Origin of the sequence: Asticcacaulis sp. (genome assembly GCF_047605585.1) — a bacterium.
In the GTDB taxonomy this organism is placed as follows: domain Bacteria; phylum Pseudomonadota; class Alphaproteobacteria; order Caulobacterales; family Caulobacteraceae; genus Asticcacaulis.
Map to the genome: position 1 here is coordinate 112,644 of NZ_JASGFK010000001.1, position 230,686 is coordinate 343,329.

The 230,686-nt window shown below is 60.9% G+C and carries 199 protein-coding genes, 1 tRNA gene, 1 other RNA gene and 1 riboswitch (2 of these 202 only partly in view); of the genes, 86 read left to right on the top strand and 115 right to left on the bottom strand.

The genetic code is table 11. From position 1 onward, the window contains the following. On the bottom strand, positions 1-677 hold the 5' end (the start) of the coding sequence (uvrC, locus tag QM647_RS00595) for an excinuclease ABC subunit UvrC (protein ID WP_414994541.1). 1,198 nt of this gene lie to the left of the window's left edge; only the first 677 of its 1,875 coding nucleotides appear in the window; its start codon is at positions 675-677; its stop codon lies beyond the left edge, outside the window. A gap of 128 nt (positions 678-805) precedes the next feature. Here uvrC and QM647_RS00600 point away from each other — a divergent pair, with 128 nt between their 5' ends. Together QM647_RS00600 and QM647_RS00605 are read left to right on the top strand one after the other, a co-directional pair. Beyond that, the gene (locus QM647_RS00600) at positions 806-2,017 is read left to right on the top strand and encodes an XAC2610-related protein (protein ID WP_414993528.1); all 1,212 of its coding nucleotides are present in this window, start codon (positions 806-808) and stop codon (positions 2,015-2,017) included. A 91-nt stretch (positions 2,018-2,108) separates the two neighbouring features. Then, positions 2,109-3,296 carry an acyltransferase family protein gene (locus tag QM647_RS00605; RefSeq protein WP_414993529.1) on the top strand — a complete coding sequence of 396 codons (1,188 nt, stop codon included), beginning with the start codon at positions 2,109-2,111 and terminating at the stop codon, positions 3,294-3,296. Between the two features lie 70 nt (positions 3,297-3,366). Here the strand turns inward: QM647_RS00605 and QM647_RS00610 are convergent, their stop codons facing one another. Further along, positions 3,367-3,840 (bottom strand): NUDIX domain-containing protein, encoded by a 474-nt coding sequence (locus QM647_RS00610; RefSeq protein WP_414994542.1) that lies wholly within the window; start codon positions 3,838-3,840, stop codon positions 3,367-3,369. Between the two features lie 256 nt (positions 3,841-4,096). Here QM647_RS00610 and QM647_RS00615 point away from each other — a divergent pair, with 256 nt between their 5' ends. Then, positions 4,097-4,846 (top strand): SDR family oxidoreductase, encoded by a 750-nt coding sequence (locus tag QM647_RS00615; protein ID WP_414993530.1) that lies wholly within the window; start codon positions 4,097-4,099, stop codon positions 4,844-4,846. A gap of 3 nt (positions 4,847-4,849) precedes the next feature. On the opposite strand, the gene QM647_RS00620 is transcribed toward QM647_RS00615, so the two are convergent. The 4 genes from QM647_RS00620 to QM647_RS00635 all read right to left on the bottom strand — a co-directional run bounded on the left by QM647_RS00620 (position 4,850) and on the right by QM647_RS00635 (position 9,704). Further along, on the bottom strand, positions 4,850-5,839 hold the full coding sequence (locus tag QM647_RS00620) for a hypothetical protein (protein ID WP_414993531.1): 990 nt from the start codon (positions 5,837-5,839) through the stop codon (positions 4,850-4,852). Positions 5,840-5,906: 67 nt separating this feature from the next. Further along, the gene (locus QM647_RS00625) at positions 5,907-7,430 is read right to left on the bottom strand and encodes a helicase HerA-like domain-containing protein (protein ID WP_414993532.1); all 1,524 of its coding nucleotides are present in this window, start codon (positions 7,428-7,430) and stop codon (positions 5,907-5,909) included. A 30-nt stretch (positions 7,431-7,460) separates the two neighbouring features. Further along, entirely contained in the window at positions 7,461-8,660 is a 1,200-nt protein-coding gene (locus QM647_RS00630; RefSeq protein WP_414993533.1) for an acyltransferase family protein, read from the bottom strand. A gap of 9 nt (positions 8,661-8,669) precedes the next feature. After that, complete coding sequence (locus tag QM647_RS00635; protein WP_414993534.1) at positions 8,670-9,704, bottom strand: polyprenyl synthetase family protein; 1,035 nt, start codon at positions 9,702-9,704, stop codon at positions 8,670-8,672. Between the two features lie 153 nt (positions 9,705-9,857). Here QM647_RS00635 and QM647_RS00640 point away from each other — a divergent pair, with 153 nt between their 5' ends. Continuing rightward, a complete protein-coding gene (locus tag QM647_RS00640; protein ID WP_414993535.1) occupies positions 9,858-10,631 on the top strand; it encodes a tRNA1(Val) (adenine(37)-N6)-methyltransferase in 774 nt (257 codons plus the stop codon). Here QM647_RS00640 and QM647_RS00645 read toward each other — a convergent pair. Both QM647_RS00645 and ilvC read right to left on the bottom strand, forming a co-directional pair. After that, the gene (locus tag QM647_RS00645) at positions 10,597-12,465 is read right to left on the bottom strand and encodes an acyltransferase family protein (protein WP_414993536.1); all 1,869 of its coding nucleotides are present in this window, start codon (positions 12,463-12,465) and stop codon (positions 10,597-10,599) included. The two genes, QM647_RS00640 and QM647_RS00645, sit on opposite strands and share 35 nt — an antisense overlap. After that, the gene (ilvC, locus tag QM647_RS00650) at positions 12,455-13,456 is read right to left on the bottom strand and encodes a ketol-acid reductoisomerase (RefSeq protein WP_414993537.1); all 1,002 of its coding nucleotides are present in this window, start codon (positions 13,454-13,456) and stop codon (positions 12,455-12,457) included. Before ilvC ends, QM647_RS00645 begins: the two co-directional genes overlap by 11 nt. Positions 13,457-13,509: 53 nt before the next feature. On the opposite strand from ilvC, the gene QM647_RS00655 reads away from it, so the two are divergent. Together QM647_RS00655 and QM647_RS00660 are read left to right on the top strand one after the other, a co-directional pair. Further along, positions 13,510-14,316 (top strand): thymidylate synthase, encoded by an 807-nt coding sequence (locus tag QM647_RS00655; protein ID WP_414993538.1) that lies wholly within the window; start codon positions 13,510-13,512, stop codon positions 14,314-14,316. Further along, entirely contained in the window at positions 14,313-14,843 is a 531-nt protein-coding gene (locus QM647_RS00660; protein ID WP_414993539.1) for a dihydrofolate reductase, read from the top strand. The genes QM647_RS00655 and QM647_RS00660 overlap by 4 nt, the downstream gene beginning before the upstream one ends. A 235-nt stretch (positions 14,844-15,078) precedes the next feature. On the opposite strand, the gene QM647_RS00665 is transcribed toward QM647_RS00660, so the two are convergent. The 3 genes from QM647_RS00665 to QM647_RS00675 all read right to left on the bottom strand — a co-directional run bounded on the left by QM647_RS00665 (position 15,079) and on the right by QM647_RS00675 (position 18,715). After that, entirely contained in the window at positions 15,079-16,332 is a 1,254-nt protein-coding gene (locus tag QM647_RS00665; RefSeq protein ID WP_414993540.1) for a hypothetical protein, read from the bottom strand. A 102-nt stretch (positions 16,333-16,434) separates the two neighbouring features. Further along, complete coding sequence (locus tag QM647_RS00670; RefSeq protein ID WP_414993541.1) at positions 16,435-17,529, bottom strand: NADH:flavin oxidoreductase; 1,095 nt, start codon at positions 17,527-17,529, stop codon at positions 16,435-16,437. A gap of 73 nt (positions 17,530-17,602) precedes the next feature. Then, complete coding sequence (locus QM647_RS00675; protein ID WP_414993542.1) at positions 17,603-18,715, bottom strand: Mrp/NBP35 family ATP-binding protein; 1,113 nt, start codon at positions 18,713-18,715, stop codon at positions 17,603-17,605. Positions 18,716-18,787: 72 nt separating this feature from the next. Between QM647_RS00675 and miaA the strand changes: the two genes are divergently transcribed. From miaA to QM647_RS00695, 4 genes are all read left to right on the top strand, one after another. Beyond that, a complete protein-coding gene (gene miaA / locus QM647_RS00680; RefSeq protein WP_414993543.1) occupies positions 18,788-19,648 on the top strand; it encodes a tRNA (adenosine(37)-N6)-dimethylallyltransferase MiaA in 861 nt (286 codons plus the stop codon). Positions 19,649-19,736: 88 nt separating this feature from the next. After that, positions 19,737-21,710 carry an alpha/beta hydrolase family protein gene (locus tag QM647_RS00685; protein ID WP_414993544.1) on the top strand — a complete coding sequence of 658 codons (1,974 nt, stop codon included), beginning with the start codon at positions 19,737-19,739 and terminating at the stop codon, positions 21,708-21,710. A gap of 97 nt (positions 21,711-21,807) precedes the next feature. Then, on the top strand, positions 21,808-23,778 hold the full coding sequence (locus QM647_RS00690) for an alpha/beta hydrolase family protein (protein WP_414993545.1): 1,971 nt from the start codon (positions 21,808-21,810) through the stop codon (positions 23,776-23,778). 64 nt (positions 23,779-23,842) lie between these two features. Next, positions 23,843-25,801 carry an alpha/beta hydrolase family protein gene (locus QM647_RS00695; protein ID WP_414993546.1) on the top strand — a complete coding sequence of 653 codons (1,959 nt, stop codon included), beginning with the start codon at positions 23,843-23,845 and terminating at the stop codon, positions 25,799-25,801. Positions 25,802-25,854: 53 nt separating this feature from the next. On the opposite strand, the gene araD1 is transcribed toward QM647_RS00695, so the two are convergent. Beyond that, positions 25,855-26,862, bottom strand: a complete 1,008-nt coding sequence (gene araD1 / locus QM647_RS00700) for an AraD1 family protein (RefSeq protein WP_414993547.1) — start codon at positions 26,860-26,862, stop codon at positions 25,855-25,857. A 125-nt stretch (positions 26,863-26,987) separates the two neighbouring features. On the opposite strand from araD1, the gene QM647_RS00705 reads away from it, so the two are divergent. From QM647_RS00705 to QM647_RS00720, 4 genes are all read left to right on the top strand, one after another. After that, a complete protein-coding gene (locus QM647_RS00705) occupies positions 26,988-27,800 on the top strand; it encodes a FadR/GntR family transcriptional regulator (RefSeq protein WP_414993548.1) in 813 nt (270 codons plus the stop codon). 245 nt (positions 27,801-28,045) lie between these two features. Beyond that, a complete protein-coding gene (locus tag QM647_RS00710) occupies positions 28,046-29,248 on the top strand; it encodes an aldose epimerase family protein (RefSeq protein ID WP_414993549.1) in 1,203 nt (400 codons plus the stop codon). Positions 29,249-29,256: 8 nt separating this feature from the next. After that, entirely contained in the window at positions 29,257-31,056 is a 1,800-nt protein-coding gene (locus QM647_RS00715) for an IlvD/Edd family dehydratase (RefSeq protein WP_414993550.1), read from the top strand. Between the two features lie 35 nt (positions 31,057-31,091). After that, the gene (locus tag QM647_RS00720) at positions 31,092-32,750 is read left to right on the top strand and encodes a GH39 family glycosyl hydrolase (protein WP_414993551.1); all 1,659 of its coding nucleotides are present in this window, start codon (positions 31,092-31,094) and stop codon (positions 32,748-32,750) included. Here QM647_RS00720 and map read toward each other — a convergent pair. The 3 genes from map to QM647_RS00735 are packed head-to-tail and all read right to left on the bottom strand — an operon-like array spanning position 32,747 to position 34,595. Further along, on the bottom strand, positions 32,747-33,511 hold the full coding sequence (map, locus tag QM647_RS00725) for a type I methionyl aminopeptidase (protein WP_414993552.1): 765 nt from the start codon (positions 33,509-33,511) through the stop codon (positions 32,747-32,749). The two genes, QM647_RS00720 and map, sit on opposite strands and share 4 nt — an antisense overlap. Next, positions 33,495-33,710: a ParD-like family protein gene (locus QM647_RS00730; RefSeq protein ID WP_414993553.1), complete on the bottom strand. Its 216-nt coding sequence runs from the start codon at positions 33,708-33,710 to the stop codon at positions 33,495-33,497. The genes map and QM647_RS00730 overlap by 17 nt, the downstream gene beginning before the upstream one ends. Before the next feature lie 54 nt (positions 33,711-33,764). Further along, positions 33,765-34,595: a lysophospholipase gene (locus QM647_RS00735; RefSeq protein ID WP_414993554.1), complete on the bottom strand. Its 831-nt coding sequence runs from the start codon at positions 34,593-34,595 to the stop codon at positions 33,765-33,767. 288 nt (positions 34,596-34,883) lie between these two features. Here QM647_RS00735 and QM647_RS00740 point away from each other — a divergent pair, with 288 nt between their 5' ends. Both QM647_RS00740 and QM647_RS00745 read left to right on the top strand, forming a co-directional pair. Further along, complete coding sequence (locus QM647_RS00740) at positions 34,884-36,224, top strand: MFS transporter (protein ID WP_414993555.1); 1,341 nt, start codon at positions 34,884-34,886, stop codon at positions 36,222-36,224. Between the two features lie 117 nt (positions 36,225-36,341). Then, positions 36,342-37,184, top strand: a complete 843-nt coding sequence (locus tag QM647_RS00745) for a HAMP domain-containing protein (protein ID WP_414993556.1) — start codon at positions 36,342-36,344, stop codon at positions 37,182-37,184. A gap of 4 nt (positions 37,185-37,188) precedes the next feature. On the opposite strand, the gene QM647_RS00750 is transcribed toward QM647_RS00745, so the two are convergent. Continuing rightward, complete coding sequence (locus QM647_RS00750) at positions 37,189-38,073, bottom strand: AraC family transcriptional regulator (protein ID WP_414993557.1); 885 nt, start codon at positions 38,071-38,073, stop codon at positions 37,189-37,191. Positions 38,074-38,175: 102 nt separating this feature from the next. Then, positions 38,176-38,574 carry a YccF domain-containing protein gene (locus QM647_RS00755; RefSeq protein WP_414993558.1) on the bottom strand — a complete coding sequence of 133 codons (399 nt, stop codon included), beginning with the start codon at positions 38,572-38,574 and terminating at the stop codon, positions 38,176-38,178. Positions 38,575-38,954: 380 nt separating this feature from the next. Between QM647_RS00755 and QM647_RS00760 the strand changes: the two genes are divergently transcribed. From QM647_RS00760 to QM647_RS00785, 6 genes are all read left to right on the top strand, one after another. Then, positions 38,955-39,152, top strand: coding sequence for a DUF4169 family protein (locus tag QM647_RS00760; RefSeq protein ID WP_414993559.1), 198 nt, complete (start codon positions 38,955-38,957; stop codon positions 39,150-39,152). A gap of 160 nt (positions 39,153-39,312) precedes the next feature. Beyond that, on the top strand, positions 39,313-39,561 hold the full coding sequence (locus QM647_RS00765; protein ID WP_414993560.1) for a ribbon-helix-helix domain-containing protein: 249 nt from the start codon (positions 39,313-39,315) through the stop codon (positions 39,559-39,561). Between the two features lie 220 nt (positions 39,562-39,781). Next, positions 39,782-42,097: an ATP-dependent helicase gene (locus QM647_RS00770; RefSeq protein WP_414993561.1), complete on the top strand. Its 2,316-nt coding sequence runs from the start codon at positions 39,782-39,784 to the stop codon at positions 42,095-42,097. Positions 42,098-42,165: 68 nt separating this feature from the next. Continuing rightward, entirely contained in the window at positions 42,166-43,455 is a 1,290-nt protein-coding gene (locus tag QM647_RS00775) for a cytochrome P450 (RefSeq protein ID WP_414993562.1), read from the top strand. Next, on the top strand, positions 43,452-44,264 hold the full coding sequence (locus QM647_RS00780) for a peptidylprolyl isomerase (RefSeq protein ID WP_414993563.1): 813 nt from the start codon (positions 43,452-43,454) through the stop codon (positions 44,262-44,264). Before QM647_RS00775 ends, QM647_RS00780 begins: the two co-directional genes overlap by 4 nt. Beyond that, positions 44,264-44,617, top strand: a complete 354-nt coding sequence (locus QM647_RS00785; RefSeq protein ID WP_414994543.1) for a RusA family crossover junction endodeoxyribonuclease — start codon at positions 44,264-44,266, stop codon at positions 44,615-44,617. Before QM647_RS00780 ends, QM647_RS00785 begins: the two co-directional genes overlap by 1 nt. Here QM647_RS00785 and QM647_RS00790 read toward each other — a convergent pair whose 3' ends face one another. Both QM647_RS00790 and QM647_RS00795 read right to left on the bottom strand, forming a co-directional pair. Next, positions 44,618-46,960: a serine hydrolase gene (locus tag QM647_RS00790; protein WP_414993564.1), complete on the bottom strand. Its 2,343-nt coding sequence runs from the start codon at positions 46,958-46,960 to the stop codon at positions 44,618-44,620. Positions 46,961-47,037: 77 nt separating this feature from the next. After that, on the bottom strand, positions 47,038-47,577 hold the full coding sequence (locus QM647_RS00795; RefSeq protein WP_414993565.1) for an SspB family protein: 540 nt from the start codon (positions 47,575-47,577) through the stop codon (positions 47,038-47,040). Positions 47,578-47,796: 219 nt separating this feature from the next. Between QM647_RS00795 and QM647_RS00800 the strand changes: the two genes are divergently transcribed. Further along, positions 47,797-49,128 (top strand): protoglobin domain-containing protein, encoded by a 1,332-nt coding sequence (locus QM647_RS00800; RefSeq protein WP_414993566.1) that lies wholly within the window; start codon positions 47,797-47,799, stop codon positions 49,126-49,128. A 114-nt stretch (positions 49,129-49,242) separates the two neighbouring features. On the opposite strand, the gene ssrA is transcribed toward QM647_RS00800, so the two are convergent. Then, positions 49,243-49,600: a transfer-messenger RNA gene (gene ssrA / locus QM647_RS00805) on the bottom strand. A 121-nt stretch (positions 49,601-49,721) separates the two neighbouring features. Between ssrA and QM647_RS00810 the strand changes: the two genes are divergently transcribed. Beyond that, positions 49,722-50,333: a DUF4142 domain-containing protein gene (locus QM647_RS00810; protein ID WP_414993567.1), complete on the top strand. Its 612-nt coding sequence runs from the start codon at positions 49,722-49,724 to the stop codon at positions 50,331-50,333. A gap of 168 nt (positions 50,334-50,501) precedes the next feature. Then, positions 50,502-52,466, top strand: coding sequence for a beta-N-acetylhexosaminidase family protein (locus QM647_RS00815; RefSeq protein ID WP_414993568.1), 1,965 nt, complete (start codon positions 50,502-50,504; stop codon positions 52,464-52,466). 27 nt (positions 52,467-52,493) lie between these two features. Here the strand turns inward: QM647_RS00815 and QM647_RS00820 are convergent, their stop codons facing one another. Together QM647_RS00820 and adh are read right to left on the bottom strand one after the other, a co-directional pair. Beyond that, a complete protein-coding gene (locus QM647_RS00820) occupies positions 52,494-54,857 on the bottom strand; it encodes a glycosyl hydrolase family 95 catalytic domain-containing protein (protein WP_414993569.1) in 2,364 nt (787 codons plus the stop codon). Positions 54,858-55,123: 266 nt separating this feature from the next. Further along, a complete protein-coding gene (gene adh / locus QM647_RS00825) occupies positions 55,124-56,641 on the bottom strand; it encodes an aldehyde dehydrogenase (protein ID WP_414993570.1) in 1,518 nt (505 codons plus the stop codon). A gap of 282 nt (positions 56,642-56,923) precedes the next feature. On the opposite strand from adh, the gene QM647_RS00830 reads away from it, so the two are divergent. The 3 genes from QM647_RS00830 to QM647_RS00840 all read left to right on the top strand — a co-directional run bounded on the left by QM647_RS00830 (position 56,924) and on the right by QM647_RS00840 (position 59,828). Then, complete coding sequence (locus tag QM647_RS00830) at positions 56,924-57,970, top strand: helix-turn-helix domain-containing protein (RefSeq protein WP_414993571.1); 1,047 nt, start codon at positions 56,924-56,926, stop codon at positions 57,968-57,970. Positions 57,971-58,289: 319 nt separating this feature from the next. After that, positions 58,290-59,360, top strand: a complete 1,071-nt coding sequence (locus tag QM647_RS00835; RefSeq protein ID WP_414993572.1) for a GIN domain-containing protein — start codon at positions 58,290-58,292, stop codon at positions 59,358-59,360. A gap of 105 nt (positions 59,361-59,465) precedes the next feature. Then, complete coding sequence (locus QM647_RS00840; protein WP_414993573.1) at positions 59,466-59,828, top strand: hypothetical protein; 363 nt, start codon at positions 59,466-59,468, stop codon at positions 59,826-59,828. Positions 59,829-60,512: 684 nt separating this feature from the next. Here QM647_RS00840 and QM647_RS00845 read toward each other — a convergent pair. The 3 genes from QM647_RS00845 to fumC form a co-directional block, all read right to left on the bottom strand. Further along, positions 60,513-61,283 carry an AAA family ATPase gene (locus tag QM647_RS00845; RefSeq protein ID WP_414993574.1) on the bottom strand — a complete coding sequence of 257 codons (771 nt, stop codon included), beginning with the start codon at positions 61,281-61,283 and terminating at the stop codon, positions 60,513-60,515. Positions 61,284-61,297: 14 nt separating this feature from the next. Next, positions 61,298-63,343, bottom strand: a complete 2,046-nt coding sequence (locus QM647_RS00850) for a hypothetical protein (RefSeq protein ID WP_414993575.1) — start codon at positions 63,341-63,343, stop codon at positions 61,298-61,300. A gap of 74 nt (positions 63,344-63,417) precedes the next feature. Beyond that, complete coding sequence (gene fumC, locus QM647_RS00855; protein WP_414994544.1) at positions 63,418-64,812, bottom strand: class II fumarate hydratase; 1,395 nt, start codon at positions 64,810-64,812, stop codon at positions 63,418-63,420. Positions 64,813-65,122: 310 nt separating this feature from the next. Here fumC and QM647_RS00860 point away from each other — a divergent pair, with 310 nt between their 5' ends. Continuing rightward, positions 65,123-65,791, top strand: coding sequence for a hypothetical protein (locus QM647_RS00860; protein ID WP_414993576.1), 669 nt, complete (start codon positions 65,123-65,125; stop codon positions 65,789-65,791). A gap of 20 nt (positions 65,792-65,811) precedes the next feature. Here the strand turns inward: QM647_RS00860 and QM647_RS00865 are convergent, their stop codons facing one another. The 3 genes from QM647_RS00865 to QM647_RS00875 all read right to left on the bottom strand — a co-directional run bounded on the left by QM647_RS00865 (position 65,812) and on the right by QM647_RS00875 (position 69,083). Beyond that, positions 65,812-66,201, bottom strand: coding sequence for a TonB family protein (locus QM647_RS00865; RefSeq protein WP_414993577.1), 390 nt, complete (start codon positions 66,199-66,201; stop codon positions 65,812-65,814). Between the two features lie 51 nt (positions 66,202-66,252). Then, entirely contained in the window at positions 66,253-68,103 is a 1,851-nt protein-coding gene (locus tag QM647_RS00870; RefSeq protein ID WP_414993578.1) for an ABC transporter ATP-binding protein, read from the bottom strand. 164 nt (positions 68,104-68,267) lie between these two features. Then, positions 68,268-69,083: a hypothetical protein gene (locus tag QM647_RS00875; RefSeq protein ID WP_414993579.1), complete on the bottom strand. Its 816-nt coding sequence runs from the start codon at positions 69,081-69,083 to the stop codon at positions 68,268-68,270. Positions 69,084-69,199: 116 nt separating this feature from the next. Here QM647_RS00875 and QM647_RS00880 point away from each other — a divergent pair, with 116 nt between their 5' ends. The 4 genes from QM647_RS00880 (at position 69,200) to QM647_RS00895 (ending at position 73,975) form a co-directional block, all read left to right on the top strand. Beyond that, positions 69,200-70,066 (top strand): 50S ribosomal protein L11 methyltransferase, encoded by an 867-nt coding sequence (locus tag QM647_RS00880; protein WP_414993580.1) that lies wholly within the window; start codon positions 69,200-69,202, stop codon positions 70,064-70,066. A gap of 20 nt (positions 70,067-70,086) precedes the next feature. After that, entirely contained in the window at positions 70,087-71,424 is a 1,338-nt protein-coding gene (locus QM647_RS00885) for a hypothetical protein (protein WP_414993581.1), read from the top strand. A 145-nt stretch (positions 71,425-71,569) separates the two neighbouring features. Continuing rightward, positions 71,570-72,076 carry a hypothetical protein gene (locus tag QM647_RS00890; protein ID WP_414993582.1) on the top strand — a complete coding sequence of 169 codons (507 nt, stop codon included), beginning with the start codon at positions 71,570-71,572 and terminating at the stop codon, positions 72,074-72,076. A 69-nt stretch (positions 72,077-72,145) separates the two neighbouring features. Then, on the top strand, positions 72,146-73,975 hold the full coding sequence (locus tag QM647_RS00895) for an aminopeptidase P family protein (RefSeq protein WP_414993583.1): 1,830 nt from the start codon (positions 72,146-72,148) through the stop codon (positions 73,973-73,975). Here the strand turns inward: QM647_RS00895 and QM647_RS00900 are convergent. From QM647_RS00900 to QM647_RS00950, 11 genes are all read right to left on the bottom strand, one after another. Then, on the bottom strand, positions 73,972-74,595 hold the full coding sequence (locus QM647_RS00900; protein ID WP_414993584.1) for a 3'-5' exonuclease: 624 nt from the start codon (positions 74,593-74,595) through the stop codon (positions 73,972-73,974). The two genes, QM647_RS00895 and QM647_RS00900, sit on opposite strands and share 4 nt — an antisense overlap. A gap of 40 nt (positions 74,596-74,635) precedes the next feature. Next, complete coding sequence (gene ligA / locus QM647_RS00905; protein ID WP_414993585.1) at positions 74,636-76,720, bottom strand: NAD-dependent DNA ligase LigA; 2,085 nt, start codon at positions 76,718-76,720, stop codon at positions 74,636-74,638. A gap of 41 nt (positions 76,721-76,761) precedes the next feature. Continuing rightward, positions 76,762-77,034, bottom strand: coding sequence for a hypothetical protein (locus QM647_RS00910; RefSeq protein WP_414993586.1), 273 nt, complete (start codon positions 77,032-77,034; stop codon positions 76,762-76,764). Between the two features lie 29 nt (positions 77,035-77,063). Continuing rightward, positions 77,064-78,782 carry a DNA repair protein RecN gene (recN, locus tag QM647_RS00915; RefSeq protein WP_414993587.1) on the bottom strand — a complete coding sequence of 573 codons (1,719 nt, stop codon included), beginning with the start codon at positions 78,780-78,782 and terminating at the stop codon, positions 77,064-77,066. A 101-nt stretch (positions 78,783-78,883) separates the two neighbouring features. Beyond that, a complete protein-coding gene (locus QM647_RS00920; RefSeq protein WP_414993588.1) occupies positions 78,884-79,768 on the bottom strand; it encodes an outer membrane protein assembly factor BamD in 885 nt (294 codons plus the stop codon). Positions 79,769-79,880: 112 nt separating this feature from the next. Then, the gene (lpxC, locus tag QM647_RS00925; protein ID WP_414993589.1) at positions 79,881-80,774 is read right to left on the bottom strand and encodes a UDP-3-O-acyl-N-acetylglucosamine deacetylase; all 894 of its coding nucleotides are present in this window, start codon (positions 80,772-80,774) and stop codon (positions 79,881-79,883) included. 281 nt (positions 80,775-81,055) lie between these two features. After that, positions 81,056-82,723 carry a cell division protein FtsZ gene (gene ftsZ / locus QM647_RS00930; protein WP_414994545.1) on the bottom strand — a complete coding sequence of 556 codons (1,668 nt, stop codon included), beginning with the start codon at positions 82,721-82,723 and terminating at the stop codon, positions 81,056-81,058. Positions 82,724-83,134: 411 nt separating this feature from the next. After that, on the bottom strand, positions 83,135-84,529 hold the full coding sequence (ftsA, locus tag QM647_RS00935; protein WP_414993590.1) for a cell division protein FtsA: 1,395 nt from the start codon (positions 84,527-84,529) through the stop codon (positions 83,135-83,137). Positions 84,530-84,549: 20 nt separating this feature from the next. Next, complete coding sequence (locus tag QM647_RS00940; RefSeq protein ID WP_414993591.1) at positions 84,550-85,488, bottom strand: cell division protein FtsQ/DivIB; 939 nt, start codon at positions 85,486-85,488, stop codon at positions 84,550-84,552. Positions 85,489-85,730: 242 nt separating this feature from the next. Beyond that, positions 85,731-88,094 (bottom strand): glycosyl hydrolase family 95 catalytic domain-containing protein, encoded by a 2,364-nt coding sequence (locus QM647_RS00945; RefSeq protein ID WP_414993592.1) that lies wholly within the window; start codon positions 88,092-88,094, stop codon positions 85,731-85,733. Positions 88,095-88,227: 133 nt separating this feature from the next. Then, the gene (locus QM647_RS00950) at positions 88,228-88,590 is read right to left on the bottom strand and encodes a ribonuclease E inhibitor RraB (protein ID WP_414993593.1); all 363 of its coding nucleotides are present in this window, start codon (positions 88,588-88,590) and stop codon (positions 88,228-88,230) included. A 181-nt stretch (positions 88,591-88,771) separates the two neighbouring features. Here QM647_RS00950 and QM647_RS00955 point away from each other — a divergent pair, with 181 nt between their 5' ends. Continuing rightward, the gene (locus QM647_RS00955; RefSeq protein WP_414993594.1) at positions 88,772-90,271 is read left to right on the top strand and encodes a tryptophan halogenase family protein; all 1,500 of its coding nucleotides are present in this window, start codon (positions 88,772-88,774) and stop codon (positions 90,269-90,271) included. A 12-nt stretch (positions 90,272-90,283) separates the two neighbouring features. Here the strand turns inward: QM647_RS00955 and QM647_RS00960 are convergent, their stop codons facing one another. The 14 genes from QM647_RS00960 to QM647_RS01025 form a co-directional block, all read right to left on the bottom strand. Continuing rightward, the gene (locus QM647_RS00960) at positions 90,284-90,835 is read right to left on the bottom strand and encodes a hypothetical protein (RefSeq protein ID WP_414993595.1); all 552 of its coding nucleotides are present in this window, start codon (positions 90,833-90,835) and stop codon (positions 90,284-90,286) included. A gap of 119 nt (positions 90,836-90,954) precedes the next feature. Then, positions 90,955-92,859, bottom strand: coding sequence for an ATP-dependent zinc metalloprotease FtsH (ftsH, locus tag QM647_RS00965; protein WP_414993596.1), 1,905 nt, complete (start codon positions 92,857-92,859; stop codon positions 90,955-90,957). A 138-nt stretch (positions 92,860-92,997) separates the two neighbouring features. Further along, positions 92,998-94,275: a tRNA lysidine(34) synthetase TilS gene (gene tilS, locus QM647_RS00970; protein ID WP_414993597.1), complete on the bottom strand. Its 1,278-nt coding sequence runs from the start codon at positions 94,273-94,275 to the stop codon at positions 92,998-93,000. Further along, positions 94,260-95,219, bottom strand: a complete 960-nt coding sequence (locus QM647_RS00975) for a tol-pal system protein (RefSeq protein ID WP_414993598.1) — start codon at positions 95,217-95,219, stop codon at positions 94,260-94,262. Before QM647_RS00975 ends, tilS begins: the two co-directional genes overlap by 16 nt. A 155-nt stretch (positions 95,220-95,374) precedes the next feature. Then, positions 95,375-96,334, bottom strand: a complete 960-nt coding sequence (locus QM647_RS00980) for a CsgG/HfaB family protein (RefSeq protein ID WP_414993599.1) — start codon at positions 96,332-96,334, stop codon at positions 95,375-95,377. 231 nt (positions 96,335-96,565) lie between these two features. Further along, complete coding sequence (gene pal / locus QM647_RS00985; protein ID WP_414993600.1) at positions 96,566-97,117, bottom strand: peptidoglycan-associated lipoprotein Pal; 552 nt, start codon at positions 97,115-97,117, stop codon at positions 96,566-96,568. A 283-nt stretch (positions 97,118-97,400) separates the two neighbouring features. Further along, a complete protein-coding gene (gene tolB, locus QM647_RS00990; protein WP_414993601.1) occupies positions 97,401-98,738 on the bottom strand; it encodes a Tol-Pal system beta propeller repeat protein TolB in 1,338 nt (445 codons plus the stop codon). Positions 98,739-98,769: 31 nt separating this feature from the next. Further along, positions 98,770-99,603: a hypothetical protein gene (locus QM647_RS00995; protein WP_414993602.1), complete on the bottom strand. Its 834-nt coding sequence runs from the start codon at positions 99,601-99,603 to the stop codon at positions 98,770-98,772. Positions 99,604-99,607: 4 nt separating this feature from the next. Next, a complete protein-coding gene (locus QM647_RS01000; RefSeq protein ID WP_414993603.1) occupies positions 99,608-100,099 on the bottom strand; it encodes an ExbD/TolR family protein in 492 nt (163 codons plus the stop codon). Positions 100,100-100,102: 3 nt separating this feature from the next. After that, a complete protein-coding gene (tolQ, locus tag QM647_RS01005) occupies positions 100,103-100,828 on the bottom strand; it encodes a protein TolQ (protein WP_414993604.1) in 726 nt (241 codons plus the stop codon). Between the two features lie 106 nt (positions 100,829-100,934). Beyond that, entirely contained in the window at positions 100,935-101,393 is a 459-nt protein-coding gene (gene ybgC, locus QM647_RS01010) for a tol-pal system-associated acyl-CoA thioesterase (RefSeq protein WP_414993605.1), read from the bottom strand. A 73-nt stretch (positions 101,394-101,466) separates the two neighbouring features. After that, complete coding sequence (locus tag QM647_RS01015; RefSeq protein ID WP_414993606.1) at positions 101,467-103,191, bottom strand: carboxylesterase/lipase family protein; 1,725 nt, start codon at positions 103,189-103,191, stop codon at positions 101,467-101,469. A gap of 1 nt (position 103,192) precedes the next feature. Next, positions 103,193-104,119, bottom strand: a complete 927-nt coding sequence (locus QM647_RS01020; RefSeq protein ID WP_414993607.1) for an ROK family protein — start codon at positions 104,117-104,119, stop codon at positions 103,193-103,195. Between the two features lie 113 nt (positions 104,120-104,232). Then, the gene (locus tag QM647_RS01025) at positions 104,233-105,585 is read right to left on the bottom strand and encodes a sugar MFS transporter (protein WP_414993608.1); all 1,353 of its coding nucleotides are present in this window, start codon (positions 105,583-105,585) and stop codon (positions 104,233-104,235) included. Positions 105,586-106,124: 539 nt separating this feature from the next. On the opposite strand from QM647_RS01025, the gene pyk reads away from it, so the two are divergent. The 3 genes from pyk to QM647_RS01040 are packed head-to-tail and all read left to right on the top strand — an operon-like array spanning position 106,125 to position 110,063. Further along, on the top strand, positions 106,125-107,582 hold the full coding sequence (gene pyk / locus QM647_RS01030) for a pyruvate kinase (RefSeq protein WP_414994546.1): 1,458 nt from the start codon (positions 106,125-106,127) through the stop codon (positions 107,580-107,582). Positions 107,583-107,638: 56 nt separating this feature from the next. Then, the gene (locus QM647_RS01035; protein ID WP_414993609.1) at positions 107,639-108,862 is read left to right on the top strand and encodes a glycosyltransferase family 87 protein; all 1,224 of its coding nucleotides are present in this window, start codon (positions 107,639-107,641) and stop codon (positions 108,860-108,862) included. Next, positions 108,852-110,063 carry a glycosyltransferase family 87 protein gene (locus QM647_RS01040; RefSeq protein WP_414993610.1) on the top strand — a complete coding sequence of 404 codons (1,212 nt, stop codon included), beginning with the start codon at positions 108,852-108,854 and terminating at the stop codon, positions 110,061-110,063. The genes QM647_RS01035 and QM647_RS01040 overlap by 11 nt, the downstream gene beginning before the upstream one ends. Before the next feature lie 3 nt (positions 110,064-110,066). Here QM647_RS01040 and QM647_RS01045 read toward each other — a convergent pair whose 3' ends face one another. Together QM647_RS01045 and QM647_RS01050 are read right to left on the bottom strand one after the other, a co-directional pair. Continuing rightward, positions 110,067-111,011: a Gfo/Idh/MocA family protein gene (locus QM647_RS01045; protein WP_414994547.1), complete on the bottom strand. Its 945-nt coding sequence runs from the start codon at positions 111,009-111,011 to the stop codon at positions 110,067-110,069. A gap of 170 nt (positions 111,012-111,181) precedes the next feature. Further along, the gene (locus tag QM647_RS01050) at positions 111,182-111,541 is read right to left on the bottom strand and encodes an L-rhamnose mutarotase (RefSeq protein ID WP_414993611.1); all 360 of its coding nucleotides are present in this window, start codon (positions 111,539-111,541) and stop codon (positions 111,182-111,184) included. Positions 111,542-111,693: 152 nt separating this feature from the next. On the opposite strand from QM647_RS01050, the gene fucP reads away from it, so the two are divergent. The 7 genes from fucP (at position 111,694) to QM647_RS01085 (ending at position 118,101) form a co-directional block, all read left to right on the top strand. After that, positions 111,694-112,992, top strand: a complete 1,299-nt coding sequence (gene fucP / locus QM647_RS01055) for an L-fucose:H+ symporter permease (protein ID WP_414993612.1) — start codon at positions 111,694-111,696, stop codon at positions 112,990-112,992. Then, positions 112,992-113,819, top strand: coding sequence for an amidohydrolase family protein (locus QM647_RS01060; protein WP_414993613.1), 828 nt, complete (start codon positions 112,992-112,994; stop codon positions 113,817-113,819). Before fucP ends, QM647_RS01060 begins: the two co-directional genes overlap by 1 nt. An 8-nt stretch (positions 113,820-113,827) precedes the next feature. After that, positions 113,828-114,583 carry an IclR family transcriptional regulator gene (locus tag QM647_RS01065; RefSeq protein WP_414993614.1) on the top strand — a complete coding sequence of 252 codons (756 nt, stop codon included), beginning with the start codon at positions 113,828-113,830 and terminating at the stop codon, positions 114,581-114,583. A gap of 145 nt (positions 114,584-114,728) precedes the next feature. Further along, entirely contained in the window at positions 114,729-115,709 is a 981-nt protein-coding gene (locus QM647_RS01070) for an aldo/keto reductase (protein WP_414993615.1), read from the top strand. Continuing rightward, positions 115,706-116,008: a UxaA family hydrolase gene (locus tag QM647_RS01075; protein ID WP_414993616.1), complete on the top strand. Its 303-nt coding sequence runs from the start codon at positions 115,706-115,708 to the stop codon at positions 116,006-116,008. The genes QM647_RS01070 and QM647_RS01075 overlap by 4 nt, the downstream gene beginning before the upstream one ends. Next, positions 115,998-117,251 carry a UxaA family hydrolase gene (locus QM647_RS01080; RefSeq protein WP_414993617.1) on the top strand — a complete coding sequence of 418 codons (1,254 nt, stop codon included), beginning with the start codon at positions 115,998-116,000 and terminating at the stop codon, positions 117,249-117,251. The genes QM647_RS01075 and QM647_RS01080 overlap by 11 nt, the downstream gene beginning before the upstream one ends. A gap of 121 nt (positions 117,252-117,372) precedes the next feature. Then, positions 117,373-118,101 (top strand): SDR family oxidoreductase, encoded by a 729-nt coding sequence (locus QM647_RS01085; RefSeq protein ID WP_414993618.1) that lies wholly within the window; start codon positions 117,373-117,375, stop codon positions 118,099-118,101. An 88-nt stretch (positions 118,102-118,189) separates the two neighbouring features. Here the strand turns inward: QM647_RS01085 and QM647_RS01090 are convergent, their stop codons facing one another. The 7 genes from QM647_RS01090 to QM647_RS01120 all read right to left on the bottom strand — a co-directional run bounded on the left by QM647_RS01090 (position 118,190) and on the right by QM647_RS01120 (position 126,919). Beyond that, positions 118,190-119,041 (bottom strand): aldose 1-epimerase, encoded by an 852-nt coding sequence (locus QM647_RS01090; protein WP_414993619.1) that lies wholly within the window; start codon positions 119,039-119,041, stop codon positions 118,190-118,192. Between the two features lie 71 nt (positions 119,042-119,112). Then, the gene (locus tag QM647_RS01095; RefSeq protein WP_414993620.1) at positions 119,113-120,543 is read right to left on the bottom strand and encodes a sugar porter family MFS transporter; all 1,431 of its coding nucleotides are present in this window, start codon (positions 120,541-120,543) and stop codon (positions 119,113-119,115) included. 261 nt (positions 120,544-120,804) lie between these two features. After that, positions 120,805-122,592, bottom strand: a complete 1,788-nt coding sequence (locus QM647_RS01100) for an IlvD/Edd family dehydratase (protein WP_414993621.1) — start codon at positions 122,590-122,592, stop codon at positions 120,805-120,807. Next, the gene (locus QM647_RS01105) at positions 122,585-123,529 is read right to left on the bottom strand and encodes an SMP-30/gluconolactonase/LRE family protein (protein WP_414993622.1); all 945 of its coding nucleotides are present in this window, start codon (positions 123,527-123,529) and stop codon (positions 122,585-122,587) included. The genes QM647_RS01100 and QM647_RS01105 overlap by 8 nt, the downstream gene beginning before the upstream one ends. Before the next feature lie 159 nt (positions 123,530-123,688). Then, a complete protein-coding gene (locus tag QM647_RS01110) occupies positions 123,689-124,441 on the bottom strand; it encodes an SDR family NAD(P)-dependent oxidoreductase (protein ID WP_414993623.1) in 753 nt (250 codons plus the stop codon). A gap of 33 nt (positions 124,442-124,474) precedes the next feature. Further along, entirely contained in the window at positions 124,475-125,674 is a 1,200-nt protein-coding gene (locus QM647_RS01115) for a fumarylacetoacetate hydrolase family protein (RefSeq protein WP_414994548.1), read from the bottom strand. Positions 125,675-125,851: 177 nt separating this feature from the next. Continuing rightward, the gene (locus QM647_RS01120) at positions 125,852-126,919 is read right to left on the bottom strand and encodes a LacI family DNA-binding transcriptional regulator (RefSeq protein WP_414993624.1); all 1,068 of its coding nucleotides are present in this window, start codon (positions 126,917-126,919) and stop codon (positions 125,852-125,854) included. Between the two features lie 255 nt (positions 126,920-127,174). Between QM647_RS01120 and QM647_RS01125 the strand changes: the two genes are divergently transcribed. Both QM647_RS01125 and QM647_RS01130 read left to right on the top strand, forming a co-directional pair. After that, on the top strand, positions 127,175-129,151 hold the full coding sequence (locus tag QM647_RS01125) for a sialate O-acetylesterase (protein WP_414993625.1): 1,977 nt from the start codon (positions 127,175-127,177) through the stop codon (positions 129,149-129,151). Next, entirely contained in the window at positions 129,138-130,775 is a 1,638-nt protein-coding gene (locus QM647_RS01130; protein ID WP_414993626.1) for an alpha-L-fucosidase, read from the top strand. Before QM647_RS01125 ends, QM647_RS01130 begins: the two co-directional genes overlap by 14 nt. An 89-nt stretch (positions 130,776-130,864) precedes the next feature. Here the strand turns inward: QM647_RS01130 and pstS are convergent, their stop codons facing one another. Continuing rightward, entirely contained in the window at positions 130,865-131,935 is a 1,071-nt protein-coding gene (gene pstS, locus QM647_RS01135) for a phosphate ABC transporter substrate-binding protein PstS (RefSeq protein ID WP_414993627.1), read from the bottom strand. Positions 131,936-132,075: 140 nt separating this feature from the next. Between pstS and QM647_RS01140 the strand changes: the two genes are divergently transcribed. Then, a complete protein-coding gene (locus QM647_RS01140) occupies positions 132,076-132,534 on the top strand; it encodes a hypothetical protein (RefSeq protein WP_414993628.1) in 459 nt (152 codons plus the stop codon). On the opposite strand, the gene QM647_RS01145 is transcribed toward QM647_RS01140, so the two are convergent. The 3 genes from QM647_RS01145 to QM647_RS01155 all read right to left on the bottom strand — a co-directional run bounded on the left by QM647_RS01145 (position 132,531) and on the right by QM647_RS01155 (position 134,526). Beyond that, positions 132,531-133,280 carry an N-acetylmuramoyl-L-alanine amidase gene (locus QM647_RS01145; protein ID WP_414993629.1) on the bottom strand — a complete coding sequence of 250 codons (750 nt, stop codon included), beginning with the start codon at positions 133,278-133,280 and terminating at the stop codon, positions 132,531-132,533. The two genes, QM647_RS01140 and QM647_RS01145, sit on opposite strands and share 4 nt — an antisense overlap. 92 nt (positions 133,281-133,372) lie before the next feature. Further along, a complete protein-coding gene (locus QM647_RS01150) occupies positions 133,373-133,681 on the bottom strand; it encodes a hypothetical protein (RefSeq protein WP_414993630.1) in 309 nt (102 codons plus the stop codon). Positions 133,682-133,845: 164 nt separating this feature from the next. Then, on the bottom strand, positions 133,846-134,526 hold the full coding sequence (locus QM647_RS01155) for a TerB family tellurite resistance protein (RefSeq protein WP_414993631.1): 681 nt from the start codon (positions 134,524-134,526) through the stop codon (positions 133,846-133,848). A 211-nt stretch (positions 134,527-134,737) separates the two neighbouring features. Between QM647_RS01155 and QM647_RS01160 the strand changes: the two genes are divergently transcribed. Beyond that, a complete protein-coding gene (locus tag QM647_RS01160; protein WP_414993632.1) occupies positions 134,738-135,658 on the top strand; it encodes a hypothetical protein in 921 nt (306 codons plus the stop codon). A gap of 195 nt (positions 135,659-135,853) precedes the next feature. Next, entirely contained in the window at positions 135,854-136,618 is a 765-nt protein-coding gene (locus tag QM647_RS01165) for a hypothetical protein (protein WP_414993633.1), read from the top strand. On the opposite strand, the gene metH is transcribed toward QM647_RS01165, so the two are convergent. The 9 genes from metH to QM647_RS01210 form a co-directional block, all read right to left on the bottom strand. Further along, positions 136,619-139,261: a methionine synthase gene (gene metH, locus QM647_RS01170; protein WP_414993634.1), complete on the bottom strand. Its 2,643-nt coding sequence runs from the start codon at positions 139,259-139,261 to the stop codon at positions 136,619-136,621. Beyond that, on the bottom strand, positions 139,261-139,737 hold the full coding sequence (locus QM647_RS01175) for a DUF6882 domain-containing protein (protein WP_414993635.1): 477 nt from the start codon (positions 139,735-139,737) through the stop codon (positions 139,261-139,263). Before QM647_RS01175 ends, metH begins: the two co-directional genes overlap by 1 nt. Next, positions 139,737-140,132, bottom strand: a complete 396-nt coding sequence (locus tag QM647_RS01180; protein ID WP_414993636.1) for a DUF4259 domain-containing protein — start codon at positions 140,130-140,132, stop codon at positions 139,737-139,739. The genes QM647_RS01175 and QM647_RS01180 overlap by 1 nt, the downstream gene beginning before the upstream one ends. Next, positions 140,133-141,134, bottom strand: a complete 1,002-nt coding sequence (locus QM647_RS01185; RefSeq protein WP_414993637.1) for a D-alanine--D-alanine ligase family protein — start codon at positions 141,132-141,134, stop codon at positions 140,133-140,135. It abuts the gene before it with no gap. Positions 141,135-141,194: 60 nt separating this feature from the next. Then, positions 141,195-141,704 carry a RidA family protein gene (locus tag QM647_RS01190; protein ID WP_414993638.1) on the bottom strand — a complete coding sequence of 170 codons (510 nt, stop codon included), beginning with the start codon at positions 141,702-141,704 and terminating at the stop codon, positions 141,195-141,197. A gap of 10 nt (positions 141,705-141,714) precedes the next feature. Then, the gene (locus tag QM647_RS01195) at positions 141,715-143,280 is read right to left on the bottom strand and encodes a flavin monoamine oxidase family protein (protein WP_414993639.1); all 1,566 of its coding nucleotides are present in this window, start codon (positions 143,278-143,280) and stop codon (positions 141,715-141,717) included. A 93-nt stretch (positions 143,281-143,373) separates the two neighbouring features. After that, a complete protein-coding gene (locus QM647_RS01200; protein ID WP_414993640.1) occupies positions 143,374-144,438 on the bottom strand; it encodes a homocysteine S-methyltransferase family protein in 1,065 nt (354 codons plus the stop codon). Continuing rightward, positions 144,435-145,358 carry a methylenetetrahydrofolate reductase [NAD(P)H] gene (gene metF, locus QM647_RS01205; RefSeq protein WP_414993641.1) on the bottom strand — a complete coding sequence of 308 codons (924 nt, stop codon included), beginning with the start codon at positions 145,356-145,358 and terminating at the stop codon, positions 144,435-144,437. The genes QM647_RS01200 and metF overlap by 4 nt, the downstream gene beginning before the upstream one ends. 40 nt (positions 145,359-145,398) lie before the next feature. Further along, on the bottom strand, positions 145,399-146,352 hold the full coding sequence (locus QM647_RS01210; RefSeq protein ID WP_414993642.1) for an ArsR/SmtB family transcription factor: 954 nt from the start codon (positions 146,350-146,352) through the stop codon (positions 145,399-145,401). Between the two features lie 139 nt (positions 146,353-146,491). Here QM647_RS01210 and QM647_RS01215 point away from each other — a divergent pair, with 139 nt between their 5' ends. Next, the gene (locus QM647_RS01215) at positions 146,492-146,854 is read left to right on the top strand and encodes a DUF983 domain-containing protein (protein ID WP_414993643.1); all 363 of its coding nucleotides are present in this window, start codon (positions 146,492-146,494) and stop codon (positions 146,852-146,854) included. Between the two features lie 80 nt (positions 146,855-146,934). Next, the gene (locus QM647_RS01220; protein WP_414993644.1) at positions 146,935-147,114 is read left to right on the top strand and encodes a YegP family protein; all 180 of its coding nucleotides are present in this window, start codon (positions 146,935-146,937) and stop codon (positions 147,112-147,114) included. Between the two features lie 75 nt (positions 147,115-147,189). Here the strand turns inward: QM647_RS01220 and QM647_RS01225 are convergent, their stop codons facing one another. Beyond that, the gene (locus QM647_RS01225) at positions 147,190-147,447 is read right to left on the bottom strand and encodes a hypothetical protein (RefSeq protein ID WP_414993645.1); all 258 of its coding nucleotides are present in this window, start codon (positions 147,445-147,447) and stop codon (positions 147,190-147,192) included. Between the two features lie 580 nt (positions 147,448-148,027). Next, positions 148,028-148,564 (bottom strand): inorganic diphosphatase, encoded by a 537-nt coding sequence (gene ppa, locus QM647_RS01230; RefSeq protein WP_414993646.1) that lies wholly within the window; start codon positions 148,562-148,564, stop codon positions 148,028-148,030. 175 nt (positions 148,565-148,739) lie between these two features. Between ppa and QM647_RS01235 the strand changes: the two genes are divergently transcribed. After that, positions 148,740-149,549 (top strand): DUF599 domain-containing protein, encoded by an 810-nt coding sequence (locus QM647_RS01235; RefSeq protein ID WP_414993647.1) that lies wholly within the window; start codon positions 148,740-148,742, stop codon positions 149,547-149,549. 234 nt (positions 149,550-149,783) lie between these two features. On the opposite strand, the gene QM647_RS01240 is transcribed toward QM647_RS01235, so the two are convergent. Continuing rightward, positions 149,784-150,653 (bottom strand): N-formylglutamate amidohydrolase, encoded by an 870-nt coding sequence (locus QM647_RS01240; protein WP_414993648.1) that lies wholly within the window; start codon positions 150,651-150,653, stop codon positions 149,784-149,786. 130 nt (positions 150,654-150,783) lie between these two features. Here QM647_RS01240 and QM647_RS01245 point away from each other — a divergent pair, with 130 nt between their 5' ends. Together QM647_RS01245 and QM647_RS01250 are read left to right on the top strand one after the other, a co-directional pair. Further along, positions 150,784-151,140, top strand: a complete 357-nt coding sequence (locus tag QM647_RS01245) for a response regulator (RefSeq protein WP_414994549.1) — start codon at positions 150,784-150,786, stop codon at positions 151,138-151,140. A gap of 240 nt (positions 151,141-151,380) precedes the next feature. Continuing rightward, positions 151,381-151,455: transfer RNA gene (locus QM647_RS01250), tRNA-Val, on the top strand. 69 nt (positions 151,456-151,524) lie between these two features. Here QM647_RS01250 and QM647_RS01255 read toward each other — a convergent pair. The 4 genes from QM647_RS01255 to QM647_RS01270 form a co-directional block, all read right to left on the bottom strand. Beyond that, on the bottom strand, positions 151,525-152,451 hold the full coding sequence (locus QM647_RS01255) for an SEL1-like repeat protein (protein WP_414993649.1): 927 nt from the start codon (positions 152,449-152,451) through the stop codon (positions 151,525-151,527). Between the two features lie 117 nt (positions 152,452-152,568). After that, the gene (locus QM647_RS01260) at positions 152,569-153,750 is read right to left on the bottom strand and encodes a patatin-like phospholipase family protein (RefSeq protein ID WP_414993650.1); all 1,182 of its coding nucleotides are present in this window, start codon (positions 153,748-153,750) and stop codon (positions 152,569-152,571) included. A 76-nt stretch (positions 153,751-153,826) separates the two neighbouring features. Further along, entirely contained in the window at positions 153,827-154,726 is a 900-nt protein-coding gene (locus QM647_RS01265; protein WP_414993651.1) for an SIMPL domain-containing protein, read from the bottom strand. 79 nt (positions 154,727-154,805) lie between these two features. Continuing rightward, the gene (locus QM647_RS01270) at positions 154,806-158,093 is read right to left on the bottom strand and encodes a DUF2126 domain-containing protein (RefSeq protein WP_414993652.1); all 3,288 of its coding nucleotides are present in this window, start codon (positions 158,091-158,093) and stop codon (positions 154,806-154,808) included. A gap of 157 nt (positions 158,094-158,250) precedes the next feature. Here QM647_RS01270 and QM647_RS01275 point away from each other — a divergent pair, with 157 nt between their 5' ends. The 4 genes from QM647_RS01275 to QM647_RS01290 all read left to right on the top strand — a co-directional run bounded on the left by QM647_RS01275 (position 158,251) and on the right by QM647_RS01290 (position 164,084). Continuing rightward, positions 158,251-160,143: a class II glutamine amidotransferase gene (locus QM647_RS01275; protein ID WP_414993653.1), complete on the top strand. Its 1,893-nt coding sequence runs from the start codon at positions 158,251-158,253 to the stop codon at positions 160,141-160,143. A gap of 65 nt (positions 160,144-160,208) precedes the next feature. Continuing rightward, on the top strand, positions 160,209-161,657 hold the full coding sequence (locus QM647_RS01280; RefSeq protein ID WP_414993654.1) for a circularly permuted type 2 ATP-grasp protein: 1,449 nt from the start codon (positions 160,209-160,211) through the stop codon (positions 161,655-161,657). A gap of 1 nt (position 161,658) precedes the next feature. Further along, a complete protein-coding gene (locus tag QM647_RS01285) occupies positions 161,659-162,597 on the top strand; it encodes an alpha-E domain-containing protein (RefSeq protein WP_414993655.1) in 939 nt (312 codons plus the stop codon). A gap of 227 nt (positions 162,598-162,824) precedes the next feature. After that, a complete protein-coding gene (locus QM647_RS01290) occupies positions 162,825-164,084 on the top strand; it encodes an ROK family protein (RefSeq protein ID WP_414993656.1) in 1,260 nt (419 codons plus the stop codon). Positions 164,085-164,192: 108 nt separating this feature from the next. On the opposite strand, the gene QM647_RS01295 is transcribed toward QM647_RS01290, so the two are convergent. The 5 genes from QM647_RS01295 to ruvC form a co-directional block, all read right to left on the bottom strand. After that, positions 164,193-164,846 carry an NrsF family protein gene (locus QM647_RS01295; protein WP_414993657.1) on the bottom strand — a complete coding sequence of 218 codons (654 nt, stop codon included), beginning with the start codon at positions 164,844-164,846 and terminating at the stop codon, positions 164,193-164,195. Beyond that, a complete protein-coding gene (locus QM647_RS01300) occupies positions 164,839-165,384 on the bottom strand; it encodes a sigma-70 family RNA polymerase sigma factor (RefSeq protein ID WP_414993658.1) in 546 nt (181 codons plus the stop codon). Before QM647_RS01300 ends, QM647_RS01295 begins: the two co-directional genes overlap by 8 nt. 67 nt (positions 165,385-165,451) lie before the next feature. After that, positions 165,452-166,483, bottom strand: coding sequence for a Holliday junction branch migration DNA helicase RuvB (gene ruvB / locus QM647_RS01305; protein ID WP_414993659.1), 1,032 nt, complete (start codon positions 166,481-166,483; stop codon positions 165,452-165,454). Position 166,484: 1 nt separating this feature from the next. Then, positions 166,485-167,093 (bottom strand): Holliday junction branch migration protein RuvA, encoded by a 609-nt coding sequence (gene ruvA / locus QM647_RS01310; RefSeq protein ID WP_414993660.1) that lies wholly within the window; start codon positions 167,091-167,093, stop codon positions 166,485-166,487. Continuing rightward, positions 167,090-167,599, bottom strand: a complete 510-nt coding sequence (ruvC, locus tag QM647_RS01315; RefSeq protein WP_414993661.1) for a crossover junction endodeoxyribonuclease RuvC — start codon at positions 167,597-167,599, stop codon at positions 167,090-167,092. Before ruvC ends, ruvA begins: the two co-directional genes overlap by 4 nt. Before the next feature lie 195 nt (positions 167,600-167,794). Between ruvC and QM647_RS01320 the strand changes: the two genes are divergently transcribed. The 6 genes from QM647_RS01320 (at position 167,795) to QM647_RS01345 (ending at position 172,481) form a co-directional block, all read left to right on the top strand. Further along, positions 167,795-169,672 (top strand): hypothetical protein, encoded by a 1,878-nt coding sequence (locus QM647_RS01320; protein WP_414993662.1) that lies wholly within the window; start codon positions 167,795-167,797, stop codon positions 169,670-169,672. Between the two features lie 60 nt (positions 169,673-169,732). Further along, positions 169,733-170,083 (top strand): DMT family protein, encoded by a 351-nt coding sequence (locus QM647_RS01325; protein WP_414993663.1) that lies wholly within the window; start codon positions 169,733-169,735, stop codon positions 170,081-170,083. A 199-nt stretch (positions 170,084-170,282) separates the two neighbouring features. Then, the gene (locus tag QM647_RS01330; RefSeq protein WP_414993664.1) at positions 170,283-170,636 is read left to right on the top strand and encodes a PadR family transcriptional regulator; all 354 of its coding nucleotides are present in this window, start codon (positions 170,283-170,285) and stop codon (positions 170,634-170,636) included. 2 nt (positions 170,637-170,638) lie between these two features. Continuing rightward, positions 170,639-171,199, top strand: a complete 561-nt coding sequence (locus QM647_RS01335) for a DUF1700 domain-containing protein (protein WP_414993665.1) — start codon at positions 170,639-170,641, stop codon at positions 171,197-171,199. Positions 171,200-171,211: 12 nt separating this feature from the next. Further along, positions 171,212-172,018, top strand: coding sequence for a GIN domain-containing protein (locus tag QM647_RS01340; protein WP_414993666.1), 807 nt, complete (start codon positions 171,212-171,214; stop codon positions 172,016-172,018). A gap of 172 nt (positions 172,019-172,190) precedes the next feature. After that, the gene (locus QM647_RS01345) at positions 172,191-172,481 is read left to right on the top strand and encodes a hypothetical protein (protein ID WP_414993667.1); all 291 of its coding nucleotides are present in this window, start codon (positions 172,191-172,193) and stop codon (positions 172,479-172,481) included. Between the two features lie 119 nt (positions 172,482-172,600). On the opposite strand, the gene QM647_RS01350 is transcribed toward QM647_RS01345, so the two are convergent. The 4 genes from QM647_RS01350 to QM647_RS01365 form a co-directional block, all read right to left on the bottom strand. Continuing rightward, on the bottom strand, positions 172,601-172,849 hold the full coding sequence (locus QM647_RS01350; protein WP_414993668.1) for a hypothetical protein: 249 nt from the start codon (positions 172,847-172,849) through the stop codon (positions 172,601-172,603). Positions 172,850-173,001: 152 nt separating this feature from the next. Continuing rightward, the gene (locus QM647_RS01355; protein ID WP_414993669.1) at positions 173,002-174,276 is read right to left on the bottom strand and encodes a methyl-accepting chemotaxis protein; all 1,275 of its coding nucleotides are present in this window, start codon (positions 174,274-174,276) and stop codon (positions 173,002-173,004) included. A gap of 135 nt (positions 174,277-174,411) precedes the next feature. Further along, on the bottom strand, positions 174,412-176,079 hold the full coding sequence (ettA, locus tag QM647_RS01360) for an energy-dependent translational throttle protein EttA (protein WP_414993670.1): 1,668 nt from the start codon (positions 176,077-176,079) through the stop codon (positions 174,412-174,414). Positions 176,080-176,172: 93 nt separating this feature from the next. Continuing rightward, entirely contained in the window at positions 176,173-176,682 is a 510-nt protein-coding gene (locus tag QM647_RS01365; RefSeq protein WP_414993671.1) for a GAF domain-containing protein, read from the bottom strand. A 339-nt stretch (positions 176,683-177,021) separates the two neighbouring features. Between QM647_RS01365 and QM647_RS01370 the strand changes: the two genes are divergently transcribed. After that, positions 177,022-178,497, top strand: coding sequence for a tetratricopeptide repeat protein (locus QM647_RS01370; protein ID WP_414993672.1), 1,476 nt, complete (start codon positions 177,022-177,024; stop codon positions 178,495-178,497). Positions 178,498-178,554: 57 nt separating this feature from the next. Continuing rightward, positions 178,555-180,624 carry a hypothetical protein gene (locus tag QM647_RS01375; RefSeq protein WP_414993673.1) on the top strand — a complete coding sequence of 690 codons (2,070 nt, stop codon included), beginning with the start codon at positions 178,555-178,557 and terminating at the stop codon, positions 180,622-180,624. 100 nt (positions 180,625-180,724) lie between these two features. On the opposite strand, the gene QM647_RS01380 is transcribed toward QM647_RS01375, so the two are convergent. From QM647_RS01380 to QM647_RS01395, 4 genes are all read right to left on the bottom strand, one after another. Further along, a complete protein-coding gene (locus QM647_RS01380) occupies positions 180,725-181,426 on the bottom strand; it encodes a glycine zipper 2TM domain-containing protein (protein WP_414993674.1) in 702 nt (233 codons plus the stop codon). Positions 181,427-181,579: 153 nt separating this feature from the next. Then, complete coding sequence (locus tag QM647_RS01385; protein ID WP_414993675.1) at positions 181,580-182,344, bottom strand: YebC/PmpR family DNA-binding transcriptional regulator; 765 nt, start codon at positions 182,342-182,344, stop codon at positions 181,580-181,582. 111 nt (positions 182,345-182,455) lie between these two features. Further along, positions 182,456-183,289 (bottom strand): TIGR00282 family metallophosphoesterase, encoded by an 834-nt coding sequence (locus QM647_RS01390; RefSeq protein WP_414993676.1) that lies wholly within the window; start codon positions 183,287-183,289, stop codon positions 182,456-182,458. Positions 183,290-183,324: 35 nt separating this feature from the next. Beyond that, on the bottom strand, positions 183,325-183,927 hold the full coding sequence (locus tag QM647_RS01395) for a 5-formyltetrahydrofolate cyclo-ligase (protein ID WP_414993677.1): 603 nt from the start codon (positions 183,925-183,927) through the stop codon (positions 183,325-183,327). 377 nt (positions 183,928-184,304) lie between these two features. Next, positions 184,305-184,496: riboswitch (yybP-ykoY riboswitch) on the top strand. A gap of 9 nt (positions 184,497-184,505) precedes the next feature. Here QM647_RS01395 and QM647_RS01400 point away from each other — a divergent pair. Continuing rightward, positions 184,506-185,516, top strand: a complete 1,011-nt coding sequence (locus QM647_RS01400) for a sodium:calcium antiporter (RefSeq protein WP_414993678.1) — start codon at positions 184,506-184,508, stop codon at positions 185,514-185,516. Here QM647_RS01400 and QM647_RS01405 read toward each other — a convergent pair. Beyond that, positions 185,513-186,691, bottom strand: coding sequence for a hypothetical protein (locus QM647_RS01405; protein ID WP_414993679.1), 1,179 nt, complete (start codon positions 186,689-186,691; stop codon positions 185,513-185,515). The genes QM647_RS01400 and QM647_RS01405 overlap by 4 nt on opposite strands. Positions 186,692-186,817: 126 nt before the next feature. Here QM647_RS01405 and QM647_RS01410 point away from each other — a divergent pair, with 126 nt between their 5' ends. After that, positions 186,818-187,123, top strand: a complete 306-nt coding sequence (locus tag QM647_RS01410) for a 4Fe-4S binding protein (RefSeq protein ID WP_414993680.1) — start codon at positions 186,818-186,820, stop codon at positions 187,121-187,123. On the opposite strand, the gene QM647_RS01415 is transcribed toward QM647_RS01410, so the two are convergent. Further along, entirely contained in the window at positions 187,120-188,655 is a 1,536-nt protein-coding gene (locus tag QM647_RS01415) for an MDR family MFS transporter (protein WP_414993681.1), read from the bottom strand. The genes QM647_RS01410 and QM647_RS01415 overlap by 4 nt on opposite strands. Before the next feature lie 142 nt (positions 188,656-188,797). On the opposite strand from QM647_RS01415, the gene QM647_RS01420 reads away from it, so the two are divergent. The 3 genes from QM647_RS01420 (at position 188,798) to QM647_RS01430 (ending at position 192,721) form a co-directional block, all read left to right on the top strand. Then, positions 188,798-189,358 (top strand): hypothetical protein, encoded by a 561-nt coding sequence (locus tag QM647_RS01420; protein WP_414993682.1) that lies wholly within the window; start codon positions 188,798-188,800, stop codon positions 189,356-189,358. 177 nt (positions 189,359-189,535) lie between these two features. Then, on the top strand, positions 189,536-191,860 hold the full coding sequence (locus tag QM647_RS01425) for a glycoside hydrolase family 3 C-terminal domain-containing protein (RefSeq protein ID WP_414993683.1): 2,325 nt from the start codon (positions 189,536-189,538) through the stop codon (positions 191,858-191,860). Between the two features lie 72 nt (positions 191,861-191,932). Then, on the top strand, positions 191,933-192,721 hold the full coding sequence (locus tag QM647_RS01430) for a GDSL-type esterase/lipase family protein (RefSeq protein WP_414993684.1): 789 nt from the start codon (positions 191,933-191,935) through the stop codon (positions 192,719-192,721). On the opposite strand, the gene QM647_RS01435 is transcribed toward QM647_RS01430, so the two are convergent. Beyond that, a complete protein-coding gene (locus QM647_RS01435; RefSeq protein ID WP_414993685.1) occupies positions 192,704-193,153 on the bottom strand; it encodes an Lrp/AsnC family transcriptional regulator in 450 nt (149 codons plus the stop codon). The genes QM647_RS01430 and QM647_RS01435 overlap by 18 nt on opposite strands. Before the next feature lie 120 nt (positions 193,154-193,273). On the opposite strand from QM647_RS01435, the gene QM647_RS01440 reads away from it, so the two are divergent. Then, a complete protein-coding gene (locus QM647_RS01440; RefSeq protein ID WP_414993686.1) occupies positions 193,274-194,014 on the top strand; it encodes a tryptophan 2,3-dioxygenase family protein in 741 nt (246 codons plus the stop codon). Further along, positions 194,011-195,063: an aminotransferase class V-fold PLP-dependent enzyme gene (locus QM647_RS01445; protein WP_414993687.1), complete on the top strand. Its 1,053-nt coding sequence runs from the start codon at positions 194,011-194,013 to the stop codon at positions 195,061-195,063. The genes QM647_RS01440 and QM647_RS01445 overlap by 4 nt, the downstream gene beginning before the upstream one ends. Before the next feature lie 39 nt (positions 195,064-195,102). Here QM647_RS01445 and QM647_RS01450 read toward each other — a convergent pair whose 3' ends face one another. Together QM647_RS01450 and QM647_RS01455 are read right to left on the bottom strand one after the other, a co-directional pair. Continuing rightward, positions 195,103-195,429, bottom strand: coding sequence for a cell division protein ZapA (locus QM647_RS01450; protein WP_414993688.1), 327 nt, complete (start codon positions 195,427-195,429; stop codon positions 195,103-195,105). After that, positions 195,429-195,728: a hypothetical protein gene (locus tag QM647_RS01455; RefSeq protein ID WP_414993689.1), complete on the bottom strand. Its 300-nt coding sequence runs from the start codon at positions 195,726-195,728 to the stop codon at positions 195,429-195,431. The genes QM647_RS01450 and QM647_RS01455 overlap by 1 nt, the downstream gene beginning before the upstream one ends. A 168-nt stretch (positions 195,729-195,896) precedes the next feature. Between QM647_RS01455 and tkt the strand changes: the two genes are divergently transcribed. The 6 genes from tkt (at position 195,897) to greA (ending at position 205,070) form a co-directional block, all read left to right on the top strand. Beyond that, a complete protein-coding gene (gene tkt / locus QM647_RS01460; protein ID WP_414993690.1) occupies positions 195,897-197,891 on the top strand; it encodes a transketolase in 1,995 nt (664 codons plus the stop codon). Between the two features lie 150 nt (positions 197,892-198,041). Next, a complete protein-coding gene (gene pepN / locus QM647_RS01465) occupies positions 198,042-200,678 on the top strand; it encodes an aminopeptidase N (RefSeq protein ID WP_414993691.1) in 2,637 nt (878 codons plus the stop codon). 90 nt (positions 200,679-200,768) lie between these two features. Beyond that, a complete protein-coding gene (locus QM647_RS01470) occupies positions 200,769-201,347 on the top strand; it encodes a response regulator (RefSeq protein WP_414993692.1) in 579 nt (192 codons plus the stop codon). A 305-nt stretch (positions 201,348-201,652) separates the two neighbouring features. Continuing rightward, on the top strand, positions 201,653-204,142 hold the full coding sequence (locus tag QM647_RS01475; RefSeq protein WP_414993693.1) for an ATP-binding protein: 2,490 nt from the start codon (positions 201,653-201,655) through the stop codon (positions 204,140-204,142). Between the two features lie 83 nt (positions 204,143-204,225). Next, positions 204,226-204,582: a hypothetical protein gene (locus tag QM647_RS01480; RefSeq protein WP_414993694.1), complete on the top strand. Its 357-nt coding sequence runs from the start codon at positions 204,226-204,228 to the stop codon at positions 204,580-204,582. A gap of 5 nt (positions 204,583-204,587) precedes the next feature. Then, positions 204,588-205,070, top strand: a complete 483-nt coding sequence (gene greA / locus QM647_RS01485) for a transcription elongation factor GreA (RefSeq protein WP_414993695.1) — start codon at positions 204,588-204,590, stop codon at positions 205,068-205,070. Positions 205,071-205,098: 28 nt separating this feature from the next. Here the strand turns inward: greA and gpmA are convergent, their stop codons facing one another. From gpmA to QM647_RS01510, 5 genes are all read right to left on the bottom strand, one after another. Then, a complete protein-coding gene (gpmA, locus tag QM647_RS01490) occupies positions 205,099-205,812 on the bottom strand; it encodes a 2,3-diphosphoglycerate-dependent phosphoglycerate mutase (RefSeq protein ID WP_414993696.1) in 714 nt (237 codons plus the stop codon). Between the two features lie 95 nt (positions 205,813-205,907). Beyond that, on the bottom strand, positions 205,908-206,771 hold the full coding sequence (locus QM647_RS01495; protein ID WP_414993697.1) for a DUF4886 domain-containing protein: 864 nt from the start codon (positions 206,769-206,771) through the stop codon (positions 205,908-205,910). 10 nt (positions 206,772-206,781) lie between these two features. Continuing rightward, entirely contained in the window at positions 206,782-206,988 is a 207-nt protein-coding gene (locus QM647_RS01500; RefSeq protein ID WP_414993698.1) for a hypothetical protein, read from the bottom strand. Then, the gene (gene prfA, locus QM647_RS01505) at positions 206,988-208,061 is read right to left on the bottom strand and encodes a peptide chain release factor 1 (protein ID WP_414994550.1); all 1,074 of its coding nucleotides are present in this window, start codon (positions 208,059-208,061) and stop codon (positions 206,988-206,990) included. The genes QM647_RS01500 and prfA overlap by 1 nt, the downstream gene beginning before the upstream one ends. 42 nt (positions 208,062-208,103) lie before the next feature. Continuing rightward, positions 208,104-208,703 (bottom strand): glutathione S-transferase N-terminal domain-containing protein, encoded by a 600-nt coding sequence (locus QM647_RS01510; protein WP_414993699.1) that lies wholly within the window; start codon positions 208,701-208,703, stop codon positions 208,104-208,106. Positions 208,704-208,913: 210 nt separating this feature from the next. Here QM647_RS01510 and QM647_RS01515 point away from each other — a divergent pair, with 210 nt between their 5' ends. Beyond that, positions 208,914-211,175, top strand: a complete 2,262-nt coding sequence (locus QM647_RS01515) for a putative bifunctional diguanylate cyclase/phosphodiesterase (RefSeq protein WP_414993700.1) — start codon at positions 208,914-208,916, stop codon at positions 211,173-211,175. Positions 211,176-211,358: 183 nt separating this feature from the next. Here QM647_RS01515 and ispG read toward each other — a convergent pair whose 3' ends face one another. Both ispG and QM647_RS01525 read right to left on the bottom strand, forming a co-directional pair. After that, a complete protein-coding gene (gene ispG, locus QM647_RS01520) occupies positions 211,359-212,474 on the bottom strand; it encodes a flavodoxin-dependent (E)-4-hydroxy-3-methylbut-2-enyl-diphosphate synthase (RefSeq protein ID WP_414993701.1) in 1,116 nt (371 codons plus the stop codon). 118 nt (positions 212,475-212,592) lie between these two features. Beyond that, entirely contained in the window at positions 212,593-213,789 is a 1,197-nt protein-coding gene (locus tag QM647_RS01525) for a helix-turn-helix domain-containing protein (RefSeq protein ID WP_414993702.1), read from the bottom strand. A 165-nt stretch (positions 213,790-213,954) separates the two neighbouring features. On the opposite strand from QM647_RS01525, the gene QM647_RS01530 reads away from it, so the two are divergent. Continuing rightward, complete coding sequence (locus tag QM647_RS01530; protein ID WP_414993703.1) at positions 213,955-214,368, top strand: acyl dehydratase; 414 nt, start codon at positions 213,955-213,957, stop codon at positions 214,366-214,368. 108 nt (positions 214,369-214,476) lie between these two features. On the opposite strand, the gene QM647_RS01535 is transcribed toward QM647_RS01530, so the two are convergent. Next, positions 214,477-215,268, bottom strand: coding sequence for a SapC family protein (locus QM647_RS01535; protein WP_414993704.1), 792 nt, complete (start codon positions 215,266-215,268; stop codon positions 214,477-214,479). A gap of 145 nt (positions 215,269-215,413) precedes the next feature. Next, complete coding sequence (locus QM647_RS01540; protein ID WP_414993705.1) at positions 215,414-217,414, bottom strand: TonB-dependent receptor; 2,001 nt, start codon at positions 217,412-217,414, stop codon at positions 215,414-215,416. A gap of 140 nt (positions 217,415-217,554) precedes the next feature. Between QM647_RS01540 and QM647_RS01545 the strand changes: the two genes are divergently transcribed. Beyond that, on the top strand, positions 217,555-218,064 hold the full coding sequence (locus QM647_RS01545) for a transcriptional repressor (protein WP_414993706.1): 510 nt from the start codon (positions 217,555-217,557) through the stop codon (positions 218,062-218,064). 160 nt (positions 218,065-218,224) lie between these two features. Further along, positions 218,225-219,421 carry a pentapeptide repeat-containing protein gene (locus tag QM647_RS01550; RefSeq protein ID WP_414993707.1) on the top strand — a complete coding sequence of 399 codons (1,197 nt, stop codon included), beginning with the start codon at positions 218,225-218,227 and terminating at the stop codon, positions 219,419-219,421. Between the two features lie 116 nt (positions 219,422-219,537). Here the strand turns inward: QM647_RS01550 and QM647_RS01555 are convergent, their stop codons facing one another. The 5 genes from QM647_RS01555 to QM647_RS01575 all read right to left on the bottom strand — a co-directional run bounded on the left by QM647_RS01555 (position 219,538) and on the right by QM647_RS01575 (position 223,524). After that, entirely contained in the window at positions 219,538-220,503 is a 966-nt protein-coding gene (locus tag QM647_RS01555) for a magnesium transporter CorA family protein (protein WP_414993708.1), read from the bottom strand. 55 nt (positions 220,504-220,558) lie between these two features. Continuing rightward, positions 220,559-221,473 (bottom strand): CHAP domain-containing protein, encoded by a 915-nt coding sequence (locus QM647_RS01560; protein ID WP_414993709.1) that lies wholly within the window; start codon positions 221,471-221,473, stop codon positions 220,559-220,561. An 89-nt stretch (positions 221,474-221,562) separates the two neighbouring features. Continuing rightward, a complete protein-coding gene (locus QM647_RS01565; RefSeq protein ID WP_414993710.1) occupies positions 221,563-222,660 on the bottom strand; it encodes an acyltransferase family protein in 1,098 nt (365 codons plus the stop codon). Positions 222,661-222,934: 274 nt separating this feature from the next. Next, a complete protein-coding gene (locus QM647_RS01570; RefSeq protein ID WP_414993711.1) occupies positions 222,935-223,321 on the bottom strand; it encodes a YdbL family protein in 387 nt (128 codons plus the stop codon). 20 nt (positions 223,322-223,341) lie between these two features. Then, complete coding sequence (locus tag QM647_RS01575) at positions 223,342-223,524, bottom strand: YnbE family lipoprotein (protein WP_414993712.1); 183 nt, start codon at positions 223,522-223,524, stop codon at positions 223,342-223,344. A gap of 241 nt (positions 223,525-223,765) precedes the next feature. Here QM647_RS01575 and QM647_RS01580 point away from each other — a divergent pair, with 241 nt between their 5' ends. After that, complete coding sequence (locus QM647_RS01580) at positions 223,766-224,917, top strand: acyltransferase family protein (protein WP_414993713.1); 1,152 nt, start codon at positions 223,766-223,768, stop codon at positions 224,915-224,917. Then, positions 224,917-225,462 carry a dihydrofolate reductase family protein gene (locus tag QM647_RS01585; protein WP_414993714.1) on the top strand — a complete coding sequence of 182 codons (546 nt, stop codon included), beginning with the start codon at positions 224,917-224,919 and terminating at the stop codon, positions 225,460-225,462. Before QM647_RS01580 ends, QM647_RS01585 begins: the two co-directional genes overlap by 1 nt. A gap of 9 nt (positions 225,463-225,471) precedes the next feature. On the opposite strand, the gene QM647_RS01590 is transcribed toward QM647_RS01585, so the two are convergent. Then, the gene (locus QM647_RS01590) at positions 225,472-229,035 is read right to left on the bottom strand and encodes a YdbH domain-containing protein (RefSeq protein ID WP_414993715.1); all 3,564 of its coding nucleotides are present in this window, start codon (positions 229,033-229,035) and stop codon (positions 225,472-225,474) included. 534 nt (positions 229,036-229,569) lie between these two features. Here QM647_RS01590 and QM647_RS01595 point away from each other — a divergent pair. Beyond that, a protein-coding gene (locus QM647_RS01595) for a M23 family metallopeptidase (protein ID WP_414993716.1) crosses the window boundary here: on the top strand, positions 229,570-230,686 show its 5' portion. 350 nt of this gene lie beyond the right edge of the window; the window shows 1,117 of its 1,467 coding nt (coding positions 1-1,117); the start codon lies at positions 229,570-229,572; its stop codon lies off the right edge, out of view.

The window sequence follows — 230,686 nt, forward strand, 5'->3', positions numbered from 1 at the left end:
GCCGCCATCATCTCCTCCGACAGGCGCTCGATCACCGTGCGGCTCTTGCCCTTAAGGAAATCGTGCGCCTGCCGCGCCAGGTCGCTGTAATCGGCCAGGCTGATCACGCCGGTGCAGGGCGCCGAACAACGCTTGATCTGGTGCAGCATGCAGGGCCGGGTGCGTGAGGCGTAGACGCTGTCAGTGCAGGTGCGCAGCAGAAAGGCCTTCTGCAGGGTATCGAGCGTACGGTTGACGGCCTGGGTTGAGGCAAAGGGGCCGTAATAGTCGCCCGGAATGGTGTGGGCGCCGCGGTGCTTGGTGATCTGCGCCGCCTCGTGATCCTTGCGCACCAGGATCTCGGCGAACATCTTGTCGTCACGCAGCAGCACATTATAGCGCGGCTTCAGCGCCTTGATCAGCCGCGCTTCGAGCAGCAGGGCCTCGCCCTCGGTATCGGTGCGAAGCAGGACCATTTCGTGGGTCAGGGCCACCATGCGGGCAATGCGCTGGGTATGGAAACGGCCTTGCGCATACTGCAGCACGCGTTTCTTCAGCGACTTGGCCTTGCCGACATAGAGCACCTCGCCATCATGGCCCAGCATGCGATAGACGCCGGGTTTGTCCGGCGCCAGGGCGGCTTCACGCCGGATCAGGGCGGCGCCGATCAGCGCCGCATCCTGAGGCCCCTCCAGCACGATTTCGGCGGATGGATCGGTATTTTCTGAAGTCTGGGAATCGGTGTTCACACGTCGTACTCTATCGGCATTGCCGTTTCGCCACAAATGGGATCACCCGACCGCTGGTCAAGTCTTCTTGAGGTTTCATGTCCCCGCGCCCGTTCCTTTTGAGCCTGATTTACCCGTGCCTCATCCTGTGCGCCCTTGTAAGCACAGGGGTCGCCGCAAAAACGGCAGGAGTAGAATTCCCTGTCTGGTCGCGGACCTATACCGGCACGCTGGGCCGCAAGACGGTGGAGGTCCAGCTTGACCGCATCGCCGATCGCATCACCGGTAGCTATTGCTACGTCCCCTGCACCGCCGAAACGCGACAGGCCCTGCAGTTGCGGGGCGCGCTCAAGGGACAGACGGTGCAACTGACCGAAACGCAGGGCGATGGCGATAGCGCCCCCAAAACCGGCACCTGGGCGCTGAACCTGGAGGCGGCCAACGGCACCTGGTCTTCGCCCGATGGCCAGCGTCAGTTGCCGCTCACCCTGACACGGCCGGCGGACGATTTTCCTTTCGATATCCACGTGGTCGCCAGCGCCCTGCCCACGGCCGACGATTGCGCCGACACACCGGCGGTCTCCGAAATCCGCCTGTACCGGAACGGCAAGCTGTTTCAGGCCCTGCCGACCGACTCCCAGGGCACCTGCGATATCTTCACCCCGCAGATCGTCGATATGAATTTCGACGGTCATCCCGATCTGATGATCGCCCAGACCCTGCCGGCCGCCCCGAACATCCCCTACGATATGTGGCTGTATGAGCCGACATCCGGCAGGTTCGTATCTGCGCCAACCTCACTGATGGACATCACCTCGCCGGAATTCGATGCCGCCCATCATAAAGTATGGAATTTCTGGCGCGGCAGTTGCTGCGATCACGGCATAGATGTCTACGAGTGGAAGAATGGCGAGCTGAGCCAGACCGACAGCGGCGAAAGCTATATCCTGCCTGTCCGGGTCGGGAAGACGGACTATTACTGCTACATCATGCCAGACTATGCCGATGGCCATGTCGCATATCCCGACGCGATCCGCAGCGATCCGCAAGGGCGACTGACCACGGCCGCCGACCTCACCGGCTGCGATATCGGGCCCGATATGCTGGAGCGCACACGCGTCGATATCTGGAAGGAGACGGTCAACGGATGGGTTCTGGCCGATACCAGGGCCGTGACCTGGCAAAAGACGCAGATGGCCGGCGAGGCGCGCTACTGCCCGGTCGTGCCCTTCCTGAACAATGGCCGCATCCAGCCTGCCCTCCTGACCGATCCGGATCTGTGCTCAACCGAAGATCCCGGCCCTGCCTGATCCCCATGTTTCATCACGCATCTGTGATTGTGATTTGGCGTTTCACCCGCAATCCCCTATACGGGGGCATCGCCCGCCGCACAGAGTACCCATGACGCTTGCCGCCGTACCGACGCCCGCGCCGAAATCGCGTGAAATCCGCGCCCTGACGGGTCTGCGCGGCATTGCGGCCCTGTACGTGGTCTTCTTCCATGCCAACGGCCTGCACGCTTTCCCGATGGCGGTGCGTCCCTTTGTCAGCCACGGCTATATGGCGGTGGACCTGTTCTTCATCCTGAGCGGCTTCGTCATGGCCATGACCTATGGCGGCCTGTTCGAAAACGGTTTCGACCTGAAGAACTTCAAGACATTCCTGCTGCTGCGCCTGGCGCGCATCTATCCGCTCTATATCCTGATGACGGTGATCACCGCCGTGATGATCACCACCGTGCTGAGCCATACCTATCGCTTTGACGACAATGTGCTGCGCGCCCTGCCCTATAACATTACCATGAGCCATGTCTGGGGGCTGGCCTATTCGATCGTGCCCCCCTCGTGGTCGATCAGCACCGAATGGGCGGCCTACCTGCTGTTTCCGGTCAGCATCATCCTGGCCCTGTGGCTGCCGCGCCGCTATGCCCTGCTGGGCGTTGTGGCCGCCTTCGGCATCCTGATCGCCGTCGCCTATGGCCCACAATGGATGACCCACCACGCCTATAAGGGCATCGGCAAGCTGGATGTCGTCCATTCCTACGCCCCCGGCACCACCCTGCGCTGCCTCGCCGGTTTCTACATCGGCCTCGTCGCCTTCCGCTTCAAGGACCTGATACCCTCACGCGCCGCCGGGCTTTTCCTGCCGCTCGCCCTTTACCTGCTGTGCTACCGGGCGAACGATGTCTGGCTGGTCGCTGTCTTCGCCGGCCTGATCATGAGCCTGAGCCACGATGAAGGTCTGATTGCCCGCCTGCTACAAAATCGCATCGTCTACTGGCTGGGCCTGGTGTCCTTCGCCCTCTATCTGGTGCATGACCTGGTGCAGAAGATCATCTTCAAGTCGCTACCCGCCTGGGGCCTGGATATGGGCCTGTCGAAAATGACCTGGGTTTTCGTCTCGGTTGCCGCTTCGCTCGGCCTCGCGGCCCTGGCGCACTACTATTATGAGAAACCGTCGCGTGTCTGGGCGCGCAACCTGATCAAGACACTGGAAAATCATTCCCCGGTCTTCAGCCGTGCCAACTATACGAAACTGACCGATTATCTGCGCTCAGTCGCGGCGCGCCCCACCACGCCGGCGGAATAACGCCTTTAATCTCCGGAAAAGCCATTATAGGGCGGGGCGTTGCAGACCGCCGATACGATGCGAGACAGGCTTACCACAAAGGATCGGGTGGAAAACCTAACAGAGCCTCCTGGATACGGCGCAGCGAGCCTTCGTTGATATCGTCCGGCAGGGCCTCTGGTGCGAAAAAGCCGACATTCTTGATCTCGGCGTGCGAGGTCATCGGCACTTCTTCGAAGGTATCGACGCGGAACAGCAGGACATGATCGCCCGGGAAGAAGCGTTCATTGCTGTGCACGGACAGGAGTTTCGGCATTTCCAGCGGATTGATGCCCGCCTCCTCGCGCAGTTCGCGCGCCACGGCATCGGGCGCCGTCTCGCCGGCATCGACTCCGCCACCCGGCAGCCACCAGCCGTGCAGGTAGGTATGCTCGATCAGCAGCACTTCCCCTTTCGGATTGACCACCAGGCCACGTACGCCGAGGGTCTTGCCGCGCGTCGCCCGTGAATAGGCGAAAAACAGCGGCCGCGAATAGGGTTCTACAACTCTCTTCCAGTCTTCCATCTGCTTCAATTGACGACCCCATAAGGCTAGAGAATGGCGTTATTGTAACAAGATTGAAATCGCATGCGGATCATTTGCGCGTGATCGAATTGCGCAAAATGGCTATTTTCTTTGACACAAAACACTCTTGTCACATCCGCCCGCGGCAGCTAACACTTGAAGATATTTTTCGCGGAGTCTGTCATGCTCGCCATCGCCATCCTCGCCTCGTTCCTCGTCTTCATGTCCATCATGAACGTCATCGATTTCGGCCGCATTGACTAAGACCGCCTTAGTTACCGGCGCCGCCAAACGGATTGGCCGCGCCATCGCCCTCACCCTGGCGAAAGCCGGCTATAATATCGGCGTCCATTACGGTCAGTCCCGCGAAGACGCGCAGGCCCTTGTCAGCGAACTGGAAGCGCTGGGCGTCAAGGCCCATGCCGTGCAGGGCGATCTCAGCCAGGTGGCGCAGGTTGCCGACCTGATCGGCCGGACGCGTGAGGCGCTCGGCCCCATCGATGTGCTGGTCAACAATGCCTCCGTCTTTGCCGATGACCGCGCCCGCAGCCTGACCCTCGAAAGCTGGCAAATGCACATGGACACCAATCTGCTGGCGCCCATCCTGCTGTCACAGGCCTTTGCCGCACAGCCCGATCTGCCTGAAGGCGCCTCGATCATCAACCTGATCGACCAGCGTGTGCTCAAACCCTCCCCGCCCTTTTTCAGTTACAGCCTCTCCAAGGCCGGGCTTTGGCATGCCACGCGCACCCTGGCACAGGCTCTGGCGCCCCATATCCGCGTCAATGCCATAGGCCCCGGCCCGACCCTGCGCTCGATCCACCAGAGCGAAAAGGATTTCGAGCGCGAGGCGCGGTCCACCCTGCTGCAAAAGCCGACCTCCCCGGAAGAGGTGGCGGCGGCGGTGATCTATCTGCTCAGCGCGCCCAGCGTCACCGGCCAGATGATCTGCGTCGACTCAGGCCAGCATCTGAACTGGCGGACATTGGATATGTTCGATTTGTAAGGTCTAATTCTGCAGCTTTTCACTCATGTTGTAGCTGTGCGTCTCCAGTTGCTTTACCCCACCGATGATAAAGCCTTTTTGAGTTGTGCATTCGGCTTCGCGCGCCAGACCTGACGAAATCACCATTGTGTATCGACAATGACGCTCAAGAATCAAACTGGAGTCGGCAGGCAACTGATCGGCCTGAACGCCCATGTAAGCTACGATCTTCGGAATCACCTCTTTGAATGCGACGGCCAACGACGCCGCCTCAGGAACCGAGTCCCAGGTGATAATGGCGGTATCCTTCTCCTCGTCCCATGATATGAGTGACATGCTAATGTTCACATCGACCAGACCGCCTAAAGGCACGGTTTCCTGCGCCTTGGTTACAGCCTTCTCTCCAAGAACCAGCCCTGTATTGTGGGGCCATGACAACAGGACAAGTTCCGGCAAAAATGTATTAGCCGCGCTTTCCGGCGTCATCAGGCCGAAAACCTTTTCTACAGCTTCATCCATACGCTTTGGCAAATCCGCCTGCTTGGCATTCGCAGGGTCCTGGCTCGCAACTTTCGTAACAAAAGCTCGATAGTTAGCTTTCAACCCGGCCATGTCTTCAATTCTGGTTGGCCCAAAATCAGTGGACGCCGTATAGCCTATGCCATTCATAAGAAGCATGGAGCCGGTAAGTGCGGAGGTATCAACACCAGGCGGCGGTACATTACCGTTGAAGCTATTCAGCTTCGATGACAGCAGGACAGGATGAATCTGGTAAGTCTCATCCTTGGCCGTGTAAGTGTTTTCGTAGGTATAGGTCAGATCGACATGGTTCGCTGAACCATTCGCATCCTGATCAATCTTTTGCTGAACCGTAAGGATCACCTTGCCGGTATTAGGCACATTCAACGGCAGTTCATGATAGTTCGCACCATTATTGGCTGACGTTTCAGCCGAAAAGGCCGACCCTGCTACCATCATAGCCGCGCCAATAAAAGCGGCTGCACATATACGCATTTCCCCCCCATATTTACAAAATAGAAGTGGTCCGGCCTGCGATAAACAAGCCATGAAAGACCGGAGATTACCGCCGCTTCGCGTTCCCCATCATGCCGCGCACCAGGCTGCCCATCACCGCAATACCAATGGAACGTATGATCGGCACGGCCACCGAGGTCACGGCCTTGATCGTCTGCTGCTGGGCCTTTTCCTTTGCCTTCTGCGCTTCCAGATCGGCCTTGGCCTGAGCCTTGGCTTGCGCCGCTGCGGCGGCTGCCGCCTGCTTTTCAGCGGCGGAAGGTGGCGCCGGCGGCGCCGATGCGGCTGCAGCGGCCACCTTGGCGCTCAGGATTTCATAGGCCGACTCGCGGTCCTTCACCGTGTCATAAACCCCCGCCACCGGCGACTTGGCCATGATATCGGCACGCTCCTGATCGGTCGCCGGTCCCATGCGCGAAGCCGGTGGGCGGATCATCGCCCGGTCGCAGATATTGGGGATGCCCTTGGGATCGAGCAGCGATACCAGCGCTTCGCCGGTGCCCAGTTGCTGAAGCACGTCGATGGTCTTGAAGGCCGGATTTTCGCGGAAGGAATCCGCCGCCGCCTTCAGGCCCTTCTGCTCGGAAGGCGTATAGGCGCGCAGGGCGTGCTGCACACGGTTGCCAAGCTGACCCAGCACCGTATCGGGAATATCAGCCGGGTTTTGCGTGATGAAATAGATGCCGACGCCCTTGGAACGGATCAGGCGCACCACCTGTTCGATCTTTTGCAGCAGGGCGGGCGAGGCCTCATTGAACAGCAGGTGGGCCTCATCGAAGAAGAAGACGAGACGCGGCTTTTCGGGATCGCCGACTTCCGGCAGTTCCTCGAACAGCTCCGACATCAACCACAGCAGGAAGGTCGAATAGAGCTTCGGGTTCTGCATCAGCCGGTCGGAGGCCAGGATGTTGACATAGCCCTTGCCGGAAATATTGGTGCGCATCAGGTCTTCGAGGCGCAGAGCCGGTTCGCCGAAGAAATGGGCGGCCCCTTGGTTTTCCAGGGTCAGCAGGTTGCGCAGGATGGTCGCCACGGTGGTCGGCGAGATCTGGCCGTAGGTCTGGCTCAGGTCTTTAGCATTATCCGAAATATGGTTGAGCATGGCGCGCAGATCATTGAGATCGAGCAGCAGCAGGCCCTCTTTATCCGCCACGGCGAAAGCGATATTGAGCACGCCTTCCTGCACATCGTTCAGCTCCAGCAGGCGCGCCAGCAGCAGCGGCCCCATCTCGGAAATAGTGGCGCGGATCGGATGACCCTTCTGGCCGTACAGGTCCCAGAAGATGACCGGGGCGGCGGCAGGCTGGAGATCGATCCCCATGCCCTTGGCGCGCTCCAGCAGCTTGTCATTAGGTTGACCAGGCTGGGAAATGCCCGACAGATCGCCCTTGATATCGGCGGCGAAGACAGGCACGCCGGCGTCGGAAAAGGCCTGGGCCAGGATCTGGAGCGTGATCGTCTTGCCCGTGCCGGTGGCGCCCGCCACGATACCGTGGCGATTGGCGCGTCCGTAGAGCAATATTTCCGGCGCGGTGGCCTGTCCAACAAAAGCGCCTGTAGAATCCGCCATGGTCTTGCTCCTTCCGAAAACGTTACAGTCTTACTTCACGACTTCAGCCTTCGCCAGCCGTTGTGTCAGCCAGGCACGTAAAAAACGCTGCGTTGGCATTTCGAAATAACGGTGACTAAGCCAGCCCAGCCCCATAACCGTCGCCATAAAGGCGACAAATGCCAGGGGAGAGCCAAACCATTGAACGCGCTGGACCAGCGGCCACCTGGATAAGACCAGCATGAGCGCCAGTTGCAGCGGAAAGTGCAGAAGATAGATCGAATAGCTGATGTCCCCAAGCCATGACAGCCTGTGGAGATGCGCGCGGTCCAGCAGCCTCGTCTTCCAGCGATCCTGCATCAGCCCCAGCATCATCACGCTCAACGGCAGAACGATATAGATGAAGGATTCGGTATTCAGGAAATAATTGATGAGATTCGCGGATGGATCGGCCGGGGGCTCCACCCGACCATTCATGTAACTGACGATCCATATGATCGGCAGCACTATGGCAAGGGTCAGGGTCACACCTCGGCGCCATCTTATATTTTGAGGCTCACACAGGTAGCGAACACCGTAATAAACGATACCGCCCAAAAAGAAGCTCGGCATCCCGCGCGCAAAATCATTCGGCTCCATAACATGGATGTATTTGAATATGGCACCGAGCAGGAACAGCCCGGTCAGCACGAGCATACGATTCTGACGGAAATAGCAAACCAGGAAGAACAGCAGATAAAGGAACACCTCTACCGAAATGGACCATGACGGCCCATTGAAGGATTGCGGCGCGCTCGGCACCCATTGGTGCACCATGAACAGATTGAGCAGGAAATTGACCGGGGTGTTACCGGTGTAAATATACTCGACTCCATACAGAGATACATAGATGCCCTGCATGATCGCCACGCAGATAAACGTGACAAAATAGAGGGGATAAAGGCGTGCGAAACGCGCAACAAAAAAGCTGACGGCGCTGGTGCGACGGCTGGCGACCGCCTCACTGTACAGCCAGAAAAATACATAGCCTGAAATGGAAAAGAACAGCTCCACGAACCGTTGCCCGTAGAGATAGACAGGCTTCAGCAGCCCTTGAAATGGCATGTCAGCATAATCGAAGCCGATGGCCATGTTGATCAGGAAAAAGTGCTTGTAGTGAAACGTTATCACCAGAATGGCCGCCACACCGCGCAGGATATCCAGCTCGTAAAAGCGGGCCTTTTGCGGGTGCAGGGAGGGCGTGTCTGGCAAAGGATCAGATCAGGTTTGACGTTCGACGCTGTAGATGGCGAGATTTTCCAAAGCCTGGCGCCAGGGGCCGTCTTCGAAGACCTGCAGGGAGACCCGGGCCTTCTCGGCATAGTCACGCGCCACGTCGCGGGCCGCACCGAGCGCCCCGGAAGACAGCATCAGGCGCTGGGCGTGCTGGAAATCACCCTCTTTTTGTTCGCGCTGGCCAATGGCACGATCCCAGAAGGCCGCTTCCTTCGGGGTGGCGCGCATGGCGAGGATCAGCGGCAGGGTTACCTTGCTTTCGGCGAAATCGTCGCCGGCATTCTTGCCGAGATCGGCCGCCGAGCCCTGGTAATCGAGGATATCATCCTGGATCTGGAAGGCGAGGCCCAGGTTCATGCCGAAATCGCAAAGCGCCTTTACCTTCTCTTCCGAAGCACCGGAAGCGACGGCCCCGCTTTCCGAAGCCGCAGCGAAGAGCGCCGCCGTCTTCGAGGAAATGATCTCGATATAGTCGTCCTGGCTGAGGTTGAGGTCGAAGGCCTTCATCAGCTGCAGGACCTCGCCCTGGGTGATGACCGCAGAGGCCTTTGACAGGATATCCAGCGCCCGCAGGGAACCGGTTTCGACCATCAACTCGAAGGCGCGGGCAAACAGGAAATCGCCGACCAGAACCGAAGACGGCGCGCCCCAGATCAGGTGGGCCGCCACCTTGCCGCGACGCAGCTGCGAGGAATCGACCACATCATCATGCAGCAGCGTGGCCGTATGGATGAATTCGACCGCCGCCGACAGGTTGTGGTGATAGCTGTTGTTCGTGTTGCACAGGCGGGCCGCCGCCACGCATAAAAGCGGGCGCAGGCGCTTGCCGCCGGCCGCGATCAGATGCGCCGCCAGTGCCGGAATCACAGCCACTTCCGACTGCATGCGCTCGGTGATCAGGGCATTGATATCGACCATGTCCGGCTCACACAGGCTGACCAGGGCCTTCACGTCCGGTCTGGCAGTGGTGGGAACCGCCTCCGGTGCGGGGCGCACAGTGTCGATATTGGCCGAATCCAAAGCTGATACTCCTGAACTTTAACCTTTAGGCCATAAACCGCCTTGACCGCGCAGGCAATGGGCCGCGATACTATTTAGTGACTTAATTCGTCACTTCACTTGTGACAGTTTGCGCCACTGTGACGTAAAAACGATCAGAAAACGATCTGGAATATGACCAGAAACTTAGCAGAGATAAGCCTGCAATCCGACATAAAAACGACCGCCACCCATCTGCTGGACGGCCGCGTCAAATTGATGCAGCCCCGCAAGGGTTATCGTATCGGCATGGATGGCGCGCTGCTGGCCGCCGCCTGCGCCAGCCTGCCGAAGGTGAAGACCGCGCTCGAACTGGGTTGCGGTGTCGGCGGCGCCCTTCTGTCGCTGAAAATGCGCTGCCCGGCCCTGAGCCTGACCGGCATAGAGCGCGAGCCCGACTATGCGGCACTGGCCCGCGAAAATATTCCTCTGAATGCGCTTTCCGGTGTGACGATCATCGAAGGCGACATCGGCCAGGGCTTCAAGGCCTTTGAACTGGAGCGCTTCGACCTCGTCTTCTCCAATCCCCCCTATTTCGACGATCCCGACACCCTGCGCGCGCCGCACGACACCAAGCGCGCGGCCTGGATCGCCGATGACGGGCTGGAGGCCTGGCTCGATTTCGCGCAAAGCGCCGTGGTGGATCAGGGCCATATCGTCTTCATCCATCGCGCCGACCGGTTGGCGGATATACTGAGTGGTCTGTCGAAGAAATGCGGCTCGTTTGTCGTGCGCCCGATCCAGCCCTTTGCCGACAAAGAGTCAAAGCGCGTGTTGGTGCGGGCCCAGAGGCTGGGCAAGGCGCCCCTGCGCCTGCTTCCGCCGCTAGTGCTGCATGATGATGGCGAGCGCAAGCATACGCCAGAGGTCGAATCTATTCTGCGCGGGAAAGCAGACCTTTCCTGGTAATCACCTTGGCGCCCGTCATGCTCAGATGCTGGCCATTGAAGTAGAGTACCCCAGCCGCCGGGTCATAAACCCGGCAGCGAACCGCATCGCACAGCGCATCAGATGGCCGCAGGACCGCCAGATTGTGGCTATGGGAGAAGGTGTCGAGCGTGGCAATCGTCTGACCGTTTTCACGGTCGAACTGCGCGCGCGATATGCCAACACTCAAAGGATCGCGCCCCAGAAACGCGGAAAGCCGCATAGCCAGCCCCACCTGTGAGGGCGGATCGAAGTCATAGACCGGCACGGGATAAAGCAGCACCACCTGCTTGCCCGCCACCTGCAGATCGAGCGCGCTCAGTTCCAGCCCGCCCATCATGGCCGCGCTGTTTTCTTCGTCATAGCGGCGATAATTGACCGCCAGGATCACAGTCCTGATATTCGGATCGGATTTCAGATGCAGCAACATATCGGCATTATGATCGCGGCAGGCGCGGTTATAGGCGATGGTAAAGCCCACGCTCGGCGGGCAGGCCGAGGCGGTGGTCTGGCGCACGACCACGCCTTGATCCGCCAGCGCGTTCGCCAGTTCCACGCCTTCGCTGTCGCCCCAGACGGCAACCGAGGGCGCCGCCCCGCCGAGGACACAGGTATCGCGATAGGCGCGGCGGCTATTCTGCGCGATATGGCAGCGCTTGCGGTCCGGACTGTAATCGTCGGTGGCGGCAAAGGCGGCCTGTTCGGCGCTATTGAAGCGCTGCGGCAAACCCTTGGCGCCAAAGACCAGCAAGGCACTGACAATTGAAAGGACCATGGCGCCACCCGCCAGTCCCCATAACCGGCGCGGGCGCTTTTCCAGAAACGGCTGCTCGATATAACGGCGCGACACGATCGACAGAGCGAAGGTAACGATCACCGCCGCTAACGCGATCCACCACGCCTCGCCAAAGATGATCCGCGCAAAAACCAGTAGCGGCCAATGCCAGAGATAGAGCGAGTAGGAAATATCGCCCGTCCAGACCAGCGGTGGCGCACTGATCAGTTTATTGCCCCAGCCATTCGTCGTCAGCAGAAGAAGTGCCGCGCCAAGACACGGCGGCAAGGCCCACAGACCGGGAAATGACAGGCTATTATTCAGCCCGATCAGGCTGGCCGCCAGCATGGCGACACCCAGCAAGGATAGGAGTCGCCGGGTCTTTTCGCTAAGCGTGAAGCGTGTTTGCGCCCAGACGGTCAACGCCCCGATCAGCAGTTCGAAGGCACGCGTCGTCGGCAGGTAAAAGGCCGCTTCCGGGCGCGTTGTCATCTGCGCCACCATCAAGGACAGCAAGGCCAGTCCGGCCAGAACGGGCCACATAAACCGTCGCGCAAACCGGCGTAATCCCAGCAAAAGCAGGGGGAAAATAAGATAAAACTGCTCCTCGACGCCCAGCGACCATGTATGCAGCAGCGGTTTCAGATTGGCGGAGGCATCGAAATAATCCGCCAGCCGGGCAAAGGCGAAGTTGGACAGAAAAAGCGTGGTGAAAAACTGGCTGTAGACCAGCTCACTCAGCAGTTTCGGCGGCAGGATCGCCAGCCCGGCCACCAGCGTAAACGCCAGCACAGTAAACAGCGCCGGAAACAACCGCCGCACGCGCCTCTGGTAGAAATCGCGCAGGCGAAAGGTCCGCGCCTCCATATCCCGCAGCAGAATCTGCGTGATCAGGTATCCCGAAATAACGAAAAAAATATCGACACCGGCAAACCCGCCCGGCAAGGCCTGATGGCTGACATGAAACAGCACCACCGCCAGCACGGCGATGCCGCGCAAGCCCTGAATATCGGCGCGTTTTATGTGCGCGTCAGGCGTCATTCGCCGCCTTCGCCACGCCGTCGAGATAGCGCTTGGTCGCGTCCAGCCGGTTGCCTTTCAACGCAGCGCGGCGCCCCAACAGGTCCGGGCTGCCGGCGTTATAGTCCGTCATCAGCTGGCGGACAAAATCGCCTGACTGGACATCCTTCAGCACATCCAGCATGGCCTGTTTGCTGGCGGCATTGATAATGCGCGGGCCGGTCAGATAGGCGCCGTATTCCGCGGTGTTGCTGATCTTTTCAAAGCCACCGGACATGCCCAGTTCCCACAACAGATCGACCACCAGCTTCAGTTCATAGCAGGTCTCGAACCACGCCACCTCCGGCGGATAACCGGCATCGACCAGGGTCTGGAAGCCCTCGGTCACCAGATTGCGCGTGCCGCCGCACAGCACGACCTGCTCTCCGAAAAGGTCGCTCTCGCACTCGTCCTTCATGGTGGTTTCCAGAATACCCTTGCGGCCGCAGCCCAGAGCCGCGGCAAAGCTCAGACCGAGAGCTTTGGCATTCCCGGTGGCATCCTGCTGCACGGCGAACAGGCAGAACACCCCCTCGCCCGCCACATAGATATCGCGGATGCGCGGCCCGATCCCCTTGGGCGAGACCAGCAGCACATCGACATCGGCCGGCGGCGTCACCAGTCCGAAATTACAGGAAAGCCCATGCGCGAATATTAGCGCCTGACCGCCGCGCAGATGCGGATTTATCTCTTCGGCAAACAGCTTCTGGTGCGCCTCGTCCGAGGTGAGAATGATCAGCACATCGGCCCATTGCACGCCCTCGGCCACCGTCACCACCTCGAAACCATCGGCCTCGGCCTTGGCGCGGGTCTTCGAGTCCGGCTTCAGCGCCACCTTGATCTGCGTCACGCCGGAATCGCGGGCATTCAGCGCCTGGGTGCGGCCCTGACTGCCATAGCCGATCACCAGCACCTTGCGCACCCGGATGACGGAGAGATCACAATCGCGGTCATGATAAACGGGCAGTGGCATGGGGGGCTTCCCTTCTATATACTCAGCGCAGAATCGTAAGGCCGGTATAATCCATGTTTGATCACCCCGAATACCAGTATCTCAATCTTGTCCGTGATATCATGGATAACGGCGTGGCGCGGTCGGACCGCACCGGCACCGGGACGCTGGGGCTTTTCGGCCGGCAGATCCGTTTCGACCTCTCCAAGGGCTTCCCGCTCCTGACCACCAAGAAGGTGCATTTCAAGTCGATCGCGGTCGAGCTTTTGTGGTTCCTGCGCGGCGATACCAATGTCAAATACCTGCACGATCACGGCGTCACCATCTGGGACGAATGGGCCGATGAGAACGGCGACCTAGGGCCGGTCTATGGCAAGCAGTGGCGCAGTTGGGCGGCCCCCGATGGCCGCGTCATCGACCAGATGAAAAACCTGGTCGAGAACCTCAAGACCAATCCCTATTCGCGCCGCCATGTGATTTCGGCCTGGAACCCGGCCGAGGTCGACGACATGGCCCTGCCGCCCTGCCACTGCCTGTTCCAGTTCTTCGTGGCGGATGGCAAACTGAGCTGCCAGCTTTACCAGCGCTCGGCGGATATCTTCTTAGGCGTGCCGTTCAATATCGCCTCCTATGCCCTGCTGACCCATATGGTGGCGCAGGCGGTTGGTCTGGAAGCCGGCGATTTCGTCCATAGCTTCGGCGACGTCCACCTCTACACCAACCATATGGAACAGGCGAAAACCCAACTGGAACGCACGCCGTTCGACTTCCCCAAGCTGGTAATGGCGCCAAAGACCGACCTGTTCGGCTTCGACTATGCCGATTTCGCCATCGAAAACTATGAATCCCACGGCGCACTGAAGGCCAAGGTCGCGGTATGAGCCTGAAAGTGAGACTGGCCCTCGTCGTTGCGATGAGCGACAACGGCGTGATCGGGCGTGATGGCGGTTTGCCGTGGCACCTGCGCTCCGACCTCAAGCGCTTCAAGGAAATCACCCAGTTCAAGCCGATCATCATGGGCTCGACCACCTGGGAATCGCTACCACGCAAGCCCCTGCCCGGCCGGCTGAATCTCGTGCTCAGCCGCGATCCGAAGATGGAGGCCGAGGGCGGCATCATCTGCACCACCCTGATGGAAGCGCTCGATATCGCCCGCGAACACGCCGCCGACGATGGTGCCGACGAAATCTGTGTCATCGGCGGGGCCAATGTCTATGAACAGACCCTGCCCAAGGCCGACCGGCTCTATGTCAGCCATGTCCATGCCGATGTCGAAGGCGACGCCCATTTCCCGGCTATTGATCCGGCCGTCTGGCAGGTAACATCGGAAGAGTCATTCTCGAAAACCGAAAACGACGATCACGATTTCACGCTCAGGGTTTATGATCGGATAAAGCCTTCGCGCTGAAACCATGTTTTAGGTTTGACCACGAAAAACACGAAAAGCACGAACGTCTTGATCATCGGCAAAATCCGAGACTGGAATTCACTTCTTAAGGATGGCCAAAGGCCCTCTTTAAAAGAGATCGGTCACCTTTACGATTTTTGTGATTACGACGAAGTTCGTGCTTTTCGTGTTTTTCGTGGTCAAACCTTACGATCATCCGATCCCCACTCTGAAGTGAACGTTTGTACAGTCCAACCTACGGAAACCCCGCGCCGGCCTTGATCATATCGCCGAGGCCAAAACCCTTTTTCTTCTTTTTACCGTCCTGCGGCTGAGAGGTATCGCCCTTCTGCGCGCCCATCATGCCGGCCATGTCCTGTCCCAGCATTCCGCCGGTCGAGGTCCGGTAGCGCACCTTGGTCTCCCAGGCGATGTTCCACGGCACCTTCGGATCGGCAGGACGCGGCGGATAGACGAAATTGGTCTCTCCGCCATAGGCGGTGATGCCATAGATCGCGCCCTGCACGTTCTGCCCTACCTCAGCCGGCACGGTGCAGGTGGTCGCCTCGCCTGGCAGCAGCGCCTTGCTGGCCAGCAGCTGGTCGATATCATTCGGTGTCAGATACCCCGGCGCCGCCCCCATCCAGCCCGTCTGAATCTGGGCCGAGGTCCACATCACCGCCACTGTCTCACCATTCTGCTGACCGCCGCCCACGGCCGTGGCGACAATGCCTTTCGCGCCGGGAATGGCGGCCCAGGTCAGGCGCGTGGCGCCGCTGGCGTCGGTCGTATTACCGGTCACGTCGATCGGGTCCATGAAGTCCTGTGCCTGCGACAGGGTGAAATCGATCTGCGGGCTGTAATTACCCTTCACCGTATGGGCGCCGGCGAGCGAGCCCTTGACGTCTTTCGTGCTCTGGCTGTTCGGCCATTCGCCATATGTTTTGGCGCTGGAAGGCGAAGGCGGATGCACGACATCGAGAGGGACGGGCTTGAACATGGACAGTGCCATAGTCTGGCGTTGCGCCGGATCGGTGATCTTCGCCAGGTCGATCACCAGCGGTTGGCCGGCCGGCGCATGTGCGCCGCAACCCCAAAAGATCAGGATCTTGCCTTTTGGCGGCTCATGGCTTTCCGTCGTTTCGCCGGGTGTATAGGTGTCGGTGACCTTGCCCGGCGTATAGCGCAGCGGCAGGTCATTGCCGGCGCTCAAGCCCGCTGGCGGCAGGTGATCGGCCGCAGCCTGCCCGCTGGCCGCCTGGCTGGAGCCCAGACGCAGGTACAGGCCATGATGGACATTATCGCCGCCGCCCATCATGCCCATGATCGAACTCATGGAGGGCTTGCCACCGCCCAGGTTCATGCCACTTGAGGTCGCCGTATCCACCCAGTATCGCGCCACCGGACCGGTGACGACCTGCTTGACCGGGGCGGCCGCCCTGACCGGCGTGAGTACAAGACCCGCGCCCGCGATTACGCATAGAACAGACTGAAGCCTTACTGAACGCATAGCCACCTCCGCGCCGATCGGCAGTTCCCATTCGCGATTTCAGAGAATTATTTCAAATCTGATACGATGGATCGGCGCGGCTGGCAATGCGAAAGAACGCCGTTAGACGAGCGACCCCAGGAGGGCGCGTTCGAAGCCGCGAGCCTCAGTGCCGCGGCCGGAGCGGATCTTTTCCACCCATTCCGGATCGGCCAGCAGGGCGCGGCCCACGGCCACCAGGTCGAAATCGCCGCGATCGAGCCGCTTCAGCAGTTCATCGATCGGCACGGCATGCGAGGTCTCACCACCGAAGCCGGCAATGAACTCACCCGACAGCCCGACCGAACCGACCGTGATCGTCGGCGCGCCAGTGATCTTTTTGGCCCAGCCGGCAAAGTTCAGATCGGAATCGGCAAATTCCGGCTCCCAGAACCGGCGCTGCGAGCAGTGCAGAATATCGACGCCGGCATCGAGCAGCGGCGTCAGCCAGGCTTCCAGTTCCTGAGGGGTTTTCGCGATCTTGTTGTCATAGGCGCCCGGCTTGAATTGCGACAGGCGCAGGATAACCGGGAAATCCGGCCCGACGGCAGCCCGCGCCGCCTTGACGACCTCGACCGCGAAGCGCGTGCGTTCGCCAATGGTGGCGCCGCCCCATTTGTCGCTGCGCTTATTGGTGCCGTCCCAGAAGAACTCATCGATCAGGTAGCCGTGCGCGCCATGCAGTTCGATGGCGTCAAATCCGATGCGCTTGGCGTCGCCCGAAGCCCGTCCGAAAGCGGCGATGGTGTCGGCGATATCAGCCTCGCTCATGGCTTCGCCGATTTCCGCGCCATCGAGGCCCAGGCCCGAAGGGGAATCCATCGGTGTCGGGCGATAATCGGGATTATTGCCCAGGGCGGCGCCGGTGTGCCAGATCTGCGGGGCGATCTTGCCGCCCTTCGCATGGACGGCCGCGACCACCTTCGCCCAGCCATCGAGCGCTTCGCCGTAAATATTGGGGATATTGGCCTCGTTCTTGGAGGCCGGACGCTCGATCACCGTGCCTTCGGTCAGGATCAGCCCGACATTGTTTTCGGCGCGGCGCTCGTAATAGTCTGCCACGGCCTGATTGGGCACCCCGCCTGGCGAGAAGTTCCGCGTCATCGGCGCCATGACCACACGGTTTTGCAGGGTCAGGTTTTTCAGCGTGAAGGGCGAAAACAGGGTATCGTGCGACATATGGCGGCTCCCGATGAAAGTGCATCAGTCGCTGATATGGTTACGGTATGTTGCGGTGCAAGATGAAGGGATGCTATTTTTGCAACCCGTCCAGCACCTTCTGCGCCATCACCTTGAAACGGCTGGCAAGCGCGGTATCCGGCTCAAGCGCCGTGACCGGACGGCCTTCGTCGCAGCCCTTGCGCATGGCCGGATCGAGCGGCACTTCGCCGAGGAACGGCACCTTGACGGCATCGGCCATCTGCATGGCCCCGCCCCGGCCGAATATCTCCATTTCCGAGCCATCGGGCGCCACGATATAGGCCATGTTTTCCACCACCCCCAACACCGGAATGGCCGTCTTGCCGAACAGGGTCACGGCGCGGCGCGCATCGGCCAGGGCCATTTCCTGCGGAGTGGAAACCACCACCGCGCCATCGATCAGCGTTTTCTGGGTCAAGGTCAGCTGCACATCACCCGTGCCCGGCGGCAAATCGACCACCAGCACGTCGAGAGGATCTTCCGCCGTGCCCCAGCGGCTCTGGGTCAGGAGCTGCGTCAGGGCTTGAGAGGCCATCGGCCCGCGCCAGATCATGGCCTGATCGGGATCGACCAGGAAACCGACCGAATTGACCTTCAGGCCGAAGACTTCCGGCGGCACCATCAGCTTGTCGGCGCCGAATTCCGGCGGCGTGCGCAGGCCCAGCATTACCGGCGCCGAAGGGCCGTAGATATCGGCATCGAGATAGCCGACCCGCAGGCCGAGCTGCGACAGGCCGATGGCGAGGCCAAGCGACACGGTCGACTTGCCGACCCCACCCTTGCCCGAGCCGACCACAATCACCTTCTTCACATGGTTGGGGCGTACGCTGGCCACCGGCGCCTTGGGCCGGCTGTCCTCGACGGCGCGCTCGGATAGCTTGGCGGAAGGTTGCTTCTGCGTCGGCGGATTGGGCGCCAGTTCGGCGGTCAACACCACCTGGGCCTTTTTCACGCCCGCCAGGCCGGTCAGCAGCTTTTCCGACGCCAGGCGGACCGGGCCATACTGCGTCACGCGTTCCTGCGGCACTTCCAGCATGAAGCCGACACGCTCGGGCGAGACGATCAGGGCGCGCACCAGGCCGGCATCGGACAGGCCCTGCCCGCTCACCGGATCGATGACGGTATTCAGCGCGGCCAGTACGGTTTCGCGGTCAGGGTGGGCCATGGACTATCTTTCGTCTACACTATAGAAATCGCCCCCCACATAGGCCCTTCATCCCGGCGTTTAAAGTCCAAAATGTCCCGCAACCACCGCCCTCTCTATCTGCTGGCCGGCCCGACCGCCTCGGGCAAGACCGCAAAGGCGCTGGAATGGGCGGCGCAGACAGGCGGCACGATCCTCAATGCAGATTCCATGCAGCTCTATGCAGACGTGCCGATCCTGACAGCGCGGCCGGATGCTGCCGAGAGGACGCGCGCACCGCACCGGCTTTACGGTCATCTCGATGGCCAGACCCTGTGGTCGACCGGCGACTGGCTGCGCGCCGCCCGCCCCTTTATCACCGAAGCCCTTGAGGGGGGGCCGCCCCTGTGCATCGTTGGCGGCACAGGCCTCTACTTCAATGCCCTGGTTTACGGACTGGCGGAAATCCCCGACATCGATGAGGCCGTGCGCCAGGAAGCCCGGGCGGCCTATGACGAGATGGGCGAGGCAAACCTGCGCGCACGGCTGAAACAGCACGATCCGCAAGCCGAGGCGCGGATCATGCCCAATGACCAGCAGCGTCTTTCCCGCGCCTGGGAGGTGTGGCTGCAGACCGGCCGTTCCCTGACCGACTGGCAGAACCGCACCGTGCCGGAACTGGCGGCGAACAGCTATACGCTCGATATCCTGCATCCGGACCGCGCCTGGCTTTACGAACGCTGTGACCGCCGCCTGCAGGTGATGCTCGATCAGGGCGCGCTCGATGAGGTCCGCGCCCTGATGGATAAGGGGTTAGTCGATGACTGGCCGATCATGCGCGTGCTGGGTCTGATCGAGTTCGTGAGCTACCTGCAGGGCGAAACCTCGCTGGAGGACGCCCTCGCCCTGGCCCGGCAAAAGACGCGCAACTACGCCAAGCGGCAGTCGACCTGGTTCCGTAACCAGTTCAAATAACCGGAGAAATTGCATCAAAGGCGCTTGCACGCCGGCAATGAAAGTCATAATCTCGCCACAGACTATAGGGGACCTGTGGGGGGACTTCATGACAATCCTGATTAATCGCCGCGCCCTGATGCGCCTGACCGCCGCTTCCGCCACGCTTGGCGCCCTGCCGCTTATGGCCAGGGCTGATGATACCGCCATACCGCCCGTACCACCGGTCGAGACCTACGCCGCCTCGCCGATGGTCGATCAGATCGCCCTGTCGCCCAATGGCAAGCGCGTGGCCATGGTCAGTCAGAAGGGCGACAACAAAATACTGATGTGGTTCGATATCGGCTCGGAGGATACAAAAAGCTGGGGACTCGGCACAACCAAGATCCGCAATATGTTTTGGGCGGACGATGACCATGTGGTGGTCGTCAACTCCCAGACCACCTCCCTGCCCCAGTTCACCGGCCGCAAGCAGGAAATGAGCCTGGCCCACGTGCTCAACCTGAAAACCCTGAAAATGCAGACCCTTTTCGAAAGGGAGGACGAGTTCTACAATATCGTCATGGGTCCGGTTCGTCGCGTCACCATTGATGGCCAGGCCTGTCTGATGGTTGCAAATTACCGAATGAGCGGGGGATACAGCTACTGCCTGTTCCGTTTTAACCTCGATACGTCCCGCGGTCATATTGTTTGCGAGACCTCCAAGGATACGGAAGGCTTCGTTATTGCGCCGGATGGCTATGTCGTCGCCTATTCCGAATTCGATGACGACCGCAATACGTGGAAGCTGTATTATAACACCTCTCCACGCGGAAAGATGCCGATCTTCAAAGTCATCTACCAGATGAAAGAGGCCCTGGATTACCCGGACCTTGAAGGCATTGGCCACGATGGCGAGTCGGTGATCATCTATTTCAACAAGGGAGACAACAAGGGCGAATATCACGAGATTACCGCTGGCGGCGTCATGGGCCCCGCCCTGGATACCGGTGACTACATCAGTTCAACACCGCTCTATCATCCGACCACACACCGTTTCGCCGGATTCTCGCATAATGACGACTGGATCACCTATCAATATACCGATCCCTTGCTGAAGAAAATCGTCGACGGCGTAAGGGTCATGATGGGCGACGATTACCGCGTCGCCATCGCCGATTTCGCCGACGATCCGCGCCTGATGATCCTCTATGGTGAGGACGCCCAGGATGCCGGCACCTATTACTATGCCGATCTGACAAAAGGCGATCTGGTCGCCATAGCGAGCAACTACGAAGACCTGCCCGCCGAATGGATCAGTGAAAAGACCAGCCTGACCTACAAGGCGACCGATGGTCTGGAAGTCCACGGCTATCTGACCTTGCCGCCCAACAAGCCGAAGACAAATCTGCCGCTGATCGTTCTGCCGCACGGCGGCCCGCAGGCGCGCGATTACATAGCCTTTGACTGGCAGGTCCAGGCCTTGGCGGCGCACGGTTATGCCGTGCTGCAACCCAATTTCCGCGGCTCCTCCGGTTATGGCAGCGCCTTCGTCGAAGCCGCTCATGGCGAATTCGGCCGCAAGATGCAGACCGATCTGTCGGATGGCGTGCGCCATCTGGTCAAGCAGGGCATTGTCGATCCCAAACGCGTGGCCATACTGGGGGCCTCCTATGGCGGCTATGCGGCCCTCGCCGGCGCCACGCTCGACCCCGGCGTCTATAACTGCGCCGTATCCATCGCCGGCATCGCCGATCCGGCCAGTTTCATTTCCTTCATTGCCGAAAAATCGGACAGCACCAGCAGCGCGAGCGTGCTCTATTTCAAGCAGTTCCTGGGCGATCCCAAGCTGTATGACGAGATCTCGCCCGCCAAGCAGGCTGGCAAGGCCTATTGCCCGATCCTGCTGATCCACGGCACGGACGATACCGTGGTGCCGATTGACCAGAGTCACCGCATGGAAAGCGCCCTGAAACGCGCTGGCAAGCCGGTGGAATTCGTCACCTACAAAGGCCAGGATCACTGGGAAACCGTCGGCTCGGCCCGCATCGAAATGATGAAGGCCGCCCTGGCGTTTCTGGATAAACACAACCCGGCAGGCTGAGCGAAGGCACAACCGAAAGCTTTAAATATCGGCGATATAAATTGCGCTGCCGGGCACGGAGCTATAACTTACAGTAACAAAGTGCTGAGGGGCCTTCATGACATCTGAATTCGACCGGCGCGGTCTGCTGCGCCTTAGTGCTGCGTCCGCGACCATCGGCCTCCTGCCGGCCCTGTCCGCACGTGCCGATGACCTGCCGCCCCTCCCGTCGGTCGAAGCCTATGCCGCCCCGCCCCTGGTCGATCAGATCGCCATATCCCCCGATGGCAAACGCATCGCCATGATCAGCCAGAGCGGCGATAACAAGGTGCTGCTTCATTTCACGATTGCTGAAAACAAGCCCACCTATATCGGTATAGGCCCGGCCAAGATCCGCGATCTGTTCTGGGCCGATAATGAACATGTCATTCTTACGAACTCCGAAACACGGACGCTTCCGGTATTTGCCGGTTTCAAGAATGAATTATTTCTTGCCCGCAGCGTAAACCTCAGCACCCGCGATGTCATAACTTTATTTTCCAAGGAAGATGGCTTCTACAACATAGTTCTGGGCAATCTGCAGCGTATCAAGGTCGACGGGGAATACCGTGTCACGGCTTCGAACTTCCGCTTAAAGGGCGAGCCCAATTTATGCCTGTTCAGCTTCGCACCGGACAAGCTGCGCGGTCACCTGATCGTGGAAGGCACAAACGATACGCAAGGCTTCGTTATCACGCCCGAGGGATTTCCGCTCGCCTACACCGAGTTCAATGACATTCGCAAAGAATGGCGCCTGTATTACAACACTGGCATTCCTGGAAAGACGAACCGCTTTACCTGCATATACAAAATGGTCCAGCCATTGAATATACCTGTTCTCGAAGGTCTGGGCCGCGACGGCAATTCGGTCGTCGTCTATTTCAGCCAGGACGCACTGAAGGGCGAGTATCACGAAATCGGCGCGGATGGGGTGCTGCAACCGGCGCTCGATGTCGGCGACGCGAGCTCGACAACCCTGCTGTTCCATCCGACCACCGGGCGCCTGATCGGTTACGCCCATTCAGACGACTGGATTACCTATACCTATTTCGATCCACTGATGAAAAAACTGGCAGACTTGCTGCCAAAAGTCATGGGAGAAAGATACCGCATCAGTTTCGCCGGCTTCGCCGAAGACCCGCGCCAGATGATCCTTTATGGGGAAAGCGCCACGGATGCCGGCACCTACTACTTCCTGGACGCCGCAAAGGGCGAGGTTGCCCTTCTGGCACATAACTATACCCACCTGCCACCGGAATGGATAAGCGAGAAACAGCCGATCGCCTACAAGGCCGCCGATGGCCTGGACATACACGGCTACCTGACCCTGCCGCCGCGCAAATCTGCAAAAAATCTGCCCCTTATCGTCCTGCCGCATGGCGGACCGGAAGCGCGCGATCATGGCGGGTTTGACTGGCAATCCCAGGTGCTGGCCGCACACGGATATGCCGTGCTGCAACCCAATTTCCGAGGCTCTGCCGGTTATGGCAAGGCCTTCGTGGAAGCCGGCTATGGTGAATGGGGCAAGAAGATGCAGACGGACCTGTCGGATGGCGTGCGCCATCTGGTCAAGCAGGGCATCGTCGATCCGAAACGGGTAGCGATACTCGGCGCCTCCTACGGTGGTTATGCGGCCCTGGCCGGTGCCACCCTCGATGCGGGCGTCTATAATTGCGCTGTCTCTATAGCGGGCGTCTCAGATACCAAAGGCATGATTGATTTTGAACTGAGCAGTAGCGCATCCCTTGACAGCCCGAGGGTTCTTTACTGGAAGCAGTTCATGGGCGACCCGAAATCCTATGACGATATTTCCCCGGCCCGGCAAGCGGACAAGGCCTACTGCCCGATCCTGCTCATTCATGGCACTGACGATACCGTCGTGCCGATCGCACAAAGCCGCAAGATGGAAGACGCCCTGAAACAAGCCGGCAAGCCGGTGGAGTTCGTCACCTACAAGGGCCAGGACCACTGGGAAACCGTCGGCTCGGCCCGTATCGAAATGATGAAGGCCGCCCTGGCGTTTCTGGATAAATACAACCCGGCAGGGTAGAGAAAATATATTGCCATTTTAGATAAAAGTGCAAATCTGACGGTAGTATTTTGTGGGGGATTTCATGACAGCCAATCTTAATCGTCGCCATCTGCTAGCCACTGCCGGCGCTGGCGTTTTTTCGGCTATTCTTGCGTCAAAAGGTTTTGCGCAAAACACACAACTTCCGCCTGTGCCACCACCGGAGCAATGGGCCAAATCACCGTCTCTGGACTTTGTCAGCCTGTCGCCCGACGGCAATCATATTGCCTATATCAAGGAAGATGCCGGCACCAAATTTCTTTATGAATACAATATAATCGATAATAAGTTCCAGACCTTTAATCTCGGTAAGGCCAAGATCGCAGGCCTTTTCTGGATTGACGCTATTCACCTGGTGGTCTCAACCTTGGCAACCGCCAAAGAGGACGCCTTTTCCGGCGGCCGCAGCACTTTTCAAATCGTCAGCATTTACAATCTTCAAACCCAGACGATCACTATCCCCTTCAGCCAGATTGATGGCTTCAAGAGCTTTGTCACCGGTGGTCTGCATGTCATCACGCAAGATGGCCGTAAACAACTCACGGCCGCAAGCTATCCTGTCAATTTCGACGAATCCCAGTGCCTTTACAGCTTCGATCTCGATAAGGAACTCAAATTCAACCTGCTGGATCGCGCGCCCTGGGGCACGCGCAAATGGGTGTTAACACCACAAGGGGATATGCTGGCCCGCAGTGTTTTTTACAACAAGTCAAGCACCTGGGTTTTGCAGTACAGGAAAAACAACGCCTGGAAGGACATTTATACCGTAAAGTCCGATCTGGATTTCCCCAGTCTGATTGGCCTGGCTAGAGATGGGACATCCCTCATAGTCTACAAGCCAGGAGGCGGTGATGAGGATGGTCGCTATTATGAAGTCTCTCCGGAAGGCGTATTTTCATCGCCCTTGCCTATCGAAGGGCCGGATGCAGGCCCTGTATTCGATCCCAAGACCTTTCGTATGTGCGGCTATCGCAACTATGATGGCTGGTCGCATTATCACTACGACGATCCTTTAATGCAGGATCTGGTGAAGAAGGCACAGGTGGCCATGGACGGCTATCGTATGAGTATTGCCGATTATGCGGACGATCCGCGCAAGATGATCATCTATTCCGAAGGCGATGACGATAGCGGCACCTACTATTTCATTGATTTCGCGACCGGCAAGACCATCACAATCGGACTAGCCTATCCCGACATTCCAGTTGAATGGATCTCTGCGAAAAAAGCCATTAAATACAAGGCTTCCGATGGCCTTGAAATTGAAGCTTACCTCACCCTGCCCCCCAATCGCGAAGCAAAGAACCTGCCACTGGTAGTCATACCGCACGGCGGTCCGGTCGCGCGGGACGGGCTGGGGTATGATCCGGAAGCTCAGGCCTATGCCTCGCGCGGTTATGCCGTCCTGCAACCGAATTACCGTGGCTCGGATGGGTACGGCGACGCCTTCATCGTGGCGGGCTACGGCCAGTGGGGCAAGAAGATGCAGACCGATCTATCGGATGGCGTCCGCTACCTGACTGGCCAGGGAATGGCCGATCCGAAAAGGGTGTGCATTGTCGGGGCCTCCTACGGCGGTTATGCCGCTCTGGCCGGCGTTACGCTCGATCCGGGTGTCTACAATTGCGCCGTCGATGTTGCCGGACTGTCGAACCTGCGCACATTCCTCGAATGGTCGCGCGATTACGATTCCGGACAGAAATCCACAAGTTACAATGTCTGGAAACGTCGCTTTGGCGACGACAGCAATCTCGACAGTGCCTCACCGATCAAGAATATCGGAAATGTCACGGTGCCCATCCTGATCGTCCATGGCAAGGACGACACCGTCGTGCCGTTCGACCAGAGCACCACCATGGTCTCGGCCTTGAAAGCCGCCGGCAAGGACGTCACCTTCGTGCAGTACGATCATACAGATCACTGGGAGACCAACGAGGCCGCCCGTGTCGACATGTACAAGACCATTGTCGCCTTTATCGAAAAGCACAACCCGCCTGTTTAAACAAAAAAGCCGCCGGATCGCTCCGGCGGCTTTTTTACTGAGTGGAAGCCGTTTTACAGCAGCTTCACTTCGACCTTCTCTTCAGCGCGCGTGATCAGCGGATTGCGCAGGCCGTAGGCATAAGGGGCGGCGGTAATTTCGAACACGTCGCCGTCCTTGGTCTGGACGCCGTCGGCGAACGAGGCCGTGGCCGTGCCGAAGCAGTGGACATGGACATCGCCCGGCTGGCGGAACAGGTCGTACTTGAAGTGATGGTGCTCCAGATTGGCGAAGGTATGGGACATGTTGTCCTCGCCCGAGATAAAGGGCTTTTCCCAGATCACCTCATTGCCGCGCCAGATGCGCGAGCTGCCGCGCACGTCCTTGGGCAGTTCGCCGGTCAGGATTTCGACGCCGAGCGAGGCCGGACGCAGCTTGGAGTGGGCCAGCCACAGATAGTTCTGCTTTTCAGTGACATGGTCGGAGAATTCGTTGGCCAGGGCAAAGCCCAGGCGATAGGGCGCGCCATCGTCGCCGATGACATAGATACCAGCCATTTCCGGCTCCTCGCCGCCGTCTTCGGCGAACGAAGGCGATTGCAGTTCGGCGCCGGGGCCGACCAGCTGCGTGCCGTTGCCCTTGTAGAACCATTCCGGCTGGGCGCCGACCTTGCCGGCTTCCGGCTTGCCGTCCTTCACGCCCATCAGGAACATGCGCATCGAATCGGTCTGGGTTTCGGCCGCAGCCGCAGCCTTGTGCATCTTGTCACGGCCCTCGGCGGAGCCCAGGTGGGTCAGACCGGTGCCGGTGACATGCAGGTGTGCGGCATCCGGATGATCGATAGGGGCCAGCACGCGGCCTTCGGACAGCGCCAGAGCGACATCGACATCCTCGCCATAGCCTTGCGCTTCGATCTGGTCGGTCAGGGATTTTTTCGCGGCTATGGCCTTGCGCGCCAGTTCGTAGGTGCTGCTGACACCGGCGATGGCGCGGGCGGAACCATCCGCCTTGCCCGCCAGGACACGGCGCTCACCTTCCGGAGTCACGATTTGGATAAGGCGCAGGGCGTCATTTGCGGACATCTATAATCCTCTCTGTGCAGACCGTGTTCAGGCCCGTTATTAACTCAGACAAATAATAATACCAGCCGCTCTTTAGCTTGTAAATTCACTTTGTCAAACAGACAATTCAATGTCATGTGTGGATGATGAGGAAACCTACGCCCAATATACACGAAGATCGCCTGACCGGCAGCCGACTGAAAACCACCAGCCCGCGGCTTCTGCGCGGCGATCCGCACAATGCCGCCACCCACGGCCACATGATGTTTCAGGGGCGTCTGCATGGCGCGCTCGCTCACCGCCTCGGCGTCGACATCCTGAATGGCACCTATACGTCCGGCGAGATTCTGCCCAATGAGATCGAGTCGAGTTCCAAGCTCGATATCTCGCGTTCGGCCTATCGCGAGGCGATTCGCATCCTGGCCGCCAAGGGCATGGTGGAAAGCCGCCCGAAAACCGGCACCCGCGTCACCGAGCGCGAGCGCTGGAACCTGCTCGATCCGGAAGTGCTGGGCTGGATGTTCGAGACCGAACCCAGCCAGGACTTTATCAAGGCTCTGTTCGAGCTGCGCCTGATCACCGAGCCGGCCGCCGCCGAACTGGCCGCCATCCGCCGCAGTGACGAACAGGTCGAGACCATGCGCGCCGCTCTGGAGATCATGAAGCGCGACACCCTGCAGACCGAGACCGGCCGCCGCGCCGACCTCGAATTCCACCACGCCCTGATCCAGGCCACCGGCAACGAGGCCCTCGCCTCGCTGTCCAGCTCGATTGAGGCCGCCGTGTCGTGGACCACCCGCTACAAAGCGCGCCATAACGCCCTGACCCGGGACCCGGTGCCCGATCACGAGCGGGTCTTCGAGGCCATCGAGCGCCGCGATGCCGGCGGCGCCCGCTGGTGCATGGAATCACTTATCCGAATGGCGCATGAAGATACGCAAAAAACGTTTCATCCCTAGGCCTGACCTGACCCGAACGTAAGCTTGAGAATCGGAACCTTGGGACGCAGCACAGGCCGGAAATAAATTTCGCCTCAAATACGCTTTATTTTGTACGATATTTGCTTTTTTTATTGTCTGACTAATGCCCAAAGGGTATGACACAGTCGCGACAATCATAAACGCGCGCCATATTCGGGCGTGGCGACACAGGATGGTAATGCCGGCGCCCCGCGCCGTACATGGTCTCAGAGAGGATATCATAAATGTCGATAAGGAAGAAAATTGTGCTGGCTGCCGGTTTGAGCGCCCTGGCCCTGGGCACCGTATATGGCCTCGCCGCCTGCAGCCCGAAGGCGGGCAAGGCGGACAGCGCCGCTTCGGCGACCTCCGGCGTCACCGCCGTGCGCAGTTCCTTCGGTGCCCTGTCCGATGGCACCCAGGTCGAAATGGTCGAGCTGAAGAACGCCAAGGGCATCACCGCCAAGCTGATCACCTACGGCGCCGCCATCCAGAGCCTGATGGTGCCCGATCGTGAGGGCAAGGCCGCCGATGTCGTCATTGGCTACGACACGATCGAAGGCTACGAAAAGACCCCGAACTTCACCAATGTCACGGTCGGCCGCTACGCCAACCGCATCGCCGGCGGCAAGTTCACCCTCGATGGCAAGACCTACACCCTGCCGCTGAACGACAAGACCAACACGCTGCACGGCGGCCCGAAGGGCTGGGACAAGCACAACTGGACGATTAAGGACGTCCAGCAGGGCGCTGATTCCGCTTCGGTCACCTTCACCTATACCTCGCCGGATGGCGATGAAGGCTTCCCCGGCACGGTCGTCGCCGAAGTCACCTACACGCTCAACAACAATGATGACCTGACCGTCAGCTACAAGGCCACGACCGACAAGCCGACCGTCATCAACATGACCAACCACGGCCTGTTCAACCTCGGCGGCATTCCGGCCACGCGCCTGGCCACAGACGCCGAGCTGAAGATCGAATCCGACGCCATCCTGCCGGTCGACGCCGCCCTGATCCCGACGGGCAAGGAACTGCCGGTCAAGGGCACGCCGTTCGACTTCACCTCGCCGGCCGTCGTCACCGATCGCGTCAAGATGTCCGATCCGCAGATCACCCTGGCCAATGGCGGCATCGACCACAACTATGTCATCCGTGGCGGCACCACGGCCGAGCCCAAGCTGGCCGTTACCCTGGAAGACAAGACCTCCGGCCGCGGCATGACCATCTCGACCACCGAACCGGGCATCCAGATGTATACCGGCAACTTCCTTGACGGCACGGTTGCCGGCAAGGGCGGCGCCAAGCTGACCAAGTATCAGGCCATCGCCTTCGAAGCCCAGCGCTTCCCGGATTCGCCGAACCATCCGGCCTTCCCGAGCGCCCGCCTCGATCCGGGCCAGACCTACACCCAGACCACCGTCCACCACTTCTACGTTGTGAAATAAGAGTACAGATGTCCGACTCCGATAAGCCGAATAAGCTCCGTTCCCGCGCCTGGTTCGACAATCCGTCGAACCCGGACATGACGGCGCTCTACCTTGAGCGCTACATGAACTTCGGGCTTTCGCTCGAAGAACTGCAATCGGGAAAGCCGATCATCGGCATCGCCCAGACGGGGTCGGACCTCTCGCCCTGCAACCGCCACCATATGGTTTTGGCCGAGCGGATCCGTGAAGGTATCCGCGAGGCCGGCGGCATTCCCCTCGAATTCCCCGTCCACCCGATCCAGGAAACCGGCAAGCGCCCGACCGCCGGGCTTGACCGCAACCTGGCCTATATCGGCCTGGTCGAAGTCCTCTACGGCTATCCGCTCGACGGCGTCGTGCTGACCATCGGCTGCGACAAGACTACGCCAGCCTGCCTGATGGCCGCCGCCACGGTCAATATCCCCGCCATCGCCCTCTCCGTCGGCCCCATGCTGAACGGCTGGTACAAGGGCCAGCGCACCGGCTCAGGCACCATCGTCTGGAAGGCCCGCGAACTGCTGGCCGCCGGCGAGATCGACTACCAGGGCTTCATCAAGCTCGTCGCCTCCTCGGCCCCTTCGACCGGCTATTGCAACACCATGGGCACAGCCACGACCATGAACAGCCTGGCCGAAGCGCTCGGCATGCAGCTTCCCGGCTCGGCCGCCATTCCGGCGCCACACCGTGACCGCCAGGAAGTGGCCTACCTGACCGGCAAACGCATCGTCGACATGGTTCACGAAGACCTGAAGCCCTCGGACATCCTGACCAAGGAAGCCTTCATCAACGCCATCCGCGTCAACTCCGCCATCGGCGGCAGCACGAACGCGCCGATTCACCTCAATGCCCTGGCCCGCCATATCGGCGTCGATCTCAAGATCGAGGAATGGCAGACCTATGGTGAGGAAGTGCCGCTGCTGGTCAATCTGATGCCGGCCGGCGAATATCTCGGCGAGGATTACCACCATGCCGGCGGCGTCCCCGCCGTCGTAAGGCAGCTGATGGATCAGGGCCTGATCCATGAAAACGCCATCACCGCCAACGGCAAAACCATCGGCGAAAACTGCGGCACGTCCGTCATTGAAGACGAGAAGGTCATCAAGCCCTATGGTGAGCCGCTGAAGGAACGCGCCGGTTTCCGCGTTCTCTCCGGCAACCTGTTCACCTCAGCCATCATGAAGGTGTCGGTCATCTCGCCGGAATTCCGCCAGCGTTACCTGTCGAACCCGAACGATCCTGAGGCTTTTGAAGGCCGCGCCATCGTTTTCGACGGCCCGGAAGACTATCACCACCGTATCGACGATCCGGCGCTCAATATCGACGAACACTGCATCTTGTTCATGCGCGGCGCCGGTCCGATCGGCTATCCGGGCGCGGCAGAAGTCGTCAACATGCGCTGCCCCACCTACCTGATCAAGAAGGGCGTCCACAGCCTGGCCTGTATCGGTGACGGCCGCCAGTCCGGCACTTCGGGCTCGCCGTCGATCCTCAACGCCTCGCCGGAAGCGGCGGCGGGCGGCAATCTCGCCCTGCTGGTCACCGGCGACAAGGTTCGTGTCGACCTGAACAAGGGTACGGTCAATGTTCTGATCTCCGACGAGGAACTGGCCCAGCGCCGTGAAAAGCTCGAAGCCGCCGGCGGCTACAAGTATCCGGAAAGCCAGACGCCGTGGCAGTCCATGCAGCGCCGCACCGTCGGCCAGATGGATACGGGCGCCTGCCTGGAAGACGCCATCGAGTTCCAGCATATCGCCCAGAGCAAGGGCCTGCCCCGCGATAATCACTAAGACCGCGCCGGCGGCTCTTACAGAGGAAACCGCCGATGCACCTGTTAAAAACCGCCTTCCTGACGGCCGCGCTTTTCATGAGCGCGGCCGTTTCCGCATCCGCCGACAGCTTCCCGGTGAAAATCGCCGTCGATGCAGCAAAGACCACCGGCCCGGTCGAGCCGATCTGGCGCTTCTTCGGCGCCGATGAACCCAACTACGCCACCATGAAGGACGGCCGCCAGTTGATCGGCGAACTGGGCGCCCTCGCCCCCGGCCATGTCTATTTCCGCGCCCATAACCTGCTGAGCACGGGCGATGGCACACCGGCCTTCAAATGGGGCAGCACCAATGCCTATACCGAGGATGCGCAAGGTAACCCGGTCTATAACTGGACGATCATCGACCACATCTTCGATACCTATCTGGCGCGCGGCGTGAAGCCCTATGTCGAGGTCGGCTTCATGCCGGAAGCTTTGTCCACCCAGCCTGAACCCTATCAGCACAGCTGGCGCCCCGGCATGGCCTATGGCGGCATCAAGACCGGCTGGGCCTACCCGCCGAAGGACTACGGCAAATGGGAGGAGCTGGTCTATCAGTGGGTCAAACACTGCGTCGCGCGCTACGGCCGCGACGAGGTGGCCAGCTGGTACTGGGAAACCTGGAACGAGGCCAATCTCGACTTTTACTGGGGCGGCACGCGTGAGGAATTCTACAGGCTGCACGAGGTGACCGTGAAGGCGGTGCGCCGCGCCCTGCCCGATGCCCGCGTCGGCGGACCGGACATGGCCGGTTCTGACAAGACGTTCCTGACCGGTTTCATGGACCATATGGAACAGACGAACACGCCCACCGACTTCCTGTCCTTCCACGCCAAGGGCGCGCCGGAATTCGTCGATGATCACGTCCGCATGGGGATCGCCCAGCAGCTCAAGGGCGCCGATAATGCCTTCGCCACCATCGCCGCCCGCCCGGCGTTCAGGGACAAGCCCATCATCATCGGCGAGTTCGATCCGGAAGGCTGCGCCGCCTGCCAGGGCCCGGCCAATGCCTATCGCAATGGCACCATGTATTCGAGCTATACGGCGGCCACCTTTCCGCGCGTCGCTGAGCTGGCGCAGAGGCGCGGTGTAAAGCTGGAAGGCGCCCTGAGTTGGGCGTTCGAATTCGAGGACCAGCGCTATTTCGCCGGCTTCCGCCAACTGGCCAGCAATGGCATCGACATGCCGGTGCTCAATGTCTTCCGGCTGTTTGCCCAGATGAAGGGCCAGCATCTGGCGGCCATCTCCGATCACGAAATCCCGCTGGATGCGGTTTTGGCGAGCGGTGTGCGCGGTGATGCCGATGTGGGCGTGATCGCCGCCCGCGATAGCAATACCGTGACCGTCCTGGTCTGGCATTATCATGACGATGATCTGGCCGGCCCTGACGCCACGGTCTCCCTGACGCTTGATCATCTGCCGGCGGCCTTCCGTAAAGGCGCTATCGTGACCCGCTATCGCGTCGACAGGGACCACGCCAACAGCTTCGCCGCCTATCAGGCGATGGGGTCGCCGCTGGCGCCGGACGATGCGCAATATGCCAGCCTGAAAGCCGCCGCCGCGCTTAAGCCCGACACGCCCGCAACGCTCAAGGTGCAGGCCAATGCGACCGGCCTTGACTTCGACCTGCCGCGTCAGGGCGTTACCCTGCTGGTGCTGAAACCGGCGGCTTAGTTCGCCGTCTCATCCTGCCGGAGCGTCAGCACCTCCACGCCCGTGGCGGTTACCGCTACCGTATGCTCCCACTGCGCCGACAGCTTGCCATCGCGCGTCACCACCGTCCATTCATCATCCAGAGCCAGGGTTTTGGCGCTGCCCTGGTTGAGCATGGGCTCGATGGTGAAGGTCATGCCCTCCTTCAGGGTCTCTCCCGCGCCCGCACGTCCGAAGTGCAGTATGCTCGGTTCCTCATGCATTTCGCGGCCGATGCCATGGCCGCAGAAATCGCGTACCACGCTGTAGCCATGCGCCTTGGCGTGCTTTTCGATGGCATGACCGATATCGCCAAGCGTCGCGCCGGGCCGCACGGCGCGGATGCCCTTCCACATGGCCTCCTGCGTCACCCGCACCAGCCGCTTCGCCGCCGTCGGAACATTGCCGATCAGGTAGGTCTTGCTGGAATCGGCGATAAAGCCGTCCTTTTCCAGGGTGATGTCGAGATTGACGATATCGCCGTCCTTCAGCACATCCTCGGCCGAAGGCACACCGTGACAGATCACCTGGTTGATCGAGCTGTTAAGCACATAGGCAAAGCCATACTGCCCCTTGCTGGCTGGCCGCGCCTTGAGGTCATCGACTATGAAACGCTCAACCTGATCATTAATATCGAGTGTCGACCGGCCGATAAGCACCTGCCGATCGAGCATATGGAACACCTCGGCCAGCAGCCGCCCGCTTTGCGCCATGAGGCGCAGCTCGTCAGGCGTCTTGATCATGGCCCAAACCCTCCATGCGCACACCGGCACTGCGGAACTGGCGGCGCACGATATCCTGAAAGGTCAGGCCTGGATTAGCCTCGGCGATCATGCCGATGCGTATCCAGAACTCCGCCTGCGCATTGATGGAACGGCACATTACACTGCCGGCCTTGCGGACCTCCTCGTGGAGATCGTCATCTATTTTCAGGATACCCATTATACGATCCATATATGATTTATATACAAATCATATAATATCAGCTCGGCAAGGTCAAACCCGCGTATTGAGCCAGCTTAGGATATCGCCCATGACCTCCGCCTTGCCGGTATCGGCCAGCAGGTCGTGGTAATGGCCTTCATAGAGCTTGAGCGTTTTGTCGGTGGCGCCGGATTTTTTATAGAATTCCTCACTGCCGGGGTATGACGTCGCCTTGTCCTCGGTGCCATGCAGAATCAGGGTCGGCGTCGCGATCCGTCCGAATGCAGTCTTCAGCCGGCGGTCGGCCTTCCACATCTCGCCGACTGTTTTCATCGGCTGGGTTTCATTGGCGATCAGCGGATCTGCATTGAGCGCTTTCACCACGGCCGGATCGCGCGAGAAAAAGGCATTGTTGAGCTTCAATGCCCCGGCTTTCGGAATGAAATTGCTGAGGAAGGTCAGGAAATCGAGCGCGAATTCCGGCGCCGGCACACGATAGGCGAAGCTTTCGCAGATCAGGCCTGCCACCTTGTCCGGATTGTCGAGCGTATAGGTGACCGCCACCACCCCGCCGGCGCTGTGCCCCAGCACGAACAGCTTCAGACCCGGATGGCGGACACGGGCGATATCGGCCACGCCCGCCAGGTCGGCCACATAGTCGTTGAAGCTGTCGACGTAGAAGCGCGGACCTTCAGACTTGCCGCGGCCCCGCAGGTCGCCGGCATAGACGGCGTAACCGGCATTCACCAACTCACCGGCCACCCAGCCATACTGACCGCTGTGCGCATTGAAACCATGCGACAGCAGGATAACCGCCCGTGGCGGCGCGGCTGGCAGCCATGAACGGTAAAAGATCGTCAACCCGCCCTTGCCGGCGAAGGTTTCCTCGGTGGAAGGCAGCATGGCGCACATCTCCTTGCGTCAAATGGAACGGACCAACGCGATTACGGTTACGGATGTCGGGAAAGCAAAGCGGGGAACGCACAGGCACATGCGGCTTCAGACCCAGCCGGGATGCCCGGAACATGGCATCGCTGGCTAACTATGCGAGATCGGATCAGGGCTGTCAAAGCGCATTTTTCAACGTCTGGATTAATTCGCCCCACTCTGTATTAAATTTAGCGACATCCATCTTGACACCGGTGTCACTCTCAAGCCTATTGGCGATATAAGAAAATACAGGGATATATCATGACGCCTGCCAGCGCCCCTCCTTCGTCCGGTGAGCAGAAACCGAGCCATTACCGCTGGACCATCTGCGGCTTGCTTCTGGCGGCCATCGCCATCAACTATATCCACCGTCAGATGATCGGCGTGCTGAAGGACCCGTTATCGGCCGAAATGGGCTGGACGGAAGAAGGTTATGCCGACGTCGTCTTCTGGTTCCAGGCGGCCTATGCCCTGGGCTTCCTCGCCTGGGGGCGCATCCTCGACAAGATCGGTGCCCGTATCGGCTATACCATCGCCTTCTCGATCTGGACCCTGGCGCATATGTTCACCGGCGCGGTGACCAGCGGCCTGCAATTCACCCTGGCCCGCGTGGCGCTGGGCATCGGCGAATCCGGCAGCTTCCCCTCCAGCCTCAAGGCCGTGACCGAATGGTTCCCGCAGCGTGAACGGGCGCTGGCCGCCGGCATTTTCAACGCCGGCTCCAATATCGGCGCCATTATCGCCCCGCTGCTCGTGCCGATGATCGCGCTGGGCGCCGTAAGTCTCAATTTCGGCTTCGGCCCCCTCGAAATCCCCGGCCTGAACTGGGGCTGGCGCGGCGCCTTCTATACCACCGGCGCCCTCAGCCTGATCTGGGCCGTCGTCTGGTGGATGATGTATCGCCGCCCGATCGAACATGCAAAGGTCAATGCCGCCGAACTGGCCCTGATCCACAGCGATCCGGCCGATCATGTCGACAGGGTGCCATGGGTCAAACTGCTGTTCGTCAAGGAAACCTGGGTCTTCGCGGTCGGTAAATTCTTCATCGATCCGATCTGGTGGCTGTGGCTGTTCTGGCTTCCGGACTTCTTCAAGAAAAGCTACGGCCTCGATCTCAAATCCTTCGGCCCGCCGGTCATCGCCGTTTATCTGCTGTCTGATGTCGGCAGCGTGGCCGGCGGCTGGCTGTCCTCGACCCTGATCCGGCGAGGCGTCTCCGTCAACATCGCGCGCAAGGTGACTCTGCTGATCTGCGCCCTGTGCGTCACGCCGGTTTTGCTGGCGCAGGGCGTCAGCAACCTGTGGGTTGCCGTGCTGATCATCGGCGTGGCCGCCGCCGCGCACCAGGCCTTCTCGGCCAACCTTTACACCCTGCCGTCAGATCTGCTGCCGCGCTCCGCCGTGGCCTCGGTGATCGGCATCGGCGGCATGGCCGGCGCGATCGGCGGCATGTTCATGTCGAAGTTTGTCGGCTATATCCTGGAAAAGACGCATAACTATTCGATCATCTTCATGATCGCCGCCTTTGCCTATCTGGTCGCATTCGGTCTGATTCACCTGCTCAGTCCGAAACTCACGCGCAACACGACGATCGGCCAGTAGTCTTTAGGCAGTAGCGCCCGTCAGGAAATTGTGTAATTCTTGTTACATGAGGCGGCAACGGATTGTCATAAGCCGCCCGGATAGCTGCCCCTGGCAGTGATCACGAAGGGAGAGGCCGTGTCGATACGTACCCGCGTTCTGATTCTGGTCGGCTGTTTCGCCCTGATGGCGCTCACCGTGACCGGTCTCGGCCTCAAGACCATCGGCGACTATAATCGCATGATGAAGGACTACGACCACGCCTATGACCGAACCTGGCGCGGAGAGCGGTTCAATCACCTGATAAGCAATGTGGTGATGGAAACGCGTGGCATCTATATCGCCGATGACGACACCCAGCGGACAGGTTTCGTTAAAAACCTGCGTGACGACCTGACCGAGATGGAAGGCTTCGTGCATCAGTGGCAGGCCGATGCACGACCGGCCGAAAAGCCGCAGATCGATGCCCTGGCCACCCAGGCGGCCCGTTTCATTGCCCTGCGCCGCCAGGTTGCCGACCTCGCCACAAGGGGCGATCTGGTGGCCGCGGAAGCCATGAGCACGGGTAATCGTCCTGATCGCATCGCCTTCCAGGGGGAGGTCGAAACCCTGGTGCAGCAAACCCGTACCGAACTGGCCGCAGCCAAGACGGAAGCCGATCGCTTCAACCATCAGCGCGCCGGTGATTTTCTGCTGACCGCCCTGCTCGGCATCGCCTTGATCATGGGCCTGTCGCTGTGGATCGTGGCGCACTTCATCACCAATCCCCTGCGCAATCTCGCCTCGGCCATCATCAAGACCTCGAAGGGCGAATACGACCAGGTGATCGAGGCCACGCAAGGCGAAGATGAGGTGTCATCAGTGTGGCGCGCCCTGGCTGTGCTCAAGGAACGCTCGATGGAGGCCGAGCGCCTGGCCGCCGCCAAGGCCGCCGAGGAACAGGAAAAGGAGAGGAAACTGCGCGAAATTCTGCTGGATTAGGCGCTCATTTCAGCGGCAGGAACAACTCCACGATCACTTCGTACACCGATACATCCGGAAAGAACGAAAAATGCCGCTGGCAATAGATCGGGAAATCGCGGGCTTCCTCACCGCTGGCCGGAAGCCAGTCACGGTAAAGATATAGTGCGGCAGGTTCCAGATTATGGGTGTTATGGACGACCCGCAAAACCGCGCAGCGGCCGCCGGGTATCACGCCGGCCTTCATCTCCGTATCATTGGCAGCTATGGGCAGCTGGGTACCGACACAAAGATCCATGCTGTAATCGGCCGCGACGGCAGGAGTGCGCTCAGACCGGAAAATGTTGAAGGTCGGGCTTGTCTCTGGCGACAGACCGGCCGCCTTGCGCCAGATGATGAAGCGCTGGATGGTGTCACCCAGCATAGCCCGGTCGCCCCGATGCTCCATGATAGCCACCGGCGTCGGGGGCACGTTCCGGATAATAACATCGTCATAATCGTAGGTAATTTGCATAAATTTGCTCCGCGCAGTGTCCAGAGGCCCGAAGGCCGAAAGCCACGGAGCCCAGTCGGGCGATTTGCGGAATGATGACGGCGATTGCCCGAACCGTCGCCGAAAGGCGCGAGCAAAAGCGTCAGGGGCTTCATAGCCAGCATCCATCGCTATGTCCGTTACACTTCTGGACGCATTCGCGACCAGTTCATGCGAAGCCCGCTTCAAGCGGGCCAGTTGGACGTAGCCATGCACGGACACAGCAAAGGTGGACGTGAACTGCCGGTGAAAATGATATTTCGAGAAGGCCGCGACGCCGCTTAACCTGTCCAGGTTCAGATTTTCGTCAAGATGCTGGTCAATATAGTCCAGCACCCGCTGCATCCGGGCCCGGTAATTCTGAAGCGCCGCCGTCATCGTCATTCCCTTCGTGGCGAGACCATCTAGCCTGATCAGCCTATCGGCGGCTCCACCAATCTTGCGGTTCGGCCGGCGGTCTGGAAATGACTAGGCCTGCAATCAGGCTTTATCGACCACCATCTTGCCAATTGGCGCCAGAGCCAGCTGGGCCAGTTGTATGTCCTTGAAAGCGAAGGGAATACCGATGATGGTGACGGCCTCGGCGATGGCGACCAGCACATGCGACAGGGCGATATACCAGCCGGCAAACACGAACCAGATGATGTTGAGAAAGAAGCCCAGGCAGCCTGTGCCGAGGTCGCTCTCGCCCGTATGCGCTTCGCGGTCGACGATCTGACGCCCGAAGGGCCAGAAAACAAATCCCGCGATCCGCCAGGCGGCAAAGGCCCACGGCAGCCCCACGATCGTGCAGGCCAGGATAAGCCCCCCGAACAGCCACAGGCAGCCCGAGATGAAACCGCCGAAAATGAACCACAGGATATTGAGCAGCAGGGTCACGAAATCGCCTCCGGGCCTGAGTAAGGATAGGGTGCAGTATGCCCGTCCCTGCGCACGCGTCATCTTAATTTTACGTCACCTGCCTCGTGAAGCCCCTGCTTCGGTGGCAAAAGCCCGGCGGGCAGCCGGCTACCGAAGCCCCGGAGACATGGTATGGACTTCTGATGCATGAAGGCATATACTTAAAAGCAACTGATAGCCTTGGCTCCGCCGGTATAAAGAACTTAAAAACGCTTTAAACAGGACGCGAAGACTAAAAGTTCACGCCTTGGTTTACTTGAGTTTGCGAATTAAACGCTCAAGAAACTGAACAGTACGGTACGGTAACAGAGATATCTGAACGCCGGACTCTCATCTTTCCTTACCGGAGCCGAAAACGAATGGCCGACCTGATCAATTTCAACAAGATTAGAAAAGCCAAGAAAAAACAAGATGAAAAAGCCAAGGCAGAGGAAAACCGCATTACATACGGCATTTCAACCCGCGTTAGAAAACTGGAAAAAGCAAAGCAAAAAATGGACATGGAAAAGCTGGCGCAAAAGCGTCGCCTGACCGAAGCGGACAATAAAAAAGGTTGACGATATTCAATAAAAGACCACACATTAACTTCACACCCTGAGTACGAGGTTAAATAATACCAGTGGTCACCATGAATAAACTGACCCCAGTGGATGCCAGAGGCCAAAACGGCTCCCCACGCCAAGCGGAGGCATGTCTTCATGAAATCGGAGGAAAACAATGCCCGGCCTAAAAAAACGTTCTGTTAATCTTGCTGGCCACGCGACGTCGGTGGCTCTCGAACCCGAATTCTGGGCGGTTCTGGAGATCATGTCGAAGGACCGTCGAATCAGTCTGGCAGCCCTGATTGCCGAACTCGATTCGAAGCGCGGAGAGAGCCTTCTGGCCTCATTCTGCCGCCTGTCAGCCCTCTCCTTTGTGCAAAACAAGGGTGGCGCGGCCAAGCGCAGGAAATTAGTAGACGCCTGAAACCCGCTGGTCTTCACCTCGCGCCCATCGCGCAAAAGTTGAAAACAGCGGTATTTTTAGATTTAAAGTAATAACAACGTTACCCTAAATACGGCGCCAATAATACGAGCGCGCAACAAATGTCGCGTCCTCACACCGCGCGTTCACTTTTTGTGCCAAATCCGGTTACTGGCGTCGTTTCACCCTTGGCGTAATGGCCGACTGCGATTAACTGAGGGACATGACGACAGCTCCCCAGACCAGTTCTCAAAGCATCAGCCAGATGGCTGCCGCCCGCCCCGATTTCTTCACCGGCCTTAATCCGGAGCAGGAAGCCGCCGTGCGCACGGTCTCTGGCCCGGTGTTGGTGCTGGCCGGCGCCGGCACGGGCAAGACACGCGTCCTGACCACCCGCATCGCCCATATACTGGCGCAAGGGCTGGCGCGGCCATGGGAAATCCTGTGCGTCACCTTCACCAACAAGGCGGCCCGCGAAATGCGCGAACGAGCGCAGAAGCTGATCGGCGCATCGGCGCAAGGGCTGGACAATCTCGGCACCTTCCACTCGATCGCGGCGCAGATCCTGCGCCGTCACGCCGAACTGGTCGGGCTGAAATCGAGCTTCAATATCCTCGATGACGACGATCAGGTGCGCCTGCTCAAGGCAATCTTCGAGCAGGAAAACATCGATCAGAAGCGTTATACGCCGAAATCCTTCGCCTGGCATATCGACCAGTGGAAGAACAAGGGCCTGACACCTGATAAAGTGAAAGGCGGCGAAGGTTCGGAGTTTGCCGGCAATCGCGGCGTCAAGCTGTACAAGATGTACCAGGATCGCCTGCGCATCCTCAATGCCTGCGATTTCGGCGACCTGCTGCTGCACAATCTCGACATCCTGACGAAGCATCCGGATATTCTCGAAACCTACCACCGCAAGTTCAAATTCGTGCTGGTCGATGAATATCAGGACACCAACGTTGCCCAGTATCTGTGGCTGCGTCTTCTGACCAATGCCGACCGCAACCTGTGCTGTGTCGGTGACGACGACCAGTCGATCTATGGCTGGCGCGGCGCCGAGGTCGATAACATCCTGAAATTCGAGCGCGATTATCCCGGCGCCAGGGTCATCCGGCTGGAGCGCAATTACCGCTCGACCCGGCACATCCTTGCCGCCGCCGCCGGGCTGATCAAGGCCAATACCGCCCGCCTCGGCAAGACCCTCTTCACCGACCAGGAAGGCGGCGAGAAGGTGCGCGTGCAGGGCCTGTGGGATGGCGCCGCCGAAGCCCAATTCGTGGCCGAGGACATGGAGCGTCAGCATAAGGGCACCCGCGATGCCGATCCGCGCAAGTGGTCGGACATGGCCGTGCTGGTACGCGCCTCCTTCCAGATGCGCGCCTTCGAAGAACGCTTCGTCATGCTGCAGATCCCCTATACGGTGGTCGGCGGCCCGCGCTTCTTCGAGCGCGCCGAAATCCGCGACGCCATCGCCTATCTGCGCCTGATCCAGTCACCCGACGACGACCTGGCCTTCGAACGCATCATCAATGTGCCCAAGCGCGGCATCGGCGACGCCACCGTGCAAAAGCTGCTGCAACAGGCGCGCCTGGCCGGCGTGTCGGTCATGACCGCCGTGCGCGACCTGATCCAGACCGATGAACTGCCGGCGCGCGCCAAGACCCCGCTGGTCGGGTTTATCCGCGACTTCAGCCGCTGGCTGGAACTCAGCAAGTCGATGCAGCAGGACGTGCTGCTCGACACCATACTGACCGACAGCGGCTATTACGACATGCAGCGCGCTGACAAGACCTCCGGCCAGACGCGGCTCGATAACCTCAAGGAACTGGGCGACTCGATGGCCGCCTTCGATGATCTGGCGGCCTTTCTGGAGCACGTCTCCCTGGTCATGGACCTGGAGCGCGACAATGGCGGCGACAGCGTCCGCCTGATGACCCTGCACGCCGCCAAGGGGCTGGAATTCCCGGTCGTCTACCTGCCGGGCTGGGAAGAAGGCATCTTCCCGTCACAGCGCTCCATGGACGAAGGCGGGCTGAAATCGCTGGAGGAAGAGCGCCGCCTCGCCTATGTCGGCATTACCCGCGCCCGCGAGGAGGCCCGGATCAGCTTTGTCGCCAACCGCCAGGTCTATGGCCGCTGGACCAACCAGATACCGTCACGTTTCGTCGATGAATTGCCGATCGACAATGTCGAGGCGACGTCGCAGACCGGCTACGCTTCGCAAGGGTGGCAATCGCAGCAAAGCCGCTGGGATCGCGCTGGTTACGAGCCGAACTATACCAAGAAAGAAAAACCGGCTTATGGCGGCGACCTCTCAGGCGTCGATATGAGCCGCCTGGAACCCAAGGCCCGGCCGACCCCGCATCGCCAGCCGGCGCCGGCCAAGCCTTCCGCCAAGAACTTCAGGCTCGGCGAGCGCGTCTTCCATATGAAATTCGGCTACGGACTGATCGTCGAGATCGAGGGCAACAAGCTTATCGTTAATTTTGAGACATCGGGTGATAAAAAGGTCATAGACAGCTTCGTTGACCGGGCATAAGGAATAGGTTTGCACCTGCGAAGGCGGTACCGGGGGGTACGTCGCTCGTGGAGGCAACGGAGAACCTGATGCCCGATTCACAAGATCCTGGCCAAAATCCCAATAATCAAACCAGCACTCAAAAGATACACCCTCCCCGTTTCCTGCTGTTCGAATATTCCGAACTGAACCCGGCCATGCGCGCCGATCCGCACGCGCTTTTCGATCCGCAGCGCCGCGAGCGTCCGGTCGAGCACGATGGCATGATCCCGGCCATGCTGATCAGCGCCTATGGCGTCGGCCGCGAAAGCCTGATGGACCGGTCGCTGTCGCGCAATTTCGATGACGCGGCACCGGAAAACCCGGTCATCGCCAATGTGCGCCGGCTGAATGCCGCCATGGCGGCCGAGTTCGGCAAGCACGATTCCATGCTGACCCTCGATGATCCGGACCATGGCCGCGTGCGCGGCATCGTGGCCGAGGCCTTCCTGAAACGCGCCGCCGGTGCGCAAGCCCTGGTGGCGCGCATTATCGAACAGCAGATCGACAGCCTGGCCGGCCGCGAAACCTTCGATGCCGTGAATGACTATGCCGCCCTCATTCCGATCCAGGTATTGGGCACCATCCTCGGTGCGCCGCCGGAAATGTTCGAGTCGCTGAAGGTCTGGACCGAGGCCGGACAGCTGGCCTTCGATCCCACCAAATCGGCCGAGCAGGAAAAGCTGGCGCTGGATGGCCGCCGGGGCATCCTCAGCCATTTCAAGAGCCTGATGGAGGCCCGCCGCATCGAACCCCGCGACGATCTGGTCAGCGATCTGCTGGCCGCGCAGGCCGGTGGCGCGCCGATCGACGACAATGAAATCCTGTTCAATCTGTTCGCCCTTCTGGTGGCCGGTCACCTGACCACGGCCGACCTGATCGGAAACGGCATCTATCTGCTGTTGACCCATGACGCGGCGCGTCAGGCCGTGCTCGACGATCCGAAGCTGATCAATGGCGCGGTCGAGGAAATCCTGCGTTATGAGCCGCCGATTTCGTTTTCGGCGCGCTTCGCCAAGGCGGACGGGGTGGCCGGCGGCTGCCCCTATCACAAGGGCGACGCCCTGGTGGTCAGCCTGATCTCGGCCAATCGTGACGAGGACCGTGTCGACGATCCGCACCGCTTCGATATCACCCGTCGTCCCAATCCGCACCTGTCCTTCGGCGCCGGCGCCCATATCTGCATCGGCGCCCCCCTTGCCCGTATCGAGGGCCAGACGGCGATCCTGCAGCTGCTGCAGCGCTTCCCGAACCTGCGGCGTGCCGATGACAGCCCGCCTGACTGGCGTGTCGTGCCCGGCATCCGTGGCCTGGTCAAACTGGACGTCACGACCATATGATCCGGACAGCCCTTCTGCTGACGGCCGCCCTGTTGGCCTTCCCTGTCCAGGCGGCGGAGTCGCAATGGCGGGCGGCCGATCCGCAGAACGTGCTGGTCATCGATACCGAAAAAGGCCGCCTCTATATCGAGCTGCATCCGGAAATGGCGCCGAAGGCCGTGGAGCGCGTCAAGCTTCTGGCGCGCCGCGGCACCTATGACGGCCTTCTGTTCCACCGCGTCATTTCCGGCTTCGTGGCCCAGACCGGCAATCCGAACAACCACGACAGCGGCAAGACGGAACTGCCCAACCTGAAGCCGGAATTTCGCTTCCGGCTGAATGCCGCCATGCCGCATACAGTCGTGGCGCGGCCATCAGGCCTGAATGAAGGCTTCATGGGCGCCCTGCCTTATATCTCGGTCGACGAAAGCCGCATGGCCGCCAATCCCGACCAGGCGGTCCATGCCTGGGCCACCCACTGCACCGGCACGTTCGGCATGGGACGCGATGACACGCCGACCGATTCCGCCAATTCGGAAATCTATTTCATGCTGGCCCCGACGCAGCGTCTGGACCACGAATATACCCTGTTCGGCCAGGTGATCGCCGGTACTGACGTGTTGCAGGCCCTGGCGGCCGGTGAACCGCCGCAACACCCGGATTCGATGATCCATGTGCAGGTTTTGGCGGACATGCCCAAGGCGCCGCGCATCGAGGTACTGAAGACGGACAGCGACGCCTTTAAATCCCTGTCGGACCAGGCCCGCACGGCGAAAGGCGCTGATTTTTCCATCTGCGACATTACCGTGCCAGCGCGTGTAGTCCCGTGATTGACTGGATTACATCGGGCAAGGTCCGGGCGCGGGAAACCGCCGAGGGCATTGAGATTCTGATCGACGGCCTGACCACCCAGGCGAAATACTACAAGCCACTGGTCTATGAGTTCTTCCGCAAGGAATGGCGCGGCTCACGGGCAGCGTGGGGCGACTATGCCGTCGAAATCCGCATGGAGCATATCGGCGATCCGCCGTGGATGGACCTCGACAATCTCGCCAAGGCCCTGCTCGACGCCATCAAGGGCTTCGTCTTCCACGATGACAGCCAGGTGGCGCGGCTGCTGGTCGAACGCCATCCCGGCGAGCGCGAGCAAATACATATCCGGGTCTATGCCATCCGACGCTGATCACCAGAGCCAGGGCACGAGCGCGCCCCAGATGGCCAGGATAAAGATGTAGAACAGCCAGTAGGCCAGCATCAGGCTGTGCGCCACCTTCTGCCACATCGGCCAGTCGTCACCATAACGGCCGCGGCCGCTGAAAACCAAAAAAGCGGTGGCCACCTGGTAGAGGGTGCCGAGCGTCGCCACGAAGGCCAGACCCGAGGCCAGGCGCACCTGACCGGCCGGCCAATGGGTGAACAGACTGCCGGGATCGTCGGCCAGGGCCGTATGCCAGACATGGAAAACGAAGATCGCCGCCAGCCACAGCAGGGACAGGCAGGCCGAAATAACGGTGGCGCGCCCCTGCTCTTCGGTCGGGTGCTCGTTGCGCCCCGGTCCCTTGGCCAGCATGATCCAGACGCAGACGCATGAGGCGATCATCAGCGCCGTCAGAAGCGTGACGGTTGAGGGATTGTACCACCAGCCGACCTTCTCATAACGCGCTTCGTTGGCGGCGGTCTCGAAGCCCGAAACATGGGTACCGTTGGCATTGAAAAGGAAATGCAGTCCGCCAGTGATCGAGGCCGGGCCGGGGTCTTCGGAATCCTGCGGCGTGAAGAACCCCGTGGCCGAGGCTGGCACGAAGGCCGACAGGCCGTTCTGCGTGGTCAGGATCAGCCGGCCGTCGCCATCTACCCCCACATCGACCGTATTGAGCAGACGGGTGACCGCGCCTTCCAGCCCGCCATAGGCCCGACGGCTTGAGACATACTGCCCCTGGATAGCGCGGTAATAATCGGCATGCTGGCTATAGGCATTGGCAGGCGATGGCATCAGCGGTGGCTTGACCGTATCGCCGGTCAGGTGATCGAGCAGCAGGTTGGGATAGCTGGCGGTCAGGGCCGCGCCGGTCTGGGTATTGGCCGCGATAAAGATGCCGAGGTTCATTTCCGGCACGATGATCATATTCGCATTAAACCACAGGGTGGCGCCGCTATGGCCATAGGTAGTAAAACCGGCCGGCGCCTCGCGCGTCATCAGGCCGGAGGGCCAGCCATTGTAGCCTTCCGGCATTTTCAGCAACGGCTGGCGGAAGGCATTGGCGGAATCGGTATTGTAGAGCTGGATGCCGTCGATTTGACCGTTGCCGAGCATCAGCGCCATAACCCGCGCCATATCCTGCGCCGTGGAAGACGCGCCCAGCGCGCCGGAAAGATGGATCGTATGATCGAAGGGCTGCGGCTTGTAGGTGGCGCCATCCCAGACAAAGCCGTCGGACAGGTCTTTCGTCAGTTCCGCCGATAGCGGGTCGGGCAGGTTTTCCAGGTCGAGCGCCTGCGGGCTGTAAGGCTCGCGCAGGGACGTATGGGCCATGCCGAGCGGCTGGAACAGGCGCGCGTCCATCAGGGTCGGTACATCCCTGGCATGGGCGGTCTGCTGCAGGGCGCGCGCCGCCAGGGCCGCGCCGAAATTGGAATAGGAGGCGAACTCCCCCGGCTGACGGACACGGCGGGGGCGATGGACGCGGAAATAGGTGTCCGGCCCGCTCAGCTGCGCGCCATTGAGCTGGAACAGGTGGCCGAGGCTGGTTTCCTCGTACCCGCTGGTATGGTCCATCAGCTCGCGCAGGGTGATCGGCTTGTACCGGCGGTCCTCGCTGTAGACATCGGCCGGCAGGTAATTGCCGATCGACGAATCCAGCGTGATGCGCCCGGCCTCGATTTCCTGCCGCGCCACGATCCAGGTAAAGGCCTTGGTGATCGACCCGATGCGGAAGACGGAATTATTAGGATCGACCGGCCGCAGCGGCGACAGGCGGTCATAGCCATAGCCCTTGAGCAGCAGGGGCGTATTGCCTTGCACTACAGCCACTGTCACGCCCAGCACATGGTCGCGCTGCATCAGGGTGCGCACCACCGAGTCGGTGAAGGTCTCGATATCGTCGGCATCGATCGGCGTGGCAGTGGTATGTGGCGGCTGAACCACGGGCGCGGCAGGCGCCGCCACTGGCGCGGCCGGTTTGGCGATAACGCCCGGAATGGCGGTCGGATAGGCGATGGGGCTTCCGGGTATACTGGCCGGCGCAACAATGGTCGTGCCCGGCGCCGGTGTCGTCACAGACGCAGGCTTAGGCCGTGGCTTGCGGACCGCAGAAGACGCGCTGGAGGCCGCAGTTGAAGACGGCACATAGGGCTTGAGGTCCAGGTTCGACGGCAGGGCTTCGGATGAAGCGGATGTCTGCGCTGTGTCTGTAGGCGGCACGGACTGGGTGACGGCCGGGCCGGTGGCGGCGCAGACCAGCCCCAGGCACAACAACGCCATCAGGGCTTTTTTGCCGAACCTGTGACCCGGATTCCGAAACGCCATGCTCGCCTCGCTTTCGTCAGAAACGAATTTAGGCGATTCTGATGACAGGCGTAGCGACTTTTTTGCGACCGCAGGCTTTATTTTTTGCGGAATTGATCCAGCGAAACGATCTTCGGCGCGTCATCCGCCTCCGCCGGCTTTTCGTCCGTTTCCAGCTCTGCCTTCTCCGCAGGCGGCACCAGTTCAGTCACGATGTCGCCGATCTCTTCGCTGGCGCTGAGATCTTGCGTCAGGGCCGCCGGATCATCGACCTCGAACTCCAGCATGAACTGGGCGTGCGGGTCGTGGAAACGGGTAATGGCCGCATAGGGGACGGTCAGGATCTTGGGCATGCCGCCGAAGGTCAGGGTCACGCGGAAGAAATCGTCGGTGACGCGCAGGTCGCGGAACTGGTGCTGCAGCACGATGGTGATTTCGTACGGATAGCGCGCCAGCAGGTCGGGCGGAATGGATACGCCGGGCGCGCGGGTCAGGAAGGTGATGTAGAAATGATGCTCGCCCGGCAGGCCTTCCGGCGAAGCGGCACGCAGCAGGCCCTGACGGATGACGCCCCGCAGGGCGTTCTGGGTCAGGCTGGCGTAATCCATCTGGTCGATGATCATCTGATCTTCGGACATAAGTTCAAAGCCTTTACGAACTCGGTCATTGTGCGGTGCGTGCAGACTTAGCATGACGATTTAAAAACGAAACCGCAAATTGCCGTGAAGCGATAAAAAACCATATCCACAAATATTATACGGATAAGGATTGTTTACAATCTTTGGTTAACCATTAGTTGAGTAAACACAACCCGAATATATGCGTTTTAATTAGAAACGTGACAGTAGGAGTGTTCAATGAACGTCGACGGCTATCAGCACAGGCTCGATTTCGCCCGCATCACCATTGAAGACATCAACCTGCTGCGACAGATCTGGCCGCGTATAGAACCCGCCCTGCCCCGTATTCTCAAGGCCTTTTACGCCCACGTCCGGCGCGAACCGCACCTGGTCGCCATGATCGGCAGTCAGGATGACCGCTTGCAGGGCGCGCAGAGCCGCCATTGGAAAATGCTGTTCACCAGCGGTTTCGATCGGGCCTATTTCGAAAATGCCCTAAGGATCGGCCATACGCACCATCGCATCGGCCTCGAACCCAAATGGTATATCGCCGCCTATCAGTTTGTCCTCGATGAACTGACGGCCGCGCTGACCGAGGCCTACCGCTTCAAGCCAAAGGCCCTGACCCGCGCCCTGATCGCCGTCAACAAGGCGGTCTTCCTCGATCTCGATGTCGCCATCTCCACCTATCAGGCCGCCAGCGAAGGCGCGATACTGGACCGCGCCCGCAAGACGGAGGAAGCGATTGACCAGTTCCGCGGTGAGTTTGAAATCATCATCGGCCATGTCACTGACCGCTCAACGGCCCTGCAGTCGACCTCGCACGATCTGGGACAGGTCGCCGACAGTGCGCAATCGACCTCTGAAACCGTTGCCAGCGTGGCCAGCCAGGCCTCGATGGATTCGCAATCCGTGGCCGCGGCCGCCGAGCAGCTGACCAAGTCGATCCAGGAAATCAGCAGCCAGATCAGCGGCGCTTCGAGCGGCATTCGCTCGGTCGTCCAGATGGCGGAAACCTCCAGCACCGAGGTCAGCCAGCTTTCCGGCGCGGTCGATAAGATCGGCGATATCCTGGGCATGATCCAGGGCATCGCGGCCCAGACCAACCTGCTGGCGCTCAACGCCACCATCGAGGCGGCCCGCGCCGGTGACGCCGGCAAGGGCTTCGCCGTGGTGGCCACCGAGGTCAAGGCCCTTGCCGATCAGACCGCCCGCGCCACCACCGAAATTTCACAGCATATCAAGGACATCCGCGGCTCGACCGACCGGGCCGTGGCCTCTATCGGCGATATCGTCAACGCGATCAGCGATGTCGAGGCGTCCAATACCTCGATTGCCGCCGCCGTGGAGGAACAGAGTACGGCGACCAACGAGATCGCGGCCAGCATCCAGCACGTGTCGGACGCCTCCTCCAGCCTGTCACAGCATATTGTCAGCCTGAACAGCGCGGTGAAGCAGACCCAGATGGCCACGGCCTCGGTGGACGATTCCGCCCAATCCCTGTCGGCGCAATCGGACGAACTGACCCGCCACGCCGAACAGTTCTTCGTCAATCTGCGGGCGTCTTAACGCGCTCACGGCACGAGCCTTCTTCGCGAAAGACAAGATCGCTTGTGACGGCTACATTTTTTGAAGAAAAGTGGGAAGCTTCTGTTGCAAGGCGCTTCGCATAATGACTGGGAAGGTGCTGGCCTTCTGTTGCAAGGCGGCCAGCTGGCCCCGCCTAGGAGGCTTAGTTCCTAGGAGTTTAGGTGGATTAGATCCGCCGCATTACGCAGCAAGAGCTTGGTCCGAAGCGAAGTTATCGTTCGCAGTTAAAAAATGAGGCGATCACAGAGCCTCACACTGAGGGAAAGCTTCACCTTTACACGCCTGTCGATGCTGATCGGCCCCATATGTCCCTAAGCCTGGAAGGGTGATGGTGGAGCCGCCGGGAATCGCACCCGGGTCCAGTTCGCTTATTACGTGGGCGTTTATCCCCATAGTCGGGCCGAAACCCGACACACCCAATATAGGCGCAGGAAACGGTCAGGGGAAGAGATAAGCGAACAAAATCATCCTTACGGAATTTTATGTCACGGACGCGTGAACAGGCGGGGCAAATTTATGCCATCACGCCTAGCGTGACCCCAGCTTTACAACCATAGCTGAGGAATCGCTCCATGTCCCGTTCTCGTCATATGACAAGTCATCTCCGCGCCGCCGCCGCCTGCGGCGCCATCTTCGCCCTGTCCCTCGGCGGCCTGGCCGCCTGCAGCAAGTCCACCCAGGACAAGGTGGAAGACGCCACCGCCAGCGTAGTGGCCGACGCCTCCTCCGCCGTCAGTTCCGTCGGCGCCGATATGGACGCCAACAAGACGCAGGATTTCGTCACCAAGGCGGCCATTGCCGGCCTCTTCGAGATCAAGACCAGCGAACTGGCCATCAAGACCTCCAAGAATGCCGATGTCGTCGCCTTCGCCAAGATGATGGTCAAGGACCACACCGCCGCCGGCAAGAAGCTGGATACCGCCGCCGCCGCCACCTCCGGCCTGACTCCGCCGGTCGCGCTCGACGACGACCACCAGAAGAAGCTGGATGACCTGGCCACCAAGACCGGCAGCGATTTCGACAAGGCCTATGTCGATCTCCAGCAGAGCGGCCATGCCGAGGCCGTCAGCCTGTTCGATGACTATTCGAAGAACGGCAAGGATGCTGCCCTGCAGACCTTCGCCACCGACACCCTGCCGACCCTGCAGGCCCACAAGGACAAGATCGACGCCTTCAAGGAATAGGCTTCGGTTTCTGCCGCTCGCCTTCGCGACAAGGCCCGCTTCCGAAAAGAGGCGGGCCTTGCTATATTCAGGCAGTCGATCATTTTTATATATGAACAAGATTTTATCTCGACAGGGTACGGTGGAGGGGATACACCGGATGCCTTTGTAAAATATAGGGTTCCGTCCATGCGCCTGCCTCTCCAGAATTTCCGGTTCCGCACACTGATATGCGCAGGCACGGTTCTTGGCACGGCCATTCTGGCGCTGAGCGCGGCAGCGACGAGCGCGGAACCGCTGGCGACCGCGCCGGCCATTTTCCCGGCCCCGGCATCGCTCAAACTGACCGGCACCGGGATTACGCTTGGCAAGACCGTGGTGCTGGTGCGCGCCGGCTATGTCGACGCCGAGACCGAGGCCCTGGTGCGCCGTGTGCTGACCGATGCGGGCGTGGGCTCAGTCCGCACCGCAACCCGGCTGCCGACGCAACTAGACGCGGTCTATCTGGTGATCGGCACGGCCGACGCCAGCGCCATCCAGGCCGCCGTCAAACGCACGGGGGCGGCCCTGCCGACGGAAACCGAAGGCTATACCCTGGCCAGCCACAAGACCGATGACGGTGCCCTGATCGTACTGGCGGGCAAGGATGGCGACGGCCTTTACCACGCCGCCCAAACCCTGAAGCAGATAGCCGCCGATGACCGGATTCCGGCCGTGACCATCGCCGATCATCCGGCCATGCCGGTACGCGGCACCATCGAGGGCTTCTACGGCAAGCCCTGGTCGATGGCCGAGCGCGCCGCCCATATCGAATTCCTGGCCGGGATGAAGGCCAACACCTATATCTACAGCCCGAAGGACGACGTGTTCGCGCGCGACAAATGGCGCGAGCCCTACCCCGCCGAGACGCTCAAGGACCTGGGCGGCCTGGTCGCGGCCGCCAACCGCCAGCATATCAACTTCGTCTACGCCATCTCGCCCGGCCCTTCGATCTGCTACAGCGATCCCGCCGATCTGGAGGCGATCCGCAGCAAGTTCGCCGCCCTGCGCGGCATCGGCGTGCGCAGCTTCTATGTCGCGCTCGACGATATCGAATACACCAAATGGAACTGCACGGCCGACGAGACCGCCTTCGGTGCACCGAACGAAACGGCGGCGGCGCGCGCACAGGCCACCCTGCTCAATGTCGTGCAGGCCGATCTGGCGACGGCCGGACATGGCGCGCTGATCATGGTGCCGACCGAGTATTTCAATGCCACGGTTTCCCCCTACAAGACCGAGCTGGCCAAGGATCTCGACCCGCGCGTGGTGATCCAGTGGACCGGCACCGATACCGTGCCGGCGTCGATCTCGGTCGCCGATGCGCGCAATGCCACCAAGGCCTTCGGACGCAAGACCCTGCTGTGGGACAACTACCCGGTCAACGACTACAACGAATCCGCCGGGCGCCTGCTGCTGGCGCCCTATGCGCGCCGCGAGGCCGGGCTTTCGACCGAACTGGCCGGCATCGTCTCCAACCCGATGAACCAGGAAGTGGCCAGCCGCCCGGCCGTAATGGGGCTGATCGCCTTTGCCTGGAACGACAAGGCCTATGACGCCGAACGCACCTGGAAGGCCGCCGCGCGTTATCTGGCCGGTGGCGATCCGCAAACCACCGAGGCACTGCTGACCTTCTTCGATACCCAGCACCTGGCCCCGACCTTTGGCAACCAGCCCTGGCAGACCCAGGCGCCGCAGCTGCTGGCCCTGACCAATCGTGTGCGCGATGCCCTGGCTTCCGGCGATGCGGCTGAACGCACCGCGGCGCTGGACGCCCTGTCGCAAGCCGCCGACGATCTGGCGGCGGCGCCCGACCGCATCCGCGCCGGTGTGGCCGTGCCCGGTTTCGTTACAGAGGCCCAGCCGTGGCTCGACGCCACCGCCCTGTGGGGCCGCGCCCTGCAGCTGACAGTCAGTGGCCTGCGCGCACAGGACGGGGGCACAGCGGCGCGCTTTTTTGCCGAGGCCGCGCGTCTGGCGGATGAAGCGTCAAAGATCCGTACCATCCCCGGCGCAACCCGCCCGGAAGGCGCGATCAGGATCGCCGATGGCGTGCTCGATCGTTTTATCGCCGAGGCGCCAGGTCTGGTCTATCTGCCCGCGCCGGCGAAATAGATCATACGCCTGAAGAGCAAGCCAGACTTAAAGACGATAGATGCGGCCGGCGCGCAGAGTCATCTGCCCGTTGACTGGTACGCTGTCGCCTGAAGATTTCAGGCTGCCCGGTAATTGCCCATTTGGCAGCACCAGCTTCACAACCTGGTCACGGGTCGGGCGCAGTGTCAGGGCCGTGACGACGCCATTGCGCCATTGCATGTCAAGTTCCAGCCCACCGCGCGCCCTGACACCGCGAATGCGTCCGCTGGCCCAGCTATCCGGCAAGGCCGGCAGCAGACGCAACTGACCGTCATGGCTTTGCACCAGCATTTCCACAATGGCGGCTGTAGCGCCCAGATTACCGTCGATCTGGAATATCGGGTCGTCACTGCCGGCATATATATCGAACAGGTTCGGCGCCGTGGAATGGGTGAGCAACTTGTTCAGCATGGCATAGGCTTCAGGGGCATCGGCCAGCCGCGCCCGATACATGATGAGCCAGGCGGCGCTCCAGCCCGTCTGACCACCGCCGTGCTGTAACCGCGCCTCGATCGTCTTGCGCGCCGCCGCCGCCAGATCCGGCGTGCGCACGGGGTCAATTTCGATGCCTGGATAAAGCCCGAACAGATGGGAAATATGGCGGTGCCCCGGCTCGCCCTCCGCCAGCGGCTCGCTCCATTCCAGAACGCGCCCATCCGCGCCAATCTTCATGCGGTCCAGTCTGGCAATGGCGGCCTGACACCGCGTTATGAAATCGCTGTCGACCGACAAGGCCTGCGCCGCCTCAGAGGCATGGGTCAGAACCGTAAACGCCATCGACTGGGACATAGTGCACCCCATATCAACATAGGCGACTGTGCCATCTGCCAGACGATAACCGTTTTCCGGCGAAACGGCCGGTCCGGCGACCAGCTTACCGGTCAGCGGGCTTTCCACCAGATAGTCGAGGGTGAAATCCGCCGCAGAGCGCAGGAACGGATAAGCCTGATCGGCAAGGAATTTCCGGTCATGCGTGAAGAGATAATGCTCCCAGAAATGGAGCGACAGCCAGGCCAGCCCTTCGGGCCACAGGCCATATTGCGTATTGCCGTCCTGTGCCGTGTGCCCCCACGGATTGGTCGTGTAGTGGGCGACCATGCCGTTACAGTCATAGACCGTCCTGGCTGTCTTTTCGCCGAAAGGTCTCAGGCGCTGCGCATAATCGAACAGGCTCTGATGCAGGTCCCCCAGACCGCAAACCTCTGCGGGCCAGAAGTTCATCTGAAGATTGATATTGACGTGATAGTCGCACTGCCAGGGCGGCGCAAAGCCATCGCACCACAGCCCCTGCAGATTGGGCGGCAGGGAACCGGGCCGGCACGAGGAAATAAACAGATAGCGGCCGAAGTTGAAATAGGATTCAACAAGCATCGTGTCGATCGATGTGTCGCCGGACGGGCGCGCCGGTTCCAGCGACAGGTCGATCCGGTCAAACAGGCTCTTATGGTCCGTCCGTTGCGCCTTGACTGATTGCTGCCAGCTTTTCGACCGGACCGCTGTCAGCGCCGCCAGTGCCCGACCAGCCGAATCGGGCTGGAAGAGGTCCGTTTCACAGGTTATCCGGATCAGGACACTGCGCGCGCCTGTGATGCGGTAGCCGCCGCCGATCGGTTGCACCGTACCGCCTTCCGTTTCGCAACCCAGGCAGGCGGCGAACGTTACGCCAAACGGCTGAGGTTCTCCCAGCATCTGAAGCCGGTCGCCCTGATGCGACACCTGTGCGTCCTGCGCCCGCGACAGGGTGAGCGTGGCATCAAGACCGGCCTTCGCCGTTGTTTCCAGACGGATCAGAAGCGCCTTGTCAGGGAAGGAAGCGATAACCGAACGACGATAGCGGGCGCCATCGATGGTGTATTCTGTCACGGCCATTGCATCCGACATGTCGAGATGGCGCACATAATCCGTCGCCACGTCACCATGATCAAAGTTTAGGGTCAGGTTCCCCAGCATCTGATAGGTGCCGAAATCCTCGGAATTCATCGCAGGCATGATCCGGCTCTGGGCCAGCTTTTCAGCCTCTGCCCGCTGACCGGCGAATAACAGGCGACGGATCTCGGGCAGCACGTCGGGCACACCGCGCGGATTGTCATCGACTGTGCGGCCCGCCCACAGTTCGATATGGTTGAGCTGCAGGCGCTCCGATGCCACGCCACCGTAAACCATCGCCCCCAAACGCCCGTTGCCGACCGGCAGGGCCTCCATCATATGCGTGGCGGGCTTCCGGAAGGAAAGACGCCGGGTGTCCTTAGCCGCCTCGGGCTTTTCACCATTAGCCCGAGCCAGGGCCGGCAGCAGGCTAAGGGCCAGCCCACCTGTGAACATTTGCCTCCGATCGATCAGGCGGGAGACATGGGGCGGCACCTTCATCATTTTTGATCCGTCACGCAGCGTTTGAGTGCGGACATTTTGCATATATAATATTGTTTTGACAGGTGAAATTTAATTACGCGTGATACAAAATAGCCGTCATGATGGTCCAGCCAGAAAAAAACGCCCGCTTTCCGAACAGAAAGCGGGCGTCAGTCGTTTCGCGAAAGGTGGCGCCCGCCGGGGTGAAGTCAGGGGGAGGTTGACGCGGCGGGCGCCGTCATGCCGCCTGAGGGGCATCAGGCGGCAGAGGGGATAAACGAGAGGGATCAGAAGAAGCCGAGCTTGCCCGGTGCATAGGAGACCAGAAGGTTCTTCGTCTGCTGGTAATGGTCCAGCATCATCTTGTGGGTTTCGCGGCCGATGCCCGATTGCTTGTAGCCGCCAAAGGCCGCGCCGGCCGGATAGGCGTGGTAGCAGTTGGTCCACACCCGGCCCGCCTCGATGCCGCGACCGGCGCGGTAGGCGACGTTCATGTCACGCGACCAGACACCGGCGCCCAGGCCATAGACCGTGTCATTGGCGATCTCGATGGCCTCTTCCAGCGTCTTGAAGGTGGTGACCGAAACCACCGGCCCGAAGATTTCCTCCTGGAAGACGCGCATCTTGTTGTTGCCCTCGAAGATGGTGGGCTTGATGTAGAAGCCGTTGTTGAGGTCGCCGCCAAGATGGTTGGCCTCGCCGCCGGTCAGCACCTTGGCGCCTTCCGCCTTGCCGATATCGAGATACTTCTGGATCTTCTCGTACTGCTGCTGGCTCGCCTGGGCGCCGATCATGGTGCCGGTATCGAGCGGGTCGCCCTGGGTGATAGCCTCGACGCGCTTGATGGCGCGCTCCATGAAGCGGTCATAGATCGATTCCTGCACCAGGGCGCGCGACGGACAGGTGCAGACCTCGCCCTGGTTCAGCGCGAAGAAGGCAAAACCTTCCATGGCCTTGTCGAGGAAGGCGTCATCCTCGGCCATCACGTCGGCGAAGAAGATGTTCGGCGACTTGCCACCTAGCTCAAGCGTGATGTTGGTGATGTTGTCGGCGGCGTAGCGCATGATTTCCTTGCCGACCGCGGTCGAGCCGGTGAAGGCGATCTTGGCGATGCGCGGACTGCGGGCCAGGGGCGCACCGGCTTCGATGCCGGTACCGGAGACGATATTGAGCACGCCCGGCGGCAGCAGGTCCTGGATCAGTTCGGCGACAACGAGGATCGAGGCCGGGGTCTGTTCGGCGGGCTTGAGCACCACGCAGTTGCCGGCGGCCAGGGCCGGGGCCAGCTTCCAGGCGGCCATCAGGATCGGGAAGTTCCAGGGAATGATCTGGCCGACCACGCCCAGCGGCTCATGGAAATGATAGGCGACCGTGTCGTTATCCAGTTCGCCGATCGAACCTTCCTGCGCCCGGATGCAGCCGGCGAAATAGCGGAAATGGTCGATGGCCAGCGGGATATCGGCATTGGTGGTTTCGCGCAGCGGCTTGCCGTTATCCCAGGTTTCCGCCTCGGCGATCAGAGCCAGGTTGTCCTGAATACGTTGCGCGATCTGCAGCAGGATATTGGAGCGTTCAGTGACCGAGGTGCGGCCCCACTTGCCCTTCGCGGCATGGGCGGCATCGAGCGCCAGTTCGATATCTTCGGCAGAAGACCGCGGCACTTCGCAGATCTTGCGGCCATTAACCGGCGAGGTGTTGTCCATATAGCGGCCCTTGACCGGCTCGATCCACTGGCCGCCGATATAGTTGCCATAGCGGGTCTTGAAAGGCGCGCCGGCCTCGATGATGCGCTCGAATTTGGTCATGTTGTTTGCTCCTTAGTGCCCGCCCCTGCGCGGTATTTGTAGGGAGAAGCTGCGCCCCTGTGCGGTGCAACAACAAGCGCAATACGGCTGTTGCGAGGGATCTGCAGCGGGTTTGAGTTGGTTTTTCAAGCGGCCTGTCGCGGCCCACGACAGGATTTTCACCGCCGTCGCAGATTGCGACACCTGTAGCGGGTTTCGGATCAAAACTGGCGTGAAAACGGAATTTTAACTTGCCTAATCGCGGTGAAAGGCGCTCTCCTTTATTAAAGACAGGGAGTAGAGTTGACCACTGCCGATCCATCGCAAATCCAGAAAGCCCGCGAAGTCTTCTTCGCGCGTAAGGGCCTGCCTGTCGATCAGATCGGCCACTCGATCCTGCGTTCGTGGATACGCTGCGCCGACATGGGGCTGGACGAACGCGCACCTCCCAATATCAGTGCGCCTTCCGCCTCGGAAATCCGCCTGCTGCATGAAAAGCACGAGGCCCTGCGCCGCATTTCCCGCCCGGAACTGGATGCCCTCTATTCCGAGGCGCGTGAGATTTCCGGCATCGTCATCCTGACCAATGCCAAGGGCGAGATTCTCGACGCCGTAGGCGATCCAGGCTTTGCCGACAAGGCCGCGCAGGTGGCTCTGCGCCCCGGCATATTATGGAGCGAGGACGGCACCGGCACAAACGCCATCGGCACGGCCCTGGCCGAGCGTCGCTCCGTGGTGGTTAATGGCGGCGAGCATTATTTCCAGAGCCATCAGGTGCTGACCTGCTCGGCCACCCCGATCATCGATCCACGCGGCGCCATGATCGGTGTGCTGGATATGTCCGTGCCCTCCGTCCAGCAGAGCGGCCATGTGCTTGGCATGGTGCGTATGGCGGTGGAGCAGATCGAACACCGCCTCTTCCGAAATGGCTTCGATGGCTGCCGCACCCTGCGCTTCCAGACCGATCCCAACCTGCTCGGCGCCGCCCGCGAAGGCATACTGGTGCTGAAGGACGGTATCGTCGTCGCCGCCAACCGGCGCGGCCTTTCCCTCGTCGGACGCACCTGGGACGGCCTTGACCAGCTCCACGTCGAGGAGATTTTCGACACCAATGTCGCGCATCTCGCTTCCGGCCGCCTGAAGGCGCAGGATGGCCGCGAATTCTTTGCCCAGTTCGAGGGCGAAAGCATGGGCCCTGCACTCAGCACGGCGCCACAGCAAAGCCTTGAAGATATCGAACTCAGCAGCATCCGCCAGGCATTGGAAGCCCATGGTGGCAATGTCAGCGCCGCTGCGCGCCATCTCGGCATCCATCGCAGCACGATCTATCGCCGCATCCAGGATATGTAGCCCGAGCGGCGCCGTGAATGTTCCCCCTCCAAATTTCTTAAGGAAATTTGGCAAGGGCAAGCGCCCGCCCGAACTGATGCGAGGCAAGCCCGCGCGGCGCTTGAGCACATAAAATGTCGCCCTATCGGTTACATCTCGTTCATGAACCCCTTTTAATTTGATTTCAGACTGGCCTTCCTTCACTTTAGCGTCAAGTTCGGCCGCTAAAGGTCGTTTTATTTCCGGCTTTTGCCTGTGATCGCAGTCTGCTTTGACGCACTTTTCCAAAAAACGCGGACATTGAGCGGCGCTTTACGGCCAAAGCCTTTTGGAGGCGAGTATGCGTAAACTGGTTTTCATTTCTGTGCTGGGTCTGTCCGGCGCGGTCCTGGTGGTGGCCGCCGGCGGTGCACTGGCCCAGCCCTATGCGGCTGATGACGGCCCTCAGGTCGAATTGCGCGATCTGGTGGCCCGTGTCGTGGTGACGCCCGAAGACCGCAGCGATGTCGATATCCGCGTACGTTACGGCAGCGTCAAGGTGCCGACCCTGATGGTGTCCCAGCGCGGCAACACCACTGTGCTGAACGGCCATTTAAGCTCTGGCAAGCAGATGCCGCATTTCTCCCTGCGCATCAATGTCAATGACGAGGACCAGGTCTCCAGCCAGGGCGGCAAGGTCTATATTTCCGGCATCGGCAAGGTGGACATTGCCGACCTGCCGCTGGTTTTCGTGCGCGTGCCGGCCAATGCCGTGGTCAAGGATTCGGCCTACAGCTTCGGCCGCGTTACCCCCAGCAAGAGCCTGAGCTTCACCATGAACGGCAGCGGCGAATGGGTGATCGAGCCGGTCAATGGCCCGCTCAATGTCATCAACAGTGGCTCCGGCAGCATCACGGTCACCAGCGCCGGCGACAGCATTGTCGACAATATGGGCTCCGGTGACATCAATCTCGGTGCGGTGCGCAGCCTGCAGGCCGTGCTTACCGGCTCCGGCAATTTCATAGTCGACCAGAGCGGCAATACCTTCCTGCAGAACCAGGGCTCCGGCGATGTCACACTGTCGCGCACGGCCGGCCTGAAGGTGCAGCTCAATGGCTCGGGCGATCTCTCCCTGGGGGCGATCATGGGCGCGCTGAATGTGGTCAATAACGGCTCAGGCGATATTTCCGTGGAGCGCGTCGGCGGACCAGTCTCGCTCGATATTTCCGGCTCTGGCGATGTGTCGATCGCTGGCGGACAGGTGCCCAGCTTTACCCTGCGCGGCTCCGGCTCGGGAGATGTCAATTACGGCGGCATCACCAATACGGTCAATGTCGATACCAATGGCTCCGGCGATGTCAGCATCATGAAGGCCACCGGCGCGGTGGTCACCAAGGTGGTGGGCTCCGGCGAAATGCATATCGGGCACTGAAACAATGACTGTGCGCGATGAGGTCCTCTTTTGCGGATCGAAGTCGTGAGGCACATATATCAGGCATTTATCCCCGCTCCCCGGACGTGGCGCTAAGCTGCGTGTATGACCCAGACAGATATACACCCAGATCGCCCGGCCATGCGCGACCGCGCCAAGGCCCTGATCGCCGGTTTCGACGCCCTGCCCGCCCCGCAAACCCTCTCCGACATGCTGCGTACGGCGCGCCTGCTGATGGCGCTTGATCGCCTGCTGACCCAGTTATGGAAGACGCCTGCGGAAAAGACGGCCGGCAAGACACCCCAGGATACCCCGCTGCCGGCACGAAAGGCAGAAGAAGCACCGCAACCGCTGAACCGTCAGCAAAGACGCGCCTTGGACGCTCAAAACAAGGCCGCCAGGGTGAAAGAGGTGCGTGCCGACCGGCTATCCGTCGCCCCTACCATTGCGCATTATGCGACCGGTTAAGCCCGTTTTACGGACCTGCGACAGCCTGCCGCACATATTTCATCCGAAATTACCCTTCAAAATTCGGAGATTTTCCGAAGCCACGCCGCCACACGCTTAAGTCTTGTTGCGACGCACAAAAAGCCGTCAATATTAACGTTTTGTAATTTTAACATACTGAATTTAAACGATTATTACAATCACTTCATGACATCGTATTAATTTGAACTATGCACGCTCAAGGCGCATATAGGGTGCATCGCAACAAACACACAGGAGATTTAGCGATGACTGCCCAACTCTATACCGCCACCGCCCTCGCCGCCGGCACGCTCTTCATGATCGTCGCCCTGCTGACCGTCGGCCAGTTCTAAACCCTCATTTTGAAAGGATCATTCCCATGACCAATACCTATGCCCCCGTCGCCGCCGTTTCCGCTCTTGCCGCCTTCACCCTGTTCATGGTGATCGCCCTCGCGACCGTCGGCCTGTAATCACCCCTTAGATAAGGCAACAGATCATGTCCCTCCCGATCCCCGCCGTTTCCGGCCTGGCCGCCTTTACCCTTTTCATGCTGGCCGCCCTGCTGAGCATCGGTCACATCTAGGCCGCTCAAATTCCCCTATCGCCCAAGCGTAAATAAGGCGCGGAGAGCCCAGAAATTCTGGAAAGCTCCCGCGCCTATTTCTTTGTTGGGTTGCCAAGCCTACACGTCTGTGTCCGTTAAAAGCATGTCCAGCATGACATCCCGATTATTGAGAAACTGCCGGGTCACCTGCACATGCTCCGTGTCCTCATAGCTCACGCGTTCGAGGCCGTGTTTCGAAACCTGCCAGATATCCGCATCCGGATAGCCCAGAATGATCGGCGAATGGGTGGCGATAATGAATTGCGAATCTTTCCGGATCAGTTCGTGCATCCGGTTAAGGAAGGTCAGCTGGCGATTAGGAGACAGGGCCGCTTCCGGTTCGTCGAGAATGTACAGACCACTTCCGCCGAAGCGCTTTTCGAACAGAGCAAAAAAGCTTTCACCATGTGACTGCTCATGCAGGGATTTGCCACCATAGGAGTTAATTATTGGAGGGCTGGATGATGGCTCCCTGTCCAGTTCCTCAATCTCGGTCCCCAGATTGAAATAGCTTTCAGCCCGCAGGAAAAAACCGTCCCTGGCCTTGCGCACGCCGCGCGATGGACGGATAAACCGGTGCAGATCGGAATGCGATGCCCGGTTGCTGAAGCTGAAGTTCTTGGTTCCTCCCTCGGCATTAAACCCCCACGCCACCGCCAGGGCTTCTATCAGGGTCGACTTGCCTGAGCCGTTTTCCCCGACAAAGAAGGTCACCTTCGGATGGAAAACGATACTGTCCAGAGCGCGCACAACCGGCAGGTTGAACGGATAACGCCCGACATCCCAACCGGGATCGTCATTGCGAAAGATAGCTTCCAGCCAGTAATGACGGGCATCGACGGCGCGCATATTCGTTTCCCTGTCTAGCTGACGCGCTCTTTTTGACGCAACAGACCCGAGAAGGTCAATATGGCCAGCGACACAACCAGCCAACCCAACATGGCGTAGACGGCGTGGGCAAAGCGCCAGACCTGCGCCGGCTCGGGCGAGATGATACGCAGGTCATCGGGTCTGATCAGCCGTCCCTTACCGCCGTGCCACAGCCGTGACCACATGCGTCGGATTGCAGGCGCACCAAACACCTCCGGCTCGCCGTCCTTCTGGACGACTTCGCATTTGTCTTCAGCATGCAGGTCGATCAGCGGGATCATTAGGTCGACGGCATAGACGGCAGCGTCGATGTCGCGGCAGGGCAATACGGCGTCGGGTGGTGGCCCGGTCAACTTCGGGAGTTCCGGTATAATAGCGCGCTTGCCCTGCGGCGTATTAGTGCTGTAGACCGCAGTCGGCTGCACGTCGTAGATCAGCCAACCATCGTTACGCGCCACCAAAACGCCGAACCAACCCAAGCAGAAATAGAAGCAGGTGAAACTAAACGCCCGCCACGACGAATAGCCGAAACCGAAGAACCAGCCGAATGGCCGCAGCACAATCTGGCTCAAGCCACGATGGCGGGTTTCCACGCCCTGCTGGGCCTGCAAAACCTTTCTGGCCTCGTTCTCCTCGCCCATACTGATCAACACCCGGCTAAGCTGTGCAAACGGCTGGGCGCGATAGCGTTTGCCGGGCACGTAGAGGCGCGGAAATCCGTCGCACGAACGCAGTATGCCGTCGATCAGCCTGGCTCTATAGTGGAAACCGGGCCCTTGCCGAGACAGCCATTTCTGTCTTTGCCGATTGATCGGCTTAGGCGATCCAGGCAGCCCCAGATGCTCGAGCCGTTCATAGACAAAGCCATCCAGGTGAATGTGTGTCGCCCGCCAGCACTGGCCGCCATCGTCATAGGTCTTGGTGTGGGCTCGCCGCAGGTCAAGATTGGCCTGAATATCGCCAGTCTTCAGCGTCCGGCCGATCCGTGCGTCCTGCATATCGATCAGCGCCCGGTCGGTGATGACGCCGCTGAAATCGCAGTCGCCAGCAATAGTGAGACCAATCGCGTTGATGCCCTGGACGAAGGCTGCGCCGGCGCCGCTCAAATCCGCGCCGACACTGACATCGCGCAGATTGGTGTAACCGGTGGTGCGAAAACCGTTGCGGAAATTGAGGCGCCCTGAAATCCGCATCCCGTGCATATCGATGGCATTGCCGTCGATCCGGCTGGGTGTGACAATGGCACCGTCGAATCCCACTGCGGCTACCGTCGACCGCGCCAGGGTGATTTCGCCCAGAGATTCGAAGCGCTCATCGTTATAGCTGCGTAACGTGATGGCGCCGTCGATTATGCAATCCTTGGCGATAAGGGTCTTGTAACGGCCAGGACGCGGCACCAAACGAGAATTACGGCAGGTCACATGACCGAGTATGCGGGCCCGCGACAGAATGACAGTGCCCTGACAATCGAGATTACGCAGATATACCGTACCGTTGATAGTGGCGTTGCGCAGATCGAGCGCGAACTGTTCGGTGCCAAAAGTGTCCGCGTCGATCGTCTCACGCAGGCGGGCTCGGCGGAACTGCATGTCGCCATCGACATGGATGCTGTGTAGACTAACGAAACAGTGACCATCCGGAGTGGCCGACCTAATGTCATTGGCGATGAATTCGCCGTCGATCACTGCGCGCACAGCGCGCACTTCGCTGATGGCCGCATGCTCGATGGACAGCTTGCCGAGTTGGGCATAGGACAGGTCAATGCCGCCGGCAATTTCGCAATGATCGAGCACAAGGCCCGGCATAACCGTGCCACCTGCACCGCGCCCGTTATTGAGATTGAGCCGACCGGAAATGACTGCGTTGATAACGCGGACGCCGCACGGTGTCGGAACCGGCTCCTGACTCGGTTCGGTGGGCAGCCCCAGCATCAGCTTACGGATCAGTTCGGCGCTGATAACCTCACGCGTCGAAAACTTGGCCCAGCGCCCTTCGCGGGTTGCGCGGATGACATAGAGTTCGGCTTCAGAATACGGCAAGGTGCCCCCCCTTGGACCTACCCAAGGGGAACAGCCTACCGAATATTAACCTTTTGGCAAGATTTGACTCAAACTCAGCCCGGATGGACCATGTTTTCCGGGCGGACGAACTGGTCGAATTCCTCGTTGGTCAGGTAACCGCCACCGACGGCTTCTTCGCGCAGGGTGGTGCCGTTCTTGTGGGCGGTCTTGGCGATCTTGGCGCAGGCGTCATAGCCCAGCTTGCCATTGAGCGCCGTCACCAGCATCAGCGAGTTTTCCAGGCCGCGCTTGATGTTGTCGAGGCGCGGCTCGATACCCGTCACGCAGTTGTCGGTGAAGGAAACCGCCGCATCGGCCAGCAAACGCACGCTTTGCAGGAAGTTATAGGCCATCACCGGGTTGAAGACGTTCAGCTCGAAGTGACCCTGTGAACCGGCGAAGGTCAGGGCGGCATTGTTGCCGAAGATCTGCACGCAGACCTGCGTCATGGCCTCGCACTGGGTCGGGTTGACCTTGCCCGGCATGATCGAGGAGCCCGGCTCGTTTTCCGGCAGGGCCAGTTCGCCCAGGCCCGAACGCGGGCCGGAACCGAGGAAGCGGATGTCGTTGGCGATCTTGAACAGCGAGGCCGCCACCGTATTGATGGCGCCGTGGCTGAAGACCATGGCGTCGTGGGCGGCCAGGGCTTCGAACTTGTTCGGCGCCGTGGTGAAACCGAGGCCGGTGATCGCGGCGATCTTTTCGGCCACGCCTTCGGCAAAGCCAATGGGGGCATTCAGGCCGGTGCCAACCGCGGTGCCGCCCTGGGCCAGCTGCATCAGCTTCGGCAGGGTCTGCTGGATGCGCTCGATGCCGTTGGTCAGCTGCTGGGTATAGCCGCCGAACTCCTGGCCGAGGGTGAGCGGCGTGGCATCCTGCGTATGGGTGCGGCCGATCTTGATGATGTCCTTCCAGGCCTCGGCCTTGTCGTTCAGGGCGTTACGCAGGGTTTGCAGGGCCGGCAACAGGCGGTGGACGATCTCTTCGGCGCAGGCGACGTGCATGGCGGTCGGATAGGTGTCGTTCGACGATTGCGACATGTTGACGTGGTCATTGGGGTGGACCGGCTTCTTGGTGCCCATTTCGCCGCCCAGGATCTCGATGGCGCGGTTGGAGATGACCTCATTGGCGTTCATGTTCGACTGGGTGCCGGAACCGGTCTGCCAGACGACCAGCGGGAAGTGCTCGTCGAGCTTGCCTTCCATGACCTCGTTGGCGGCCTGGATAATGGCGGCGCCGAGTGCCGGGTCCAGCTTGCCGAGCGCCATATTGGTTTCGGCGGCGGCGCGCTTGACGATGCCGAGCGCCCGCACCACCGGCAGGGGCTGCTTTTCCCAGCCGATCTTGAAGTTGCCGAGCGAACGCTGGGCCTGTGCGCCCCAGTACTTGCTGTTATCGACCTCGATGGGGCCAAAGGTATCGGTTTCGGTGCGCGTGGCTTTCGTCATTTTGGGAGTCTCCGTAGGAGGGATCGGATCGGCAGGGCCGGTTTGAATGGGCGCAGTGGCTTCGAGTTCGGGCGTGAAGCTGGTGGCGGTGATCCGTCGTTTTTTCTTCGAACCGGACAACCAGTCTAACAACCCCATAACGCCCTCCATAACCGACTAAAATCGTGCGCCTATCCGTTATGTCCACAGGGCTTAAAGCGCAATGAATTTATGCATAACAGGGTATATTTTCGCGTCTCTTATACCTCTCCAACTCGTTGGGGAGGTATAAGGGGATTACTTAACGGCTCCTATTGTGTATCACTGTCGCATGAACCAAAGCGACTTGGAGACCTTATGGAAATTCGTTCGCGGCGACCTTGCCGCGCCGGATTTCGAAGCCTGGCTCTACGCTCATAAAGAATTGGATGCCGCGCTAGGCAATGCCTTGTACCTCGAATTGATATCGGCAAATTACCGACATCATGAAGATGTTTTCGATATACGCGAAAAGCTCCGCACCAGTCTTCAAACACCTTTAAAATGCGAGTGCCTTCCTCTTTCTGACCTAGCCGTCATTCCGATGGGTTGTGATGGATTGGATCAACGGTTCTTTGCGTCAGTCGAAGAAGTCCACGCTTGTGGCCCTGACCTGTGGTGGCTCCATTTGTCACGCTGCAAGGTTTGCGGGCAAAACTGGATGATTGCGCAAGAGGAGCGCATTTACGACGACTACATGCTCAAGCGCCTGACGACCGAAGAAGCTCGACAAATTGTCGAAAATGGCAAATGGCCGGATGATTTTCTAACCTATGAAAAGGTTCTGAAAGTGGGGCAGGCCTTAAGCAAGGCATGTCGTTTCCTTGACACGATGTCTTTTTCTCTCATCGATACCATACAGGACTTGAAACGAAGCAGGCCTGATATAACAAACGCAGAAATGGCAGCACTGCTCGGCATTACTATCGAGCATGTGAATGCGTTGGCTAAAGTCAGCTAACCGTCTCCGCCAAAAACCTGCTAGCCGTTTCGACCGTCATACTTCCAGATATAGCGAAACTTTTTCCACGAACTGGCAGGAAGCGGAGTATCCGGCTGTTCCGGTGTGATCTTGGCATGCTTAAGGAACAATACGGCCGTGGCCTTGCCAAAGCCCAGATCAGGCGGTGTTTCATCCAGGACAGCGCAACGAATGAGCTTGCCGTCTGCCCCCACCTCACACTCTATGGTCACAGCGCCGCTCGCGTGGGCATTCGCCGCTTTCGGCGGATAGTAGCCGTCCTCCATATGCATTTTTCTGGCGTCTTCCTGAGTGTAGAAGACAGCATCTGACGGGATATCCGCCGGTAAAGGCGTCGCGGCCCCCTCATCATTCGCCAGCATCGCGGCCAGCACAACAACTGCAAACATACCTTCCCCTCCCATTCCAAGTTTAGAGGCTATCCCATTCTCTGGTTGGTGTCACGATACCGTCTCCGCCAGAAACCCACCGGTCTGCCGCGCCCATAGCCGTGCATAGAGTCCGCCCGAGCGGATCAGTTCGTCATGCGTGCCGGTCTCGATAATGCGGCCGCCATCGATCACCACCAGCCGGTCCATGCGGGCGATGGTCGACAACCGGTGCGCGATGGCGATGACCGTCTTGCCCTGCATCAGTTCCAGCAAGCTTTCCTGGATCGCCGCCTCGACCTCGGAATCGAGCGCCGAGGTCGCTTCATCGAGCACCAGTATCGGCGCGTTCTTTAGCAGTACGCGTGCGATGGCGATGCGCTGGCGCTGGCCGCCGGAGAGCTTGACACCGCGTTCGCCGACATGGGCATCATAGCCGCTGCGCCCCTGGCCGTCATTGAGATCAGGGATAAAGCCCGCCGCATGGGCGCGCGCCGCCGCCCGGTCGATCTCGGCCTGCGAGGCACCCGGCGAACCGTAGGCGATATTGTCGCGGATCGAGCGGTGCAGCAGCGAGGTATCCTGCGTCACCATGCCGATATGGGCGCGCAAAGACTCCTGATTGACCCCGGCGATATCCTGGCCATCGATGCGGATATGCCCGCTTTTCAGATCGTACAGCCGCAGGAACAGGTTGACGAGCGTGGACTTGCCGGCGCCGGAAGGCCCGACCAGACCGATCTTCTCACCGGGTGCGATGGTCAGGCTAAAATCCTCGATCGCCGGCAGTTCGCCATAGGCAAAGCCGATATGATCGAAGCGGATCTCCCCCTGACGCACCTCAAGCGCTGGCGCCGCTTCCACATCCACCACCGTATGCGGACGCGAAATGGTCTCGATCCCGTTCTGCACCGAACCGATATTCTCGAACAGGCTGGTCACCTGGAACATTACCCAGTTCGACATGCTGATCAGCCTTTGCGTCAACGCGCCGATCAGAGCGATGGCGCCAACCGTGATCAGACCTTGCGTCCACAGCCAGATGGCCAGCCCCGCCATGACCAGCAACAGCAGGGCGTTGATGACGGCGGTGCTGTTATCCAGCCCGGTGATCAGGCGTTCCTGCACCTGCCACTTGCGGCTGTTGGTCAGCAGGCCTTCGCGCACATAGTCGTCCTCGTGGCGTGTGCCGGCGAAGAGCTTGACCGTCTGGATATTGGTATAGGTATCGACAATGCGCCCAACGAGCCCCGAGCGTGCCTCCGCCCCTTCGCTGGCCGCGACGCCCAGCTTCGGCACGAAAAACGCGCAGACCAGACCATAGACAACACTCCAGACCACCAGCGGGATCACCAGCCGCCAGTCGGCCTGGAAGAACAGCACAATGGCGCTACCGAAATAGATGACCACGTACAGCAGGGTATCGCACAGGGTCGTCAGGGTATTGCGCACGGCTGAGGCGGTTTCCACGACCTTGGAGGCGACGCGGCCGGCATAGTCATTAGTGAAGAAACCGATCGATTGCCGCACAACATGGCGATGGCTCTGCCAGCGGATCAGGTTGGGGAAGTTGCTGGTGATGGCCTGTCGCAGGAACAGCGAATGGATAAAGCCGATCAGCGGCCAGGCGATGCCGATAATCACAGCCATGCGGATAAAGTCCTGTCCATGGGCGCGCCAGAGATCGGCGGGTTTGGTATGGGTCAGGTAATCGACGATATCCGCCATAAAGCGGAACACGGCGACTTCGGTAATCGTATAGAGAAAGCCGGCGATCAGGATGGCCAGAAAAAGCGGCCAGGCCTGTTTGAGAAACTGCCAGAAGAAGGGCAGCAGCTTATCCGGCGGCGGACCATCTTCATGGGGACCGAACGGATCGATCATCCGTTCGAAGCGACTGTACAGGGCGTTGAGGAGGTTCATGCCCTGCATATGCCCCTCCGCCGCGCAAAAAGAAACCCCGCCAGTACGGAACCGGCGGGGCCTTTGTTTCGCTCAAGCGCCGCGAGGCTTACCTCGCATCAGCTCGTACGGGCAGTCGCCCTTGCCGGACGACTAAAGTCATCCGGAAAAGCTCACTTGTGGTATCACTTGGCGCCGAAGAGGCGGGCCCAGAAACCGGGCTTCTTCTTGGTGACTTCCGCCGCCTTCGCGGTGAATTCATGCGCCTTGTCGGCAACGTCGGAGGCGATGTCATCGGCCTTCTTGGCCAGATCGCCGATCACCGGCTTGGCCGCCGCAACCACATCGTCAATCTTGTCCTTGGCAGCGTCAACCGCGTCATCGATCTTGTCCTTGGCGGTATCGACGGCGGCTTCAACCTTGGCGGCGGTTTCCTTGACCACCGGTTCGGCGGCGGCCTTCAGATCCGCGACCTTTTCGGCAACATCGGCCTTGGCGTCTTCGGCCGCGGCCTTGACGGTTTCAACGGCCTTGGCGACCTTTGCCTTGGCTGTCGTTACAGCCTTCTTGGCAGCTGGCTTCGCCTTTGCCGGTGCTGCAGCGGCTGCCTTGGTAACCTTGGCCTTCGCATCGGTCGCGGCCTTCTTCACGGTCTTGACGGCTTCTTCAGCCTTCTTCTCGACCTTCTTGGCTTCGGCAACCACCGGCTTCTTAACATCGGCCACCAGCGTCTTCGTAGCTTTCTGGGCCGCCGCAGCGGCCTTCTTCGGCGCCGCCTTGGCAGCGGTCGCCGTTTTTGCAGCGGCGCTCTTGGTGGCGGCAGCCGCCTTGGCCGGCGCGGCTTTCACCGTAGCCACAGCCTTCTTGGCGGCCGGCTTCACAGCAGCGGCAACCTTTTCGGTCGCGGCCGGGGCCTTGCGGGCCAGGGTCTTCTTCACGCCGGCATCGGCCGGGATGTCTTTATTTTCGCCAGTGGTTGATTTTGTGGTAGCTCTCGCCATCGTCTGTCCTTAAATGCCCCGTTCAGGAGTGCGCATCCACGCGCAATAGAAGTGAAGTTACCCGAATCGGCTGATCAAATCAAATACAGCCTGTTCTTATCTTATCGCAGAGCAACATGACCTACAATCCGCAACAAATCATTGCCCGTGGCCCGCGTTCAATTTCGGAATCGGCGGCCGAAGCCATCGATGGCGACATGTGGCTCGAAGGCGCGACCTATTCCATTCTGGAAGAGGACGAGGACAGGAATATCTGGCGCATCGATGCCTTCCCGACCACCGAGGAAGAAGACACACGGCTGCAGGAAGTCCTGTCCGGTTTTCCGGAACTGACGGTCACGGCGGAACAGCTGGCCGATGCCGACTGGCTGGCCATGGCGCTTTCGGGCCTGCCGCCCGTGCGCGCCGGACGCTTCTTTGTCTACGGCATCCATGATCGCGGCCGCGCGCCGGATAATACCGTCAATCTGCGCATCGAAGCGGGTGCCGCCTTCGGCACCGGCCACCACGGCACCACGGTCGGCTGTCTGCAGGCCTATAACGATCTGCTGAAATCGAAGCGCTTTGGCCGCGTGCTCGATGTTGGCGCCGGCACCGGCGTGCTGGCCATCGCCGCCGCCAAGACCGGCACGAAGATCGCCGTCGGTACCGATATCGATCCGGTATCGGTCCGTATCTCCAACGAAAACGCCAAACTCAACAAGTGCAATGCGCGCTTCGTCTACGCCAACGGGCTCGATCATCGTCTGGTGCGTTCCGATGCGCCCTATGATCTGGTGTTCGCCAATATCCTGGCGCGGCCTCTGGTCGGTTTGTCGCGCGCCATCCATGGCGCGCTGAAGCCCAAAGGTCTGGTGATCCTGTCCGGCCTGCTGCGCACCCAGGAACGCTTTGTGAAAGCGGCCTATCTCAGCAAGGGCTTCCGCACGGTTCGCCGCATTCACCGCGATGCCTGGTGCACCTTGGTGATGGAAAAGGTCTGACTGCGTATAGGGGGGGCAGAATGTCCTGGTTACACAAACTTGGCTTGCTTAAATCCAAAAAAACGGCTGACGGCGAGTTGGCGCTGACCTGGAATGGGCAAGGGCGCCATTTTTTCAAATCCACTTCAGAAAAAATAACCGCCTACCATGAACAAGGCCTGACCTTCGACATAGAGCCAGACCCGCGACCACTTGATATGGCAAAAGCCGTCTTGAGCGAGGTGATCAAGCTTAACACTAATGACCAATGGAAAGCTGCCAGGCAACGGTTCGATCCTGCGCACGAACCCTTTATTCCATTACTCCAGGATCATGGCCAAAGTCTTTCCTGCGTTACCATAATTGGCCCAGATGCTTGCCTGCTACGCCTGGGTAGTGACTACCAAGGTGGCGACACCATACTCATTGAAAATGGCCAGTTGACCCGGCTGACCGACATCCTCGCCGTAACGACCTCGCGTAATCATGATTGGTTGCTGGTCGTCAAGGCTGATGGTTTTCATATCCGTCGTTCCCTGCAAGAAGCAGATATGTTTGTCCTTCCATGGCCCTGCAACGCACACAGGCTGGATGAATTACATATCAGCAATCACGGAAACCGTATTGCTTTCGCGCACGATGAACTCGGCATATGGATGGGGGATAGTACCTCAGGCATCTGGCGGAAATTTTACCCTTCCGCCGCACATGTCGAAGAGTTGAGAACCGAGCTGGAAGACGAGACCTATGAGTGGTCCGCCAGTATGGTGCATTGTGCATTATCACCTGATGGTCGATATCTGGCTTACGGTACACAGGATCATGGGCACGATATAGAGCAGGTAGATGACACCTTTGCCGTCATGCGCTGGGCCAGCGTTAATCCAAATATCGATTACCCTCACAATGCTTGCTTTTCGGACGACGGCCATTTTCTCGCGCTGAATGGATGTCATTTTTACAATGGCGAAACCTTGGTTGTGAAAATACCCGAAAGTCGGAACTTCATCAAAGCAGACTATGATCCTACCCCGCGTACGCCAGTTATAGACTATGTATTGCGCGTTTACGCCAGCACCTGGCTGCCGGCGGATGCTACAGGGCTAGACACAGGCGCCTTTGTGCTGGCAGGCCTGGGTATTATGACTGCTGTTACGCCGGAAGGTAAGGTTCTGTTCTCGCAGTATTTCGGTTCATCGGCATCGAGTATAGATTATTGCCCGCGAACACGACGTCTGTATCTCGGATCCTATTCTGGTATTCTTCATGTCTTTGATATCGATCGCCAGGCAGCTCCGGAAGAGACGTACGGTTACAAGCCGCGTCATGAACTGTACCGCTGGATCTTTTGGAAAGACTACTTGCCGTTTCGGTGGTGAGAAAGCTGAGGCTTGCGAAAAAACCACAGTCTACGGACAATTTTGAACGCCGTTTTCTGAGCGCTTGAAATTGTACGATTTTCCGGCACAATAAATAAATCAAATAAAAGAAACCCGACAAATGGGTTTCACCGGGAGAGCGCCAATGTTCATGCAAAAAATCATCACCGCTACACTTGCGTCCGCCGCTGTGCTGGCCGCTGTTCCGGCCCTGGCTCAGGAGGCCAAGCCTGCCCCAATGGTCATCTATGACGACGCCCTGCAAAACGACTGGCAGAACTGGAGCTGGGGCGCCACGGTCGAAATGTCCGTGCCCGCCGGACAGGTCAAGCCGATCAAGGTCGAGGGCACGCCATGGTCGGCGCTCGACCTGCACCACGCGGCCCTTTCGACCAAGGGCTACAGCAAGCTGACCTTCTACATCAATGGCGGGGTCGATGGCGGCCAGCAACTGATGGTCAAGGTGAAAGCCCCCGGCGGCACGGCCATCGATTCGAATTACAGCATCGCGCCGAAGATCAAGACCTGGTCAATCGTCGAGGTGCCGCTGAAGGACATCGGCGCCGAGGACAAGATGATCGAGGACATCTTCTTCCAGGGCGGCGCCGAGGCCTACAAGCCCTATTACATCACCAGGATTCAGCTGGAATAGCGCCACAGGATTCATTTGAAACGACGCGGCGGAGGGCTATATAGAAAGCTTCAGATGAGAGGCCCCGCCATGACTGCCGATACCGCGCATTTCCAGCAATTCGATGTCACTACCCAGCCGTCGCAAGGCGTAACCCATGTGGCTGCCCTGCGCGCCGAAATGCGGAAACTGGGTCTGGACGGCTTTATCGTGCCGCACGAGGACGAGCACCAGAACGAATACCTGCCGGACGCCAATGAGCGCCTGGCCTGGGTCTCCGGCTTTACCGGCTCGGCTGGAGCGGCCATCATCTTCATGGACCGCGCCATCCTCTTCGCCGATGGCCGCTATACCCTGCAATCGCGCGAACAGACCGATCCGTCGGTCTTTTCGGTAGAAGATTTCCATGCCAACGCGCTAAGCGATACAATCGCGAAGGCCGCGCGGGGTTCAGTTATCGGCTATGATGCGGCGCTTATCAGCCCTTTCAGCCTGAACGCGCTCCAGGCCGCCGCCGATGCCGCCGGTGTCACTCTGAAATCCGTCTCGCCCAATCCGCTTGACCTGGCCTGGGGGGCGGCACGCCCGGCACAGCCGATGGCTATGATCGTGCCGCATCCACTCGAATATGCGGGTGCCGCCTCGGCTGACAAGCGCGCGCACCTGGCCAGTATCCTGAAAGCCAACGGCATCTCCGCCGCCCTGATCACCGCGCCATCTTCACTGGCCTGGCTATTCAACATCCGGGGCGGCGATGTCATCCGCTCCCCCCTGCCGCTCGGTCAGGCGATCCTGAACAATGACGGCACGGCCGAACTCTTCATCGAACCCGCCAAGATCAGCGATGGCCTGCTGGAATGGCTAGGCAACGGGGTCAGCGTCGCCGGCCCGCAAGATGTCACCACCGCCCTCAAGGCCTATGCCGGTCAGACGGTAATGATCGACGCCAATCTCTCCTCGGCCTACTGGCTGGAGGCTATAAAAGCTGCGGGCGCGACAGCGCTGACTGCCGACGATCCCTGCCTGCTGCCGCGCGCCTGCAAGAACGAAGTCGAGATCGCCGGCACAACCGCCGCCCATATCCGCGACGGCGCATTGCTGAGCACCTTCCTGCACTGGGTGGCGACGGAGGCGCAGGCCGCTTTTCCGACCGAGATCGAGGTGGCGCAGAAGCTGGAATCCATCCGCCGCACAGCCGGCGATCTCCGCGACCTGTCGTTCGACACCATTTCCGGCTTCGGCCCGCATGGAGCGCTTCCGCACTACAAGGTCACTGTGGCGAGCGACCTCAAGACGGCCAAGGGCAATCTGCTGCTGGTCGATTCCGGCGGCCAGTTCCTCGACGGCACTACCGATGTCACCCGCACCATGGCCATGGGCGAACCGACAGCCGAGCACAAACGCATGTTCACCCTGGTGCTGAAGGGCCATATCGCCCTGGCCACTGTGAAGTTCCCCGCCGGCACCACCGGCACGCACCTCGATGCCCTGGCACGGCAGTTCCTCTGGGCCGAGGGCTTCGATTACGATCATGGCACCGGTCATGGTGTCGGTGTCTATCTCGGTGTCCACGAAGGCCCTCAGCGCATCTCCCGGGCGCTCAACAAGTACCCGCTCCAGACCGGCATGATTGTGTCCAATGAGCCCGGCTTCTACAAGGCCGGTGAATACGGCATCCGCATCGAGAACCTGCAATATGTCACCGAGGCGGAAATCCCCGCCGGTGGCGAACGGCCCATGCATTGCTTCGAAAACCTGACATGGGCCCCCATCGATCGTACCCTGATCGATGTTGCCCTGCTCACCCCCGCCGAGCGCGCCTATATGGACGGCTACCATGCGAAGGTGCTCGAGTTGGTCGGGCCTCTGGTCTCCGACGAGGTGCGCGGCTGGCTGATGCAGGCCTGCGCGCCACTCTAAACGACCGAGTATTTCCCGAGCGACTTCCGCTTATTCGGCGGGCACGAGCACGCCTTGTAGCCTGCAGAGTGCAGCCTTCCCGGACTCATATTTATGAGTTTGGGAATTTGACCGATATGTGCCACGCCCAGTTCCTTGGCGATTGCCAGGGCCACCCGACCACACATGGCGGCATCCTCAGCGGCATTGTGGTGCTTGAACTGGAAGCCAAGATGCTCGGATAGATCCGAAAGCCGGTGAGAGTGAAAACCGGACCAGACCTTGCGCGACATTTGCAGGGTGCACAGATAATCGAATTCCGGGTAGGCCAGTCCATACTGATCATAGGCGTTGCGTATAACGCTCATGTCGAACGCGGCATTATGCGCAATCATGACGGCGGATCGAAACTCATGCCGGAACTCGTCCATGACGATGGGGAATTCCGGCGCATCCTGCACATGCTCAGGCCGAATTCCGTGAATGGCGATATTCATACCTGAAAAGCGCATATCCTTGGGCCGGATCAGGCGCTCCTCAACACGCGTAATTTCATTATTCTCGATCCACGCCAGACCAACCGAACAGGCGCTGCCCCTCTGCTCATTGGCCGTTTCGAAGTCGATGGCGATGAATTTCATGTTGGCGTCAGCTCTTTTTAAATCGAAGAGCCAGCCCCTATTACGATTCCACCATCGCCAGCCACTCGTCTTCAGTCAGTGTCGTAACGCCGAGTTCGGCCGCCTTTTTCAGCTTGGAACCGGCGCCGGGACCGGCCACCAGATAGTCCGTCTTGGCCGAGACCGAACCGGCCACCTTGGCGCCCAGCCGTTCTGCCTGGGCCTTGGCTTCGTCACGCGTGAAGCGTTCCAGCGCACCGGTGAAGACCACCGTCTTGCCGCTGACCGCATGATCGCCGGCCACGGCCTCGGCATCCTGCACATCGGTGATCTGCGCTTTCAGACGGTCATAGATGCCGCGCTGGTAGGGATGGGCGAAATAGCTGATCACGGCACCGGCGACCACCGGGCCGATCTGGTCGTGATGTTCCAGCCCATCGCGGGCGGCCTCATCTCCTTCAGCGGCCGCCACCATGGCCTCATAGAAGGTGCGTTCGCTGCCATAGGCGCGGGCCAGCAGACGCGCCGTCGTTTCCCCGACATGCTTGATGCCGAGCGCGGCGATGAAGCGATCGAGCGACAGATGACGGCGGCTCTCAATGGCGGCGAACAGGTTCTTCACCGACAAATCACCGAAGCCATCGCGGTTCTTGAGCTTGGTCAGCGAGGCGGTGTCACGCGCCTCCAGCGTAAAGATATCGGCCGGCTCCTTGATCAGGCCTTCTTCGTAAAAGCGCGCCAGCTGCTTTTCGCCCAGACCTTCGATATCGAGCACCCGGCGCGACACGACATATTTGAGATATTCGACGCGCTGGTGCGGACAGGCCTGATCCCCCGAACATTTGCGCGCCACGCCTTCCTCACCCTTGGCATTGCTTTCGCGCACCACCTCGGTTTGGAGCGGACACGGACAGACCACGGGAAATTCATAGGGTACGGCATTCGCCGGCCGTTCGCTGAGTTCGACACCGACGATCTGCGGAATAACGTCGCCGGCGCGCTGCACCCGCACCATGTCGCCGATATGGATGTCCTTGCGCGCGATCTCGTCGGCATTATGCAGGGTGACATTGGTGACGACCACGCCGCCGACATTGATCGGCTCCAGCCGCGCCACGGGGGTGAGCGTGCCCATGCGGCCGACCTGGATATCGACGGCCGTCAGGCGCGTCAGGGCCTGCTGCGCCGGGAACTTATGCGCGATGGCCCAGCGCGGCGAACGCGACACGAAACCTAGCCGGCGTTGCCAGTCGAGACGGTCGACCTTGTAGACCACGCCGTCGATATCATAGCCGAGGCCGGAACGTGCGCGGCCGATATGGTCGTAGACCGCCAGCAGGCCTTGCGCACGCTCGACACGCTGCGAGTTCGGATTGACCTGGAAACCCCATTCGCGGAACTTTTCCAGCGCTTCGGACTGGGTGGCGACGAAAGCCTCGTCGCTCACCTCCCCCCAGGCATAGGCAAAGAACCGCAACGGCCGGGAGGCGGTAATGCTGGCATCGAGCTGACGCAGGGCCCCGGAAGCCGAATTGCGCGGGTTGGCGAAGGTCTTGGTGCCCTCCGCCTCCGCTTTCGCATTCATCTCGGCAAATTCCTTGAGCGGCATATAGACCTCGCCGCGGATTTCGATGCGATCAGGGAAGCCAGCGCCGCTCAGGCGATGCGGCACATCCTTGATGGTCCTGGCATTCTCGGTGATGTCCTCGCCGGTGCGGCCATCGCCGCGCGTGGCGGCGCGCACCAGTTCGCCTTTTACATAGAGCAGGCTGCACGACACACCGTCGATCTTCGGTTCGGCAGCGAAGGCAACCACCTCGTCTTCCGGCAGGCGCAGAAAACGGCGGATACGGTCTTCAAAATCGGTGACGTCCTCAGCGGCAAAGGCATTATCGAGCGACAGCATCGGCACGCCATGCGCCACCGGCGAGAACTTAGCCGAGGCCGTGCCGCCGACCGTCTGTGTCGGGCTATCCGGGGTTTTCAGTTCGGGAAAATCGGCTTCCAGCGCCCGCAGTTCGGCTTCCAGCGCGTCATAGTCCGCATCGGTCAGTTCCGGCGTTTCCTGGTTATAGTACAGGTCGCGGTGATACTGGATCTGCGCGGAAAGCTCGGTATGGCGGGCGCGGGCGTCGTCGATCGTCATGGGGAATCTCTATAAGCGATAGCCCGTCCTAACTGCCACACTCACCCCAGATTGTCAGTATTGTTCCACGGTTCATCCCCGCGTGTTTCCAGGCTGCGGCGGGTCAGCAGGTAGCAGAGGATGACCAGGCAATAGAGCGCGCCGGCCACCAGTCCGAAATTGATATAGGTGTGCAGCTTGCCGGCGAATTCCGGCGTGAAACGATACTGCATGCCATAGGTATGCAGGGAGACACCGGCGCAGACACCGGTGACTGCCGCGCTGACGACAACGAATTGCAGGATAAAAAAGAAGAGGCGGCGGATGAAAGCCATCGCTGAAGACCTCCCGGCGGTTTTGCCAGTTATACCACTTCGGCGGCCTTAAGTCGAATGGCCGCCGCCCGGGCTTCCGGCGTGATCTCGGCGCCGGAAAGCATCCGCGCCAGTTCTTCCAGCGCCGCTTCCGGTTCCAGAACGGTCACGGTCGAACGCACGCTGTCATTATGCTCAGCCTTGGAAACCTTCAGGTGCTGGTCACCGCGCGCCGCCACCTGCGGTGAGTGTGTCACCACGATCACCTGCTGGTTCTGCGCCAGACGCTTGAGGCGCAGGCCCACGGCATCGGCCACGGCCCCACCAACGCCCTGGTCGACCTCATCGAAGATCATCACAGGGCCCGCGACATCTTCGCCACCACGGGAGGCGAGCGCCGCCTTGAGAGCCAGGGCGAAACGGGCCAGTTCACCGCCCGAAGCGATGGCCCCCAGACCGCCCCACTCGGCGCCCGGATTGGTTTTGACTTCGAACTCGACGAGATCACCGCCGCTCTGGCCATAGCGTTCCGGCTCCATCGGCCGCAGGGCGACACGGAAGCGGGCCTTATCGAGCTTAAGCGGCACCAGTTCGGCCATCACGGCCGACGCCAGCGCCTCGCCCGCCTGCGCGCGCCTGACGCGCAAGGATTCGACCGCCGCATGGAAGGTCTTCTGCGCCTCATGCATGGCAATGGTCAGGCGCGACAGGTGCGCATCCAGATCTTCGATCTGATTGAGACTGGCGGCGATACGCACCCGCTCCTTCGGCAGGTCTTCCACCAGCACGCCCAGCTTGCGGGCCATGGCGCGCAGGGCGAACAGGCGCTCCTCGACGCGATCCAGCTGGCCGGGCTCGACATCGAGGCTATCGGCTGCCTGATCCATCAGGGCCAGGGCTTCATCGGCGGCGATCAGGGTGCGATCGAGCGCATCCGCCGCCGCCGTCAGCCGCGCCAGCACCGGGTCTTCCGAGGTGGCGCCAGCCTGCATGGCGCGGGTGCGGGCATGATCGAGCGCGCGGAAGGCCTTGACCAGCCGCTGCGACAACTGCTCACCACCTACTGCATTGCGGGCCTCGCTGATATCTTCCAGCGCCCGCTCACCGGCCCCCAGCAGGGCGCGTTCGGAGGCCAGGGTCGCTTCTTCATCAGTCTGCGGATTGAGTCGATCCAGTTCCTGCAACCGCAGGCTCAGGGTTTCCAGTTCGGCCTTGTCGGCGCTGGCCCGTTTCATCAGGTCGCGATGCTCGTCACGGATCGCCTTCAGCGCCTTCCAGCTTTCGGCCACCTTCGCCAGTTCCGGCCCATTGCCGCCATAACTATCCAGCATCCCCAGATGCGAACGCGCATCGAGCAGCCCCACGGTCTCGTGCTGGCCATGCACTTCCAGCAGGCTGTCGCCCAGCGCCTTGAGCACGGCCACGCTGACCGGCTGATCATTGACAAAGGCCTTGGAGCGGCCATCGCGCGCCACCACGCGGCGCAGCATCAGGGCCTCGCCCGGTTCCAGCGCCAGCCCCTTGTCTTCCAGGAACGCATAGAGTGGGTGGCTGGCCACGATCTCGAATTCGGCCGTCACCGAGGCCTGCGGCGCGCCGGCTCGGATCAGGCCGGTATCGGCGCGGGCACCGGTGGCCAGGCCGAGCGAATCGAGCAGGATGGATTTACCGGCGCCGGTTTCCCCGGTCAGGACGCTCAGGCCCTGTCGAATATCCAGTTCCAGCCGGTCGACCAGGACCACATCGGCAATCGTGAGGCGTGTCAGCATAAGACAACCCGAAGCAAAACGGCGCCCGACTCATGCCGGACGCCGCTGCAGTAAACCCTATTCCCGTTTAAAAAACAAGAACATTTAGAGAACTTGTTGATTTAGGCCTGAGGCTTCTTATGGCTGAACCAGCCTTTTTTCTGCTTCATGTCGGGCACTTCAGGGCCCTTCTTGCCCTTCGGATCGGGCGCTACGGCCGGCGTGGCGCCCTTGTCCTTGAGCAGCTTGTAGGCGACGGCATACCAGCGATCACCCGGATAGTTATAGCCCAGAACGGCGGCATCACGCGTCGCTTCGTCGTGCAGGCCCATCATTTCATTGGCTTCGACGAGGCGATACAGGGCTTCCGGCGTGTGGCTTGTGGTCTGGAAATCGCTCGCAACCGTCTTGAAGCGGCCGATAGCGGCCAGCGGCTGGTTATCGTTCAGATACCAGCGGCCGATATCCATTTCCTTGCCAGCCAGCTGATCCTGCACCATGTCGAGCTTGATGCGGGCGTCCTTGGCGTACTCGGTATCGGGGTAGCGGCGGACCACGTCGTTCAGCAGGCCCTTGGCGCTTTCGGTGAAGGCCTGATCGCGGCCGACATCGACGATCTGTTCAAAGGCGCAGATGGCCTTCATGTAATAGGCGTAGGGCGTCAGGTCGCTGCCCGGATAGAGCTTGATGAACTGATCCGCGGCGGCCGTGGCCTCGATATACTTGTCCGCCTGGTAGTTGGCGTAGATGCTCATGACGATGGCGCGGCGCGACCATTCCGAATAAGGATGCTGGCGCTGGACTTCCTCGAAATAGCTGACCGCATCGGACCAGCTCTTTTCATCCAGCTTCTGCATACCGGTCTGGTAGAGCAGTTCGACAGGGCGCTCTTCATAGACCAGATGTTCCTGCTTGCCCTTGCCGGCGCAGGCCGTCAGGCCCGCTACGGAGACGCTGGCCAGCAACACGACAATGGCCGATTTCTTGAGAAGCCCCACAACGCTCACGTAATCATCCTCTTGATGTCAGCCCCGAACAGGCTGCAGACTCTTTTGATGGGGGATACATCTACACGAGCGCATGAGCCGCGCCAACAGGAATTAACCTTGCCTGGCCGGGTTAGCCGACATCCGCCAGCACGGGGCCGCGGGTGACGATGCGGTAGGCATCCGGACGCGACAATAGGGCACGGACCAAGGCATTATTAAGGCCATGACCGGCGCGGATTCCTTCAAACCTGCCAATAATCGGCATGCCGAGCACGTACAGGTCGCCGATGGCGTCCAGCGCCTTGTGGCGAACGAATTCGTCGGCGAAACGCAGGCCGCCTTCGTTCAGGATGACGTCACCATCGATGACGATGGCATTATCCAGCGAACCGCCACGCGCCAGCCCGATCTTGCGCAGGGCCTCAACGCCTTCCAGGAAGCCGAAGGTACGGGCCGCAGCCAGTTCCTCGCGGAAGGACTGCTCGGTAATGACCAGATCGCAGACCTGGTGACCGATCGGCGTGCCGGGAAAATCGATTTCGAAACGGACTTCGAACTGCTCGGAAGGCACCAAGGAGGCGCGCTTGTCGCCTTCGATGACCTCGACCGGCTTCAGGATTTCGATGACCTGCTGCGGCATGGCCTGGCGGCGGAAGCCCGCCTGATCCAGTATCTGCACGAATGGCAGGGAGGAGCCATCCATGATCGGCACTTCCGGGCCGTCCAGCTCGACGCAGACGTTATCGATGCTCATGGCGGCGAAGGCAGCCATGACGTGCTCGATGGTCGAGACGGAAACGCCGGCGTCATTGGTAATGACGGTGCCCAGGGTCGTCTTGGTGACATTGTGGGCCAGGGCCGGGACGCGATTGTCACGGTCGGCGATATCGGAACGCACGAAAACCACGCCGGTGCCAGCCGGGGCCGGACGCACAAGCATGCGCACGGGCACACCCGTATGCAGGCCCATACCGGCGATGATGGCTGCGTGGGCCAAAGTCTGTTCGTTCTGATCAGGTAACATAACGCTCACCTTATTGCCGCCCCAGCGTACAAAAGAATGCAGGCACATTTCTGGCCCTGAGCGAACATCTCATTTTCGCGCGTTAATCACAAACGAACTTCTATTTCCGTTTGTAACGCCTTACTTAACAGGGCTTTAAGGATACATGGCCCTTTTCCCGCACACTTTCCCCACGGGCAATATTACCGCCGCCAAACAGAAAATCCGGACCTGGGCATTCCCAGATCCGGACCTTCCGTTGACTTAGAACTTGATACAGCGCCCTAAAGGCTCACCGAAGATCAGTTAGCGAGGCGCCTTAAGAAAGAAGGAATCTCCAGATCGTCTTCGGTATCCATCGAGGGCTGGACTTCCGAACGCGTGGCCGGGTTCAGGCTGGACTTGGCGGGCGCCGGCACATAGCGGTCGGCATCGTCCTGCACAGGCGCGGCCGGCTGAGGCGCGATCGGGGCGCTGTGCGCGCTCTGGCGCTGCGGGAACAGGCCGCGCCAGAAGGATTCACGGCCCTCGTCTTCCGTGGCCAGGCGGGTCGGCTGCGGAGCGGCCTGAGGCGCCGGCTGTACCGGAGCTTGAGCGGCTGACTGGGCGGGACGCGGAGCCGCCGTATGGGCATACGGGTTCGGGCGCTGGATCTGCGGGGTTACCGGACGCGGCACCGGCATCGGGGCGGCAGCAGCCGGAGCAACAAACTCTTCATCCTCGACCATAGGATCGACGATCTTGCTGATGACGCGCGGCTCGGCCTGAGCCGCCGGTGCAGCAGGCGCCTCGAACAGGCTGGAGCGGGCAGCGGCCGGCGGGGTGATCGCGGCCGGGGCGGCGACCGGAGCCGGGGTCACTGGCGCCGAGGCTTGAACGGGAGCCGCCGCAGGGGCCTGGACTGGCGCGGCAGCCGCCGGGGCTTCGGGGCGACCATAGCCCAGGCCGAAGGTCGGCGGCGGCGCAGAGGCCTTGGCCGGGGTAACCAGCGGGGTCTGCAGGGCGACACCATCCATGCCGGTGGCGACGACCGAGACGCGCAGCTTGCCTTCCAGATTCGGATCGAAGGCGGCGCCGAAGATGATATTGGCTTCCGGATCGACTTCCGAGGAGATGGCGTTGGCCGCTTCGTCGACCTCGTGCAGGGTCATGTCGAGACCGCCGGTGACATTCACCAGCACGGCCTTGGCGCCCTTGAGCGAGGTTTCGTCGAGCAACGGATTCTGGATGGCATTCTGGGCCGCCAGCAGGGCGCGGTCTTCACCCGAGGCCTCGCCCGTGCCCATCATGGCCTTGCCCATGTCGGACATGACCGAACGGACGTCGGCGAAATCGAGGTTGATCAGGCCCGGCAGAACCATCAGGTCGGTGATCGAACGCACGCCGGCATGCAGCACCTGGTCGGCCATGCCGAAGGCTTCGGCAAAGGTGGTGCGCTCGTTGGCGATGCGGAACAGATTCTGGTTCGGAATGACGATCAGGGTGTCGACATAGCGCTGCAGCTCGGAGATACCGGCATCGGCCAGGCGCATGCGGTGACGGCCTTCGAAGGTGAAGGGCTTGGTGACAACGCCGACGGTCAGTATGCCGCGCTCACGGGCGCACTTGGCGATGATCGGGGCCGCACCGGTGCCGGTGCCGCCGCCCATGCCGGCGGTGATGAAGACCATGTGCGCGCCATCGAGGTGCTCGCTGATCATGTCGGAAGACTCTTCCGCCGCAGTCATGCCGACTTCCGGATGCGCACCGGCGCCCAGGCCTTGCGTGATTCCTACGCCGAGCTGGATACGGGCGTCCGTACGCGAAAACTGCAGCTGCTGCGCGTCGGTATTGGCGACGACGAATTCCACGCCCTCAAGGCCAGCCTCGATCATGTTGTTAACGGCGTTGCCCCCGGCTCCGCCCACCCCAAACACGACGATACGCGGCTTCAATTCTGTTGCGCGCGGCGCAGAAAGATGAATTGCCATGTTATCCAGTGAACCTTTCATGATCTCTCCCATTCGGTTCTCCGTCCGGGATAAAACGAATGCGTTTTCCGATCCCCGATACAGGGTCTAATGAGACTACAACTATGCTTAACGAATAGTTACCCGATAACTTGAGTCGGCTAAAAATGAACCCGTTTTGGTAAGATTTTTTAACCTAGGTTACCGAAGTATGACTTTTTACACAGGTATTGAGTCAGAAAGGAGTCCGCAAGGAGTCTCGTGGGTTGCGTTTTTCGCGTGCAAGGCAAGTCCGGGTTTCCAAAAGGTTAACGCATTGCTTTTGCATATGGTATCCGCTTAGTGATTTGCTCCCGGATCCATGACAGGACAAAGCCTCACCGCCGGCAACGGCAGGGAGGCTTTTAATACTGAAATTTGTGGGCTTAGCCTCTAAAGATTGCTCTTCAGCCAGTCGATGACGCGGGCAATGATATTGCCGCTGCCGCCGGTCGGAGCGTCCTTGGGGCCAATCTTGGCGGCCATGATCTTCTTGACCGGCACAACATCGCGCGGACCGTAAAGCGTGCGCAGGATGACTCCGGCCGTGGCAGCGAAGGACGGGCCGGCAGCGGCGTCGCCCAGATGCGGCACGCGCGTCGGCTTGCCCAGGCGGCAGGGACGGTCGAAGACACGGATCGCCAGCTCACGCACGCCTGCCAGCTGCGAAGCGCCGCCGGTCAGGACAATGCCTGCGCCCGGCTCGATCTGGACGCCGGACGCCTTGATCTTCTCGCGCAGCAGCTCGAAGGTTTCCTCGACGCGCGGCGCGATAATGCCCTTGAGGATCGAACGCGGCACGGTGATCGGCGCACCGCCGCGATCGTCGCCGCGTGGAGGGGCCTCGACCGTTTCGCGATCTTCGTGGGCGGAGGCAATGGCCGAGCCATGCAGGGTTTTGAGGCGTTCGGCGCCGGCCAGGGTCGTGGACAGGCCGCGCGCGATATCGGCCGTGACGTGGCTGCCGCCAACATTCAGACAATCGACATGGACCAGCGTGCCATTGGCGAAGATGGCCGCGGTCGTGGAGGAAGCCCCCATGTCGATGCAGATGCAGCCCAGTTCCTTTTCGTCTTCTTCCAGTGCGGCCACGGCGGCGGCCAGCGGGGCGCAGACAATGGCCTGAACCTCAAGGTGCGCCAGGGAAACGCAGGTATTGATATTGTTGAAGACGCTTTCGTCGATGGTGACGACGAGCAGTTCGAGGCCGAGATTGCGCCCGTTCAGGCCGCGCGGATCGCGTACGCCCTGCTGGTCGTCGACGCTCCACGATACCGGCAGCAGGTGGATGGCGCGGCGATTGGGGAAACGCACCTGCGCCAGGGCCGAGGCGATGGCGCGGTTGAGATCGGTATCGGCGATCGGCTTCAGGCCCAGAGATACCTGGGTCGAGACCTTGTGCGAGGCGGTCTGCGCGCCCGGAATGGTGACGCGCACGCCCTGGATCGAGACATTGGCCATGGCCTCGGCGCGCTCGACGGCCTGCGCTATGGCCTGCGAGGCGGCTTCCATGTCGATCACCGAACCGGCGCGAATGCCCTTGGACTGCACATAGCCGACGCCGGCGACGCGGATTGAATGATCGGCGTGGCGCGCGCCTTCCGGCCGCATGATGAAGCAGCCGATCTTCGAGGCGCCGAGATCGAGCGAAGCAATCAGGCCTTGCGCGGCGGCAGGCCGGGCGCTTGCCTCGCCACCGGCGGCCGGCATGGCGCGTGCCGTTTTTGCAACCTGATCGGGCTGCAGGGCGGCGGCTTTGGCGTTCTGGCGATCTTCAAATCTGGACATGAGTTTCTACTTTGTCAGACTTACTGGCGAATAACGGGCGTGGGCGGCGAAGCGGGGTGGGCATCCAGCGGAACGACCACAAGGGAATCCGGATCGAGAAGGTCGATCGAGGCAAAGCCCTGGTCCAGCACGCGCTGCTGGGCGATCAGGGCGTCAAGACGGGCCAGGGCCTGATCCTGGTTCAGGGCCGGCAGCTTGATGATGCCGCCGTTCTTCAGCAGGATATTCCAGCGCCGCGTATCGACGCGCTGCAGGGCGTAGGTCTTTTGCAACAGGGCGGGACGCTGGCGCATCAGTTCGATGATTTCCGGCGCGGCCTCGTTAGCGCCCTCACCCACCACGAACGGCAGGTCGCTGAAACGGGCATAATTGGCTTCGGGAATGGTCTGGCCCTGGTCGTCGATCACGGCGAACCGGCCCGCATTCTGCCAGACGGCCAGACGCGGACGCTCGACCACGTCAATGATCAGCACGCCGGGGAACTGGCGGCGAATGGTGGCCGACTTCACCCAGCCGACATTCTCGACATCCTTCTGGACCGCATTGAGGTCCATCAGAGCGAAGGGCTGGTCCTTGGAAAACTTCAGGGCCTTGCGCACGTCCGGCGAGGCCTCGGGGCTGACATTGACCAGTTGCACCTTTTGCAGCTTCAGGCCGATGGAGGCCAGGCGGCCATCGATGAAGCCGCTGACGGAGGCACCGAGAGCCTCGGCGCGGTGACCGGTCATCAGCACCACCGACAGCAGGCCGGCAATGACCAGAACGGCCAGCCAGGCGGTCAGTTCGTTAGGCATATGGACGGCGCCGATGACGCTCGACTTGCCGGGCGCCATGCCCTTGCGCGAACCGGACCGCTCGTTGGCGCGCGCCTTGCCGTTACCACGCGCAGCGGGCTTGGCCTCCGCTTTCGCGCCGGTGGGGCTGGCTTGTCGTCTGCCACCTCGAACGACGGCGGGCATAGGCACTCTCCAATTCATCCTGACCACTTCTGTGGCCAATCTCAGTCCGGAATGGGCCGAAAACAGGATTGCGGCGATGCGTGCCCCTCATGCACGCTTCGTCAACACTCCCGCCCGGCTGGTAAGCGCCTATAAAAACCCGAACGTCCTTAATAGAGTGATAACGAGCGGGACCTTTGTAAGGATTTTGTAACGATATTCACTTGAATTTCGCAAGCAGACAAACGGAGCCCGGATTGCCCTCAGATTATCGAGCGCTTCGATGGACGGAACAGGTTCGCCCCGGCCTTCAGATCCAGGGTTTCCGTCGTATTTCCGTAGCGGACAACGACCGTCCCTGCGGCAGGACTGTGCAGGACGGCGCGGTTCAGGCGCCCCTTGTCCCAGGTCATATCGACTTTCAGTCCGCCGCGGGCGCGCAAGCCCCTCACCTCGCCCTGCGGCCAGGCATCGGGCAGAGCCGGCAACAGGTCAACCGCTCCCGGCCGGCTTTGCACCAGCATTTCCGCGATACCGGCGGGCCCGCCGAAATTGCCGTCTATCTGGAATGGCGGGCAGACATCGAGCAGATTGGGCTGAGTGAACTGCGATATCAGGCTGCGCAGCATGACATGGGCATGATTGCCGTCACGCAGCCGCGCCCGCAGCGCCGTGCGCCAGGCCATGGACCAGCCCGTCCCCTCGTCCGTGCGCAGATCCAGCGTCTTTCGCGCCGCTGCGGCCAGCGCCGGAGAGACTTGCGGCGTCAGCGACTGCCCCGGATACAGACCATACAGGTGCGAGGTATGGCGATGATGCGGCTCGGCCTCGGCATAATCCCTGATCCATTCCCGGATGCCGCCATTCTGATTGACGTCTATCGCCGGCAGGCGCTGACGCGCGGCTTTTGCCTTTACCAGTAAGGGATCAGTGATATTCAGCGCGTCCGCGGCGACGATGAAGCTATCGAACAACTCACCGATCATCTCGGTATCCATCGCCGCGCCATAGGTCAGGTGATACGGCTTGCCCGCCAGCAGATACTGGTTTTCCGGTGAAATGGTCGGATTGCTGACCCATTTTCCGGCCACCGGTGTGCCGGCCGGCGCCTCAACCAGCAGGCCGAGCGCGAAGGCAACCGCACCGCGCATCGCCGGGAAACAGCGTTTGGTCAGAAAATCACGATCCTGGCTGTAGAGATAATGGTCCCACATCTGATTGGCCAGCCAGACGCCACCGGTCGGCCAGATCCCCCACGGCCCGTCGACCGGGGTGGTGGCGCGCCAGATATCGGTATTGTGATGCAGCACCCAGCCCTCGCCGCCATAGAGATCGCGGGCGGTTTTGGCGCCGGTGACCTGCAGATCGTCAATCAGGTCCCATAAGGGCGTCTGCGTTTCCCACAGATCGCCGGTTTCCGCGATCCAGTAGTTCATTTGCAGATTGATATTGGTGGTCATCTTGCTGCTCCAGGCGGGCAGCAGGTCGTTGTTCCATATCCCCTGGAGGTTGGCGGGCTGGCCACCGGGCCGCGAGGCGGCGATCAGCAGATAGCGGCCATACTGGAAGAACAGCGCCTCCAGCGCCGGGTCCGGCGTTGTTTTGTAGGCGAGCAGGCGCTGGTCTGTCGGCAGGTCCGCCGCCGCCCCCAATCGCAGGCTGACTCGGTCGAAAAGCGCCTGATGATCCGCCAGATGCGCCGCCTTCAGATGGGCGTAGTCATGCCGCCCGGCCTGATCGATGGCGCGCTGCGTCAAGGCCAGCGGATCGCCGGACACATCATTATAGGTCTTGAAACTGGTGGCGCCGCAGAACAGAAGCGTCACTGCATCGGCGCCTTCGACCACAAGCGCATCACCATCGGCCCGCACAGCGCCGCCGGACGCCACGACCCTGAGACGGCCGGCATAGGACAGACCGGGCTTGTCCCATGAGGCGGTCCATGACCAGTCAGGGTTTTGCCGGGGCTGGATCTGCCCTTCTATAAGCAGGGCGCCATCTGCCCCGCTCGATACATTCGCCCCGGTTTGCGGGCTGGTCAGGCGGATACGAAACGACTGTTTTCCCGGTGTGTCGGCCGTCAGGCGGATAACCAGCGCCTTGTCGGGGAAGGAGGCGAAGCTTTCACGCCGATAGACGACGCCGTCCCGTTCGTAGCTTACCGTATGCACAGCCTGGTCAAGGCGCAGGTCCCGGCGATAGGCCTGCGCGCGATCGTGGCCCGGCATATCGATCAGCAGGTCGACAAACGGCTGATAGGGCATGAGCGTGGCAGGATCGCCCATGAAATCCTGGCCGGCCCTTACGGCGTCGTCCAGACGGTCTTCAAAAATGGCTGCGCGCAGCCGCGCCAGTTCCGCAGTCCGGTCACCGGGCGAATAGTCGTGTGGCGCCCCGCCCCACAGTGTGCTTTCGTTGATCTGGAAGCGTTCACTGGCAAGGGTGCCGAACACCATGGCGCCCAGATGGCCATTGCCCAGAGGCAGGGCCTCGCTCCAGTCTTTCGCCGGCTGTTCATACCACAGGGAAAGAGGGGCTTCTTTGCGCGGCGCGGCGTTCAACCTGCCCGCAGTTGCGGCGGCCATGCCGGCGGTGGCAGCCATCATCTGGCGACGCGACAAGCGCATGAAAATTCCCTGGGTTCTTTTTATAGCTCTGCAGGCCGGATACAGATATCCAGCCGCTGAGCCCACCCTAGCGCATAATTTTTACAAGTCAAAAAAGTTGTATATTTGAAAGAAAAGGTCGCAAGGCGCCTCTTTAGTTCGCCTCGACCTGGAAACAGCCCCAGCCATCATTGCGACCACTCAGAGGTGTGGCGGCTTCCTGCAATTCCTCTTCAAAAGCCGTGATGGCGGCATGATCAGGCACCATATGATGGACCACCTGAACGTTCCATTTGCCGAAGTTGAGATCGGCCAGATTGTCGTGGTCAATTTCCCACGGGCCGTAATCGACCTCGTAGCCCTTTTCGGCGAAGATCACGCAGAAGGCCTTGGCGGAATCTTCGTTATCGAACAGCAGCGAAAAATCGATATCGCGCACCACGGAGAGATCGTCGCCATCGGCCTGCATGGCGCGCAGGACATCGCCGGTCTCATCGGCGGGAAAATTAACGGTCATATCGAACTCCTCAAAAGACGGGCGGCAAGCCATTCCCGCATATATGCATGCAGCAACGTTTCTACAATGTTACCCTTCGGCAACATAAAAAAGCGTAATAAATCAAATGGCCTGTTCGATTTGACAGCAGACAGAATCTGGCGAGTCTGGCGGCAGATCAAAAAAACAAGGGAAGAGCGGAATGGGCGAGCAGCGCGTCAAAAAAGTGGTCATCGCGGGGGGCGGCACGGCCGGATGGTGCGTGGCGGCCGCGCTTGGCAAGTCTCTCGGCGCCCTGCTGGATATCACCCTGATCGAGTCGAGCGAGATCGGCATAGTCGGCGTCGGCGAGGCCACGGTCCCGACCATCCTCGGCTTCCACAGCCGCCTCGGCATCGATGACCGCCAGTTCGTCCGCGAGACCAATGCCGGCATCAAGCTCGGCATCGCCTTCCATAACTGGGCGCGCAAGGACGACTACTACTTCCATTCCTTCGGCCGCCTGGGCAAGTCGATGTGGGTGACGCCGTTCCACAGCCTGTGGCTTCAGGCGCGGGCCGATGGCTATGGCGGCGACCTGGGCGATTACTGCGCCGAATACCGCGCGGCGGAGGCGCACAGGTTCGCCATTTCCGACAAACAATGGCTCAACTACGCTTACCATTTCGATACCGCCCTCTACGGCCCCTTCATGCGCCGGTTCAGCGAGGCTCACGGCGTCAAGCGCATCGATGGCAAGATCATGCGCGTTGAGCAGGATGACCTCACCGGCTTTATTACCCGCGTGGTCCTCGAGTCCGGCCAGGCGGTCGAGGGCGACCTGTTCATCGATTGCACCGGTTTCCGCGGCCTGCTGATCGAGCAGACCCTGAAGACCGGCTACGAGGACTGGAGCCACTGGCTGGCTAATGACCGGGCCTGGGCTGTGCAGACCGAGTCCGTTGGCCGCCTGGAGCCCTATACCAGCGCCATCGCCCACGATGCCGGCTGGCGCTGGAAAATCCCGCTGCAGAGCCGGGTCGGCAACGGCTATGTTTATTCCAGCCCGCATCTGTCGGACGACGAAGCCCGCGCACGCTTCGTTGCCGCGCTCGACGGCCCGCTGATCAATGAGCCGATGCACATCAGGTTCCGCACCGGCCTCCGCAACAAAATCTGGAACAAGAACTGCATCGCCTTCGGCCTGGCCAGCGGCTTTATCGAGCCGCTGGAATCGACCAATATCCACCTGATGCAGATCGGCGCCACGCGTCTGGTGCAGATGTTCCCCTTCGATGGCATTACCGACGCGGTGGCCGAGCTGTTCAATGCCGAGACGCGCGCCGAGGTCGAACACGTCCGCGACTTCGTCATCATGCACTACAAGCTGACGCAACGCGACGATACGGACTTCTGGATATCCCGCCGCGACATGGAGATACCCGAGACACTGAAACTGCGCCTCGATCTCTTCCGCAATCATGGCTATTGCGCCCCGCCGATAGAGGACGTGTTCCGGGTGGATTCGTGGCTGCAGGTCATGCTGGGCCAGAGGTTCGAGCCTCAGGGCCGGCACCGCTTCGGCCAGTTGTTCACGCGCGAGGAACTGATGGGCGCGCTCGAAGGCCTGCGCGCGCAGGTGGCTCACACAGTGGCCAATACGCCTGACTATGAACAGTTTATCCGCAGTTATGGGCGGATGCCGGAACCGGCCGAAACCTAGACAACCGGCAACCTATCTTGGGCCTCGCTTGGTCCAGACATTATCTTCCGGCTTGGCAAAGACCACGTCCTTGCCATCCATAACGGTAAGGAATGGCTTGTCGTTGACCCCCATGGTGACAGAGCCGGTGCCATACCACTGGCGAAAGAACGCGCCGCCTCCCGGTTCCGCCAGCAGCAACATGACCTGCCGGCCATCGGCCTCCGGTCCGGAATCGAGCGTCAGCATGGCGTTTGCATAACCATCGGCCGTGGCGTATCCGCCTCGCTCCGTGCCCGAGGCGTCATAGATCAATATGCCTCCCATAGGCCTCGGTGCAGCCTTGCGGATCTTGCCATTCAGCGTGGCGGGCGGCAGGTTGCCGGCGATGACGACCCGATCGACCCCCTTGTCATCATAGACCCTGAGTTCCTTGACGCGCAGGCTTTTCACATTTTCCAGCTGATGCAGCTTTATGGCCTGGTAGCCCGATATTCCAGCCAGGGCGACAATCAGTACCAGCAGCCCGGCAAAGATCGCACCGAAACGTTTTTCCAGTCCGGACAGCCGTTCTTCAACGGTCATGGCCCCCTCCCTCTCCGATTACAAAGAGAGGGTACTATTACACTCACACAACCGCAAGCCGCATAAAAAAGCAGGCGGACCGAAGCCCGCCTGCCCTCATTTTAGTACTGAGCCAAAGATTATTCGGCCACCACCGGCACGCTGACCGTCGCGGCCTCCGTTTCCGGCACCGCCGAATTGGAGCTCAGCTCGATCGCCACACCGCTGTCCTCGTCGCGGACGATTTCCTCGCCATTGAGCACCTTTGCGATCTCGTCGCCCGTCAGGGTTTCGAACTCAAGTAAGGTCTTGGCCAGACGATGCAGCCCGTCGAGATTTTCCGTCAGGATGCGCATGGCGTCATCATGGCCAGCCTTGACCAGACGCTTGACTTCTTCATCAATCTTCTGCGCGGTCACTTCAGAAACATCGCGCCCCAAGGCGCCGTATTCGTCTTCGCCCATCTTGTAGTTGACATAGCCCAGCTCATCCGAATAGCCCCAACGGGTCACCATGGCCTTGGCAAGGCGAGTCGCCTGCTGGATATCGGACGATGCACCCGAAGTAATACCTTCCTTACCCAGGATAATTTCCTCCGCACAACGACCGCCCATGAGGATGGCCAATTCCGAAGTCATCTGGGTGAAGTTTTGCGAATAGCGGTCACCTTCCGGTAACTGCATGACCATGCCGAGTGCACGGCCGCGCGGAATGATGGTCGCCTTGTGGACCGGATCGGCTTCCGGCACCTTGAGCGCCACGATGGCGTGACCGCCTTCGTGATAAGCGGTATTTTTCTTTTCCTTTTCACTCATGGCCATGGAACGGCGCTCGGCCCCCATCAGCACCTTGTCCTTGGCGTCTTCGAAATCGCGCATGGTCACCAGCTTGCGGTCCTTGCGGGCGGCCATCAGGGCGGCTTCATTGACCAGGTTGGCCAGATCGGCGCCGGAGAAGCCCGGCGTACCGCGCGCGATCACCTTGACATCGACATCGACGCCCAAGGGCACCGGCTTCATATGAACGCGCAGGATGGCTTCGCGGCCGGTCAGGTCGGGGTTCGGCACGGTCACCTGACGGTCGAAACGGCCAGGACGCAGCAGGGCGGAATCGAGCACGTCCGGACGGTTGGTGGCAGCGATCATGATGATGCCTTCATTAGCCTCGAAACCGTCCATCTCGACCAGCAGCTGGTTGAGGGTCTGCTCGCGTTCGTCATTGCCGCCGCCATGACCGGCACCGCGATGACGGCCAACCGCGTCGATTTCATCGATGAAGATGATGCACGGCGCGTTCTTCTTGGCCTGTTCGAACATGTCACGGACGCGCGAGGCGCCGACACCGACGAACATTTCCACGAAGTCCGAACCGGAGATCGAGAAGAAGGGCACGCCCGCTTCGCCGGCCACCGCACGGGCCAGCAGGGTCTTGCCGGTGCCCGGAGGACCGACCAGCAGGGCGCCTTTCGGAATCTTGCCGCCCAGCTTCTGGAACTTGGACGGGTCCTTCAGGAAATCGACGACTTCCTGCAGTTCTTCCTTGGCCTCGTCCACGCCGGCGACATCCTGGAAGGTGACGCGGTTCTTATGCTCGGTCAGCAGGCGGGCCTTCGACTTGCCGAAGCCCATGGCGCCGCCACGGCCGCCGCCCTGCATCTGGCGCATGAAGAATATCCAGATGCCGATGATCAGGATGACCGGCAGGAGCGTGGTGATGACATTCATCAGAATGCCGGTCTTGCCGCTCTGGATGGTCGTCTTGACGTTCTTGGCCACCAGTGCGTCATCGAGTGCCTTATGGTTATAAGGGTCGACCACGGTGTGGAAGCGGTTACCATTGATCAGCGTACCTGACGCATCGTCCTGGTGGATGACAACCTCTTTCACCTGACCACTGTTCACACTGACCAGCAGTTCGGAATAGGGAAGTTCCTCGGCCTTCTTTGTGTCCGGCACCAGCGCGCCGTGATTAGCATTCATGACGACGTAAATGCCCAGCAGGAAGGCCAGTATCACGCCGATAATCGCCATGGACTTCAGGTTCATGCCTGTCTCGATCCTCAATCAGGCCCGCAAGTTGGGCCACCCCTCCATGGGGTTTTCACATATTACTCATCCATATAGGATGGACGGAGCGGTTTCGCTACACGCCATTTTTCCGCGTAAGAACGCAATGATATTTTTTTAGCCTGTCACATCGCTTTCCCGCCGGATCATGCCCATAGCCGCCCGAAAACGCGGGAAGACCAGGCATTTGACCTCAAAATGTCTTAAGGCCGGGTTGGTGAGCAGGGGCTTATCCAGATTATCTTTCTGCTCGAGAACCGGCTGACTGCCGCGCGCCATCGCCGGAAGGGAGGAAAGCCAGGTGCGATCGTCATCGGAGAGCTGTGCGCGCGCGGCATGCGAGGCGACAATTTCTCCCGCGACAGCCCGAATGGCAAAACGACCATCCCAGACCGTCTCCCCGTCCGTCATCGACACCTGCCCCGCCCGGTTGCGACCGATATCGCCGGCTTCGCGCCCAATAAAGATGACGCCGTCTGCCTGATACAGGCGCGCGCCGCTCAAGGTCTGTGCCTTGCCGGATGGCAGTTGCGCCAGAAGCGCCGAGACCTTTTCCTGCCTGGGCAGCTTGTCGCCACCACCGGCACAGACCGCCGCTGTCGCCAGTAATCTGACAGCCGTTTCATTCGGCAGGGCGTGGAATCGATCGGCCTGGAAGGCGATCAGGCCCAAAGGCGCCAGACTTTCCGACCGATACAGCAGCATCTCCAGCTGGACCGGTGACAGCTGCACCCCAGTTTCAACGGGGGCGACCGGGGTTTGCTCATCCTGCAATGCCTTGCGTGTGCGGGCGCGCAGGGAGTGCGGGCTTTCATTGGCCGGATCGTCGATCCAACCCACGCCGATACCGCGCAGATAATCCCGCAAGGCATCCCGCCGGATATCCAGAAATGGCCGGTAAAGGAAGACGCCGCGTCCTTCCGGCCAGACCGGCGACGGCGCCCACACTTTCGGCGCCCCGACACTGGAGCCCTGTCCGCGCATGACCTTGGCCTCGGCGATATCGTCTGCCGTATGGGCCAGGCACAGGACAGAAATGCCTTTTTGCCGGGCGGCCTCGGCCAGCAGGCGATGCCGCGCCAGACGCGCCGCCGCGGAAAGACCGGTTTGGGGCTTTTCATCCCCCCAGTGAAGGGCGGTAAATCCGACGCCCAGCCGGGCGGCATGGTCTGCTACCGATTGCGTCCATTGCGGGCTTAAGGGGTTGAGACCGTGATCGACGCAAAAGACTTCCAGAGGCCTTTTGCGCCAGGCCACCAGAGCATAGAGCAAGGCCACCGAATCGCCGCCGCCGGACACGGCAACGCTCAACGGCCCGTCGCTATCGAGACGGGCCGCGAAGTCCGGGAACTTGTTACTGATAAAGGCCGGAACGGCGCTTAGGTCGCCCCGCACCTGTTCCGATCCTTCAGGACCTTGGCCTGGTTGCGCATATCGTTGGTCGCCAGCTTGGAATAAACCTTGTCGAACTGGCTCAGGGTGGCGCAGACATCCGCCGGACGATTGCTGTCATTCAGCGCCTGAGCCAGTTTCACGGTCGCTTCCGGCGCCCATGAGGTCTTGGGCCAACCCTTCAGCGAGGTGGCATAGGCCGAAACCGCGCCCGACGGATCGGATTTCATGGCGCGGATCTGGCCAAGGCGGAACCAGGCTTCCGGCGCCTGCGACGATTGCGGCCAGGCGGTGGTGAAGGCCTCGAAGGCGCGGCCGGCGTCATCGGTCTGGCCCGAACTCATCAGATTGAAGGCCTGATCGAAATCGCCCTGGGCATTGCCGGTCGAAGCCGGTGGCGGTGGCGGCGGCGCCAGCTGCGCATCCAGATCCTTCAGGTGGGCGTCGGCCAGATCGGCGCGCTTGACCAGGGTATCCATGCGGGCATTCTGGTTATTGATCTGCTGAAGCAGCAGCTGGTTCTGGTGCTGCAGATCCTCGACCTGTCCGATCAGGGTGGTGATCGAGCCCGCCTGCTCATCCAGCTTGCGCGCCTGGCTGTCGACCGTGGCCTGCAGAGCGACCACTTCGGGATCAGGCTCGATCAGGATCGGCGGGGTGCCCTTCTTGTTTTCTATACGCGAGACGGAACGTTCCAGCTTGCGCACATTGCGGTCGAGCTTCTGCAGGCGCTTGGCGTCCCAGACCGTATTATCCGTCGGCGGCAGGGTCGGATCGTCCTTGTCGTCATCGCTAAAATCCTGGGCATGGGCAGACAGCGGCGCCAGGTACGAAACGGTCAGGGTGGTCAGCGGCAGGCTCAACGCCAGAATGGACAGGCCGGCCGCCATCTGGCCCCGAAACCTGTGGCCGCGCGATCCGCGGCGGGTGAATTTACTATCCGTCATGTGCAGATCGCCCTTTTACTCGAAACCGGGGAATTATCTCATAACTAACAACATAGTCGGGCTGAAATAAGACGCAAACCCTAATTTGCGTCAGAACGCACAAAGGGCGCGAACCGTACGGCCGCGCCCTTTGCTTAGCCGGATATTATGACAGCTTACTTCGAAGCCGCCAGGCTATCGTTCTTCACCCAGCCGACATTGTCATTATCGTCGGCCACTTCCCAGTACATGCCGTCCTTGTTGCCGGTCGGGTAAACTGTCAGGCCCACCGGCAGGGCGCGGATGACCTTGCCCGTGGCGTTGGGCGCGGAACGCAGGGTGGTGGCCGTCTGGACGGTAAAGCTGCGGCTCGGCGCGGCTTCCTTGCCACCGATATCGATACCGCCGAGATTATTGACCATTTCGGCATAGGCAACGAGGAAGGCCTGGGTGACGATCTTGCCGATATCGGTATCTTCATAGCCCCCACCGACGGCGCCGCCGAAGCCGATGCCCCCGCCGGCGCCCCAGCTCAGGTCGTTCTTGGCGGCGTGACCTTCAAAGGAATTGGATTCCGAGGTGCGCACATCGGTCAGCGACAGGACGACATCCGCTTCGCTCTTCTTGGTGCGGAAGCCGCCGACAATGACCCCTGCCCGGCCACCGACAATGCCCCCCAGCAGGCCGGCCGCGCCACCGCCGCCGGTATTGGAATCGGCACTGCCGACTTCTGCCACCAGCACGAAGTCCGCTGCCTTGATCTGGCCCTGGCCGACATTGGAACCGCGCTGCAGGCCCATGGAATTGCCGATTTCGCGTTCGCGTGCCGCCGCATCCATGCCGGCGCCGCGATCGACCAGCGAGAAACAACCCGATTTCTGGATGATGACCTTCAGCAGCTTCTGCGGCGCGGCCAGGCTGTTATTGGTCCAACCTGACGGATCGTCACCATTGACGACGGAAATAGTGCCCAGCTTGGCCGAACAATGCGGCAAGTTGGCCATCATCTGGTCCTGCGTCTGCTGCGCCTTGCTGGCCTTGGCCTGGGCAAAGGCCGGCTCGCTTGCGACCAGACCGAAGACGGCGGCCAGCGCCACGCCGGCCGCGGCGGGCTTGCGGATGGAATTGAATGTCATGGAACAGCTCCCCAATGATCGAAAGAATAGATGGGTAAACACTGCCACGACCCATTCCGCCGAAGGCAGGCTTACCGGAAAAATGTCAGAAATACGCGCACTCAAGGCCCAGCCATCGGCCGGGCCAGACAATGTGATCGCGTCGGGATGAACAGCCCCAAAACGCATCATGCCCCCTGACCTTACGGCCAGAGGGCATGAGTTTCAATTCAAAAAACCAGCAGTTGTGGCTTATTGCGCGCCCGAAGTCAGGCTGGTGTGGGCGTTACGGTTCTTGTTCCAGGCATCTTCACCCGAACCGTTGTCGATCGGGCTTTCCTTGCCGTAGGAGATGGTCGAGATGCGGCCGGCGGCGACACCCTTGCCAGCCAGGAAGTCCGAAACGGCCTGGGCGCGGCGGGCGCCGAGGGCGAAGTTGTATTCGCGGGTGCCGCGTTCGTCGGCATTGCCTTCGATGCGGATATTGACCTGCGGATAACGGACGAGCCAGGCGGCCTGCGCGGCCAGGATGCCTTGCGCGTCAGCGCGGATATCCGAGGAATCGGTGTCGAAATAGACGCGGTCGCCGACATTGACGACGAAGTCCTGCTGCGAGCCCGGAACGATGCCCGGCAGCGGCTGCTGAGCAACCGGGGCCGGCGGGACGGGAGTCGGGGCGGGCGCTTCCGGTACCGGCGCGGGAGCCGGCTCGACGGGGGGCTTCGGCTTGCTGGTACAGGCCGCCATAGACGCCATAACCAGGGCCATTACGGCGAACTTTGCTACGGACTTGGTCGATACCATGATTTCTAATCCTCTCAATTAATAGAATGCGTCTGAATGTATCCTTGCCTTGTGACGGGATTATGCACAAAACTTATAAAGATACGATGATATGGCAATTAACTTTTGTCAAACCGGCGTTGTCATTTTTCCAGAGAACTGGATATTTTTTCCTTCTTGCCGTCGATTGGGGCAATTTCAGGACCGGATTACCTCATATCTCATGAATTTTCGGTTGGCGAACAGGGTTACCCGATCCTTATCCACGCTTATAAATACAAAGCTTTGCGGGAGCCTGAGCCCCCTACTTCAGCCGGGGCGACCAGGCGGGATCGGAAGCACCGCCCGGATAGGGTACGGCACGCTCGACACGGCCGCTGACCTCGACCATCCACAGCGAGGGATTGCCGCCCTGGGTTTCGCGGAAGAACATGATGTAGCGGCCGTTCGGTGCCCAGGTCGGCCCCTCTTCCAGATAGGAGGAGGTCAGGAGCTTGGCATTGCCGCCCATGGCATCCATGACGCCGATGGAGAAGCGGCCGCCCGACTGCTTGGTGAAGGCGATCATATCGCCCTTAGGCGAGAAGACGGGCGTCGAATAGGAACCGCCGCCGAAAGTGATCCGGCGTACATTGCCGCCGCTGGCGCTCATCAGGTAGATTTGCGGCGAGCCGCCGCGATCGGAGGTAAAGGCGATGGTCGAACCGTCCGCCGAGAAGGACGGCGAGGTATTGATATAGCCGCCGCTGGTCAGCTTGGTCATTGAGCGGGTACGCAGGTCCATCACATAGATATTGGTGGCGCCGCCCTGGCTGGCCGAGAAGGCCAGCTTGGAGCCATCGGGCGAGAAGCGTGGCGCGAAGGCCATGCCCTTGACCTGGCCGACGGCTTCCTGACGGCCAGTCTCCAGATTGTAGATATAGATGCGGGCGCTGTCGGCGGTCAGGGCCATATAGGCGATTTCCTGGCTATCGGCCGAGAAGCGCGGCGTCATGACCTTGGTATTGTTGCCGGCCACCGGCAGGTAGGACGGGTTGGCGCCATCCTGGTCCATGATGGCCAGGTGCTTGACGCGCGCCGTCTTGTAGCCGCTCTCGGCCACGAAGACGATGCGGGTATCGAAATAGCCTTCCTGGCCGGTCAGCTTTTCATAGATGGCGTCGGCGATCTTGTGGGCGATGCGGCGCCAGTTTTCCGGCGTGGCGGTCAGTGACTGACCCAGGAGCTGGTTCTGCGAGAAGATATCCCACAGACGGAAATCGACCTGCAAGCGGCCATCGGCATCGACAAAGGCGCGGCCATTGCTGAGATACTGCGCGTTGATCGTCTTCCACGAGGCGAATTCCGGCTGCACAGCGACATCGGGATTCTGCTGGATAAAGGCCGCCGGATTGATCGGCGCGAAATAGCCGGAGCTTTCCAGGTCATTCATCACCACCTTGGAAATCTTGTTGCCGAGATCGCCGCCCGAGGCATCGCTGCCGCCAATGGCAATGGCGATTGGCAGGGGCTGGATATTGCCCTGGTCGACCGTGCCGGTCAGTTCATCCTGCGCATGGGCGCAATTGGGGCCGAAGACGGGCGCGCACAGCAGCATCAGCGCGCCGGATACCGTGGCCAGAATTTTATGGATCAGTTTCATGTTCGCTCCTTTGGTCGGGACGGGCCGCTCACTAGCGACCCTGGCAGGCCTTTGAGGCATCGAAGGTAATCTTAAGCGGACGGTCGTAGAGGCCCTCCGGCAGGTCGGTATAGGCCAGGGGCTGGCCCTTGTTCACAGCGGCCAGGGCCAGGTTCGCGCCCGCCTGCCACACCGGATCGCTGCGCTTGTTGACCCATGTGGGACCATCCGTAACACGGCCGCTGGGCGAAATTGTGAAGCGGATCTCCGGTTTCACATCCTGGCTGCCCGGCACATCGCAATTGATCAGCCACAGCTTGTTGAGCCGCTGGGTCAGGGCGTTCATTTCCGTTTTCAGCCCGGCATCGGCCGGACCTGATCCGAAGGCCGAGGCGCCGGTCGTCTTCTGCGTGCTCGGCGAGGCCGCGCGGCGGGTCGGCGCCTGGGACGGCGTGGCGGCGAGACGGCTGAGCAGATCATCCTGAGGCTTGGCCTTGGGCGGCGTAGGCTTGGCAGGCGTCGGCTTCACCGGTACCGGCGCCGGCTTTTTCAGCCCGTTCTTGTCGGGCGGCGCCGGGGTTGGCTTCGGCGGTGCCGGCACAGGCTTCGAGGCCGGCTTGATCGGCTCCGGCACAGGCTGCGGCGGGGTTGGCACCGGCTGAGGCGGCACGGGGTCCGGCTGCGGGGTCGGCTCCGGCGTCTTGACCGCCAGTTCATCGACCGGCGCTTCCGCCATCTGGCGGCTCGGCATGTCGGAAATGACGGTTACCGGCACCGACGATACCTTGAGCGGCGGCGGCGTCAGGTGCCAGCTGATGAAGGCAAGCAGGATCAGGCCGACATGCAGCAGCAGGGAAACCAGGAATGACGGTCCGAATTTCTTCATGCGTCTATGGTGTCACGTCGTCCGATTGAGCCGCCTTCACCGGCGTGGACTTGCCACCCATGGTGTCGGTGACCAGGCTGATCTTGGTGAAGCCGGACGAGGACAGCTTGCCCATCACCTTGGCGACCGAATCCCAGCTCGCTTCGCCCGCACCGCGGACATAGATCTGGGTTTCGGTATCGCCACGGGTGATGGCCAGCAGGCGCGGCGCGACCTGCTCATAGCTGGCCGGATCGTCATTGACGTAGAACTGGCCATCCTTGTCGATCGACACAGTGACGGGCTCGCCCTCGTCCTTGAGCGCGGCCGCCTCGGTTTTCGGCAGGTTGATCTTGATGCCTGAATTGAGCAGCGGCGCCGAAATCATGAAGATGATCAGCAGAACCAGCATGACGTCGACCATCGGGGTGACGTTGATTTCCGACAGGGCCGCGCGGCGGCGCGTGCGGCGTCCGCGACGGCTGCCCCCACCGGCGCCTGAACCTCCCATGGCCATGGATCAGCCTCCCAGCTTGTCGCCGAGGCGGCGCGTCAGCGAAACCATCAGCTCGTCGGCGAAGCCTTCCATGCGCGAGGTGAATCGCGCCACTTTCGCGTTGAACAGGTTGAAGGCGATATAGGCCGGGATGGCGGCGAAAAGGCCCATGGCGGTAGCGAACAGGGCTTCCGAAATGGCCGGAGCCACGGTGGTCAGGTTCGTATCGCCCTGTGAGGCAATGGCCGAGAAGGCGTTCATGATGCCCCAGACAGTGCCGAACAGCCCCACGAACGGCGAGGCCGTGGCGATAACCGCCAGGACGCTCAGGCCATCCTCGATCGTATCGGCTTCGCCGGCGATGATGTGGTTCATTTCGCGATCGATCTGCGAGACCAGCAGATCACCCTGGGCGGCATTCAGGCTCTTGCCCTTGTAGTCCTTCCAGGCGGCGGTGACGGCGACCAGCAGCTTTTGCAGCGGTTCCTTCGGCTGGGTGCCGAGCGTGGCGGCGATATCATCGAGCGCGCGGCCGGAATTGAGCGCGCCTTCCAGCGTATCGGCCTCCTTGTTGACGCGACCCAGCGCGCCCGTCTTCTGGACGATGATCGCCCACGACCACAACGATGCCAGGGCCAGACCGGCCATGATCACCTGGACCACGATATCGGCGTGCATGAAGAGGCTGATGAAGTTCAGGGCGCCCGGAAGATTTTCAGTGGCTGAGCTGGCGGCGGAACTGGCGCTCATGTCGCATCCTCGGTTTTAGGTTAAGACGAATAGTGAATCTGTAATGGCTGCACCATGCCCGACAATTGGCGACATTTCTATGGCACCGGAACAGAAAAAGGCGTTTTTACAGCGTGTTTTCGTTTGGAAGACACGCCTTGATGGCGGTCTGGAGGTCTTTCGGCAGGCGTTTGGGGCGGCCTTTCAGGTCGATGCAGACCACCTGGACCTGACCTTCGGCGAGCCTGAGCCCGTCGCGTTCCACCCACTGGTCGAGATTGAAACTGGCGCCGCGCACCTCTTTCAGGCGGCTCCTGACGCTGACCAGATCGTCGATCCGCGCCGGCAAGAGATAGCGGATATTGATGCCGCTGACGGCAAAGGCGAGCGGCTCATCGAGCGCGGCCAGCTGATGGTGATGCACGCCGATCAGGCGCATATATTCGGAACGTCCGCGCTCGAAATATTTGAGATAGTTGGCGTGGTAGACGACGCCGGAAAAATCGGTGTCTTCGTAATAGATGCGCACCGGGAGTTCGTGGTGGTCGCCGATAATGCGGCCGGACTGCGGGAGATCTGAAGTCATTTGGGTGTTTTAGCGGCAGTTCGCCGGACTTTCCACCCCTTTGTACCTCCCCAATTTATTGGGGAGGTATGGGTCAGGGCCTGTCCAGCAATTCGCAGAGATCGGCCCGCATGCCATCTTCGATTTTGCTGCCCTTGCGGGTAAATTCGATATAGCGGCCTTTACCGCCATAGGGCTTCCAGTCATCCAGCCCCTTGCGGTTCGGATCGCCGGTTTTGGCGAACTGCACCCAGTAATCCATCAGGGGCGCCCAGCGGTCCTTTTTCACCTCTTTCGGTCGGTCGTTAAAGACAAAGCTGAGTTCGGAGCCATGGTGGACATCGGCCTTCGCATCGGCATCGATATCGAGCTGGTAGAGCCAGGCCGGCTGGCCATTGGCGGCGGCCTGACGCGCCATCCAGTCGGCCGGACAACGCAGCATCAGGTCGGTTGACAATTGCAGCGGCACCTCGCCCAGCACTGGATCGGCCTTCGGGGTCTTGTCGACGTCGAGCCGGTAAAACCGCAGTGCCTTGCCGCGATCCTCACCAAAGCGCGTGGCGATGGCGCCGTAAAGCGAGGCACTGACATCGGCCAGCATCAGTTCGCGCGCCGAAACCCCCATGATCAGCGGCACCTTCGCCCCCTCGCCGGCCCGGAAGATGTCCGCCGGCGATTTCGGCAGCACATAGCCATCCACCGTCGCCTGGTCCCAGATAAAACCGGCGTCCTCCATCGGCGGCGACAGCTTGTCGCCGGCCTGCTGCAAGGTCTGGGCTGGCGCCTTGCGCAGGTCGGCCAGGGCTTTGGCGCCATCCGCCGGATCGTTACTGAACTGCTCCGCCAGCCGGATGCCAAGAGCCTCGTTCTGCGCCAGGGTGCGCGGCGCGAAGCCGAACTGCGGCGTGCCGCTTTCCTCTATCGCCTTCTGGAACAGACCATGCGCCAGAGGCGAGGCCAGCATCAGCCCGACATCCTGTCCGCCGGCACTGTGACCGAAGAGGGTGACATTGTCCGGATCGCCGCCGAAGCGGGCGATATTGTCGCGCACCCACTGCAGGGCCTTGATCTGGTCCATCAGGGCGTAATTGCCCGACGCGCCACCTTGTTCGGCGCTCAGGGCCGGGTGTGACAGAAAACCGAAGACACCAAGCCGGTATTGCAGGGTGACGATGACCACATCGCGCTTGCCAAGATCGGAATAGATGGTGCCATTGCCTGCCCCGGCGCGATTGGCGCCACCGTGGAAGAAGACCATGACTGGTTTGCGCGCGTCACGACTTAGGGACGGTGTACGAATTTCGAGATAGAGACAGTCTTCCGAACTGGCCTGAGACGTTTTCGTCTGCCAGCCATAATCGGCCTGAAGGCAGCCAGGCGCGCTTTCCGGGCTGAAGCGCACACCCGACCAGGCTGCAACGTCCTGCGGCGCTTTCCAGCGCAAGGGTCCAACCGGCGGCGCGGCGAAGGGCACGGCCTTGAAAGCGAAGGTGCCGTCCTTCCAGGCTTCACCGCCGAGCTGACCGCCGGAAACCGGCACAATGACATCAGGTGCCGGCACATCCGGCGCAGGTCCAACAGGGGCCGGTGCAGGCGCCAGGACAGCCGGTGGAGCGGGAGCGTCCTCAGGAGGTGCAGCGGCAATGGCAGGAGGTACAGACGTTACGGGCTGAACCGGCTTGGGCGGGGTCGACTTGCGCCCCGGCAGAACCATGCGGTAGCGGCCATCGGGACCGCGTATCGGCGATTGGGCCAGGGTGGGGACGGCGGCGAAAAGCGCCGCGAACAGGCAAATCCCGGCAAGCCCCCTCGCGCGCACCCTAGTGGCCTTGCGCCCAGAGATAGGCCGCGCCGCGAACGCCGGAGGAATCGCCCCACTGCGCCGGGGCCAATTTCGCCTGCCAGGTATCGCTGAAAACGTACGGCCTGATCTTTTCCGGCAGGCGCTCATAGATTTCCGGTACATTGGAGAGCCCACCGCCGAAGACGAACACATCCGGATCGAGCGAATTGACGATCAGCGCCATGCCGCGGCCCAGACGGTCCATCAGGCGGTCGAACGCGGCCTCCGCATCGGCATCGCCGGCGCGCATGGCAGTGATGATCTCCTCGCCCTTCATCGGGCGGCCGGTCACGGTCTGGAAGTCGCGGGCAAAGCCGGTGCCGGAGACCCACATTTCCAGGCAGCCATTCAGGCCGCACCAGCATTTCGGGCCAGGGAATTCGCTTTCGTTCGGCCACGGCAGGGGGATATGCCCCCATTCGCCGGCCAGGCCATTGGCGCCTTCAATGAGATGGTTATTGACGACCAGGCCACCGCCGCAGCCGGTGCCGACGATGATGGCAAAAACGGAAGGCGCGCCCTTGGCAGCGCCATCGATAGCTTCGGAAAGCGCCAGGCAGTTGGCGTCATTGGCCAGCCGCACCGGACGCTTCAGGGCGGATTCCAGATCTTCGCGGAAAGTCTTGCCGTTCAGCCAGGTTGAATTGGCATTACGCATCACACCGGTGCGCGGCGAGACCGAGCCCGGCGCCCCCACGCCGATGGTGGCGACGCGGTTGACCAGAGACGGATCCTTCTGCTTGGCCTCGGCCTCGACACGGCCAATCAGGTCACAGACGACTTTAAGCGCATCGGTATAGTTGCCGGGATTGGGCTCACGCTGGCGCGACAGGAAGTCTCCGTCGCCCGAAAGCGCCGCCGCCTCGATCTTGGTTCCGCCAAAATCCACACCCACATACAACATAGCGTTTCAACCGTGATTTCTTGTTTTTACTTTATTTAATCAGACAAATAGAGAAAACCCCCGAAACAGCCGGCCGCAATCGGACGACCCTTCGGGGGCTTCCTCAGCTTGGGTTAGTGACCGCCGCTCACGCCTTCTTCGATGGCGTGAACCTTGGCCTTGCGGCAGGCGAACGAGAACCACAGCACGTAGATGTAGCAAACCAGCGGGGCGATGAAGCCCAGCGATTTCGAGCCCGTCACTTCTTCGATCTTGGCGAAGACCAGCGGCAGGATGGCGCCACCGGCGATGGCCAGACAGAGCAGGCCGGACGTAGCCGAGGTCGGCGCGGTCGAACGCTGCAGGGTCAGGGTAAAGATAGTCGGGAACATGATCGAGTTGAACAGGCCGATCAGCAGAGCGGCGAAGGCCGGAATCAGACCCGTCGTCACCGGCACTGACGTCAGAATGACGTTGATCATGCCGGTCGGCTCGGAAGGCACCATGTCCTTGGTCAAGATAACGACCAAAGACAAGGCGATGGCCCCGACAGCCACGAGGGTCAGCATGACATAGTCACGCACGAACTTCAGCAGAGCGGAACCGGCGAAACGGCCGATCATGGCGAACAACATGTAGTAGGTGGTCAGGTGACCGGCCGACTGGGCTTCGAGGTTGAGAATCTTGGCCTGTTCGAGGAACAGCAGCAGGTTCAGCGAGATAGCGACTTCGGCACCGACATAGAGGAAGATACCGATCGAGCCCAGATTGGCCCACTTGGACGTCAGGGCGGAGAACGGAGAAACCAGATGGCCGGTCTTGGGCGCGGCATCGGTGATCTTCTGGCGCACCAGGAAGATCAGGAAGATGAAGGCAACGAGCGCCAGGCCGATGGCCAGATAGACGTTGGTCACGAAGCCCAGGGCCTGCTGCTTCATTTCCTCGGTGATGACGATATCCTTCTTGAAGATATCGCCATTGAGCAGGAATGACGCACCGAAGAACAGGCCGCAGGCGGCGCCCAGCGAGTTAAACGATTGCGACAGGTTCAGGCGGAAAGCCGAATCTTCAGGCTTTCCCATGGAAGCGATCAGCGGGTTGGCCGCTACCTGCAGCAGGGTCACGCCCGAGGCCATGGTGAACAGCGCAATCAGGAAGACGGTATAGATGTGCAGGTTGGCCGCCGCGATGGCGATGAAGCAACCCGCGGCGATCCCGCCCAGGCCGACCATGACCGACTTGGCGTAACCGACGCGCGACAGGAAGGCCGCCGACGGCAGGGACATGACGAAATAGGCGATAAAGAAGGCAAAACCGGTCAGCATCGACTGAACGGGAGTCAAGGTGAAGACCGTCTTCATGGTCTTGACGAGCGGGTCGAGCAAGTTGGTGACCACTGCCCAGATGAAGAAGAGGACTGTAACGTAGACAATCGCCAGGGCGAGGCCACTGCCTCCCGATTTTGGCGCTGCTGAGGATTCGGACATAAGACCTGCCTGTTGCGTTGTTATGGGTTAAGTGGCAGCAAGCTGCCCGCCCCAATTAAATAAATCAAATTGCAAAAAGCGCATTTTTGCAGTGTTTGGCAAATGAAAAAGATTGCGCAGTGCAGCAATTTCACATTCGTCCAGACGCGAATGGGTAGCCCGGAATCAATTGTCTGACAAGTCTTTGACGCCCGTCACGCGAACAGCCGAACGCAAATCCCGGCGGTTTCAGGGTTCGCGTGAAATTAATTTTCCTGTTTTCGTCAGGTTTGGGATTGCGAAGATTAAGTATGACAATTTTTTTACCGGGTTTGGCCGCGTAATACCAATATGGACAGCGCTGTCATACCTTGCAGCGCAGCATAAATTTACGCTTGACCCCAGGTGAGAATAGAGGCTTTGTCGCTCGCGAAAATGAACCCGCCATCCTGACCCGATGCAGCAGGCCCCCGCACAGCGGTCACGCCTGCTCAAAGCCCTCCGGCAGCCATGCGCGGTTCCGCACGTTTAAGCCCGTCCACGAGAGATTCGCCTTGAAAATTCTTCGCCGCCGCAAAACCAAGATCGTTGCCACCCTAGGGCCTGCGAGTTCCAATGCCGACATGCTGGCGCAGCTCTTCCAGGCCGGGGCCGATGTCTTCCGCCTCAACTTCTCCCACGGCAGCCATGAAGACCACGGCCGTAATATCGACCTGATCCGCGAGCTGGAAACCAAGTCGAAGCATCCGATCGGCATCCTGGCCGATGTTCAGGGCCCGAAGCTGCGCGTCGGCCGTTTCATGGGCGGCGCCGTGGTGCTCAATAACGGTCAGGAATTCCGCCTCGATCTTAACCCGACGCCGGGCGACAGCCGCCGCGCCAACCTGCCCCATCCCGAAATCATCGCCGCCGCCCAGATCGGTTCGCACCTGCTGCTCGATGACGGCAAGCTGAAGCTGCGCGTCACCCATGTGCGCGAAGATCACCTGGAGACCATCGTCGTCAATGGCGGCCGCCTGTCGGACCGCAAGGGCGTCAATGTCCCCGATGTGGTGCTGCCCATCCCGGCCCTGACCAAGAAGGACCGCGAGGATATGGCCTTCGCGCTGGAACGCGGGGTCGAATATATCGGCCTGTCGTTCGTGCAGCGTCCGGAAGACGTGATCGAGGCCCGCGAGATCATCCAGGGCCGTGCCTGGGTGCTCTCTAAGCTGGAAAAGCCGCAGGCCCTCGATAATCTCGATGAAATTGTGCGTCTGTCGGATGCGATCATGGTGGCCCGCGGCGATCTCGGCGTCGAACTGCCGCCGGAAGAGGTGCCACTGGCCCAGAAGCGCATCGTGAGTGCGTCGCGCGCCGCCGGCAAGCCGGTCATCGTCGCCACCCAGATGCTGGAATCGATGATCTCGGCCCCGACCCCGACCCGCGCCGAAGCCTCCGACGTCGCCACCGCCGTCTTCGATGGCGCTGACGCCGTCATGCTGTCGGCCGAAACCGCCGCCGGCCAGTTCCCGGTCGAGGCCGTCACCATCATGGACCGGATCGTCGCCCGCGTCGAAACCGATGACGGCTGGCGCACCCTGACCGACCGCCGCCGCCCGGAGCCGGAAAAGACCACCAACGGCGCCATCGCCGCCGCCGCCCGCCAGGTGGCCCAGACCATTGACGCCGTGGCCATCGCCGCCATGACCAATTCGTCCAGCTCGGCCCTGCGCGTCGCCCGCGAACGCCCGACATCCCCGATCATGGGCCTGACCCCAAATATCGAAACCGCCCGGCGCCTGGCCCTGACCTGGGGGGTCCACCCCATCCTGACCCCGATCACCCATTCGATGACCGAAACCGTCGCTGTCGCTTCCAAGCTGGCGCGGTCGGAAGGCATTGCCGAACCCGGCCAGGATATCGTCATCGTCGCCGGCATGCCGTTCGGCAAGTCGGGCAGCACCAATAGCTTGCGCGTCGCCCGCGTCACCCGCACCAATACCGTCGAAGCCGAATTCGATGATGGTGACAAGTAACGCTAAATCAAAGCTTTCTGTTTTAAGCTCCGGACCTCACGTCCGGAGCTTTTTTCATGGCCTTTTCCCGCTATATCGACGCCATCCGGCGCGCCGACTGGCTGAATGGTGAGCGGGGACGCGTCTACAGCCTGATGGGCGTGATCGCCTTCGCGGTCATGGCCGTGTGGATCCTGGGGCGCTTCATGGCCACGCCCGATGGTATGGGCGGTGATTTCCTCAGCTTCTATGCCGCCTCCAAGCTGGCGCTTACCGGTCAGGCCGCCCATGCCTGGAACCCCGATATCCATGCCGCCGCCGAACACGCCGCCCTGAAAGGCAGCGGCGGCTATCTCGCCTTTTTCTATCCCCCGCCCTACCTGCTGGTCTGCTGGCCGCTGGCCCTGCTGCCCTATGGCTGGGCGGCGCTGCTTTGGATGGTCGGCACGGCGGCTTTGGCATTGTTCGTGCTGCGTGTCGCCCTGCGTCGGACCGTGCCTCTGATCGTACTGCTGGCCTTTCCTGCGGTCTGGATCAATATCGGCTGCGGCCAGAACGCCGCCCTGACCCTGGCGATTCTCGCCGCTGGTTTCGGCCTTATGGACCGCCGCCCGGTCATGGCGGGCCTGATTCTCGGACTCATGGTCATCAAGCCACAACTGGCGATTCTGCTACCGGTCGTGCTCGGCGCCTCGCAGCGCTGGAAGACCTTTGTCGCCACCGGCTTCAGCGCCCTGGCCCTTTGCGCAGTCGCCTATGTGGCCATCGGGAATGAAGGCTATGCTGCCTTTTTCGCCAACACCACCTATGCCCGCGAGGTGCTCAATCGCGGTCTGGTCGATCCGGCCCTGATGCAGAGCTTCTACGCCGCCCTGCGCGTTCTGGGCACGCCGATGCGCCTTGCTTATGCGGCACAGGCCCTGCTCTCGCTGGGCGTTATCGGCGTGGCCGGCGTCATTGCCTTCAGATATCGCCCGGACGGGCTGGCGCTTGGTGCGCTGGCCGTTTCCGCCACCGCCATCGCCACGCCCTTCCTGCTCGATTACGACCTGCTGATCACCGCCCTGCCGCTGGGCTGGCTGGTGATGCGCGGCGCGAAAGACGGTTTCCGTGACTGGGAAAAAAGCCTGCTGCTGGCAGCCTTCCTGCTGCCTCTGGTTACGCGCAAGCTGGCACAGCTGGCGCACCTGCCAATCGCCCCCCTGATTCTGCTGACCGTCTTTGCCCTGGTGGCCCATCGCCTGATGGCTACAGAAACGGCCGGGAAACCCTTCCCCGTAAAGGCGCTTCATGCCGTCTGATACTCTTGCCTTCCTGCGCGATGCGAACTGGCTGAATGCCAAACGGGTACGCGCCTACAGCCTGATCCTGTTCGCCGCCAACGCCATTGGTTTCGCCATCTGGATCGGCCTGGCGCGTGGCGGCATAGATCACAGCGGCAAGCCGATCGGCACCGATTTCATGAGCTTCTATGCCGCATCCAGGCTGGTGCTTTCCGGTCACGCCGCCGAGGTGTGGACACCCCAGGCGCACCAGGCGGCGCAGGATGGCATTTTCGGCCGCCAGCTCGGCTACTGGGCCTTCTTCTATCCGCCGGCCTATCTGCTGATCTGTGCCCCGCTGGCGCTCCTGCCCTATGGCGTTTCGCTGTTTGCCTGGCTGGCCGGCACCACCGGCGCAGCGATTGCGCTAGCCCGGCAGTGGCTGAAACAGCAGGCACCGGTCGTTATTGGCCTGATCCCGCTGCTGGCCTTTCCGGCCCTGTGGATCAATATCGGCAATGGCCAGAACGCCGCCCTGACCACGGCGATCTTTCTCGGCGGCTGCCTGTGGCTCGACCGCCGGCCGGTGATTGCCGGACTGATCCTCGGCCTGATCGTCATCAAGCCGCAGTTGGCCCTGGCCCTGCCCTTTGCGCTGGCGGCATCCGGCCGCTGGAAAACCTTCCTGGTCACCGGGTTCAGCGCCGTGATGCTGAGCGCCGCCGCCTGGGGACTGGTCGGCACCGAAGGCTATCTCAACTTCCTGCACAATAATGCCCTGGCCCGCGCCACGCTGGAAAACGGACTGGTATCGCCGGCGCGCATGCAAAGCCTGTTCGCCGCCCTGAGACTGTGGCAGGCCCCGCTGTGGCTGGCCTATGGCGCCCAGGCGGTGCTGGCGCTTGGCGTCATCGCTTCGGCCTGCCTGGTAATCCGGCGTCATCGGCCGGATCGCTTTGCGCTGGCGGCATTGCTGGTATCGGCCACCCTGCTGATGTCGCCGTTCATGCTCGATTACGACCTGCTGCTCAGCGCCATTCCGCTCGGCTGGCTGGTTATGAGCGGCCTGAAGGACGGTTTCCGGTCGTGGGAAAAGACCGCGGCACTGGTGATGTTTGTCTGGCCGCTGTTTGCGCGTTCACTGGCGCTGAACCTGCATCTGCCACTGACGCCGCTGATCCTTCTGGTCTTTTACGTAATGGTGGTGCGCCGGATCGCCGACACACCCACGTCTCACTGACGACTACTCGATATATTCCGGCGCGGCGATGCGCTTGCCGAGCAGCATGGCGTCGGCGACGATGCGCAGAGGCGAGAAATCGGCATCCGATTCCTTCTTCTGGATCAGATTGTAGAAGTGGGCGTAGAGACCGGAATATTCGGCTTCCTTTTCCTTGATCAGGGTCTTGCCGTCGATTTCAAGCTCGGTGCCCCCCATGGACAGGGTCAGCTTCTCGCCCGCCGCCGATTCGACATAGATGCTCCAGGTCTGGACGCCGGTCTGCAGGAAATCATATTCGGCACGGATCGGGAAACCGGCTTCAGTCTGCATGTCCATCTCGACCTGGATCGGCGCATCGCAATTGACCGGGATGTGCAGGTTCGCGCCTTTCACCATCACCGCGTCCTTCAGGATACGCGTGAGGATGGACAGCGAATTGATGCCGGGATCGAAGACGCCCATGCCGCCGGGCTCGAAGATCCAGGCCTGGCCGGGGTGCCACTGACGGACATTTTCCTTCCAGTGGATGGTGATGCTCTTGATCGGGCGCTCGGAGACCCACTTGCGCGTCGCTTCAACGGCCGGGGCGAAACGCGAATGCCATGAGGCCAGCAAGGACACGCCCTTGGCGGCAGCCAGGGTCTTGATCGCTTCGGCCTCGCCCAGGGTGGCGGCGGGCGGCTTTTCGAGGAAGACGTGACGGCCGGTGGCGATCACTGCCTTGGCAATCTCGTGACGAATCTGCGGCGGGGTGCAGATGGCGATGGCCTCGATCTCCGGATGGGCGGCCAGCATGGCGTCCATGTCGTCATAGGCCTTGACGCCTTCCGGACGCGCGCGCGGCGAACAGCCGGCCACCAGCTCCAGCGACTTGTTGGCGCGGATCGACGGGATATGCTGATCAACGGCGATCTTGCCGAGGCCGATCAGGCCGATTTTCAGAGGTTTCTTGCCGAACAGTCCCATCGTCACGTTTCCTTAGAGTACTTTCTTGTGGCCTCCTTAGCGCGGAAGCCTCAGCTTGTAAATTGTAATACTTTAATCTGCTCAGACGCCGCCATATTCCTAAGAAAACGGGCGCCTCGCATAAAGCTCGGGCGGGCTTTGCCCTTGCCAGCCGCCAAGACGGCTGGCGGTCAATTCTGCTCGGCGAGCGAATAAATCCGCTCCATCGGCAGCCATTTGTCGCCGGGCGCCGCAAAAGGCAGGGCCTGCTGGAACTCCCACATCAGGGTTTCCCATTTCTGCACCTCTTCGCTTGCGGCATCCGCCGCCGCCTTGGCTGCCGGATCGAAGCCAGGCCCCGGCATCAGGATCATGAACAGACGGTTGCCAACCAGGTAGATTTCCAGTGCCTCAATACCGGCATTGCGGATCGAGGCATTGATGGCCTCCGGCACCTGGCCCGGCGCATGCCAGTGTTTGTAGCGTTCGATCAGCGCGGGATCATCTTTCAGATCAAGGGCATAGACCAGTTTTTCGGATGATACAGTCATCAGCGTTTCCAATTTTGTCTGAGTATATAGCGGCGAAATTCCTTGAGCGCAAACGGTTCAGGGAATTTCATATTTGACGTTCTGATTCATATGTGATGTTAAATTAAGCCACAAAGAGCCGACAAGGCTGAAAATACAGGGAATATCGCTTCATGGACTCCACGCCCGCCGAAAAAACCCCAAAAGGTCTCGCCGCGCTTTGGCCGATCATCCTGATCACCGCCCTGTTTTTCTTCTGGGGCATGGCCAACAATCTCAATGATATCCTGATCCCACAGTTCAAGAAGGCCTTCACCCTGACGGACTTTGAATCTGGCTTCGTCCAGTCCTTCTTTTATATCGGTTATTTTCTCTTCGCCTTGCCAGCGGGGTTCTTTATTCGCCGCTTTGGCTACAAAGCTGCCGTCGTAGTCGGTCTGCTTCTGTTTGCGACAGGTGCGCTGATGTTCTACCCGGCATCACAGGCCGGCGAATATCGCTGGTTTCTTGGCGCCCTTTTTGTCATCGCTTCGGGACTGGCTTTCCTGGAAACCTCAGCAAATCCGCTGATTACGGTATTGGGTGCTCCCGAAAAAGCCGCCTTTAGGCTAAATCTCGCTCAATCCTTTAATCCCCTGGGTTCGCTGGCAGGCATCTGGATTGGTCAGAACTTTATCCTTAGCGGCAAAGAACCAACGGCGGAATTTCTGAGCAGCCTGGGCGAAGCAGGCCGGCACGCGTTTTACTTGGCCGAAACGCGCGCTGTCCAGACTCCTTACCTGTTGATCGGCGTTGGCATATTATTGTGGGCTGGACTGGTATGGTTAAGTCGTTTCCCGTCTCAAGCGAGCAGAGCGGCTAAAAACGAAAGCGCCGAAATCGGCGCATCGGAGGCCTTTTTCGGACTGTTCCGTTACAAACATTTCCTTATGGGCGTGGTTGCGCAATTCTTCTATGTCGGTGCCCAGGTTGGTATCTGGAGCTACACCATCCGATACGCTCAGCACGAAATACACATTACTGACAAGGCCGCAGCCACCTATGTATCCGCAGCTCTGATTCTGTTCTGGCTTGGCCGAGTCGTTGGCACAGCCCTGATGAGCCGGCTCTCTGCCGTCAAGTTGCTGTCCGCATTCGCCCTTATTAACATTGCTTTGACGGGTTACGCGGCAGTCGCCGGCGGTCAGTATGGATTATATGCCCTCGTTGCTACGTCTTTCTTTATGTCAATCATGTTCCCGACCATTTTCGCCACGTCATTGCAAGGCCTCGGCATCCTGACCAAGACCGGCGCCTCCCTTTTGGTCATGAGCATTATCGGCGGTGCGGTCCTGACCGCCGTAATGGGCTATATCTCCGATATCAGCCATATCAGGACCGCGATCTTCGTGCCGCTGGCCTGCTTCGCGGTTATCGCGCTCTATGGTTTTGGCTCGAAATCGGCCAAGGTCGACATGACCAAAGGCCATTGATGATCATCGACGCCCACCAGCATCTGTGGCGGATCGGCCAAAACGGTCACGAATGGCCGACGCCGGATCTGGACGGACTCTACCGCGATTTCGTTCCCGACGATCTGACCAGTGCCTGCGCAGGGCTGGATATCGCCGGCACGGTGCTGGTGCAATCGCAGCCTTGCGACGCCGATACCGACTGGATGCTGGAAATCGCCGCCGCCACGCCGCTGATCAAGGGCGTGGTCGGCTGGAGCGATCTCGCCGCACCGGACGCGCCCGGGCGCATTGTCGAACTGGCGCAGACACCCAAGCTAAAGGGCCTGCGCCCCATGTTGCAGGGGTTGCCGGAGGATGACTGGATTCTGCGCGATGCGGTCCAGCCGGCGCTGGCCGCCATGGCCGCGCACGACCTGACCTTCGATGCCCTTGTCTTTACGCGTCATCTGCCTTTTATCGACGCGCTGGCGAAACAGTATACCGCCCTGTCGATCATTATCGATCATGGCGCCAAGCCGCCGCTCAGCCAGCCGCAGGATATGGCGCAATGGCGGGAAAGTATCGCCCGGATCGCCGAAAACGCCAATGTCTCATGTAAGCTTTCCGGCCTTTTGACCGAAATGGCCAAAGAGCAGGCCGAAGATATCCTGACGCCCTGCGCCGACCACCTGTTGGCCGTCTTCGGTGCGGAACGCCTGATGTGGGGTTCGGACTGGCCGGTGGTTTTGCTGAAGACCGACTATCGCAACTGGTTTGACTGGACAGGCCATTGGCTGGACGGCAAACCGGACAGCGCACGCATAGATATAATGGGTGAAACCGCCCGCAGAATATACAGATTATAGGGATCGACATGTCTGATAAAGCCGCCAGCAAATACCGCGCCCCTGCACTCGAAAAAGGCCTCGATGTTCTGGAGCTCCTGGCTACCGCCAAATCGCCCATGACCCTGTCACAGATCTCCTCGCGGCTGGATCGTTCGGTCAGCGAGTTGTTCCGCATGGTGCAGGTGCTGGAAATGCGCGGCTATGTCGGCCTGGCGCCCAGCGGCGAAGGTTTCGAACTGACCAACAAACTGTTTTCGCTCGGTATTTCGCGTGGGCCGAGCCAGAACCTGCTGGCCAGCGCCCTGCCCCTGATGCAGGCCTTGAGCGAGCAGACGCGGCAGGCCTGCCATATCGCCATCGCCTCCGACGATCGCATGGTGGTCATTGCCCGCATCGAGGCGCCCGGCGATCTCGGCTTCTCGGTGCGTGTCGGCTACCAGCGCCCCCTGGCCCATTCGACCTCGGGGCTCGTGCTCTATGCCTTCCAGAAGGCCAAGATCCGCGACCAGTGGCGGACCATGCTGAAACCCGGCCTGTCGCCAGATGAATGGACCCAGTTCGAGGCCCAGGCGGAACAGGCGCAATCGCAGGGCCATTTCTCGGCGCCCTCCAGCTATATCGACGGCATTACAGATATTTCCTGCCCGGTGATCAACGACGTCGGGGTCATCGCCGCCCTGACCATGCCGTGGATTCATATCGAGGACGGTATCACCTTAGATGACGCCCTGACTCGCCTGAAAACCACCGCTAAAACTTTAAGCAAAACCCTGGGGGGATAAGCGCGATTGCGCTTGATTCATGGTAGCGCTATCGCTATTATTTTTTACATATAAGAACAATTTCAAACTTAAACAGCCGAGAAGACGCCCTGAAGTGACATCAATTGCGTACCCCCTTCCCGCACGAAAACTGGGCCGGACTTCCGTGGAAGTCACGGCTTTGGGCTTTGGCGCGGCGGCCCTGGGCAATCTCTATACGGCCATTACGGACGATACGGCGCGCGCCTGCCTGGACTCGGCGCTGGCCGCCGGCATCGGCTATGTCGACACTGCTCCCCATTACGGTCAGGGACTTTCGGAGCGCCGTGTCGGCCAGGTTCTGAACGGCAATTCCGATATTGTCATCTCCTCCAAAATCGGCCGCGTGCTGACACCGGTAGCGCCATTGCCGGCCGGCACCGAACGCCACGGCTTTGTCGATGGCGATCCGTTCGAGCCGCATTTCGACTACAGCTATGACGGCGTGATGCGCGCTTTCGAGGACAGCGTGAAGCGCCTCGGCCGCGATCGGATCGATATCCTGCTGGCCCATGACCTCGGCACAGTGACGCACGGCGATGAGGCCGCCGGTCATATGAAGGCCTTTCTCGACGGCGGCCTGCGCGCCATGCATGAGCTGAAGGCGCAGGGGCGGGTCACGGCCATCGGCCTGGGCGTCAATGAATGGCAGGTCTGCGAGGACGTGCTGGCAAATGCCGATCTCGACGCTATCCTGCTGGCCGGGCGCTACACCCTGCTCGAACAGGGGGCGCTCGACAGCTTCCTGCCCCTGTGCGAACAGCGCGGCATCTCGGTTATCGTTGGCGGACCGTTCAATTCCGGCATACTGGTCGATGGCACCCACTATGACTATGGCCGCATTCCGCCTGAGGTCTGCGGCCAGGTGACGGCGCTGAAAAAGGTCTGCATGGCACATGATGTGCCCCTGGCCGCCGCCGCCCTGCAGTTCCCGCTGGCCCATCCGGCCGTCGCCTGCGTTATTCCCGGCATGGCCGATACCCTGCAGGTCCGGACCAATCTGGCCCTGTTTCGCCACGACATTCCCTCCGGCCTGTGGTCCGACCTCAAAGCCGAAGGCCTGCTGCACGACAGCGCGCCTGTTCCTGTTCTTCCGGTGCTTTCATGAATTCCGACCCTTTCATCCTGCTGCACCCCGACGATAACGTCCTGGTCTGCCGCCAGCACGCCGTGGCCGGGCAACAGATCACGCTGGATGGCGACGCAGTGGTCCTGTCAGGCGATATCACGGTCGGCCACAAGATCGCGCGGCGTGACCTGAAGGCCGGTGAAAAGATCATCAAGTACGGCGCCCCCATCGGCTCGATGAAGACCGATGCGCCGCGCGGCGCCCACATCCACATGCACAATATGCAAAGCGACTATATCAAGAGCCACACGCGCGAGGTTACCGGCCATGGACACTAGTCATACGGTCACGCCGACCCTGCCCCCCGATACCCGGCTGCGCGCCGATGCCTGGCTGAGGCCGGACGGCCGCAAGGGCATCCGCAATGTCATCTGCGTTGTCTATCTCGTTGAGTGCGCCCACCATGTGGCGCGCCAGATCGTCAACAAATGCGACGATGCGGAAGTCCACCTGATCGGCTTCCCCGGCTGTTATCCGAACGAATATGCCTATGATATGATGGAAGCCCTGTGCACCCATCCCAATGTCGGCGGGGCTGTTCTGGTATCGCTCGGCTGCGAAAGCTTCAACCGTGAGGCCCTGGGACGCCACATCACTGCCTCCTGCCGCCCGGTCGAAACCTATGTCATCCAGAACGAGGGCGGCACGCTGGAAACCATCCGCAAGGGCGTGGAAGCGGTCAGGCGCGTGCAGGCGATCGCCGACCAGACGCCACGCGGCGACATGACCGTTTCCGAACTGATCGTCGGCACCATCTGCGGCGGCTCGGACGGCACCTCGGGCATCACCGCCAATCCGGCGGTTGGACGCGCCTTCGACACCCTGGGCGCCGCTGGCGCCGCCTGTATCTTCGAGGAAACCGGCGAACTGGTCGGCTGCGAAAAGATCATGGCCTCGCGCGCCATCACGCCGGAACTGGGTGCCGAACTGGAAGCCGCCGTCGTCAAGGCCGAGAAATACTACACCATCATGGGCTTTGGCTCCTTCGCGCCCGGCAATGCCGAAGGTGGCCTGACCACCCAGGAAGAAAAATCGATGGGTGCCTATTCCAAGTCGGGTTCGGCGCCGATCTGCGGCATCATCAAGCCCGGCGATGTGCCGCCTTCCGGCGGGCTCTACCTGCTTGACGTGGTGCCCGATGGCGAACCGCGCTTCGGCTTCCCCAATATCTCCGACAATGCCGAGATCGTCGAGATGATCGCCTGCGGCGCGCACGTTACCCTGTTCACCACCGGCCGCGGTTCGGTGGTCGGCTCGGCCATTTCGCCGGTCATCAAGGTGTGCGCCAATCCGGAAACCTATCGCAAGCTCTCAGGCGACATGGATGTCGATGCCGGGCGCATCATGGAAGGCCGCGCCACGCTCGATGAGGTCGGCGCCGAGATCACCGACCTGGTGCTGCGCGTCGCCGCCGGCGAGCAATCCCTGAGTGAGCAGATGGGCCACCAGGAGTTCATCCTGACCTACAAGGCCTTCGATCCGGTGGGGCCAGCTTGTCTGCCCTTACGCTCACTAAGGTGAGCATAAGTTTTTTTCATAAGAGATACCTCGCATAAGCTCGGGCGCGCAGTCGCGCTTGCCGATATTCAAAACGATTTTTGAACATCGGAGTATGAGTTTAGATTTTTGGAGATCTGACATCATGGGACGTTTAACCGGCAAGACCGCCCTTATCACCGCCGCCGGCCAGGGTATCGGCCGCGCCACGGCGGAGCTTTTCATCAAGGAAGGCGCCACCGTTATCGCTACCGATATCAATACGGAGGCGCTGGCCGGGCTTGAGGGCGCCACCACGCGCGTCCTCGATGTCACCAATGCCGAAGCGGTCAAGGCGATAGCCGCCGAATTTCCGCAGGTGAACGTGCTTTATAATTGCGCCGGCGTCGTTCATGCCGGCTCCATTCTGGAGTGCGACGAAGACCAGTGGCAGTTCGCCCTGGATCTGAACGTTACGGCGCAATACCGCATGGTCCGCGCCGTCCTGCCCAACATGCTGAAACTCGGTGGCGGCTCGATCATCAACATGTCGTCGGTCGCTTCCTCGATCAAGGGCGTCCCCAACCGCTTCGCCTATGGCGCCACCAAGGCGGCGGTCATCGGCCTCACCAAGGCCGTGGCGGCGGATTTCGTCACCAAGGGCATCCGCTGCAATGCCATCTGCCCTGGCACGGTCGAGACCCCGTCCCTGTTGCAGCGCCTGCGCGACACCGGCGACTTCGACAAGGCCTATGCCGAATTCAATGCCCGCCAGGCCATGGGCCGCCTGGGGCGGACCAGCGAACTGGCCAATCTGGCGCTTTACCTGGCTTCGGATGAATCGAGCTTCACCACCGGTCAGATCCACATCATCGACGGCGGCTGGATCAACTAGCAAGGGGCGCGGCCCCTTGACCCGTTACTTTACGGCTTGTCCCCCGAAGCCTTGGCGAAGGGGGATGGGGCTTTTGTTTAACCCGCCTCTAGTCGTGGATGGCAATATCCATCCAGATCATCCGCGACTCGCCCGGCTTCAGGCACTTGAGGCCGGAATTGGGCTGGTTGAACGGATCGGGCATATGATTGACCGGTTCGACGCAGAAATAATCACCATCCAGCGGCACGAAGATGTGCAGCCAGTGGCAATCCGGTGAGGCGCGCAACGTGTGGGTCAGGCGGTCGCCGTCATAGATTTCGGCGCGCCCGTTGAAGCCGGTATAGGCGTTATCGATGGTGATATCGAAGGCGATCTCGTCGCCATGGGTCCAGTCCTTGCGGAAAACGCCGGCGTGCCAGTTGCGCGGCAGGGTTTCCTCGTCGGAAATCCAGACACCATCGACCGCCGCCTTCAGGCGCGAGTCCGGCTGGCGGACGAAATAGGGATGGAAACCGAGCCCCGCCGGCATGGTGGCCTTCGACAGGTTCCGGACGCTGAGATAGCTGCGCAGACCATCGGGCCGCACTTCATAGATCAGGTTAGCCTCATATTCCCACGGCCAGTCATCGGCGAAATGGTGATAGCCCAGCACCGCGCGGGCGGCTGAGCTTTCGATCACCTGCCAGGGTTTGCGCCAGCCCTGACCGTGCAGCGGGTGCGGATGACCGTCGCCGAGATTGGGTGACAGGTGCACCTTATGCCCCTCGAAAACGAATTCGCCATTGCGGATGCGGTTGGCGAAGGGCACCAGCGGGAAACAGGCGGTCTGCAGCGCGTCGGTCGCGCTTTCCGGTGTCGGGCGCATGACATCGACACCTTTGTGGGTCAGGCGCGCAATACTGCCCGCCACAGCCGGATTGAGATCAAGAATGGTGTCAGCAGAGCTTAAGCGCAGCATTTTTTATCTTTCGTCGCTTAAAACAAACGGGCGGAGCCCCTGTCAGACTCCGCCCTGTATCAGGTAATAGTTTAAGACTTCTTCCAGAGGCTTTCAATCGCTTCCAGAGTCTTGCCCTTGGTTTCCGGCACGAACTTCCACACGAAAAGCGCAGCCAGGACCGAGCACCCGGCGTAGACATAGTAGTTCAGACCGTGATTGAAGATGGCATTGATCGCCGTGTCGCCATCCACCACCTTGAAGGAGGCCGTGACAATGTAGTTGGAGATCCACTGCGCCGCGACGGCGACCGCCATGGCCGGCCCCTTGATCGAGTTCGGGAACATTTCCGACAGCAGCACCCAGACGACGGGCCCCCACGACAGGGCGAAGCCGGCGATATAGAAGATCGCGGCATAAAGCAGCGCCGTGCCTTCGGTATGGGTCTGGAAGAAATACCCCAGCAGGGCCATGGAGATCGCCATCATGATGGCGCCCAGGATCAGCAGCGGCTTGCGGCCCCAGCGGTCGACGGTCACGGTGGCCACCAGGGTGAACAGAACATTGGCCGCGCCGACGATGACGGTTTGCAGCAGCGCCGTGTCCGTGCCGGAGCCCATGTTCTTGAACATCAGCGGTGCATAGTACAGCACGGCGTTGATGCCGACAAACTGCTGGAAGACCGACAACAGCACACCTACCACGATCACGCCGGCGCCGAACGAGAACAGCTTGCCCGAATGTTCGGACAGGCTGGCCTTGATTTCAGCCAGGGTGTCCTTGGCGACCTCGGGGCCATCGAGCGAAGTCAGCAGTTTCATGGCCTTTTCCTCACGGCCCTTCATGACGTACCAGCGCGGGGTATCCGGCATGAAGAAGGCAGCCAGGAAGAACAGGGCGGCGGGAATGGCGCAGGAAGCCAGCATGTGGCGCCAGCCGGTGGCCAGCACCCAGGCGTCATCGCCCATTTCGCCGATCTTCAGGTTGACGAAATAGACCAGCAGCATGCCGCCGACGATGGCGATCTGCTGGAAGGTGACCAGCAGGCCGCGCTGACTGGCCGGGGCGATTTCCGCGATGTAGAGCGGTGAGATCAGCGAAGCCATGCCAATGGCGCAGCCGCCGAGGAAGCGGTAGATCATGAAGGGCGTCAGCGCGTCAGGCCCCATGCCGCCGATTTGGCCGATACCGAATTCCGGATAGCCGGCCAGAATCGACGAGATGAAGAACAGGACGGCGGCAATCATCATGCCCGAACGGCGGCCGATGGCAGTGGCCAGCGGACCGGCGATCAGCGAGCCCAGGAAGCAGCCCCACAGGGCGATACCGACGGCATTGCCGGTCATGGCGTTACGCGCCAGTTCGCTCAGCTCGGTGCGCGGCTGGACAAAATTGTGATCGATGGCTTCGACCGCGCCGGAAATGACGGCGGTGTCGTAACCGAACAGAAGACCGCCCAGCGCCGCGCCGATGGCGAGCCCCATGACCAGTCCCATGTTCACGGACTTTGTTGTTGAGGACATACCCCTTAATCTCCCTAGCAGGCGGACACAGTGCCCGCGTTCCCTACTTGATCGCGCCTTTTCATCCGGATCTGATTGCCCGTTTTCTTCCCTGACGCTTGCGCCGGACCATAATTCAAAAGCCTGCGCACGCAAAGCGAAACCATAGAAAAGGGCGATATTTTCCAGCCGTTTAGCCGAATTTTCGCCAAGTTCGCGGCCAGATTGTTATCGCTAACAAAAATGATGGCAATGACGCATCGCACCATTGCCATCTTCGTCTCAGTGGTTATGCCGGGGCATGGTCTCGGCGATCTTCTTGTATTTCAACGCCGGTTCCATCACCGCGCCGGTGTGCAATTGCGATACCGTAGCGCGGTAGATTTCCTGCCAGGGTGTCTGGCTTTCCGGCACCGGCGGCAAACCGTCCTTTTTGCGTGTTTCGATAACATCTGCGTCAACCAGCATGTCGCAGGTGCCCTTATTGAGGTCGATGCGGATGATGTCGCCTGTGCGCAGCCAGGCCAGACCGCCGCCGACCGCCGATTCGGGCGAGGCATTGAGGATGGACGGACTGTCCGAGGTGCCCGACTGGCGGCCGTCACCCAGGGTCGGGAGCGAGGTTATGCCCCGTTTCAGCAGCGCATCGGGCGGCTGCATATTGACGACCTCGGCCGAGCCCGGCCAGCCGACCGGACCGGAGCCACGGATCACCAGTATGGTGCGCTCGTCTATGCCCAGCGCCGGATCGTTCAGCCGGTTGTGATAGTCGGTCGAGCCGTCGAAAACGACCGCCTTGCATTCGAAGACGTTCTCGTTGCCGGGTTCGCTTAAGTAACGCTGGCGGAACTCGTCAGAGATCACCGAGGTCTTCATGATGGCGTAGTCGAACAGGTTGCCCTTCAGCACCATAAAGCCGGCGCGTTCCATCATCGGATTGGCGATGGTGCGGATCATCTCGCGATCCTTGCTGTTGCGGCCGGTATTATTGTCCGCGATGGTCTTGCCGGTGATGGTGGCAGCCTTGCCATCGACCAGGCCGGCATCAAGCAGTTCCGCCAGGATGGCCGGCACGCCACCGGCACGATGGAAGCGTTCGCCGAGATACTTGCCCGAGGGCTGCATGTTGAGGATCAGCGGGATATCGTGCGCCTTCATCCAGTCGGCGTCGGTGATCTCTACCCCGGCGTGACGCGCCATGGCCGTGATGTGCGGCTGAGCATTGGTCGAGCCGCCGATGGCCGCCACGGCCGCGATGGCGTTGGTGAAGGAGGCCTTGGTCAGGATCTTCGACGGCTTGAGGTCCTCATAGGCCATCTCGACGATGCGCACGCCGGTCTCATAGGCCATCTGGCCGCGTTCGCGATAGGGCGCCGGAATAGCCGAACAGCCAGGTAACGACAGCCCCATGACTTCGGCTACGGCGTTCATGGTCGAGGCCGTGCCCATGGTGTTGCAGTGGCCGGCCGAAGGCGCCGAGGCGCAGGCCATGTCAATGAATTCTTCCTCGGTGATTTCGCCGGCGCCGAGCTTGCGGCGGGCGCGCCAGATGACCGTGCCGGAACCGACCAGATCGCCTTCATGCCAGCCATCGAGCATAGGCCCGCCCGAAAGCACGATGGCCGGGATATCGACCGCCGTGGCGGCCATGATGCCGGCCGGCGTGGTCTTGTCGCAGCCTGTGGTCAGGACCACGGCATCGATCGGATAGCCGTGCAGGATCTCGATCAGGGTCATCATCGACAGGTTGCGGTCGATGGCCGCGGTGGGGCGGCGGCAGTTCTCGAAGATCGGATGGACCGGGAACTCGATGCAGATGCCGCCGGCGTCGCGGATGCCTTCGCGGGTACGCTTGGCCAGGTCCATATGGATGCGGTTGCACGGCGACAGGTCGCTGCCGGACTGGGCGATGCCGATAATCGGCCGGCCCGAGCGCAGTTCCTGCGGCGTGATGCCGTAGTTCATGAAGCGCTCAAGGTAGAGCGCCGCCATATCGATATGGCCGGGGGCCTCGAACCATTCCTGCGAGCGGAAACGGCCATTGGCAGTGGCGGGAATACGTTTAGACATGCGCAATCTCATTCTGGGGCTGGCCCGCGATATCGCTCTGGAAAGTGAACAGGCCGCCGGCCAGCGGCTGGGCCTTGAGGTCTTCGTTGCTTAAGCCCTTGGCGGCCGTGGTGGCATAGATGGTCTTCAGGTCCGGGCCGCCGAAAGCGATCTTGGTGACATTGGAGACGGGGAACCTGACACGACGGATCAGGCGGCCATCCGGTGCATAACAGTTGACGCCCCAGCCGAAGAACAGCGCGTTCCAGACATTGCCGGCGCTGTCGACCACCGGCCCGTCCATATAGCCGTCGCCGTGTTCGCCGTGGCGTTCGAAATCGCCGGCATAGCAGACGGGGCTTGCGACATCCGGCAAGGCATCCTGATCGAGTTGAGCGAAGATGCGCTTGTTGGACAACTGCCCTTCCGGGCTGAGATCGAAGGCGTAGATGATCTTTTTCAGGGTGTCATTGTGATAGAGGGTCTTGCCATCGGGCGAAACCGCCGGGCCGTTGGTGATGACGTAGTCGTCATCCATCGCCTTCAGGCCGCGCGCATCGTAACGATAGAGCCTGCCGGTCGGGCGTTCTTCGTCATCGTCCATGGAACCGAACCACAGGCGCCCCTGCGCGTCGACATAGCCGTCGTTGAGGCGGTTGGTCGGCAGGCCGGGCTCGACATGGGTCAGGAAGGTGAAGGCACCGGAGACAGGATCGAAATCATAGAGCCCGGTCTTGCAGCCGACGATAAAGCCGCCGTGCTTTTTGGGGGCGATGAAGCCGCTGGGGCTCGGTGCATGATAAGTCTGGTGCCCGCCGGTGCGGACATCGTAGCGATGGACGTGCTGTGACTTGATATCGACAAACCAGACGGCATGGTCCCTTGCCGACCACACCGGCCCCTCGCCGAGCGTGGCCTTCAGGTCCCAGATACAGGCGGGCTGGAAAAGATCGGTCATATGCGTCTCTTTAAAAGTAAGAAACTCCGCCATCCCACTACGCCAAGGCTACGTGGGACAAGCCACTAAAGTACGGCTTGCCGCCCGAAGCTTTAGCGAAGGGTGGTCCCCCTCCCCGACACGTCGGGGAGGTACAAAAGAAAAGCTTCGCGCCTTAGCTTACCGCCAGCCGGCGTCGATCCAGTAGCCATGGCCGGTGCAGAGCGCGGCGTCGTCCGAGGCCAGGAACAGGGCCAGGGCGGCAACGTTGTCCGGCACGATACGGCCCGGCAGGCACTGCGCTTCCACGATCTGGCGCTCGCCTTCCGGCGTATACCATTTCTCCTGGCGCTTGGTTTTCACATTGCCGGGAATGATGGTGGTGACGCGGATATCGTCCGGGCCCAGCTCGCGGGCCAGGGCACGGGTAAAGCCCTCGATCGCCGCCTTGGCGGTTTCGTAAAGCACCAGGTCCGGCAGGCCGAGATGCCACGAGATCGAACCGAAATTGATGATGGCGCCGCCGCCGGCCGCCTTCATGCCCGGCGCCACAGCGCGGGTACACATGGCCATGTGCTTGAGATTGACGGCGATATTGGCGTCGAAAAATTCCGAGGTCACTTCCGACAGCGAATGGCGGTCGTCACGCGCAGCGTTGTTCAGCAGAATATGCACCGGCCCGTCGCTGAGGATACCGGCCAGGGTCTTTTCCAGGGCCGGCGTATCGGTCAGGTCGCACTTGTGGAAGACCGGCGCATTATCGCCCGGCAAGGTAGCGCTCACATCATCGACCAGATCGATGAAATGCACGATGGCGCCCTGACGGACAAAGCCGGTGACGAGCCCCGCACCGATGCCGGAACCGCCGCCGGTGATCAACACCTTGCGGCCCTTGAGGCTGGGATAGATGGCAGACGGCGCGGGGGTAGTCATATGGGATTACTCACTTGTGCAGGCGGTCTCTTCTCAGGACGCTTTTTTATGGGTGTGTTCGGTATTACGGGCCTTGAGCAGGCCACGGTCGGCAAGGTTTTGCATCAGGTCGGCGATGCCGAAGGTCCATTCGCGGGCGTCCTTCGAGGTGGTGACGCGGTTTTCCAGCATGCCCAGCTTGGCCGTGGAGACCTTGACCACATCGCCCACCTTGTGGGTGAAGCCGCGGCCCGGCGTATCGCGGTCCTGGGTCGGGGCGAACAGGGTGCCGAGCATCAGCACGAAGCCGTCCGGATAGTGATGCTCGCTCATCGCCTGGGCGATCAGGTCGAGCGGATCGCGGCTGATCTCGCTCATGGTCGAGCGGCCGACCAGCTCGTAGCCTTCCGGCCCATCGATCTTCAGGTCGAGCACGGCCGAACGCACGTCATCGATGGTGAAGCTGTCGTCGAACATACGGATGAAGGGACCGAGCGCGCAGGAGGCGTTATTGTCCTTCGCCTTGCCGAGCAGCAGGGCCGAGCGGCCTTCGAAGCAGCGCAGATTGACGTCGTTGCCGAGCGTGGCCCCCACGGCGCGACCTTCCGGCGTCACGACCATGACGACTTCCGGTTCCGGGTTATTCCAAGTCGAATCCGATCGCACGCCGACCTCATCGCCCCAGCCGACGCTGGACAGCACCGGCGACTTGGTGAAGACCTCGGCGTCCGGGCCGATGGCGACTTCGAGATATTGCGACCACAGGCCATCGGCAATCAGCGCCGCCTTCAGCTTGGCCGAGGCTTCCGTGCCCGGCTTGACCGAGCGGATATCACCGCCGACGCGTTCCGCCAGATCGTTGCGGATGGCCTGCGCCTTGTCGGCATCGCCACGGGCGCGTTCTTCGATCACACGCTCGACCGCCGAGACGGCGAAGGTGACGCCGGCGGCCTTGACGCATTGCAGATCGATCGGTGAGAGCAGCTGGCTGCCGGTACGATGGGCCGCGGCGCCATCGGCCGCCCAGCTTTTGGAAAATTCGAAATCCTCGAAACCACCGAACGGCAGGCCGCCTTCGGGTACGCCGGCTTCGGGCCAGGCCTTCAGCAGTTGTGAAACCGTAGGCGCGATCGGCGACATGTCGAACACTTCGCCGTTCTTTATCATGATCGGCGTGGGACCTTCGGCGGTCTGGATGCGACCGACCAGGGTGGCGCTGCGCCAGTCATCAGGCAGGAAATCAGGCATTTGTATTTAAGTCCTTCAATGCTTGGGCGGATAGCTTATCCGCGTTTTCTCTACCCGTTTGCAGCTGTTATACCCCTTGGCAGGTCACAGCCCGTTTGTTAGCGCTACCAATCCGGCAGGCGCGCCTTTCTGTCAAGCGGAAAGATGACATTTCCGCCAATAAATATCGTTTTATATATGCTTTCAAGCGTTCGGCTTGCCCGCCGCATCCAGGACCGCCGAAGACTGGCGTTCGATCAGCGAGAAATCGCGCACCTCGCGCACCGCCTCGAACGGCCGCCCGGCGCGGTAGCCCTTGATCTGGTCGAGCAGCAACCGCACGGAAAGCCCTGCCATGTCGGAAATCGGCTGGCGCACCGTCGTCAGTTCCGGCCAGACGCTGGAGGCCATAGCCGTGTCGTCGAAGCCCACCACGGTCAGCTTTTCCGGCACTTCCAGGCCCAAACGATGGGCGGAAGCTACGGCGCCGGCGGCCATGTCGTCATTGGAGGCGAAGATAGCCGTGGGCCGCACCTTTTGGCTCAGCATCCGCTCGGCGGCATCGAAGCCGGAACGGTAGGTGAAATAGCCCTGCGCCACATGGCCGGGATCGATGGTCAGACCCGCTTTTTCCATCGCCGCCGCGAAACCGTCATAGCGGATCTGGCTGGCATAGGCGTTGGGCTGTCCCTTGATGAAACCGATGTCGCGGTGCCCCAGCTCGATCAGGCGTCGTGTCATGGCGGCGGCGGCCTTGAAATCATCGATGGTGACGCAGGAGACATTCGGATCGGGCCGGGCCATGGCGACGCCGACGAAAGGCATCTTCATGTCCTGCAGGATCTTGGCGACACGGGTGGAATCGCTGAGCGGCGGCGACAGGATGACGCCATCGCAACCGGCCGATTTCATCTTCTCCAGCGCGGTGGTGGCGCCCTCCGGCCCCTCACAGGATTCGATCAGCAATTGCGCGCCGCTCTGCGAGCTTTCGGACAGGATGCCCAGCAGGAACTCGCTCAGGAAAGCCACGGAGGGGTTGGAATAGAGCAGGCCGATGCGGGCGGAATCCTGCGTCGCCAACGAGCGCGCCGCCAGGTTGGGCGAATAGTTCAGCGCCTCGACCGAGGCCATCACCTTGGCGCGGGTTTCCTCGCGCACGTTCTTCTCGCCATTGATGACACGCGACACCGTCATGGGGGAGACGCCGACATGGCGCGCTACATCATGAATGGTGACGATATTGCCCCCTCGCCTGCCGACCTTGCGCGCCAAACCCTGTACCCCGTTTTCATTCCCGTTACAGCGAATCTATAGGCTGCAATCGCTTACTTGGCAAATCCTGGGGGCAAATCCTGAAGCAAACCCACACAGCAGGGTGATGCCGAACGGCGTTTTTACACCTGAAAGCGATTTGACAAAAGAAAACCCCGATGCAGAAAACACTTGAAAAAGGTATGATAATTTGACGCTATGCGACTGGCCGCCGGCAAGAGCGCGCCATACCCATAATATGTTGAGGGGAAACCAATGCGGTCCCATATCCGCCGTCTCATCGCCCTGGCCGCGACCACAGGCCTGCTGACCATCCTGCCTTTCGCTGTCCATGCGCAAACGACACCACAGTTCGCCCATATCTTCGGCGATCATGCCGTGCTGCAGCGCGACCAGCCGGTCACTGTCTGGGGCACCGCCACGCCGAACGCGTCACTGACTATCGCCGTCAACGGCCAGACCGCCACCGCCACCACCGGTGCCGATGGCAAGTGGAAGACCACCCTGCCCGCCCTGACAGCGGGCGGCCCCTATGCCCTCACTGTTTCCGACGGCCAGGCCACCACCACCCTGAACGATATCCTGATCGGCGATGTCTATCTCTGCTCCGGCCAGTCCAACATGGAATTTCCGGCGCGGCTCTCGACCGGCGCCTGGGGCGAGATCAGCGCCTCAGCCAACCCGAACCTGCGCTTCGTCAATATCGAGAGGGACAGCTCCGCCGCGCCGCGCGAAGACCTGAAGACAGTACCCGCCTGGCAGGTGGCCGGTCCCAACACCACCGGTGACGCCTCGGCCGTCTGCTATTACATGAGCAAGGCCCTGCAGAAAGAACACAAGGTGCCGGTCGGCTTTATCGCCAGCGACTGGGGCGGCACCACCATCCAGGGCTGGATCAGCCCGGCCTCCTTACGTACCCTGCCCGCCTATACTGCCGGTGTCGACGCCGTGGCTCAGTATGGCGCGGCGCCGGACAAGGCGCAGGCGGACCACGCGAAAGCGCAGGAAACCTGGTGGGACGCCCATGACAAATCCGCCAAGGCGCAGCGCGCCTGGATTTCGCCGGCTTTTAACGATTCTGCCTGGTCTCATCTGAAAGCGACCAGCGGCTGGAAGGACAGCGATGCCGCCGACCTCAAGGCCTTCGAAGGCGTGGTCTGGCTGCGCACCCGCGTGACGCTGACCGCCGAGCAGGCCGCCAGGGCCAATGAACTGACCCTGGGCCCGGTCGATACCTTCGACACCACCTGGATCAACGGTCAGTGGGTCGGCAGCGGCGGCATTAACTGGGTGTGGCGCGATTACAAGGTGCCGGCCGGCGTTTTCAAAACGGGCGAGAACGTCATCGTACTGCGGGTACTCGGCAGTAACGGCCTGACCGGCACGCCTGACATGCGCTTCGTTAAAACCAGTGACGGCCAGGCCATTCCGCTCTCCACCGACTGGACCTACAAGACCGGCATGGCGGCGAAAGGCCTCACCATCCCCGCAGCCCCCTGGGATGTGCCGTCGAGCCTCAATACCCTCTATAACGGCATGATCGCCCCGCTGGCGCCCTATACGGTCAAGGCCGCGGCCTGGTATCAGGGCGAATCCAATGCCGATGCCGCCGCCGAATACCGCACCCTGCTGCCGATGCTGATGGCTGACTGGCGCAAGGCCTTTGCCGCGCCCGACCTGCCCGTACTGATCATGCAGCTTTCGACCTATGGCTCAACCTCGACTGCACCCGGCGTCTCGCACTGGGCGGAACTGCGCGAGGCCCAGCGCCTGACCGTCGATGCCGATCCGCACGCCGCCCTGATCGTCAGCTATGATTTCGGCGACCGCAGCGATATTCACCCGACGCAGAAGAACATTATCGGGCTGCGCGCGGCCCGGGCGGTCGATCATCTCGCCTTCGGACAGGCGGTCGCCCCGACCGGACCGGAAGCCATTTCGGTGACGCGCTCCGGCGCCGATCTGGTGGTCAATTTCCGTTATGCCGAAACCGGCCTGAAGACTTACAGTTCCGATACCGCCATCGGGTTTGAGGTGTGCGACAAACCCGATAGCTGCCGATACACAACTGCCATAGTCAAGGGCAGTACGATTGTCCTCCCCGGCGCCAACACAGCCCACGCTTTCAGAGTGCGCTACGCCTGGTCCGACGCCCCCTTCACCAATCTCTACAGCGGCGATGATCTGCCCGCCCTGCCATTCCAAATGGAACCGCCCGATGAAACTGAATAGACGCCACCTTCTGGCTACCGCGACCGGCGCCGCCTTTGTCGCACCCGTCGCTGCCGAAGCCACCGCAAAGCCCGTCTTCAAAGGCTCCTGGGAATCGCTGGCCGAAAGCTATCAGACGCCGGAATGGTTCCGTGACGCCAAACTCGGCATCTGGGCGCACTGGGGCCCTCAATGCGTGCCCGAATGGGGTGACTGGTACGGCCGTCAGATGTACCAGCAGGGCAATCCCTATTACGAGCACCATGTCCAGACCTACGGCCATCCGGCCCAGTTCGGCTTTATGGAGTTCATCGGCCAGTGGAAGGTCGATCAGTGGGACCCGGATCGTCTGATCGGGCTCTACAAGGCGGCCGGCGCGAAATACTTCGTCTCGCTGGCCAATCACCACGACAATTTCGATATGTTCGATTCCAAATACCAGAGCTGGAACGCCACAAAGCTCGGCCCGAAGCGCGATGTGGTCGGCACCTGGGCCAAGGCCGCGCGCGCGCAGGGACTGAAATTCGGCGTCTCCAACCACGGCGCCCATGCCTGGCACTGGTGGGCGACCGCCTTCGGTTATGATGGCGAAGGTCCGGCGCGTGGCCTGCGCTACGATGCCTTCCGTGTGAAGAAGGAAGACGGCAAGGGCAAGTGGTGGGAGGGTTACGACCCGCATGAACTCTATGTCGGCCCCGAAGGCGATCTGGTGCCGCCCGATGGCATCACCAGCATCAAGGACATGCAGGCTTACAACGACAGCCATTCCGGCCAGTGGCCGGAAACCGTGCCGCCGGGCGATCCGTACTTTGTGAAGAAATGGGCGCTGCGCCAGCAGGATCTGGTCGACAAGTACCAGCCCGATCTCGTCTATTTCGACAACACCACCCTGCCGCTGGAACAGGCCGGCCTCGACGCCACCGCCTATTACTACAATGCCAGTTACAAGTGGCACGGCAAGCTGGAGGTGGTCGCCACCGGCAAGCGCCTGAACGACCTGCAGCGCAAGGCGATCACCGAGGATGTCGAACGCGGCTATTCAGACCAACTGCGCGAAATCCCATGGCAGACCTGTACCTGCATCGGCAACTGGCACTATGACCGCCCGCTCTATGAACGCAACGGTTACAAGACGGCGAAAGATGTCATCCAGCGCCTGGCCGACGTCGTATCGAAAAACGGCAACATGCTGCTGAGCATTCCGGTGCGCGGCAATGGCTCGATCGATGAGAAGGAAGAGAAGATCCTGGCCGACATGGCCGCCTGGATGGCGGTCAATGGCGAGGCCATCTTCGCCACCCGTCCATGGGATATCTTCGGCGAAGGCCCCTTCGCGCCGCCTTCGGCCGGTGACATGGATGAAAACAAGGCCAAGCCTTTCAGCCACGAGGATATTCGCTTCACCACCAAGGCCGGCGCCTTGTATGCCCTGGTGCAGGAGTGGCCGGAAAACGGCTTTGTGCAGGTCTATTCGATGGCCGAGGGATCTCAGCAACGCAAGGGCACGATCGAAAAGGTCGAACTGCTGGGCTATGCCGAGCCGCTGAAATTCGAGCTGGGCATGGATGGTCTGAGCGTGAAGCTGCCGGATGCAAAACCGACCTTTACGCCGGTGCTCAAAATTACAGGTTCTGGTTTGATTTAACTTTCTCCTCCTCTGCGATAGCGGGGAGGAGAAGAAACAAAAAACCCCGCGATCGGTGATCGCGGGGTTTCTATTGAAAGCCGGGAAGCTTACTGCGCGGTATAGACCGGCTTGCCATCGGCCTGGACCGCGGACCATTGCTGGCGGACCATCGCCTTGACCGAGTCCGGCATCGGCACATAGTCGAGCGAACCGGCAGCCGTATCGCCATTCTTGTAGGCCCAGTCGAAGAACTTCAGCACGGCAGCGCCCTTGGCGGCATCGGTCTGGGTCTTGTGAACGAGGATGAAGGTGGCGCCGGTCAGCGGCCAGGCATCGGCGCCCGGCTGGTCAAGCAGCAGGATATAGTTGCCGGCGGCCTTGGCCCAGTCGGCGCTCGAAGCGGCGGCCGAGAAGGCGGCGGCGGCAGGTTGCGGGAAATTACCGGCCTTGTTCTTCACCAGGGCATAGGTGCCGCCGTTCTTCTTGGCGTAGGCGTATTCGACATAGCCGATCGAGCCCACGGTCTGCTTGACGAAGGCGGCGACGCCGTCATTGCCCTTGCCGCCCATGCCCGCCGGCCATTCCACCGTGTCCGAGGCCCCGACCTTCGACGCCCATTCCGGCGACTGCGAGGCCAGGTAGGTGGTATAGAGGAAGGAGGTGCCGGAGCCATCCGAGCGGTGGACCACGGTGATCGGCAGGGCCGGCAGCTTGAGATCAGGATTCAGGGCGGTGATCGCCGGATCGTTCCAGGTGGTGACCTTGCCGAGGAAGATATCGGCCAGCAGCGGGCCGCTCAGCTTCAGCTTGCCGGGCTCGACGCCTGTCAGGTTGACCAGGGGCACGATGCCGCCCATGACCGCCGGGAACTGGTAGAGGCCGTTCTTGTCCAGCTCTTCCGGCTTCAGCGGCTTGTCGCTGGCGCCAAAATCGACCGTGCCGGCCTCGATCTGCTTGATGCCACCGCCGGAACCGATGGCCTGATAATTCAGCGCCGTGCCGGTTTCGGTCTTGTAGGTCTCGGCCCAGGCCGAATAGAGCGGGGCCGGGAAGGTGGCGCCAGCGCCATTGATACCACCTGTCGCGGCCGGGGCGGACGCGTCGCCGGCGGGCTTTGACGGGCTGCAGGCAGCCAGCGCCAGGGCGGCGAATGTGAGGGCGAGAACCGACTTGAACATGGTGACCTCCAGTATTGGGCACGAGATATTTTCAACCGGAATCCACTAAGGACTGCAATTGTGACAGCTGGGCCAATACAGTATAAAAGCGTGGTTCGCAATTTGCGTTCGACACATAAGAAAACGATAAGGGGGAGCGCGTGTTCCATAAGGTTGTCATCGCCAGCCTGGCGGCTCTGGTGCTCGTTCAGTGTTCACCTAAGCCCGCCGAGGCGCCCGCATCGGCTTCGGCCGCGCCAAGGCCGCTCGATTTCAGCTACGATATCGCTCTGCACGTCAAGCCCGAAGCCGCCGCGAAGGCCAAAACCCTGACCGTTTCGGCTATGTATTACGGCCTGCCTGTGCCGGAGACCATGCACCTGGCCAATGCCGGCGGGGCCATCGAGTTCAATACCGATACGGTCGAGGTCGAGGCAAAGGACCAGACGGTGCATATGACCGGCAACGGTATGCCGAAGGACCGCGTCAAGGACATCAATACCGGCTCGCCGCTGGTGCAGATCACGGTCAAGGACAAGGCGGGGCGGATCAGCTGCAGTGTCTTCCAGGACTATGTGAAGACCGCTCAGGAAAAGCCCGTTGGCATCTGGTGCGGCTAAACGTCCAGCAGGGTAATATGGCGCAGCAGGGCCATCAGGGTGACGCGCAGTTTCGCATCGGCCCGGCCCTGTAAATCCGTGCCTATCTGTTCCGGCAGCCAGTGACGCTGGAAGGCGGTGACGATGGTCGCCGTCTCGTCGTCATAGGGGCCGCCAGCCAGGATATTATAGCCCAGCTTGCCCAGAGCCGATTGCAGCGAGAAGACTCCCAGACCGATATCGCCACCGCCCAGCGGCGGCCCCATAACGCCCTCTGGCGGTAACTCCGGCGTCACCCACAGGCCGTGGCCATGCGCCGCCAGTTCCGCCCACGGAAAGCGTTCGCCTGGGTCTTCCTTGCGGGCCGGCGCCACATCGGAATGGCCCAGTATGCGCGAATCCGGAATATCCCAGCGCTCGCGAATGCCATCCAGCAGGCCGATCACGGCGTCGATCTGGACCGGCGGAAAGTCACGATAGCCGAACTCATGTCCCGGATTGACGATCTCGATACCGATCGCGCAGCCATTGATATCGGTCTCGCCCTTCCAGAAGCTGACACCGGCGTGCCAGGCCCGGCGCTCTTCCGGCACCAGACGGAAAATCCGCCCGTCTGTCTCGACCATGTAATGCGCGGAAACCTTGGCGTCCGGGTCGCACATCCGCGCCAGGGCCGCCTCACCGCTCTGCATGCCGGTATAGTGCAGCACCACCATGTCCGGCGGGCCCTTGCGTTCATTGAAATTGGGAGACGGCGTTTCGATCATGTGCCGGTCTTAACGGCAATCCGATGATGGGCCAAATAAAAAACGCCGCCATCGAGCGATAGCGGCGCTTCAAATCTCTTCGGGCGAAAGCCTTAATAGACGGTCCAGGTTGAACCGTTTTTGCGGGCCTCGTAGACGCCCTTGCCATCCTCGGCATGGATGCGCACCTTGGCGGGCTTGCGCGTCAGGAAGGCTGTCAGCCCCATGACACCGACCACAGCCGCGCCGATCATCGCCACCGAGGCCGCGAACAGGGCCAGAACCGCAAGGCCGGCCACAACTGCCAGACCTATCAACGTCATCATCAGGCTGCTCAACAGGCGGGCAATCATGTTCTTACGGCGAACCTCACCCCAGGGTTTGTAGGCAGAACGGACAAAGGACGCATCACGCTTGGTCATCAGTATAACCTCTTAACACCGAGACAATACACGTCTCTTAACAGCAAAGATTGGCACGAATAAGTCTCACGTCAACCTCTGTAAGGGTTTTGTGACGAAAATATCCGCTCCAAAACCAGTTTTCATACTGCTTTGCAGCATAAAAAGATCGCAAATTTCGTTACTTAGGCGAGCAGTGCCCGCTCCTTCACAATCTGGTCATAAGCCGAGTTGATCAGGGCAGTCTTCTTTGTATAGAGCGCCTCGAAGTCCACCGGCAGGCCGCGCGCCCGTATGCGGTCCGGATGGAAATCGGTGAGGCGCGCCTTGCGGGCCAGGCGGATTTCGTCATCCGAAGCATCCGGCAGCAGGCCCAGAATATGGTAGGGATCGTCCTCGCCCAAAGGCACATAGCCAGCCCGGATGCGGCGATAAGCGGTCTTCTGAATGCCAAAAAGCCCGGCCACGGTTTCCAGATAGGTCTCTTCCTGATGGCTGAGATGACCATCCGATATGGCTATATGGAACAACCCTTCCAGCACATCCTCCAGGATTTGCGGGCAGGACGCATAGCGCTTGGCCAGGCGGGTGGCATAGGATTCGAAACCGAGACTGGTCTGGCGCGCCAGGTCATAGAGGCGCATGACATCGCGCATCGCCTTGTCATCGGGCTGGAAGACATGCAGGAACGCCGTCTGCTCGACCTCATGAGCCAGGCCATCGGCCATGGCAAGCTTGGCGCCCAGCGCCGTCACCGCCGTGGCGAAGGCCGGATCGGCGCCCGGCGGCCCCTTCGGGCACTCCGTGCATTCGGCGGCATCAAACCTACGCACCGCCAGCTGGGCCAGATTTTTCCAGAACGACATCATTACCTGCGTACTTATGGAAGCTGATCTTAGCGGAAATACGGCGGAGTGTGTGCTTAAGTTTCTGTAAGACTCGCAAAAAAACATACCTAATGGCGATTTTATGCCTTACTTGCTGTATAGGTTAGCCTTCAGGCAGAAGACATGTGCGTTTTTGCCGCACGCTCTTCAGTGTTCTGATCACCTTTACCGTCCCTTTCCGGAGCCTCCTTTGCGCCTGCTGAGATCGTCCGCCCTTATTCTGACCCTCTGTGCCCTTGCCGGCGCGTCCGTCCTGCCAGCGCAGGCCGCGACTGCGAAGAAGCGCCCCGTAACCGCAAAGAATGTAACCGCAAAGAATGTGGCCGCGAAGAAGGTGGCAGTCCCGGCCAATAACCCCGCCGTCACCGGCCGCAATGCCGATGGCAGCCTGCATGCCCCGACGCTGGAAGACGCCCCGAAGGACGATTTCCTGCGCGTGGCCTGGTGCCATGGTGTACTCTCCGGCAACATGGAAATGGCCGAGCTGGTCGATTCCGTCATGCCGGTCGACGACCAGATCCAGACGATCGGCATGTCCTACCTGCGCGCCTATGAGGCCGCGCTCACCCTTTCCGGCAAGGGCAAGGACGAGGCCCAGCACAAAAAGGCCGAGGACGCCCGCGATTACGGTTACAATGAATGGTCCGCCGCCCGCGAGGCGCCGACCAAGGAAGCCGCCATGGCCTATGCCAACTGGCAGCTGCCGGGCGATTGCGAACATGCCGCCGTCCGCCTCTCCGGCCATCCGAACCTGTTCGCCGAAATGGCCACCGAGGACGAACTGGACGCCATCGCCCTGGCGCTGAATTCCGGTGGGCCGCACGATTACAATGAAAAGCCGAAGCCGGTCCTGACCGCCGCCACCGCGCCGGTCAATGGCGACGGCCCTCTGGCCACCAATACCCTGGCCAGCCGCGCCACGGCCTCGCGCGCCCTTCCCTCGGTGCCGCAAACCGCCGATGCCACGGCCACCGATGCGGAAACCACCTATTCCACTCAGCAGCCGCTCAATCCGAACCATGTCGAAAAGCGTTCCTGGTCGGAAGGCCTGGGCTATCGTCTGGGCTGGACCAATGTGCCTAAGAAGAAGACAGAGGCGCCGGCTTCTTAAGCATTTGACATTACTGCCTGCATCACAGGCTGTGTTATATTTTACAATGACAGACTCTCCCGGCGGGCGAAAACAGTTCGCCGCATAAGGGAATAGGCTCGCATCATGCGTGTTTCACGTTGACCGCACTGCGGTAATGCACCTAGTCTTACGAAATTACAGTTCGAATCGCATTCTTTCCCGCAGGGCTATCTCATGGACGTTTTCCCGTCCGTGGCCGCAGACGCGGCCGCGACTATTGCCACCGATATGGACAGGCACGGCTATGGGGTCGTGGAGAACTGTATTCCTTCCGATCTGCTCTCCGGTCTGCGCCAGTTCATTGAAGACAGGGTACAAAAGAACGGCGGAGAATATATCGCCTTTTCAGCCGCGGAACTGGCCGGCACACTGCTCCAGGAACTGAGCCGTTCGGCCAATTTCCAGCAGGTTTGCCGCCAGCTTTACGAGTCCGGCACCCGCAAGCCGGCACCGCCCGTCTCCTTCTATAACATCCTGCGCTGCCTGGCTGGCCAGACCGGCGAGCAGAATGCCTATTTCTTTCATTACGATTCCTACGTCCTGACCATTCTGGTGCCCATTCTGATCCCCACCGAGGGCCAGCCGGGCGACCTGATCATGTTCCCCAATACGCGCCCCCTCAGGAAGACTTATTTCGGCAATCTGATCGACAAGTTCTTCCTGGATAATCGCCTGATGCAGACCCACCTGCGCAAGGGTGTCCTGTCGGGCGGGCTAAAGCCGGAAAAGATCCGCATGACTCCCGGAAACGTCTATTTCTTCTGGGGCTACCGATCGGTTCATGCCAATGAATCCTGCGATCCGGACAAGATTCGCGCAACGGCGCTCTATCATTATGTCGACCCGCATTCCGACAGCTGGCTGCGCAACACCCTGCTTTCCTTACGTGGCCGCAAGCCGCAGATGTCCCAGCCGGTGGCCGTGGCTCAACCCGCCTGATCAGGGCACGTAGTTGAGGATAGGGCTGAGCCAGCGCTCGGCCTCATCGACCGCCCAGCCCTTGCGGCGGGCATAGTCCGCCACCTGGTCTTTCTCGATCTTGCCGACGCCGAAATAGTGCGCCTTCGGGTGAGCGAAATACATGCCCGAAACCGAGGCCGGCGGCGTCATGGCCAGGCTTTCCGTCAGTTCCATGCCGGTGCGCGCACGGGCGTCGAGCAGGTCGAACAGGGTCCATTTTTCGGTATGGTCCGGCTGGGCGGGATAGCCCGGCGCCGGACGGATGCCAGTGTATTTTTCGGCAATCAGCTCCTCGACCGACAGCTTCTCATCCGGCGCATAGCCCCACAGTTCGCGACGGACGCGGGCATGCAGCGCCTCGGCGAAGGCCTCGGCCAGGCGGTCGGCCAGGGCGGTCGAAAGGATGGCGTTATAGTCGTCGCCCTTGGCCTTGAAAGCCTTGGCAATTTCCATCTCCCCATGGCCGGCGGTGACGGCAAAGCCGCCGATCCAGTCCGGTGTGCCTTTCGGGGCAATAAAGTCTGACAGGGCGGTATTGGACTGGCCCTCACGGGTCTTCTTCATCTGCTGGCGCAGGGTCTGGAAGCGCGCAATAACCTTCGAGCGCGTCTCGTCTTCATAAACCTCGATATCGTCGTCTTCGGTGGCATTGGCCGGCCAGAAGCCGATCGTGCCGCGCGCCTCGAACCACTTCTCTTCAAGGATCTTCGCCAGCATTTCGCGGGCGTCCTTGTAGAGACTGGTGGCCGCCTCACCGACAATCTCATCCTCCAGAATGGCCGGAAACTTGCCAGCCAGCTCCCAGGTGGCAAAGAAGGGCGTCCAGTCGATATGATCGGCCAGATCGTGCAGATCATAGGGCGAGAAGGTCTTCAGGCCGAGGAAGGACGGCGCCACCGGCGGCTCGGCGGCGAAGTCGATTTTGAATTTGTTGGCCCGCGCCTCTTCAAGCGAGGACCGCGGCTGTGAATTGCCGCGACCATAGGCCAGGCGCACCTTCTCGTAATCGGCCTTGGTCTCAGTCTTGAATGTGTCCCTGTCGTCACCCAGCAGGTTCGACACCACCCCCACAGCCCGCGAGGCATCGAGCACATAGACCACCTGATTATTGGCGTAACCCGGCTCGATCTTGACCGCCGTGTGCGTCTTGGAAGTCGTCGCCCCGCCGATCAGCAACGGCATATCGAAGCCCTGACGCTGCATCTCGCGCGCCACAAACACCATCTCGTCCAGCGACGGCGTAATCAGGCCTGACAGACCGATCATATCGACATTGTGCGCCCTGGCCTCTGCCAGGATGCGATCCGCCGGCACCATGACGCCTAGGTCGATGACCTCGTAATTATTACATTGCAGCACGACGCCGACGATGTTCTTGCCGATATCGTGGACATCGCCCTTGACGGTGGCCATCAGCACCTTGCCGGCCGCCTTGTGCTCGCCGCCCTCCTTCTCGGCCTCCATGAAGGGCATCAGATAGGCCACCGACTGCTTCATGACGCGTGCCGACTTCACCACCTGCGGCAGGAACATCTTGCCGGCGCCGAACAGGTCGCCGACCACGTTCATGCCGGCCATCAGTGGCCCTTCGATGACGTGCAGCGGCCGGGCAGAGGCCAGACGCGCCTCCTCGGTATCGGCATCGATAAATTCGGTAATGCCATGGACCAGGGCGTGTTTCAGGCGCTCCTCGACCGTGCCTTCGCGCCAGGCCAGATTAACCTGCTGGACCTGCCCCTTCTCGCCCTTGTATTTCGGGGCGAGATCAACGAGGTATTCGGTATTGCTGACATTGTGGCGCTGCGGCCGATTGAGGATCACATCTTCGACCGCCTGACGCAATTCAGCGTCGATATCGTCATAGACCGGCAGGTCGCCGGCATTGACGATGCCCATATCCATGCCCGCCTTGATGGCGTGATAGAGGAAGACGCTGTGGATCGCCCGGCGTACCGGCTCATTGCCGCGGAAGGAGAAGGAGACGTTCGACACGCCCCCGGATACCCGCGCGTAAGGCAGGGTCTGCTTGATGGCGCGGGTGCCTTCGATGAAGTCGACGGCATAGTTGTTGTGCTCGTCAATGCCGGTCGCCACGGCGAAAATGTTCGGATCGAAGATGATATCTTCCGGCGGGAAACCGACCTCATCGACCAGCACGCGATAGGCCTTCGTGCAGATCTCTATCTTGCGTGCGGCGGTATCGGCCTGGCCGACCTCATCGAAGGCCATGACCACGACTGCGGCGCCATAGCGCATGCAGGCGCGCGCCTGTTCCTTGAACTTGTCGAGGCCCTCCTTCATCGAGATCGAATTAACGATGGCCTTGCCCTGTACGCATTTCAGCCCGGCTTCGATGACTTCCCACTTGGATGAGTCAATCATCACCGGCACGCGGGCGATATCCGGCTCGGCCGCCATCAGGTTCAGGAAGGTGCGCATGGCCACTTCAGAATCGAGCAGTCCCTCGTCCATATTGACGTCGATGATCTGTGCCCCGGCCTCGACCTGCTGGCGCGCCACGGCCAGGGCTTCGGTATAGTTGCCCTCGACGATCAGCTTCTTGAACTTGGCGGAACCGGTGACATTGGTGCGTTCGCCGATATTGATAAAGGTAGGAGTCATTAGTTCACTAGACGTATGGATTTTATAAGAAGAAACAATGCGCCCGTTTCACTGGGCGGACGATAAGCGCCCACAGCATTCAGGATACGCACGGCTACGGCGGTCAATTTCCATCCTAATTGGTTCAGATCAGTATCCGTGACATAGCCACTTATCAATTCCAGAATGCCATGCGTCTCTCCGAAACTCACAACCTCTTCCATATCGGCAACAACATGATCCGGCCAGTGATCATTGGCCCATGCCCACAACCAATCCTTGGAACCAATTGTGCCGACGACCTGAATGTCGGCCATGACCTTGACCACACCATCTTGTGAAAATGTCAAACGGCCTGCATCAACATCATAGTCATAACGAGGCCAGGTATTAAGCCCATAATCAGCTTCCAACCGATCTTGTTTGTCCATCAACTGATGAAAAGCTTCATGCTTCCACTCATGATACCAATCAGGTGCTGACTTCTCTTCGGCCATCAGCCCGCCAAAGCTTTCTCAATGGCGGCAATAATGCCTGCCCATTCACTGTAGGAACCGCTGTCGAGATAGAGTTCCCGGATTTCGGAATCGCCGGTGCTGATGCGCTTCACAGCGGATCTGGCCAGGCCCGGCAGGTCTTCGGGCATGGCCCCCATATCGCCGACGATCATGTAATAGTCCTGAGCCGACACGTCGCTCTTGCCGATGGCCACCGTCACCAGGGCGGCGGCAGCATAGGCCCGCGCCCCTTCGGCCAGCTCGACATAGTCCTCGTGCGCGAACACGTCCTTGAAGACATCGCGCAGCACATCCCATGACGGTTCGGCCTCCAGCTCCATCATGAAGTCGGCGGCGTCATCATTATCGAACGGACCGCTGGACCAGACGCCCATCTACTTCCCCGCACGCCTGACTGCCAATTCAACCTGACCATTGAGGAAATCGATAAAGTCGATCCCCTGTGCCTTCAGCGACTTCGGATAGAGCGAGGCCTTGGTCAAACCAGGCAGGGTGTTGGTTTCCAGATAGACCGGTCCCCCATTAACTTTCGCGTCCGAAATAATGAAGTCAGAGCGCGAATAACCCCGGCAGCTCATCGCCTTGTGGGCCTTGATCGCCAGGCGCTGCAGTTCGGCATTGATGGCGGGATCGAAACGCGCCGGGCAGATTTCCTGCGTTGTCGATTTCAGGTACTTACCAGCATAATCGAAGGCGCCATCGCCCGGCACGATCTCGACCGGCGGCAGGGCGATAACCGAGCCATCGGCCTGCTCCAGCACGCCACAGGTCGCTTCCGGCCCGGTGATGAAGGGCTCGATCAGATAGGCCATGCTGGCGGACTCGCGCTTCACGGCGGCGATATCCTGCGAGGAATTGACGTAGATCAGGCCGTAGGACGAGCCCTCCTGCGCCGGCTTGGCGATCAGGCGGCCATAGTGGGCCAGCGCCTCATCGGCCTCTTCCAGCGTCACGCTCGACGGCGAATGCACACCGGCCAGGCCGGCGAACAGCTTGGCCGCCGTCTTGTCGAACGCCAGATGCGAAGCGGCCGAGCCGGAGCCGGTAAAGGGCACGCCCCGCGCCTCGGCCAGGACCTGAAACTGGCCGTTTTCCGCCGTGCCGCCGTGCAGGCCCAGCACCAGCACACGATCTTCGGCGGCCGCGGCGTCGAGCGCCTCGGCCACGCTGCCGAGGGTGGCGCCATCGGCCTTGAACGGCACCTCGAACGGCTTTTCATGGCCCAGCAGGCAGGCCTGCGAAGTCACATGCACCGTGCCGTCGAGATCCCAGAACCACAGGTCGGCTTGCGGCAAGGCCTGAGTCAGGGCTTGGGCACTGGCGACAGAAACAAGGCGTTCGCGGCTGGTGCCGCCGAAAAGGATGGTGGTCTGCATTGCGGTCTCAAAAATCGTAATATGCCGTTCTCTTAGGACAATTGCGACCGCGCCGCCACCCTATTTCACAAGCGCCGCCGCTGCCGGTTTCACGGCAATCACCTCGATCTCGACCAGAAAGCCCGGCGCCGCCAATGCCGCCACCTGCACTGTGGCGCGCACCGGCCGGTTGGGCTGATCCGGCGTGCCGAAATGGCGCGAATAGGCCTTCATCATGCCGCCGAAATCCATCTTGCCGCCCTGCGCCGGATCACCGACCAGAAAGACATGCATGCTGACCACATCCTTGAAGTCGAGGCCCTGCGCCTGCAGCGTGGCGCGCAGCTTGGCCAGCACCGATTCCGTCTGTTCTTCCGTGGTGCCATAGGCGGCGATGCTGCCCTTCTCGGCCTCCGGATACGCCACATCGGGCACCATGCCGCTGAGATAGATCGTGGCATAGCCCGGCGGCACCACAACCGAACTGGCAATCGGCGAAGTCGGCGCCGGATAGCTGTATTGAACCGCTTGTGCATGGGCAGCGGGCGCCGCAAGTGCGAGGCCGGCGATCAGAACGGGGATACGGATCATGGTCTTCTCCTTAAACCTTAGTACTTTGGACGCGCTCGGCGATGCTGTTGACCACACGGTGCGCCGAGACGAACGCGCCCTGCTGCCATGACGAGACATAGCTCAGGTGATCGCCGGCGAACCAGATCGGGCCATCCGGCTGGTTCAGCAGGGCAAACGACTCCGGGTCCGTTTCGGCGATAAAGCTGGCCAGGCCCTGGCTGTAGGGAATCTGCGGCCAGTAGACAATGGTCGGCGCGGTCATCTGCCCCGATTGCCCCGGATGCAGACGCTCGATGGTCTCGCGGGCATAGGCGATCTGTTCCGGCATCGATCGCGACGCTGGCTTGTCGTCGAAGGCATAGCCGGCGATGAGGATACCGTTGGGCGACATCAGCCGGTCGGAGGGATACCAGGTGGCGAAGGTATCGCGGTCAGTAAAGCTCAGGCCGCCATAGATCTGGTGGTTGCTTTCCCAGAAGCGCGGCGACTGGAAGGCGATCTTGTAGCCGCCACTCATGCTGCCTTTCGTCTTGTCGATTGCCGCCTTGACCGGCCTGGAGAAATCGCCGTCGATCTTCGCCAGGGCCGGCGGCGGCAGGGTGCAGATGCAGTAATCGGCGGAAAGCACTTCCGGCTGGCCGGTCACGGTATCGAAATAGAAGATATCGACACCCGCCCGGCCCTTGCGGCTGGTTTTGCGGATGCGCTTCACCTCGCAGCCCTTGCGGATGATATTGCCGAGATGCGCCTCGAAAGCCATGGGGATTCGGTCCATGCCGCCGACCGGCTGCTGCATGGTGGCCTGGAAGTCGGCGATATCGGCGAAAGTCGCCACGGCCTGCACGAACGGATCGCCCACCACCGACAGAGGCAAGGGCGTGCCGATCTTCGGCGCCTGTCCGAACGAACCGGGGTCCTGGGCAAAGCCGATATTTTCCGAGCCTTCATAGACGAGGTTCTTGCTCAAACCGCCCCAGGTCGGCAGCACATCCATCAGACGGTCGCGATCGTCCTTCGACAGGGCGCCATCGAGCGCCCCGGCCTTGCCGACCTTGGCCACCAGTTCCGCCATATGGCCGCGATAGTCATAGACCGCCTGGCGCATCTCGATCGGCTTGCCGCCATTCAGCCGGTCGGCCTGAATGCGGGCCCGGCCGGTCCAGTTGATTTCGGTCTCGGTCAGAACCCCCAGTTCGCGGCAATAACCCAGTGTCGCCTGGTGGTGCGCCGGAATGCGTGCCGGACCGGCATTGAAGAACTGCCCCTCATCGAAGGCGCAGACCTGCTTCGTGCCATCGAGGAAATTGATCTCAGTGCCCTTGCGCACCGTCCAGTTACGGCCGCCGACACGATCGCGCGCCTCTAGGATCGTGACATCATAACCGGCCTTTTTCAGTTCATAGGCCGAGGCCAGGCCCGCCGGACCGGCTCCCAGAATCGCCACACGGATGCCGGCGCCCGAGCCCGGCGCCAGTTCGGGCATACCCGCCCAGGCCGCATTGCCCGTCATGCCCAGCGCGTGCAGCGCAGCATAGCCGCCGGCAAAGCCTGCCACTGCCGTGAACCGTGCCAGAATATCCCGCCTCGTTACCATGGTCAGCCCCTATTGTTTCACCAGAAACCGGACGATATCGCGGTTGCGAAGACCTGGATAGCGTCCTTAGCGACGATTTTTTGACAGTGGTATTTAGCTCAGCTCGAACGGCTCCAGACCGGCCAGACGCAGGGCCTTCGGTCGTTCGGGAATCTGGCGCGGGGTAATGCCGGCAACCTCATCGGCCACATGCTTGATATGGTCCGGCGTAGTACCGCAGCAGCCACCCAGTATATTGACTATGCCATCCTTCGCCCATTCGTGAAGCTCATGGGCGGTCTCGTGCGGCTGCTCGTCGTATTGGCCCATGGCGTTCGGCAGGCCGGCATTGGGATAGGCCGCCACCAGGCAATCGGCCACGCGCGCCAGTTCAGCAATATGCGGCCGCATCAGGTCGGCGCCCAGCGCGCAGTTGAAGCCCACGGCGAACGGCTTGGCATGGCGCACGCTGTTCCAGAAGGCCTCGGCGGTCTGACCGGAAAGGGTGCGGCCGGAGCGATCGGTGATGGTACCGGAAATCCAGATCGGCAGGGCTTCCTGGCCCTCGTCTTCGAGGTCGAGAATGGCCTTGATCGCCGCCTTGCAGTTCAGCGTGTCGGTGATGGTCTCGATCAGGTAGAGATCGACGCCTCCCTCATAGAGCGCGGCAATCTGCTCGCGATAGGCCTGATAGACCTGATCGAAGGTCACCAGCCGCGCACCGGGATCGTTCACGTCCGAAGACATGCTGAGCATCTTGTTGAGCGGACCGATGGACCCGGCGACGAAACGCGGCTTATGCGGTTCCTTTGCCGTCCACTCATCGGCCGCCTGGCGGGCGATCTTCGCGCCTTCGCGGTTGATATCGATGACCGATTGCAGGTCGAGGTGATAATCGTCCTGCGCGATGGTGGTGGCCGAGAAGGTGTTGGTCTCGGAGATATCGGCGCCAGCCGCATAATACTGGTGATGCAGGTCGGCGATGATATCCGGCCGCGTCAGGCACAGGATATCGTTATTGCCCTTCATCTGGCCCTTGTGGCCCTTGAAGCGCTCGCCGAGAAAGTCGGCCTCCTCCAGCCCGCGGCGCTGGATCATAACGCCCCACGAACCGTCCAAGATCAGGATGCGTTCCCTGGCGGCCGCTTTCAGGATTTCGATACGTTCGCTGCGAGTCATGCGGCTTGTTCCTTCAGTCCCAAAATCCGGCCGATGGCAAAGACCAGGTCGGCGCGGTTCAGCGTGTAAAAGTGGAAGTTCTCTACACCTTCGCGTTCCAGCCCCAAACACATTTCGACGGCCACAGCCGAGGCCAGCAGCTTGCGCGTCTCCGCGTCGTCGTCCAGCCCCTCGAACAGGCTTTCCAGCCAGGCGGGAATGGCGGCCTCGCAGGCGGCGGCCATGCGCCGCAGACCCTTGAAATTGGTCACCGGCATGATGCCCGGCGTCAGGTCGATCCGGATTCCGGCATCGGCCACGGCATCGCGATAACGCAGGAAGGTGGCCGGCTCGAAGAAGAACTGGCTGATGCCGCGCGTCGCCCCGGCGTCGACCTTCTGACGTAACACATCGAGATCGAAATCGAGCGACGGGCTTTGCGGATGCTTTTCCGGATAAACCCCGACACTGACCTCGAAATCGCCGATCCGCTTGATGGCGGCGGTCAGTTCGGTGGCGTTCTGGTAACCATCGGCGCGTGGCACATAATCACCGAATCCGGTCGGCGGATCGCCGCGCAGGGAAACGATGTGGCGCACACCGGCCTCCCAATAGGCACGGATCACCTCATCGACCTCCTCACGCGAGGCATCGACGCAGGTCAGGTGCGCGGCGGGCTTGAGATGCGTCTCGTCGAGGATGCGCTTGACCGTGCGGTGCGTGCGTTCTCGCGTCGAACCGCCGGCGCCATAGGTTACCGAGACGAACTCCGGATTGAGCGGCGCCAGACGGCGGATCGAGTCCCACAGGGTCGTTTCCATCTCTTCCGTCTTGGGCGGGAAGAATTCGAAGGACACTTTCAGGTTCTGGCCGCCGGCGGCGAGCGAGCGCGCAATGGGGGCCAGGTCGGTTTTCAAGCTGGGATTCAGCGTAGGGCTCATGGAGGTTTCTCAATTCGTGCCTGGTAAGGCAATTCAGGGGTCAGGCCTTGACGGCGAGCCAGATCTTGACGGTCAGGCCGGCCACCTTTGGCGGCAGCGATTTTGTGCTGTCCGCCGTTAGTCCGGCGGTATCGAACCAGCTGCGCATATCCTCGTCGAGCATGCCGAGCCGCCGGTGCTGGTACTGCTCGCGCATGATTTCAAGCGCGTGGTGCTCGAAATCGACGATCAGCAGCCGCCCACCGGGCTTCAGCAGGCGCGCCGCCTCGGCAATGGCCCGGCCGGGATCGGCCAGGAAGTGCAGCACCTGGTGAACGATCACCAGGTCCGCCGAGGCCGCGGGCAGGCGGGTATCGTAGATATCGCCATGGCGGAAATCGATGCCGTTCAGCTCGGCATCGAAGGCCTTGGAGCGCGCGATGTTGAGCATGTGCTGCGACAGATCGATGCCGACCGCCGACTGGCTGCGCGCGCCCAGCAGGGTCAGCATGCGGCCGGAGCCCGTGCCGAGATCGACCAGGGCGCCATAGGGCCGGTCGCCAAGCGTAGCGATGATCGCCGCCTCGACATCCGCCTCAGACACATAGTGGCTGCGAATCTCGTCCCACTTGGGTGCGATGGTTTCAAAATAACCTTCCGCCGACTTGCGCCGGCTCAGGCGCACGCGTTCTAGCTGACGCAGGTCCTCGGCAAAGGCGTCGTCCAGCGATCCCAGTATGACGTCGACCAGCGGCCGGACGGCCGGCGACGACGACAGCCGGTAAAAGACCCAGGCGCCGTCGGGGAAACGTTCGATCAGCCCGGCCTCGCTCATCAGCTTGAGGTGGCGGGAAATGCGTGGCTGGCTCTGCTCGAGGATCGACACCAGTTCCATGACCGACAGCTCTTCGCGCGCCAGCAGGCGCAACAGGCGCAGGCGCGTCGGCTCCCCCGCCGCCTTGAGCGCCTCAAGGAGGGTGTTGAAACCGGATAAGGGAGTATATGCGTCAGCCATATAATCATATAAAGATATCTTTATATGATTTTCAAGCTTTTTCTTGTTCACCGCACATTTTGGTGTGCGTCAGCATAACGCATGGCAATTTTCGCTGCCAGACCCCATTATCCATGCCCAATATATGAAAGAGGCTCTCATGAGAGACGGCGTCAGCCTTGGCAAGGCCCTGTTGCGCGGCCTGAACCGCAAATGCCCCTGCTGCGGCCGAGCATCGGCGTTTCGCGGCTATCTCAAGGTGGTCGACGCCTGCCCGGCCTGCCAAACGCCGCTCAGCCTCTACCCCACGGATGACGGTCCGGCCTATATCACCATTATCCTGATCGGCCACATCGTTATTGCGCCGGCCTTCATGTTCGGCTTTTTCTATGCTTATCCAGCCCAGGTACTGGTACCGGTGCTGGTCGGCGGCATCGGCGCGCTCACTCTCCTTGCCCTCCCCTTCATCAAGGGCGCCTTCCTTGGCCTGATGTGGTATCTCGGCCTGAAACAGGCGCGATAATACCGCACAAAACACCTTGACAAGTACTCCCTTGCGGCGCGAAATGTGCATCCATATTACGCGAAACAGGGAGTTGCGTCATGGCTCACAAGTTTGAAATCCGCAAGAACAAGGCCGGCGAATTCGTCGCCTATTTCACCTATAACGGCGAAAGCATCTGGTGGACCGAGGGCTACAGCTCCAAGGCTTCCGCCAAGAACGCCATCGAATCCGTGCTGAAGAACGGCCCGAACGCCGCTGTCGACGACCAGACGGACTAATCGGCAAAAGAAAAGGCGGTCTGCCAGCAGACCGCCTTTTCTCATATCGGTTTTATAGCCACTAAGGCCATAGGCTTAGGCCATGGTGATCGCATCCTGGATCAGGGCAATCGAGCCCTGGGATTCTTCGGTGCATTCCATGGACAGGCGGTCGATTTCTTCCTGGGCAAAACTGCGCATGAGCAGTGCTGCCTGGGGAGACAGGGCCATAAGGGTGCGGACCGAGGCGCGTGCCAGGGCCAGGGAGGCATCCACGTCAACCAGGTTGGCCGTGTCACGGGCCACTGCCAAGGCATAAAGACGCGAGGCCACATTCGGGGAGGAATTTGCCATCATTTTCTTTTTGGACATGGGTGAATACATACTCTACTGAGGCCCGAAACCAGAGGATGCAAAACACACACGACACATCCGGGCCGTACACAACGCATACGCTAAATTGAGTTATAATATAGCAAGGGATTGTGACGAAAACCAGCCGGGCCCCATATTACCCGCGCGCAGGCTCAAACCGTCATCCAATTGTTATACATCGAAAAATTGTATACGATGCGGGAAATAATCCAACCACAGCGTGTTGTGCGCAATTTTATTTCGCGATAGCGATACCATTCGTGAAAAAATTCTACACTTTGCAAATTTTTCGCGCCACAGGATATGCAAAAAGGCGACGAAAATGGCCAAAATATGGCCAAATTTCCACTAAAATGGCGCTTTTGAGCCCTATCCGAGCCGAAATACGTCCCCATCACCACAAATCGCGCAGGAAATATCGGTATCGGGCCATTCGGCAACCAAGTCGAGCACTCATTGCAAATTAATGCAAATCATTTTCACCCTGTGGGCAGTAAAAAGCCGCCCGGCGTCTACAGGGCGGCTCTTGTTTTGATACCGGCGCTCAGCCGATCTGAGCTTAGCCGATCTTTTGGGCCAGGCGCTCCTGACCGTCGCGGATCAGCTGCGCGGCCGCTTCGGGCTCGACCCAGCCGGTGACATTGGTGGTCTTGCCCTTTTCCAGATCCTTGTAGTGGGCAAAGAAGTGCGTGATCTGGTCGATCAGGATGGAAGGCATCTGGCGATAGCTCTGCACATTGGTGTAATAGGGGTGCAGCTTGTCGACCGGTACGGCCAGGATCTTCTCGTCACGGCCGGCTTCGTCTTCCATGATCAGCGCGCCGATCGGGCGCACGCGGATAACCACGCCCGGATAGACCGGGGTCGGGCCGACCACCATGACGTCGCACGGATCGCCGTCATCGGCCAGGGTGTGCGGGATGAAGCCGTAATTACCCGGATAGTACATCGAGGTATAGAGGAAGCGGTCGACGAACAGGGCGCCGGAATCCTTGTCCATCTCATACTTCACCGGCATGCCGCCCTGCGGGATTTCGATGACCGCATGAACATCCCACGGCGCGTTCGGACCAACGGAGATTTTATCAATATTCATTGTGCAACTTTGATCTTGAGCAAAAAAGGTGCGCTTTCATAAGCGTTGCCCCCTGTTCGCACAAGCGAAGAAAGGTAAATTCGCCAATCTTTGTGACAAATTACATGACGAAGTCTGACAAAGACTCTTATATGGTGTCGTCAAAAGCCACATCTTCGCTTTAACAGGCACCTGAATGTCTATCCTTAACACCCTGATCCACGCGGCTCAGGAAAGCCCGCTCGATATCGCCGGCCTCGTCATCTTCGTCTTCTGCTGGCTCGGTTACGAGCCCTTCCTGCGCCGGATCGCCAAGAGCAGTGGCCTGATCGCCAGGGATCTGAGCGTCGTGCGCCGGGCCTGGATGAAGGAAATGACCGTCCGGGATATCAAGCTGTTCGATTCGAACCTGATGGCCCACGCCGTCAATTCGGCCACCAACTTTTCGTCGGCCAACCTGCTGCTGATCGCCGCCGTGGCCGGCGTGCTGTTCGGCGGCCACCTGCCGCTCAAGTCGCTGACCTCCCTCGGCCTCGAAGTCTCCTCCACCCAGCTTTTCCAGATTAAGCTGGCCCTGGTCCTGGTCTGCCTGTCGCGCGGCCTGCTCGATTTCATCTGGTCACTGCGTCAGATGAACTATTGCGCTGCCGCCATGGGCTCCCTGCCGGAAAACATGGACGAGGACCTCGCCGCCGAATTCACCAACGCCATCACCAATATCCTCGAACCGGCCATGACCAGTTTCTCCCAGGGGGTGCGCGCCTATTATTTCTCGCTGGCCGCCGCCGCCTGGCTATGGGGCCCCACCTACCTGGCCATAGCCAGCATCGGCGCTGTGGTCCTGCTGGGCTGGCGTCAATCACGATCGCAATCGGCCCGAGGCCTGCGCCGTCTGCGCGAGTTACTGGAAGCGCACCCTTACCCTACGGCACCCAAGCCGCTCGACCCCAGTGTGCAGTCCCGCAAGAAAAATATCGCACCGCACAATTCACAAAGCGGATACTGATCTTCCCGCTTCCTTACAAAACCTGAGCTTCAAAGCAACTGTAACGATACGTGATCGATTTATCAGATAATGAACCTTGCATTTTTTCGCATCGCAAACTAAATTGAGCTTGTTCGGCGCTTTTCAGCGCTGATGCCCTTCCTGGGCGTTTCCTCCCTGTAAACTGGCCGCGCCGTTGAGCGCGGCTTTTTTTTGGCCCGCACTTGGTAACGCAAAGTTCACGGAACCGTTACCTTAAAAGGCTTTCAGTTTTTCGGTCAGGGTCTGGAAGACCGGCTTGAGACGGTCCGCACCGGAATGCAGGGTCAGGCTTGCCTCGTCCATATAGAGGGCGCGATTGATCTCGATCTGCAGGGCTTCGATGCCGGCACCGGGCTTTCCATATGCCTCGACAATATAGCCGCCGGCAAAGGGCCGGTTCAGCCCGACCCGCAGCCCGGCCGCCTCAAGCACGCCCCTCACCTGCCGCACCAGCCCCTCCGAACAGGTTTCCCCGTGGCGGTTGCCCAGCACGATATCGGGCTTTGCTTCTCCGGCACGAAACTGGTTGAGCGCCGCGCTCGGCATGGAATGCCAGTCGACCAGCACCACCGGTCCTGCTCGCCTCGCCTCTGCCAGCAGGCCCTTCAGCGCCTCATGGTAAGGACGGTGAATCAGATCGAGGCGCCGGTTGACCTCCGGCATGTCGAGCGGCTGGCGATAGATATCCTCTTCCGCGCTCAGACGCCGCGCAATCACGCCAAAACCGGCCTTTACGCGCGCGCTGAGCGACAGGGCCGCCCGCGGCAGGTCGCCCCGGATCAGCCGCGCATCCAGCTCCAGCGCATTGCGGTTGACGTCGCAGAAGGCGCGGGCATAGCGGCTGACAATACCGTAGACGCCGGTATCGGGCGTAACGGCCACCAGTTCGTCGACAAAGGCATCCTCACTGACGCGCAGGCCTTCCGGAGTCTGGCGCGCCTCGGCGATGAAACTGTCCGGATAATACCGCCCGCTGTGTGGCAGGCTGTAGACGAGCCGGCTCGCTCCCTGCGGCCGGATGAGAATCGGCGCATGCGCAGCGGTGTGGACAAGGTGCCAGGGGACGGGAGAGGTCTCTGTCATATAAACACTTTAGTAGGACATTCCTGTCACGTCTTCACCCCTAATTTACACTCGCCCCGCAAAGATGATGACTTCTGCGTCAGGGCGGATATGATAGGCAAGCCTGGGGGTTTTTTAAATGACCGAACCGATGAAGAAAATTCTCCTTGCCGAAGATGAGGATTCCGTCCGCAGCTTCCTCTCCCGCGCCCTGCAGCGCGCCGGCTATGATGTCATCAGCTGCGCGGATGGCGACACCGCCATACTGGCGCTCGATCAGGGCCCCTATGATCTTCTGCTGACCGATATCGTCATGCCCGGCGCCGATGGCATCGAGGTGGCCAAGCGCGCCGCCCAGCGCCAGCCGGAACTCAAGATCATGTTCATTACCGGCTTCGCCGCCGTGGCGCTCAATGCCCAGAAGGCCTCGCCCAATGCCAAGGTGCTGGAAAAGCCGGTGCATCTGCGCGAGATCGTCACCGAAGTCGAACGCCTGATCGCGGCCTGATAGAGACGTTCCGTCTCAATCAGGCATTTTGCTTAAGATGTACCTCGCAACGGCTCGGGCGCGCAGTCGCGCTTGCCAAATGTCATGCGGACATTTGGAGATTTCTTATATCTATGAAAGCGTTTGATCGGGAATCAGACCGTTTTTCACTTTTCCCCGAAAAAAGTGATTGCAGCGCTTGCTAAGCGGCAAACGCTTGGCTATACACCCGGCTCCGGTTCAACCGGGTCTCGTGAAGATGGGCGCTTAGCTCAGCGGGAGAGCACTACCTTGACATGGTAGGGGTCACAGGTTCAATCCCTGTAGCGCCCACCATCTTCACAACAAAAACGCCGGACCTGATTTCAGGCCGGCGTTTTTTGTTTTCCGTATCTGCGCTCGCCCTTACTGGGCCGACGCGTAGGTGTCGGCCAGATCGGAGGCCTGACGCATATCGGCTTCGCTGAGCAGGTGATTGCCGTCCATGGTCTTCATCAGATTCTCGCCGTCCGGATCGCCGTCACCGGCGGCCAGCAGCGCCCAGGCATAGGCCTTGACCTTGTCCTGCGGCACGTTCTCTCCGGCATAATAGAACCCGGCCATGCGGCTCTGCGCCAGCGGGAAGCCCTGCCTTGCCGAGGCCTCGATCAGGGCCAGCCCCTTGGCGGCATCCTTTTCGCCCCCCTTGCCGACAATGTACATATTGCCGAGATTATAGCGCGCCGGGGCATTGCCCTGATCGGCCGCCTTCTGATACCAGGCGCGCGCCTGCACCGGATCGGCCAGAACGCCCTGCCCCAGTTCGTACATGGTGCCGACATTGAACTGGGCGATGTCATAGCCCTGTTCAGCCGCCTTCAGGTACCAGGAAAAGGCTGTCATCAGGTCGGCCGTCACGCCCAGCCCGTTATCATAGGCGACGCCGAGATTGTATTCGGCCCCGACATAGCCCTGTTCAGCGGCAATGCGCGTCCAGCGCAGGGCTTCCTTGTAATCGACCGGCACCACGTCATAGCCCTTGGCATACATCAGGGCCAGCTCGGTCTGGGCCTCCGGATTGCCGGCATTGGCCGCCTTCTTGTACCATTCGAAGGCCTGTGCGTAGTCCTGGCCGATGCCGTTGCCGGTGAAATAATCGTCGGCCAACCGCACCTGTGCGTCAATATCGCCCGCCGCCGCCTGGAGCTGGAGCGTCGCCATGTCCTGAGTCTCGGCCTTGACGTTCTGATCAGCCACTGCCTGCGGGCTCTGGACACCTGAGGTTTGGGCCAGCACCGGTGAAGACAGCACCATCAGGGCCGCCGCCAGACTGAGAGGAAGGTAAGGTTTCATGACGCGTTTCGCCCGCTTGTTCGATCTGGCGATTATATGGCTGGCTATACCCGTTTCTGCCAGTATTGACGCATCGTCAATTTTGCGTCGCAGCACTATTGCCACGCACCTGCGACATCAGGGCCACAGTTTCAGCGGCTTTTGACGCGTTTCAGGCCGGATATAATCGTAAACCGCCAGCCCGGCATTCGGATCGCTGAAGGTGCGCCAACTGGTTTCGGCGATGGCGATTCCCGCATCGTGGCGGCCATCGCGCCAGTGCTCTTCCAGAGACGCACGCCAGAACTCATAATCCTTGGACTGGATTTCACGGCGATTGGCGCGATTGATGATGTGGACGAGGCTGACCCGACCGCCATAGAGATCCGCCGGCTGGCGGCTGCCGCAGATGGTTTCCAGCACTTCGGGCGCCACATGCTTCGCCAGTTCGCGAATAGCGTGGCGCAGGCGGTATTTTTCAAGAAAGGCATCGGTATTCAGCCGGGTACGGCTGGAATAGGTGATGTCCTTCATCCGCTCCTGTACATCATCCATATTGCCTGGCTCCGGCCCTTCGGCGCTGAACAGGTCGATCTGGAAGATCAGGGTGTCCTTCGCCACCCCGGCATCGAGCACATAGGAGAGCGGCGTATTGGAGACCAGGCCGCCATCCCAATAGGCCTCGCCATCGATATGCACAGCTGGGAAGCCCGGTGGCAGGGCAGCGCTGGCCATGACATGCTCGGGGCCGATCTGGCGATCGCGGTTATCGAAATAGACGAAATTACCGGTTTTGACATGAACCGCGCCCAGACTCAGACGCATCGCGCCGGTATTAATGCGGTCGAAATCGACGTGGCGCAACAGCGTTTCGCGCAAGGGGGCTGTGTCATAGAAGCTGGTCGCTTCCGGTGTGCCCGGCTGATTGAACCATGGTGGCAGGAACCATGGCCGGTAGAAGTTCTGCACCCCGGCCATCAGACTGATCAGGCCGCTCATCTGGCGGAAGGTATAGTCGCTGACATCATGCTTCTTGGCCACGGTCTCGCCGGGCACGGTGGTCGCTATATCCTTCCAGAACTGGCGCAGGTGAGAAATACGGTGTTCCGGTGCATTGCCGGCGATGATGGCGGCATTGATCGCGCCGATCGAAATGCCGGCCACCCAGTCGGGCTCCACCTTGTTTTCATGCAGGATTTCATAGGCCCCGGCCTGATAGGCGCCGAGTGCGCCGCCCCCCTGGAGCACCAGAACGGTCTGGTCATAGGCGGCGGTCAGGCGTTCAGCCTTCGTTTCCAACGTGGTTTTCTCAAAGGACATGGCGTAAAAAATCCCGACCTCAACAAATGAAACCGGGATTTATATTGCGCCGCAATATGATTATTTCAAGGCCGCCTCAGCTTAAACCATAGACAACGCAGGATTTCGCCTCAAGTCTTTGCAAAGGCGGTGTCTGGATAAAGGGATTCTGCAAGGCTTTGGCTTCAATATCCTCGGCAGAACCGGGCGCATAGTCCTGCCCCATAACCATAGGCGCCGGTGGTGGCGGTGGAGAAGCCATTCTCGCCTGAATCCCCTGTTTATAATCCACTTCCTGCGCCTGAGTATTATCGTATGAACCATCCGGTGTCCGCGCCAGAATATCGGTTTCGCAGGCACGCCCCGTGGGATCGATCACCTTGATGCCCCCCAGCTTCCCCCCAGCCGCCGTCGCCGATTGCAGGGCGCGGTTATGCGCATCCTTGGTGGCCTCGGTATAGAGCCAGGTATTGGTGTCATTATCCGGCTGGAGATAGAAATTGATCGGGGTGGATGAGGTCGGGGCCGCCGCCAGCACCAAGGCATAAGCCCGTTCCAGCAGGTCCGTGTCGCGCACCTCGACCGACAGATTCAGCGACACCTGATACTTCTCGATCTTGTCGCCGCGCTGGTCCTCGATACGATTGCCGTTCTTGTCGCGATACTGCTCGTAAAGCGCGCGCATGGAAAAGCTGGTGCTGATGCGGACCTTGTCCTTGCCGAGCTTGTCGAGCGCCTGGTTCAGCCCCTTTGTCTGGGCAATGGCCAGGGCCTGCGCCTTTTCCGCCGTATCGGCCACGGTCAGGAAGGTGGCGGAGAAATTGGCGCGATTGGCCGGGATTTCGGTAAAGACGTAACCCGTCTGGGTGATGACGCTTTCCTTCATCCACCAGGGTGCCTTATCGTAAGGCGAAGCTTGTGGCGCTGCGGTCTGGGCCGAAGCGATACCGGAAATGAAAAAGCCGGCCGCCGCCGTTAAAAACAGAATTTTACGCATAATAACCCTCCCTGATATATCACGTTGGATACACTAAGCGGATGGCTTGCGGCAAAACTGAGACCGCCAGAATTTAAACCTAGGGCTTCCACCTCAGATCCAGCGTGTGCGGATAGTCCGGATTTATCACCAGCGGTGGAATCTTGACCTTGCCGGCCGTGTGGGTCGGGGCCTCGAAACGTGACAGGCGGCGGCCTTCCGCCTCGTTTTCATTGAGCGGCAGGGTATCGTAATTGCGCCCGCCGGGGTGCATGACATGGTATTTGCAGCCGCCGAGCGACCTTTGCAGCCGGGTATCCAGCACATCGAACTTCAGCGGCGTATTGATCGGCAGGTTGGGGTGCAGGGAGGACCACGGGTTCCACGCCTTGTAACGGATGCCCGCCACCTGGATATTGCCGTCACGCGTCGCCGTCAGCGGCAGGCGCAGGCCGTTGCAGGTCACGACATGCTGCGAGGACACCGCCCCCTTCAGCCGGATCTCCATCCGCTCGACCGAGCTGTCCACCCCGCGCGAGGTGCCGCCGCCGCTCTGTTCCTCGCCCATCACCGGCCAGGGTTCCAGCGCGTTCTTCAGTTCCAGAGTCAGGTCGCCGATCTGTACGGTGCCGACCGTCGGAAAACGGAAATCGAAGAAGGGAATGAACCAGTCCGGCGAGAAGGCAAAACCATTGCCGCGTAAGTAGCCCAGCACCTCCATCAAATCCTCATGGACGTAATGGCCGAGCATGAAACGGTCATGCAACTGCGTGCCCCAGCGCACCAGCGGCGCGGTATAGGGTGTCTGCCAGAAGGTCGCCACCAGAGCCCGGATCAGCAGGGCCTGGATCAGGTTCATCTGCGGATGTGGCGACATCTCGAAGCCGCGCATTTCCAGCAGGCCGAGGCGGCCGCGGTCGCTGTCCGGCGAATAGAGCTTGTCGATGCAGAACTCGGCGCGGTGCGTATTGCCAGTCAGGTCGACCAGCAGGTTGCGCAGCAGGCGATCGACCAGCCAGGGCGAGACCTCCCCGCCAACCGGAATGGACTTGAGCGCGATTTCCAGCTCATACAGACTCTCGTGGCGCGCCTCGTCGATGCGCGGCGCCTGAGACGTCGGCCCGATATAGAGGCCGGAAAAGAGATAGCTGAGCGAGGGATGGTTCTGCCAGAAGCGGATCATCGAGGCCAGTACGTCCGGCCGGCGCAGGAAGGGCGAATCTTCCGGCTTTGAGGCGCCCATGACGATATGGTTGCCACCGCCGGTGCCGACACGCTTGCCGTCGATCATGAACTTGTCGGCAACCAGGCGCGCCTGGGTCGCCTCCTCATAGACCGTGGTGACGATGTTTTTCAGTTCCGGCCAGGAGCGCGCTGGCTGGATATTGACCTCGATGACGCCGGGATCGGGCGTAACCGACATGCTCTCCACGCGATGATCGCGCGGCGGTGAATAGCCTTCGATGATGACTGGCAGCTTGAGCGATGCGGCCACGGCTTCGATGGCGTGGATCAGGTCGAGATAGTGCTCGATATAGGTCAGCGGCGGCAGGAACAGGAACAGCTTGCCCTGACGCACCTCCGCACAGATGGCGGAGCGGATCAGGCCATTGGGAGCAGAATCTCCGCCCTTGCGAGCTTCTTGGCGAAGCAGGGGGGGAGAAGCAAAGTAATCACCCACCGTCTTTTCCGCATCCGCCAGCGCGTCCGTCTCGGCAAAGGGTGAGCGCGGCGGAAACAGGTGCTCATCCACCAGGGCCTGATCGACATACGGCAGCGCGCCGAGCGGCAAGCGCAGGCCGACCGGCGAATCCCCAGGTATCAGCATCATCTTCTCGGTGCGGAATTTCCACGCATTGCTGATCCACGCATTGGTCTTGGCCGAGAAGGCCAGCGGCAGGACATAGCCCGTGGGCTTGCCGACATTCTCATCCAGTTTCGCCTGCAGGCGCTTGCGCTCGGCGGCCTCAAACACATCCGCCTTGAGCATTTCGCCTTCCAGCGGGATGCGTTGTTCCTTCCAGAGCAGGTAGGGAATATCCTCATAAGCGGACAAGACATGTTCGCCACCGACGCCCAGCACATCCGCCAGTTTGTCAAGAAACGCGCCCGCCACCGGCGGCTTGAGGCCGCTTTTGGCCTCCGGATCTGCCAGCAGGGCCGGATCGAGCCAGATCGGCTGACCATCATGTCGCCAGTACATGTTCATCGCCCAACGCGGCAGAATTTCCCCCGGATACCATTTGCCCTGCGCGTGCTGCGCCAGGGCGCCATTGGCAAACCGTCCTGACAGCCGCTGGAACAGGTCGTAGCCCAGCTTTTTCTTGGCATCGGAAAGCGCCGAGAAGTGCCACTCGTCGCCCAGTCGGTCATCGAGCGACACAAAGGTCGGCTCGCCGCCCATGGTCAGGCGCACATCCTGCGCTTCAAGCTTCTTATCGACCTTGCCACCGAGCGCATCGATATCCGCCCATTCGGCCTCCGAATAGGGCCGGGTGACGCGGCGGCTTTCATAGATGCGCGTCACGCTCATCTCGTGGGCGAAGGTCGATTCCGCCTGTTCATGCGCCCCGCTGATCGGGGCGGCCGAGGTCGGGTTGGGCGCGCAGCACAGCGGGATATGCCCCTCGCCGGTAAACATGCCGGAGGTGGCGTCAAGCCCGATCCAGCCGGCGCCCGGCAGATAGACTTCATACCAGGCGTGCAGGTCGGTGACATCCTCCGAAACGCCCGAAGGCCCGTCGAGCGAGGCGACATCGGCCTTGAGCTGGATCGAATAGCCGGAGACGAAACGCGTCGCCAGCCCCTTGTGGCGCAGCACCTGGCAGGCCAGCCAGGCCATGTCGCGGCAAGATCCCTGCAGCAGGTTGAGCGTCTCAGCCGGGGTCTGCACGCCCGGCGCCATGCGCAGGGTATAGTTCAGGTCGCTGTTGAGCTTCTGGTTGAAGGCGACGAGGAAATCGACTGTGCCCATCGGTTCGTCGGAGATGGAGGCCACATAGTCCATCAGGACCGGGTCGGTGTCCTTGATCTCCAGATAAGGCGCCAGCTCGTCCTTCAAGGAATCGTCATAGGTGAAGGGAAACTTCGTCGCCGACTCTTCCAGAAAAAAGTCGAATGGATTGAAGACCTTGATCTCCAGCACCAGATCGACCGTCACCTTGAAGCTTGAAGTCTTTTCCGGGAAGACGATGCGCGCCAGCCAGTTGCCGAAAGGATCCTGCTGCCAGTTGATGAAGTGGTTGGCCGGCTCGACCTTCAGCGCATAGGACTGGACATGCGCCCGTGTGTGCGGCGCCGGACGGAGACGAATGACCTGCGGCCCCAGGGTGATCGGACGATCATAGCGATAATCCGAAACATGGTGCAGTGCAGCCAGAATACTCATCGAACCCCTTCCGCAGATACTCTAATTGACTGTTTCTGTGACGCTGTAACAACCCCCGTTACGGAATCACAAAAAAAGTGTCATCAAGCCGTCTTTAAGACTAGACAGTGGCAATTTTAAAAAGTCTAGTTGCATTGCAATATGGGAAACAATTTCTTTGAGCGCGATTTCGAGTGACATCCTGGCTTTCAGTTTCGACGGTTTGAGTTCGCCGGCGATCGACCTTAAGTTCCGCAAGGCGGGGGTCAAGGGTGAGCACACACTGGGCTGGGGCCTGACCTGGTATCCGGGCGATACCAAGGCCGCCATCGTGGCGAAGGACCCATCGGCGCGCGATACCCGTTCTCTTCACGGCGCCATGCACGACTGGGACAGCTTCCGTTCCACCGTCTTCTTCTGCAAGGTGCGCGGCGCCGCTTCCGGCTATACCCATTTAGAGACCCAGCCCTTCTCGCGCAGCTTTGCCGGCCAGGACTGGGTATTCATGCACAATGGCGATCTCGACAAGACCGCCATGCAGAAGCTGCATTTCAACAAGTCGATCTTCCTCGAACCCATGGGCCGCACGGATTCCGAACTGGCCTTCTGTTTCCTGCTCGGCAAGGTGCAGGATTACGGCGCCCGCAGCCTGGCCGATGTCGATCATCAGGTGCTTTTGAGCTGGTTCCTGCAGCTGGATGACATGGGCAGCGCCGACATGGTGATCTCGGACGGCACCAGTGTGGCCGCCTTCTACGGTTCCCAGTCGGAAACCCATATGTATTACGGTCGCCTGGCGCCCCCGCATGGCGAGCGTGGCTATCATTCCGACTCGGCCTCCTTTGCGCTCAACAATCCGCGCGATACCTTCCGCACCGCCATGGTCTTCTGCTCCTCGCCGTTCCGCGAAGGCGACTGGAAGCCGATGCAGAAAGGCCAGCTGATTATCGCCCGCCGCGGCGCCATGGTCTGGACCAACAAGAAGGAAGGCAAGACCGCCCCGGCGCAGCAGCCGATCCACGAACAGGAAGGTCACCTGCAGGGCGCCCGCACCGTGCAGCCCAACCTGTTCGCCGATCAGCAGGCACAGGCGCAGCAGCTCTCCATCCTGCAGTCGCTGCAGCAGATGAAGACGGTGCAGCACAATATCCTCAATGCCCGCTCCCTGACCCATTCGCCCGACGGCTCCCCCCTCACCTACCGGCTTTATGACGTCGTCCACTCGACCGAATATTCATACGAACAGGAGGTCGAGCACTCGACGCACAGCTTCCGCCTGATGCCGATGGAGGATGCCCTGCAGGAGGTGGTGAACTGCACGCTCAGCATCTCGGCCGAAGGCGAGGACATGCGGTTCGAGGATGTTTTCGGCAACCAGACCATCCACTACAGCATCATCAAGCCCTACAAGAAGCTGACCATTTCCTGCCGCTCCCTGGTTAAGATCTATGGCCGCTCGCCGGACGACTTTTCACCGGAAAAGCGCCAGCACTTCATTCCGCTCTCCCTGATGCCTTGGCAGCAGGTGATGATGGAACCCTATCTGCGCTCACCGGAACTGCCTGAGACCCAGATCCAGGAACTGCTGATCTATGCCATGAGCTTCGCCGAGCGCAACGGCCGGCATCTGCTGGACACGCTGAACGACATCAACCAGACCATCTATCGCGATTTCCGCTACGTGCCGGGCTCGACCTCGCTGAAGACGACACCGTTCGATGTCTATGCCTCGCGCGAGGGCGTCTGCCAGGACTTCGCCAATCTCTTCATCTGCCTCGCGCGCCTTCTGGGTGTGCCGGCCCGCTATCGCGTCGGCTACGTTTTCACCGGCGCCGATTACGAGAACAAGATGCAGTCCGATGCCAGCCATGCCTGGGTGGAGATCTATATTCCCTACCTCGGCTGGCGCGGCTTCGATCCCACCAACGGCATACTGGTGACGCAGGATCATATTCGCGTCGCCTGCGGCCGGAACTACCTGGACGCCACACCCACGGCAGGCACGATCTATCGTGGCGGGGCCAAGGAAACGCTGCGGGTCCAGGTCACGATGAATGAGGTTTTCAGTTAAGTAAACGAACAGCCTCATGTCCGCGTATTCTGGGCCTGAGGCACTCCATATACCGGACGAGTAAAGTGACGCTAGAGACGTACAAGACCGATGGCTTCTATGACGAGCTTTTTGCCGACAACGGCGTGGCCCATCCCAGCGCCCGCCCTCTGGTCGAGCAACTCGATACCCTCTCGCGACCGGAACTGAAACGCCGGCAGAAACTGGCCGAAGACATCCTTTACCAGTCGGGCAATACCTTCAATGTCTATGGCGACAAGAAGGGCACCGAGAAGATCCTGCCGTTCGACATCATCCCGCGCATGGTCTCAGGCGCCGACTGGGCCCGGCTGGAGCGCGGCATCGCCCAGCGCATTACCGCGCTCAATCTCTTCATCCAGGACATCTATAACGATCAGAAGATCCTCAAGGACAAGGTCATTCCGTCCGAGCTGATCTTCTCATCGGCCTGCTATCTTAAGCCATGCGAGGGCCTGAAACCGCCGAAAGGCGTCTGGACCCATATTTCCGGCACCGATTTCGTGCGCGATGGCGACGGCGAGTTCTACGTTCTGGAAGACAATCTGCGCTGTCCGTCGGGGATTTCCTACGTGCTGGAAAACCGCGCTGTGCTCAAGCGCATCCTTCCGGCCGCCTTCCACACCCTGAAGATCCGCCCGGTTTCGGATTATGGCGACCATCTCTACAAGACGCTGAAGCACATCGCGCCGCATGGGAAAGACGATCCCAATATCATCGTGCTGACTCCCGGCATCTATAATTCCGCCTATTTCGAGCACGCCTACCTGGCGCAGCAGATGGGCGTGCCGCTGGCGCAGGGTTCTGATCTCCTGGTCGAGGACGACAAGGTCTTCATGCGCACCACCGAAGGCCTGCGCCAGGTCGATGTCATCTACCGTCGTATCGACGATGAATTCATCGATCCGCAGATTTTCAAGCCGGAATCCCTGCTGGGCGTGCCCGGCATCATGACCGCCTATCGCAAAGGCAATGTGGCACTCGCCAATGCCCCCGGCACCGGCATAGCCGACGACAAGGCGATCTATGCCTATGTGCCGCGCATCATCAAATACTATCTCGGCGAGGACGCCATCTCGCACAACGTGCCGACCTATATCTGCGAGGACGACAAGGATCGCGAACACGTGCTTGCCAATCTCGACAAGCTGGTGGTCAAGGCGGTCAATCTCTCCGGTGGCTACGGCATGCTGATCGGTCCCAAGAGCACCAAGGCCGAACAGAAGGAATTTGCCGAGCGTATCAAGGCCAAGCCACGCGAGTACATCGCCCAGCCAACCCTGTCCCTTTCCCGCGCCCCGACCCTGATCGGCAACAGTATCGAAGGTCGGCACGTCGATTTCCGTCCCTATTCGCTCTATGGCGAAGAGATATTCACCCTGCCGGGGGGGCTGACCCGCGTGGCGCTCAAGAAAGGTTCGCTGGTGGTCAATTCCAGCCAGGGCGGTGGGTCAAAAGATACCTGGGTACTCGAAGACGAAACGGGAGCGAACTGATATGCTGAGCCGTGTCGCCAACTCCATCTACTGGATGGCCCGTTACCTCGAACGCGCCGACTGCGTCGCCCGCTTTATCGACGTCAATACCCACCTGATGCTCGACCTCGCCCTCGATCAGAACGCGGCGCAGTGGTATCCGCTGATCGCCACCTCCGGCGACGACGAGGATTTCAACCAACGCTACAAGCAGGCCGATGAACGTGCCGTGGTCAAGTTCATGACCTTCGACCAGAAAAATCCCAATTCGATCCTGCAATCCATCTTCCGCGCACGCGAAAACGCCCGCACGGTGCGCGAGGTCATTCCGGTTGAGATGTGGGAAAAAATCAACGAAATCTACCACCTGACCCAGAGCCAGAGCCGTAAACGCAGCGTGGCCGACCTACAGGACTATTACCGCGAAATCCGCCAGTCCGGCCACCTGTTCACCGGCCTGATGCACAACACCATGAGCCGTGACATGGGCTGGCAGTTCGCCCATATGGGCCAGATGCTGGAACGTGCCGACAAGACCGCCCGTCTGCTCGACGTCAAATATTTCCTGCTGCTGCCGCATAATGATGTCTGGAAGGATAGCGCCTATGACGCCGTCCAGTGGGGCGCCGTACTGAAATCGGTCAATGCGCTGGAAATGTACCGCCAGCAGTTCCACACCATCAATTACAAGGACGTGACGCAGTTCCTGCTGTTTTCGAAGGCCTTCCCGCGATCGGTACTGTTCTGCCTCGATGCTGCCGCCGCCGCCCTCGACACCCTGACAGGTGACAAGACGGTGCCGCAAAAGGCCAGCCAGGAAATGGGCGTCCTGTGCCGAAGCATTCATGATTCGGATGCCAGCCACATCATTTCCGCCGGCCTGCATGAATTCATCGATATCTTCCAGGCCAATCTCAACCTGGTCGATGAAGCCATCTATGAAAGTTATTTCGAGGTCTAGATTACGCAGGTTTAAGCTTACAATCGACGACAATACATCCTATAGCTTTATTACAGAACAACTTGCCTTGAATATGCGACGGGAATAGCATAAACGAGGCCAGCCTTGCGCCACCAGGCCGGTAACTGCCTGAAATAACAAGGCCTAATAACAAGAACGCTCCGGAATGCCGCAGGTAAGTCCCCCGGAGACGAAAAGACGCTTACCTGCCCCGGAGGGGTTTATACATGGGTGTTTACGATTGGGATGCTTTCGACCGGGAAACCGGCAACCGGGGGACCTTCCGCGCCGAAGCCAGGGCACGCTCCCTGGGCGACTCCCTTTCAGGCACCAATCTCGAACGCGCCGGCGACCATAACCAGCGCGTCACCCTGCAAGCTATCCGCGCCGCCGGCGGTCCCATCACTCGTGCTGACATCGTCAACCTGACCGGCCTGACCGCCCCGGCCATCGCCAATATCACCAAACGCCTGCTGAATGACGGCATGATCCTCAAGGCCGGACGCCAGCTCGGCGGCCGCGGCCAGCCCGCCACCAAGCTGGTGGTCAATCCGGACGGTGCCTTCTCCATCGGGCTCAATATCGACCGCGACCATATCGCCATCGTGGCGCTCGATTTTGTCGGCAATGTGCGCGCCCGCGTCTGCCGCGAGATCCACTTCGCCATGCCGGAAGACGTGGTCGCCTTCTTTCGGGCCGAAGTCGACAAGATCGTCGCCGACAAGGCCATCGACATGAGCCGCCTCATGGGCATCGGCATCGGCATCCCCGACGATCTCGGCCGCGTCCCCGTCGCCAACCGGCCGGACGCCTACCAGGTGTGGTCGGAGATCGATGTCGCCGCCCTGTTCGGCGAAGTGCTGCCGGTGCCGGTCTATGTCGAAAACGACGCCGCCGCCGCCGCCATCGGCGAAATGCAGTTCGGCCATGGGCTGAGGTATCGCAGCTTTGTCTATACCATCATCAGCGCCGGCCTCGGCGGCGGTCTGGTCATTGACGGCCACTATTATCGCGGCGCCGATGGCCGCTCCGGCGAAATCGGCTTCCTGCCGGTGCGTGATGAGGCCGGCCAGTCACATTCGCTGGAAGACATGGTGTCGCTCTATTCGCTGTACGACTATCTGCGCCGGGCGGGATTCGACGTCTCGACGCCGGAGGACCTGGAAAACCTGAGCCCGTCGGGCCGGGTGCGCCTGTCGGCCTGGCTGGATCGCGCCGCCGATCACCTGCTCACCCCCTTCATGGTCATGAGCTGCGCCATCAATCCGGAAGCCCATTTCATCGGCGGCCGCATGCCGGCCATCTATATCGAAGAACTGTGCACCCGACTGAACAGCCGCTTCGAAACCTATCGCAGCCGCATAAAGACCCTGGCACCGATCAAGCGCGCCGAGCTGGCCACGGATGCCGCCGCGCGTGGCGCTGGCATCCTGCCCTTCAACGACCGCTTCCTGCCGATCCGCGAAGCCCTGATGAAGACGAACTGATAATGGGAAAATTGTGGCTCATCTTTAGTGCCGTCATGAGTCTTGCTGCGCTGATCTGCCTGGGTCTGTATCTCTGGCTGCAGTCTGTCAGCCACACGTGAAGCCCGATTACCAGCGCAGCAGCTTTGCCCCTGCCAGAGCCGCCGCCGCCGTAACAATGATCAGCGACACCCCATAGACAGCCAGCAGGTAAGCCGGCTCGTCCTGATTACAATGCAGCGCATAGGCGCCCGCCATCAGGGATGAGGCCGCCAGCCCGCTCATGGCGCCCAACAGAGCCGGATGCGAGGTGGCGCTGCGCCGCAGCCACAGCCGCCACAGGATAAGCAGGCCCGCCACGCCACCGCAAATAATGGTGATATAGCAGAGACGCGCCGGACCGTGCATCGGCGCCAGCGCTTTCTCCATGCCCAGTTGGGAAATGTAAGACATCAGCACGCCGATCACGCCGGCGAATATAGCCAGCATCGGCAGCCAGGTCCGCATACGGAAACGCCCCTCCGGCCGGGCCAAGTCACTCACCGCCCACAGAGCCGAACCGCCGATGATCAGGAACATCAGCGGTTTGCCGAAGGCCATGTTGTTGCCCGACCAGTTGCCATAGGTCAGGGCCGACAGTTCCGGCCGGGGTCCAAAAATAAACCAGACATAGGCCGCCGCCAGACCTACAGCGACGCCAGCGCCAAGCCACAGCGGTTTCGCGTTCAGCGGCTTCACCGGCTTGAGGTCTTGTGTCAGGTTATCGAGCAGGCCGTCACTCATCGCCCGCTCCCTTGATGCCCACCATGGCCTGCAGTTTCTTAAGCCCGCGATGCACGCCCACCTTCACCGCCGAGGCGCTCTTGCCGGTGGCGGACGATACCTCTTCCACGCTAAGGCCATCGAGCTTGTGCAGCTTGATCAGCCGCGCCTGGTCCTTCGGCAGCTTCGCCAGCAATACGGCGACATCGCGCGCCGCCAGATCGGGCTGCATACCGTCTTCCAGGCCCAGTTCCTCATTCAGCTCGACATGTACATGTCGGCCGGACCGGCGCACATAGTCGATCAGCTTGTTGCGCGCCACGGCCGATATCCACGGCAAAAAGGGCGCCGAGGGATCATAGGTATGGCGTTTCTCATGCAGGCTCAAAAGCGTCATCTGTACTAAATCTTCACCATCGCTGCCCATCAGGCGCCGCCGGAAATAGGCGACGAGCCAAGGTCTCAGGGACTCCAGCAGGGTGCGATACGCCGCCGCGTCACCGCCCTGCGCGCTGCGCATCAGCGCCTGCCATGTGTCATTGGGTGAATACGTTGGCATGGCGGAAAAGGTTACTTCCTGTGAGCCTGCCCATTAAAAGCAAGCGGCGCATAATTTCCAGTGGAATTTAGCTGTCAAACAGGTCCGGAGTGCCAGCCGGTGACGGCGGCGGGGTCAGACCGAGATGCAGATAGGCCCGCGCACAGGCGGTGCGGCCGCGCTGGGTACGCTGGATAAACCCCTGCTGCAGCAGATAAGGCTCGATCATGTCTTCCACAGCGTCTCGCGCCTCGGCGATTGCGGCCGACAGCGTCTCCAGCCCCACCGGACCGCCGCCATAGTTTTCGATCAGCGCCCTGAGATAGCGCCGGTCGGAATGATCCAGCCCCACCGGATCGACTTCCAGTCGCGCCAGCGCCTTGGACGCGGCCTTCTTATCGATAAGCTCCGCGCCATCGGCATGGGCAAAATCGCGTACGCGGCGCAGCAGGCGCCCAGCGACCCGCGGCGTACCGCGCGAGCGCGAGGCGATTTCCAGTGCGCCATCCTCTGACAAGGGCGCCCCCATCTTGCGGCCCGCCCCCATGACCACACGCACCAGTTCTTCCGGGGTGTAGAATTCCAGCCGCAGCGGAATGCCGAACCGGTCGCGCAGAGGCGTGGAAAGCAGGCCCGCCCGCGTCGTTGCCCCCACCAGGGTAAAGGGCGCCAGGTCGATGCGCACCGTGCGCGCCGCCGGCCCGTCGCCGATAATCAGGTCGAGTACATAGTCTTCCATCGCCGGATAGAGGATCTCCTCGACCGCCGGATTGAGCCGGTGGATTTCATCGATGAACAGCACGTCGTTCGGTTCGAGATTGGAGAGGATCGCCGCCAGATCGCCCGCCTTGGCCAGCACCGGCCCGGAGGTGGCCCTGAATCCGACACCCAGTTCACGCGCCACGATCTGCGCCAGGGTCGTCTTGCCCAGGCCCGGGGGGCCGTAAAACAGCACATGGTCCAGCGCTTCCTTGCGCTGGGCCGCAGCAGCCACGAAGACCTTCAGATTGGCCTTCAGCGGCGCCTGACCGACGAAATCGTCAAAGGTCTGCGGCCGCAGGGCGCGATCCTGCGCGCGCTCTTCATAGTCATCAGCCTCGCCGGAAATAATACGCGCCATTCTACTTACCCAAAGCCTTCAGCGCGGCGCGGATCACCGCCGGCAGTTCCGCTTCCGCCCCCAGCTGCGCCACGGCGGCCTCGACCGCCAGCCGCGCATTCTGCTCGGAGACGCCCAACCCCATCAGGCCAGCCACCGCTTCGCCATTGATCGTTGTCTTCACCGCTATACCCGCTGGGGCATGAATGACCGGCGCGAACTCCGCCGTGGTCAGCACCTTGCCCTTCAACTCGATGACAATGCGCTGCGCCAGCTTGGGACCGACGCCGGAAGCGCGTGCCACGGCCGTCTTGTCCTCGTGCGCCACGGCCTGGGCCAGTTGCTGAGGCGTCAGCACATCGAGCACGGCCAGGGCCGCCTTCGGCCCGACGCCCTGCACGCTCTGCAGGGCCTCGAACGCCTTGCGCTCGTCCTTGTTGAGGAAGCCGTAAAGCCGCGTGCCATCCTCGCGCGTCTGGCTGTCGATATGCAGGATGACCTCGGCATTCAGCTCCGGCAGAGCCGCGATGGTGCGTATGCCGCAGCGCACGATATAGCCGACCCCGCCGCATTCGACGAGCGCCTCTTCCTCGGTGGTTTCCAGCAACAGACCGCGCAGTCTTCCGATCAAGCGAGTAGCCTCTTCAAAGTGTTCATCTTGCGCTTGTGCGCATGGGTGATGGCGCAGGCCAGCGCATCGGCGGCATCGGCCTTCATGGCCGCATCCGCCTTGGGTAACAGGCGTTTGATCATGAAAAGCACCTGTTCCTTGTCGGCCTTGCCGGCGCCCACCACCGACTTCTTGACATCGAGCGCGGCATATTCCGCCACCGGCAGTCCAGCCTTTGCCGGGGCCAGCATGGCGGCGGCGCGGGCATGGCCGAGCTTCAGGGTCGAGGCCGGGTTCATGTTGACGAAGGTTTCCTCGATGGCCGCCTCGTCCGGCGTCCATTCGGCGATCACCGCGCTCAAGCCATCGAACAGGTGCAGCAGCCGTACCGCCAGGTCGAGATCGGTCGGTGGCTCGATGACGCCATGCGCCACCCAGGAAAGGCGCGCGCCCTCGACATCGATCAGCCCCCAGCCGAGCCGTCTCAGGCCCGGATCAAGCCCCAGTATGCGCACAATGTTCTTCATATGTTCGCTTGTATCCGCACTTTTTGACTCGCGCAAGCTTTTGTCTGTGCGCCAGCGGTTTCGTGGCCGGAAAGTTGCAGGACTGCCGCGAAAGGCGCCATATTTCGCCTTTTGGCACAGGTTTTGGAACTTAACATTGCCATAAGGCCAAAGCTGGGGTTAATGTTTTATGAAGATGAGCGTTGCGGGGGCCGTATGAGCAGTTCGAATCCGACCTTGGGTGCCGTGAAGGAAACGCGCCAGGCCAATCCTGCCGGTTTCGTCGTGCTCATCGTGCTGTCCCTCGCCCTGGCCGGCTTTGCCCTCTACAAGGGCCAGGCGCCGATCCGCACCCCCTATCCCGAAGACTGGATTATCTGGGCGCGCGGCACATCGACCTGGGCTGGCGCGTTGGCGCTCGGCGCGGTCATCCTTCTGATCGGCGTCATCGGCTTGGTGATGAGCCTGATGCCCACCCGCCCGCAAACACACCCTCATTATCGCCCCCGCGCCGCGGCGCCGGCGGATATCGACCTTCAGGCCGCGTCTGTTTCTGATCTTCAGGCGTCTGACGTACAGGCGGTCGATCTGCAAACCGCGACCCGCAGCAGCGAAAATCGCGGCGCCCTGCGCTTCAATGCCGAGAATGTCGCCGCCATGCCGGCCTCAGGCGTGGCCGAGCCCACCGCGCCCAGCCTGGTCTATACGGCCCAGTCGTTTACGCCCGCCGAGCCTGTGGCGATTGAAGCCCCGGCCGCTGAAGACATAACCCCGGTCCATACCGGACCGACCTATGGCGTCCAGTCGCTCGAACCGGCAATCTTCAGCGATCATGCTGCCTTCTCCGACAATGCGTCCGACAGCTTCATGACCCGCCTGCCGGAAGAGCCGGTCGTGGCCACAGCCGAGGTTCCGGCCTTCGATGCCAGTGCGGCCTTTTCCGATACGCACGGCCTGCAGATTCATGCCCCAACCCAGCTTGCAGCGCCCCAGACTGCAATAGCCGAACCCGTAACCGCCCAAATCGTACCCATCCGCCCGGACGTGACCGTGTCCACCGAGGCGCCCGTTGTGGAAGCCATTCCCGAAGAGACGCCGCACGATCCGCTGGCCGCCGCTCTGCTGGCCGAAACACCGGATGTCGTCACCCAGGCGCCGCCGGGCGATATCAATGCCGTTATCAATTCGGCCATGCGCTTTGCCCCCAAGACCGATGTGCTCAAGACCGACGTACCGGGCGAGCTTCCGGTCGCCACTGCCGTCTCGGCAACAATGGAACCCGCCGCAGACATGACGCCGGCCGCCGCCCCTGTAGTGGATGACGAGGCCGAAATACGTCAGGCTACCCAGACTGCGCTGTCGGTGTGGCCGGAAGCCACACGCGCCATTGCCGCCGATGAACTGAGCGCCCGTATCGCGCACCTTTATTACGACAAATCGCCCGCCAGCCAGCAGGCCTTCCGGCAGATTGCCGCCGGCGATCTTTCCGGCGCGGCAGCCTCCCTGACCAACCAGGCCGACGCCCTGGCCCTCGCCGGCAATCATGCCGCCGCCGCCGAACTCTGGCGCGTCTCCGGCGCCCTGCATATGGGCCGTGATGACACTCGCGCCATGGCCGCCTATGAGCATGTGTCGGAACTCGATCCGAACGACGCCAATATCCATCTCTATCTGGCCCGCCGTTACCAGATGTCGGGCGATACGGCCAAGCAGCCGGCGGTGATCGCCCGCGCGCTCAATGTCATCGCCGATCCGACCACCCGTGCCGAACTGCTGGCGCCCTATGCCGATCTCAAGCTCAAGGCGGGGGATCCTCGCACCGCCGGTGATGCCCTGGAAGAACTGAGCCGCCTGCAGGAAAGCGATTCCTACCTGCGTCCCGATGATGTCGGCCTGCGCTCCACCCTGGCCATTACCGTGGCCCGCCTCGCTCAGGCGCGTGAAATGCACGGCGCGTTCGATCAAGCCGGTCCACTCTACCGCAAGGCTTACAAGGTCTTTGCCGACCTGTCGGCTCTCAAGCCGGAGCATCCCGGTCTGCGTGCCATGGCCGATAATGCCCTGCGCGACGCCCAGCGCTTCAATATCGCATAAGCGGCTTGACTTGAGCCACGGCTGGCGGGAAGACCGAACCATCGTCTTCCGGAGTTTGCCGTGCTCAAGATTTCCCCCGCCTTCGCCACCATCGGCCTGCTGGTCTGCTCTAACCTGTTCATGACCCTGGCCTGGTATGGCCACCTCAAGTTCAAGATGGAAAAGCTGTGGGTGGTCGTGCTGGTCAGCTGGGGCATCGCCTTCTTTGAATACTGCTTCCAGGTCCCGGCCAACCGCATCGGTTACGGCACCTTCTCCGCGGCCCAGCTCAAGACCATCCAGGAAGTCATCACCCTGTCGGTCTTCGTCATCTTCTCAGCCGTCTATCTCGGCGAACCGCTGAAATGGCAGACGGCGGTCGGCTTCACCCTGATCGCCTGCGGCGCCGGGTTCGTCTTCTACAAGCCGTGAACGCCTCCTCATTATCGCCTCATGAAAGCGCCGCATCGCCGGCGTTTTTTTGTACCTTTTCCAACCTTACTACTATTTAATGATATATACCTTGCATCAACAGGTAGCTTGCCATATTCAATAAGCAAGCAACCCTACCCGGCTGCGACACCCACAGCGCCTGCCAAATTCAAAAGGAACTCAGCCAAAGGAACTCAGGATGCCTGAAACCATTGATATTCAATTGAAAAAGGGCGTGCTTGGCCTGTGCGTGCTGGCGGTGCTGGCGCGAAACGAGAGCTACGCCTACGAGATCGCCAGCCTGCTCTCCGATGCTATCGGCATGGGCGAAGGCACGATCTATCCGCTGATGCGCCGCATGCAGACGGACGGACTGGTGGCCACCTATCTGGTGGAATCGCCTGCCGGTCCCTCGCGCAAATATTACAAGCTGACGGAGGCCGGCCGCGCCGCGCTGGAGGCACAGGCCGCGGAATGGCGCGGTTTCGCCAGCGCCGTCGACGCCTTGCTCGAACCGCTCCCGACCCCCACCGCTCCTTTAGAAGAGGCCTGATCATGACCCGTATCGAATTTCTGGACCGGCTGTGCAAGGGCCTGAAGGGCCTGCCGCCCGCCACCCTCAAGGAAATCATGGCCGACTATGAGGCCCACTTCAAGGATGCCGCCGCCGAAGGCCGCTCCGAATCCGAAGTGGCCGAAGCCCTCGGCGACCCGGACCGCCTGGCCCGCGAACTGCGCGCCGAAGCTGGCGTGAAAAACTGGGACGAAGCCAAAACGCCCTCCAACGCCACCTCGGCCATCGTCGCTATACTGGGTCTGGGCGCCATCGACATCCTGATCCTGCTGCCTCTGGCCGGCGGCGTGGTCGGCACCCTGATCGGCATCTTCGCCGCGGCCATCGGCGGCTTCATCGGCGGTGGCGTGGTCTTCGCGGCGGGGCCGTTCCTCGGCTTCCCCGGCGGCATATTCGCCGCCCTGCTCGGCGGTTTCGGCGTCATGGCTCTATCCGCTGCCGTCGGCGCCATAACCCTGGCCCTGACCATCTGGCTGGTCAATGGCCTCGTCTGGTACGCCCGCCTGCACTATCGCGTGCTCAAGCCCGCCCTCGAAGCTTAAGGAGACGCTCTCATGATCCGCAAACTGTTTCTCTTCTCCGGCGTCACCTTCGTGATCTCGCTGGTCTGCCTCGCCGGCGCCGCAGCCCTTATTTCCAACGAGGTCGGCACCACCGGCTGGAACTGGGGCTGGATAAAGGATGGCGACAGCATCCGCTTCCGCAACGGTCCGGCCGCCAGGCCGGAACCGACGACGAGCAAGACCCTGGCCTGGACCGGCGGCGACCTGCTGGCGGTCGACCTGCCCGCCGATGTCGTCTACACCCAGGGACCGGCGGCTTCGGTCACCATTACCGGTCCGCAATCCCTGGTGAATCGCATCACGCTCGATAATGGTCGCCTGTCGATCGCCGACGGCGTCAACCAAAAGGACAGCATCAATCTGACCTGGAACAAGGATGGCATCGAGGCCCACACCAGCCATCAGGGCGCCCACATCACCGTCACTGCACCGGCCGTCAAGCGTTTCGAAATGACCGGCAGCGGCGATCTCGACCTGCGCGGCTATGACCAGCCGTCAATCGATATCAGCATCGCCGGCTCCGGCTCGATCCATGCCGTGGGTCATACGACGGCGCTGAAGCTGAATGTCTCGGGCAGCGGCAGCGCCGATCTGGCCGCCCTGGAAACCAAGAATGCCGATATCAGCGTCAATGGCTCCGGAAACGCCTCGCTGCATGCCACCGGCAAAGCCAAGATCGATATTTCCGGCTCCGGCAATGTCGACCTGGCGACCAAGCCCGCCAAGCTGGATACGACCCTCTCCGGTTCGGGCACGGTCAATAATGGCGAAGACCGTAGCGACGACAACGACAATTAAGGTCGCCCTTCCTCCAGATACAGGCGCCGGTTCTAATGAGCCGGCGCCTTTTTCATGGAAAGGTCTTTCTTTAGTTACGCCATCCTTATCCATGGCTGGCAATCCCCAACCGCGCTTTTGCAGGCCATGGCCTAATCTACTGATGGGCTGTCACTGAAAAGAGAGACGCGCAATGGTAACGATCAACAATTCGCAACCGCCGGCCCAGATCAATAACAACAGCAATGCCGGCTTATTCGTCCTGTCGCTGGTCATCCTCGCGGCCATACTGGCGGCGATCTGGCATTTCACGACCTATGGTCCGATTGAAACCACCAATACCAACACGGTCGATCGCACGATCACCCGCATTGAAAAAGTACCGGCCCAGGTCGGTAACGCGGTTGATAATGCCGCCAATAACAACCCGGCCAATACGACGCCGCCATCGAATGCCGAACCGGCACCCGCGCCGGCCCAATAGCCAAATGAAAAACGCCAGCCCCTGAGGATTGGCGTTTTTTAGGAGAGCGTCGATCTGACTGCATCAGATTGACGCTCTGACTTCTTGCCTTAACGCCGAACTGCGTTTCGGAAAGGGCTCTAGTGCTGTTGCGCCGCGGCCGGGGTTGTAACGGGCGCCTTCTTGACAGCCTTCTTCTTTGCCTTCTTCTTGACGACGGTCTTCTTGGCAGTCACTTTTTTCACAACCGGCTTCGAGGCGGCCTGGCTGGAGACCTGGCTGGAAGCCTGGCTCTTGGCAGGCGTGCTGCTGGCCGGTGCGGACTGAGCGAAAGCAGCCCCCGATACCAGGGCAGTAGACAACAAAGCTGCAGCGATTACGGATTTCATCGTTTCATTTCCTTGGTTTACAATGTTCCGCAACATAAACACCCCTGCGCACCATCATATGGCCCTGCCGTTTCAGGCCCTACACATTGTAATAAAAAAACGCCGCCCTTTCGGTCGGCGTCTTATGTTTATGTCAGAATGACTGTCCGTCTCTAGGCCGCGCGAACATTGGCCAGGAAGCGGTTCATTTCGGCATGCAGCTTTTCGGCCTGCATCGACAGCTCGCTGGAGGCGCTGAGCACCTGATTGGCGGCAGCCCCCGTCTGTTCGGCGGATTGCGCCACACCGTTAATATTGGCCGTCACATCACTGGCGCCGGCCGAAGCCTGGGCCACAGCCTGCACGATCTCATGGGTAGCGGCGCTCTGCTGTTCCACCGTCATGGCGATCTGGTTATTGGAGTTGCTGATCTCGGAAATCGTGCGGGTAATGCCCTCGATCGCCGATACCGCGCGCGCCGTGGTCTGCTGGATTTGTGATATTTTTTCACCGATTTCAGCCGTGGCGCGGCTGGTCTGACCGGCCAGGGCCTTCACTTCCGAGGCCACGACGGCGAAGCCCTTGCCGGCCTCCCCCGCGCGGGCGGATTCGATGGTGGCATTGAGCGCCAGCAGATTGGTCTGGCTGGCGAGGCTGGAAATCATGTCGAGCACGCTGCCGATACTGCCGGCCACCACGTTCAGCTCTCCCATGACCTTGACGGCATCGGTGGCCTCCTGGACGGCGCTGTTTGAAATCTGCGCCGAGGCTTCCACCTGACGGCTGATTTCGGAAACCGAAGCCCCCAGCTCCTCGGCGGCGCCGGCAACGGAGGTGACATTGGCGTCGGTTTCCTCAGCCGCGGAGGATACGGCCTGTGACTGGTGCGCCGTCTGCTCAGCGGTGGAGGTCAGCTGCGTGGCAGAGGCCTGCATTTCGGTGGCGGCGGAAGAGACCAGATTGACGATACCGCCAACCGATTTTTCGAAATCATCGGCCAATGCCTTCATCGCCTCACGACGCTGGACATCCGCTTCGGCGCTCTTCAGGTCCTGCATGACCGCCACGGTATAGGGCACACCGTCATGAACCACGACCGACACATCGAACAGCACCTCGAACAGGCTGCCATCGCCGCGCTTGAAATTGGTGGCGCCCGTCCACTTGCCCTCGCGCGACACAATATCCTCGACCCGCTTGACGTGATCCTTCACATTACGGCCGCCCGGCTGCTCTTCGGCGAAGAAGGTAGAGACATCCCGGCCGATCAGGTCCGACAGAGAGCGCGCACCCAGATTCTGCACAAAGGAGTCGTTGGCATAGGTCAGCCCCGACCGCTCAGGCAGCACGCAATTGACCATGACCGGAACGGGCAAACCCTTGAAGGCCGCCGCCAGCATACCCGTTTCCGAACTGACGTCCTGCGTCTTCTTACCCAAGCCAAACATGATACGCGCCCTTGATAATGAGTGATGACCCGAACTCACCAGAGTTTGCTTAAAAGCGCGTTAAGCATGTAAAAAGCGCCGGTCTTGCGACCGACGCTCTGATAACTTCCGGGTTCAGAGACGCGTCCCTGCGTCTTAACGGCTGAACTTCTGGAACTTGATCCGGTGCGGGATCAGACTGTCCGTGCCGAGGCGGCGCTTCTTGTCTTCCTCATACATTTCGAAGTTGCCCTCGAACCACTCCACATGACTGTCGCCCTCGAAGGCCAGGATGTGCGTAGCCAGGCGGTCCAGGAACCAGCGGTCGTGGGAGATGACCACGGCGCAGCCGGCGAATTCTTCCAGTGCCTCTTCAAGCGCCTGAAGCGTTTCGATGTCCAGATCGTTGGTCGGTTCGTCGAGCAGGATGACATTGCCGCCAGCCGCCAGGGTCTTGGCCAGGTGGACGCGATTGCGCTCACCGCCGGAGAGCAGACCGACCTTCTTCTGCTGGTCACCGCCCTTGAAGTTGAAGCCGCCGACATAGGCGCGCGAATTGATTTCCTTCTTGCCGACCACCATGATGTCGGTGCCGCCGGAAATCGCCTGCCAGACGGTGTGGTTCGGATCGAGATCGTCACGCGACTGGTCGACATAGGCCAGCTTGACCGTTTCGCCCAGCTTGATCGTGCCGGCATCCGGTGTTTCCTGGCCGGTGATCAGCTTGAACAGGGTCGATTTGCCGGCGCCGTTCGGACCGATGATGCCGACGATGCCATTGGGCGGCAGACGGAAGGTCAGATCCTTGAACAGCAGCTTCTCGCCGAATTCCTTTTCCAGGCCATTCACTTCCATGACCACATTGCCGAGGCGCGGGCCAGGCGGGATCTGGATAGTGGCAAAGGACTGCGCCTGACGCGAATTTTCCTGTTCGCGCACCATGTCCTCATAGGCGGCCAGACGGGCTTTCGACTTGGCCTGACGGGCCTTGGCGCCGGAACGCACCCATTCCAGTTCCTTGGTGAGGGCGCGCTGGCGGGCTTCGGATTCCGACTGCTCCTGCACGACGCGCTTCTGCTTCTGCTCCAGCCAGCCGGAGTAGTTGCCTTCATAGGGCACGCCCTTGCCGCGGTCGAGTTCGAGCGTCCACTTGGTCACCTGATCGAGGAAGTAACGGTCGTGGGTGACGAGGATGACGCAGCCGGGGAAGTTTTCGAGGTGATGCTGAAGCCAGGCGACCGATTCCGCATCGAGGTGGTTGGTCGGTTCGTCGAGCAGCAGCATGTCGGGCTTGGAGAGCAGCAGACGGGCCAGAGCGACGCGGCGCTTTTCACCCCCCGAAAGCTTTGTCACGCCCGAATCGTTGGGCGGGCAGCGCAGGGCGTCCATGGCCATTTCGATGCGCGAGTCGATATCCCAGAGATCGCCCGCATCGATCTTTTCCTGCAGGGCGTTCATCTCGTCCATGAGTTCGTCGGAATATTCCTCGCCCATGAGTTCGGCCACCTTGTTGAAGCGGTCGAAAGTTTTCTTTTCCTCGCACCAGGCGATGACGTTTTCCCACACCGTCAGGCTATCATCGAGGTGGGGCTCCTGTTCCAGATAGCCCATCTTGGTGCCTTCGGCGGCCTTGGCTTCACCGGAGAATTCCTTGTCTATACCGGCCATGACCTTCAGCAGGGTCGACTTACCCGAGCCGTTGACGCCGACCACGCCGATCTTGGCGTCGGAATAGAAGGAGAGCCAGACGTTCTCGAAGACCTTCTTACCACCGGGGTAATGCTTGGTCAGGCCCTGCATCTGGAAAATATATTGTTGCGCCATGGGGAGCTTGCGCCCTTCTCAAAAAGAATGCGTATGTAAGGATCGGGGGGTGTTTAACGGACCCGGGGTAAAAGCTCAATAGCTTTGCAGAGCTCAGGCGGCGAAAACGGCCGCCATCAGCTTTTCGAGATTCGCCGCATCTTCCGCGTCGTAGGTACCGAAACTTTCGGAGTCGGAATCGAACACGGCGATCAGGTCACCCGCCGCATCGAACACCGGCACGACAATCTCTGAATTGGAGCGCGAATCGCAGGCGATATGGTCGGCAAAGGCATGGACATCCGGCACCACCTGGGTGGTTTTCGTGGCCGCCGCGGCACCGCAGACCCCGCGTCCGAAAGCGATGCGCAGGCACCCCAACGTGCCATTGTAGGGCCCCACCACCAACTCATCGATTCCGGCTGACTTCTTAACCTTGTCGACCACGTAGAAGCCCGTCCAGAACCACGAATCGAAGGCCTGGTTCAGCAGGCTGACCGTCGTGGCCATGCGCGCCGTCACATCCGATTCGCCTTCCAGAACAGCGAGGACGTCCCTTATAACTTCCTGATATTTTTCGCCTTTGGACATCATTGCCAAGGCGGAATTAGCCGTATAACTCAATATAGTCTCCTGATTTTTCCCCTCACGCGGGCATTTCGGGACGCTGCTTGTGTGCATTCGCGCGCAAAACGCGAAATAGGGCGGGGCTTGAGCTTATTAACACTTTTCACTGGCCAAGACACCGCTTTTGACGCATGATGGTGATGCGCGCGTATCGGCGCAAGTGGGCTATGGATTATGAGGGGGTTTCGCGTAATTCTGACGCGACAATCCGGCAACGCTCTCTAAGAATAAGTCAGTCGCTATATGCATTGGGGGGCCAAGGCTTGACACTCTTCTTAATCCTTAACAAAACATGTATTAACCATATTTATGCCGACTTTGTCGGAGCGATTTCTGATGTCTGAACGTAATCAGGGAAGATCGGCCGGGCAGCCTGAAAACCAGGCTGTGGGCACGATCTTGGGAGGCCGGAAGGCGTTCGCCCGCGCAGGGGTGACGCTGATGGTCGGCCTGTGCGTCAGCATGTCTCTGAGCGGCTGCGACATGCGCGGCCTGCCCTGGTTCGGCCGCAAGGTCGACGACAAGCCCTTCTATTGCCCGCGCCCGCCCGATCCCTTCCAGACTCAAGGCTTCAACGGCCAGGAACGCGAAGTCCGCTATTATCGCCACCTCGCCTTCTCCAACGATTTCTTCGCCCAGCTCGAACTGGCCAATCGTTACGCGGCGGTGGACGCTTCCGACAAGAACCTGGAAGACCCTATCGAGGCCTCGGTCTGGCTGGTCATGGCCCTGTCCAACCAGCAAGGCTACGCCCCGGCGAGCCGCGCCATCGATCCGCGCGGCGGCGGTGGAGGCAATGTCGGCGAACGCTATGACAAGTGCCGCGCCTTCGAGCGCGAGCGTGCCTACCGCATGCTGGATAACGAACTGTCGATGATGGATGCCGGTGAGCGCGACAAGGTGCGCGATCGCGTCATCTATATCCAGTCGACCCTGGGCGCCGATGGCTTCCGCACCCTGGGCCGCCTGTACGACGATCAGTACGGCCCGATGGGCGAACCGGGCGACAATGCCCAGGCCCTGCGCGCCATGATGCGTGGCGGCAATTACGGCACCTCCAATGTCCGCACCCTGTTCGAGCGCTCGGATGTCGATGCCTATCTCTATAATTACAAGGCCTCGGAAACCGGCGATGTCGGCGCCTATGTGCTGCTGAAGGACTTCGAGAAATCGGCGCCGACCCGCGCCAAATACGCTTCCTTCGTCGAGTCCAAGGCCCGTCGCTGGGTGGCGCCCTACGAATTCTATCCGCCGGACGCCCCGCAGGGCGGCGTACCGCATTCGGACGAAAGCCGTCCGGATGATGCCGCCTCCTACGCCCTGTCGCGCATGGACGAACTGCCCTTCATCCATGTGGTGCGCGCGCTCGATTACCTGAACCTGCTCAATGTCGCCTGCCTGTCGCCGGCGGAAGTGCCGAAGCAGACAGTCGATGCCCTGCGCCAGATGACCGGCCGTCCCGGCGGTGAGCGCTTCACCAATACCGATGCCCTGCGCGCCATTCAGATGGCGGCGGTCAATGGCGATTCGCGCTCCCAGCTGGTGCTGGCGGTGATGTATTCAGAAGGCGTCGGGGTCGAGGTCGATTACGCCCGCGCCTTCTTCTGGTACCAGCAGGCCGAACGGCAGGGCTCACCGGAAGCCCGCTACGCCATGTCGACCTATTTCGACCTTGGCATGAAGGGCGTGGCCGACCAGAACAAGGCGGAATCCGTCGTCATGCAGCTGGACTCGGCCCTCGCTGGCTTCAAGCCCTCGGCCGGCCGTCTGCAGGCGGTGCTGGCGCAAGTATCGCGTACCCCGGATAGCTAAATCCTGAGAACTGGACCTGCGCCGCTTCGCTGGCGCGCAGGGATAAGGAAGACGAAGATGTGGATGCGTAAGGACCGTCAGTTAGATTCGCAAAGGCCGGGCCGGCTGCCAGGCCATGGCCTTTTGCTGACCATGGCGCTCCTGCTCGTGACCGCCGTCATGTCGCTGTCCGTCCCGCAAGGCGCCGAGGCCGGCTCGAATGTCGCCGCCCGCGTCAATGCCACCATCCGCCCCTGTTTCGGCGTCCTGCTCGATCCCGAACTGCGCACCTGCCGCGCCCAGCAGCGCGGTTACGGCTACGGTGGCTACGGTTATGACGACTGGAACCGCCGTTTCCGTGGCGGCATAGTGGCGCATTTCGACTGCAACGAAGGCCCCTATGCGCTGGATCGCCTGCTGGCGCGCCTGCCTTCCGGCAGCACGCTTTATCTGCGCGGTTCGCGCGGGTGGCGCACCTCGAATGGCCTGGGCGCCGCCGATATTCCCGAAGCCTATGCCGGCTACAGCGTCTGCGAGGTCAGCCTGCACCTTCGCAAGTCGATCATCATCCAGCCGGAAATCGGCGCCGGTTATGACGACCACCCACTGGTGCTTAAGGCGCCTTCGGGCGAGAACTGCATCCGCGTCGAGCCCACCGCCGACATGGTCATCGTTCGCAACCTGACCCTGATGTCAACGCGCGGCGCCAGCCAGTCCTGCATCTCGGCCTCCGGCGGCGAGTTCACCCTGGAAAACGCCAACCTGCGCTATGACGGCGAGCGTTCGGCCGTGACCATCGATGCCGGCCGTTTCAACATGACCGACACGAACCTGATCGCCCGCACTGAAGAGTCGGCGCTGGAGATCAACCACGCCGCCCTCTATATCTACAACAGCCGCGTCGCCAGCACCTATAACGGCATCCGCGGCGATATCACCAATGACAGCCGTCTGCTCGGCGTCACCGTGCTGCAGCTCGGCGACTGGCAGGGCTTTACGCGCGGGGAAAACGCCCGCGCCATCGATCTCAGCCTGGAAACCAACCGCAGCATCATCACCATCGACCAGACCAAGACACTGTTCTATGGCAATGGTCTTTATCTCGATGGTGTCGGCGAAGCCCTGGTGTCCAATTCGCTGTTCTATTCGGATCATGCCATCAACAGCAACCTGGACCGCATCCGCATTCTGAACAACTACATCTTCGCCGACGAAATCGGCATCAATCTCGATCGCGGCACCGCCTATGTCGGCAACAACCACATCCGCCTGGTGCGCACAGCGGCAATCCTGAAGAAACCGGGCGCCGAGCTGCGCGCGGTCAATAATCACATCGAGACCGAACGCTGCGATGACCTGAGCTGGGGCGATGTGCCGCCGGAGTTCCGCAACTGCACGCCCTGGCACCAGCAGGCGCAATTCGGCATCCCCGGTGGCGGCGTTGACTGGAGCATCTACGATCTGCTGAGCGAAGCCTGTGCGGATTCGCCTTCGGACGGCCATGCCGGTGCGATCTGTGGCAAGTTCAAGGCCACCACCTTCAAGACACTGAACAAGTCGCGCACCTATGACGACCGCACCTACAGCGAGCTGATCAAGGCCGGCTGCAGCCGCAACATGACACAGGTGACCGCCATTTCGTGGAAGCAGTGCCAGGATTATCAGCAGCTGAAACTGCCGGCTCAGAATGACAACAGCCAGGTCGATCCGGCGATCGAGGAAGCTTCCTATCGCGCGCTAAAAGCGATCTGCACCCAGTCGCCGGCCGATCCGGTCTGGGGTCAGCGCTGCGATACCTTCACGCGTAACGCCAATACCGAAATCGCCGATGGCCGCGGTCCCGATGGTCAGTATCCGTTCGAGGATGACGACACCAATCTGGCCCTGGCTGACGGCAAGGAGTGGCTGTCGCAGGAGCTCTACAACAATGAGAACAATCTCTATTCGGTGAATGCCGGCACCTTCATGCCGCTGTTCGATACCTACCTGCCGCGTCCGCCCTACCGCATGGCCAGTGCGGCCGTGGCCGGTCCGAATTCGCCGGATAATCCGGAATCGAGCCAGGGCGCGCCGCCGCCACGCAATCCCTCGCCACGCCGCGATGCCCCGGCAGTGCCAGACCCGGTGCCGCCCATTCCGAAGAAATAAAAAAAGCCGGGTCCCGCAAAGACCCGGCTTTTTTTTATCGCTGTCAATAAAAACGGGCGCTATCAAAGGATAGCGCCCGTTCTCAATTCTTAGCCGCAGGTCAATAATTACTGGATGACGATCCGCTGACAGGCGCTCCATCGGCAGGCGGCGCATCCGTGCCATCGTCCGGAACGCGGCTGCCGTTGCTACCCCAGTGCCAGCCCCCTTGTTGCTTGTCCTTGGCCTGCAGACCAAGAACCGCGCCGGCCACGGCACCGGCCGCGGCACCATCCGTATCCCCGCCCGCGCCACCAATCAGCGCGCCCGTCGCGGCGCCGACCGAAATGGCGTTTGAATCGCCGGCGTTCAGGCTCGACCCCATGGTCGCGCCGATCACGGCGCCCTGCTCCGCCCCCTTGCTATTCTGAGTTACCGCGCCACCGACAATGGCGCCGGCGACCGCGCCTACGATCACCGGATTGGGACCGCCACGCACGAATTCGACACCATAGGCACCACGGCGCGTACAGACGAAGCTGCCATCGCGCGGGTTCTTGGCATAGGGATCGAGACCGACCGAATTGCGGGTGCCGTTGCTCGACATGACCGGCACATCACCGGTCCGCGTCACGCGGGTTTCGACATGGGTATAGGGATCATAGGTCATGATCTCCGGCGCCTTGCCACTGTAATCCGCCTGGCAGGCGGCATCGGCATTGGCCGTATTGACGGCACGCGGCGCCGGGGTGGTTACACAGGCCGAGACCGACAATCCCCCGCCGATCGCCACACCCGCCAGAATTAAACGAGACGCCTGCATTTTATCCCCCGAACCACGGTTTCAGAATATGGTTAACGCGGCATATTCGCACACTTTCCAGTAGGTGCAAAGGCTTGTTTCGGCTTGGAAACGCAATTGCGGCCGGGTTAGTCACCCGGCCGCAACGCTTTTATAAACAGACGATAAAGCCGCTTAAGACAGGGCTTCGTAATCCTCGTCGGAGATTTCGAAATTGCCATAGACGTTCTGCACGTCATCGTCGTCGTTCAGGGCGTCGATCAGCTTCATCAGGGTGCGGACCGGATCACCTGTAACGGGCGTCAGGCTCTGCGGCTTCCACACAAAACCGGTCGATTTCGGATCGCCCAGGATCTTCGACAGCGCTTCCGCCACCTCGTTCAGATCCTCGAAGGACGTGTAGATGATGTGACCGCCCTCGTCCTCGTCGCCATCGCCCAGTTCGGTCTCGACGTCCGAGGCCCCGGCTTCGATGGCCGCTTCAAAGATTTTGTCGGCATCGCCGGCTTTAAGCGGATACTTGATCTCACCCAGGCGGTCGAACATGAAGGCGACGCTGTTGGTGTCCCCCATCTGACCGCCGAACTTGGTGAAGAAACTGCGCACATTGCCGGCGGTGCGGTTGCGATTGTCAGTCAGGGCTTCGACGATCAGGCCGATGCCACCCGGCCCGCGGCCTTCGTAGCGGATTTCTTCCATGTTGTCGGCTTCACCGGAGGCGCCCTTCTTGATGGCGCGTTCGATGTTTTCTTTCGGCATGGATTCGGCCTTGGCCATCGAAACCGCCAGGCGCAGGCGCGAATTCATCGCCGGATCGGGCATGCCCATCTTGGCGGCGATGGTGATGTCGCGCGACAGCTTCGAGAAGAGCTTGGAGCGCGCGGCATCGGCGCGGCCCTTCTTGTGCATGATATTCTTGAATTTACTATGGCCAGCCATAAGGTCTCTCTTGGTGTTCAGGCGTCGCAAAAATCGCCATGAGCAGCGATGCGCCGTCCGCCTGCCAAACAACATCCACGTGTTTGGAAATGATTGTTAATGCTCCGGCTTTTAGACCGAAACCAGCGCTTTAGGCAAGGTCTGCGAGAGCCGTCCGCCAATACGGATGGCTTCAATACGTGTGGCCAGGCCCGTGCGATCGTCGCTTTCGACATAGACCCCGCAGACTGTCCCCGGACCGGAGGCCGGCTTGTAGCGTTCCTTGCCAATGCGCGTAGTGAAGCGGCGCAACGGCTCCTCCTTGTCCATGCCGATGACGCTGTCATAATCGGCGCAGGCGCCGGCATCGGTCTGGTAGGCCGTGCCGTTCGGCAGGATCTGCGCATCGGCCGTCGGTACATGGGTATGGGTGCCGACCACCAGGGTGGCGCGGCCATCGCAGAAATGACCCATGGCCATCTTTTCCGACGTCGCCTCGGCGTGCATGTCAACCACGATGGCATCGGCGGCCAGCCCCAGCGGGCAGGCCTCCAGTTGCTTTTCCACCGCAGCAAAGGGATCGTCCATCGACGCCATGTGCACCAGCCCCAGCACGTTCATGACCAGGATGCGCTTGCCGCTCTGGGTCTCGAACAGGTTGGCGCCGCGTCCCGGTGCATTGGCCAGAGGCGGATAGTTGATTGGCCGGATCAGGCGCGGTTCACGCACAATATAGGTCAGGGCCTCTTTCTGATCCCATGAGTGATTGCCCAGGGTCAGGCAATCGGCGCCCGCATCAAAAAGCTGGCGCGCCGAATTTTCCGACAAGCCGAAACCGGCCGAGGCATTCTCACCATTGACGATGACGAATTCGAGATCCAGCTCACGCCGGATATGGGGCAGGTGCTCGGTGAGGGCATCGCGTCCGGGGCGGCCCACTACGTCACCAAAAAAAGCAAAACGCATTAAGGTTCCAAATCTAAGCCCCGCTCAGGTGGGAGCTAAACCGTTGAGCGTACATGAATGACGCCCTGGTCGGTAAATATACCGTCAAGCGGCTGATCATGCACCTCAAACGGTATTTCGGCAAGTTGCTGCCCGGAAAAAGCGATTCCGTACCCCCAGACCGTCTTGGCGGCGCGCAGGCGGGACAAGACGCGGTCATAATAACCACCACCATAGCCCAGCCGCCAGCCCTGCTCATCGAAGGCCAGCAGGGGCAGGAAAACGACATCCGGCAGGATTTCATCGGCCTCTTCAGCCGGCTGCCGGATATCGAATGGCCCGTTGACCAGTTCGTCGCCCAGACTGAAGCGGCGGAAGATCATGCGATACCCTTCCCCCTCCGCAATCAGACACGGCAGGGCCAGCCCGTAGCCGCGTTCCTCGAATATCTGCATCAGCGGAAAGGGATTGATCTCGCTCTGGATCGGCCAGTAACCGGCGATGATCGCGTCCCTGCCCGGCCATGCCTGTCGTTCGTCAAGTGCCTCGCAGGCCAGCTCGGCAAGCATATCCCCGGCCAGGGGCGCACCTTGGGCCAAGGCCGCCCTGCGGCGCTTCATTTCGTTACGCAGCAGCGGCTTCTGGTCGGGTTCGAGCATTCAGCTTCTCCGGCGCTCATGTGTTCGACTGTTAACCGATAGCAATTCCGCTATAAAAATGCACTGCCGGAATGCGGGCGCTATTTTACATTTTAGTGATGGAATGGGATGGGATGGGAGGGTGGCGGCGCCATAAGAGCCGTGTCGATGCGTTTAAATCCTCTCAGACCTGACTAGTCAGGTGGGAACCAGATAACTAGGACCACGGTCCAGATCAGAGCCAGTCCCCGTTCTAAGTGATTAAGGTCAGAAGGAATAGTGATCGCCACGCGAGCCACAGCAAGACCCGCCGTCTGCACATATAGGGCGCCCATAGCAAGAACTCAAGGCGGGCGCAAAAATCGCTTCCCAAACGCCGGGAAATCCGTCATAAGCGGCCCGTTGTCATTGGGGAGTAGCCGCCTTCCTTTCCGGAAGGGATCACGTCAACACACTTGAAGCCACAGCTTCATGGCGTGATCAGCAGACCAAGTCTGTCAGGCAAGACCTTTGGCCATGATGCGATTGCCTGTGCCGGGCAAGCCGTGTCATTGCGCCATTGGTTTTTTTGATTTGCTTGCCCGGCCCATCGCAACTGAATGCTTCTCACACTCCTGCTCTTCTTCGGCTCGGCGGTCGCCATCTATCTGGCGTGCGAATATTTCGTCAACAGCGTCGAATGGTGCGGCAAGCGCCTGAACCTGGGCGCCACCGCCGTCGGCTCGATCCTGGCCGCCTTCGGCACCGCCCTGCCCGAAAGCGCCGTCACCTTCACCGCCGTCGCCTTTGGCCATACGGCCCAGCAAAAGGATATCGGCGTCGGCGCCGCCATGGGCGGCCCGCTGGTCCTGGCCACCATTGCCTATGGCGTCGTCGGCTTCGCCCTGTGGCAGAACCAGCGCCGGCTGAAGCGCGCCGACCATTTCGTCAAGGCGGATTACGGCCGCCTTGGCAATGACCAGATATCCTTCCTGGTCATCTTCCTGCTGAAGGTCTCGCTCGGCCTCGTTGCCTTCGCTTACAAGCCCTGGCTCGGCGTGCTGTTCCTCGCCGCCTATGCCGTCTATGTCTGGCGCGAGATCAATACGGCGGAAACCAGCGAGGAAGAGGAAGACCTGGAGCCGCTGAAGATCCGCCCCGGCAATCCCAATCTCTTCTGGGCCGGTGCCCAGGCCCTCATCGCGCTCGGCGTCATCGCCTTTGCCTCGCACCTCTTCGTCGGCCAGCTGGAATCCATCGGCACCCTGTTCGGCCTGTCGCCGCACCTGGTAGCCCTGCTGCTGTCGCCGGTCGCCACCGAACTGCCGGAAACCATGAACGCCATCATCTGGGTGCGTCAGGGCAAGGAACGGCTGGCCCTGGCCAATATTTCCGGCGCCATGATGATCCAGGCCACCATCCCCAGCGCGCTCGGCATCTTCTTCACGCCGTGGCGCTTCGATTCCAACCTGCTGGTCTCGGGTATCGTCACGGCGCTGGCGATTGTGGTGTTGTGGTTCATGTTCAAAAGAGGAAAGGTCGACAGCCGTGCCCTGGCGGCGATAGCCCTGCTTTACGGACTGTTCATTGCCTGGGTTATCTTTGGCAAGTCCCTGACAGGACTAGCTTAAAGGAGCGTGGCCGGTGTCGGCAGGGTCGGCACCGTCGCCGGCTCTACCGACAGCAGGCTGTCCTCGAAATCGACGATGATGTCGGCGAATTCCTGCGGGGTCAGGCGCATGTGCGCCATGCGCTTGCCCATGCGGTAATCCCAGAACGAACCGATATGGCTGAGGATGCCGATGCTCTCGCCCAGTTCGAAGAACATCTTCGGTCCGTCGAGCAGAAACTTGCGGAACGGCGCCGGATCGGCCCCCTGGGTCAGGGCCTGATAGGCCTCGTCATAAACCTTCAGCGTCTTGTAGGTGGTGATTATGGCGGCGATGATCTTCTTGGCCAGACGCGGGCGGGCCTCGGCCAGGTAATCGCGGGTCCCGGCCTCGGCCGGCCCGATGGTGCGATAGTTCTGCAATCCGTCGACCACCTGCCGGATATCCTCCTGCAGCAGGGTCTGGCGCCATTTGAAATAAAGGAAGCCGCGCCACGAGAACATGCCCTCGCCGAAATCCGTGTCGCTCATGCGGAAGGTCTGCTTCAGCGGATCGAGATCGCTATCGAGATTATTGGCCAGGATCTTGGCGGTCAGCTTCATCGCCGCCGCTTCCATGCCCGCCCCGAAGGCGGTCATGACCAGACGCTCGATTTCGGCATTGGCGAAGCCAATCATATCGCTTAAGTCCCGCGGCGAAATCTTCAGGTAGCAGGGATCAGGCCGGAAGCCGAAGCGCGCCAGGTGTTCCCGAACCAGGAAGGGATCGAGCGAGGGAATGGCATCGAGATGCTGCAGGATCTGCAGGTCAGGATTGTTCGCCGGATTATCATCGCTGAAATAGGAGCGGGTGAAGTTCACGAACCCGCTCTGGTTGACGAAGATCGACCGACCGCCCAGGCGCAGGTCGCTGGCATCGAAGGGCAGGATGATCTTGGTGGCCGTGCGGCGCGGATGAGAAAACAGCTCGCGCTCGCCGGGGCGCAGGGTGTGCTTGATCAGCAATGCCTTGTTGAGCTGGGAGTTCCTGAAGAACGGGTTGCCGGCATATCCCTCGCTGCGGCCACTGGAAGCAAAGATCTGCGACAGGTTGAGCACGCGGCTGGTGGAGGCGGTTTCGCCGAGATTGGCCAGGTTACGCACCTCGCGCGCGCTTTGGTTACCGGACTTGCTGTAGGATGACGCCAGTGCGTTCATCGATGAACTTTCTGCTCAGAAACAGCTGGGGCTTTTTGCCCGCACGCTATAGGATATGCAACTGCCGCTGACCGTAGTCAAAAACGATTAAAGCGATATAAATTTTCCATAAAGACACGACACGAAATGACCAAAAAACCGCCTGAAACCGACACGGCCTGCAAACAGGTGCCTGGTATTTTTACACCAGTCATCAATCGCGCCCGCTGTGAAGGCAAGGCCGATTGCGTCGTCATCTGTCCCTATGAGGTGTTCGAACTAGATATTCTGCCTGCGGAAGATCGGACCCGCCTGAACACGCTGGCCAGGATCAAGGGCTTTCTTCACGGCTGGAAGCAGGCCTTCGCGGTTAATGCCGAGGCCTGCCGCGCCTGCGGGTTATGCGTTTCCGCCTGCCCGGAAAAGGCGATAACCCTGCGACGCGTGGATTAGGAAAAATCCGCGTCGCTGAGGGTTTCGCCCGTCGCCTCTTCCGCCGCCTTGGCGACCGGCATTTGCCGCGAACGCAGCGGGCGTTCCTGCATCGACCACAGCGCCACGAAGGCCAGTCCCATGGAGACCGCCGCGCCGATGAAGATCGGCTTGTAGATACGCGCGGGATCGTCGACCTGGCTCAGGCTGTCTGCCGACAGGGCGCCATTGAAATTACCCCCCAGCAGAGCATAAAGCTCACCGAACAGGACCGCCCCGAACACCGCCACCAGCAGCGCACCGCCTAAGCTACGGAAGAAGTTCATCACCCCCGTGGCCGTGCCCATTTCATGGCGTTCGACCGCGTTCTGCACCACGACGGTGGCCACCGGGAAGGTCGAACCGACTGCCGCATTGGCGAAAAACAGACCGCCGATATAGGCCCAGATGTTCAGGCGGTCGCCGATCACGGCCATGGCCGCATAGATCACCATACCCGCAAACAGGCCGATCATAGGTATCAGCTTATACCCCGTGCCCTTGCCGCGCGCCATCATCTGGCCGGACAGGATCGAGCCGCCGACCACGCCCAGCGCCAGCGGCGTCATCACCATGCCGGCCTGGGTCGCGCTCATATGATAGATCAGTTGCACATAAAGCGGATTATAGGCGCTGACCGACATCAGCGAGCCCATGCTCAGGGTGGAGACCAGTATGGCGCGCACGATGACCCCGTCCTTGAGGATACCCGTCGGAATCAGCGGTTCCGCCGCGGTGCGCAGGCGAAGTGCGAACAGCACCCAGAATACCGCCGAGACGACATAGACCGCCCAGAGTGGCACGCCCATCATGGCGGCACCGCGCGTATTGATGGCCAGCAGCAGCACGACGGCCGCGACCGCCATCAGGAGCGCGCCCAGCCAGTCGATGCGGTGCGGACGCTCGTAACGCGGCAGCTTCATCAGGCCGCGCGACACGATCCACAGCGCAATGGCGCCCACCGGCAGGTTGACCCAGAAGATCGACTGCCAGCCCAGATGCTCGGACAGCACGCCGCCGAGGATCGGTCCACCCAGGCTGGATGAGGTGAAGACCGCCGCGAAGATGCCCTGAATGCGCCCGCGCTCCTTCGCCGTGACGATGTCGGAAATCACGGTCTGGACCAGAGACATCAGCCCGCCGCCGCCCAGGCCCTGCACCGCGCGCGCGGCGACCAGCACATACATGTTGGGCGACAGGCTGCACAGCATCGAGCCGAAGAGGAAGATGCCGATGGCCATCAGCAAGGTCGTTCGCCGGCCGATAATATCGGCCAGCTTGCCGTAAAGCGGCGTCACCACGGTTGATGACAGCAGATAGGCCGTGACCATCCAGGGCAGATGCTGCACATCGCCCAGCTCACGGCCGATGGTCGGCAGGGCGGTCGAAACGATGGTCTGGTCCAGCGCCGCCAGCAGCAGCACCGCCATCAGACCGATGATAATGCTCTGGACGTCCTTGGGGTCGAGCGGGGCCGGTTCGGGCGGAGCGGCATCGGCCGGTGCGTGTGTCATCTGAGTCGTCCCGTTAAATTCGATTTACAAACTGTATTAATTTTTGCGACAGCGCAAGACCTGTCGCGAGGCTTGACGAACCGGGCTCGTCATCAGACACTTTGCCGCAAAAAGACAATATAAAATGTTGGGAGATGTCCAAATGAAACGCCTCGCCGTTCTCTTTTATAGTGCCGGCCTGATAGCCTCTCCGGCCGCCGCCGCGCCCGATATAACCAGCCTCATGATCAGCCACCCTGCTGCCGACCAGTGGAACCTGTACGGCAGCGGTGAAAAGCATGAATTGATCAGGGATGCCACTGTCAATGGCGGCGCGGCCATGCAGGTCACCTCGGCCGGGCCAGGCGCCAATCCATGGGATATCCAGGCCGGTGTGCCGTCCGCCAAGCCGGTCAGAAAGGGCGATGTGCTGCTGATGGCCTTCTGGGGCCGCGCCGTCACGCCCGGCAACGCCACCGTTCCGGCCGTGCTGCAACAGACCGCCGCACCTTATACCAAGGTGGGGACGGAAAATCTGGTCCTGAACGCCGACTGGAAGCTCTTCTATATCAGCGGCACCGCCGATCAGGACTACCCCGCCGGCGCCGTGGCCGCCAGCGTGCAACTGGCCACCGGCGCCCAGACCGTGGCGCTTGGCCCGGTCTTCCTGCTCGATTTCGGTCCGGGATACGACCTGAAATACCTACCGCACAACCTGCCGTGACAAACCCTTGTTCTGCAAACGTTATCTGCACGCTTCCTTTTGCTAAGCCGGATTTTTCGCTTTGGCGCCGGCGGTTTTCGGCTATAAACACCCCAAGCCAGTACGATCTTTTATAGATCGCAATAATACGCGGCGTCGCCAAAGACGCCCTGCTTTGAACATCTTGGGAGATACCTCATGACTTCACCTCGCATGGCCGCTTTCGGCCTTCGCCTGCTGGCGACCACAGCCCTCATCAGCGCCTTCGCGCTCGCCCCCGCCGCCCAGGCGCAAACCACCAACGCCCCGCCGCCCGCCCCGACCGTCCGCACTGATGTGCCGACCGACAGGCCGTGGATGGATACCAGCCTCAGCGCCGAAGCCCGCGCCGACCTGATCCTCAAGCAAATGACCCTGGCGGAAAAGCTGGACCTGACCTTCGGCTATTTCTCGACCGACCAGCAATGGCAGGTCACGCCGATCAAGAACTATGTCTATCCGAAGGAAGGCCTGCCCTTCTCAGCCGGCTTCGTGCCCGGCATTCCGCGCCTTGGCATCCCCAACCAGTGGCAGACCGACGCCGGCGTCGGCGTCGCCACGCAGACCGTGCCTGAAGCCGCCCGCACCGCCGATCTGCCGCGCGGCCGCACCGCCCTGCCCTCCGGCATCAATACCGCCGCCACCTGGAACCCCGAAGTCGCCGAGGCCGGCGGCGCCATGATCGGCAACGAGGCCTTCCTGTCCGGTTTCAACGTCCAGCTCGCCGGCGGCATGAACCTGCTGCGCGAAGCCCGCAACGGCCGCAATTTCGAATATGGTGGCGAAGATCCGCTGCTTTCCGGCATCATCACCGGCAACGAAATCAAGGGCATCCAGTCGCAGCACGTCATCTCGACCATGAAGCACTACGCCTTCAACGGTCAGGAAACCAACCGCAACCAGATGGATCACCATATCGAGGACAAGGCGGCGCGCGAATCCGACCTGCTGGCCTTCCAGATCGCCTATGAGACCGGCAATCCCGGCTCGGTCATGTGTTCCTATAACCGCGTCAACGGCTTCTATGCCTGCGAAAACGACTGGCTGCTCAACCAGGTTCTGAAAACCGACTGGGGCTTCAAGGGCTATGTCATGTCGGACTGGGGCGCCACACACTCGACCACCCAGGCCGCCAATGCCGGTCTTGACCAGCAGTCCGGCTGGGCCTTCGACCGCTCGCCCTATTTCCACGGCGCCCTGCGCGAAGCCGTCAACAATGGCTATGTCTCGGAAGCCCGCGCCAACGATATGGCAAAGCGCATCCTGTGGGCCATGTTCGAGGTCGGTCTGTTCGATACGCCGGTCAAGGGCGATCAGGCCACGACCATCGACTTTGCCGCCCATGGCAAGGTCAGCCAGACCGACGCCGAAGAAGGCATGGTCCTGTTGAAAAACACGCCGGGCCTTCTGCCGCTCAGCAAAACCGCCAAATCGATCCTGATCGTCGGCGCCCACGCCGATGTCGGCGTGCTGTCCGGTGGCGGCTCCTCGCAGGTCTATCCGATCGGTGGCTCGCCGGTGGCGGATGAATACGGCAAGGGCTTCCCCGGTCCGAAGACCTGGTATCCGTCCTCACCGATGAAGGGCATCCAGGCCCGCACCTCGGCCACCGTCACCTATCTTGACGGCAAGGACGTAAAGGCCGCAGCGGCCGCAGCGAAGAAGGCTGATATCGTCATCGTCTTCGGCGAGCAATGGACCGGCGAAGGCTTCGATGTGCCCGATCTGAACCTGCCGGATGGCCAGGACGCCCTGATCTCCGCGGTCGCCAAGGCCAACAAGAAGACCGTCGTCGTGCTGCAAACCGGCGGCCCGGTCGTCATGCCGTGGCTCAGCAAGGTCGGCGCCGTGGTCGAAGCCTGGTATCCGGGCAGCAATGGCGGCGAAGCCATCGCCCGCGTCCTGACCGGCGAGGTCAATCCGTCCGGCCACCTGCCGGCCACCTTCCCTGCCTCGCTCGACCAGACCCCGCGTCCGGTCATCGAAGGCGATCCGAAGCTGGACGCCGACTCGCACCCGATGGGCAATTACAATATCGAAGGCGCGGCCATCGGCTACAAGTGGTTCGACAAGAAGAGCCTGAAGCCGCTCTTCCCGTTCGGCCATGGTCTGAGCTACACCACCTTCGCCCTGTCCGACCTGACCGCCGCCGCCGATGGCAAGGGCCTCAAGGCCAGCTTCTCGGTGAAGAACACCGGCGCCGTGGCCGGCAAGGACGTGGCGCAGGTCTATGTCTCCGGTCAAGGCTGGGAAGCCCCGAAGCGCCTCGGCGCCTTTGCCAAGGTCGAGGTGGCGCCGGGCGACAGCCAGCCGGTCTCGGTTACGGTCGATCCGCGCCTACTGGCGACCTACGATTCCGCCAGCAAGACCTGGACGGTGGCTGCGGGCGAGTACCAAGTGATGCTTGCCCATTCCGCCACCGATATCGTTCAGACTGTCACCGTGCATCTCGATGCCCAGACCCTGGATGTGAAAGGCAAGTAGAGCCTAAATCGCCTATGGAGGCGGGGCGTGTTTCTGAGGAAATACGCCCCGCTTTATTTAAGGATGTAACGCATGACCCGCTGGCTGATCGTTCTGGCTGCCCTCCTCATGGCTCCCGCTGCCCTGGCGGAGGATTACCAGAGCTCACCGCCCCGCCAGCCGGCGGTCGAGAAGGACTGGGGCCCATGGCTTGGGCCATACCGCACCGGGATCATCGCCAAGATGGGCGAGGACTTCGGCGAGCAATATATCTATGCCGCTCAGGATGCGGCTCTGCCCGCCCCGGCGGCGAATGAACAGCGCGTGGTCTTTCTCGGCGATTCGATCACCGACCGCTGGAACCTGGCCAGGTTCTTTCCGGACAAGCCCTATATCAACCGCGGCATCGGCGGACAGGTCAGCCCGCAGATGCTGGTGCGCTTCCATGCCGATGTGGTGGCGCTTAAACCAAAAGCAGTCGTGATCCTGGCCGGCATCAACGATATCCAGGGCGCGCTGCAGGTCGAGACCGAGGCCCAGATCGCTGCCAACTACACCGCCATGGCCGAGATCGCCGAGGCCAATGGCATCAAGCCGATCTTCACCCTGCTGATGCCGGTCAATAACTACACGCCCAATGCGGTCACCATGCTCTCGGACCGCAAGCCGGAACGCGTGGCGTGGCTGAATGCCTGGCTATCGGGCTTCTGCGCCGACCATGGCTACGGCCTGATCGACTACGGCCCACTGCTGCGCGATGACAAAGGCCTGCTGAAGGCGGAATATACCTCGGACGGCATTCACCCGAACGACATTGCCTACGCCGTCATGGCCCCGGTCGCCGAAGCGGCCATCGAGAAGGCTTTAAACGTTCGGCATTAGCGGCCCATTGTCCTTGATCGTCCGCATGGCCAGGGTGGTGGTGAAGCGCTCGACGCCCGGTAATCGCCAAAGCGTCTGGCGCAGGAAGTCATCCAGCGCCGTCATCGACGGCATGATCACCTGCATCAGATAGTCCGTGGCGCCGACCGTGGCATGACAGCTCAGTACCGCCGGATGCGCCGCCACCGCCTGCTCGAACGCTTCGTGGCGCTCAAACGCCACTGTCACCTGCACGAAAGCCAGGGTCGATAGCCCCAGCGCGGCCGGATCGAGTTCGGCGTGATAGCCGCGGATAACGCCCGCCGCCTCCAGCGCCTGCACGCGCTTCCAGCACGGCGACTTGGAAAGGCCGGCCCGCTCCCCCAGTTCGGCGAAGGACAGACGGCCATCGGCTTCCAGCGCGCGCAGAAGGCTCTCGTCTAGGCGATCCATTTGTTTCTCCATATATAAAATATTAGGCCATATGTTTCTCATTATCCCCAAAATACAAGCACAATAGAAACAATGTTCAGCGAAAAGCGCGCTAGGTTTATTCCATAGGGAGACCACGCCATGAACCGCCAGCACTATACCGACCTGCTCTCAGCCTCCGCGAAACTCGACTACGAGCTCTACCTGAAAACCGATCGCCTGCTGGCCTGCCAGAAGCCGCCGGCGGCCCTGGTCAATGCCGACGAATTGCAGTTCCAGATCGTCCACCAGGTCGAGGAATTGTGGATGAAGCTGATGATCCATACTCTGATGGATATCGACGACCACATGCAGGCCGGCCACGCCCACAAGGTTGTGACCCTGTTCGCCCGCTGCCACATGATCATGAAGCTGATGAGCGAACAGCTCGACCTGCTGGAGACCATGTCCCCGCACGATTATCAGCAGATCCGTCTGCAGCTGGGCAATGGCTCCGGCCAGGAATCGCCCGGCTTCCGTTGTCTGATGAAGATGCCCACCGAGCTTTGGGAGACCTTTGAAACCCATTACCTCACGGCGCGCGGCCTGACCGTGCGCGATATCTACGACACGCACTATGCCCATGACGACGCCTACGCCATCGCCGAATGCCTGATGGAGTTCGACGAACGCATGGGGAAGTTCCGCGCCAACCATATCTTCCTGATCCAGCGGTCTATCGGTATGGGCGCCGCCTCGCTGAAAGGCCGGCCCGTCGAGTTGCTCGATGCCGGCGCGCGCCATCGCTTCTTCCCGGAATTGTGGGCCGTGCGCGCGGAGATGACAGACGCCTGGGGACAGGCCTATGGTAAGGTCAGGGACAGCTTGAGTGCGGCGGAATGATCGACCTTTTTGAACGGCCACCCAGTGGACCATACCTTCTGAGCCATTCGGCGGGCCTGATGCCCAAGACGGCACGGCGTGAGTTCGAGGCCGGTTTCTTCGATCCGTGGCTCTCGCAGCCGGGCGAAAGCTGGCCGAAATGGCTAGCGGCAACAGACGATTTCCGCAGCGCCCTGGCCGGCCTGCTCGGCGGGCGAATGGCAGACTGGTGCCCGCAGCCCAATGTCTCAACCGCCCTGTTTTCCCTGCTCTCCGGTCTGACCGTAACGCCGGATCGCAATGCCATCGTCATGTCGTCGCATGCCTTTCCATCGCTGGGTTTTGTCGCGCAGATGGCTGAACGGCTCGGTTTCCGCTTGCGGCTGTTTGACGGTGATCCGGGCGATATCGCCACCTGGGACGAAGTCCTGACAGCGGATGTCGCCGTGGTCGTGGCCATGCATGTCCATTCCAATACCAGCGTCGTCTCGCCGGTGGCGGAGATCGCGGCCCTGGCCCGCGCACGTGGCATTTTCAGTATTATCGACGTGGCGCAGTCGGCGGGCATATTGCCGATCGACGTCATGGCCTGGCAGGCGGACGCCCTGGTCGGCTCGTGCCTGAAATGGCTGTGCGGCGGACCGGGCGCGGGCTTCCTGTGGTGTCGGCATGATCTGAAGCCGCTCAATGTCGGCTGGTTTTCGCACGACAACCCGTTCGAATTCGATATCCGCGGCTTCCGCTATGCGCCCGATGCCCGCCGCTTCTGGGGCGGCACGCCGTCCGTGGCGCCCTATGTACTGGCCACCACCGGCATCCGGACGATCGCGGGGATCGGCGTGGAGACGATTCTCAGGCACAACCGGGCCCTGATCGCGCGGATTGATCCGTCTGATCGCACCGGCAAGGGCGGGACGCTGTGCTACCGGCCCGTCGATATGGAGAAAACCATGACTGCATTGACCGATGCCGGTGGGCGCTTCGATCGCCGCGGCGATGTGCTGCGGCTGTCGTTCCATATCTATAATACGGAAGACGACGCCGATATCGTGGCGGGATGTTTAGCTTAATTATACCTCCCCGCTTGCCGGGGAGGTATAATGCTTTTCTCAAGCCCCCATCAGGCGTTCCAGCCGGGCCGCCGCATCGGAAATGGCGAAGGCAGCCTTGCGCTCCATCTCATGCGCACCGGCATTCATGCGGGCATTGACCGAATTGGCCTCATCCAGCTGTAAGCGCAAATCCTGCATCTCGTCGATCATCAGCAGCGCCGCCATCAGGAACAGCCGCACCTCGCCGATAGAGCCGACATCCGACACCACCATCTCGACATGCTCATCGAACTTGCGCGCCAGTTCCTGTACACGGCCTTCCTGGCCGTCGGCGCAGCCAATGGTATAGGGCTTACTGTTAACGCGAACCGTGACCTCACCCATCACATCACCCCACTGACCAGCTGGCGGATATTGGCGGCGGCGGTCCCCAACGCGGCATGGGCGGCGGCGGCGGCGGCGGCCAGTTCGGCATTGGAGGTGCGCGCCTCTTCCAGCTCGGCCAGCACGCGCTCATACTCGACATTAGTGCCGGTGCCTGTAAATTCCGGCAGCGGCTCGCCAGCCTGCAGCGCCCGCACGCGTGCTTCCAGCGCCTCCAGCGCACGATCGAGACGGTCGACCGCGATATTCAGGCTGCTGCCCGTCTGGTTCGGGGCCAAATGATTCTGGAAATGGTCCATAACCGCTCTCCTTAGATACACGCTGCACGATACCTCGATTCGTCCGCTTCCGGATCAAAGCCGGCAAGAATCGCACTGCTAACGCATTAAATTCTACACTTAACCGACAAGTTCGGCTAAAGGGCCGGGGAATCCCCGCCACGTTAACACTTTAATAGAGACTCACCCATGTCCACAAGCGCTGTTACAGCCGCTCCCGCCACCAAGCCTTCCGGTGTCCTGATGGCAGACGCCATCCGTGTCCTGTCGATGGAAGCGGTTCACCATGCCAAGTCCGGCCACCAGGGTATGCCGATGGGCATGGCCGACGTCGCCACTGTCTTGTGGACCAAGTTCCTGAAATACGATCCGAAGCAGCCCGACTGGGCTGACCGCGACCGTTTCGTGCTCTCCGCCGGCCACGGCTCGATGCTGCTCTATTCGCTGCTGCATCTGACCGGCTTCAAGTCGGTCTCGATGAAAGACATCGAGAATTTCCGCCAGTGGGGCTCCACCACCGCCGGCCACCCGGAATACGGTCACACCGCCGGTGTCGAATGCACCACCGGCCCGCTCGGCCAGGGCCTGGCCACCGCCGTCGGCATGGCCATGGCCGAACGCCACCTCAATGCCCGCTTCGGTGACGATCTCGTCAACCACAAGACCTGGGTCATCGCCGGTGACGGCTGCCTGATGGAAGGCGTGTCGCACGAAGCCATTTCTCTGGCCGGCCGCCTCAAGTTGAAGAACCTGATCGTTCTGTTCGACGACAACAACGTCACCATCGACGGCTATGCCACCGTGGCCGAAACCGGCGACCAGTTGGCCCGCTTCAAGGCTGCCGGCTGGGCTGTGAAGGCCGTCGACGGTCACGACCACTCCAAGATCGCCGCCGCCCTGCGCTGGGCCACCCAGCAGCAGAAGCCCGTCATGATCGCCTGCAAGACCGCCGTCGCCCGCCGCGCCGGCGCGAAGGAAGGCGACAAGCACGGCCACGGCTACAACCTGATGGACGATGAGATCAAGGCCGCCCGCGAGCACATGGACTGGCTGGCCGCCCCCTTCACCGTGCCGGAAAACATCAGCAAGGCCTGGCTCTCGGCCGGCCGCAAGGGCACCAAGGTTCGCAAGGACTGGGACGCCCGCGCCAAGGCTCATCCGAAGGGCGCCGAACTGGCCGCTGCCATGAGCGGCGAACTGCCTGCCAATGCTTTCGAGGCGCTGGATGCCCATATCGCCGACGCCGTCGCCACCAAGCCGGCCGATGCCACCCGCTCCTGCGCCGGCAAGGCGCTCTCCACCCTGGCCCCGACCATCGAATCCATGATCGGCGGCTCGGCCGACCTCACCGGCTCGGTCAACACCTTCGTCAAGGGCATGGTCGCCTTTGACGAGCCCGACTATGCCGGCCGCTACGTTCACTACGGCGTGCGCGAATTCGGCATGGCCGCGGCGATGAACGGCATGGCCCTGCATGGCGGCATCCTGCCCTATGCCGGCACCTTCTTCGTCTTCTCCGATTACAGCCGCCCGGCCATCCGCCTGGGCGCCCTGATGGGCGCCAAGGTCGTCCACGTCATGACGCACGATTCGATCGGCGTCGGCGAAGACGGCCCGACCCACCAGCCGGTCGAGCACCTGGCTTCCTACCGCGCCATGCCTGGCCTGCACGTCTTCCGCCCGGCCGATATGGTCGAGGCCGCCGAATGCTGGAAGGCTGCCGTCAAGGCCAAGGGCCCGTCCATGCTGGTCCTGTCGCGTCAGAAGGTGCCGGCCGTCCGCTCGCAAGCCGGCGACCTGTCGCTGAAGGGCGCCTACGAACTGGTCGCCGCCTCCGGCGAAGCCAGGGCCACCCTCTTCGCCTCCGGCACGGAAGTCTCCATCGCCGTCGCCGCTCAGAAGCAACTGGAAGCCGACGGCATCCCGACCCGCGTCGTCTCGACCCCCTCCTGGGATCTGTTCGACGTGCAAACCCCCGCCTACCAGGCCTCGGTTATCGGCAAGGCGCCCGTGCGCCTCGCCGTCGAAGCCGCCGCCAAGTTCGGCTGGGAGCGCTTTATCGGTGAAGACGGCCTGTTCGTCGGCATGTCCAGCTTCGGCGCTTCGGCTCCGGCCGACCGCCTCTACAAGGAATTCGGCATTACCGCCGAAAACGTCGTCGCCAAGGTCAAGGCCGCGCTGTAAGAAACGCGCCAAGGCTAAAGAAAATCCCCGTCCGCAAGGGCGGGGATTTTTTCATGTCCTTTGCGAAATCCTGTCTAATTCCAATTGTCTCGCTTGTGCTTCCCTGAAAAGAGTCCCATGTGGTCATAAGACTTCATGCGAGACGAAACCATGCGTTCAGATACCCCCCACCTGATCAAGCTCAGCGATTACAAGGCCCCCGATTTCCTGATCCCGGCAACGGAACTGGATTTCGATCTCGCGCCCGAAGCGACACGGGTCAAGGCCCGGCTGACGATCAAACGGCAGGGCGCCCCGGACGCACCGCTGGTCCTGATGGGCGAACGCCTGAAACTGATCCGCGTGGCCATCGATGGTCAGCCGGTCGATTACAGCATTACCGATGAAACCCTGACAATTGCGTCGGTGCCGGATCAGTTCGTGCTGGAAACCGAGGTCGAGATCGACCCGCTGAACAACAAGACGCTCGAAGGCCTCTACATGTCCTCCGGCCGCTACTGCACCCAGTGCGAGGCCGAGGGCTTCCGCAAGATCACCTACTATCTCGACCGCCCTGACAGCCTGTCGACCTATCGCGTCCGTATTGAGGCGCCGAAGGCGCAGTTCCCGCACCTGCTCTCCAATGGCAATCTGCTGGAGACCGGCGACCTGCCCGGTGAGAAGCATTACGCCCTGTGGGAAGACCCCTTCTTCAAGCCCTGCTATCTGTTTGCCCTCGTTGCCGGCGAACTGGATGTCTTTGAGGACAGCCTGACGACCATGTCGGGCCGCGAGGTCGAGCTGAAGATCTATGTCGATACCGGCATGCGCGAACGCGCCGCCTATGCCATGGACGCGCTCAAGCGGTCGATGCAGTGGGACGAAGCGGTCTATGGCCGCGAATACGATCTCGACCTGTTCATGATCGTCGCCGTGCGAGATTTCAATTTCGGCGCCATGGAAAACAAGGGCCTGAATATCTTCAACGCCTCGCTGCTGCTGGCCGACCCTACCACCGCCACCGACCAGGATTACGAGCGCATCGAAAGCGTGATCGCCCACGAATATTTCCACAACTGGTCTGGCAACCGCGTCACCTGCCGTGACTGGTTCCAGCTCTGCCTGAAAGAGGGCCTGACCGTCTTCCGCGACCAGGGCTTTTCCGCCGACATGCGTGGCCACGCCGTGGCGCGCATCAAAGACGTCAAGGCCCTGCGCGCCCGCCAGTTTCCGGAAGATTCCGGCCCGCTGGCCCATCCGGTCCGCCCCTCGGCCTATGTCAAGATCGACAACTTCTACACCGCCACCATCTACGAAAAAGGCGCCGAGATCGTCGGCATGCTGAAGACGGTCACAGGCCCCGCCGTTTACCGCCAGGCGCTCGACTATTATTTCGACCGGAACGACGGCACCGCCGCCACACTGGAAGATTTCCTCGCCGCTTTCGAGGCCGTTACAGGCAAGGATTTTTCCCCCTGGCTGCAATGGTACACCCAGGCCGGCACGCCGCAACTGACCGCCGCCGGCGATTATGATGCCGCCACGCAAACTCTCACCCTTCGCCTCAGCCAGGCCACGCCGCCGACACCCGGCCAGCCGGTAAAGGCGCCCGTCCCCGTGCCCGTGCGCTTCGGTCTGCTGACGGAAGACGGGCACAAGCAGATGTTCACCCATAACGGCACGCTGACCGCGGAAGCCCTGTACCTGCTCGACAGCGAAACAGCCGAGATCGTGCTGACCGATGTCAAATCGCCACCGGTCATCTCCGCCCTGCGTCACTTCTCGGCGCCGGTCATCCTGACGATCGAAGAGCCACAGGCCCATGCCTTCGCGCGCTTCAAGGGCGACAGCGATCCCTTCAACCGCTGGGAAGCGGCGCAAGGCGTCGCCAAGACCATCATGCTGGCGGAGACACCGGATCCCGATCTGATCGACGCCTTCGCGCAAGGCCTGGAAGCCAGCCTGACCGACGAGGGTCTCGACGCCGCGTTCAAGGCCCTGATCATCGGCCTGCCGACCGAGGCCGACCTGGCGCAGAGCCTCTCGCCCATCGATCCGGCCTTCCTGCACCGCAACCGCAAGCGCTTCAAAGCCGCGCTTTCCCTGCGCCTGCATGAGACCTTACGCGATCTCTACAACAGCCTGCCCACCGCCAATACCTTCAGTCCGGATGCGGCCTCGGCCGGAAACCGTGCCCTGCGCAATGCCCTGCTCGACCTGATCCTGGCCGGTTTTAACGACAGCGACAATCCCGGCGAACTGACCCTGCTGGCCGAAGCGCATTTCACCGCCGCCACCAACATGACCGACATGGTGGGTGGGCTGATCGCGCTGGGTCATGTCCAGAGCACCCCTTACCAGACCGCGCTGGACGCCTTTTATGACCGCTTCAAGAACGAGCCCCTGGTTATCGACAAGTGGTTCGCGCTGCAGGCCGGCTCCCCCCATGCCGATACGCTGGACCGTGTACGGCGCCTAAGCCAGCATCCGGATTTCGACGCGAAAACACCCAATCGCTGGCGTGCCCTGGTGCAGAGCTTTGCCAACAACCAGAGCGTCTTCCATAATCCGGACGGCGCCGGCTACAGCTTCCTGGTCGAACAGGTTCTGGCCGTCGATGCCTTCAATCCGATGACCGCCGCGCGTCTGGTCGAGCCGCTCAGCCGCTATCGCTTCTATGCCCAGCCTTACCGCGAAAATATGCGCCGCGCCCTGCAAGCCATTACCGCGGCGCCCAACCTGTCGAAAAACGTGCTGGAACTGGCCGGAAAAGCGCTTGCCGATGAGAATTCGGACAAAGATAGCTAACGCGCGTTAACGTCTCTTAAGGATTACTTACCTAAAGTAAGGCGAACGGGGCCACAGCGGCCCCGATTTGCTGCAGTTTGGGAGAGACGATTGGCGAGCCTCGAACGCGTCCGGTTCCTGGTGGTGGACGATAACGCCCACATGATCAATATCGTCAAGACTCTGCTGCGCGGGTTTGGCGTCACGCAAATATTCGAGGCGCGCGATGCCACCGAGGCCTTCCATCGCCTCAAGCATGACGCCATCGATATCTGCATCACCGATTACCAGATGGAGGTGCTGGACGGCGTCGAATTCGTGTCGCTGGTGCGCAATTCCTCAGACAGCCCCAACCGCTACGTGCCGATCATCATGCTGACGGCCCACTCGGAACGCTCAAAAGTGGTGGCCGCCCGCGACGCCGGCACCAATGAATTCTGCTGCAAGCCAGTGACCGCCATCGAACTGCGCCGCAAGATCGTCGCCATCGTCGATTATCCTCGCCCCTTCATCAAAACCGCCACCGGCAGCTATTTCGGCCCGGACCGCCGCCGCAGGCAGGACCCCAAATATCACGGCGAGGAGCGCCGCGAAGGCTGGAGCGAGGACCATCGCCCGCCGGCCAATGGCGGCCGCAAGCGCAAGGCCGGTGCCGGCAGCGGCACGTTCGACGAGGATACTGAAGAGTAGATATTTAGGTTTATAAATCCGCCGGACTCTCGACAATTGGTTAACGGCACGTTTACCCTGATCGGTGACGCCGAATCAGGGCGCTATTTCAACACCTTACCCGGCCCGCGTTCACGGCCGTTTCAAATGGCCCGCCTGCGGGCGAACACAGGATGTCCGTGACGGAGATGCGTCAAAATCCACGCTCCCGAACCAAAGACCGTATTTCGGCCACGCGCCGGAAGACGGCCGCGGACGCGCCGGCGTACAGGCCAAAGAACGGGCCAGAGAAAGGGCCAGCGAACGGACCTGCCATTTCCCGCCTGGTGACCACCCCGATCTCGACCGCCATGCCGCAGTGGATCAGGCTGGGCGCGCTTGGCCTGACGCTCGGCCTGGTCGTCTTCATGGCGGTATCCACGCTCCAGATCGGCAACAGCCTGTCCGCCGACAAGGATGCCGAGGGACAATCCCTGCTGTCGGAAACGCGGCTGGGGTCCGCGCGCATCGATGGCCGGCTCGATACCGCGCGCCTGGCGCTGGAAGCGGCACAGGCGCAATGGCGCCAGGCGCCCGATGCGCCGCTCACCGCCGCCGAACAGGCCTTGAAGCTCGGCCGGTCCGTTTTTGACAGCGTCGCAATGGTCGATACGACGAAGGGCGAGCTCACCGCGCAGTCAGGCAGCGAGGACAGCGCCCTCATGATCACCGCCGCCCGAGGCGCGCAAACGGGCTTTTCCATCGTGCCGGCGGGCTCGCGTCTCAGCCAGACCAGCCGCCCCTATGCCGTACTGAAAAGCGCTTCTGGGCCCGTGCTTGTGGGGCATCTGAGCGACAGCGTGATGAGGGATGGCGACAACTCCACCCTCAATGCGCTGGTCGATGGCAGCGGCCGGATCGTCGCCGCCTCCTCTGCGAAACTGATCGGCCAGGATATTCACACAGCCTTCGCCATCACCTATGCGCAGCTGCGCGCCCGTGCCGATTCCGGCGACCTCATCCAGGGCGCCCTGACCGAAGGCGGCTTCGTCAAGATCGCCTCGGTGCCGCAGGGCGACGCCTTGCAGGAGACCCGCCTGAGCGACACGCCGCCCTTAGTGCTGCTAAAGGCCAGGGCCAGCCCCCGCTTCATCTCTGTCTCGCAGAACCTGATCCGCGCCATCGTCATGATCGGCGGTCCACTGCTGATCGGCGCCCTGTTCGGCCTGTTGCTGCTTTTCCAGGCGCGCCGGAACCGCGAAAACGCCCGCCTCTTCCAGGCCAATGAGCAGCGCTATCGCCTTGCTGTCGAATCGGCGCGCTGCGGCATCTTCGACTGGGACCTCGACCAGGACCTGATCTACATGTCGGACGTCACCGGCGTCATGCTGGGCTGGGGAGGAGGCGGAGTCGCCTCGACCGGCGAGGTCATGGACCGTATCGCGTCAGAAGATCGCGAACAGGTGACGAAGGCGCTGGAAACGGCGCGCGGCACCGGCGCGCTGGATGTCTCCTTTCGTGTGCCGGCCGCCAGCGGCCGCGCCATCTGGGTCGATGCCCGCGGCCAGTCGATCGGTGAACGCACCGCATCTGGCTTTACCCGCCTCTCCGGCGTGGCGCTCGATGTCAGCGAAGAACGCATCGCCCAGCTGCGTGCCCAGCGCGCCGAGGCCCGTCTGCGCGATGCCATCAATTCGGTCTCCGACGCCTTCGTGTTGTGGGATCGCCGCAATCGCCTGCTGATGTGGAACTCAACCTTCGGCGAAACCTTCAATGTCGATCCGCGCTTCCTGAAGGCCGGCACGCCGCGCGACCTGATCGACCAGGTGATGCAGATCGCCATCCGCCGTCAGATGCCGGCACAGGATGCCCGCGAAGGCGTGATCGAGGCCGAGTTGAACAACGGCCGCTGGATACAGATTTCGGAAAGTCGCACGGCCGAAGGCGGCCATGTGCTGACTGGCGCCGATATCACCGCCGTCAAGCTGCAGGAAGAACGCAGCCGCGAAAACGAGGAGGTTCTGGAGAGCCTGGTCGAAAAGCTCGAACAGAGCCGCCAGCAGCAGACCGTTCTGGCGCGCAAGTACGAAATGGCCAAGATCCGCGCCGAAGCCGCCAACCACGCCAAGAGCGAATTCCTGGCCAATATGAGCCACGAGCTGCGCACTCCGCTCAACGCCATCAACGGCTTCTCGGAAATCATGGCGTCGGAGATGTTCGGTCCGCTCGGCCATCCGCGCTATCAGGAATATGCCAACGACATCCTGGGTTCCGGCCAGCACCTGCTCAGCCTGATCAACGACATCCTCGACATGTCGAAGATCGAGGCTGGCAAGCTGTCCCTGCGCTTCGAACCGGTGGTCATAGACGAGGTGGTCGAGGATACCCTGCGGCTGGTGCGCCAGAAGGCGGAAAAGGCAGGCCTGAAACTGCGCGTCCACCTGCCGCAGATGCCGGAAATCTCCGCCGACTTCCGCGCGCTGAAGCAGATCCTGCTCAACCTCCTGACCAATGCGGTGAAATTCACTCCCAATGGCGGCAGCATCACCATCTCCGCCATCGCCACCGAAACCAATGTCCATATCTCGGTGACCGATACAGGCATCGGGATCGCCCGCAAGGACCTGGATCGCCTGGCGCGCCCCTTCGAGCAGATCGAGAACCAGTTCTCCAAGACCCGCGAAGGCACCGGCCTGGGTCTGGCCCTGACCAAGTCGCTGATCGAGATGCACAGCGGCCGCTTCGAGGTCGACAGCGTGCTGGGCGAAGGCACGACCTGCACCGTGATCCTGCCGATCGCGCAAACCGCCGCCCAGCTTGGCGATCAGGCGGCTTAGTCATCTTTTAGGTGCATTTAAATTATTTAAGAGCCGATATGTAAATGTCCTCAAAAATGTTTTTATCAATAATGGTCAATACGATGATCATCATTATTATTTCAGTATTCCACTACTTCATCGCCATGCACGGCATCTGGGCGCTTTTAGGTGGGCATGTTTCGATAGTTATCATTTTAGCTTTTGCCTCAATCGCATTGCTAAAGTATGTGGAAAAGAGAAATATAAAAGCTGGCTTCAACTTAAGAACATCTGAAAATGCGGTCATTGGCATTAGCTTGTTGGCGTTTATAATATTTTTCGCTCCGACAGCTTATTCTGACCCTGACAAAATCAAGAGAATAATTTTTCTGTCAATTTTTGAAGGCCTTATGCTTATCTCCAGCGCATATTATTATTGGCGCTATTTCTCAAAGACCAAACCAAAGCATTTCCCATAGTCGCCATGAGCGTTGCCTTTACCAGAGACGAAGACCACGAGGCGGCGGCGGCCAACCTGCCAGACCGCCCGATCTCGCCGCATCCAAATCTCGTCACACCAGAGGGTCTGGCTCAGCTTGAGGCTGCCTTCGCCGAGGCCAAGGCGGCCTATACCGCCGCGCAGGCGTCGGGCCTGATCAATGAAGACCGCACGGCCATGGCGCGGGCCACGCGCGACCTGCGCTATTACACCGCCCGCCTGGGCTCGGCCCAGCGCATAGAGCCGGTCAGCGCCTCAGAGCGCGTGGTCTTCGGCTGCCGCGTTACCATTGAACGCGATGATGGACGGACGCAGGCCTTCCGCATTGTCGGCGAGGACGAGGCCAACCCCGCTGCCGGCAGTATCTCCTATGTCTCGCCCCTGGCCCAGGCCCTGCTTGGCAAAACCGTAGGCGATGAAGCGCGCGTCGCAGGGGCAAGCGTGGAGATCACCGCGATAGACGGTTAGGCCCCCACGCTGGCTCTGACCTTACGCCTCAGGCAATCACCGGCAGCGGATTGGCGCGGGCGGCATCCAGATACTTGGCCGACACCGGCTTCAGGTTGTCATCCAGCTTGACCACCAGCGGATTGCCGGTCGGGACCTCGATCTCCAGGATTTCTTCATTGGACAGGTCAAACAGCGACTTGATGATGGCGCGGATCGAATTGCCGTGAGCAGCCACCAGCACCGTGTCGCCCGCCTTGAGCGCCGGCACGATATCGCCGGTCCAGAACGGCAGGACGCGATCGAGCGTCGTTTTCAGGCTTTCGGTATCGGGCAGGTCGGCGCCGGCATAGCGGCGGTCGCCTTTGAAATCATAGGCGCTGCCGGCTTCCAGCGGCGGCGGCGGCACATCATACGACCGGCGCCAGATCTTGACCTGGTCCTCGCCGTGCTTGGCGGCGGTTTCGGCCTTGTCGAGGCCGGTCAGGCCGCCATAGTGGCGCTCGTTCAGACGCCAGTCCTTGACCACCGGCACGAACGACTGGCCGGCCGCTTCCAGCGCCAGGTTGCAGGTGCGGATGGCGCGGGTCAGGACCGAGGTGAAGGCCTTGTCGATCTCGATGCCCTCGGCCTTGATCAGCTCACCGCCGCGCGTCGCCTGAGCCTCGCCCTCGGCCGTCAGGTTGACATCGACCCAGCCGGTGAAGCGGTTTTCAAGGTTCCACTGGCTTTGGCCATGGCGCAGAAGGACGAGTGTAGGCATGAGGCGTCTCCGGTCTGTGATATACCGGCAAGGCTATAAAAGCGTTGCGGCCCCAGATCAATGCGGAGATCCATAAAGGCGGCAATATATCCGGCTCAGCGGCGCTTTTCCTGGGCCAGGCTTTCAAAGGCGATCCGTTGCAGGGCCTCAGCCTGAGCCGGGGACATGCCCAGATCGTTGGCTGCCTTCTCATTCGCCCCCAGACCGCGCGGATCGCGGCCCGTGATCGAGCCAAACACGACCAGGGCCTCCAGGTAATAGCCATAGACGCTGCCGTGATATTGATCCCAGCTCCACAGGCTGACCTGTCCGAAACTCCGGCCATCATAGGGGTTGGGATCGGCAATGCCCTTGGCCATGGCCAGGTTCCAGGCCTGCCCCACCGGCATGACGCCGGCAATATAGGGCGATGCCGCGCGGGCCTGATCATAGCCGGCGCGGATATCGCGCGCCATGGCCGAGATATCCTGACCGAACCAGTGCCCGGTCGGCAGATAGGTCTGGTCGGCGCGCGACCAGGTGGCCATCAGACGGATATCGGCCTTCGAATTACGCGCATGCAGGCGTTCGGCGATCAGGCCGGCATAATGACTCAGTTCTGTCGCATTGCCCGGTTTCGCCGCATCGAGGGTCGAATAGCCTTGCATGATCACCACATCCCACGGCTGGTCGATGACGTCGAGTTTCTGCGTATAGTGGAAATCGAAATTCTTGCCCGGCGAGGTCTCCAGGCTGACATCGTAATCGAGCCCCGCTTCCTCGGTAAAAGCCTTGAACAGGGCAGGCACGCCGCCAATGCCCTCTCCGTTCAGGTCATGCACCTGATCGGCATGATACCGCATGACCGGCGAATTGGCGGCAAAGGTAAAGCTGTTGCCAATAAAGAGAATGCGGGTTTGGGCCTCAACAGGTCCGGCAACGATGGTCAGACAGACGAAAAGACAGGCAACCCAACGCATTCGCTTCTCCTCACGGCCGGTTCTTGTATTGCAGCCAGGTAATCAGGAACAGCATCAGACTGGCTAAGGCCAATACCGGCTGCATACTGAGCAGGGCATTCAGTATGGGAACACCGGTTATTAAACTCTGGTAAATAACCGCCGCCGCCAGCAGAAACTGACCGATCAGCAGCATGGCCCACAAGATCAGAACCTTACGCAAAACGCTCTTAGACATCAGCCCAATTCCTCGGCAAGCATAGCCAGACGTTCGGCCTGATCCTCGGCGATCAGGGCATTGATCATCTGGTCCATGTCGCCTTCCATGAACTGCGGCAGGTTATAGAGGGTCAGGTTGATGCGGTGATCCGACACCCGGCCCTGCGGGTAGTTGTAGGTGCGGATACGTTCCGAACGGTCGCCGGAACCAACCTGCGACTTGCGGGCATCCGAGCGCGCCGTATCGAGCGCCGTGCGCTGCATGTCGTACAGGCGGGCTTTCAGGTTGCGCATGGCGATCTGGCGGTTCATGTGCTGCGACTTTTCCGAAGAGGTCGCCACGATCCCGGTCGGCAGGTGGGTAATGCGCACCGCAGAGTCGGTCTTGTTGACGTGCTGGCCGCCGGAACCGGACGCGCGATAGGTATCGATGCGGATATCCTTGTCGAGAATCTCGATCTCGACATCCTCGGCTTCCGGCAGGACCGCCACGGTCGCCGCCGAGGTATGGATGCGGCCGCCGGCTTCGGTGGCCGGCACGCGCTGCACACGGTGAACACCGGATTCGAACTTCAGCTTGCCGAAAACGCCCTCGCCCGTCACCGAGGCAATGATTTCCTTGTAACCGCCCATTTCGCCTTCGGACACGCTGTCAATCTCGACCCGCCAGCCCTGCCCTGCGGCATAGCGGCTATACATGCGGAACAGATCGCCGGCAAAGAGCGCCGCCTCGTCGCCACCGGTGCCGGCGCGCACTTCGAGAATGGCCGAGGCATTGACGTCCTTGTCCTGCGGCGCAAGCAGCAGGGCCACGCCATGTTCCAGTTCCGGCAAGGTGGCCTTCAGGTCCTGCAGTTCCTCGGCTGCCAGGGGCGACAGGTCCGGATCGCCCAGCGCCGCCATCTCTTCCAGTTCGGGCACAGACTGACGCGCCTTGTGCAGGCGCGTGACGGCATCGAACACCGGCTTCAGTTCGGCATGTTCCTTCGACAGCTTGACGATCTCGGCGCCATCGGTCGCGGATTCCATACGCGCTTCGATCATCTGGAAGCGGTCCATGACCTGGGCCAGCTTGGCGTCGGGGAGATGTATCAAGGCAATGTCTCTCGGAAAAATTCAGGCCCCTGCCTAAACCTAACGCGGATAGGTTTCAATGAAAGATTGCCGCTTTTCCAGTTCGGCCTGCAAGGCGGCGATACGCGGCGCGAGGGCCCGCCAGTCGAGTTGCGGCAGGCGGAAATCGCAGAAGGTGGCCGCCACGCCCAGGGTCAGGCTGCCCATGTCGAAGACATCCGGCTCAGGACACATCGCATCGGCCACGACAAAGGCGCGTGTCAGATTGCCTTCCCAGCGCTCCAGCCAGAAGGGCGATCGCTCGCTCTCCGGGCGGCGGTTCTCATAGACAATCCTTGCCATCATCTCATTGAGCCCCGCACCGGCGGTTTCAACGCGCCTGACGCGCCAATAAGCCTCTGTGCCATAATCCGGCAAGAGCGACGCCCCCTCGCCTTGCGGCGCCAGCCAGGCACTGATCAGGCCGCTATCGGTCCAGCAGATACCGTCATCGTCGATCAGGGCCGGCAGTTGTGACAGGGGATTGACCGCCACCAGATCCGGCGCCGCCTCAACCGGCACACGCGCGACTTCCTCGACCCGACCCGCAAGCCCTCTTTCCCTTATGACGATGCGAACCTTGCGTACGAAAACTGATGTGGCGCTGGAAAATAATTTCATAACAAAGTTATCCAATTAAGAGATCGAATCCCGTTGAATATCGCGCAAAGCCTTTAGCATTAAGGATAAGCTGTCACAATTGCAGCGACGCCATCGGCATAGAAGTCTTAACATGTGTTTAAATAAAAATGGCAGGTGTTTGCCTTAATTTAAGATATCTACAGTAACCTTATCACCGGTAAAATGAACTCACCTCAGAATGAGGACCAGGTGACCCGTAATTCGAGCGAATTAAAACTGCTGGCCCCCATGGCCCTGATCGTGGCCGTAGCCGTATGCGCCCTGGTGGGCAGCCTGTGGGTATGGGCCGAGCAGGCGGATAAGATGTCGCGCAATCGCGAGGAAAAGCTCGTCATGCTGGGGCTTGACCAGATGGCGGATGACCATTCGCAGCTGATGACCCCCATTACGATCTGGGACAAGGCGGTCGAGAGCACCGCCGTGAAGTACGATGACACCTGGGTAAAGGGTAATATCGGCGATTATTTCCAGAATTTCCTCAATTTCGAATCCAATATCCTGCTGAATGACAAGGGTGAGGTCGTCTTTGCCTACCAAAAGGGCAAGGAAGTGCCGCCGGAAACCCTGACCAATGTCGCGGTCCAGACGCGCGGCATGGTGGATGGCCTGCGCAACACCTATAATGACCGCCGCGCCAAGGGTCTGCCGCATACCACCGGCAGCAACCACGCCGGCCGCCTGATGGCCATCAAGGGCCATATCTATATAGTCGGCGCCAGCCTGCTGCTGTCCGACAAGCAGGATTCACCGCTGCTCAAATATACGCCCTATGTCGCCATCGGCACGCACGAGCTGTCAAACGAAGAGTTGATGGCCCTGTCCCAACGCTACATGGTCTCCAGTATCACCGTGCTCAATCCCGGTCAGGTCGCACCGAAAGGCGCGGCTACCGTCGCCTTCCGCGACGATAACGGCAATGTTCTGGTCCAGCTGACCTGGATGCCGGACACCCCCGGTCATACCCTGTTCATCCGCGCACTCGGCCCGGTCCTGATGATCTCGCTCGGCCTCGGCCTGATCGCCCTCGTCCTGCTGCATCAGAGCCAGCGCGCCGCGCAAGGCCTGATCGCCTCCGAAGCCAAGGCCAAGCACATGGCCTTGCACGACAACCTGACCGGCCTGCCCAATCGCACTCTGTTCGCCGACCGCCTGGTCCAGGCCTGCGAGCGCCTGAAACGCCAGGGCGGCCATGTCGCCGTCATGTGCATCGGCCTCGACCGCTTCAAGGACGTCAACGACACCCTGGGTCACCTGGCCGGCGACGAACTGATCCGCCACAATGGCAGCAAGATCAGCAGCATGATCCGTTCGGGCGATACCCTGGCCCGTCTCGGTGGCGATGAATTCGTCATCATCCAGACCGATACCGATGGCTCCTCAGCCGCTTCGCTGGCCAAGCGTGTGCTCGAAGGCCTGACAGGCACGGTCAACCTTGAATCCGGCCAGGTGTTCTCGTCCTGCTCGATCGGTGTCACCCTGATCGGCGACGGCGATATCGAACCTGCCGAGGCTCTGCGCCAGGCCGACCTCGCGCTCTACCGCGCCAAGGACGAAGGCCGCGGCCAGTATGCCTTCTTCGAGGTGGAGATGGACGCTACCATCAAGCTGCGCAAGACCCTGGAAACCGGCCTGCGCGAAGCCATCCATGTCGGCGACATCGATGTCGTCTACCAGCCTCAGGTCGATCACTTCGGCCATATCATCGGCGTCGAGGCCCTGTGCCGCTGGACGCACCCGACGCGCGGTCCGGTCTCGCCGGCCTACTTCATCCCGCTGGCCGAGGAATGCGGCCTGATGAACGAGCTGGGCACGCTGATCATGCGCCGCGCCATGGACGATTCCCACCGCTGGCCGGGCCTGAAGGTTGCCGTCAACGTGTCGGCCACCCAGATGCGCAGCCCGAGCTTCATGACCACGATCAAGGCGCTGCTGGCGGAAACGAAAACATCGGCCGAGCAGATCGAGATCGAAATCACCGAAGGCGTGCTGCTGAACGACGACAGCGCCACCCAGATGGTGCTGCGTGACCTGCGCCACATGGGCTTCACTATCGCGCTCGACGATTTCGGCACCGGCTATTCGTCGCTGGGCTACCTGAGCCGCTATCCGGTGGACAAGATTAAGATCGATCGCTCGTTCGTCTCGAACCTGGGCGTCGACCCGGAAGCCGAAGCGGTCATCCGCGCCATCGTCAAGCTTTCCAAGGCGCTGAACCTGAACATCGTCGCCGAAGGCGTGGAAACGCGCGCTCAGAAGAATATTCTGCGCCAGACGGGCTGTAACATCATCCAGGGCTACCTGTTCTCCAAGCCGGTGCCGTCGAACAGCATCGACGAGATGATGCAGAACGAACGCCGCCTGACCATCAATGACGGCCTGGAATTCACCGCACCCAAGCCCATCAACAAGCCGGCCGAAAAGCCGATCAAGATGACGCCGAGAATGTCTTAATAGAGCTCAAGCGCCGCATGGCTTACGCGCAAACATGCGCGACGGCCGGTCGGCCTTGCCAAGTGTCTACGATATTTTTGAGTGCGCTCAGACGCCGCGAGGCTCCTCGCAACGGCTCGGGCGGGCCGTCGCCCTTGCCAAATGTCTGCGACATTTGGAAGTCTGGGTTCGCCGGGCTTGCGTTTACAGCTTCTCGGCGTGGGCCTCGACCAGACCGACAATATGATCGATCATCTGGTCGTTGGACAGTTTATGGTCGGGCTTACCGCCCATATAGACCATGCCGGCCCCGGCCCCACCACCGGTGAAACCGATATCGGTATAGAGCGCCTCGCCGGGCCCGTTGACCACACAGCCGATGATCGACAGCGACATCGGCTTGGCGATATGAGCCAGCCGCTCCTCCAGCTTGGCCACCGTATCGATGACATTGAAGCCCTGGCGTGCGCAGGACGGGCAGGCGATAATATTGACACCACGATGGCGCAGGCCAAGCGATTTCAGCAGGTCGAAACCGACCTTGATTTCTTCCACCGGATCGGCGGCCAGCGAAACCCGCAGGGTATCGCCGATCCCGGCCCACAGCAGATTGCCGAGGCCGATGGCCGACTTAATGGTGCCGGTACGCAGGGGACCTGCCTCGGTCACGCCGATATGCAGCGGACAATCGATGGCATCGGCCAGGGCATTGTAGGCCGCGACGGTCAGGAAGACGTCCGACGCCTTCACCGAAATCTTGAACTCGTGGAAATCGTGGTCACGCAGGATATTGGCGTGGAACAGCGCGCTCTCGACCATGGCTTCCGGACATGGCTCGCCGTACTTTTCCATCAGGTCCTTTTCCAGCGAACCGGCATTGACGCCGATACGCATGGAGCAGCCGTAATCCTTGGCAGCCTGGATGACTTCCTTCACCCGGTCGGGCGAACCGATATTGCCGGGATTAATGCGCAGGCAGGCGGCGCCGGCCTTAGCGGCCTCAATGGCGCGCTTGTAGTGGAAATGGATGTCGGCGACGATCGGTACATTGGCATTGTCGACAATCGTCTTCAGCGCCGCGGTTGAATCCACATCCGGACAGGATACCCGCACGATATCGGCGCCCGCCTCTTCCATCGCCGCGATCTGGCGCAGGGTGGCTTGCGGATCGGAGGTCAGGGTATTGGTCATCGACTGGACGCTGATCGGGGCATCGCCGCCGACAGCCACCTTGCCCACCATGATCTTGCGGCTCGGCCGGCGCTGGATCATCCGCCAGGGACGGACATGCGTATGATCGTGAGGCTGGTGGGTATCCATAAATAACTCTGAATTATACCGAGAACGCCTTCTTATATCAGGAGGGACGCCCCAAGTCACAACCGCATTTTCAAATAATATTACTGGCTGGGTTACTGGCCATATTACTGAGTCGAAATTACTGGGCCGAAGAGGCCACCGCATTTTCCGCTGGCACCGCTGCCGGCCGCTGGCTGGGCAGGTAGGGTATCGGGCCGTTTGGCTTGTCCGCGGCCGGCGCGGCAATCGGTGCGGCCGGAGTCGCTCGTGGCACTACAGCCTGCCCCGCCGCCTGAGCCTGCTTCTGGTCGAGTGCTGCTGAAAGCTGGGCCGCACGGGCATTCAGCCTCCCAACGGGGGTCAGCGTGCCGTCCAGCGTGCCGGCATATTCGCCATTATAGTAGATTTCGAAGGCCGAGATGTCGGAGATATCGACCAACAGGTTTTGCTGGTCATTTGCCGGCAGGCGATAAGATTCACCCGCACCGATCGAGTGGGCGAAATAGACGGCACCCGTGGCCGGATCTCGCACCACCAGATTGACCGTCTTGGTAGCCTGCAGCGTAACCGAGGAATTTTCCGGCGCCGCACCATAAATGGCGCCGCGCGGATTGAAGGCTTTGCGCATGCGCATATCCTCTACCGGCACAGGTGCGGCCGAGGTGGAATTCTTCGCGGCATCTATAGAGGCAAAGCCCGCTTCCAGACCGGGCGTGACATAGGGGACTGGCACATCCTGGTCGCGCGGCGCCGGCTGGGGCTGCGATACGAAGATCGCGCCGTTCAGCATATTCGGCATGCCCGCTGCCCACTTGCTGCTGCCAAACTCGGCCTCATGGTTATGATCGCCCAGATGCAGGCTGGGCTGACGCTGCACCACGTTCCAGATCACAACCGCCGACACCAAGACCACGGCGGCGATGATATAGTTGCGATAGGTCGGCCTGACCTCTTCCAGTGAAGCCCCCGAGGGCGCATGCAGCTTGGTCGAGGCCGGAGAAACCTCGCGCTTATACATATCCGCCAGGGTTTCCTCATCGAGCCCCAGCGCCTTGGCATAGGCCTTGACATAGCCGATGGCGAAGGCGCGCGGCGGCAGGATATCGTAGGCCGCCTGCTCGAAGGCTTCGAGATAGGCGCGGCGCACGCGGGTCAGCTCCGACACCTCGTTGAGTGAAAGCCCCTGGGATTCGCGCGTCGTTTTCAGGATTTCGGCCAGATCGAAGCGATCCGGCAAACGGCCATCGGTCGTGCCCTTGAAGGCGGAATTCGCCTCACCGCGATAAATACCCTGATAAGGTTCATCCTCGATGATGTTAGGCTCGGTCGTACTCATAACTATCCTGCGATGGAGAGCAGGGAAGAAACCATAGGCGGTGATAATAATCAACACGGACATGGCCTCTATTCGCGCTTCGATAACGCAATTTTTGGTGTTTGATATCAACGCCAAGTCAGTCTATGAAACGGCATTCCCAGGCTTCATACGGATGATACCGCCATGCCCGCTGCCTTCGACGATCTCTATATCGGCCAGAGCGTTTCCATCGGCGCCGGCGTGATTTCCGAAGCGGAGCTGGAAGCCTTCTGCAAGTCCTACGCACCAAGCTGGGACACCAAGGATGGCGTACCCGACGCCCTGATCTTCGCCCTGTGGTCCAAGCTGGAAACGGAAGCCTCGGCGCAATGGCCACAGACCAAGCGCCTGGCCGTCGACGCCCTGCGCTGGTCGCGCAATCCGCCGCCGGGCGAGTTGCTGCGCGGCCGCCTGACCGTCATGGGCAAGGATGCCGTGGGCGACACCAAGGGCGTGGTCATTGCCCAGAATGACGTGCTGGATGAAGCCGGCCGCCTGGTCTTTTCCTGCCTGACCCGCTCGGTTTTCCAGCGCCTGCCGAAAGCGCCCGCGGAATAGGCTTTAAGGCTTAACCACGGAAACGAAGTCCGGCGAAACCAAAACACTGAAAACAAAAAAGCTCCGGACTTTCATCCGGAGCTTTTTCATTTCACAAAACTGCGAAGCTTAGTTGGCGTTGGCAGCCTGAGCGGCATTGCGCTCGATCGTCATGGCGATCAGCTTATCCCAGGCCAGCAGCGAGTTCAGGTGCGCATAGATATGCGTCAGGGCGCCGTTGTCGCGCAGTTCGACGAGCTTCTCGCCGGACAGTTCAGCCAGCTTCTTTTCATCGACAGCGAAATATTCGGCAATCTTCTGGGCTTCGCCCGCCGTACCGTCCGGATTTTGCGGACGATAAAGGGTCTCGCGCGGCGACAGCAGGTTCAGCTCGCGCAGCAGGCCGACGAAGGATTCGGTGCGACGGCGCTCGTTCTCGAAGTCCGAGCAGAACTGCATGGCGTTATCGACATAGGCCGTGGCCTTGCCACCTTCGAAGAAGGGCACGTCCGGATTGGTCTTGGCCACCATGGCGGCGCCGGTGTCGACGCACAGGATCATGCGCTCCTGGCTTTCGTCATTGGCGAAGACGAAGGGATAGCGGCGGGCGAAGGCCGGCAGGTAGCTGTCGGACTTAAAGGTGCCTTCCGGCGACACGAAGACGTTCTGGCCGGCGGAAAGGCCCATGGCGGCCACCGGCATGTAGTTTTCGCCAATGAAGACGATCGGGAAACTCAGGGAGGCAGCCGGGAATTCAGCCACGGTCAGCGGCACGACATTGGTTTCGGCAACAAAGGCGTGCGGTGCCGGAATCGACTTGATACCCATGCCCGCGTGGGCTTCGGGGCTCAGCGGCTCAGGATTTTTGTAGAAAAGGACGTTTCCGGAGAGCGTCGCATCGTTGGTTTGTTCTTGTGCCATGGTCGCTTTAAAGAAGGTTGTTAGAGAAAAAGGAGTTTCGCTTCTAACGCATGCCTCGGCGTCCGGCAAGCACCGTTACGGTTTGGGGGAAAGACCCGCCGGTTTTTCGGCTTCCGGCGGGTGTCTGTCTCGTTCTGGCGCAGGATTAGAAGTTATACACCACCCCGACGCGCAGATTGCGGCCGGGATCGACCACCGCGTCCTTGGTGCTGCTCGTCGCTTCGCGCATCTCGACATCGCCGATATTACGCACTTCAGCGAACAGCGAGGTATCAGTGCGGATCTTGTATGACGTGTAGATATTGGCCGTGACATAGCCATCAGTCGCGGTCTCGTAGGCTGCCAGGTCGTCCTTGCGGGCATCGACGCCGCGCACCTCGAAATAGGAATCCCACTTGCCGCCCTTGCTTTCCAGCTTCAGGGTCAGAGCCTGGGGCGGAATACGAATGATCGGCCCGATGGCGCTTTGTCCGTGGACATAATCATAAGACACATCCAGGGCGATGGCCTGAGAGCCGAGCGTGAACAGTTTCGTACTGGCCTCCAGTTCCACACCGTAGAGATCGGCATCGGTCTGAACATACTGGAAGACCGGCAGGTCGTCTGCCACGGCTCCGGTCGGGCGCAGGTCGATGAAGTTATCGAAATGGCTGGTATAGACGTGGGCATCAATGGCGAAGCGATTGTCGTGATCGACCACCACGTGACCGGTCAGCTCCAGCGAATAGCCGACCTCGGTGCGGAAATTAGGGTCACCGATGATATACTGGCCCGTGCCATCGTGCGGGCCATCGGCCAGCAACTCGACATCCGAGGGCGCGCGCTCGGAACGGGTCAGGCTCAGGCCGACAAAGCTGTGGTCGGACGGCCGGTAGAAGCCGCCGAACGAGGCCGACAGGGTGTTGAAATCCTTGTCGTAAGAGGTGGCCGCCGAGGTCAACTTGGTGTCATCGACCCGCGCCCCGCCTTCCAGGCCCCATGGGCCATCGTCATAGCGATACTGCGCGAACGCCCCCACCTGCTTGGTGGTGGTCGAGGGCACGAAGGCCTCGTCGCCGATGGCCTGGAAATCGCGCTGCAGGCCGGAAAGCCCTACCGTACCGCTCCACTTGCCCTGGCCGTCACGGATCAGGGCCGTGCGGAACTCGCTGCCCTTGGAGAGGAACTGCGTCCCCAGTTCTCCGTCCTCGATCTCGGCATGGTTATAGTCGGAATAGCCGGCCGAGGCATCGAGTCGGTTGAAGCCGGCCCAGTTCACATTGAACGCCCCCCGCGCATCCCAGCGCGTCTGATGCAGGTCTATGGAAACGTCGGAATCGATGGCTGTGCCATAGAGATAGTCCGTCGTCTTGTAGCTCAGACCGACATAGCCGAAATCACCGACATAGCTGACGCCAGCGCCGAGGTTCTTCATGTCCTGGAAAGAATTGTGCTGCTTGTCGCTGGTATCGGCCGGCAGATCATTCGCCTCCGTATAGGCCAGGGTCTCGGCCGGTACGGGAATGCTGTAATCCGAGGTCTTGTGCCGGAAGGCGTCGAAGGTGAAGATCCACGGCCCCTTGCCGGCCTTGATATCGAAGGCGCCCTGCAGCCCCTGATCGACCGAAGAGGCCTGGAGCGTGGCTGTGCCTTCATAGCCCTTTTCCGGGGCCACCGAAGGAATTCGGTCATCGATCACATTGACGATACCGCCTATGGCATTGCCGCCATAAGCGAGCGCGGAAGGCCCGCGCAGCACCTCGATGCGCTTCGCCTCGGTGGGCGAAGAGGGCACGGCATGATCCGGCGACAGGGCCGACACATCGACCACGCCCATGCCGTTATTGAGCACCAGCACACGGAAACCATCAAGCCCGCGGATCATCGGACGGCTGGCGCCCGGCGCGAAGCTGGAGGAACGAATGCCCGGCATGTAGGCCAGCATGTCGCCCAGTCCGGCGGCGGGCTTCTTGTCGATCTGGTCGCGCGTCAGCACATCGACGTGTGACATCAGGGCGTCCTTGGGAATGCGGTAGCCAGAGCCGGTGATGACAATTTCCTTAGGCGCTTCCTCGGTTGTGGGTGCCGGATCGCCGGCATGGGCCACGCCGGCCAGAAGAGCGGAAAAGGACAGGCCAGCCAGGAGGGAGAACTTGAAATACGGCATGAAAACACCTCAGATATTGCACTGCCGCATTTGTTATGTAATATTATAACGCACGTCAAGCCACAATGTTACATTATTACACTTTTTGACCACACGCGTGCGACTTGCGAAAGGCGCCGAGTCCTCTTACCTTGGAGGACATGAGCCACACGTGCGAACACACCCATGATCATGCCCACGACCTGAAGCCCGACGCCCGCGCGGCCCGGCTTGAGGCGGCGCAAACCCTGTGCGCCGATTCCGGCGAGCGCATGACCTCTTCACGTTTGCGCACCTATGAGCTCATCCTGGAAGCCAATGGCCCCATTAAGGCCTATGACGTCATCGACCGCTTCCATCCGGAAGGCGCCGCCAAGCCGCCCACGGTTTACCGCGCCCTTTCCTTCCTGGAACAGATGGGCCTGATCCACCGCATCGAGAGCCTGAACGCCTTCGTAGCCTGCGATACGCACGACCAGCACTTTGGTTCCGGGCATACGGCCGGCTTTCTCCTGTGCGACTGCTGCGGCAAGAGCGAGGAAATCGCCATCCCCAACCTGCCGGAAATCGAGGCCAGCACGGCAAAGACCGGCTTTAAGGTCAATCATGTCACCCTGGAAGCCCACGGCCTTTGTCGCGCCTGCCAGACGGAAGGCGCGACGGACGAGTAAGCCTGTTGCAGATTGCGACACGACAATGGCAAATTGACCTGGTGCGTTTCTTTTGGCAATTATCTGATAAAATGCACTTGCCACGACTCGCGCCAAGAGACTATTCCAGATAATCAGAGATCAAAATATCGCCCATAGGGTGATCTTCCCCAGGGGCACGATGTCCACTACGCTGCAAATGCTCGACCAGGGCTCGCTTCGCAATATTCTGGACGCTCACACGCTCTACAAACTGCGCAAGCCCGGCGGACGCATCGCCAATCTCTCCTATATCGACCTGACCGACATGAAGCTGGAAGGGATCGACCTGAGCGACGCCAACATGACGGGGGCGCGCCTTTACGGCGCTTCCTTGCGTGACATCAACCTCACCCGTGCCAATCTCTACGGCTGCGACCTGCGTAATGCCGATCTGCGCTTCGCCCGCCTCGATCGCGCCGATATGCGCGGCGCCTGCCTGCGCGGGGCCAACCTGACGGCCGCCTCATTGATCGGCGCCGATCTGCGCGAAGGCCAGATCGCCTTCAAGGACGAGAAGCAGGGCCTGCGCCTGATGAAGCATGAAAAGCGGCCCGGCGAACTGGATCACGCCATTTTCAGCGGGGCCGATCTGTCCGGTGCGCGCATGAACGGCATGCAGGCCGTTTCGGCCGATTTCAGCGACGCCAACCTGACGGGCGCGGTCATGTCACAGGCCAAGCTGCGCAAGGCCAATCTGAAGGGCGCCAATCTGAGCGGCGCAGACATGGTGGGGGCCGATGTCGCCGGCGCCGATCTGAGCGGGGCAGTGATGGTCGATACCGCGCTTTCGGGCTGCAATCTGCGCGAAGCCGACACCACTGGCACACTGGACGCGCCGAAGGAGGTCTTTATCGATGACCGGCCCTTGAGCCTGTTCATCGGCCAGCACGAAGACTGGGCGAAGACCAACGGCGCCAAGGGCAGCCGCCACGCCCTTTCCGGGGTTGATTTCCGCCTGGCCGGTGAGATGCGCCGCCGCATACTGACCATGCTGGAGGCGCAGGGCTCGGTCTTCTACGGTCTCGACATGAGCGGGATAGAGCTTCAGGGCGCCAATCTGGTCGATGCCGACCTGCGCCGCTGCAATCTCTCCGGCGCCGATCTGCGTGGGGCCCGCCTGATCGGGGCGAAACTGAGCCACGCAAACCTTACGGGCGCCAAGCTCGGCCCGCTCGATCTGGGTGGCGGCCGTCTGATGCGCAGCGACCTGTCGCGCGCCACGCTCAGCCACGCCAACCTGACCAATGCCGACATGACCCGCGCCCGGATGCTGGAAGCGGTGACCGAACACATCAGCGACAAGGGCTGCAACTACATGCTGGCTGAACGCGCCTGACGCGAAGCGTTCAGGCTCTTTCAGCTTTTTATGTAAGAGATACCTCGCAACGGCTCGGGCGCGCCTTGCGCTTGCCAAATTTCATGAAGAAATTTGGAGTTTCCTGGCCCGTTACCTTAAAACCACCGCCGCGCCTTGAAATAGGCCAGCATGGCAATGATGATGGCGATCATCAGCGTGCAGACGGCCTCGAAGGCAAAGGGCTGGTGCAGGAAGGGCATGTGGTCGAAATTCATGCCGTAAATGCTGGCAATCAGGGTCAGCGGCAGGAAGATGGCCGAAACGATCGAGATCAGTTTGACGATATTGTTCTGCTCGACATTGATCAGCCCCAGGGCCGCATCGAGCAGGAAGGCGATATGGGCGGTGACGTGGCTTGAATGATCGTTCAGGCTGGCCACGTCCTGGCTCATGGTGCGCAGGCGGTCGTGGAACTCCTTCAGCTCCGTCGTCTTGCGGAAACCGACCACCTGACGCTCCAGACCGGCGGCGAAACCGGTCAGGCGCGCCAGCGACACCAGGGAATCGCGGATCTTGGCGATATCGTTCTGCGCCGCGCCCAGGCGCAGCAGGACGGTCTCCAGTTGGGTGCGGCGGCGGGGATTGAAGACCTCTTTCGACAGCTCGTCTATGCTGTGACTGGTCTTTTCGATCAGGTCGGCCGTGCGGTCGATGATGATATCGATCAGGTTCAGGAAGGTAATGGGACCATCGACACAATGCCCTGGCTGCTTTTCCAGCTGATCGCCGAAGATCTTGAACGAGGCCGGATCGATATAGCGGATGGTGACCAGACGCCCGCCGGTCAGCACAAAGGTAACCGGACCCGATTGCAGCTGTGACAACCCGCCGAAGAAGGCGACCTGCGCGGTCATGAAGGCGGCGCCATCCTCGATATAGAGCCGGCTGGAGGTCTCGATCTCCGCCATATCCTCGCGCGTCGGCAACAGGACGCCGAGCTGGGCTTCCAGCTTCAGTTCTTCATCGCGGGTCGGATTATAGAGATCGATCCAGGTCGTATGCGGATCGAAATCGCCGGCTTCGGCCTCAAGGTGAAATCCCTGCGAATGGAGTGTCAGCACGCGAATACCTCTGTATGTACGCGCTGTTTACCGTTTCGGGGATTAGCCGTAAAGCCTACTTCTTGCTGGTGTGCTTGCGCGTCGTCTTCGCCTTGGATGCCGTGGCCTTGGGCGTCTGCGTCTTGGATTTCGCCTTGGCCGACTTTGTTTCAGGCTTTAGGGGCTCGGGCTTGATGTCCGTCTTCGCCGAGGCATGGCCGGCAGCCGCATTATCCGAATCGATCTGCGCCACCAGCTGAGCGGCGGGCTTGCCGCTGACATGGGCGGCGACAGTCACCGGACGGGCGGTTGTCTTGCTGTTCGAAGGGCTGAGCGCGGCCTTCAGGTCGGCCGGCATGTCATCCGTATTGGCGGCAGCGATCTGCTGGTACGGGCGGGCGGTCGTGGGGACGGCTTCCGGCTGGGCGACGGTAGTGACCTTCTCGCCCATATGGATATTGTTCGGATCCTGATAGATGAAGCCATAGGTCGTATAGACCGTGGTGCCGAGATCGTTGGTCGGACCGTACCACACCTTGACCTTCGACCAGTCACCGGCTTCCGACACATCCATCACGTTGACATTGTCTTCCACCTGGCCACGGCGGCCATTGATCGGCGACCAGTTGGCATGGGTGACCTGAATATAGCGGTCGGTGATGATCTGGGAAACAACGGCGACATGGCCGAGCTTCATGCGGCCCTGGGACTTGAAGACCAGAACGGCGCCCGGCTTCGGGGACGAGCCTTCGTCATAACGGCCGGTCGCCTTTTCCCACCAGGTCCAGGCATCGCCAAAAATTTGCATGCCGGTGAACTGGCGCGCGAAGGTGACACATTGCAGGTAGGCGGAACCGGCAGGAGTCTTCTGAGCGGCTACCTTGACAGCGGCTGACTTGCTGGCTTTATGGGTTTTGGCCTTGGCTTCAACGGAGCCGGCGGCGCAAAAGGCAAGAAGGGCAAAGGCAACTGCCGACACGGTTTTTTTCACGCAACTGACTCATCAACTGTTAGTCCCGTGACTTTGGTACAACAGAAAAATTAATTTTCAAATACCAATTCGCCGATTTCGCGTAAAAATTAACCTTGATTAACCCACGAATGCGTGATCGCGCCGTGAAGCCGTTCCCCGTAATGACGCACCACTTTGCGAAACGGGCGCTCGACCAGATGGTGCGCCAGCATGGACAGCGGCACCAGGGCCAGCAGGCCGGCAAACCACCAGATGAAAGGCAGCGGCGCGTGATCGGTGCCCAGCAAGCCATTGACGGCCTTCAGGTAAATCCACTTCCACGGCACATAGATCATGTAGGTGGCAAAGGAGATTTCGCCAAGATAGACCAGAGTCTTGCCAGACATCAAGCCCCTGCCGTCCTGCCCCAGACCGGAGATCGACAGCACCAGCAGGCCCAGCGCCACCACGATCAAAATGTCGGATTGGGCGAAGCTGGCGGCATAGATCACGGTTAACAGGGCGATGCCGGTGCCGATCAGCGCCACGCCCGGCTTGGCCACCGCACCGGCGCGCCAGGCGAGATAAAGCGCCGCGCCGTAGAGGAAGCTCGGCACGATCCGCAGGGCGCCCCACTGGAAGGTGGCGCGGGTCAGGTTGAAACCGGCCACGGCTGAGAAGACCAGATTGACGGCGATCAGGAAACAGATGGCCAGCGTGACGGCGACCACCGGACGCTCACGCAGGCGCCAGGCCAGCCAGGCCACGGCCGGGAAGCTGAGATAGGCGAACCACTCGGCCGAGATAGACCAGGAAGGATGGTTGAACGAGGCGGTCGGCGCCAGGCCCCAGGCCTGGGTCAGGGTCAGATGCGCCGGCAGGGCCGCCCAGTTCGAGGCATTGTCATCGAGATGCACACCCTTGAGAGCGGCGGCACCGATCAGCAGCAGGGTGAACAGCAGGGTGGCGATATGCAGCGGATAGACGCGCGCCAGGCGATGGATGACGAACTGGCCGTATTTGAAACGCCCGCCGCCGAAGCCGTTCAGATAGACGTAGGAGAGAATGAAGCCGGACAGCACGAAGAACAGGTCGACGCCGAGATAGCCCTTATCGATCACGCCGAGGCTGATATTGCCGCTCAGTTCGTGAATATAGGTATACATCACCACCCAGAAGGCAGCGAAAAAACGCAAAGACGTCAGGGGTTTCAGATGCTCGTTCATCACTCCGGCCTTTCCGCGGTCCCTTCCCCGAAAGGAACAGCGTTGTCCTTAAAAATAACGCCTGGATTGGCGATCGGACGTAGCCTTGCACGAAGTGTGCCGGAGAAAATTGGATATTCAGTTAATCGCTCATGCGCCGCGAGGGCTACCTCGCAACGGCTCGGGCGCGCTTTGCGCTTGCCGGGCACAAGCGCCCGGAATGGGTAAATGGTACGCATGAAAAAAGCCCTCCGGAACACTCCGGAGGGCTTTCCATTTCATTGGGTATGCAGGCCTACTTCTTGACCCAGTTGCCACTGGCGTCCTGATAATATTCACCGGCCTTGAGCTTCGGCTGGATGACATTGGCGAAGGCCGAGATACCGGCGGCTTCTGGCGAAACGCCATTCTTCGCGGCGGCCTGACCATAGACGCTGCTGCGGCCGGCATTGATTTCATCGACGGCAGCCTTGGTGGCGGCGTCGCCGGCGCCCGACACAAAGCCGAGATAGCCATTGTTGCGCTCACCGACCGTGCCCTTGGCCTTGGCGGCATCGACCAGCGCCTTGGAGCCGGCGACATCGGCGACGGCAGGCTGGGTCATGACGGCGCTGACGGCAACCGCCGAGGTGGCCAGGGCGAGCGCCGCAGCGGCGGCTTTCAACAGAGAGGTCTTTTTCATAAGGGTTCTCACTTTCTCACCTAGAACAGATCAGGATTCTCTTGAATCAGGGCTTTCACGTCCTGATCCAGCTGAACCTTCACATTGACATCCAGCTTGGCATAGATGGGCGCCAGGTTGACATTGACATTGACCGAGGGCGTGCAGGCCATGAGCAGGATACCGCCCATCCCTAACGCTGCCGCCGCAATCGCTTTCTTCATAAAAGGACTCCCTTAATTCCGAGCCGTAAATACGGTGAAACAATATAGACAGATATAGGCTGAACCGTGGCTGAACGGAACGGATAATTTTGACCGGCCTTTCATTGCAGCCGCAAGACATCGGGCCAAGGGCATTTCCGCAAAAGCGGTTTCGAATTTGACAGCCAGATCAAACGCCTGTGATAGTCACCCGGCCGCTTTGCGGCGCGCCTTCAAAGAAAATACAGCTGACGGAAACACCATGAACTCATCTCCCGCAAGCCCATCCGCAATTGCGCCGGCCAAAAGCCACTACGTCATTCTCGATGGCCTGCGCGGTGTCGCATCGCTTGTGGTCGTGGTTTTCCACCTCTTCGAGGCCTATGCCGGTGGCAGTCCGCAGAACCAGATCATCAACCATGGCTATCTCGCGGTCGATTTCTTCTTCCTGCTGTCCGGCTTCGTGGTTGCCTATGCCTATGATGACCGCTGGTCCGCCGGCATGAGCCAGTGGGCGTTCTACAAACGGCGCCTGGTGCGGCTGCAGCCGATGATCATTATCGGCAGCCTGATCGGCGCGGGGCTTTTCGCCTTCCAGCACTACTCGATCTATCCCAGGGTCGACGCGGCCACGACCTGGCAGGTCATCGCGGTCATGCTGATCGGTTTCACCATGATCCCCCTGGCCCCCTCCGCCGACATTCGCGGATGGCAGGAAACCTATCCCCTGAACGGCCCGGCCTGGTCTCTGTTTTATGAATATATCGCCAATATCCTCTATGCTGCTGGCGTGAGGAAACTGCCTGACAAAGCCCTGGGCGTGCTCGTCGCCCTGGCTGGCATCGCCGTTGTTTACCTGGCCGTCTTCGGCAAGCGCGGCGACCTGATCGGCGGCTGGTCGCTCAATGCCGAAGGTATCCAGATCGGCATGACCCGCGTCCTGTTTCCCTTCTTCGCCGGTGTTCTTCTGATGCGGCTGGGAAAGCGGATCAAGGTCCCCAATGGCTTCGCCGTCTGCTGTCTGCTGCTGATCGCAGCCCTGGCCCTGCCCCGTTTCGGCGGGACCGAAAAGCTGTGGCTCAATGGTATTTACGATTCTGTCTGCGTCATCCTGCTGTTCCCGCTGATCGTGGCGATTGGTGCCGGCGAAAAGGACGTGAACGGCGTTTCGGTGCGGATCGCCCGCTTCTTCGGCGACCTGTCCTATCCTTTGTACATTACGCACTATCCGCTGATCTACATCTACACCGGCTGGGTGTCGGACCGGCATATCCCGGCGGCTCAAGGCGCGCTTGTGGGCATCGGCGTCTTCGTCACGGCCGTCACGATTGCCTGGGTCTGCCTCAAGCTGTTCGATGAACCCGCCAGACGCTGGCTGACAGCTAAACTTCTGAAACGCGCGGAAAGTGCCTGATGAGCAAAATGATCCTGGCCATGAATGTCTCGCTCGATGGCTATGTCGACGATCTGGCCGGCAGCTTCGTCATGGGGCTGCCCAGTCCGGAACTGTTCGACTACTGGACGCAGACCGTGCGCAGCCATGCCGCGGCCCTCTATGGCCGGCGCATGTACGAGGTCATGCGGTACTGGGATGAAGACCGTCCGGAATGGACTGCGCCCCTGCGTGACTTTGCCGTCGCCTGGCGTCGGCTGCCGAAATGGGTCGTCTCCCGCACGCTTTCGCAGGTGGGCCCAAACGCGACGCTTATCGCGGAAAATATTGAGGCTGAGGTTCGCGCCCTGAAAACCCGCGTGGATGGCACGATCAGCGTCTCCGGTCCGTCGCTTGCCGGCCTGATGACCGGGCTGGGCCTGATCGACGAATATCACCTCGTCCTGCGGCCGTTTGTGCTGGGCGAGGGCAAGCCGTTTTTCCATGGGGCACGGCCGCCCCTGCGTTTGTGCTCCACCGACCGGATCGACGACCAGACGGTCTGCCTGGTCTATGCGCCCGCCTGAACGGCGAAGTTACTGTTCCGGTTTTTGCGCCGTATTGGAATAGAAGGCCGCCAGATCGCTCAGGACCTCGTCGAGATTAACCGGGATTTCGAGATAAAGCTCAACCGGCGTCTTCGAGGGCAGCTTGATCGGCTTCTGCATCCACTTGCCGCTGATATAGTCGAACAGGCTGATCTTCGCCTTCTGCGGCTGCGGCGGATCGTAATAGCCCTTGATATGGAAGCTGGTGTTCAGAATGCCGCCATCGGTCGAATTGAGGCGCGCGTCGATCTGCTCATAGGCGATATGCTCCATCGCCTGGAAGGCCAGGTCCTGGAACGGATTGAAGTTCGGATCGGCGGCCGCGGCGGCCTCGGCGTTCTTGGAAGCGATGGCGGCCGTGGCCGGCGGTGCATCGCTGGTCACCGAGCCGGTGGCCGTGTTCACGCCCGTCACCGCCGTACGGTAGATCGAAATCTGCCCGGGTGCGTCGGATTTCATGGTGCCGTTGGCAAAGGCGAGATGTCCCTCTGTATAGGTAAAGGGCAGATGGCCGCTCAGATTTCCCTTGAAGCTCATGCTTGTGTTCAGGTCCGAGGCGGCGATAACCTTGCCGAAATCGAGCCCGTCAAACGCCAGAACACCGGTAATCGGCTTTTTGGCGTCGAACCAGATCTCGGTCGGCTCCAGCCGGACCGGACCGCCGGGACTTTCTACGCTGGCCTGTTCCAGGGCCATGTGATCGCCCAGGATCTGCAGGCTTAGATCCATGTCGGTCAGCGGCACGCCGAGCTTGGTTTCAGCAAGACGGATCTTCTGGCCCGGCGGGGTATGCAGGGGCGACAGGGAATCGAAGACGATCTGGCCGGTCAGCCCCTGCGACTGGCCGGTGGCGCCGAAGAAGCTCATCCCGATGCCATAGGGCGATGTGGCGGTGGCGGCGACAAAATCGCCCACGCCGATATCGAGCGTGCCATGGCTGGAACTGGTCGTCTTCGTCCAGTCGAACGCGCCCTCGAAACGCATCGGCCCGGAGACATTGCGACTGAAGACCGCGGCCACCATGGGTGAGAGATAGACCGGCTGCAGACCTTCCGGGGTGAAGTTCAGGTCCAGCGTTTTGAACGACAGACTGCCCGCGCCGCTGGCCACATCGCTGTCGAGATCGATGGCGGCGATGCGCAGCGGCTTGCCATCCTTGCCCTTTGTCGAGGGCGTGGCGGCGAAGAAGCGGCCGGTCGTCGCCTTGCGGTCCTGCTCAATGGCGCCATCGATCAGCAGCGGCTTGAAGCGGGTTTCAGCCGCCGGCACCCCATCGGTCAGTGTGGCGCTGTCGAGCGTCGCCTTGTACCCCAGGGCATCGCCGAGGCTGTAGGCCTGGAAACTGCCCTGCCCGCCGGCAAGCCTGACGATCTCGTTCGGCGCCGCCAGGCCGAGATTGCGATAGGCGCCGGTAACGCGCCAGCCCTGCGGCGTGTAGACGAGGAAGGACGGTCCGGTCTGGACAATCTCGCCCGAAAGCCCGGTCAGGTTATCGCCGACCTGCGCCGATTGCGCTGTAAAGGTCGCCGCCTCGGCCAGGGTGACATTGAAGCCCCCAGCCGCCAGCGTATTGAAGCGTCCGTGTCCCTTGACCTGCGCGCCCTGCAGGGGGTCGAAATCGAACTGCGCCGCCAGATCGTACGCACCCGACAGGCTGCCGGCCTTGTTGATCGTCAGGCCATCGAGGCTCAGGGCCACCTGCGGCAGGTCACCACCTGTCAGGGCTATGGCGACGGCGCCGGGCTGGCCCGTGGCGACCAGCGGCTTCGAGGCGTGCGGCACCAGGGTCGCCTTGCCACCGCCATTGAGCGCGGCTTCTGCGCTCTGGACACGAACCTCCATCCCGGCCGGCGTATCGGCATCGCCGTGCAGGTTCAGGCTCAGGCCGCGCACACGCAGGGCAAAGCGCTGGAAGGCCTGATCGAGCGTGATAATGGCATCGGGCGGCTGGGGCATCGGCGCACCGGGGATCGGCGGCTTGGCGGCCGCCTCGGCGCGCGCCGCCACGCGATCCTTCGCCATAGCGCTCAAACCGCCATAGTGGCCGCGTTCGGAACGGATATCGCTCTTGATGGTAACGTCCCAGGGCCCGGCATCGGCGCCGGCCTGCACGCCGCCATTCAGCGACAGGGTCGTCTGGTTGAGCGACAGATCGGCCCCCTGCGCCAGATGGCCGACAGTCATCGCGCCCGTAAAGGTGGCCTTGGCGCCATCGGCATCGGAGGCCATGGCCAGTTCGGACAGAGTCAGGTGCACGCCCTGGACCGTCACGTCACCCTGCTGCAAATGACCCGCCTCGCCCGTCACCGGCCCGTTGAGATTGAAGGCCAGGCCGGTTTCGCTGGAAAAGCCGGTATTGAGCGTCAGGTCATGGCCGGAAACGGAAAGGCTCTTGCCCTGCATCTCGCCCGATTGCAGGCGATCCGCGCTGGCGGTGAGCTGCGCCTTGCCGGAATAGGCTACGCCCTTGTCATTGGTCTTGAGCGCACCATCAAAATGCACCTGGGTTTCAAAGGCCTCGGCGCGCGTACCTTCGCTGACCAACTCATCGCCGGTCAGGGTGATGGCGGCGTCCATCGGGCCGCTGAAAGCGTCATAGGTCGATTTGGAATGGCGATACGGCAGGTGGCTGTCGAGATCGAGCACAACATTCTGCGCATGGAAGCGCTGGTCCTCGGCGCCGATGGTCTCAACCAGGTTGCCGGCGCCCTTCACCGTCCAGTTGTCGCCAACCAGATGCGCCTGCACCTGCAACTGGTCGCCCTTCGTGCCCATATTGACCGAATGCGCCGTCACGCGGCCTTCGCGCAGGTCGCCAGTGCCGAGCGTGCCGGTCAGGTGCGTGGCAGGCAGTTTCAGATCGAGCACGGTGAGCAGGCCATCACGCAGGCTCAAACCGCCATGGCCGGTCAGCAGGCCGTAATCGCTGTCGAGGCGGATATCGGCACCTTCGACAACAATCTCTTCCGGCGGCGGCGCATTCGACGGCTTGGCCGACAAGGCGTCCTGCACGATGCGGTCGAGCGAGCCGAACTTCAGCTTGCCGTTACGGATGGAGATGGCGACGACCGGCTTTTCGACATGCAAGGTCTTGATGCGCGCCAGCGGCAGGCCATTGCCGGCAAAGGGGGTGAGCGCGTAACTGACATCGAAATGCCCGATCGACATTTCCGGCTTTTTCACATCGCCGATCAGCACACTGCCGGAGGCATGCTTAAGCGATAGGGTGTCGATCTTCACATCGGCCTTTACGCCCTGCCCTTTGAGCCAGCTTTCAGCGACCGTTTCCGCGATCTCCTTGCGCGCCGCAACGGTAACGATGCCGAGCGCGGTGACGCCGCACAAGGTGATCCATAGCCAGCCGGCAGCGCGGAAATTCAGGTTACGCGGGCCATTACCGCCGTTCTTCCCAGAAGGCCGCCGGCCCGGCAGGCCGATGCCATCCTCTTCGGGCGGCGCGCCATCGACCCCTGTCGGACGCGAGAAGCTATCCCCCGCGCTCATATGCGCCGGAAACCACAGGGCTTCATCTGACAGGGAGGTCTGACTCATCAATCGATCTTATTCACGCCTGGCCATTCTGGCAGAGGAGGAGGTGACTTGTGCCGGCATTATGACGCATACCTCTTAAAAAGTGTGGATATAGTCGAATTCTTTTTTAACCCTATGACGGGTTTTCGTCGAAATTCGGTCAAAAATCCCCGCGACGGCCATTGCGGTATACTAAAATGGAATTTTTCACGGATTCTGAACCGCTTATCGGTAATCAGCCATGCCTGATCGTCATAAAAGGTTAACGCGTTAAGACCCCGTTAATCTCTTTTAAGCAGGATTTTAAGGATAACAAGCTAATTCCCTTCGCCGGTGGGGCGGTTCCTCCGGGGCAAAACAGCCTTATTTTCGCCTTGTTTTGGCGTAAGCAGAGCCTTCCACTATCTGGAGACTCAGGGCATTGTGCCGCCTTCACGAGTCTTGACCTGCCGTCTGAACCGCCATTGCGGGTTCCGACAAAGCCTACTGAGACTGCCGCTTTCCCCCCTTTCCGGACCGGCACCCCGCTGCTTAACAGGACGAATTCGCGTACCCATGGCCCAACTCGACCCTCGCAGACAACCTGTCAGACTGACGCCCATGGTCTTCGCCGTGGCGACGGCCCTGACGGTCGGCACCCTGCTGTGGAAGTTCGTCCAGCCCATGGGCACCGACATCCAGCCGATGGACCCGGCCGCCGCCATGGCGTTGGAAACCCAGGCCTTTGCCGAAGCCGCCGCCCGCCCCGGCTATGAACAGCCGGTCGATGTACCCGTGGCCCTGCGCTCAGGCGAAACCCTCGACAACGCCATCACCCGCCTCGGCGTAGCGCCGGATGAATCGCGCGCTGCCGTCAGCCTGCTGTCGAAATCCTTCAATATCACCACCCTCAAGGCCGGCATGACGCTGGAAGCCGCCATTGCCCGCCCGTCAGGCGGCGAAGGCGCGGCACGGCTGCTGGGCCTGACCGTGCGCACCGGCCCGGCGCGCCAGCTGACCCTCACAACCTCGCGCGACGGCCAGATGCGCCTGCGCGCCCTAGAAGAGGCCGTGCACGACGAACGCCGCGTGGCCATCGGCACGATCAGCGGGTCGCTGTTCACCTCCGCCGCCACCATGGGCGCCACCCCGACCCTGACCGCCCAGGTGGTCAAGCTGTTCGCCCACAAGCTCGATTTCGAACGCGATATCCAGTCCGGTGACACCTTCAAACTGGTCTTCGACCGCAAGGTCACCGAAAGCGGCCGCACGGTCGAGGCTGGCAACCTGCTCTATGCCGAGATCGAGGCCAAGGGCGGTGTCGACCGCTTCTATTCGTACCAGCCCAAGGGTAGCGACGCGATCGATTATTACGACGAAAACGGCAAAAATATCAAAGGGTTCCTTCTGGCAACCCCGATCTATGGCGCGCGCACCTCGTCCGGCTTCGGCATGCGCTTCCATCCGATCATGGGCTTCATGAAGATGCACACCGGCATCGATTTTGCTGCCCCCACCGGCACGCCGATCCTGGCCGCCGGCGACGGTACGGTTATGGACGCCAAGTGGTGGGGCGGTTACGGCCGTTGGGTGCGCATCAGCCATAACAAGGAATGGGAAACCGGCTACGGCCACATGTCTGCCATCGCCGTGCGTCCCGGCCAGCACGTCACCCAGGGCCAGGTGATCGGCT

What these genes read in the sequence shown, in the direction of transcription:
- QM647_RS01575 (WP_414993712.1), bottom strand. Translation starts at nt 223,524, where the DNA reads ATGAAGAAAGCGATTGCGGCGGCAGCGTTAGGGATGGGCGGTATCCTG.
- QM647_RS00895 (WP_414993583.1), top strand. Translation starts at nt 72,146, where the DNA reads ATGACTGCCGATACCGCGCATTTCCAGCAATTCGATGTCACTACCCAG.
- QM647_RS00795 (WP_414993565.1), bottom strand. Translation starts at nt 47,577, where the DNA reads ATGTCCGAAGATCAGATGATCATCGACCAGATGGATTACGCCAGCCTG.
- QM647_RS00770 (WP_414993561.1), top strand. Translation starts at nt 39,782, where the DNA reads ATGACGACAGCTCCCCAGACCAGTTCTCAAAGCATCAGCCAGATGGCT.
- lpxC (WP_414993589.1), bottom strand. Translation starts at nt 80,774, where the DNA reads ATGTTACCTGATCAGAACGAACAGACTTTGGCCCACGCAGCCATCATC.
- adh (WP_414993570.1), bottom strand. Translation starts at nt 56,641, where the DNA reads ATGACCAAATTCGAGCGCATCATCGAGGCCGGCGCGCCTTTCAAGACC.
- QM647_RS01080 (WP_414993617.1), top strand. Translation starts at nt 115,998, where the DNA reads ATGGACACTAGTCATACGGTCACGCCGACCCTGCCCCCCGATACCCGG.
- araD1 (WP_414993547.1), bottom strand. Translation starts at nt 26,862, where the DNA reads ATGTCCGCAAATGACGCCCTGCGCCTTATCCAAATCGTGACTCCGGAA.
- QM647_RS00890 (WP_414993582.1), top strand. Translation starts at nt 71,570, where the DNA reads ATGTTCATGCAAAAAATCATCACCGCTACACTTGCGTCCGCCGCTGTG.
- miaA (WP_414993543.1), top strand. Translation starts at nt 18,788, where the DNA reads ATGTCCCGCAACCACCGCCCTCTCTATCTGCTGGCCGGCCCGACCGCC.
- QM647_RS01260 (WP_414993650.1), bottom strand. Translation starts at nt 153,750, where the DNA reads ATGTCCTTTGAGAAAACCACGTTGGAAACGAAGGCTGAACGCCTGACC.
- QM647_RS01085 (WP_414993618.1), top strand. Translation starts at nt 117,373, where the DNA reads ATGGGACGTTTAACCGGCAAGACCGCCCTTATCACCGCCGCCGGCCAG.
- QM647_RS01225 (WP_414993645.1), bottom strand. Translation starts at nt 147,447, where the DNA reads ATGGCAAATTCCTCCCCGAATGTGGCCTCGCGTCTTTATGCCTTGGCA.
- QM647_RS01195 (WP_414993639.1), bottom strand. Translation starts at nt 143,280, where the DNA reads ATGGTAACGAGGCGGGATATTCTGGCACGGTTCACGGCAGTGGCAGGC.
- QM647_RS01445 (WP_414993687.1), top strand. Translation starts at nt 194,011, where the DNA reads ATGATCGACCTTTTTGAACGGCCACCCAGTGGACCATACCTTCTGAGC.
- QM647_RS00690 (WP_414993545.1), top strand. Translation starts at nt 21,808, where the DNA reads ATGACATCTGAATTCGACCGGCGCGGTCTGCTGCGCCTTAGTGCTGCG.
- QM647_RS00750 (WP_414993557.1), bottom strand. Translation starts at nt 38,073, where the DNA reads ATGACGGCGGCGCTTCAGAATTACCGGGCCCGGATGCAGCGGGTGCTG.
- QM647_RS01040 (WP_414993610.1), top strand. Translation starts at nt 108,852, where the DNA reads ATGCCGTCTGATACTCTTGCCTTCCTGCGCGATGCGAACTGGCTGAAT.
- QM647_RS01385 (WP_414993675.1), bottom strand. Translation starts at nt 182,344, where the DNA reads ATGGCTGGCCATAGTAAATTCAAGAATATCATGCACAAGAAGGGCCGC.
- QM647_RS00815 (WP_414993568.1), top strand. Translation starts at nt 50,502, where the DNA reads ATGCGCCTGCCTCTCCAGAATTTCCGGTTCCGCACACTGATATGCGCA.
- ybgC (WP_414993605.1), bottom strand. Translation starts at nt 101,393, where the DNA reads ATGACTTCAGATCTCCCGCAGTCCGGCCGCATTATCGGCGACCACCAC.
- QM647_RS00865 (WP_414993577.1), bottom strand. Translation starts at nt 66,201, where the DNA reads ATGTTTGCAGTTGTTGTGCTGGCCGCGATGCTGGCGAATGATGAGGGG.
- QM647_RS00980 (WP_414993599.1), bottom strand. Translation starts at nt 96,334, where the DNA reads ATGACATTCAATTCCATCCGCAAGCCCGCCGCGGCCGGCGTGGCGCTG.
- QM647_RS01585 (WP_414993714.1), top strand. Translation starts at nt 224,917, where the DNA reads ATGAGCAAAATGATCCTGGCCATGAATGTCTCGCTCGATGGCTATGTC.
- QM647_RS00875 (WP_414993579.1), bottom strand. Translation starts at nt 69,083, where the DNA reads ATGGCGAGAGCTACCACAAAATCAACCACTGGCGAAAATAAAGACATC.
- QM647_RS01495 (WP_414993697.1), bottom strand. Translation starts at nt 206,771, where the DNA reads ATGCGTTGGGTTGCCTGTCTTTTCGTCTGTCTGACCATCGTTGCCGGA.
- greA (WP_414993695.1), top strand. Translation starts at nt 204,588, where the DNA reads ATGAGCGTTGCCTTTACCAGAGACGAAGACCACGAGGCGGCGGCGGCC.
- QM647_RS01425 (WP_414993683.1), top strand. Translation starts at nt 189,536, where the DNA reads ATGACTTCACCTCGCATGGCCGCTTTCGGCCTTCGCCTGCTGGCGACC.
- QM647_RS01130 (WP_414993626.1), top strand. Translation starts at nt 129,138, where the DNA reads ATGAAACTGAATAGACGCCACCTTCTGGCTACCGCGACCGGCGCCGCC.
- tolQ (WP_414993604.1), bottom strand. Translation starts at nt 100,828, where the DNA reads ATGAGCGCCAGTTCCGCCGCCAGCTCAGCCACTGAAAATCTTCCGGGC.
- ettA (WP_414993670.1), bottom strand. Translation starts at nt 176,079, where the DNA reads ATGGCGCAACAATATATTTTCCAGATGCAGGGCCTGACCAAGCATTAC.
- QM647_RS01420 (WP_414993682.1), top strand. Translation starts at nt 188,798, where the DNA reads ATGAAACGCCTCGCCGTTCTCTTTTATAGTGCCGGCCTGATAGCCTCT.
- QM647_RS00715 (WP_414993550.1), top strand. Translation starts at nt 29,257, where the DNA reads ATGTCCGACTCCGATAAGCCGAATAAGCTCCGTTCCCGCGCCTGGTTC.
- QM647_RS01050 (WP_414993611.1), bottom strand. Translation starts at nt 111,541, where the DNA reads ATGACTGTATCATCCGAAAAACTGGTCTATGCCCTTGATCTGAAAGAT.
- QM647_RS00820 (WP_414993569.1), bottom strand. Translation starts at nt 54,857, where the DNA reads ATGATGAAGGTGCCGCCCCATGTCTCCCGCCTGATCGATCGGAGGCAA.
- QM647_RS01405 (WP_414993679.1), bottom strand. Translation starts at nt 186,691, where the DNA reads ATGAACGCACTGGCGTCATCCTACAGCAAGTCCGGTAACCAAAGCGCG.
- QM647_RS00610 (WP_414994542.1), bottom strand. Translation starts at nt 3,840, where the DNA reads ATGGAAGACTGGAAGAGAGTTGTAGAACCCTATTCGCGGCCGCTGTTT.
- QM647_RS01245 (WP_414994549.1), top strand. Translation starts at nt 150,784, where the DNA reads ATGAAGAAAATTCTCCTTGCCGAAGATGAGGATTCCGTCCGCAGCTTC.
- QM647_RS01065 (WP_414993614.1), top strand. Translation starts at nt 113,828, where the DNA reads ATGTCTGATAAAGCCGCCAGCAAATACCGCGCCCCTGCACTCGAAAAA.
- QM647_RS01320 (WP_414993662.1), top strand. Translation starts at nt 167,795, where the DNA reads ATGAGCAGTTCGAATCCGACCTTGGGTGCCGTGAAGGAAACGCGCCAG.
- pepN (WP_414993691.1), top strand. Translation starts at nt 198,042, where the DNA reads ATGCGTTCAGATACCCCCCACCTGATCAAGCTCAGCGATTACAAGGCC.
- QM647_RS00665 (WP_414993540.1), bottom strand. Translation starts at nt 16,332, where the DNA reads ATGCGTTCAGTAAGGCTTCAGTCTGTTCTATGCGTAATCGCGGGCGCG.
- ruvB (WP_414993659.1), bottom strand. Translation starts at nt 166,483, where the DNA reads ATGGCGCGTATTATTTCCGGCGAGGCTGATGACTATGAAGAGCGCGCG.
- QM647_RS01180 (WP_414993636.1), bottom strand. Translation starts at nt 140,132, where the DNA reads ATGGGCGTCTGGTCCAGCGGTCCGTTCGATAATGATGACGCCGCCGAC.
- QM647_RS00945 (WP_414993592.1), bottom strand. Translation starts at nt 88,094, where the DNA reads ATGCGCTTGTCGCGTCGCCAGATGATGGCTGCCACCGCCGGCATGGCC.
- QM647_RS01090 (WP_414993619.1), bottom strand. Translation starts at nt 119,041, where the DNA reads ATGCTGCGCTTAAGCTCTGCTGACACCATTCTTGATCTCAATCCGGCT.
- QM647_RS00870 (WP_414993578.1), bottom strand. Translation starts at nt 68,103, where the DNA reads ATGAACCTCCTCAACGCCCTGTACAGTCGCTTCGAACGGATGATCGAT.
- QM647_RS00810 (WP_414993567.1), top strand. Translation starts at nt 49,722, where the DNA reads ATGTCCCGTTCTCGTCATATGACAAGTCATCTCCGCGCCGCCGCCGCC.
- QM647_RS01545 (WP_414993706.1), top strand. Translation starts at nt 217,555, where the DNA reads ATGAGCCACACGTGCGAACACACCCATGATCATGCCCACGACCTGAAG.
- QM647_RS01060 (WP_414993613.1), top strand. Translation starts at nt 112,992, where the DNA reads ATGATCATCGACGCCCACCAGCATCTGTGGCGGATCGGCCAAAACGGT.
- QM647_RS01500 (WP_414993698.1), bottom strand. Translation starts at nt 206,988, where the DNA reads ATGTCTAAGAGCGTTTTGCGTAAGGTTCTGATCTTGTGGGCCATGCTG.
- QM647_RS00910 (WP_414993586.1), bottom strand. Translation starts at nt 77,034, where the DNA reads ATGGCTTTCATCCGCCGCCTCTTCTTTTTTATCCTGCAATTCGTTGTC.
- QM647_RS01155 (WP_414993631.1), bottom strand. Translation starts at nt 134,526, where the DNA reads ATGTCGTTCTGGAAAAATCTGGCCCAGCTGGCGGTGCGTAGGTTTGAT.
- fucP (WP_414993612.1), top strand. Translation starts at nt 111,694, where the DNA reads ATGGACTCCACGCCCGCCGAAAAAACCCCAAAAGGTCTCGCCGCGCTT.
- QM647_RS01300 (WP_414993658.1), bottom strand. Translation starts at nt 165,384, where the DNA reads ATGCCAACGTATTCACCCAATGACACATGGCAGGCGCTGATGCGCAGC.
- ligA (WP_414993585.1), bottom strand. Translation starts at nt 76,720, where the DNA reads ATGACGATCGACGACGCCCGCGCCCGCCATACCGAGCTTTCCGCGCAG.
- QM647_RS00625 (WP_414993532.1), bottom strand. Translation starts at nt 7,430, where the DNA reads ATGGCGGATTCTACAGGCGCTTTTGTTGGACAGGCCACCGCGCCGGAA.
- QM647_RS00995 (WP_414993602.1), bottom strand. Translation starts at nt 99,603, where the DNA reads ATGAAGAAATTCGGACCGTCATTCCTGGTTTCCCTGCTGCTGCATGTC.
- QM647_RS01510 (WP_414993699.1), bottom strand. Translation starts at nt 208,703, where the DNA reads ATGAAATTATTTTCCAGCGCCACATCAGTTTTCGTACGCAAGGTTCGC.
- ispG (WP_414993701.1), bottom strand. Translation starts at nt 212,474, where the DNA reads ATGGATACCCACCAGCCTCACGATCATACGCATGTCCGTCCCTGGCGG.
- QM647_RS01380 (WP_414993674.1), bottom strand. Translation starts at nt 181,426, where the DNA reads ATGCAGGCGTCTCGTTTAATTCTGGCGGGTGTGGCGATCGGCGGGGGA.
- QM647_RS00955 (WP_414993594.1), top strand. Translation starts at nt 88,772, where the DNA reads ATGGGCGAGCAGCGCGTCAAAAAAGTGGTCATCGCGGGGGGCGGCACG.
- QM647_RS00940 (WP_414993591.1), bottom strand. Translation starts at nt 85,488, where the DNA reads ATGCCCGCCGTCGTTCGAGGTGGCAGACGACAAGCCAGCCCCACCGGC.
- QM647_RS01450 (WP_414993688.1), bottom strand. Translation starts at nt 195,429, where the DNA reads ATGGGTGAGGTCACGGTTCGCGTTAACAGTAAGCCCTATACCATTGGC.
- QM647_RS01190 (WP_414993638.1), bottom strand. Translation starts at nt 141,704, where the DNA reads ATGATCCGTATCCCCGTTCTGATCGCCGGCCTCGCACTTGCGGCGCCC.
- QM647_RS01105 (WP_414993622.1), bottom strand. Translation starts at nt 123,529, where the DNA reads ATGACCGATCTTTTCCAGCCCGCCTGTATCTGGGACCTGAAGGCCACG.
- QM647_RS01430 (WP_414993684.1), top strand. Translation starts at nt 191,933, where the DNA reads ATGACCCGCTGGCTGATCGTTCTGGCTGCCCTCCTCATGGCTCCCGCT.
- QM647_RS01025 (WP_414993608.1), bottom strand. Translation starts at nt 105,585, where the DNA reads ATGTCCGAATCCTCAGCAGCGCCAAAATCGGGAGGCAGTGGCCTCGCC.
- QM647_RS00780 (WP_414993563.1), top strand. Translation starts at nt 43,452, where the DNA reads ATGATCCGGACAGCCCTTCTGCTGACGGCCGCCCTGTTGGCCTTCCCT.
- ppa (WP_414993646.1), bottom strand. Translation starts at nt 148,564, where the DNA reads ATGAATATTGATAAAATCTCCGTTGGTCCGAACGCGCCGTGGGATGTT.
- QM647_RS00705 (WP_414993548.1), top strand. Translation starts at nt 26,988, where the DNA reads ATGAGGAAACCTACGCCCAATATACACGAAGATCGCCTGACCGGCAGC.
- QM647_RS00840 (WP_414993573.1), top strand. Translation starts at nt 59,466, where the DNA reads ATGACCCAGACAGATATACACCCAGATCGCCCGGCCATGCGCGACCGC.
- QM647_RS01020 (WP_414993607.1), bottom strand. Translation starts at nt 104,119, where the DNA reads ATGTTGTATGTGGGTGTGGATTTTGGCGGAACCAAGATCGAGGCGGCG.
- QM647_RS00885 (WP_414993581.1), top strand. Translation starts at nt 70,087, where the DNA reads ATGTCCTGGTTACACAAACTTGGCTTGCTTAAATCCAAAAAAACGGCT.
- QM647_RS01350 (WP_414993668.1), bottom strand. Translation starts at nt 172,849, where the DNA reads ATGAAATCCGTAATCGCTGCAGCTTTGTTGTCTACTGCCCTGGTATCG.
- QM647_RS01255 (WP_414993649.1), bottom strand. Translation starts at nt 152,451, where the DNA reads ATGAAACCTTACCTTCCTCTCAGTCTGGCGGCGGCCCTGATGGTGCTG.
- QM647_RS01290 (WP_414993656.1), top strand. Translation starts at nt 162,825, where the DNA reads ATGGGTGTTTACGATTGGGATGCTTTCGACCGGGAAACCGGCAACCGG.
- map (WP_414993552.1), bottom strand. Translation starts at nt 33,511, where the DNA reads ATGATCAAGACGCCTGACGAGCTGCGCCTCATGGCGCAAAGCGGGCGG.
- QM647_RS01125 (WP_414993625.1), top strand. Translation starts at nt 127,175, where the DNA reads ATGCGGTCCCATATCCGCCGTCTCATCGCCCTGGCCGCGACCACAGGC.
- QM647_RS01435 (WP_414993685.1), bottom strand. Translation starts at nt 193,153, where the DNA reads ATGGATCGCCTAGACGAGAGCCTTCTGCGCGCGCTGGAAGCCGATGGC.
- QM647_RS01370 (WP_414993672.1), top strand. Translation starts at nt 177,022, where the DNA reads ATGTCTGAACGTAATCAGGGAAGATCGGCCGGGCAGCCTGAAAACCAG.
- QM647_RS01530 (WP_414993703.1), top strand. Translation starts at nt 213,955, where the DNA reads ATGCCCGCTGCCTTCGACGATCTCTATATCGGCCAGAGCGTTTCCATC.
- QM647_RS01165 (WP_414993633.1), top strand. Translation starts at nt 135,854, where the DNA reads ATGGACGTTTTCCCGTCCGTGGCCGCAGACGCGGCCGCGACTATTGCC.
- QM647_RS01150 (WP_414993630.1), bottom strand. Translation starts at nt 133,681, where the DNA reads ATGACCAAGCGTGATGCGTCCTTTGTCCGTTCTGCCTACAAACCCTGG.
- QM647_RS01355 (WP_414993669.1), bottom strand. Translation starts at nt 174,276, where the DNA reads ATGTTTGGCTTGGGTAAGAAGACGCAGGACGTCAGTTCGGAAACGGGT.
- QM647_RS01535 (WP_414993704.1), bottom strand. Translation starts at nt 215,268, where the DNA reads ATGGCACAAGAACAAACCAACGATGCGACGCTCTCCGGAAACGTCCTT.
- QM647_RS00685 (WP_414993544.1), top strand. Translation starts at nt 19,737, where the DNA reads ATGACAATCCTGATTAATCGCCGCGCCCTGATGCGCCTGACCGCCGCT.
- QM647_RS00790 (WP_414993564.1), bottom strand. Translation starts at nt 46,960, where the DNA reads ATGGCGTTTCGGAATCCGGGTCACAGGTTCGGCAAAAAAGCCCTGATG.
- QM647_RS01240 (WP_414993648.1), bottom strand. Translation starts at nt 150,653, where the DNA reads ATGACAGAGACCTCTCCCGTCCCCTGGCACCTTGTCCACACCGCTGCG.
- QM647_RS01550 (WP_414993707.1), top strand. Translation starts at nt 218,225, where the DNA reads ATGTCCACTACGCTGCAAATGCTCGACCAGGGCTCGCTTCGCAATATT.
- QM647_RS00845 (WP_414993574.1), bottom strand. Translation starts at nt 61,283, where the DNA reads ATGCGCGCCGTCGATGCCCGTCATTACTGGCTGGAAGCTATCTTTCGC.
- QM647_RS01295 (WP_414993657.1), bottom strand. Translation starts at nt 164,846, where the DNA reads ATGAGTGACGGCCTGCTCGATAACCTGACACAAGACCTCAAGCCGGTG.
- QM647_RS01095 (WP_414993620.1), bottom strand. Translation starts at nt 120,543, where the DNA reads ATGTCCTCAACAACAAAGTCCGTGAACATGGGACTGGTCATGGGGCTC.
- QM647_RS00735 (WP_414993554.1), bottom strand. Translation starts at nt 34,595, where the DNA reads ATGCTGCCTTCCACCGAGGAAACCTTCGCCGGCAAGGGCGGGTTGACG.
- QM647_RS00695 (WP_414993546.1), top strand. Translation starts at nt 23,843, where the DNA reads ATGACAGCCAATCTTAATCGTCGCCATCTGCTAGCCACTGCCGGCGCT.
- QM647_RS01580 (WP_414993713.1), top strand. Translation starts at nt 223,766, where the DNA reads ATGAACTCATCTCCCGCAAGCCCATCCGCAATTGCGCCGGCCAAAAGC.
- QM647_RS01375 (WP_414993673.1), top strand. Translation starts at nt 178,555, where the DNA reads ATGTGGATGCGTAAGGACCGTCAGTTAGATTCGCAAAGGCCGGGCCGG.
- QM647_RS01390 (WP_414993676.1), bottom strand. Translation starts at nt 183,289, where the DNA reads ATGCGTTTTGCTTTTTTTGGTGACGTAGTGGGCCGCCCCGGACGCGAT.
- QM647_RS01410 (WP_414993680.1), top strand. Translation starts at nt 186,818, where the DNA reads ATGACCAAAAAACCGCCTGAAACCGACACGGCCTGCAAACAGGTGCCT.
- pal (WP_414993600.1), bottom strand. Translation starts at nt 97,117, where the DNA reads ATGGTATCGACCAAGTCCGTAGCAAAGTTCGCCGTAATGGCCCTGGTT.
- QM647_RS01000 (WP_414993603.1), bottom strand. Translation starts at nt 100,099, where the DNA reads ATGGCCATGGGAGGTTCAGGCGCCGGTGGGGGCAGCCGTCGCGGACGC.
- QM647_RS00620 (WP_414993531.1), bottom strand. Translation starts at nt 5,839, where the DNA reads ATGCGTATATGTGCAGCCGCTTTTATTGGCGCGGCTATGATGGTAGCA.
- ilvC (WP_414993537.1), bottom strand. Translation starts at nt 13,456, where the DNA reads ATGCCACTGCCCGTTTATCATGACCGCGATTGTGATCTCTCCGTCATC.
- QM647_RS01455 (WP_414993689.1), bottom strand. Translation starts at nt 195,728, where the DNA reads ATGGACCATTTCCAGAATCATTTGGCCCCGAACCAGACGGGCAGCAGC.
- QM647_RS01335 (WP_414993665.1), top strand. Translation starts at nt 170,639, where the DNA reads ATGACCCGTATCGAATTTCTGGACCGGCTGTGCAAGGGCCTGAAGGGC.
- QM647_RS00645 (WP_414993536.1), bottom strand. Translation starts at nt 12,465, where the DNA reads ATGACGCCTGACGCGCACATAAAACGCGCCGATATTCAGGGCTTGCGC.
- QM647_RS01415 (WP_414993681.1), bottom strand. Translation starts at nt 188,655, where the DNA reads ATGACACACGCACCGGCCGATGCCGCTCCGCCCGAACCGGCCCCGCTC.
- QM647_RS00730 (WP_414993553.1), bottom strand. Translation starts at nt 33,710, where the DNA reads ATGGGTATCCTGAAAATAGATGACGATCTCCACGAGGAGGTCCGCAAG.
- QM647_RS00950 (WP_414993593.1), bottom strand. Translation starts at nt 88,590, where the DNA reads ATGACCGTTAATTTTCCCGCCGATGAGACCGGCGATGTCCTGCGCGCC.
- ftsZ (WP_414994545.1), bottom strand. Translation starts at nt 82,723, where the DNA reads ATGGCAATTCATCTTTCTGCGCCGCGCGCAACAGAATTGAAGCCGCGT.
- QM647_RS01285 (WP_414993655.1), top strand. Translation starts at nt 161,659, where the DNA reads ATGCTGAGCCGTGTCGCCAACTCCATCTACTGGATGGCCCGTTACCTC.
- tolB (WP_414993601.1), bottom strand. Translation starts at nt 98,738, where the DNA reads ATGAAACTGATCCATAAAATTCTGGCCACGGTATCCGGCGCGCTGATG.
- metF (WP_414993641.1), bottom strand. Translation starts at nt 145,358, where the DNA reads ATGAGCCCTACGCTGAATCCCAGCTTGAAAACCGACCTGGCCCCCATT.
- QM647_RS00605 (WP_414993529.1), top strand. Translation starts at nt 2,109, where the DNA reads ATGACGCTTGCCGCCGTACCGACGCCCGCGCCGAAATCGCGTGAAATC.
- QM647_RS01235 (WP_414993647.1), top strand. Translation starts at nt 148,740, where the DNA reads ATGTCTATCCTTAACACCCTGATCCACGCGGCTCAGGAAAGCCCGCTC.
- QM647_RS01570 (WP_414993711.1), bottom strand. Translation starts at nt 223,321, where the DNA reads ATGAAAAAGACCTCTCTGTTGAAAGCCGCCGCTGCGGCGCTCGCCCTG.
- QM647_RS00720 (WP_414993551.1), top strand. Translation starts at nt 31,092, where the DNA reads ATGCACCTGTTAAAAACCGCCTTCCTGACGGCCGCGCTTTTCATGAGC.
- QM647_RS00765 (WP_414993560.1), top strand. Translation starts at nt 39,313, where the DNA reads ATGCCCGGCCTAAAAAAACGTTCTGTTAATCTTGCTGGCCACGCGACG.
- QM647_RS01265 (WP_414993651.1), bottom strand. Translation starts at nt 154,726, where the DNA reads ATGCGTAAAATTCTGTTTTTAACGGCGGCGGCCGGCTTTTTCATTTCC.
- gpmA (WP_414993696.1), bottom strand. Translation starts at nt 205,812, where the DNA reads ATGCCTACACTCGTCCTTCTGCGCCATGGCCAAAGCCAGTGGAACCTT.
- QM647_RS00960 (WP_414993595.1), bottom strand. Translation starts at nt 90,835, where the DNA reads ATGACCGTTGAAGAACGGCTGTCCGGACTGGAAAAACGTTTCGGTGCG.
- QM647_RS01110 (WP_414993623.1), bottom strand. Translation starts at nt 124,441, where the DNA reads ATGACTACCCCCGCGCCGTCTGCCATCTATCCCAGCCTCAAGGGCCGC.
- QM647_RS01525 (WP_414993702.1), bottom strand. Translation starts at nt 213,789, where the DNA reads ATGAGTACGACCGAGCCTAACATCATCGAGGATGAACCTTATCAGGGT.
- QM647_RS00675 (WP_414993542.1), bottom strand. Translation starts at nt 18,715, where the DNA reads ATGGCCCACCCTGACCGCGAAACCGTACTGGCCGCGCTGAATACCGTC.
- QM647_RS01045 (WP_414994547.1), bottom strand. Translation starts at nt 111,011, where the DNA reads ATGGGACTGTTCGGCAAGAAACCTCTGAAAATCGGCCTGATCGGCCTC.
- QM647_RS01185 (WP_414993637.1), bottom strand. Translation starts at nt 141,134, where the DNA reads ATGCAGACCACCATCCTTTTCGGCGGCACCAGCCGCGAACGCCTTGTT.
- QM647_RS01175 (WP_414993635.1), bottom strand. Translation starts at nt 139,737, where the DNA reads ATGGCCGAAGAGAAGTCAGCACCTGATTGGTATCATGAGTGGAAGCAT.
- QM647_RS00860 (WP_414993576.1), top strand. Translation starts at nt 65,123, where the DNA reads ATGAACCAAAGCGACTTGGAGACCTTATGGAAATTCGTTCGCGGCGAC.
- QM647_RS00760 (WP_414993559.1), top strand. Translation starts at nt 38,955, where the DNA reads ATGGCCGACCTGATCAATTTCAACAAGATTAGAAAAGCCAAGAAAAAA.
- QM647_RS00670 (WP_414993541.1), bottom strand. Translation starts at nt 17,529, where the DNA reads ATGTCGCACGATACCCTGTTTTCGCCCTTCACGCTGAAAAACCTGACC.
- QM647_RS01200 (WP_414993640.1), bottom strand. Translation starts at nt 144,438, where the DNA reads ATGACTCGCAGCGAACGTATCGAAATCCTGAAAGCGGCCGCCAGGGAA.
- QM647_RS00600 (WP_414993528.1), top strand. Translation starts at nt 806, where the DNA reads ATGTCCCCGCGCCCGTTCCTTTTGAGCCTGATTTACCCGTGCCTCATC.
- QM647_RS01210 (WP_414993642.1), bottom strand. Translation starts at nt 146,352, where the DNA reads ATGGCTGACGCATATACTCCCTTATCCGGTTTCAACACCCTCCTTGAG.
- QM647_RS00660 (WP_414993539.1), top strand. Translation starts at nt 14,313, where the DNA reads ATGAGCCTGAAAGTGAGACTGGCCCTCGTCGTTGCGATGAGCGACAAC.
- QM647_RS00800 (WP_414993566.1), top strand. Translation starts at nt 47,797, where the DNA reads ATGAACGTCGACGGCTATCAGCACAGGCTCGATTTCGCCCGCATCACC.
- QM647_RS00640 (WP_414993535.1), top strand. Translation starts at nt 9,858, where the DNA reads ATGACCAGAAACTTAGCAGAGATAAGCCTGCAATCCGACATAAAAACG.
- QM647_RS00900 (WP_414993584.1), bottom strand. Translation starts at nt 74,595, where the DNA reads ATGAAATTCATCGCCATCGACTTCGAAACGGCCAATGAGCAGAGGGGC.
- pstS (WP_414993627.1), bottom strand. Translation starts at nt 131,935, where the DNA reads ATGTTCAAGTCGGTTCTCGCCCTCACATTCGCCGCCCTGGCGCTGGCT.
- QM647_RS01480 (WP_414993694.1), top strand. Translation starts at nt 204,226, where the DNA reads ATGATCATCATTATTATTTCAGTATTCCACTACTTCATCGCCATGCAC.
- QM647_RS01145 (WP_414993629.1), bottom strand. Translation starts at nt 133,280, where the DNA reads ATGATCGAAACGCCGTCTCCCAATTTCAATGAACGCAAGGGCCCGCCG.
- QM647_RS00655 (WP_414993538.1), top strand. Translation starts at nt 13,510, where the DNA reads ATGTTTGATCACCCCGAATACCAGTATCTCAATCTTGTCCGTGATATC.
- ruvC (WP_414993661.1), bottom strand. Translation starts at nt 167,599, where the DNA reads ATGAAGAACATTGTGCGCATACTGGGGCTTGATCCGGGCCTGAGACGG.
- QM647_RS00775 (WP_414993562.1), top strand. Translation starts at nt 42,166, where the DNA reads ATGCCCGATTCACAAGATCCTGGCCAAAATCCCAATAATCAAACCAGC.
- ftsA (WP_414993590.1), bottom strand. Translation starts at nt 84,529, where the DNA reads ATGTCCAGATTTGAAGATCGCCAGAACGCCAAAGCCGCCGCCCTGCAG.
- QM647_RS01330 (WP_414993664.1), top strand. Translation starts at nt 170,283, where the DNA reads ATGCCTGAAACCATTGATATTCAATTGAAAAAGGGCGTGCTTGGCCTG.
- fumC (WP_414994544.1), bottom strand. Translation starts at nt 64,812, where the DNA reads ATGACGAAAGCCACGCGCACCGAAACCGATACCTTTGGCCCCATCGAG.
- QM647_RS00880 (WP_414993580.1), top strand. Translation starts at nt 69,200, where the DNA reads ATGACCTACAATCCGCAACAAATCATTGCCCGTGGCCCGCGTTCAATT.
- QM647_RS01590 (WP_414993715.1), bottom strand. Translation starts at nt 229,035, where the DNA reads ATGAGTCAGACCTCCCTGTCAGATGAAGCCCTGTGGTTTCCGGCGCAT.
- ftsH (WP_414993596.1), bottom strand. Translation starts at nt 92,859, where the DNA reads ATGAACCTGAAGTCCATGGCGATTATCGGCGTGATACTGGCCTTCCTG.
- QM647_RS01440 (WP_414993686.1), top strand. Translation starts at nt 193,274, where the DNA reads ATGAACCGCCAGCACTATACCGACCTGCTCTCAGCCTCCGCGAAACTC.
- QM647_RS00740 (WP_414993555.1), top strand. Translation starts at nt 34,884, where the DNA reads ATGACGCCTGCCAGCGCCCCTCCTTCGTCCGGTGAGCAGAAACCGAGC.
- QM647_RS00835 (WP_414993572.1), top strand. Translation starts at nt 58,290, where the DNA reads ATGCGTAAACTGGTTTTCATTTCTGTGCTGGGTCTGTCCGGCGCGGTC.
- QM647_RS00975 (WP_414993598.1), bottom strand. Translation starts at nt 95,219, where the DNA reads ATGACGGATAGTAAATTCACCCGCCGCGGATCGCGCGGCCACAGGTTT.
- metH (WP_414993634.1), bottom strand. Translation starts at nt 139,261, where the DNA reads ATGACTCCTACCTTTATCAATATCGGCGAACGCACCAATGTCACCGGT.
- tkt (WP_414993690.1), top strand. Translation starts at nt 195,897, where the DNA reads ATGTCCACAAGCGCTGTTACAGCCGCTCCCGCCACCAAGCCTTCCGGT.
- QM647_RS01215 (WP_414993643.1), top strand. Translation starts at nt 146,492, where the DNA reads ATGAGAGACGGCGTCAGCCTTGGCAAGGCCCTGTTGCGCGGCCTGAAC.
- QM647_RS01270 (WP_414993652.1), bottom strand. Translation starts at nt 158,093, where the DNA reads ATGAGTATTCTGGCTGCACTGCACCATGTTTCGGATTATCGCTATGAT.
- QM647_RS01345 (WP_414993667.1), top strand. Translation starts at nt 172,191, where the DNA reads ATGGTAACGATCAACAATTCGCAACCGCCGGCCCAGATCAATAACAAC.
- QM647_RS01395 (WP_414993677.1), bottom strand. Translation starts at nt 183,927, where the DNA reads ATGCTCGAACCCGACCAGAAGCCGCTGCTGCGTAACGAAATGAAGCGC.
- QM647_RS01100 (WP_414993621.1), bottom strand. Translation starts at nt 122,592, where the DNA reads ATGTCTAAACGTATTCCCGCCACTGCCAATGGCCGTTTCCGCTCGCAG.
- QM647_RS01035 (WP_414993609.1), top strand. Translation starts at nt 107,639, where the DNA reads ATGGCCTTTTCCCGCTATATCGACGCCATCCGGCGCGCCGACTGGCTG.
- QM647_RS01565 (WP_414993710.1), bottom strand. Translation starts at nt 222,660, where the DNA reads ATGAACGAGCATCTGAAACCCCTGACGTCTTTGCGTTTTTTCGCTGCC.
- QM647_RS01220 (WP_414993644.1), top strand. Translation starts at nt 146,935, where the DNA reads ATGGCTCACAAGTTTGAAATCCGCAAGAACAAGGCCGGCGAATTCGTC.
- QM647_RS00710 (WP_414993549.1), top strand. Translation starts at nt 28,046, where the DNA reads ATGTCGATAAGGAAGAAAATTGTGCTGGCTGCCGGTTTGAGCGCCCTG.
- recN (WP_414993587.1), bottom strand. Translation starts at nt 78,782, where the DNA reads ATGCTGACACGCCTCACGATTGCCGATGTGGTCCTGGTCGACCGGCTG.
- QM647_RS01075 (WP_414993616.1), top strand. Translation starts at nt 115,706, where the DNA reads ATGAATTCCGACCCTTTCATCCTGCTGCACCCCGACGATAACGTCCTG.
- QM647_RS01340 (WP_414993666.1), top strand. Translation starts at nt 171,212, where the DNA reads ATGATCCGCAAACTGTTTCTCTTCTCCGGCGTCACCTTCGTGATCTCG.
- QM647_RS01400 (WP_414993678.1), top strand. Translation starts at nt 184,506, where the DNA reads ATGCTTCTCACACTCCTGCTCTTCTTCGGCTCGGCGGTCGCCATCTAT.
- QM647_RS01540 (WP_414993705.1), bottom strand. Translation starts at nt 217,414, where the DNA reads ATGCCGTATTTCAAGTTCTCCCTCCTGGCTGGCCTGTCCTTTTCCGCT.